Consider the following 230,686-nt stretch of genomic DNA (forward strand, 5'->3'; position numbering starts at 1 on the left):
TCCTGGGGATCATGGGCGTGGCCGTCCCCGGCGCCCAGCGGCCGCACTCGGTGCCGCCGGGCCCGCACGGCGGCAACCTGGACATCTCCCTGCTGACGGCCGGGAGCACGCTGTACCTGCCGGTGCAGGTCGACGGCGCCCTCGCCTACGTCGGCGATCCGCACTTCGCGCAGGGCGACGGCGAGGTCAGCCTCACCGCCATGGAGGGCAGCCTGCGGGCCACGGTCCGGCTGGACGTGGTCGCCCGCGAGGAGGCGCTGCAGCGGTTCGGCGAGCTCGCCGGTCCGCTCGCCGAGACCACGGAGCTCCTCGTCCCCACGGGGTTGGACGAGGACCTCGACACCGCCGTGCAGAACTGCGTGCGCGCCGCGATCGCGCTCCTGCAGGCCCGGTTCGGGATGGACCGGCGGCTGGCCTACGCCTACCTCTCCGCTGCGACCGACTTCCGGATCAGCCAGGTGGTCGACGTCGTCAAGGGAGTGCACGCCACGATCCGGAAGGCGGACTTCGCGTGAGCCGCCCCGCCACGCCGCCCGGGCTGCTCGACGCGGTCGCCGCCTACGAGACCGCTCTGATGGCCGACGACGTCGCCGTCCTCGACCGGTTGTTCGCGCCGGGGCCGGCGACGCTGCGCGCCGACGCCGACGGCGTCCTGGTCGGGCACGACGAGATCGCCGCCTTCCGCGCCGGACGCGGCGGTGCGCCGCGGCGCACCATCGCGCAGCTCCACGTCCAGGTGGTCGACGCCGACCACGCCCTCGTCGTCGCGGTCACCGACCTGGCCCGCGGCGGCCGGGGGCTGCAGACGCAGCTCTGGGCGCGGTCCCCCGCGGTGGCCGAGCACGGGGGCTGGCAGGTCACCGCGGCCCACGTCTCGGTGCCGCCCCCGGCACTGGACACGCGGATCTGGCGAGTCGTCGGCGACCCGCTCGTCCCGCCCACGGGAGAGGGGCCGCTGACCGGGCAGAACGTCGCCGTCAAGGACCTGTACGCCGTCGCCGGGCACCCCGTCGGCGCCGGCAACCCGGCGTGGCTGGCCCAGGCCGCCCCGGAGCCGCAGCACGCCGCCGCCGTCGGCCGGTTGCTGGACGCGGGCGCCTCGGTGCGCGGCATCGCGCGCACCGACGAGCTGGCCTACTCGCTGGCCGGCACCAACCCGCACTACGGCACGCCGCCGAACGCGCGGGCGGAGCACCGTGTCCCCGGAGGCTCCTCGAACGGCAGCGCCAGCGCGGTGGGCCTGGGCCACGCCTCCATCGGCCTGGGCACCGACACCGGCGGCTCCATCCGCGTGCCGGCCGCCTACCAGGGGCTCTTCGGCATCCGCACCACCCACGGCGCGGTCGACCGGACCGGCCTGGTGCCGCTGGCGCCGGACTTCGACGCGGTGGGCTGGGTGACCCGGTCCGCGGATCTGCTCCGGTCGGTCGGCGACGAGCTCCTCCCACCCGGCTCCCCCGGCGGCACCGACCGGCTGGTCCAGGTGCCGGACCTGCTCCGCCTGGCCGAGCCCGACGTGGCGCAGGCCCTGCGCGGGTGGCTGGCCGCGGCCGGCGCGACGGAGCTCGACGTGCGCCTCCCCGAGCTCGACGAGTGGCGCGCCGCCTTCCAGACGTGGCAGGCATTCCAGGCCTGGCAGGCGCACGGTGGTTGGCTCGACGGCCGGCTGGACGTGCTGGGCCCGGACGTGCGCTCGCGGTTCCGGCACGCGGCGGGGGTCGACGCCGACACGGCCGGCCGCGCGCGCGCGGTGCTGGACCGGGCCGCGGATCAGGTGCGCGACGTGGTCGGCGACCGGATCCTCGTGCTGCCGAGCGCCCCGTCGGTCGCGCCACCCACCGCCACCGGCAGCACCCTCGAGGACCGCACCGCCACCATGCGGCTGACCTGCCTCGCCGGGCTGGCGGGCCTGCCGGCGGTCAGCATCCCCACCACGACGGCCGCCGGGTTGCCGGCCGGGGTCTGCCTGGTCGCGGCGGCCGGCCGCGACCGGGACCTGCTCGCCCTCGCCGAGGACACGCAAACCTGAAACGGACGCAACGCGGCTGAAACCGCGGTTTCCTACGTTCGGCCCGTGGTGCTCTCCGAGTTCAACGCGCTCGCAGCCGAGGAGGCCGCGGCACTCCTGCGACGGTGCGCCGACATCCCCTCGTTCGCGGCCGCCCTCGTGGCCCGACGGCCCTTCGCCGACGTCGACGAGCTGCGCAGCAGCGCGCGGGAGCTGGCCGGCACGTGGTCGGAGGCCGAGGTGGCGGCCGCGCTGGCCGACCACCCCCGGATCGGCGAGCGGCCGACCGGACCCGGGGCCACCGCCGCGCTGTCCGAGCGCGAGCAGGCCGGCCTGGACCAGGCCGACACCGGGCTGCGCCGCCGCCTCGCGGAGGGCAACCGGCGCTACGAGGAGCGGTTCGGGCACATCTACCTCGTCCGCGCCGCCGGGCGCAGCGGCCCCGAGCTGCTGGACCTGCTCGAGCAGCGCCTGGCCAACGACCCCGCCACCGAGCGCGGTGTCACCCGGTCCCAGCTGGCCGAGATCGCGCTGCTGCGCCTGGAAGGGCTGGTCAGCGCGTGAGCTCGTTCAGCACGCACGTCCTGGACGCCGTCCTCGGCCGGCCCGCCGCCGGCGTGGACGTCGTCCTCGCCCTGCCCGACGGCAGCACGGCCGCCGGCACCACCGACGCCGACGGCCGCGTCCGGCTCGACGTCGACCTGCCCCGTGGCGAGCACGAGCTCCGGTTCGCGACCGGGCCGTGGTTCGCCGCGCAGCAGCGGGCCACGTTCTTCCCCTCGGTGACCGTCCCCTTCGTGGTGGCCGACGACCGGCACCACCACGTCGCGCTGCTGCTCAGCCCGTTCTCCTACACCACCTACCGGGGGTCCTGATGAGCAGCGAGCACGTCCTCGGTCCGCACCAGTACGGCAAGGCGGAGTGCCGCCTGGTCCGCGTCGAGCGGAGCACACCGGAGCACGCCCTCGCCGACCTGACCGTCACCACCCAGCTGCGCGGGGACTTCGACGCGGCCTACACCGAGGGCGACAACGCCCACGTGCACGCCACGGACACGCAGAAGAACACCGTCTACGCGCTGGCCAAGGAGCACGGCGTCGGCTCGCCGGAGGCCTTCCTGCTCGTCCTGGCCGGGCACTGGCGTGCCCAGCCGTGGGTCACCGGCACCCAGATGGCCGCCCAGCAGCACTCCTGGGAGCGCATCGGCGCCGGCACGCCGGGGGCCGGTCACTCCTTCGCCCGCACCGGCGGCGAGGTGCGCACCGCCGTCGTGCAGACCGACGGCGCGGAGACGTTCGTGCTCGGCGGGCTCTCCGGGCTGACCGTGCTCAAGAGCACCGGCAGCGAGTTCTCGGGCTTCCCGCGGGACCGCTGGACGACGCTGGCCGAGACCACGGACCGGATCCTCGCGACCAGCGTCACGGCCTGGTGGCGGTACGCGGCCGCACCGGCGGACTGGGACGCCGCGCACTCCGCGGTCCGCGCCGCGCTCGTCGACGCCTTCGCCGGGACGCACAGCCTGGCGCTGCAGCAGACCATCCACGCCATGGGCGGCGCCGCGCTGGACGCGGTCCCCGAGCTGGCCGAGATCCGGATCAGCTGCCCGAACAAGCACCACTTCGAGGTCGACCTCGCGCCGTTCGGGCTGACCAACGGCGGCGAGGTCTTCCTGGCCGCCGACCGGCCCTACGGGCTGATCCAGGCCACGATCCAGCGCGCCGGCGTCCCCGACGAGCCGCGGGCCTGGACCGCCGTGCCGGCGTTCGCATGAGCGCCGGCCTGACCGCGACCACGACCGTCCGGGCCCGCCGGGTCCTGGTCGACGGCACCGTCCGCCCGGCCACGGTGCACGTCGCGGACGGCCGGATCACCGCGATCGGGCCCTACGACGGCGACGGTCCGGCCGACGTGCCGGGCACCGCGTACCTGCTGCCCGGCGTCGTCGACACCCACGTGCACGTCAACGAGCCGGGCCGCACGCACTGGGAGGGCTTCGCCACCGCGACGCTGGCCGCCGCGCTGGGCGGCGTCACGACGCTGGTCGACATGCCGCTGAACTCGGTCCCGCCGACGACGACGGTCGCGCACCTGCGGCGCAAGCAGGAGGCCGCCCGTGGCCGGCTGGCGGTCGACGTCGGGTTCTGGGGTGGGGCGGTCCCCGGCAACGAGGGCGACCTCGAACCCCTGTGGGACGCCGGTGTGCTCGGCTTCAAGTGCTTCCTCTCCCCCAGCGGCGTCGACGAGTTCCCCCCGCTGGACCCCGACGGCTTCCTCCGGGCGCTGCGCACCGTCGGCGGCTTCGGCGGGCTGGTCGTCGTGCACGCCGAGGACGCCGACGTGCTCGCGGCCGCGCCGGCACGGCCGAGCCGCGCGTACGCCGACTTCCTGCTCAGCCGCCCCGACGAGGCCGAGACCCGCGCGATCCGGCAGGTGATCGACGGCGCCCGGGAGACCGGTGCCCGCGTGCACGTGCTGCACCTGTCCAGCGCCCGCGCCCTGCCGCTGCTGCGCGACGCCCGGGACGAGGGTCTGCCGGTCACCGTCGAGACCTGCCCCCACTACCTGGTCTTCACCGCCGAGCAGGTACCGGACGCCGCCGCGGAGTTCAAGTGCTGCCCGCCGATCCGCGACGCCGGCAACCGCGACGAGCTGTGGGCCGCGCTGGCCGAGGGTGTCGTCGACTGCGTCGTCAGCGACCACTCCCCCGCGACCGCGGAGGAGAAGACGCGGGGCGGCGGCGACCTGCAGCAGGCCTGGGGCGGGGTGTCGGGGCTGCAGGTGGGGTTCGCCGCCGTCGCCGCGGAGGCCGCCCGGCGCGGCATCGACGTCGCGACGGTCAGCGGCTGGATGTCCCGGGCGACCGCCGACCTCGTCGGCTTCGGGCACAAAGGTCGCATCGCCGTCGGTGCCGACGCCGACCTGGTCGTCTACGACACCGCCGGGGAGACCGCCGTGGACGCCGCCCGGCTGGCGCACCGGAACCCCATCTCGGCCTACGACGGGTCGACCTTCCCCGGCCGCGTGACCCGCGCCCTCGTGCGCGGCCGCGCCGTCGACCCCGACCGCCCCGACCACGGCTGGGGCGCGCAGCTGAGGAGGAGTGCCTGATGGACGACACCGCCGGCCTCGACGTCCCGCCCCGGCTGCTCATGGGCCCCGGCCCCATCACGGTCGACCCGCGGGTGCTGCGCGCGATGTCCGCCCAGCTGGTGGGCCAGTTCGACCCGTTCATGACCGAGGCGATGACCGGCACGATGGCGCTGTACCGCGAGGTGTTCCGCACGGCCAACGAGCAGACCTTCCTCGTCGACGGCACCTCCCGGGCCGGGATCGAGGCGGCCCTGGTCTCCCTGCTGGAGCCCGGCGACCGGGTGCTCGTGCCGGTGTTCGGCCGGTTCGGGGCCCTGCTGCGCGAGATCGCCGAGCGCTGCGGCGCCGAGGTGCACACCGTCGAGGTGCCGTGGGGGCAGGTCGTGCCGCCGGAGGTGGTCGAGGAGGCGGTGCTGCGCGTCCGGCCCAAGCTGCTGGCCGTGGTCCAGGGCGACACCTCCACCACGATGTGCCAGCCGCTGGCCGACCTCGGCGAGATCTGCCGCCGGCACGGGGTGCTGCTCTACTGCGACGCCACCGCGTCGCTCGGCGGGAACCCCTTCGAGGCCGACGCCTGGGGGATCGACGTCGCCACGGCCGGCCTGCAGAAGTGCCTCGGCGGCCCGCCGGGCAGCGCGCCGATCACGCTCTCCCCACGGGCTGTGGAGCTGATCGAGGCCCGCACCCACGTCGAGGCCGGCATCCGCGACGACGGCGACACCGACCGCGGCACCCGCATCGCCAGCAACTACCTCGACCTCGCCCAGGTCATGGCGTACTGGGGCCCGCGCCGGCTCAACCACCACACCGAGGCGAGCTCGATGCTCTACGCCGCCCGCGAGTGCGCGCGGCTGCTGGTCGAGGAGGGCCTCGACGCCGCGATCGCCCGGCACGAGCTGCACGGGCGGGCGATGGTCGCCGGCGTCCGCGGCCTCGGCCTGGAGGTGTTCGGCGACCCCGCGCACAGGATGAGCAACGTCGTCGCCGTGCACGTCCCGGACGGCGTCGTCGCCGACACCGTGCGCGCGGCCCTGCTCGACGACTTCGGCATCGAGATCGGCACCTCGTTCGGTCCGCTGCACGGGCGGGTCTGGCGGATCGGCACGATGGGCTACAACGCCCGTCGCGACGCCGTCCTCACCACGCTCGCGGCCCTCGAGCAAGTGCTGCGCGGCTGCGGGGCAGCCGTGCCCGCCGGCGGCGGCGTCGGCGCCGCGCGCGAGGTGTACGCCGCATGACCACCGCCACCACCAGCGCCGCCGACGTCCTGGCCCGCTGCGCCGAGCTCGACCGGTTGTCCGCCAGCCCCGACCACCTGGTGCGCGTGCACCTCACCCCTGAGCACGCGGCCGCCAACCGGCGCGCCGCCTCGTGGATGGCGGCCGCCGGGCTGACCCCGTGGCAGGACGCGGCGGGCAACCAGTGGGGCCGCCGCGAAGGCCGGACCCCCGGGCTGCCGGCGCTGGTGCTGGGCTCGCACCTGGACACCGTCCCGGACGCCGGCAGCTACGACGGGATGCTCGGCGTGGTCATGGCCGTGGCGGTGGCCGAGCGGCTGCGCGACACCGATCTGCCCTTCGCCCTCGAGGTGGTCGGGTTCGGCGACGAGGAGGGTGCCCGCTTCGGTACGGCGTTGCTCGGCAGCCAGGCGGTCGCCGGCACCTGGGACCCCGCGTGGGAGGACCTGCGCGACGCCGGGGGGGTTCCCCTCCGCCAGGCGTTCCGCGACTTCGGCCTCGACCCGGCGCGGGTGGGCGAGGCGGCCCGCCGGCCCGGGGAGCTGGTCGGCTACCTGGAGGCGCACATCGAGCAGGGCCCCTGCCTGGAGGCCGCCGACCGCTCGCTGGGCTACGTCACCGCCATCGCCGGCGCGCGGCGGTTCCGGCTGTCCGTCCTGGGCGAGGCGCGGCACGCCGGCGGCACCCCGTACGAGCGGCGCCGCGACGCGCTGGTCGGCGCGGCCGAGGCGGTCGTGGCCGTGGAGCGGATCGCCCGCGCGGGCGACTGCATCGCCACCGTCGGCCGGCTGGAGGTCCACCCGGGCGCGGTGAACGTCGTGCCCGGCCGGGCCGACCTCACCCTCGACCTGCGCGCCGCCACCGACACCGAGCGCGACCGGATGTGGGACGTGCTGCACGCCGAGGTCGCCGCGATCTGCGCGCGCCGAGGGCTGGGCCTGGAGGTCGTGGAGACGCACCGGGCGCCCGCCGTCCCCTGCGCCCCGTGGCTGCAGGAGGCGGTGATCGCCGGGATCGGCGCTACCGACGACCGCGGCGCCCAGGAGCCGCTGGGGCTGTGGAGCAGGGCGGGGCACGACGCCATGGCGATGGCGGCGGTGACCGACGTCGGCATGCTGTTCCTCCGCTGCGCCGACGGGATCAGCCACTCCCCTGACGAGGACGTCCGCGAGGTCGACGTCGCCCGTGGGCTGGACGCCTTCGAGGCCGCGGTGCTGCGGGTGGCCGCCGTCGTGGAGGCCCGGAGGTGACGGGGCTGCGGATCGACGAGCGGATCGCCCGGTGCCACCCCGCGCTGACCTCGCAGGAGCGGCGCGCCGCCGAGACCCTGCTGGAGCACCTCGACGACCTCGCCACCTACCGCGCCGCCGAGCTCGCCGCCCTGTCCGGCGTCTCCAAGGCGACGATGAGCCGGCTGTTCCGCTCGTTGGGGTTCAGCGACTTCGACGAGGTCCGCGACCACCTCCGCTCGCTGCGCACGGCCGGCGAGCCGCGACGGGCCGGTGGACCCCCCGACCTGGCCGCGCACGCCGGCTCCGAAGCGGCCGCCGTCTCGGCCGCGGTGCTGGAGCCCGCCGTCGCCGATGCCGTCGCCGTGCTGGCCGACGCCCGGCAGGTGCTGGTCGTCGGCTGGCGCAACAGCCATCCCGTGGCCCTGCACCTCCGCGAGCAGCTCGTGCAGGCCCGGCCGCGGGTGCACCTGGCGCCGGTGCCCGGGCAGGTGGTGGGTGAGGAGCTGGCCGATCTGGGTCGCGGCGACGCCGTCGTGGCCGTCGGCTTCCGCCGCCGCCCTGCCGGCTTCGCCGGGTTCCTCGCCACGGCCGCCGCGACCGGCGCTGACGTCGTGCTCCTCGGTGATCCCACCGCCGCCGGGCACTCCGGCGCCGCGCGGGTGTGGTTGCCCTGCCCGGTGCAGGGCACGCTCGCCTACGACTCCTACGCCGCCGCGATGAGCGTGGTCGCCGTCCTGGCCGACGGCGTCCTGTCCCGCGTGGGCCGGGCCGGCCGCGACCGCATCTCGGCGATCAGCGCCACCTACTCCCGCCTGGGCGAGGTGGAGTAGTGGACCTGGCCTGGGTGGAGACCTACCGCGGTGCGCGGGACCGGGACGGCCTGCGGCTGCGCCCGGGCGAGCGGCTGCTGGCCGGCGGGACGTGGCTGTTCTCCGAACCGCAACCGGCCGTCACCGGCCTGGTCGACCTCACCGCGATGGCCTGGAAGGCCTGGGAGCCGCTGCCCGACGGCGGCCTGCGGATGGCCGCCACCTGCACCGTGCAGCAGGCCCGGTCCGCGCCGTGGCCCGACCCGGCACTGGCGGGACGGTGCGCCGACGCGCTGCTGATGTCCTTCAAGGTGCAGTCGGCCGCGACGCTGGGCGGCAACCTCTGCCTGGGCCTCCCGGCGGGCGCCATGGTGGCGCTCACCGCCGCGCTGGCCGGCGAGGTGGTCCTCTGGACGCCGGACGGCGGGGAGCGACGGGTGCCCGTTCCCGGCTTCGTGCGCGACGCCGGCGTCGTGGACCTCCGACCTGGAGAGGTCCTCCGCGCGGTCGAGCTGCCCGGGCCGGCGCTGCGCCGGCCGACGGCGTTCCGCCGCGCCGCGCTCACCGACCACGGCCGCAGCGCGGCGCTGGTGATCGGCCGCCGCGATCCGGACGCGGTCGTCCTCACCGTGACCGCGTCGGTGCCCCGGCCGGTGGTGCTGGCGCTCCCGCCCACCGCGACCGGCGCCGCGGTCCGCGACGCGGTGGCCGACGCCTGCGGCGCGACGGGGTGGTTCGCCGACCCGCACGGCGCCGCGGACTGGCGGGCCGCGCAGACGGTGCGGCTGGCAGCCGAGGTGCACGCCGAGCTGGGAGAGGTGGTCCCGTGATCCTCGACGGCAGCGAGGTGCCCGGCTCGCCGGCGCCCGGGCAGTGCCTGCGCACCTGGATCCGCGAGTGCGGGGGGACGGCGGTGAAGAAGGGCTGCGACACCGGCGACTGCGGCGCGTGCACCGTGCTGCTCGACGGCGCGCCGGTGCACTCCTGCATCACCCCGGCGGCCCGCGCCGGCGGCCGGGAGGTGACGACGGCGGCGGGGCTCGGCACGCCCGCGGAGCTCTCCCCCGTGCAGCGCCGGTTCGTCGAGGCGGCCGCCTTCCAGTGCGGGTTCTGCACGCCCGGCTGGGTGGTGACGGCGACGGCGCTGGCCGGCCCGGACGGCACCGTCGCGGTCGAGGAACCCGAGCGTGCCTTCAAGGGCAACCTGTGCCGCTGCACCGGCTACCGGTCCATCCGGGACGCCCTCGAGGGCCGGGTGAACGTGACGGCCGCCGGTGGCGTCGGGTGCTCGGTCGCCGCGCCGGCCGGCCCGCGGGTGGTCACCGGCCGGGAGGAGTTCACCCTCGACCTGCCCGACGCCGGGGTGCTGCACGTGGCCCTGGTCCGGTCGCCGCACGCGCACGCCCGGGTGGTGGCGGTCGACGCCGGCCGCGCCGAGGCGGTGCCCGGCGTCGTGCTGGTGCTCACCCCCGCCGACTCCCCCGACGTCCTCTACTCGACGGCCCGGCACGAGAGCCGGCTCGACGACCCCGACGACACCCGGCTGCTCGACCACGTCGTGCGCTTCCGGGGCCAGCGGGTGGCGGCGGTGGTCGCCGAGTCGGCCGCCCTCGCGCAGCGGGCCGCCGCCCTGGTCGAGGTCCGCTACGAACGGCTGCCGGCGGTCTTCGACCCCGAGGCGGCGCGGGCGCCCGGCGCCCCGCTGCTGCACGGCGACAAGGACCCGGCCGCCTCGCGGATCGCCGATCCCCAGCGCAACGTCGTCGCCGCCACGCACGGCGAGGTCGGCGACGTCGCGGCCGGCCTGCGCGCAGCGGCGCACACCGTGCGGGGCACGTGGACCAGCGGCCGGGTCGCGCACGCCGCCCTGGAGACGCACGGCGCCCGGGCACGGGTCGACGACGACGGCGTCCTCGTCGTCCGCACCAGCACCCAGGTGCCCTTCCTCGTCCGCGACGAGCTGGCCCGGGTCCTCGGCCGCGACCGCGACCGGGTGCGGGTGGTCGCGGCGCGGGTCGGCGGCGGGTTCGGCGGGAAGCAGGAGCTGCTGGTCGAGGACGTCGTCGCGCTGGCCGCGCTGCGGCTGGCCGAGCGCGGGGACCGGCGGCCGGTGCAGCTGGAGATGACCCGCGAGGAGCAGTTCACCGCGATCCCGCTGCGCCACCCCATGCGGGTCACCGTGGAGGCCGGCGCCGACGCCGAGGGCCGGCTCACCGCGCTGCGCGTCGAGGTGCTCAGCGACACCGGGGCCTACGGCAACCACGGGCCCGGCGTCATGTTCCACGGCGTCCACGAGTCGGTCGCCGTCTACCGCTGCCCGGCCAAGCGGGTCGACGCCGAAGCGGTCTACACCAACAACCCGCCCAGCGGCGCGTTCCGCGGCTACGGCCTGGGCCAGGTGGTCTTCGCCATCGAGTCGGCGCTCGACGAGCTGGCCGTCGAGGCCGGCATCTCCCCGTTCGACCTGCGCCGCCGCAACGTCGTGGTCCCCGGCGACCCGCTGGTGGTCAACGGGCCCCCGAGCACCGACCTGGAGTTCGGCAGCTACGGCCTGGACCAGTGCCTGGACCTGGCCGAGTCGGCGCTGCGGCAGACCCGGCCCGCGGACCCGCCGGCGGAGGGCTGGGCGGTCGGCGAGGGGATGGCGCTGGCGATGATCGCCACGATCCCGCCGCGCGGGCACCACTCGTCCGCGCGGGTGGCGCTGGCGCCGGACGGCACCGCCACCGTCGCCGTCGGCACGGCGGAGTTCGGCAACGGCACGGCCACCGTGCACACCCAGCTGGTCGCCGAGGCGCTGGGCATCGCTCCCAACCGGGTCCGCCTGGTCCCCTCCGACACCGCCACCTCCGGCTACGACTCCGGAGCGTTCGGCTCCACCGGCTCGGTGGTCGCCGGCCTGGCCGTGCAGCGCGCCGTGGCGGAGGTGCGGCGGCGGCTGGACGACCTCGGCGGCCCGGCCGCCCTGCGCGGGCTGGAGGGGCCGCTCGTGGCGACCGGCACCAGCGACGGCGGCCGGCGCTCGGTGGCGTTCAACGTGCACGCCGTGCGGGTCGCGGTGCACCCGGCCAGCGGCGAACTGCGGGTCCTGGACTCGGTGCAGGCCGTGGACGCCGGGGTGGTGCTCAACCCCGAGCAGCTGCGGGGCCAGGTCGAGGGCGGGGTCGCCCAGGCATTCGGGTCCGCGCTGCAGGAAGAGGTCGTCGTCGAGGACGGCGCGGTGCTCACCCGCGGGTTGCGGACCTACCGCACACCCCAGCTCGGCGACGTGCCGGCCACCCGGGTGCTGGTCGCGGACACCGTCGACGCCCTCGGTCCGCACGGCGCGAAGTCGATGAGCGAGGCCCCGTACAACCCGGTCGCGCCCGCGATCGCCAACGCCGTGCGCGACGCCGTCGGCGTCCGCCCGCACGCCCTGCCGATGAGCAGGGACCGCATCTGGCGGCTCACCCGAGGAGGCACCCCGTGACGTCCACGATCGACGAGAGGTGGCTGCAGCACGCCGTCGACCTGGCCACCGCGAACGTGGCGGCGGGCGGCGGGCCGTTCGGCGCGCTCGTGGTCCGCGGCGACGCCGTCGTGGCCAGCGGGGTCAACCGGGTCACCCGCGACCTGGACCCCACCGCGCACGCCGAGGTCACCGCGATCCGGGCGGCCTGCCGGGAGCTTCGCACCTTCTCCCTCGCGGGCTGCACCCTCTACACCTCCTGCGAGCCGTGCCCCATGTGCGCGACCTCCGCGCTGTGGGCGCGGCTGGACCGCGTCGTGTTCGCGGCCAACCGCCACGACGCGGCCGAGGGGGGGTTCGACGACCGGGCCTTCTACGACCTGCTCGCCGCCGAACCGCCGTCCTGGCCCACCGCGGTGCACGAGCTGCGACTGGGCACCGCGGTCGCGCCGTTCACCGCCTGGCGGGACAACCCGCTGCGCGTCGACTACTGACCGCGTGGAACGAGCGTTCCAGCGCGGGACGGGGATTTCTTTTACGCCGCCGAAACGCCGCTCCACCTGGGCCGAAACCCGCCGCTCCTAGCGTCCGCACGGACGACGACGGAGCCGGGGAACCGCTCCGCCGCCGAGGACCGACAGCCTTCCTTCGACCAGGAGAAGCCCATGACGAAGCGCGCCCTGCGCACCGCCGCAGCGCTCACCGCGGCCGCCCTCGCCCTGACGGCGTGCGGCGGCTCGGACGAGCCCGAGACCGCCGCCGGCGAGGGCGGCGACCTCGGCCCGCTGACCCTGCAGCTGTCCTGGATCAAGAACGCCGAGTTCGCCGGCGAGTACTTCGCCGACACCAACGGGCACTACACCGCGGCCGGCTTCTCCGACGTGACCATGGACCCCGGGCCCGGGCCGATCGAGACGCTCGTGGCCAGCGGCGAGGCCGACTTCGGCCTGAGCAACGCCGTGGCCACCGCCCAGGTGATCGCGGAGGAGGACGCGCCGCTCAAGATCGTCGGCACCAAGTTCCAGAAGAACCCGTTCACCATCCTGTCGCTGGCCGACGGCGGGAACATCGCGACACCCCAGGACCTGGTCGGGAAGCGGATCGGCGTCCAGGCCGGCGGCAACGAGACGCTGTTCGACGCGCTGCTCGAGGTCAACGGCATCGACCCGGGGTCGGTGGAGAAGGTGCCGGTCGAGTACGACCCCGCGCCGCTGATCGACGGCGAGGTCGACGGCTTCCTGGCCTACCTGACCAACGAGTCGATCACCGTGCAGGACGCCGGTTACGAGGTGACCAACCTGCCCTTCGCCGACAACGGGCTGCCGTTCGTCGCCGAGAGCATCATCACGACCGACGAGATGATCGCCGAGCACCCGGAGACGGTGAAGGCGTTCCTCGAGGCGGAGATCCTCGGCTGGCAGGACTACCTGCGCGACCCGGAGGAGGGCGCTCGCCTCGCGGTCGAGGAGTACGGCGCCGACCTGGACCTGGACATGGCCAAGGAGGTCGAGCAGGCGGAGGTGCAGAGCACCCTGATCGTGACCCCCGACGTGGAGGCCAACGGCCTGCTCACGATCACCGACGAGCTGATCGAGCAGAACCTGGCCACCCTCGCCGCCGCCGGTATCGACCTCACCGACGCCGACGACCTCTTCGACCTCTCCCTCCTCGAGGAGCTGCTCGAGGAGAAGCCGGAGCTGGTCGAGGTGCCCAGCGCGGCCTGACCCGCCCCCGATCCCGACAGGAACCCCATCGTGACCTCGCTCTCCGAGGCCGAGGCCCCCCGGTCGGCCGCCCCGCGGCCGGCCGGGGGCACCGGCATCCACCTCCAGGGCCTGACCAAGGCCTTCGGCTCCGGCCGCAAGCAGGTGCGGGCCATCTCCGACGCCACCCTGCACACCGACCAGGGCAGCTTCGCCTCGCTGCTGGGCCCCTCGGGGTGCGGCAAGTCCACGATCCTGCGGATCCTCGCCGGCCTGGAGCAGCCGACCGGCGGCACCGCGCTGGTCGACGGCATGACGCCGGCGCAGCTGCGCAAGGCGCACGGCCTCGGCATCGCCTTCCAGGACTCCGCGCTGCTGCCGTGGCGCTCGGTGGAGGCCAACATCCGGCTGCCGTTCGAGGTCGCCGCCACCCGGCCCGACGCCGCCCTGGTGGCCGAGCTGATCGACCTCGTGGGCCTGTCCGGGTTCGAGAAGGCCAAGCCCGCGCAGCTGTCCGGTGGCATGCGCCAGCGGGTCTCCATCGCCCGCGCGCTGGTGGTCAAGCCGTCGGTGCTGCTGCTCGACGAGCCGTTCGGCGCCCTGGACGACATGACCCGCCAGCGGCTGAACGTCGAGCTCCTCCGGATCTGGACCGAGAAGCCCGCGACCACGCTGATGGTCACCCACGGCATCTCCGAGGCGATCTTCCTGTCCGACCAGGTCGCTGTGATGAGCGCGCGGCCCGGCCGGATCGTGGAGGTCATCGACGTCGACCTCCCCCGCCCCCGGCACCCGGAGATGATGCGGACGCCGGAGTTCCACGCCCTGCACGACCACGCCTCCGAGCTGCTGTTCGGCGGCGGGACGGCGGCCGGGTGAGCACCGTCCTCCGCCGGGAGCAGCTGCGCTCGGTCGGCTTCGGCGCGCTCGGCCTGCTGGGCGTGGTCGCGGTGTGGGAGCTGCTCGTCCTCACCCTGCTCGCCGACGCCCGCATCCCCTCCCCCGCCGGCGTCGTGGGTGCCGCCGCCGACCGGGGGTGGGGCTTCTACGCGACCCACTTCGGCATGACCCTGCAGGAGGCCGCGGTCGGCTTCGGCTACGGCACGGTCGCGGCGGTCGCGCTGGCCGCCCTGACGCTGCTGGTGCCGGCTCTGGAGCCGCTGGTCATGCAGATCGCCGTCCTCACCTACTGCGTGCCGCTGGTCGCGATCGCGCCGGTGCTGTTCATCGTCATCGGCAACCCCGACGAGGGGCAGCGGGCCGGCACCGCGACCGCCCTCGCCGCGCTGTCGGTCTTCTTCACCACCGTCGTCGGCACCGTGCTCGGGCTGCGCTCGGCGGACCCGGCCAGCCTGGAGGTCGTCCGTGTCTTCGGCGGCGGGCCGGTGCGGCAGCTGACCAAGGTCCGGCTGGTCGCGGCGCTGCCGTCGGTCCTGGCCGCGCTCCGCGTGGCCGCGCCGCTGGCCTTCCTCGGGGCGATCCTCGGCGAGTACGTCGGCGGCGTGCAGCGCGGCGTCGCGATCACGCTCAAGATCGCCCAGCAGAACGTCGACGTCGAGGGCGCCTGGGCCATCGGCCTGGGCTGCGCCCTGGTCGCCGGGGCGTTCTACGGCGCGTTCGCCCTGCTCGGCCGGGTCGTCACGCCGTGGTCGCGAGGTGCCGCGTGAGCGCCGACCTGCTCGTCCCCGCCCCCGCCGCCGCCCCGGCCCGGGGCCGCCACCCGCTGCTGCGGGCCGTTCTCCGGGCGGTCGGCACGATGGTGCTGGTCCTCGCCGTGGTCGTCGCCCTCTGGGTGGTGGGCCTGTGGGCCTTCGACGTCTCCAGCTACGTCGGCAAGGGGCCGCTGGACGTCGTCGACATCCTGTTCGTCGACGAGGACGCCGCCGAGCTGCGGACCGAGATCGCCGGGCTGCTCGGGCGCACGCTGCTGGACGCGGGCATCGGGTTCGCCGCCGGCATGCTGGTCGCGGTCCTGCTGGCCGCCGTGGTGGTCCGGTACCGGGCCGCGGAGAGCGCCGTCATGCCGGTCGCGCTGATCCTGCAGACCGTCCCGCTGATCGCGCTGGCGCCGATGCTCATCCTGCTGGTCGGCCGGGGCTACGTGATCGTCGCCGTGATGAGCGCGGTCGTCGTGCTCTTCCCCGCCCTGGTCAACATCGTCGTCGGGCTGCGGTCGGTGAGCCAGCAGATGCGCGACCTGGTGCTGGTCTACGGCGGCTCCCCGATGACCGTGCTCCGGAAGGTGGCCTTCCCGTCGGCCCTGCCGGCGTTGTTCGTGTCCGTGCGCATCGCCGTTCCCGGTTCGATGACCGGCGCGCTGCTGGCCGAGTGGCTGGCCACCGGCAAGGGCGTCGGGTACGCCGTGGTCTCCGCCGCGGCCCGGTCGCAGATCGGCAAGGTCTGGGCCCTGGTCGTCGTGATCACCCTGGTGTCGCTGCTGCTGTACCTCCTCGCCCAGCTCGTCGAGGCGGCGGTGCTCAGCCGGTTCGGGCAGGCGGACCGGGCATGATCGCCACCGCCCGCCGCCCGCCCGGCTACCCGCCGCACTCCCGGCCCGTGCCCGCCGACCCGGCGGTGGACGCGATGGTGGCGGCCCTGCCCAAGGTGAGCCTGCACTGCCACCTCATCGGCACGGTGGCGCCCGGCACCGTCGTCGAGCTCGCCGCCAAGCACGGCGTGCCGCTCGAGCGGGGCGCCGAGGACCTCTACGACCACGACAGCTACGAGGACCTCGGCGAGTTCCTGCGGGTGCTCGACGTCGTCGGCTCGGTGATCCGGGACGCCGACGACTTCTCCCGCGTGACGTACGAGTCCCTCACCGCCGGCGGTACCGACCACGGCGTCCTCTACCGGGAGCTGCACCTCAGCCCGCCAGGGCACCCGGGCGTCCCCTACCCGCGCATCCTGGAGGGCGTCCTCGCCGGGCTGCGCGACGCCCGCACCGACACCGGCATCGACGCCCGCCTCGTCATCGGCATCAACCGCGAGCGCAGCGGCGGGGCCGCCGTCGAGCTGGTCGAGCAGGTCGTCGAGCACCGCGTCGACGAGGTCGTGGGCATCGGGCTGGACTACGCCGAGGTCAACGGCCCGCCCGGCCGGTTCGTCGAGGCCTACCGGCTGGCCGCCCGCGCGGGCCTGCAGCGGACGGCGCACTCGGAATCCGGCCCGCCCCGGCACGTGCTCACGCTGCTCGACGAGCTCGGTTGCAGCCGGGTCGACCACGGCTACCACGTCGTCGACGACCCGGAGATCACCGCCCGGTGCGTCGCGGAGCGGATCCCCTTCACCTGCACGCCGGTGAGCTCCGACATCGGCCGCTACTCCGGCAGCGGTGACGGCACCCACGCGCGCATCCGGCAGATGGTCGACGCCGGGCTGTGCGTGACGATCGACTCCGACGACCCGCCGATGTTCGGCACCGACGCGACGCACGACCTCCGGGTCCTCGCCCACGCCCTGGGCTACCGCCGCGACCAGCTGGCCGCCTTCACCACCAACGCCATCGACGCCTGCTGGCTCGACGAGACCGGCAAGGCCGAGCTGCGCCGCCGGGCCGCCGCAGCCCTCGCCGCCACCCCCGACGCCCCTCCCCCCGCACTCCCCGAGGAGACCCGATGACCGAGTTCACCGTGCCCGCCGTCGACATCGCCGCCTACGTCGCCCCCTCCGGCAGCGCCGCGGACCGGGCTGCCGCCGCGCGCGCGTTCGACGAGGCCGCCCGCACCGTCGGCTTCGTCCAGGTGCTCGGCCACGGCATCCCGAGCGCGGTCACCGACGCCTTCGCCGCGGCGCTGGACTCCTTCTTCGACCTGCCGCTGGAGGCGAAGAAGACCTACCGGACGCCCCCGGAGGTGAACCGCGGTTACAGCCCGCCGAAGACCGAGTCGCTCAGCCTCAGCCTGGGACTGGCGCCCTCCAACCGGATGCACGACTTCTTCGAGGCCTTCAACGTCGGCGCGGCCCGCAGCGACTACCCGGGCGTCGACCTGCCCGCCGTCGACTACGCCGAGAACGTCTGGCCCGACGAGGCCGGTGGCTTCCGCGAGGCGGTGGCGGCCTACTTCGACGAGGCGGCCCGAGTGGCACGGACCCTGACGACGATGTTCGCCGACGCGCTGGGGCTCCCCGCCGGCTTCTTCGAGCGGTACACCGACCACAGCCTCGACGTGCTGCGGATGAACAACTACGCCCTGCCCCCGGGCGAGGTGACGCTCGACGGCGACCTCACCGGGATGGGAGAGCACACCGACTACGGCATCGTCACCGTGCTCTGGGCCGACCGGGTCAGGGGCCTGCAGGTCCTGGGCCGCGACGGCGCCTGGCACGACGTCATGCCCGCCGACGGAGCGTTGCTGATCAACCTCGGTGACCTCATGGCGCGGTGGACCAACGAGCGGTGGATGTCGACCCTGCACCGGGTCAAGCCGCCGATCGTCGACGGGTGCATCGAGCGCCGGCGCTCCGCGGCGTTCTTCCACGACGGCAACATCGACGCCGTCATCGAGACGTTGCCGACCTGCCTGGACGCCGACGGGACGTCGGCGTACCCGCCGGTCACCGTGGGCGAGCACATCCGGGCGAAGCTGGCCGGCTCGCGGGCCGGTGTGGCCAACACCGAGGCGGAACGGGAGGCAGCACGGGTCCTGGCGGCGCGGCCGGCCTGAGGTCCCCCGGTTGCCGTCTGGCGCGTGTGCGGCGCTCAGCAGCCGCGGACGGAGTAGTCCCGCAGCAGCGGCCATGACGCCGCGGGCGTGGTCGTCCAGTCGAAGACCGACACCCCGACCGCACCCCGGTCGGCCGCCGCGCGAGCCATCGCCCCGTAATCGGTGGCCGGAAGATCGGCGCCGAACCCGCCGATCACCGACACCGCGGCGCACGGCTCGCCCAGGTTGGCCCGCGTCCGCGCGATGTTCTCGCTGGTGTACCGGTAGGCGTCCCGCCAGCCGGAGGCCGCCGTCCGGTTGCTCCAGTACGCCATCGGCATCCACACCTGGTAGTACCGGGCCAGCTGCCGCCACGGGAACCGCGGCCAGTAGCTGGGGTTCAGCACGTCGGTCACCACCGGCGGCAGCACGATCGCGCCGAGCGTCACGTCCGGCAGCGCCGCCCACAGCCGGGCGGAGAGGTCGACCAGCCGCGCGTTGCGAATGTCCACGTCGGTCACCGAGAGGTCCTCGATGTCGACCCCGATCGCGTCGAAGGCCTGCCCGGAGGCCCGGAAGTCGGCCATGGCCCGCAGCCGCCGCAGGTCGGCCTCGACGTCGGTGAGGTGCGGCAGGTACCAGGCGACCACCTGCATGCCGCGCGCGTGGGCGCGGGCGAGGAACTGACCGAGCAGGTCGGGGCTGAGCAGTCCCGGGAAGCGCGGGTCGTCCGCGGCTGCCTGCAGGTAGATCGTGTCCACGCCGGCGGCGGCCATCGCGTCGACCGTGGCCGGGGTGATCGGAGGGTTGGCGCCGGCGTACTCGCGGCTGAACCGGAAGCGGGTCACCCAGGTGCCGGACTGGTCGTAGGGCGCCAGCAGGGCCATCCGCACCGTGCCGGTGGCGGCGTCGAAGCGCAGGAACCCGCGCTGGAAGTCGCTCTGGCGGCCGCCGGTCACCGCGTACTCGTCGGAGATCGGGTAGCCCAGCGGCCCGGACGCCCAGCCCAGCGCGGCCCACCGGTCGCGGATGGCGCCGTGCACCTCGTGCACCCCGGTGGTCGGGGTGAAGTAGATGGACCCACCCTGGAAGTGGTTGTAGCGCCCGCCGTCCGGCGTGCCCAGCTCGCCGGTCACCGGGTAGCCGAGGAAGCCGGCCTGGGCGCCGAGGGACGCCCACTTGCCCCGGATGGCGCCCCGCACCTCGCGCGCGCCGGTCGCCGGCATGAAGTAGACGGAGCCGCGCTGGAAGTCGTTGTACCGCCCGCCGTCCGGCGTCCCCAGCTCGTCGGTCACCGGGTAGCCGAGCGCGCTGCGCTCCCGACCCAGCGCCGTCCACGTGCCCCAGATCGCGCCCCGCACCTCACGCGCGCCGGTCGCCGGCGTGAAGTAGACCGAGCCGCGCTGGAAGTCGTTGTACCGCCCGCCGTCCGGCGTCCCCAGCTCGTTCGTGAGCGGGTAGCCGAGAGCGCTGCGCTCGCGGCCGAGCCGTGACCACGTGCCCCAGATCGCGCCGCGCACCTCGTGCGCCCCCGTCGCGGGGGTGAACGTGATCGTCCCCCGCTGGAAGTCGTTGTGGCGGCCCAGCCCGTCGGCGACGCCGAGCTCGTCGGTCACCGGGAAGCCCACGTCGCTGCGCTCGCGACCGAGGGCGGCCCACGCACCCAGGACGGCGCCGTGCACCTCGTGCGCCCCGGTCCCCGGCGACCACGAGATCGTGCCACCCACGTAGTTCTGGGCGCGGCCGCCCGGGACGTCGAACGGCCCGCCGACCGGTGCCCCGAGGAACGACGCCGCCCCACCGAGCTCGCAGTGGTGACGCGCGATCGGGTCGGCCTGCTCGCACTGGCGGGCCAGTGCCGGCGCGGGGACCAGGCCCAGCCCGGCGGTCACCAGCGCGACCAGCAGCACGGTCGGGCCCCGACGGGTCCACATGGCGACCGCCTCCCCCCGACGGCGGGCCGGAAGGACCCCACCCGTCGGGACGACGATCGCCCCGGCGGGAGGGCTGCGCCCAGGGCTGTTCGTCTTCGGCGGGCAGGGTCGTTCCGATCGCCCGAGGGCTCACGGCGGGGGACGTTGGGCCCAGAGCCGCGCACCCGCACCCGGCTCTCCGGACCGCCGGGCGGAGCGCTGGCGTCAGCCGGGTGGCGGACCGTCAGTTCCGGTTGAGGCCGTGCTGCCGGGTGAGGAGCGCCCGCTTGTGGTGCGCCTCTGCCGCATCCAACTCAGCGGTGGTCGCGGTCGGGCCGAACACGCGCAGGATGCTGAAGACGAAGTGCCTCCGGTGGGTCACGTCGACCTCTGCCAGTTCGCGGAGCGCGACGTTGCCGCCGTGGCCGTCGCGGGCGTACGCGCTCCACCGACCCAGGAGGCGCTCCGTGCCGTCCGCCTTGCCGACGTACAGCCGGCCGCTGCTGGTGTCCGCGACGAGGTAGATGCCCTGGACGGCGGCGAGCGCCGTCCTCCACTCCGCGTAGCGCGGTTCCTCGACGACTGCCAGCAGCTCGTCGTGCGTGATGAGGACGTTGTCGAAGCCCGGGAACGGGACACGGGCGGGGTCGGCGATCTCGACCACCGGCATCTGCGCGGCTCTCCCTCCCACCTTGGCCCAGTTGATCGTGTCGTTCGTCCACTCGATGACGAGCCGGTTCCGCAGCGATACGAGGACGTCCGATGCGTGGAGGTCGAAGAACCGCTTGTCCTCGGTCCGCTCGGCGAGGACCTCACCCCTGTTCTCGTAGGCCGCGAGGAACCGGGACCGGCGCTTGCCGTCCGCCATGAAGTTGAGCCACAGGGCAGGTGGATCCCTCGGGATCTTGCTCTGCCGGATCGACTGCTCTCGGACGTAGGTGAGGACGTTCTCGACCGTGGCGTCGCGCGGGCCGGTGAGGCCGTCGGCGCCGTAGGTGTGCCGGACGAGGAGCACGTCGTCGGTCGCGACGCCCGCCACGCCCAGCAGGTCCGCGAGGGTCAGGTCACCGCGCAGGGGGGACGTCTCGATCTGCCGCATGATCCGAACCTACGGACCCACGCCGCCAGTCGAACCAACCGTGCGCCGCGGCCCGCCCCTGAGTGGGCGTGCCGGGGCGCACGTGGTCGGAGCGCTGCTGTTGCCCCTGACCGCGAGCCCGGTCAGGCCGTTCCGCCCTCCTGGTCCAGGCAGAGGATGTTGCCCTCGCTGTCCTTGAACCAGGCGGCGCGTCCCATCCCCTCCATGGACGCGATCTCGCCGTCCCAGCGGACGCCGGGCATGTCGTCGTACACCTCGAAGACCACTCCCTTGGCCTTGAGGTCACGCACCTCCGCGTCGAGGTCGTCGACGTGCCACTGGGCGATGGTGTGCCCGGCCCGGCCGGCGAACTCGGTCTCGTAGACGTTGAAGGTCGTGCCGGCGTCGGTGCGGTAGGTCAGCGCGATGCCGTCGATCTCCCTCGTCGGCGTCAGCCCGAGCACGTCCGCGTAGAAGTCCCGCGCCCGCTTCAGATCTGCGGCGGGGATGTTGGCCTCGACCCTGCTGCTGCTCAGCATGGTGCCTCCCGGGTGTGTATGACCCCCGTTCCGGCCGACGGTAGTGGGGCCCGGAGACCGGCGGAAGGGTCCTCGGGCCGTGCCCGACCGCCTCGTGCGTTGGTCGTACCGGCCGATGTCGACGACGCTCGTCCGCGGTGCTGGCCGGCCGCGTCCCGGAACCACGGCGTCACGGCGCACGGCCCCATGGACCGCGCGGCGGCGCGCCCCCAGACTGGTGCGGCAGTCGACGGGCAGGAGGACCGCGGTGGGGCTCGGCATCGACCTGGGAACCACCACCACGGTCGTCAGCGACGGTCGCCGGGGCGTGATCTACGACGAGCCGTCCGTGATGCTGCTGCGCCGCGACGGCCCCCGCCGGCACCGGCTGCTCGCCATCGGCCAGGAGGCCGCCGACCTCATCGGCCGCGCACCGGCGGAGCGGTTCACGCCGCTGCGGCCGCTGCAGGACGGCGTGGTCACCGACCTGGAGACCACCCGGCTGTACCTCCGCTCGGTGCTGCGCAAGGCCGGCCGCCGGGTCTGGGAGCTGCCCGTGCGGGCCGTGATCGGGGTGCCCGTCGGGGCGTCCGCCCTCGAGCGGCGCGCGCTGCTCGAGGCCGCGGAGGAGGCCGGCATCCGCCCGGTCACCGCGCTCGACGTGGCCATCGCCGGCGCAGTCGGCTGCGGCATCGACCCGCTGGAACGGCGGGTGCGCATGGTGGTCGACATCGGCGGCGGCACCGCCGAGGCGGTCGCCTTCTGCTTCGGCGGGGTCCTCGCCCACCGGACCAGCAAGCTGGCGGGTGAGGAGATGACGGTCGCCGTCGCCCGGTACCTCCGCGAGCAGCACCAGCTGCACGTCGGTGAGCTCGAGGCCGAGGACTTCAAGGTGCGCTCGTCGTCCAACGGGCACGGCCCGCTCGTGGTGCAGGGCCGCGACGCCGCCACCGGCCGGCCACGGCTGGCCACCGTGCCGGGGACCGAGGTGTCCGAGGCGGTGCGTCCCGTCACCGGCGAGATCGTCCGGTCGATGTCGGCGTGCCTGGAGGACCTGCCGCCGCAGGCGATCGCCGACGTCCTCGCCGACGGTGTGCTGGTGTTCGGTGGCGCGTCCGGCTTCCCGGGCCTGACCGACGAGCTGGAGCGGACCCTCGGGCTGCCGGTCCGGCTCGCCGACGAGCCGCGGACCTGCGTGGCCGAGGGCGCCGCCCGGGCGCTGCGCGACCGCCGGCTGCTCGCGGCCTACGGGGGACGCTGACAAACGGGGGCGCTGACAAACGGGGGCGCTGGGCCTCACGGCGCCTGCACCGGGCCGGTCGCCACCACCTCCTCCCGGTTCTCCAGGTAGTGGCGCAGGCCGTCGGCCACCACCGTCTTGGCGGTGTTCCCTCCCGTCCCCGGCCCCTGCACCACCGCGGTCACCACGACCTCGGGGGCGTCGAACGGGGCCGCGGCCGTCATCCAGTTGTCGTACTCGTCGGCGCGCAGACCGCCGTCCTGCGCCGTGCCGGTCTTCGCGCCGACCGGCGCGGGGAGCCCGGCGAGCGACCCCGCGGTGCCGCCCGTCACGGCTCGGCGCATCCCGTCGCGCACCGGCCCGAGGTCGGCGACGAACGGCACCGGCGTCACCGCCGGCGCGGGCAGGGCGGTGTCCGCACCGGTCCCCGAGCGGACGGCGAGCCCGAGCTGCGGCGTCACCAGCTGCCCGGTGGCGACCGCGCCGGTCCACCGGGCGGCCTGCAGCGGGGTCACCTGCAGCTCGCCCTGGCCGATCCCGAGGATCACCGTGGAGCCGCCGTACCACGTCCCGCCGCGGGCCCGGACCGACTCCGGGGTGCCCAGGTAGCCGGCCGACTCGCCCGGCAGGTCGATGCCGGTCGGCTGCCCCACCCCCAGGGCACGGGCCGTGTCGATCAGCCGGTCGGCCCCCAGCGCGACGGCGAGCTTGTAGAAGTACACGTCGTTGGAGATGGCGATGGACTCCACGAGGTCCATGGGACCCATCGGACGCCAGTTGCCGAAGGTGTGCCCGCCGTACGTGAAGGCCGCCCCGGTGGGGATGGCCTGGCGGGGGGCGAACACGCCGTGCGCCTGGTTGGCCGCCGCCACCACCAGCTTGAACGTGGACCCGGGGGGCAGCGCCGCCTGGGTGACGTGCTCGAGCAGCGGAGAGCCCGGCGCCTCCCCCAGCGCGCGCAGCGCCGCGGCGTCGACCGCTGGCCCGTAGACGCTGTTGTCGAAGGACGGCGTGCTGGCGATGGCGAGCACCTGCCCCGACCGGGGGTCCATCGCCACCGCGGCACCGATCTTGCCGCGCGGGCGCGGTTGCGCGCCCAGGGCGGTGGCGAGGCCGGCGTCCAGCACGCGCTGCAGGCCCACGTCCAGCGAGAGCCGCAGATCGGCCCCGGGCACGGGTGCCACCCGCTCCCCCATGGCCACCGGCACGCCCGCCGGGTCGACGTACAGGCACTGGCGCCCGTTGATGCCCCGCAGGACCGCGTCGTACTGCCGTTCGAGGCCGGCGCGACCGACGATCTCGCCGGCCGGCAGGCCGGGCCACCGCTCCTCGTCGTCGGGCGTGGCCACCCCGGTGAACCCCAGCACCGGCCCGAGCAGCGCCCCGTGGGGGTAGCTGCGGCGCGCCTCGGGGACGACGAGCACCCCGGTGATCCCGGCGGCGGTCACCGCGTCGCCGGCCGCGCGCACCACCTCGGCCACCGGCACCGCGAGCGTGGTCGCCTCCACCGCCTCCAGCCCGGCCGCCAGCTCCTCGCGCGGCCGGCCCACCAGGTCGGCGAGCCGGTCCCGGTCCGCCGGCCGGGCGCGCAGCAGGGCGGGGACGACGAGGACGCGGTCGAACCCCGTCCCGGCGTCGGCGGCGTCCAGCGCGAGCGGCACGTCGTGCCGGTCGGTGATCGCCCCGCGGGGCGCCGGCAGCCGGATGCACCGGGTCATCTGCTCGTCCCCGACCACCTGGAGGGCCGCCCCCTCGGTGCGCTGCAACCGCCAGCCGTAGAGGCCGAAGGTCACCAGCAGCGCGGAGAGTCCCAGCGCGGCGAGGCGCACCAGCCGCGGACGCGCGGTCCGCCGGCCCAGCGGCACCCACAACCGCCGCCGGGCGCCGTCCCGGCGGACGGCGAGGGCGACACCGAGCGCCGCCAGGTGCACCACGAGCGCCGTGCCCCCGTAGCTGAGCAGCGGGAACGGCACGCCGGCCAGCGGCAGGAGCCCGAGGTTGGCGCCCACCGAGACGACCGTCTCCACCCCCAGGAGCATCGCCAGGCCGCCGGCGACGAGCGCGCCGTGCAGCGTGCGGGACGCCCGGCTGGCCAGCGCCAGCCGCCACACCACGACGACGACAGCGAGGACCGCCCCCGCCCCGGCGACCAGCCCCCGCTGCCCCACCAGGCTGGCGAGAGCCAGATCGGTCTCCTTCTCCGGCAGGTACTCCGCGCGCAGGCCGCGCAGCGGGTCGTCGGCGCGGCCGAACAGCCCGCCGGAGCCGACCGCGATGTGCGCTTGCCGCAGCGCCCAGCCCGAGCCGGTCGGGGACTCGTGCGCGCCGACCAGGAAGCTCCCGAGGCGCACCAGCTGGTGCGGCTGCAGGAGGCCGATCAGCAGCGGGGCCGCCAGCGCCGCCACCGCGGCGAGCGGCAGCAGGAACCGCGCCGGGATCCGGCCGATGACCAGCACGGTCACGGTGAGCAGCACGAGCAGCACCGCGGTGCTGAGGTCGGGCTGCAGCAGCGTCAGGGCGACGGGCACGACCGCGAGGAGCAGCGCCAGGGCCATCCGCTGCCACGACGGCCGGCCCGAGCCGACGACGCCGGCGAGCACGAGCAGCAGCCCGAGCTTGGCGAGCTCGGACGGCTGGAAGCTGAGCGGGCCGACGGCGATCCACCGGGTGGCCCCGTTCGCCGACCGGCCGACGAGGGGCACGGCGACCAGGAGGACCACCGCTGCCATGTACGCGCCGACGGCCAGGACGCCGAGGTAGCGGACCCGCACCCCCCAGAACACCGCCAGGGCGAGCACCCCCGCCCCGGCGACGAAGCCCTGCCGCGCGGCGAGGTCCGTCGCGCCGATCAGGTGCAGGTTGGCGATCCCGAGCCCGACCAGCGCGATCGCGGCCAGGACGGCGAGCAGGTCGAAGGCGGCGCTGCGCCGGCTGCGCCGCTGCTCGCGAGTGCGCCGGTACCGCCCGCCCGCCGGCCCGGGAACCTCCACCGTGCCGGCGCGCACCGTCCGGCCGGCGCCCCTCACGAGCCCGGTCCCGCGGCCGGGCAGGAACCGAGCACCACCGGCGCCGATGCCGCCGACGCGGGGGCCCCGGTGACGGCGACGACGGCGACGCCGTCACCGGCCGGGACCGGGACGACGCCGACGGCCTCGATCCGATCGGCCTCCGGCGGCGCGGTGAGCGTGCCCCCGGGGACGCTGACCGTCGGCCCGGAGCACCCGTCCACGACCACGTAGGACCAGGTGACCACCCGCGCCTCGGCCGCGGGGGCCAGCCGCACGAGCACCCGCACGGTGCAGGGCGCGCCGGGGGCGCAGCGGCCGAGCGGGCGCAGATCCACCCCGAGCACGCTGCCCGCCGAGGGCGGTGCCGGCGCCGGGACCGACGGGGTCGCCGGCGCGGACGCCGTCGGCTCGTCGGCACCACGGCCGGCGTCCAGCAGCGTGTCGACGTCGGCGGCGATCTGGTCGCGCAGGAACACGACCTCCGACACGACGGCCGCGACGAGGACGAGGACCGACAGCAGCCAGGCCCCGATCCGCCGTCTCAGGGGCACCGGTGCCCGTGGCGCGGGCGGCGCCGGCCGGGCCGCGACGGGCGCGCCGGTCCGCCCGGCCACCCCTCCGGGGCCGGTGGCCCGCTCACCGACGGCCCGCGCCAGCGCCGCGAGCTCGGCGCGCACCGCCGTCCGGTCGAGGCACGCGGCGGCCTCCTGCAGCCTCCGCGCCACGACGGCGGGCCCCGTCGTCGGGAGGTCCCGGACGGCGCCATCGAGCTCCTCGAGGTGCCGCGCGGCGGTCGGGTCGGCACCGGCGCCGGGCCGGCCCACGGCGGCGGCGATCCCGGCGAGGACGGCGTCGAGCGGCCGCGTGCCGCCCTCGGCCGGACCGCGGAGCACGACCCGGCCGTCGGCCGCCACCCAGACCCGCGCGCCGGGGGCTGCGCGGCCCCCGCCGTCGTCCTCCGCGCCGGCCGGCACCGCTGCCGCGAGGACGCCCGCGCCGAGCTCCAGCGCCTGCGCGGGCGTGAGCCGGGCGAGGGCCAGCAGCCGGCCCAGTTCCACGCCGCCGGGAGCGTCCGCCGGAGGCGTCCTCCCCGGCGCCGGCCCATCCGTGTCGTGCGCGCGGGGGTGAACCGCCCGGCGGTCCGGATCGTGGCGCTCGGGCACCGGCCGGGTCGTCAGATCCGTCACCGACGGCCACCCCCGCTCAACCGCTGCCGACCGAGCCCGTCCCCCGTGCCGCGCCACCGCCGATACTGGCCGGAACCGATCCGGATGTCACCGGGGCCGTGCGCGGCGGCAGCGCCGCTCACGACGTCACCCGCACGAAGTCCCGGCCGTCGTAGCGCCAGCGCACCGTGAGCGGCACGGAGGGACCGCTGGCGTGGACGTCGTCGGGCCCGTACGCCGTCATCGCCGCGACGATCTCCCCGTTCCGGATCGACAACCCCGCCGGCCGGTACTCCGGCGGCAGCGGAGCGGTGCCCTGCAGGTCGCGCGGGCTGGGCAGGGTGCCGCGCAGCTCGCCGGTCGGCGACAGGAGCTGGACCTCCTGGACGATGCCGTTGGACGGCTGCGGCGAGCACTCCAGCAGGACGACGGCGTCGAGCTCGTCGTCGCCGTCCAGGTCGCCGGTGGCGGTGTCCGCGACCCGGACGTCGTAGTGGGCGTAGTAGGGCGGTCGCCCCTCGTCGGCGGGCACCCGCGCGTACCCGTCGACGACGGTCGCGCGCAGCCCTCCGGGCACGATGCCGTCGCAGGTCAGCGTGTACGTGGTGCTCGACCAGTCGACGGCGGCTCCCGACGGGGCGTCCGTCCCGGCCGGCGAGGCGCACGCCGCCAGCACGCAGCAGGCCACCAGCCCGGCGGACGTCCGGGCGCCGGTCGCTGGCTGGGGCATCGGTGATCACCTCGCTCGCGACGGCCGGCGAGCCGCTACGGGAAGGGTCCACCCGCGGCCCGGGCGACCTCGCGCCCCGGAGGTCCTCGACCGCCGGGACCTCGGCCCCTTCGGAGCCGACCCGGGGGCGGCTCACCGTGGTCGCGAACCCCGCCGACCGCCGGAGGAGCCCATGGTCACCAGCCAGCGCAGCCACCAGGCCACGACCCCGTCAGCGCGGTCGCAGACCACCGCCGGGCTGCTCCTCCTCGGGAGCGGAGCCGCCGTCCTCCTCGTGATCGTCACCGCGGAGGCGCTGTACCCCGCCGCCTACGACAGCACGGTGAACACGGTCAGCGACTTGGCCGCGATGCGCCCGGACGACGTCGTCCGCCAGCCCTCGGCGGCCATCTTCAACGTGGCGATGGTGGTGATCGGGGCGGCGATCGCCGTCGCGGCGGGGTTGCTGGCGCGCAGCCGGGTGCGGACCTCGGCCTGGCTGCCGCTGGCCGGCCTGGGCCTCGGCATGGTCCTGGTCGGGTTCTTCCCGGGGAACACGATCATGGGCGTGCACCAGCTGGTGTCGCTGCTGGCGTTCGTCAGCGGTGGTCTGGCCGCCGTCCTGACCGCCCGGCTGCTCCCCCGGCCGCTGCGGCCGGTGCAGGTGGTGCTCGGCATCGTCGCGCTGGGGTTCCTCCTCGGCTACGAGCTGCTCGGGGAGCTGGCCTTCTTCGAGGAGCTGGGCGAGGGCGGGACGGAGCGCTGGATCGTCTACACCGTCTCCCTGTCGCTCGTGGTGCTCGGCAGCGGGCTGGCCGCGGGGCCACCTGTCACCGCACGAGGAGACCTTGGCCCCGGGTCGTGAGGCGTGATCCGGGCCACGATCGAGGCGGCGACCTGCCACCCCAGCCGACCCCCGCGAGGCCAGCATGACCACGACCCGAGCGTCAGCCGAGACCGCCCAGATCCCGACGCCGGCGGTGTCGGTCGCCCGGTTGTTCGCCGACCGCGTGGCGGCCACCCCGCGCAGCGAGGCGTTCCGGTTCCCGGACGGCGCCGGCGGCTGGCGCTCGGTGACCTGGGAGGAGGCGGGGACGACGGTCCGCTCCCTGGCGGCGGGCCTGCTCGCCCTCGGCGTCCGGCCGGAGGACCGGGTGGCCATCGCCAGCACGACGCGGGTCGAGTGGATCTACGCCGACCTGGCCGTGCTGTGCGCCGGCGGGGCGACCACGGCCGTCTACCCCACGACCAACGCGGAGGACGCCGCGTTCATCCTGGCCGACAGCGGGTCCCGGATCGCCTTCGCCGAGGACGACGCGCAGGTCGCCAAGCTCCGCGAACGCCGCGCGGAGCTCCCCGACCTCGAGCGCGTCATCACCTTCGACGGCGCCGCGGACGGCGAGTGGGTCCTGGGCCTGGCCGACCTGCAGCTGCTCGGCGCCCAGCACCTCGCCGACCACCCGTCGGCGGTCGACGACGCCGTCGCCGCGGTCGGGCCCGAGCACCTCGCCACGCTCATCTACACGTCCGGCACGACGGGCCGGCCGAAGGGCGTGGAGCTGCCGCACCGCTGCTGGACCTACATCGCCGCCGCGGCGGTGGCCCTCGACCTGGTCCACGACGACGACCTGCAGTACCTGTGGCTGCCGCTGGCGCACTCGTTCGGCAAGATGCTGGAGGCGGTCCAGCTGCAGATCGGGTTCGCCACTGCCGTCGACGGCCGGATCGACATGATCGTGCAGAACCTGCCGGCCGTCCGGCCGACCTTCATGGCCGGTCCGCCGCGGATCTTCGAGAAGGTGCACGGCGCCGTCGTCCAGACCGTGGAGGCCGAGGGCGGCGTCCGGCTGGCGCTGTTCCGCTGGGCGTTCGAGGTGGGCCGCCGGGTGTGGGACGCCCGGGTCGAGGGCCGCCGGCCCGGCATCGCCCTGCAGGTCCAGCACGCCGTCGCCGACCGGCTGGTGCTGGCGAAGGTGCGGGCCCGCTTCGGTGGCCGGCTGCGCTTCTTCATCTGCGGCGCGGCCGCGCTGTCCACCGACATCGCCCGGTGGTTCGGGGCGGCCGGCCTCCCGGTGCTCGAGGGCTACGCGCTCAGCGAGACCGGTGCCGGCGCCTGCGTGGCCGACCTGGACCGCCCGACCCCGGGCTACGTGGGCCGGCCGCTGCCCGGATCGGAGGTCCGGATCGCCGAGGACGGCGAGATCCTCCTCCGTGGGCCGTTCGTCATGCGCGGCTACCACAACCGGCCGGACGCGACCGCCGAGGTCCTGCGACCCGACGGCTGGCTGGCCACCGGCGACGTGGGCGAGCTCGACGCCGAGGGCCGGCTGCGGGTCACCGACCGGAAGAAGGACCTGATCAAGACGTCGGGCGGCAAGTACATCGCGCCGCAGACCATCGAGGTGCTGTTCAAGGCGGTCTGCCCGCTGGCCAGCCAGATGCTGGTGCACGGCGACGGCCGCCCCTACGCCACGGCGCTGATCGCCCTCGACCCCGACGCGCTGGCGCGGTGGAGCGCGGGAGCGGGTCTGGCGGCGGCCGGCTACGCCGACCTGGTCGCCGACCCCGCGGTCCGCGAGGAGGTCCGCCGCTGCGTGGACGAGCTCAACACCCGGCTCAACCGCTGGGAGACGATCAAGGACTTCCGGATCCTCGACCACGACATGTCGGTGGAGACCGGCGAGGTGACGCCGAGCATGAAGATCAAGCGCGGCCTGATCGAGGCGCGCTACCAGGCGCTGCTCGACTCGATGTACGAGGACCCGGTGCTGTCCTGAAGCCCGCCCGCGGTCGGCGGGTGCCCGCGCCGGGCGGAAGTCCCCCGCCCGGGACGTGCCTTCGACCCTGCCGGGGAGCGGCCTCGCGGGTCCATGGTGCAGGCAGGGCACCACCTCGGGAGGGCTGCACGTGACCGCGCTGCTGATGACGGGTTTCCCCGGTTTCCTGGGCTCGACGCTGCTCCCCCGGCTGCTCGCCCGCCGACCGGAGGACCGGGCGGTCTGCCTCGTCCAGCCCCGGCACCTGGCGACGGCGCGGCGGCGGGCCGGCTCGCTCGCCGACGCCCACCCCGCGCTCCGCGGGCGGATCGAGCTGCTGCCGGGTGACCTCACCGCCCCCGGGCCGGGCCTCGGCGGCGACTCCGGCGTCCCCGACGACGTCACCGAGGTCTGGCACCTGGCGGCGGTCTACGACCTCGCCGTCGACCGCGACACGGCGCGCCGGGTCAACGTCGACGGCACCGCCCGGGTGATCGACCTCTGCCGGTCCCTGCCCGGTCTGGAGCGGTTGCACCACGTCAGCACCTGCTACGTCAGCGGGCGCTACGCCGGCACCTTCGGCGAGGCGGACCTCGCGGAGGGGCAGAGCTTCCGCAACCACTACGAGGCGACCAAGCACGAGGCCGAGCTGCTCGTCCGCAAGGCGATGGCCGACGGCCTGCCGGCGACGATCTACCGCCCGGGCATCGTCGTCGGCGACTCGCGCACCGGCGAGACCCAGAAGTACGACGGCCCCTACTTCTTCGCCTCCTACCTGCGGCGGTTCCCCTTCGTCGCCCCGGTCCCGCGCCTGGCCGACCCCGACCGGGTGCGGTTCTCCCTGGTGCCGCGCGACTTCGTCGTCGCGGCGATGGACGCCCTCGCGGCGCAGGACCGCTCCCTCGGGCAGACCTACGCCCTCACCGATCCCCGTCCCCCGACGGTCCGGCAGCTGGTCGACACCTTCGCCGGGCACCTGGGCAAGCGGGTGCTGTGGGTGCCGCTGCCGCTGGCACCGACCCGGTACCTCGTGGGGACCGTGCCGGGCGCCGAGCGGCTGATGGGGCTGCCCGCCGAGGCGCTGGAGTACGCCACCTCCCCGACCACCTACTCCACCACCAGCACCGACCGGGACCTGGCGGGCACCGGCGTGGTGTGCCCGGCGTTCGAGAGCTACGCCGGCACCCTCCTGGACTTCATGCGCGCCCATCCCGAGATCGGCTCGACGGCGATGGCCTGACGACCTCCGCCGTCCGACGACCCCAGGGGAAGACGATGCCCGACTCCACACCCGCGCACGTGCTCGACCTGCGCCTGGCCGGAACCGCCCCGGACCGGGACGAGCGCGTCACGTTCCTGGACCGCGACGTGCGGATCGTCCAGCGCAGCACCGGTGGCGACGTCGCGGCGGCGCGGGAGCACGTCCGCCGCTGGGCCTCCCGCGCGGCGGCGATCGCGGTGACCGGCCCGCCCGACCTCGTCCACGCGGTCCGGTCCGCCGCGCCGGTGCCGGTGACCGACGGCCTGGCCCTCGGCGACGTCCTCGACGAGTGGGCCATCCGGCACGTGCAGACCGAGATGCCGGGCTACTTCGCGAACGCGCGCACGGTGGTGCTCGGCGGCACCGGCCACGAGCGGGCCGCCCGCACGCTGGGCGCGTACACCGGCAACCTCGAGTTCGCCGATCCGCTGCTGCGGCTCGACCGGGCGGTCCGGTCCCGCGGCGAGCCGGTGCTGGGCAGGGTGGTCGACGCGGGGCTGCGGACGGCGCGGGTGCTGCCGCCGGCGGTGCGCACCCAGGCGCTGCACCTGGCCGCGCCGGTCCTCGTCCCCGCGGGCCGGGTCAGCACCGCGCTGGCCCGGCGCGCGGCCCGCGACTGCGACGTCGTCGTCGGGACCGTCGAGGAGCTCGCGGAGTTCGGGCTGGCCGACCTCACGGGGAAGACGGTGATCAGCTCCGCCGTCCCCGGGGACGTGGTGGCTGACCTGGGCGAGCGCGGGGTCGACCTGGTGCTGGACCCGACGCCCCAGCCGTTCCCGTCGCTCACCGTCTCCCCCGCCGTGCTGGAGGCGATGATGCTGGCCCTGGTGCCCGACCACGAGCGGCTGACCGACGACGACCTGCTCGACATGATCGACGCCGCGGGCCTCGAACCGCGGCTGCTGCGTCCGAACGGGCCGCGGCGCACGAGCCGGTTCGCCTTCGTGATCCACCCGCTCTCGCGGCGGTTCTTCACCAACGTCGAACCGCTGGCCACCATCGCCCGGTTCTCACCGGCGCCGGTGATGGACGTGCTCGAGCGAGCGCTGGCCTACCTCCCGCCGATGGTCTACAGCCACGTCACGGGCATCACCTCGCCCACCGGCGCCCGGGCCGAGGGGTGGCTCATCACGGTCGGCGGCACGCCCCGGGAGCTGATGGCCCACCGGCCGGAGTTCACCTACGCCCGGCTGCTGGAGGCGGCGGAGATGGCCAAGCGGCTCGGCGCGCAGGTGATGGGGCTCGGGGCGTTCACCAAGGTGGTCGGCGACGCGGGGGTCACCGTGGCCAAGCAGGCCGCCCTGCCCATCACGACCGGCAACAGCTACAGCGCCTCCGGCGCGCTCTGGGCCGCGCACGAGGCGGTGAACCGGCTCGGGCTGGCCGAGGTCGACGAGCAGGGCCGGATCCACGGGTCCGCGATGGTCGTGGGCGCCACCGGGTCCATCGGGTCGGTCTGCGCGCGGCTGCTGGCCCTGGCCAGCGACGACCTCTGGCTGGTCTCGCCGGAGACCGCCAAGCTGCTCGCCCTCAAGCACGAGATCGAGCGCGAGAACCCCCGGGCGCGGCTGCACGTCGCCGCCACGCCCGGCGCCCACCTGCGGGACATGGACGTGATCGTCACCGCGACCTCGGGCGCCGGGAAGCGCGTGCTCGACATCATGGCGGTCAAGCCCGGCTGCGTGATCACCGACGTCGCCCGGCCTCTGGACCTCTCCCCCGAGGACGTCGCCAAGCGGCCGGACGTGCTCGTCATCGAGTCCGGGGAGATCGAGCTGCCCGGCGACGTCGAGATGCGCGACATCGGCCTCCCGCCCGGCGTGGCCTACGCCTGCCTGGCCGAGACCGTCGTCCTGGCCCTCGAGGGCCGCTACGAGACGTTCACCGTCGGGCGCGACATCGACTGGGCGAAGGTCAAGGAGATCTACCGGCTGGGCCTCAAGCACGGGATGGAGCTGGCCGCGATCTCCGGCGCCCGGGGCGTCTTCACCGACGCCGACTTCACCCGGGTCCGGGAGCTCGCCCTCGCCGGCCGGGGCGGCCGGACGAGGACGTCGACATCGGCGTCGTGAGCGGAGCCGCGCGACGCCCGCCTCGTCCGCGCGTTCGGTACCTCCGGCGCTGCCTCCCCGGGTCCTCCGGCCCTGAACGGCGGACCCCGCGTTCGGGAGCCTCGCGGCATGGGCGGTGCCGTGGACGTCGGCCGGACCTCCGGGGTCAGCGGGGCTCCGGGGCGGTGGCCGCCGCCGCGCGATCGCCGCGGGCCGGTCGAGGTGGCGCCGGACGTGCACGCCGTGGTGCTGGGCCGCGGGTTCCCGGCCGCGAACGCCTACCTGGTCCGCGCCGGGGAGGCCTGGGCGCTGGTCGACGCGGGCTGGGCCGGCGACGCGACGGCGATCCGCCGGGCCGCCAAGGAGGTGTTCGGGTCCGGCACGCGCCCGCTCGCCGTGCTGCTCACCCACGTCCACCCCGACCACTCCGCGGCGGCCGGTGAGCTCGCGCGCTCCTGGCGGGTGCCGGTCCTCGCGCACCCCGCCGAGCTGCCGATGGCCGCCGGCCGGCACCTGCCGGAGTTCGACACGCCCCTGGACCGTCGGCTCGTCATGCCCGTGGTCCGGCGGCTGCCGGTCCGGACGCGCGCCCGGATCGAGGCCGCCGGCGACATCACCGACGTCGTGCGGCCGCTGCCCCCGGACGGCGAGGTCCCCGGCCTGCCCGGCTGGGAGTGGGTGGCCACCCCGGGGCACACGCCCGGGCACGTCTCCTACCTCCGCCGCGGCGACGGGGTCCTGATCTCCGGCGACGCGGCGCTCACCGTGGACGCGGACACTCCGGCCGGCTGGCTCACCGGCCGGCGGCGGGTGTCCGGGCCGCCCTGGTACTCGACGTGGGACCGGGAGCTGGCGCGCCGGTCGGTGGCCGTTCTCGCCGCCACGGCGCCCCGGGTGCTGCTGCCGGGGCACGGGTACCCCCTCGCGACCGGGACGCCGGACGCGCTGCGGGCACTGGCCGCGGACGGCCGCACCCGCACCCGCCGGGCGGTCGACCGCGCCGTCGTCCCCCTGGGCAACCCCTCCGCGGCGCGCTACCGCCCGCCGCCGCGCCTCTACGCCCGGCTGCAGTGGCTCGGGCACGCGCTCACCGCCCTCGGGCTGAGCCCCCGGTACGTCGTCACCCTCGAGGTGCCCGGTCGCCGCAGCGGCGTCGTCCGGCGGACCACCCTGGTCCGAGCCGAGCACGGGGGCGAGCACTACCTCGTCTCCCTGACCGGGGAGTCGGAGTGGGTGCGCAACGTGCGGGCGGCCGGCCACCGGGTGGTGCTCTCCCGCGGCCGCCGACGGACCCCGGCCACGCTAGTCGAGGTGCCGGCCGACCGGCGGGCCCCGGTCATCCGCTCCTACGTGCTGCGCGCGGCGCGGCGCCCCGGCACGACGGCGGTCGCCCGCGAGGCCCGGGCCTTCTTCGGCGTCGGCCCGGACCTCGACCTGGACGAGATCGCGGCCGTGGCCGACCGCTTCCCGGTGTTCCGCGTCGTCCCGGACGCCGCAGGCGGCTGACGGCTCCTATCCGACCGGCGCTCGGCTCCGGCGCGCCGTCGCGCCGGTGGGCGGCAGCGCCCGCCGGGCGGCCAGCTCGACCAGCAGCACCGCGGGCACCACCACGGCCGCCGCCAGCGGGAGCACCGGGATCGACCACTCCAGCAGCAGGACGTCGTGGGCCAGCGCCGGCACCGCCAGCACGATGGCCGTGACTCCGGTCAGGGCGAGGACGAGGACCACCTTGACCCCGCTCAGCGGCCTGGCCAGGACGACCAGCGTCCACAGCGCCACGGCGAGGACCACCAGGGTCGCGGTGGTGCGGGCGGCGTCCACCCCCGCCGTCCGGTCCAGCCACCGGGTGAGCGCGTAACCGGTGTACGCGGCGGCCCCGGTCACCACCCCCACCGGCAGCGAGAACGTCAGCACCCGGCGCAGGAAGCCGGGGACGTAGCGCCGCCGGTTGGGCAGCAGGGCGAGGAAGAAGCCGGGGACACCGATGGTGACCGTGGAGATCAGCGTCAGCTGCACCGGCGCCAGCGGGTAGGCGGCCACCGTGGCGACGGTGATCAGCGCCATCACCAGCGAGTACACGTTCTTGACCAGGAAGAGGTTGGCCGCCCGCTCGATGTTGGCGATCACCCGCCGGCCCTCGGCGACGGCGTCGGGCAGGTGGGCGAACCGGCCGTCGAGCAGCACCAGCTGGGCCACGGCGCGGGTCGCCGGGGAGCCGTTGCCCATGGCGACGCCGATGTCGGCGTCCTTGAGGGCCAGGGCGTCGTTGACGCCGTCACCGGTCATGGCCACCACGTGGCCCCGGCGCTGGAGGGCGCGGACCATCGCCCGCTTCTGGTGCGGCGTCACCCGCCCGAACGCGCTGGCCCGCTCCACGACGTCGGCGAGGGCGTCGTCGTCCTCGGGGAGCGTCCGCGCGTCGACGGCGTCGCCCGCTCCCCCGACCCCGGGAACCCCGACCGCGGCCGCGACGGCGCCCACCGTGCGGGGGCTGTCGCCGGAGATCACCTTCAGCGCCACGCCCTGCTCGGTGAAGTAGCGGAGCACCTCGGCGGCGTCGGGGCGGATCTGCTCGGCCATCAGCACGAGGGCCACCGGCCGCAGGCCGTCGGGGAGCCGCACCTCCTCGCCCTCCCCCGAGGCCGGCGCGGGCGAGGCCGCCAGCAGGAGCACGCGGCGCCCCTCGGCGGCCAGCCGCTCCGCGCGCTCCCGGGCCGCCTCCGACTCCGCACCCGGGGTGCCCGCGAGCACCATCTCCGGCGCCCCCAGCACCCAGGTCCGGTCGCCGGGCGGTCGCACGGCCGACCACTTGCGGGCCGACGAGAACGGCACCACCTCGGTCCCCCGGCCGTCCGGGGGCGGCGGGAACACCGCGGCGAGCGCCGCCGCGGTCGCGTTGGCCGCGTCGGCCGCCACGAGCGCCCCCAGGGCGGTGGCCACCGCGTCCGGCCCGGTGCCGTCCAGCGGTTCGAGCCGGTCGAACCGGACGTCGCCGGAGGTGAGCGTCCCCGTCTTGTCGAGGCACACCACGTCCACGCGGGCCAGCCCCTCCACGGCCGGCAGCTCCTGCACGAGGGTCTGCCGCCGGGCCAGCGCCACGGTGGCCACCATGAACGCGAGGGTGGTGAGCAGGACCAGGCCCTCGGGGATCATCCCGACCAGCGCGGCCACCGTCCCGGTGACGGCGTCCCGCCAGCCGACGTTGTCCTCGCTGCGGAACTGGCTCCAGAGCACCGCCGGCGTGACCACGACCAGGACCACGGCGATCCACCGCAGCAGGCGGTTGGTCGAGGCGACCAGCTCGGAGTACGTGGTGGTGAACCGCCGGGCCTCGGTGGCCAGCCGCGCCGCGTAGGCGTCGTCGCCCACCGCCGTCGTCTGCGCCCGCGCGCTGCCGGCGACCACGATCGACCCCGACCAGAGCGCGTCGCCGGGGTCCTTGGCCACCGGCTCGGCCTCCCCGGTCAGCAGCGACTCGTCGACCGCCAGCCCCGCGGAGGACCGCACCACGGCATCGGTCGGCACCTGGTCACCGGCGCGCACCTCCAGCAGGTCGTCCAGGACGACGTCGGCGGGGGCCAGCTCCGACAGCACGCCGTCGCGGACCACGCGGGCCCGCGGCGCGTTCAGCACGGCCAGCCGGTCGAGGGTCCGCTTGGCGCGCAGCTCCTGGACGATGCCGATCCCGGCGTTGGCCACCACGACCCCGCCGAAGAGGGCGTTCTGCCAGCGGCCGCTGGCGACGGCGACCACCCACAGCGCGGCCAGCAGCCCGTTGAAGAAGGTGAGCACGTTGGCCCGGACGATCTGGCCCACCGTCCGGCTGGTCCGCACCGTGGTCGCGTTGACCAGCCCCGCCGCCGTCCGCTCGGCCACCTGCGCCGCCGACAGCCCACCGACCGGCGTCCGCGGTCGCTCGACCGCCGCCTCCAGGTGGGGCCGGACCGGCTCCACCGCCGTCCCGCCGTCAGCCGGCACCTGCCCGCCCTCCGCTCTCCCCACGCCTGCAGCATCCCGGTCCGGGGGCCGACCCGGCCAACACCACCACCGCGCCGTGTCGCCGCGCAGGGACCGAAGTCCCCGGGCTTCCGGTCTTCCGTCCGCTCCCGGACGGGCCCGGGGAGTCCACGGTGGGGCCACCTGCCGGAGTCGAGCAGAGGGAGCAGCATGTCCGCCACCACGACCGAGCAGCGCGCCGCGTGGAACACGCTGACCGAGCGGATCAGCGCCGACCACGCCGACCACGACGTCGCCATCGAGCTCATCGACGCCGAGGGCGGTGACAGCTCGATGGTCGAGCGGCTGCCGTTCTCCGGCATCACCTACGACCACCGGGACGACGTCGTGGTGGTCTCCGTCGGAGGCCGGGACCGGCGCTACCCCGTCGTCCTGCGCCACGTGATCGAACACCCCACGAAGCTCGAGTTCGACGCCATCGCGCAGGGAGCGGCGCTACGGATCACGGACGCGGCCGGCACCACGACGCTGATCAGCATCCTGCGCCGCCCCGACGGCCACCGCGGGCCAGGCGCCTAGGCGGCCGGTCCGCGCGTAGGGACGGAGGTCCCACGGGCCGGAGCCGTGCGCCCCGCGCGACGCCCCGCCGCGAGCGGCAGCGTGGGCCCCATCCACCGCCCGCCACCCGCGGGCGTCCCCCCGAGGAGGTCGGTCCCCGTGCAGGTGCAGGACGTGCTGGGCAGCGCGCGCGACGCGATCACCGTCCGCCGGGTGTTCGGTGAGCCCTACGAGAAGGACGGCGTCACGGTCATCCCGGCGGCCCGGGTGGGTGGCGGCGGTGGCGCCGGCTCCGGCTTCGACGAGGCCGGCCACGAGAACTCAGGCGGCGGGTTCGGCGCGGGCGGGCGCCCGGCCGGCGTCTACGTCGTCAAGGACGGCACGGTGAGCTGGCAGCCGGCGGTCGACCCGAACCGCGTGGTCGCCGTCGTCGGCGCCGTCCTGGTCACCTGGCTGCTGACCCGGCCGCGCGGAGCTCGACGCCGCCGGTGACGCCGGCTACAGCAGGCCGCCGGCCCGCAGGTTGAGCGCGGCGACGACGACGGCGAGCACGACGCCACCGACGGTCGCGAGCGCGAGCAGCACCCGGCGCAGGCTCCACCGCTGGACGCGGATCCGCGGGTGCGGGGGCAGCAGCGCCTGGAACTCGGCGAGCAGGTCGCGGCCCGAGGCCTCGACGCGCCGGCGGAGCTGGCGGGGCAGGGTCAGGGAGCCGGTCGCGGCGATGGCCTCCGCCAGCTCGGTCCGGTCGAAGCAGCACTGCGCCCGGGCGGCGACCCGCTCCGGGCCGACGGCGAGGGCCAGGGTGAGCATCATGTTCGCCAGGTCGACCGCCTGCCGCCACCGCGAGGGGCGCAGCTCACCGAAGGAGACGTCGACCAGGTAGACCCTCGACCCCTGGGCCAGCACGTTCGACGGCTTGATGTCGCGGTGCGCCGCCCCCGCCGCCCACAACCGCCGCACCTGGGCCAGGGCGTCGTCCACCACGGCGTCGTCGACGTCGGCGTCGAGGATCTCCCGCGCCCCCGGCACCATCTCGGTGACCAGCAGGTACTCGGCGCCGGGGACGACCTCGACCACGCCGACCGGCTCGGGGACCCGGACGCCGGCGTCGCGCAGCAGCCGCAGCATGTAGTCCTCGTGCTCGACGAGCCGGCGGACCGAGCCGAACGGCGCCTCGTCCTCCAGCCGGCCGTACCGCAGCACGCGGAACAGCTTGTACCAGCGGTCGGAGCGCAGGTGGGTGACGGAGTACAGCTTGCCGAAGAGCACCCCCTCCCGGGGGCCGCTCACCAGCAGGCGGCACGGCGTCGAGCCCGCCGAGCCGTCCAGGCGGTAGGGCTCGAGGCCGCCCAGCTGCAGCCCCAGTTGCTCCCGCACCGCCGTGAAGATCCGCTGCTTGCGCTCGTCGTCGAGGCGCAGGTGCGCCTTGACCACCCGCCGGTAGGTCACCGGGAACGCCCGCTCGGGCGCCAGCAGGTGCACGGTCACGGCGGCCACAGCGGCGCCGAGCAGCGCGCTGAGCAGCTCGGTCGTGACGACGTCGTGGCCCATGGCGACGCGCTCGGCCGCGACGCCCAGGAGCAGCGCCCAGACCGCCGCCCAGCCGGCCACCCGGACCCGCCCCGCCGGCGTGAGCACCAGCAAGGTGGCGGTGGCGACGGTCGCCAGGACGACCGTCGGCCAGGCCGGCAGCTCCACGGCGGCCGGCGATCCGGTGACCCCGGAGCGGAGGTCGCGAGCCAGGCTGGTGTGCCCGAGCGCCAGCTGGGCGACCGCGGCCACGACCGAGACGGTGCCGAGGTAGACGGCGAGGTGCCGCCACCGCGCGGACCACACGAGCACCGCCACGGCCGGGATCCACAGCACCCGGTACCCGAGGACCACGCCGTAGCGGTCCAGCGCCTCCGCCCACGCCGGGGTGCCGTCGCCGGCGAGCGCGTCGCCGACGCGGCGGTCGAAGCCGGCGAGGGGACGGGCCGGCAGCCAGCGCACCAGCAGGCCGGCGACGGACAGCGCGCCGGCCGCCGCCCACACCCAGACCGCCCGCGCCGGTCGCGGCCGCCGCGCGCGCTCCCACCCGTAGGGCCGACGCCAGCGGTCACCCTCCGGCCAGCGCGGCCGTCCGACGGCCGTGCCAGGGGTGAGGGTCACGCGCTGCGCTCCCACGCCACCCTCCCCGTCCGCTCGAGCGCGCCGGTGGCCGAGCGAAACCATGATCGCCGCCGGCGGCCCGGTCGGCACGGGACCAGCGTCCCGGCCGCCCGGCCGAAGGTCCCAGCCACCGCTGCCGGCCACCCGGGCCGTCGTCGGCGCGGTGTACGGGCCGGCACGCGCGGGAACGTGCCGGTCGTGCTCACCCACCCGCGCACGCCGCCGGCGCTCCAGCCGGAGCCCGCATCCGGCCCGGCCGGGACCGCTGCGGTGCGGCCGTGAGCGGGACCGCCGGCACCCGCCCTCCGGGCCGGAAGACCCTGCCCTCCGGAAGAGCGGCGCGGTCCACTCGGCCGGTGACGACGCAGGTACAAGGCCCTCCCGTGACCGGACCTGCCACGGCCGCCCACGCCCGGCACCCGGTGCAGCGGCACCCGGTCGACCTCGTGCGCGTCCTGCTCGGGGCGGCGGTGCTCGGCCTCGGCTTCCTCGTCGCCCAGCGCGGGGAGCTGCCCGTCTTCGAGCGGGACGTGTTCCAGCTGGTGAACGACCTCCCGCCCGCCGTCTTTCCGGTGATCTGGGCCGTCATGCAGCTGGGCAACGTGCTCGCCGTGCCGGTGGTCGCGGCCGTCGCGCTGCTCGCACGGCGGGTCCGGCTCGCCCGGGACCTGCTGATCTCGGGCGGGCTCGCCTACGTCACCGCCGACCTGGTGAAGGGTGTGGTCCGGCGGGAGCGCCCGGGCGGGTTCGCCGTGGAGGTCAACTTCCCCGAGGGCCCCGTCGGAGGGCTGGGGTTCATCTCCGGCCACGCCGCCGTCGCCGCGGCGCTGGCCACCGCCGCCGCGCCCTACCTGCCCCGCCGCGGCCGCCGCGCCGTGTGGGTGCTGGCCGGCATCGTCGCGCTGGCCCGCATCTACGTGGGCGCGCACCTCCCGCTGGACGTCGTGGGCGGGGCCGCGGTCGGGTGGGCGATCGGCTCGCTGGTGCACTTCGTGTTCGGCGTCCCCCGCCGCGACGTGTCGGTCGACCGCGTGCGAGCTCTCCTGGACCGGCTCGGCGTCACCGCCGTGGACCTGCGGGCCGCGCCGGTGACCGCGCGCAGCTCGCACCCCTTCGAGGCGGTCGACGACGCCGGGCGCCGGCTGTACGTGAAGTACCTGGAACCGGACCGGTTCGAGCGGGACTGGCTCTACCGGCTGTACCGGTTGCTCGCCGTGCGCGACATCAAGGACGCCGACGCCGTCGCGCCGCTCGGCCAGCAGGCCGAGCACGAGGCCGTCGCCGCGCTCACCGCCCGCGAGCGGGGTGTGCGCACGCCGGCGGTGCTGCTGGCCCGGGGCGACGGCCGCGAGGCGGTCGTCGTGCAGCGGTTCGTCGACGCCCGCGCGCTCGACGAGCTCGATCCCCGGGAGCTGACCCCCGAGCTGCTCTCCGCGGTGTGGGAGCAGGTGGGTCTGCTGCACCGGGCACGGGTCGCCCACCACGACCTGGTCGCCGGCAGCGTGCTGGTGGACGCCGCCGGCGACCCCTGGCTGGTCGACTTCGGCAACGCGCTCACCGGTGCCGGCGACGATGCGCTGGCCGGCGACGTCGCCGAGCTCATGGCCTCCCTCGTGCTGCTGCTCGAGCCGGACGCCGTGGTGCGCAGCGCCGTCGACCGCCTGGGCGCGGAGGCGGTCGAGGCGGCCCTGCCCGGCCTCGCGCCGCTGAGCCTGGCCGCGGTCACCCGTGCCGCCCTGCGGGAGCGCCCGCACCGGCTGCACCTGCTGCGCCGGGAGCTGCGCCGGCAGCTCGGCCTGCCCGACCCGGACCGCCCGGAGTTCCCCCCGCCGGGGCTCCCCGCGCGCCTGGCGGTCGCCGCCGGCTCCCTGCTGGCGCTCGTCGGCGTCCCGCTGCTCGCCGGCGCCGGTCCGCTCGCCGAGTCGATCGAGCACGGCGGGTGGCGGTGGCTGGGCGGGGCGCTGGCCCTGGCGGTCCTGGCCCGTGTCGGGGTGGCCGCGGCGGCGCTTCTCACCGTGCCGCGGCGGATCTCGCTGGGCCGCACGGCCGGCGCGGTGATGGTGGCGGACGCGGCGACCCTGCTGCACGGCCGGATCGGGTGGCGGCGGGCGGCCGCCCGTTTCCTCGAGCGCGCCGGCGTCCTCCCCGGGCCCGCTGAGCAGGCGCTGGGCCGGTTCGGTGCCGGGGCCGTGCTGGCCGCCGTCGTGGTGGCCCTGGCCACCCTGGTCCTGGCGGCGGTCGAGGGCCGGCTGACGCAGTGGCAGGGCCCCGAAGGGCTGGTGCGCTCGGTGCTGGTCGGGCTCGCCGCCTGGGTCCTGGTGCTGCTCGGCCAGTGGCTCGCGCGGCGCGGCGGCACCGGTCCGGTCCCACCCGGGCAGCGCGAGGACGTGCTGCTCGCCCTCCGGGAGCTGCTCTCCGTCCGCCGCCCGGACGCCGGCACGGTCTGGCGGCGGGGTGCCCAGCTCTGCTGGATGGTCACCGGCGTCTTCCTCGAAGCGGCGGTGCTCGCCGCGGCGCTGCACAGCGTCGGCGGCGAGGTGCCGCTGCTGGCGACCGCGTCGGTGTACGGGGTGCTCCACCTGCTCTGGTCGGTGCTCCCGGTGACGGGCGCGCCCGGCGCTGCCGACGTCGGCCTCCTCCTGGCGCTCACCGGGCTCGGTGCTCCGCTGGCCGCCGCCTGCGCCGCCGTCCTCGTCTTCCGCTCCCTCACCTTCTGGATCCCGGCGGCGACCGGGGCGCTCCTGACCTCGCGGTACGAGCGGCACTTCGGCCGGTGACCGCGCTGGCGAGCGGGCCGCGGGCGCGGGCGCGGGTGCGCCGCGTCGTCGGCCACCCCGTCGTTCGGATCGGTCTCACCGTCGGCGTGGTGCTGCTCGTCTTCGCCGGCGTGCTGCCCCGGATCGCCGACTACGGGGAGGCGTGGGAGCTGGTCCGGTCGCTCACCGCGGTGGAGACCGGCGTCCTCGGAGTGGTGGGCGTGCTCAACCTGCTCTCCTACGCGCCGCTGTGGACCGCCGCGCTGCCCGGGCTGCCCCTCGTCCGGGCGGTCCTCACCGACCAGGCCTCCACCGCGGTGGCCAACACGGTGCCGGTCGGCTTCGCCTTCGGCGTGGGCACCTCGGCGGCGATGTTCCACTCGTTCGGCTGCTCGCCGGCGGCGATCAGCCGCGCCGTCGTGCTCACCGGGGTCTGGAACAACCTGGTGAAGCTGGGCACGCCGGCCCTCGCCCTGCCCGCGCTCGCCGTCGTCGGCGAGGTCACGGGCGGGCTGGCCGTCGCCGCCGTGCTGGGCGGGCTGGTCCTCGTGCTCGTCGTCGGCGCGCTCCTCCTGGCGCTGACCTCCGCCGGGTTCGCCCGCGCGGCCGCCCGGGCGGTGCAGCGGGCGGCCGCCCCGCTGCTCACCGCGCTGGGGCGGCCGGCACCGACGGGCTGGGCGTCGCGCGCGGACCGGTTCCGCCGTGACTCCCTCGGGCTGGTGCGGGACCGGTGGCCGCGGCTGACCGCCGCCGCCCTCGCCAGCCACGCCGCGCTGTTCCTGCTGCTGCTGACCTGCCTGCGGGCGGTGGCGGAGAACGGGGACGCCGACGTGCACTGGATCGCCGTCCTCGCCGTCTTCGCGGTGACCCGGCTGGTCACCCTCGTGCCCATCACGCCGGGTGCGCTCGGCGTGGCGGAGCTGAGCTACGTCGCCGGGCTGACCGCGATCGGGGTGGCACCGGCGACCGCCGCGGGCGCCGTCCTCGTCTTCCGGGCGCTCACCTGGTTCCTCACCATCCCGCTCGGCGTGCTGTCCTGGATGGTCTGGCGGCGGTGGCTGGCCCGGCACGGCCCCGTCCCCGTGGGCGGCTGACGTGCCGGTCCGACGGCGCCGGGCCGACGCCGTCACCGCCGTGCTGGCGGCCGGCGGCGCCGCGCTGTGCGCCTGGGCCGTGGCGGACGGCACGGTCGGCGACGTGGAGCGCCAGGTCTTCCGGCTGGTCAACGAGCGCTCCGACGGCTGGCGCGGGCCGCTGTGGGTCTTCCAGCTGCTGGGCGTGCTCGGCATGCCGCTGCTCGTGGCCGCGGGTGCGCTGCTCGCCCGCCGGGTGCGGCTGGCCGCGGCCCTGGTGCTGCTCGTGCCGATCAAGCTCGTCGTGGAGCGCGCGGTGCTCAAGGAGCTGGTGCACCGGGAGCGCCCGGGGACCACGATCGCCGACGCGATCCTGCGCGACGTGCCCTCGGCGGGCGCCTCGTTCCCGTCGGGGCACGCCGTGATCACCGCCGGCATCGTCGTGCTGCTCCTCCCCCACCTCCCGCGGCGGTGGGGGGTGCTCGTCGTCGCGCTGGCGGTCCTGAACGGCGTGGCCCGCGTCTACCTCGGTGCGCACGCGCCGCTGGACGTCCTCGGTGGCGCCGCGGCCGGCGCGGCGGTCGGGGCGGTGCTGAACCTGGTCGTGGGCGTGCCGGCCCGCCGCCCCGGCTCCGCGTCGTAGGTCCCGCGACGAGAGGTCCTCCGCTCCTGGGCGGCCCCCGCCGGCGGCGGTGGCATGACGGGGAGGGATGGAGGGGACATGGGACGCCGCGCTCGGCTCGCGATCACGGCCGCCGCGGTCGCCGTCGTGGGCGCGGTGGTCGCCGTGGTGGTCACCGTCGGCGGGGGCGACGACGGGTCCCCGGGCGCCTCCGGCGACGGGTCGCCCGCGTCGTCCCCGTCCGCCACGTCCACCGCCACGACGCCGACGGAGGGCCCGCCGGGACACACCCCCACGCCGTCCCCCACCACGCCGGCACCCGGCCCGACGACCACACCGGCCCCCTCGCCCACCGCCCCCGTGCCGGGACCGACGGTGCCCGCAGCGCTGCGCGGGCAGGACGTCACCGCCATCCCGACCGACCGGCGGGTCGTCGCGCTCACCTTCGACGCCGGCGGCGACAGCTCGGGGCTGGCCCCGATCCTGCGCACCCTGGCCGAGCAGCGGGTGCCCGCCACCTTCTTCGTCACCGGGCGGTGGGCCGCCGCCGACCCGGCCGGGCTGGCCGCGATCCGTGCCGCCGGCCACCGGATCGGCAACCACTCGGTCAGCCACCCGCACTTCCCGGCGCTGTCGGACGCCGCCCTGGCCGAGGAGGTGCGCGGGGTCGAGCGGACGCTGCGCGGCAGCGGGATCGACCCGCGGCCGCTGTTCCGCTTCCCCTTCGGCGACCGCGACGCCCGCACCATCGGCGCCGTCAACGACCTGGGCTACGTGGCCGTCCGGTGGACCGTGGACACCCTCGGCTGGCAGGGCACCAGCGGCGGCCGCTCGGTGCAGTCGGTCGTGGACCGCGTGCTCGGGGCGCAGCGCCCCGGCGAGATCGTGCTCATGCACGTCGGCGCCCACCCGGAGGACCGCAGCACGCTGGACGCCGACGCGCTGCCGGCGGTGATCGCGGGCCTGCGCAGCGCGGGCTACGGCTTCGTGACGCTCGACGCGCTCACGCCGCTCTGAGACCGGCAGGGCCGAAGGTCGCCCCGCGCGGGGACCACCCGTCCCGCACCCGGGGACCTCCGCACCCGGCCGCGGTGGTCGGGCAGCACCGAGGCTGGCAGCGACCGGCCGCACCGGTCCGCCGCCGCTGCCCGGAAACGAGGACTCCATGCCCGACCAGGGTCTCCTGGCCCCCGCCGACGTCCGGCGCCGGCGCCGGTTCGCCCTCCACCTGCTCGGCTACGCGCTCGCGAACGTCGTGCTCCTGGTCACCTGGCTGGTCGTCGCCCTGGCCACCGAGCGCTGGTTCCCGTGGCCGCTGGTGGTCACCGCCGCCTGGGGGCTGGTCCTCGAGCTGCACCGGCGCGCCGCCTACGCGCCCCGCCCCGCCCGGCGGTGAGCAGCGAGGTGGCCGCGCCGGCCGTCTCCGCTGCCGGCCTGACCGGCGAGGAGGCCGCCCGCCGCCGGCCGCCCGGGGGCAACCGGCTGCCGGTCGAGGGCCCGCCGTCGCCGGTGCGGCTGCTGGTGGCCCAGCTGGTGCACTTCTTCGCCCTGCTCCTGTGGGCGGCCGCCGCCCTGGCCTTCGTCGGCGGGATGCCGCAGCTGGCCGTGGCCATCGTGGTGGTGGTCGTCCTCAACGGGCTGTTCGCGTTCGTGCAGGAGTACCGGGCCGACCGGGCCGCGCAGGCGCTGCGCGACCTGGTGCCGCACCGGGTGACCGTGGTCCGGGACGGCCGGCGGCAGGAGATCGACGCCGTCGACCTCGTGGTGGGCGACCTGGTCCTCCCCGAGGCGGGCGACCGGGTCGCGGCCGACCTGCGGGTGCTCGACGCGCACGGCCTGCGGCTCGACGAGGCGATGCTGACCGGCGAGAGCGAGCCGGTGGGCAAGGGCCGGGACGACGCCGTGTACGCGGGCTGCTTCGTCGTCGAGGGCGAGGCCTCCGCGGTGGTGACCGCGGTCGCCGGCGACACCCGGCTGGCCTCCATCGCCACCCTGACCCGGGGTGTCGAGCGCGCCAAGACACCGCTGGCCAAGGAGCTGGACCGGCTGGTGCGCACGATCACGGTGCTCGCGCTGGGCATCGGTGCCGTCTGCTTCGCCGCCGGGGTGGTGCTGGGGCTCCCCCTGAGCGACGGCTTCCTGTTCGCCGTCGGGGTGACCGTCGCCCTGGTCCCGGAGGGGCTGCTGCCCACGGTCACGCTGTCCCTGGCCCGCGGGGCGCAGCTGCTGGCCGCGCGCAAGGGCCTCGTGCGCCGGCTGGAGTCGGTCGAGACGCTCGGGTCGACCACGTTCATCTGCACCGACAAGACCGGCACGCTCACCCAGAACCGGATGGCCGTCGTCACCGTGTGGACCCCGCAGGGGCGGATCTCCGTGCACGGCACCGGGTACGAGCCGACGGCGGAGCTCGAGGGTCCGGAGCCGGCGCTGGCCGCCGCCCGCGAGCTCGCCCGCACGGCGGCCCGGTGCTCGACCGGCCGGACCCGGCAGGACGACGACGGGTCCTGGATCGCCCTGGGCGACCCCATGGAGGCGGCGCTGGACGCCCTCGCGCACCGGCTGGGCGTGCCCGGCACCGTCGAGGGCAGCCCGCCGGGCACCCGGCGGTTCCCGTTCGACCCGCGGCGGCGCCGGATGTCGGTGTGGGAGCACGACGTCCTCTCCGTCAAGGGCGCGCCGGGCAGCGTGCTGGACCGGTGCACGGATCCGGGTCCCGCCGCCGAGGAGGCCGACCGGCTGGCCGCCCGGGGGCTGCGCGTCCTCGCCGTCGCCCGGCGCCGGGGACCGCTGCCCGACGGCGCCGACGCCGACACCGCCGAGCAGGACCTGGAGCTGCTCGGGCTGGTCGGCCTGGAGGACCCGCCGCGCCCGCACGTGGGCGCCGCCCTGGCCTCGTGCCGCACCGCCGGCATCGGCGTCGCCATGATCACCGGGGACTCGGCCGCCACCGCCGAGGCGATCGCCCGCGAGACCGGGCTGTGGCTGCCCACCAGCCGGGTGCTCCGGGGGGACGAGCTGCCGGCCGACGAGGCGGCGCTGGGCGAGCTGCTCGCCGACGGCGTGGTCGTCTGCCGCGTGGCGCCCGAGGACAAGCTGCGGATCGCCCGGGCGCTGCAGGCCCGCGGGCACGTGGTGGCCATGACCGGTGACGGCGTGAACGACGGCCCGGCGCTGCGCGCGGCCGACATCGGCGTGGCCATGGGGGTCGGGGGCACCGACGTCGCCCGGCAGGCCGCCGACCTGGTGCTCCTCGACGACGACTTCGCCACGATCGTGGCCGCGGTGCGGCAGGGCCGGACGACCTTCGCCAACATCCGCCGGTTCCTCACCTACCACCTCACCGACAACGTCGCCGAGCTGACGCCGTTCGTCGTCTTCACCGTCACCGGCGGCGGCGTGCCGCTGGCGCTGAGCGTGCTGCAGGTGCTCAGCCTCGACATCGCGACCGACCTCCTCCCCGCGCTGGCCCTGGGCGCCGAGCCGTCGTCCCCGCGGGTGCTCGACGGCCCGCCGCCGCGGCGCCGGCTCGTCGACGCCGGGCTGCTGCGCCGCGCGCTGACCGTGCTCGGGCCGGTCGAGGCGACCGTGGCGATGGGTGCCTTCCTCACCGTCCTGCTGGGCGCCGGCTGGAGCTACGGCGAGCCGGTGCCCGCCGGCACGCTCGCGGGCGCCTCCGGCGCCGCGTTCACCGCGGTGGTGCTCGGCCAGTTCGCCAACGCCTTCGCCTGCCGCAGCACCAGCCGGCCGGCCTGGCGCCTGGGGTGGCGGAGCAACCCCCTGCTGGTGTGGGCCGTGGCCGTGGAGCTCGTCGTCCTGCTCGCGCTGCTGCTCGTGCCCCTGCTGGCCGACCTGCTGGGCCAGTCCGCGCCTCCGCTGCCCGGCCTGCTCGTCGCGCTCGCGGCCGTCCCCGCGGTCCTGCTGGCGGACGCCGCGGCCAAGCGGGTGGCCGTGCGGCGGCGCGCCGGCGGTCAGCGCACGCCGGCCCAGAGCGCGCGCTCCCGGGCGTAGGGGTCCTCGAGCAGGTCGGACGACGGCACGGCCAGCCGGCGCACGGCCCGCCGGTCGGGCCGGTACCGCGGCCAGCCGGGGTCGCCCGAGGTGGCGAAGGCGACCCAGGCGCCGTGCACCTGGTCGGCCAGCTCCTGCGGCGGGGAGTCACCGAGCGCCCCGCCGAGCATCTGGTCCCGGCCGAGGTCGAGGGTGTCGAACACGAACGGCATCTCCAGCCCGTGGCAGGACCCCAGCGCCCCGCCGAAGGCCGGGGAGGGCCAGGCGAACTCGTACATCCAGGTCCCGGCCGCCGCGGTGGCGTGCGCGTCGGCGAGGCGGACCGCCGGCACCCGGACCCACCAGTCGGTCTGGACGGCGGCGAGCACCTCGCCGGCCGCCCTCGGGTGCCCGTCCCGGTACGCGGCCAGCACCCGCTGCGGCGGCAGGCCGTAGGCGGCCGCGCTGCGGAAGCCGTAGGTTTCCACGGGCCCGGTGAGGACCTCGTCGGTCAGCCCGTCCACCAGGCCGCCGAGCACCGCGAACAGCCGCCACTCGTCGGTGTTGCTGCCCAGGAGCACCGCCACCCCGTCGGCCGAGCCCGCCGCGATGCGGTCGATCGGGGTCCCGGGCAGCAGGTCCCCGTCCACGACGGGGTGGAAGGGCATCGTGCTCGCCACGACCTCGGTGCCCCAGCGGGCCGGGTCCGGGTCGGACACCACCTCGCCGTCCACCCGGGCCTGCGCCTCCAGCAGCCGCGGCACGGGCACCTCGGCCAGGGCCGCGCGCGTCGGCGGGACGCCGAGCACCTCGGCCAGCCGCGCCCCGATGCGGGCGGCGTCGTCGGCCGGCACCACGTGGTGGGCCGCTCCACTCTCCAGCACCGCGCCTCGGAACAGCCCCTGGGCCCGCGGCACCGCCAGCAGGGTGCCCAGGCACATGGCGCCGGCGGACTCCCCCATCACCGTGACGGCGCCGGGATCCCCACCGAAGGCGGCGATCTCCTCCTGCACCCAGTGCAGCGCGGCCAGCAGGTCCCGCAGCCCGAGGTTGGCCCCGTCGTCGTCCTCGCCCAGGTAGAGGAACCCGTCGGCCCCCGTGCGCCAGTTGACCGTCACGCAGACGACGCCGTCGCGGGCGAACCGGCTGCCGTCGTAGCTGCCGCCCGAGCAGTAGTGGAACGACCCGCCCGGCACCCACACGACCACGGGCAGCCCGGTGGCTCCCGGATCCGGCGTCCAGACGTTGAGGTTGAGGCAGTCGTCGCCCGGGGCCGCCGGGTCGAACAGCAGGCCCCACGGGTCCGGGTGCGGCATCGCCGGCTGCGGCGGTTCGGGCCCCAGCACGGTCGCGTCCCGGACGCCGTCCCACGGCACGACCGGTCGCGGTGGCCGCAGCCGGCCGGCGCCCACCGGGGCCGCCGCGTACGGCAGCCCGAGGAAGGAGTGCACGCCGTCCCGGACCGCGCCCCGGACCGCTCCGGCGCGCGTGCGCACGATCGATTCCACGGTGACCTCCCTCGGTCGTGCGGCCCCGTTCAGCCCTGCGGGCCGCCGGACGTGCTCAGCACCGGCGCGGGCGGGGGCGCCGTCGGGCCGGCGGGCGGCGGCGTCTGCCCGCTGCGCCGCGCCGCGACGAGGACGAGGACCAGCCCGGCGGCCAGGAGCACGCCGCCGATGCCGAACAGCGCCGCGGCCAGCCCCGGCAGCGCCGGGACGGTGGCGCCCACCCGCACGTCGGCCGCGAGGTCCGCGGCGCCGTCGGCGCGCATCAGCACGACGGTCCAGTCGCCGTCGGCGGGCCGCCACTCGAGGGACAGCTCGCCGCGCCCCGTCGCGCTCTCCACCCAGATGTCCTGGTCGCCGGGCGGTGCGGCCGGCGCCCCGCCGTCGACCTCGCGCACCGCGTCCGGACCCAGCCAGCGGTTCCCCCGGCCCTCCCAGCGCGGCCCGAGGTCGCGGACGACGTCGTGCCGCACGTCGGCGAGGTAGCGATCGGCGTCGGCGGTCCGGGCGATGCCGACGAACAGCTCCTCGTCGGCGGAGGACGGGTCCACCTCGATGCGAGCCGTGCCGAGGAAGTCGTCGAGCACCCAGTCCGAGCCGCGCACGTCCAGCTCGATGCTGTCGCTGGTGATCGCGTACCCGTCGGTGCTGACCGACGCCCACGGGGTGACCAGGAAGTCGCCGTCCCGCTGGGTGCGGTCGGCCCACAGCAGCGTCGCGCCGCCGATGCCGAAGCCGGTGGCCGCCGTGAGCAGCACCGCGCCGATCACGACCGCGACGACGCGGCCGGCGCTCCACGTGCTCCCGGGGTGGTACGGGTGCCCGCCGGCACCCGCCGGCGGCGTGGGAGCAGCGGCGGTCGCTCCGCCGCCGGACGGCGCGGGCGGCGGCGGGACCGCCGGCGTCCCCGGGTCGGTGCCGCCCATGTCGAGGCGGAACGGCGGGTAGCGGTCGGTCATGAGGGCCGCGTAGGCGGCCACCCGCAGGGCCCAGCGGTTCAGCCCGATGACGAAGTCGTACAGGGACGGCGGGTACCGCCCGGTGAACAGCAGCGCGATCCCGGCGATGAGCACCAGCAGGGTGAGCAGCCCGCCGGCGGCCCACCCGTCGTCGCCCCCGCGGCCGCCGGCGCCCAGCCAGAGGCCGCCCCCGACCAGCACGGCGAGGATCAGGTAGTGCGGGATGGCCAGCAGCCACCACTTGACCAGCACCAGCCCGCGGGACAGGTGCTCGGGGTAGGGCACCTCGAGGTGGGCCGGGTAGGCGGGGTCGTCGGTGAGCCGGAACGGCGGGTAGCGGTCGGTGCCCAGCGCGCCGTAGCCGTAGTGCTGCACCCGCCACGTCCAGCGGAGCACGCCGACGGCGTAGTCGAACAGCGGCCGCGGGTACCGGCCGGTTACGAGGATCGCGACGAAGGCGATCACCGAGACGACGACGAAGCCGATCCACAGGAAGGCCAGCACCACGTAGTGCGGAAGGAGCAGCAGCCACTTCACCAGCCACAGGCCCCGGGAGAGCGCCGGATCCCGCGCGGCGTCGACGCGCACGGGGTAGGGCTCGCGGTGCTCGGTCACGGTGGTTCCTCCCCTCGGCGGCCGTCCGGCCACCGCTCCCCCCCGACGCTCGCGCAGCCGGGCCACCTCCTCCCACCGCCCAAGGTCGTGCGCTCGTCCCGCCGGGGTCCCGGAGGCGGGGGACGAAGGTCCGCCGGGATCAGGCCTGGCGGCACGGGTGACGCCGGCCGCGGGCCGCCGATGGTGGACGGGCACCCGTCGATCGAGGAGCGCCCCCGTGTCCGTCCCCCCGCCCCGCCCGGCCCCCGGTGCCGCCCTCACCGCGGCCCTGGAGGCGGCCGCCGACCGGGCCGTGCTCGCCCCGTCGGTGCACAACACCCAGCCCTGGCGGCTGGTGCTGCACGGCGACCGGCTGGAGCTCCACGCCGACCGCAGCCGCCAGCTGACGGTCCTGGACCCGCGGGGCCGGGCACTGGCCCAGAGCGTCGGTGCGGCGCTGCTCAACGCGCGGGCGGCGGTCGCCGCGGCCGGGTTCGCCGCGGCGGTGGACCGGCTGCCCGACCGGGACGACCCCGATCTGCTGGCCGTCCTGCGGCCCGGACCGGGGCCGGCCGACGCTTCCCTCGCCCGGCTGGACGCCGCCGTCCCGCTGCGGCACACCAACCGGCGCCGTTTCGGCGAGGAGCGGGTCCCCGACGAGCTGCTGCGGGTGCTGGTCGAGGCGGCCGACGCCGAGGACACCCTCCTCGTGCCCGTCGACCGCCCGGACCACCTCGACCTGCTCGGCCGGCTGCAGCGCACGGCCGACGGGATCCAGAACGCCGATCCGGCCTACCGCGCGGAGCTGCGCCGCTGGACCACCCGCTCGGCCGACCAGGGCGACGGCGTCCCGCCCGAGGCGGTGGCCCACGTCGACGGGCGCCAGCACGACGCGCTGCCGCTGCGCGACTTCGACACCACCGGATCGGGCGGCCTCCCCGCCCGGACCGGGTCGGGGACGGCGCAGACGGTGGTGCTGCTCGCCGGCCGCACCGACGACCTCCTCGCCTGGCTGCGCGCCGGCGAGGCGCTCGAGCGGGTGCTGCTGGAGCTCACCACCCGCGGCTGGGTGGCCGCCCCGATGACGCAGGCGGTGGAGGTCCCGCTCACCCGCACCCAGCTGCGGTCGGCCCTCGTGTGGCACGGGCACCCGCTGAACCTGCTCCGGGTCGGCCGCGCCGCCCCCACGCCCACGACACCGCGCCGCCGGCGCGACGACGCGGTCCGCGGCAGCGGCCGGCCCCCGGCTCCGCTGCGGCACCCGCCCGTGCCCGGCGCCACCGGGTGGGTCCCGCCGGTGCGCTGAGCCGCCGGCCCTCAGCGGTGGAGGACGGCCGCCCCGCCGAACCGGCCGTGCGCGAGGTCGGCCAGCGCGCGTGGCGCGTCGGCCAGGTCGTACCCGACGGTGGTCGCCCGGACGCCGAGCCGGACCGCCAGCCGCAGGAACTCCTCGCCGTCCCGCCGGGTGTTGGCCGTGACGCTGCGCAGCCGCCGTTCCTCGAACAGCTCGGCGGCGTAGTCCAGCCCCGGGATCGGCGACAGCCAGATGCCGGCCACGGCCAGCGTGCCGCCGCGGTCCAGCGCGCGCAGCGCCACGGGCACCAGCTCGCCGGCCGGGGCGAACAGCACGGCCCCGTCCAGCGGCTCCGGCGGAACGTCCTCCGCGCCACCCACCGAGTCCACGCCCAGGCGGGCGGCCAGCACCCGGTTGTGCTCGCCGCGGGTGAGCACGTGCACGCGCAGGCCCTGGGCGAGGGCCAGCTGGGCGGTGAGGTGGGCGCTGCCCCCGAAGCCGTAGATCCCGAGCCGCCCGCCGGGCGGCACCTCGGCCAGCCGCAGCGCCCGGTAGCCGATGATGCCGGCGCACAGCAGCGGCGCGGCCTGCTCGTCGGGGAGGTCGTCGGGCAGCGGGTGGGCGAAGCCCTCGTCGACCAGGCACGCCTCGGCGTAGCCGCCGTCGAGATCCCAGCCGGTGAACAGCGGAGCGGTGCAGAGGTTCTCCCGCCCCGCCCGGCAGAACCGGCAGGTGCCGTCGGTCCGGCCCAGCCAGGCCACCCCGATCCGGTCACCGAGGGCAAACCGGGTGGCGCCCGGTCCCAGCGCGTCCACCCGGCCGACCACCTCGTGCCCCGGGACCACCCCGGGGCGCCGGGGCGCCAGGTCGCCCTCCGCGAGATGCAGGTCGGTGCGGCACACCCCGCAGCAGCTCACCGCCACGCGCACCTGCCCCGGCCCCGGCTCCGGCAGCGGCCGGTCGACCGCGCGCAGCGGGCCGTCGTCGACCGGGCCGGGTGCGGCGACGGTCCAGGCCAGCACCCCCGGCTCCGGACGGGGCGCTCAGGCCTGGCCGGCGGTGGCGGCGCGGAGCGGTTCGGCCCCCTCCTCGGCCGGCGGGTGCACCACCATGACCGGGCACTCGGCGTGGACGACCGCCCGCAGCGCCACCGAGCCGAGCAGCATCCCGGCCAGGGAGCTGCGGCTGCGGCTGCCGACCACCAGCAGGTCGGCGTGCTCCGCGGCCCGCACGAGGACGTCGTCGGCCGGACCCACGTCGGCCCGCACGCGGACCTCGACGTCCGGCGAGGCGCCGAGCACCTCCTGCACGGCCTGCTCCGCGCTGCGGCGACCGTCCTCCAGGAGCTCGGACACCGTCGGGCCGGTGACCACCGTCAGGTCCGACCAGGTGTCGACCGGCACGCGGGCGACCACCACCTCCAGGGGACCGCCGCGCCGCCGGGCCTCCTCGGCGGCCCGCTGCAGCGCCGCCCGGCCGGCGGCGGAGTCGTCGAACCCGACGACGACGCGGCCGTCACCCGGGCCCGTTCCGGGACGGACCACCACGACCGGGCACGGCGCGTGCGCCGAGCACTGCAGGGCGACCGAGCCGAGCAGGGTGCTGCGCACCCCGCCGCGCCCGCGGCTGCCCAGCACGAGCAGGGCCGCGCCCTTCGACAACTGCACCAGGTGCTCGGCCGGGGTGCCGGCCGCCACCGTGATCCGGACCGGCACGTCCGCCGCCACGGCGGCGCCGGTGACCTCCGCGGAGCTCAGCACCTCGTCGACGAACGCCCGGGTCCGGTTCTCGGTGTCCTCGCGGATCTGCGTCATGTGCCGGGGGTCGAGCAGGTAGGCATCGGCCCAGTAGAAGTCGACCGGGAAGGTGGCGACCACCTCGAGCGACGCGGACCTGCGCGCCGCCTCCAGGACCGCCCAGACCAGAGCGGCGCGGGAGTGCGGGGATCCGTCGACTCCGACCACCATCCGCGTGGTCGTCCCTGTGGCGGTCATGCTGGGCTCCTCGGCTCGGGGTGCGGTCAGCCAGACCCTCCCGTCGGGCAGCCCGCCGCGCCGTGGCCCGACGTCCCCGTGTGCCGGGACGTTCGTCCCCGTGGACTGGTACCGCGGCCCGCTGGGGGCCACCCTGGCCCGGTGCCCGCACCGGTCGTCGTCCTGCAGCTGTGGGGGGTGCCGCTGCGGGCCCTCCCCCGCGCGGTCGCGCACGTGGCCGCCGACCGGCTGGCGCTGCGCGCCGTGCCGGGGCTCCGGTTCAGCCGGTCCCTGGGTACGGGCGCCGGCCGCAGCTTCGGACCCGGCGACGCCGACCTGCGGCGGTGGGCGCTGCTGACCGTCTGGGCGGACGAGACCGCCGCCGCAGCGTTCGACTCCGGTCCGCTGGTCGCGCGGTGGCGGCGGTTCGCGGACGAGGAGTGGACCGCCCGGCTGCGGCCGCTGGCCGTCCGCGGCCGGTGGGGAGGGCGCGAGCCGTTCGGCCGGCCCGTCCCCGGACCGCACACCGGCCCGGTGGCGGCGCTCACCCGCGCCCGGCTGGCGCCGGATGGCGCCCTGCGCTTCTGGCGTGCAGTGCCGCCGGTGGCCGCCGACCTGCACCGCGCACCGGGGCTGCTGCTCGGCCTGGGGATCGGCGAGGCACCCCTGGGCTGGCAGGGCACCTTCACCCTGTGGCGGGACCAGGACGCGCTCACCGGTTTCGCGTACGGCCGGGCGGCGCACGCCGCGGTGGTCGCGCGGACCGGGCACGAGCGGTGGTACGCCGAGGAGCTGTTCGCCCGGTTCGCCGTCGAGGCCGCCCGCGGCACGGTCCGGGGCGCGGATCCGCTGGCGGCCCCGGCGGGGAGGTGAGCGGGCTCAGCGCCCGGGCGCGCTGTCCTCGGCTGCCTCCGGCGTCCTCACCTGCCGCTGGATGTCGAGGACGATCGCCCGCACCTCCTTGATCAGCTCGTCGCTCTCGAGGTTGGTGGCGTAGTCGTGCGCGGCGAGGTCGGCGGTGATCTGGTCGGCCCGCTTGGCGGCGATCAGCAGGATCGCCCCCTGCAGCGCCGCGACGCAGCTCAGCACCAGGTTGAGCAGGATGAAGGGGTAGGGGTCGAAGCCGGTGTCCCGGTTCCCCACCATCCAGCCGGCCAGGAACACCAGCGACACGAGCACGAAGGCCCACGACCCCATGCCGTTGCGCAGCGCGTCCGCCGCCCGCTCCCCCCTGGTCAGCTGGCTCCCGGAGCGCAGCGCCGGGTGGCGGCGGCGGATCCGGGGGGTCCGGTGGTCCGGATCGCGCGTGAACATGCCGGGACGGGTCGTCATGCCCGGACGGTAGGTCGTCCCTCGCCCACCGGGTGCACGACCAGCACGTCCCCGTGCGCGTGCATCGCGCAGTGCAGGGCCACCGAGCCCAGCAGCAGGCCGCGCACCGTGCCCCGGCCCCGGCTGCCGACGACGAGCAGCCGGGCGGTCCGGCTGCGCTCGACGAGCACCTCCCGCGACGCGCCGTCCACGACGGAGACGTCGATCCGCGGCACGGCGGCACCGGCCGCCTCGCGATCGGCGACCGCCACCGCCACGGCGGCCCGGGTGCGCTCCTCGAGGTCGGCGCGGATCGCCTCCTCCGACGGCGCGGCGTCGCGCTCCAGGTCCGTCCAGTAGTCCACCACGGAGTAGACCGCGACCACCTCCACGTCCGTGCCGGCCCGGGTGGCCTCCTCGAGCGCGGCGCTCAGCGCCGCCCGCGCGCCGTCGGAGCCGTCGAAACCCACCACCACGGGGCCGTCCGGCCGCTCCCCCGCCTCCGGGTGGACGACGAGCACCGGGCAGCCGGCGTGCGTGGCGCAGTGCAGCCCGACCGACCCGAGCAGCACGCTGCGCACCCCGCCCCGCCCCCGGCTGCCCACGACCAGCAGGTCCGCGCCGGCGGACGCGTCCAGGAGCACCTGGGCAGCGGGCCCCGGGGCCACGACGACGCGCACCTCGACGTCGCGGATCCCCGGGACGCCGGCGAGCGCCGGGTCGGACAGCACCTCCTGCACCAGCGACCGGGCCCGGGCGTCGACGTCCTCCCGGATCGCCGCGACGTCGGGCACGACCAGCGGGGCGCCGGCCCCGGCGTAGAAGCCGCCGACGACGAAGGCGGACACCACGTCGAGGCCCGCGCGACGACCGGCCGCGGCCACCAGCGCGTGCGCCAGCGCGGCCCGGGATTCCGGGGACCCGTCGACCCCCACCGTCACCCACGGACCGCGCCGTCCCTCGGCCGCCCTGCCCCCGGCCGCACCGGGCTGTTCCGGACCGCTCACCTGGACCCTCCTCCTGCCGGCCCGACGACCGGGCGCGCGCCCCACCCTCGGTCCCGGGCGGCCGGCGGGCGCCGGGCACTCGGTCCGACGATCCGGGACCAACGTCCCGGCCGGCGCCGCCCGCCCGGCCCTGGGACGCCTCCTCCGTCGTCCTTAGCGTCGGGCCCGGTCCTCGTCCCCCACCCCCGGAGCGCACCGTGCGAGCACGCGACGTCATGACGCGGAACGTCGTCACGGTGGGGCCGCGCACCTCCGCCAAGCACGCCGCGGAGCTGATGGCGGAGCACGGGTTCGCCGCCCTGCCGGTCCTGGACGACGACGGCCAGCTCGTCGGCATCGTGGCCGAGGCCGACGTCCTCCGGGACCGGATCCCCCCGGACCCGAGGCTGCACCTGCGCCGCGACGCCGACGCGGAGGTCGTCGGCCTCCTGGTGCGCGGCGTGATGACCGACGCGGTGCGCACCGTGGACGCCGGCACGGACGTCGCCGACGTCGCCCGCCTGTTCGTCGACGAGCGGCTGCGCAGCGTGCCGGTCCTCGAGCACGACCGGCTCGTCGGCATCGTCAGCCGCCGCGACCTGCTGCGCTCCGTGGCCCGCCCCGACGACGCCGTCCGGCACGACCTGCTGCAGCTCGTCGAGGGCTACACCGGCGACCTCGGAGCGTGGGCGGTGGACGTCGTCGAGGGCATCGCCACCGTGCGCCGGACCCGGGGGGCGCCCCAGGTGTCGCGCCAGGTCGAGGAGGGCGCGCTGACCTCGCTCGCGCGGACCGTGCCCGGCGTCGTCGGCGTCCGGGTCCTCACCGGGCCCGACCACACCGCCGGCACCAGCTCCTCGTGACCCCGCCCGCCCCCGCCCCGATCCGGAGAGCCGCCATGACCGACCTCCCCCCGCACCGCCCCGTCGTCGTCGGGGTGGACGCCTCGGATGCAGCCCTGCGGGCGGTGCGGTTCGCCGCCGACGAGGCGATCCGCCGCGCGGTGCCCCTGCACGTCGTGCACGCCACCAGCTGGCCCTTCGGCGGGCTCGCCTCGCCCCCACCGGAGGAGGAGATGGCCGAGCTGGTGCGGTCCGCGGCCGAGCAGGTGATCCGCACCGCCGTCGAGGCGGCGACCGCCGGTGGCTCGCTGGAGGTGACCGCCTCCGTGCTCGACGGCGCGCCCGTCCCGGTGCTGCAGGAGGCCTCGGCGGACGCGTCGCTGCTCGTCGTGGGCAGCCGGGGGGCCGGCGGGGTCGCCGGGCTGCTGGTGGGCTCCACGGCCACCGGCGTCGTGCACCACGCGCAGTGCCCGGTGGTGGTGCTCCCCGACCCCACCGCCGCCGCCGTGCAGGGGCGGAGGTCCGTGGTCGTCGGGGTCGAGGGCCGGCCCGGCGAGGAGGACCTGCTGGCGTTCGCCTTCGACGAGGCCGTCCTGCGGGGCACCGACCTGGTCGCCGTGCACGCGTGGCGGGAGGTCGCCGGAGAGGTCGCCGACCCCGCCCTGAGCCCGCTGGTGGACTGGGCCGGGGTGCTCTCCGACGAGCAGCGGGCCCTGTCCGAGGCCCTGGCGGGCTGGCGGGAGAAGGCGCCCGACGTCGTCGTCCGCGAGGTCGTCGTGCGGGACCGGCCGGTGCGGCCGCTGCTGGGCGTGGGCCTCACCGCCGAGCTCCTGGTGGTCGGCCACCGGGGACGGCACTGGCTCAGCCCGACGACGCACGCGGTGCTGCACCGCGCTCCCTGCCCGCTGGCGATCGTGCCCCTCCGCCCCGCGGGCGCCCGGTGAGCGAGCGGCCGGTGCGGGTGCTGGTCACCGTCGCCAGCCGGCACGGGGCGACGGCGGAGATCGGCGCCGAGATCGCCCGCTGCCTCGACGGGTCCGGTGCCGCGGCCGTCGCGATCCCGGTCGAGCAGCGTCCCGACCCCACTGCCTTCGACGCCGTGATCATCGGCAGCGCGGTGTACGCCGGCCGCTGGCTCGAGCCGGCCCGCGAGTACGCCGCGGCGCACGCCGGCCTCCTGCGGACCCGCCCGGTGTGGCTGTTCAGCAGCGGACCCATCGGCGCGGCCCCGTTCCCGCCGGACGAGCCGCACGACATCGCGCCGCTGGCCGCGCTCACCGGTGCGGACGGGCACACGGTGTTCCCCGGCCGGCTGGACCCGACGCGGCTGGCCTTCGGCGAGCGGGCGATGGCGACGGCGATGCGGGCTCCGGTCGGTGACTTCCGCGACTGGGACGCGATCCGGGCGTGGGCCGCCGGGGTGGCCGCCGCGCTCGGGGTCAGGACCGCGACGGCCGGCTGACCGCCCGCTCCGCCCGAGGGTGAGCTGCGAGCAACATCCCGTTGCGAGCCCTTCCGCTGACGTGCGCACGGTGCGACCCTGCGACGGTGAGCGGTAACCGCCGGTCTTCGAGGAGTGGAGGCCACCCCGTGCCCGGACCCCGCTCGGCAGACCCCGGACCCGACACGGCGACCGCCCTGTCGGCGATGCGGCTGCCCGAACTCCTCGAGGAGGTGCAGGAGCGGCTCGGCGTGGTCGCCCGCACCCAGGCACGGGTGCAGCACCTGCTCGACGCCTTCCTCACCGTGTCCACGGGCCTGGACCTGGACTCCACCCTGCGCCGGCTGGTCGAGGCGGCCGTCGGCCTGGTCGAGGCGCGCTACGGCGCGCTCGGCGTGCTCAAGGAGGGCGGCGGCCTGGCCGCCTTCATCCACGTGGGCATCGACGACGAGACCGCCGCCCGGATGGGCTCGCTGCCGGAGGGCAAGGGGGTGCTCGGGCAGCTGATCACCGAGCCCTACCCGCTGCGCATCCCCGACCTGAGCCAGCACCCCGCCTCGGTCGGGTTCCCGCCGCACCACCCCGAGATGCACTCGTTCCTCGGGGTGCCGGTGCTGGTGCGCGGGGAGGTGTTCGGCAACCTGTACATGACCGAGAAGGCGCACGGCGAGTTCACCGCCGAGGACGAGGCCGTGCTCACCGCGCTCGCCGGTGCGGCGGGCATCGCCATCGACAACGCCCGCCTCTTCGAGGAGGGCGAGGCCCGGCGCCGGTGGGCGGCCGCGGTCTCCGACATCCGCCAGGCCCTGCTCGACACCGCGTCCCCCGACGACGCCCTCGACCTGGTGGTCGCCCGGCTGACCGACCTCACCGGGGCGGACGGCACCTGGCTGGTCGCCGGCCCCGACCCCGCCGACGGCCGGTACACGGTCGTCGTCCAGCGCGGCACCGTGGACCTGGAGGAGACGGTCGGCCAGCGGATCACCGCCGCGGAGAGCCCGGTGGTGGCCGCCGTCGAGGCCGCCTCCGGTGTGGCGTCGGTCGACCTGAGCACCCTGGCCTACGAGGGGTGGAACTCCCACGTCCCGTGGGGGCCGTGCCTCGGTATCCCGCTGCGCGGCGTCGACGCCGGCTCCTACGTCGTCGTGCTCGCCCGGAAGGCGGGCGCGCCCGCCTTCGCGTCGTCCCTGCGGCCCGCCGTGGAGGCCTTCGCCGACCAGGTCACGGTGGCCCTGGACATGGCCGCCCGCCAGCAGCTCGCCCGCCGCCTGGACGTCTACGAGGACCGCGACCGCATCGCCCGCGACCTGCACGACCTGGTCATCCAGCGCGTCTTCGCCTCGGGGCTGGCGCTGCAGTCGGTGCTCCCCCGGCTCGCCGACCCGGAGGCGCGCAAGCGGGTCCAGGGCGTGATCGGCCAGCTCGACGACACCGTCCGGGACATCCGCACGACGATCTTCGACCTGCACTCGACCGAGGCCGCCGACGGCGGGGACAGCCTGCGGCGGCAGGTGCTGGACGTCGTCACCGGCACCGTCGGCGACGTGGTCGCCCCCACCGTGCGCATGTCGGGGGCCGTGGACAGCCTGGTCACCGGTGACCTCGCCGCGGACGTCGTCGCCGTCGTCCGCGAGGCGGTGAGCAACGTGGTGCGGCACTCCGGCGCGTCGCAGGTCACCGTCACCCTCGACGTCGGTGAGGACGTGGTCGTCGACGTGGTCGACGACGGCCGGGGCATCGACGAGCGGGCCGCCCGCAGCGGCCTGCGCAACCTGCAGGACCGGGCCCGGCGCCGGGGCGGGGACGCCGGCGCGACGCCGCTGCCCGACGGCGGCACCCGCGTGCACTGGTCGGCGCCGCTGCGCTGAGGCCCGACCGCTCGCCGCGCGGGCGGCGGGTCAGCGCCCGCGGCCGCCCGAAGGGGCGCCGCGCAGCTCCGCGGCCAGGACCGCGGCCTGGGTGCGGCGCTCCAGGCCGAGCTTGGCCAGCAGGTGGGAGACGTAGTTCTTGATCGTCTTCTCGGCGAGGAACATCCGCTCGCCGATCTGCCGGTTGGTCAGCCCCTCGCCGATCAGCTCGAGCACGGTCCGCTCCTGGTCGCTGAGCGAGGCCAGCGGGCCGGCCGGCTCCGCCGCGCGGCGCATGCGCTCGAGGACGGCGGTGGTCGCCGTGGGGTCGAGCAGCGAGCCGCCCGCGGCGACGGTGCGGACCGCGCTGACCAGGTCCTGCCCCAGGATCTGCTTGAGCAGGTAGCCCGAGGCACCGGCCATGATCGCCTCGAACAGCGCCTCGTCGTCGCTGTAGCTGGTCAGCATGATCACCTTGAGCTCCGGCATCCTCGAGCGCAGCTCCCGGCAGACGGTCACGCCGTCGCCGTCGGGCAGCCGCACGTCGAGGATCGCCACGTCCGGGCGCAGCGCCGGCACGCGGGCGAGCGCCTCGGAGGCGTTCTTCGCCTCCCCGGCAACGGTGATCTCGCCGGAGGCCTCCAGCACGTCGGCGACCCCCCGGCGCACGACCTCGTGGTCGTCGAGGAGGAAGACCGAGATCGGGTTCGACTGCTCGTTGCTCACGTGTCCATCCTGCATGTCCCGGCCCGGATCGGGCACGCGGCGTTCGGGTGCCCGGCCGGGCGTCCGCGCGCCACGCTAAGGACCGGCCCGGCGCGGCCCGCAGAGTCCAAGGTCCTGAACGCACCGGGCCTGGTGGGCGGGGCCGGTCACCGGGCCGGTCCCGGCTCCGGGTGACCCCCGCCCCTGCCGTGCCGGGTGGTCGCGGGGCGATGGTCGCGCCATGGCACAGCACCCGACCGCGGCACGGCACCCGACCGCACAGCACCCCACCGCGCTGATCGCCTACGCGACCGCCGCCGGCTCGACCGCCGGGATCGCGGAGCGCATCGCTGCCACCCTCGCCGAGGACGGGGCGGAGGTGACCTGCCGGGCGGTGACCGATGATCTCGACCCGGCCGGCTTCGACGTGGTCGTCGTCGGCAGCGCGGTGCACAGCATGGCCTGGCTGCCCCCGGCGCTGGCCTTCCTGCCGAAGGCCGCGGCGAGCGGGGCGCCCGTCTGGTGCTTCAGCGTCGGCGGGCTGGCCTCCCCGGACTCCGGCCGGGTGTCCCGCTACCTGGCCGCCGGCGAGCTGCGCCGGATCGAGACCGGCTTCCCGCACGGCTTCACCCCGCGGGAGCACCGGCTCTTCACCGGCGTCGTCGACGTCACGCGCAGCCCGTTGTGGGGCCGGGTGTTCTACCGGCTCACCGGCGGGTCCAGCGGCGACCACCGCGACTGGGCCGCCGTGGCCGCCTGGGCGCGGCGGATCGCCACGGCGATGCACGGGAAGGCGTCCGCGGCCGGCAGCGCGACGGCCTGAGCCCCGCACGGGCCCTGCGTCCCGGCGGCTCAGGACCTCGGGCACTCCTGCGGCCCGTGCCCCCGGGCGCAGGCTCGGCTGGCATCCCGCCGACCCGAGGAGCCGCAGTGCTGACCACGTCGCTCGACCACTCCACCGCGCGCGCCGCGGTGGCGCTGGCCAACCTGGCCCCCTCGGTGCACAACTCGCAGCCGTGGCGCTGGCGGATCGGCGACGCGAGCATCCACCTGTTCGCCGACGCCACCCGCGCCCTGCCGGCCACCGACCCGGACGCGCGCGACCTGCGGATCAGCTGCGGCGCCGCGCTGCACCACCTCCGGGTGGCCCTGCTCGCCGCCGGGCTCGGCAGCCGGGTGCACCGGCTGCCCGACCCCGGGCACCCCGAGCACCTCGCCGCCGTCGAGCCGGTGCCCGCGCAGCCGACGCCGGACGACCTGGCGCTGGCCCGCGCCGTGGAGACGCGGCGCAGCGACCGCCGGGCCTTCTCCACCTGGCCGGTGCCCCCCGAGTTCCTGGCGCAGCTGGTCGCCGCCGCCGCCGGGCAGGACGGCGACCTGCGCATCCTGCCGGGCGTGCACCGGTCGCTGGTCGCGCGGCTGGTCGAGCGCGCCGCGGTGGAGCAGGCACTGACCCCCGGCCTGGCGCAGGAGGTCGCCCGCTGGACCGGCACCGCCCGGGGCGCCCGCGAGGGCGTGCCCGCGGCCAACGTGCCCCCGCAGGCCGACGGCACCGTGCCCGTGCGCCGCTTCGCCGCCGCCGAGCAGGCCCCGACGGTCCTCGGCCGCGACGAGACCGACGGCACCGTCGTGGCCCTGCTCGCCACCTCCGGCGACTCCCGCGTCGACCAGCTCCGGGCCGGCGAGGCGCTGAGCGCGGTGCTGCTGACCGCGACCCGGCTGGGTCTGGCGACCGACCCGATCAGCCAGCCGCTGGAGGTGCCGGCGGCGCGGGCGCAGCTGAAGGCCGCCGTGCTGGCCGAGGCCGGTGAACCGCAGATCCTGGTCCGGCTGGGCTGGGCGCCCATCAGCGCCGACCCGGTGCCGCGCACCGGGCGCCGGCCGCTCGCCGACACCGTCGACCGCATGGACCGGCCCTGGTCACCGGACCGGCCGTGGTCGGCCGACCGGCCGGGCTGAACCCGCCGCGCGAGCGGGCCGCCGGACGCGACGTCCGGCGGCCCGCTCCCGCGTTCAGTTGCGGAACACCGCCACCTTGAGCGCCCCGGAGGTGCCGGGGTCGGCGAACACGTCGTAGGCCCGGGGCACCTCGTCGAACCCGAAGCCGTGGGTCACCAGCCGCCGGGTCTCGATCAGCCCCGACCGGAGCATGCGCAGCAGCAGCGGGGTCGTGGAGGTGTCCACCAGACCCGTGGTGATCGTGACGTCGCGGATCCACAGGTCCTCGAGGTGCAGGGTGGTCGGGCGGCCGTGGACGCCCACGTTCGCGACCCGCCCGCCCGGCCGCACCAGGGCGACGGCGAGGTCGAACGCCTCGGGCAGGCCGACCGCCTCGATGGTCACGTCGGCGCCCAGCCCGTCGGTGAGCTCCCGGACCTTGCCGAGCACGTCGTCGTCCGGCGACAGCGCGAGGTCCGCGCCCTCGGCGAGCGCGGCCGCGCGCCGGCTCTCCACCGGGTCGACCACGACGACCCGCTGCGGGGTGTAGAGCCCGGCGGCGATCACCGCGGCCAGCCCGATCGGCCCCGCGCCCACGACGACGACGGTGTCGCCGGGGCCGACGCCGCCGTTGAGCACCCCGACCTCGTAGGAGGTCGGGAAGATGTCGGCGAGCATCAGCGCGGACTCGTCGGTGACCCCGTGGGGCAGCTTGTGCACCGATCCGTCGGCGAACGGCACCCGCACCGCCTCGGCCTGGACGCCGTCGATCGTGTGCCCGAGCACCCATCCCCCGCCGCCCAGGCACTGCCCGTAGCGGGCCTCCCGGCAGAAGCGGCAGCGCCAGCAGGCGCTGATGCACGAGATCAGCACCCGGTCACCCGGCTGCACCGTGCGCACGCCGGGACCGACCTCGCGCACGGTGCCGACGGCCTCGTGGCCGAGGATCCGGCCGGTCTCCACCTCCGGCACGTCGCCGCGCAGGATGTGCAGGTCCGTGCCGCAGATGGTGAAGGCGTCGACCTGGACGACGGCGTCGTCGGGGTCGACGATCGCCGGTTCCGGTACCTCCTCCCAGGACCGCTTGCCCGGGCCGTAGTACACCAGTGCCTTCATGTCCGCCTCCTGCGTCGTCGGGAGGCCAGTCCAGCGCCGGCGGCCGGTGCCGGGCCACGTCCGGGCGACCGTGGTCGGGGGGCCTTAGGTCCGTCGTCGGTCAGACGACGCGGGCCCCGAGCGCGCGGGCGGCGAGCAGCAGGGCGGCCGGCACGGCACCGGCCGCCACCGCCGGCAGCAGCTCCGCGACGGCGAGCGGCTCGGTCCGCAGCAGCTCCCCGAGGCCCGGCAGGTAGACGCCGGCCAGCAGGAGGAGCAGGCTGCCGGCCGCGGCCAGGGGCACCCAGCCGGCGCCGGAGCGCACGCCCCGCCGCCAGGACCCGCCGGGTCGCACGGCGAGGGCCAGGAACAGCTGCGCGGTCGTGAGCGTCACGAACAGCTGGGTCTGCCAGGGACCCCCGGTCGCGTCCGACCAGGCGGCCACCGCCAGGCAGGTGGCCGCGATCGCGACCGCGAGCAGCGCCAGCTGCCGGGTCAGCACGCGATCCAGCACGCCTTCGTCCGGCCGGCGCGGCGGACGCGCCAGGACGTCGGGCGACGGCGGCTCGGCGCCCATGGCCACGCCGACCGGCCCGTGGGTGAGCAGGTTGACCCACAGCACCTGCGCCGGGGTCAGCGGCAGGGCCAGGCCGACCACCGGACCGAGGAGCATGACCAGCACCTCGCTGATCCCGCCGGCCATGCCGTAGCCCACGAACCGCCGCACGTTGTCGTAGACCCGGCGCCCCTCGGCGACCGCCGCCGTCACGGTGGCCAGGCTGTCGTCGGCCAGGACGATGTCCGCTGCCTGCTTGGCCACCTCCGTGCCGCGCTGCCCCATCGCCACCCCGATGTCGGCGGCCCGGAGCGCCGGGGCGTCGTTCACGCCGTCGCCGGTCATGGCGACGACGTGGCCCTCGTCCTGCCAGGCGTCGACCAGCCGCAGCTTCCCCTCCGGCTCCACCCGCGCCAGCACGGCGCCCTCGGCCGGGTGCGCGTCGTCGACCAGGCCCACGGCCCGGGCCACCGCCGCCGCGGTGCCGGCGTGGTCGCCGGTGACCAGCACCGGCCGGATGCCGGCGCGGTGGCAGGCCGCGATCGCGCCGGCGGCCTCGGGCCGGACGGGGTCGTCGAGGGCGACGACCCCCAGCAGCACGCCGTCCCGGGCGACGCCGAGCACCCGGCTGCCCTCGGCGGCCCACCGGTGCGCGACCTCCAGCGCCTGCGGGAGTCCGGGGAGCCCCGGCGGCAGCGCCTCGGGGGCGCCCTTGGTCAGCTCGGTGGTCCCCCCGCCGGGCGCGCGGTGGACGGTGGTCATGCGGCGGGTGAGGGCGTCGAACGGCTCCTCGGACAGCCGGGGGTGGGCCGCCCGCAGCGCCGTCACGTCCAGCCCACCCGCGAGCGCCGCCCGGACCAGCGAGGTCTCGGTGTCCGCGCCGCCGGCCGCCCCGCCGGCGCCGGCTCCCGAGGGGTCGGCGTCGTTGCAGAGCGCCGCGGCCTCGAGCAGGGCGCGCGCCGCCGGCCCGGGGCCCGGTCCGACCGCCGTCTCTCCCTCGGCCGGCGTCCACAGCCGGTCGGCCACCATCGCGCCGCGGGTGAGGGTGCCGGTCTTGTCCGTCGCCAGCAGGGTGACCGAGCCCAGGGTCTCGACGGCCGGGAGGGTGCGCACCACGGCGCCCAGCCGGCTCATCCGGGCGGCTCCGCGGGCCAGCGCCAGGGCGACGACGGCCGGCAGCGAGTCCGGCACCGCCGCGGCGGCCAGCGCCGCGGCGGTGACGACCGTCGTCTCCCAGGGCTGCCCGCGGAGCAGGCCCGACGCCACGAAGAGCAGGCAGGCCACGGCCACGCCGGCCGCGATCTGCCGGCCGAGCCGGTCCAGCCGGCGCTGCAGGGGCGTGTCCGGGGAGCGCTCGTCCTGGACCAGCGTGGACACCCGGCCCACCGCGCTCCGGGCACCGGTGGCCACCACGAGCGCCTCGGCCGAGCCGCGGACCACGGTGGTCCCGGCGTGCACCATCCCGGCCCGGTCGCCCAGCGGCGCGTCCTCGGGCGAGACCTGGTCCGCGTCGCGGTCCACCGGCAGCGACTCGCCGGTGAGCACCGACTCGTCGACCTGCAGGCGGGAGGAGCGCAGCAGCCGGGCGTCGGCGCCCACGACGTCGCCGGCGGCGAGCCGCAGGACGTCCCCGCGCACCAGCTCCCGGGTCGGCAGCCAGACGTCGCCGCCGTCGCGCAGCACCCGCGCGGTGGGTGCCACGAGGTCGGTGAGCGCCTCCACCGCGCGGACCGCCCGCCGCTCCTGGACCACGCCCAGGGTCGTGTTGACGACCACCACGAGCAGGATCACCGCGCAGTCGACGACGTCGCCGACCGCGGCGGTGAGCACGGCCGCGCCGAGGAGCAGCAGGATCAGGGTGTCCCGGAGCTGGGCCAGGATCGAGCCGAGCAGCGACACCGGCCGCCGGGTGCGCACCTCGTTCGGTCCCTCCGCGGCCAGCCGGGCGGCGGCCTCCCCCGCCGGGAGGCCCGCCCGCGGGTCGACCCCGGCCGCCGCGAGCACCTCCCGCGAGGGCCGCGCCCAGGGCGCCGCGCCGAGCGCGGGGACGACGTCTCGGTGCTGCTGCTCCGTCCCGGTCACCGGCCGAGCCTCCGGGTCCGGGGGCACCGCTCCCCAGGGGCGGAGGTCCGTGCCCCTCGGGACCGGCGACTCCGGCTGCCGTCCGCACCGGGCGACACGCTGACCGGGACCCCCAGCGAAGGAGCTGCCATGGCCTCCCCGTCCTCCCTGCCCGCTCGCGCGACCGGAGGGGCGCGGTGAGCGCCCCCGCGACCGAGCGCACCCGGGTCGCCGGATCGGGCCTGGTCGCCCGGCTCCGCGAGCTCGGCATGGCCGACGTGCCGGCGGCCGGCGGGAAGGGCGCCAACCTCGGGGCCCTGATCGCCGCCGGGCTGCCGGTGCCCGACGGGCTGGTCGTGCTCGCCCCCGCCCTGCGGGCGGCGATGGCGGAGGCGGGGGCCACCGAGGAGCTCGCCCGCCTGCACGGGGCCGCGCTCGCCGCCGCCCGCCCCGGCGCGCCCGCCGACGTGCGCGACGGGCTGGAGGCCGCCTGCCGGCGGGTGCAGGACGTCGTCCACCGGGCCGGGGCCCCGGCCGCGCTGGTGGCCGAGCTGCGCGCCGGGTACGCCGGCCTCGGCGAGGACCCGCCGGTCGCCGTGCGCTCCTCGGCGGTCGGCGAGGACAGCAGCGAGGCGTCGTTCGCGGGGATGAACGCCAGCTACACCAACGTCCGCGGCGCCGAGGCCCTGGTCGCGGCCGTCGTCGACTGCTGGGCGTCGGTCTTCGCGCCCCGGTCGGTGGCCTACCGCGCCGAGCGCGGGCACGACGCGGTGCCCGATCTCGCCGTCGTCGTGCAGCTGATGGTGCACGCGCGGCGGTCCGGGGTGGCGTTCACCGCCGACCCGGTCAGCGGCCGCCGCGACCGCGTGGTGCTGGAGGCCGCCTGGGGCCAGGGCGAGGTCGTCGTGAGCGGCCGGGTCGAGCCCGACACCTACGTCCTGGACGCCGACGGGCCGCGGCTGCTCTCGGTGCACCGCGGCGCGCAGGACGTGCAGATCGTGCGGGGGGCGGACGGCGGCGACAGCACCGTACCGGTGACGCCCGGTGAGCAGCCGGTGCTCTCCCCGGCCGAGGCCGAGGAGGTGGCCGCGCTGGCGCTGCGGGTGCAGGCGCTGCACGGGCAGCCGCAGGACGTCGAGTGGGCGGCGGACGAGGAGCGGTTCTGGCTGGTGCAGGCCCGGCCGGTCACCACGCTGGCCCCCGCGCCCGCGGCGACCGACGCGGCAGCGGCACCCGCGGGGGCGCCGGTGCTGCACGGGCTGGCCGCCTCGCCGGGCCGCGCCTCCGGTGCGGTGCGGGTGCTGCACTCCCCCGCCGAGGGCGACCGGCTGCTCGACGGCGAGGTGCTCGTCGCGCCGCTGACCAACCCCGACTGGCTGCCGGCCATGCGCCGCGCCGCGGCGGTGGTCACCGACAGCGGGGGGATCACCTGCCACGCGGCGATCGTCGCCCGCGAGCTGGGCCTGCCGGCCGTCGTCGGCACGCGCACCGGCACCACCGCCCTGCGCGACGGGGCCGTGGTGACCGTGGACGGGGACACCGGCGACGTGCTGCCCGGCCGGTCGGCCCCCGCCGCCGTGCCGGCGCCCCGCGGCCCGGCGGTGGCCGCCCCCCGGACCGCCCCCGCCCCGGCCGACGAGGTCACCGCGACGGGGCTGCAGGTGAACCTGGCCGATCCCGAGCGCGCCGCGGAGGTGGCCGCGCTGCCGGTGGACGGCGTCGGGCTGCTGCGCGCCGAGCTCCTGCTCACCCGCGCGCTCGACGGCCGGCACCCGGCCGAGATGATCGCCCGCGGGGAGTCCGAGCAGGTGGTGGCCGCCCTGGCGGACGGGCTGCGCACCATCGCCCGGCCGTTCGCCCCGCGGCCGGTCGTCTACCGGACGGCGGACCTGCGCACCAACGAGTTCCGGGGGCTGGCCGGCGGCGAGGCGCACGAGCCGGTCGAGGACAACCCGATGATCGGCAACCGCGGCTGCTTCCGGTACGTGCAGGACCCCTCGCTGTTCCGGCTGGAGCTCGAGGCGCTGGCACGGGTCCGGGAGGAGTTCCCCGGGGTGGCCGTGATGGTGCCGTTCGTGCGCACCGGCTGGGAGCTGGAGGCCTGCCTCGAGCTGATCGACGCCAGCCCGCTGGGCCGCCAGCGCGGGCTGCGCCGCTGGGTCATGGCCGAGGTGCCGTCGGTCGGCCACTGGCTGCCGGAGTACATCGGGATGGGCGTCGGCGGGGTCTCCATCGGCAGCAACGACCTGACCCAGCTGGTGCTCGGCGTCGACCGCGACTCCGCCGACCTGGCCGAGCTGTTCGACGAGGCGGACCCGGCCGTGCTGGCGGTCATCGACTCGGTCATCGCGACCGCGCGCCGCGCGGGCATCCCGTCCTCGCTGTGCGGGCAGGCCCCGTCGCGGCGGCCCGAGTACGTCGACCACCTGGTGCGGGCCGGGATCTCCTCGGTCTCGGTCGAGCCCGCCGCGGTGCCGGCCACCCGGCGGGCGCTGGCCCGGGCGGAACGCCGGCTGCTGCTCGAGGCGGCCCGGGCCGGCGGGGCGCGCGCGTGACCGCGGCCCGCCCGGCCCCCGTGGTCGTCGGTCTGGACGGCTCGCCGGACGCCTCGGCGGCGGCGCTCCTGGCCGCCGAGGAGGCCGGCCGCCGCGGCGCCCCCCTCGAGCTGCTGCTCGCCTTCCCCTGGCCGGCCGGCACCCGCGTCCCGGCACCCGAGGGGTTCGACGGCCGGGCCGCGATGCACGTGATGGCCGAGCTGGTGCTGGAGACGGCCGCCGACGAGCTCCGGCGGCGCTTCCCGGGCCTCTCCGTCCGGTCGCGGCTGGTCGAGGGCAAGGCCCCCGACGTGCTCGTGGCCGCCGCCCGGTCCGCCCAGCTGGTCTGCCTGGGCTCCCGCAGCACCGGCTCGCTGGAGGACGCCGTCCTCGGCTCCACCGCCGCGGCCGTGGCCCGCGCCGCGGAGTGCCCGGTGCTCGTCGTCCCGCTGCGGGCCCGGATCACCGTCACCGGCCGTTCCGGCGTCGTCGTGGGGGTCGACGGGCCGGAGGACGACGCGGCCCTGGGGGCCGCCTTCGCCGCGGCGGCGGCACGCGGCTGCCCGCTGGTGGCGGTGCACACCTGGCGGCACCCGGTCCCCGGGCCGGCGCACCTCGCCCTCGACCCGCTCGTCGGGGCGGAGGCCGCGCAGCGGCGCGAGGAGTCGCTGCTCGCCGACCTCGTCGCCCCGTGGGCCACCCGCCTGCCCGAGGTGCCGGTGCGCCAGGTGGTCGAGCGGGCGCGCGCCGCCGAGGTGCTGCTGTCGGCCGCGCTCACCGCGGAGCTGCTGGTCGTCGGGCGCCGGCACCGGCCGGGAGGGGTGCTGGGCACCCTGCGGTCCACGACGAACGCCGTCCTGCACCGGGCCGGGTGCCCCGTGCAGGTCGTCCCGGTGACCGAGCCGGCCCGGCCCCCGGCGGGCGCCCCGGCCTGACCGCCCGGTCAGGCCGGGAGCGGTCCGACCTGCACCCGCACGTCCAGCGCCCGCGCCCCGCCGGGCGTGACGACCAGCGGGTTGACGTCCAGCTCCCGCACCTCCGGGAGCGCGTCGGCCAGCCAGGCGACCCGGCGCAGGCAGTCGCCGACGGCACCGGTGGCCAGCGTGCGCCCGTGGGCGGTGCCGAACAGTCCGGTGCCCCGGAGCATCTCCTCGACGTCCGCGTCCGTCACCGGGGCGAGGCGGTGCACCCGGTGGCCGAGGGCGTCGGTGGCCCGCCCACCGGGCCCGAGCAGCACCACCGCCCCCGCGGCGGCGTCGCGGACGGCGCCGACGAGCAGTTCGTCGCCCGCCTCGGCCAGCGGCTGCACCACGGCGCCCAGCCACGCCTCTCCCGCCCGCTCCTGCCACCCGGTCACGGTGGCGGCCACCTCCGCCGGGTCGGAGACCGGCAGCCGCAGGAGCCCGGCGTCGCCCTTGTGCACGACGCCCCGCACCGTCCCCTTGACCGCGACCGGACCGCCCAGGGCCGCGGCGGCGGCCGCCGCGTCCGCCGGCGTGGGCGCCCACGTGGCCGGGACGACCGGCAGGGCGGCGGCCGCGCACAGCGCCCCCACCTCGTACGGCAGCAGCCAGTCGCCCCCGGGCGCCCGCGCGAGCACCGCCGCGACCACCGCGCGGGCGGCCACGACGTCGACCCCCTCCGGCGGCACCGCGCCGCACCCCGGGCGCCGCAGCCAGGCGGCCCGGCGCCAGGCCACGGCCAGGGCGCGGGCGGCGAGCGCCGGCTCGGTCACCGAGGGGACGAAGCGATCCGATCCCGGCTCCAGCGGCAGCCGGCACAGCGGGTCCGCCCCGGCGAACCGGACGTCGACCACCGGGGCGGGGTCCCGGGCGGCCGCGACTGCGCCCGCGACCGCCGGCCCGGGATCGCTGACCCCGGTCGGCGCGGTGACCGTGAGGACGGCGCCCACCCGCCGGTCCTCGAGCAGCTCGCGCAGCGCCGCGGCGAAGGCGTCGGCCGGCACCGCGGCCCCCGTGTCCACCGGGTTGGCGGTGCTGGCCAGCGGGGGCAGCACCGCCTCCAGCCGCGCCCGCAGGTCCTCGGGCAGCGGTTCCAGCGGCAGCCCCTCGGCGGCGCAGGCATCGGCGGCGAGCACCCCGCCCCCGCCCAGGTTGGTGAGCACCACGACGGTCCCCGGTCGCGGCAGCGGCTGGCCCTGCAGCAGGGCCACCGCGGCGCTGAGCGTGCCGAGCTCGCCCACGCCCTGGATGCCCGCGGCGGCGTAGGCGGCCTCGCGGACGGCGTGCGGGGTGGCCGACCGCGCGGTGTGCGAGGCGGCGGCGCGGGCCCCGGCGGCCGAGGTACCCGGCTCCAGGGCGAGCACGGGCATGCGCCGGGCCAGGTGCTCCGCGGTGCGGGCCAGCCCCCGGAGGTCGGGCTCGGACTCGGCGTAGAGCACCACCAGCCGGGTGCCCGGGTCCTCGTCGAACCAGGCGAGCAGGTCGCGGGCCCCCACGTCGTGCGCGTCGCCGATCGCGGCCACCGCGGACACGCCCAGCCCGATCCGCTGCCAGGCGGCGAGCGCGGCCAGCACCACCCCGCCGGACTGCGCCACCAGGCCGAGGTCGCCGGTCGGCGGGGTGCGGCCGGCGAAGGTCGCGTCGAGGAGGGCGGGGGCGCCGGGCGCGGCGACGCCCACGCTGTTGGGGCCCACCATCCGCATGCCGTACCGGTCCACGAGCGCCCGCACCCGGCCGGCCAGCCCCGGCACGGCGGGGAAACCCCCGGAGAGCACCACCAGCCCGCGGACGCCGGCCCGACCGCACTCCTCCACGACCGCCTCGATGCCGACCGCGGGGACGGCCAGGACGGCGAGGTCGACGGGGCCCGGGACGTCGGCCACCGACCGGTGGCACGGATACCCCTCCAGCTCGCCGGCCGACGGGTTGACCGCGTGCACCGGGCCGGGGAAGCCGGCTGCCCGGAGGGACCGCAGCACCGAGCGGCCCACGGACCGCTCCCCCCGGCCGGCACCCACCACCACGACGCTGCCGGGGCGGAGCAGGGGCGCCAGGCCGGCCGCCGCCGCCGTCCGGAAGCGGGTCTCGCTGGCCGTCCAGTAGCGGTCGCCGGGCTCCAGGACCACCTCCAGGGAGACCCCGCCGCCGGCGCTGACCGTCTCCAGCGGCATGCCCAGGCCGGTGAGCACCTGCATCATCGGCCCGTTCTCCGCCAGGACGTAGGCCTGCAGCCGGCGCACCCCCCACCGCAGGGCCGTCGCGGCGAGCTCCTCGAGCAGCGCGGTGGCCACGCCCTCGTGCCGCTCCCCCGGGTCGACGACGGCGGCCACCTCGGCCAGCTCCCCGCCGGCCGGCAGCAGCTGGACGGCGCCGACCAGGCGGCCGCGGACGCGGGCCCCGAGGGTGAGCCCGCCGTACGACGGGTCGAGCGTGCGGCGCACGTAGCCGGCCACGTCCCGCGGGTGCAGCGTGGCGAAGCGCAGGTAGCGGTCGCGGTCGGACAGGCGGGTGTGCAGCTCCACCAGCTCCGCCTCGTCGTCGGGGCCCAGCGCGGTGATCAGCGCCGGGACGCCGTCGCGCAGCAGCACCCGCGCCGGGCGGGGCGGCGTGCGGCGCGGCGCACCGGGCGCCGGGGCGTCCGCCGCAGGAGCCGCCGGAGGGGCCTCCGGGATCTCGGCACCGGGTCCGTCCTTGTCCTGCCTCACCGGTCCGCCGCCGGGCTGCGCCGGTCCGACGGGCGGCCGCCGGAGCGCGGGCCGGGCGCCGGGCCGACCGCGCGGGCCAGGCGGTCCAGCACCGCCTCCTCGTCCACCGGCACCGCCAGCACCTCCAGGCCGGAGCCGGCGAGCTGCTCGCTGGGCGGCCCGGGCAGCCCCGCGGCCCCCGGCCGCAGCGGCAGGAGGCGCGCGCAGACGCGTTCCCGCAGTTCCGGGGACCCCGCCCCGAGCCCGCCGGTGAAGACCAGCCCCTCCCAGCGGTCCAGGGTGGTGACGGCGGCCGCGACGGCCATCGCCACCGAGCGCACGAGCACCTGCACCGCGAGGTCGGCCGCGGCGTCGCCGGCGGAGAGCAGCGCCGCGACGTCGGTGCGGCCGCCGGAGATCCCGGCCACGCCCGAGCGGCGCTGGAGCAGCTGCCGCACCTCGGCGACCGAGCCGCCGTGCACCTCGACCAGGCGGAGCACCACCTCGGGGTCCAGGTCGCCGCTGCCGGTCAGCGAGACGACACCTCCGGCCGGGCTGACCGCCGCGGTCGTGGCCCGGGGCATGCCGCCCGACACCGCGGTCACGCTGCAGGCGTGCCCGAGGTGGACGACGACGGCGTCGCCCAGGCCGGGCAGCAGGTCGACCACGCTCTGCACGGCGAGCCCGTGCAGCCCCCAGCGGCGCAGCCCCTGCGCGCGGGCGTCCGGCGGCAGCGGCAGCAGCGTGGCCGCCGTCGGCAGCGCGGTGTGGAAGACGGTGTCGGGCACCAGGACGTGCCGGCCCCGGGCCAGCACGCCGCGGCGGCGTCCAGGACGGCGAGCTGGCGCGGCAGCTGCAGCGGGTCGGCGCGGGCCTCCTCGCGGAGGCGGGCCAGCAGCGGCGGGGTGGCCGGGCGGGCGGTCCGCAGCACGGCGCTGCCGTGCGCGACCCGGTGCGCGACGACGTCGGGGCGCAGGCCGTGGCGGTCCAGGACGGCCGCCACCTCCTGCACGGCCGCCGGCCACCCGCCGGGCAGCAGCGCGTGCTCGACGACGGGGCCCCCACCGGTCACCACGACCCGTGCCCGCTCGCCGTCCAGGCCGGTGATCTCCAGCGACAGCCGTCGCCCGGGGTCGCGGACGGCGGCCTTGAGCGATGCGGCTCCGGCGTTCAGGGACAGCACCACCGCCGGCCGCGCGGTGGCGCCGGCCCCACCCGGGTCGTCCACGGGGTGCAGCGCAGCGGTCATGCCGTCACCGTGGCCCGGCCACCCCGCGGGCGATCAGGGCCGAAGGACCCGTCCGCGCCGGTCCTGCGCCCGCACCACGGTGGTGCCCGCGGCGCCCGCCAGCACGGCGGCGGCGTCTGTCAGCGCCCCGATCGCCGCCGGCCGGCCCGTGGCGCGCGCGAACGCGGCGCAGGCGGCGAGCTTGGGCCCCATCGAGCCCGCCGGGAGCGGCAGCGCCGCGGCGTCGTCGTCGGTCAGCCGGCGGATCTCCGTCGCCCCGGGCGTGCCGAAGCCGCGCAGCACGGCAGGCACGTCGGTCAGGAGCAGCAGCCGGTCCGCGCCGAGCTCGCGGGCGAGCAGCGCAGCGGTGGCGTCCTTGTCGACGACCGCCTCCACGCCGCACAGCCGCCCGTCCCGCACCGTCACCGGCACTCCCCCACCGCCGCCGCACACCACGACCGCGCCGCCGTCGACCAGCTGCCGGATCGGCCCCTGCTCCACGACCCGCAGCGGCTGCGGCGAGGCCACGACCCGGCGCCACGCGGCGCCGTCGGGTGCGATCCGCCAGCCGAGGCGGGCGGCGAGGTCCTCGGCGGTGCCGCGGTCGTAGCCGCGGCCCACGAACTTCGACGGCGCCGCGAAGCCCGGGTCGGCCGGGTCCACGACGGTCTGGGTGAGGACGCCCACCACCGGGCGCCGGACCCCGGCGTTGGCCAGCTCCTGGACGAGCCAGTAGCCGATCATGCCCTGCGTCTCGGCGCCGAGGACGTCGAGCGGGTAGGGCCCGGCCAGCGCGGGGTCGGCCTCGGACTCCAGGGCGAGCAGGCCGACCTGCGGCCCGTTGCCGTGGCAGACGACGAGCTCGTGGTCGGCGGCCAGCGGCGCCAGCGCCTCCGCGGCACGGCGGACGTGCCGGCGCTGCACCGCCTCGTCCGGTCGCTCGCCCCGCTCGAGCAGCGCGTTGCCGCCCAGGGCGACCAGGATCCGCACCTCAGCCCGCCAGGGCCTGGACGAGGACCGCCTTGATGGTGTGCATCCGGTTCTCCGCCTGGTCGAACACCACCGACCGCTCGGACTCGAACACCTCGTCGCTCACCTCGACGCCGTCCAGCCCGTAGCGGTCGTGGATCTCCGCGCCCAGCACGGTGCGCCGGTCGTGCAGCGCCGGCAGGCAGTGCAGGAACCGGGCGTCGTCCCGTCCGGTCGCCGCCATCAGCGCGGAATCGACCCGGTAGGGCCGGAGCACCGGGACGCGGGCGTCCCACTCGGCCTGCGGCTCCCCCATGCTCACCCACACGTCGGTGTAGACGAACGCCGCCCCGGCGACTGCGGCGCGCGGGTCGTCGGTGACCAGCACCCGCGCCCCGCTGCGGCCGGCGAGGTCGCGCGCCGTGGCCACCACGTCCGCCGGCGGCTGCAGCACGGCCGGTGCGGCGACGCGGACGTCCATCCCCAGCAGCGCGCCGGTCACCAGCAGGGAGCGGGCGACGTTGCTGCGGCCGTCGCCGGTGTAGCAGAAGGCGATCTCCTCCACCGGGGCGCCGGCGTGCTCGGTCATGGTGAGCACGTCGGCCAGCATCTGGGTCGGGTGCCACTGGTCGGTCAGCCCGTTCCAGACCGGGACGCCGGCGAAGTCGGCCAGCTCCTCGACGGTCTCCTGGGCGAAGCCGCGGAACTCGATGCCGTCGTAGAGCCGGCCGAGCACCCGGGCGGTGTCGCGCACCGACTCCTCCCGGCCGAGGTGGCTGCCCTCGGGCCCGAGGTAGGTGACGGCGGCGCCCTGGTCGGCCGCGGCCACCTCGAAGGCGCAGCGGGTGCGGGTGGAGTTCTTCTGGAAGACCAGCGCGATGCTGCGACCGGTCAGCCGCCGGGTCTCCCGGCCCTCGGCCTTGGCCCGCTTGAGCTGGGCGGCCAGGCCGACGAGGTCGAGGAAGGACCCCTTGTCCAGGTCCAGCTCCTTGGTCAGCGAGCCCGGGTGGCGGGCGGGGGCGCGGCGCTGCTGCACGGCGGTCACGCGACGCCGTCCCGCTGGATCGGGCAGGTCATGCAGCGGGCGCCACCGCGACCCCGGCCGAGCTCGCTGCCCGGGATGGCCAGCACCTCGATACCGGCGTCGCGCAGCAGCGCGTTGGTCACCGTGTTCTGCTCGTAGCCGACCACGACGCCCGGCGCCACGGCGAGGAAGTTGTCCGCGTCGTTCCACTGCTCCCGCTGGGCGCTGCGCGCGTCCTCGTCGGCGGTGAGCACCCGGACCCGGTCGAGCTCCAGGGCCTCGGCGATGGTGGCGAACAGGTCCTCGCGCCGCTCGATGCGCAGACCCGCGTCACCGCGGTCGAGCACCTCCTCCGGATCGGCCGGGGTGACCACCCAGGGCCGCAGCGAGGCCGCCTCGAGGTACGGGTACCGGACGAAGGTGTCCCGGTCGACCATGGTCAGCACGGTGTCCAGGTGCATCTGCGCGTGCGAGCGGGGCAGCTCGACGGCGATCACCTGCCGGGCGGCGCCGGCGGCGAACAGGGCGCGGGCGAGGATCTCCACCCCCATCGGCGTGGAGCGCTCCCCCATGCCGATCAGGACGACACCGGAGCCGAGCACGTGGATGTCCCCGCCCTCCAGCGTGGCCGGCTGGTGGTCGGCGTCGTCGTCCCCGTAGTAGGTGGGGAAGGTCGCCCCGGCGAACAGCGGGTGGAACCGGTAGACCGCGCGGCTGTGCACCGACTCGCGGCGCCGCGCCGGCATGGCCATGGGGTTGACGGTCACGCCGGCGCCGATCCAGGCCGAGTTGTCGCGCTGGAACAGCGTGTTGGGCAGCGGGGGCAGGACGAAGTCGTCGAGGTCCATCGTCTGCCACCGCAGGCTGCCGACCCGCAGCGGCGACAGGTCGGCCCGGGTGATGCCGCCGACGAGCAGCTCGGCCAGGTCGCCGGGGCCGGTGTCGTCGGCCAGCGCGCGGACCGAGCGGGCCAGCGCGGGGCCCAGCGCCCGGTCGGTGACGACGCGGTCGAGCACGAAGGCCCGCGCCTCCGCCGACTTGAGCGTCTCGGCGAGCAGGTCGCCGAAGTGGTGGACGGTCACGCCGCGCGAGCGGAGGACGTCGGCGAAGACGTCGTGCTCCTCGCGGGCGCGCTCGGCCCAGAGGACGTCGTCGAAGAGCAGGTCGCGGCAGTTGGCCGGCGTGAGCCGGGACAGCTCGAGACCGGGACGGTGGACGATCGCCTGGCGCAGCACCCCGACCTCGGAGTGCACGCCCAGTGCCTGGGGCATCTCGGTTTCCTCTCGGATCGGTCGGGTCAGCGCCGGCTGCCGTCGAGCGGCGCCGGGCGCTGCTCCGGGAGGGCGACGTCGGCGGGGAGCGGCCCGCCCAGGGTCAGCGGCAGCTGGTCGGGGACCGGCGGCGTCCCGGCCTCGGCGGCCGGGCCCTCGCCGTACTCGTGCCGCGCGGACTTCATCCAGATGTAGACGGGCACGCCGAGGAAGAGGCAGAAGACGCCGTAGTAGACGGCCTGGTAGCCGCTGCCGGCCAGTGCCCAGAAGGAGAAGACCAGGGCCAGCGCGCTGACCCCGAGGTCGCGCGCGAGCCGCGCCGGGCTGGTGCTGCGCCCGCGGGTGACCAGCCAGTACAGCTGGGCGGCCGCGCTGAACAGGTACGGGATGACCGCGGTGAGGACGCTCAGCAGGACGATCGTGGTGAAGACGGTGGCGAAGCTGGTGTAGCTGACCACGGTGAGCGCGGAGGCCAGCAGCGTCGAGACGACGATGCCGAACGCGGGCACGCCGCGCCGGGTCCGGGCGAACTGGACCGGGAAGAGCCGGTCCTGCGCCGCGGCCAGCGGCATCTCCGCGACGATGAGGGTCCAGCCGATGAGCGCGCCCAGACCGGACACGATGGCCGCCACCGCGACGGCCTGGCCCGCCCAGGTGCCGCCGACGATGGCGTCGGCGGAGTCGGTGAAGGGGGCGGTCGAGTCCTGCAGCGCGGCGTTCGGCACGGTGCCGAAGACGGTGACCGTGCCGAGGATGTACACGACGGCGCAGCCGATGGTGCCGAGGACGGTCGCCCGGCCGACGTTGCGGGTCGGGTCCGCCACCCGGCCGGCGGCGACGGAGGCGGTCTCGATGCCCAGGTAGCTGAACAGCGCGATCGCCGACGCGGCGGAGATGGCCCCCCAGGCGGACATGCCCGAGCCGTTGAAGGCCCCGAAGTTGTCCACGTCCACGAAGAGCAGGCCGACGGTGGCCATGAGCAGCAGCGGCACGAACTTGAGGACCGTGGTCACCACCTGCAGCGCGCCGGTGTTGCGCAGCCCGGAGAGGTTGACCGCGGCCGGGATCCAGAGGCCCACCAGCGCGATCACGATGGACCAGGCGGTGTCGTGCCCGGTGTTCCAGAAGACCTCCACGTAGCCGACCCAGGCCACGACGATCGCCGCGTTGCCGGCCCACGCGGTGATCCAGTAGGACCAGGCGTTGAGGAACCCGGCGAACTCGCCGAACGCCTCCCGCGCGTAGACGTACGGACCTCCCGAGCCGGGCAGCCGCCGGGACAGCGCCCCGAAGGTCAGCGCCAGGGCCAGCGCCCCGACCGTGACGAGGACGAAGGCGACGAGGCTGATCGGCCCGTACACCGCCAGCGCGGCCGGCAGGGCGAAGACCCCGGTGCCGATGACGGAGCCGACCACCAGGGCCGTCGCGGTGGGGAGGCCGAACCGGTGCTCGGCGGGCGGGGGCTCGGGCGAGGAGCCCGCGGCTGCCTCGAGCGTCGTGGAACGGGTCATGTCCGGTCTCCTGGGGTCGTGAGCTGCGCCGTCGCAGCCGGGACGAGCCTGGCCGCGGGGACGTCGCGGCCCCAGGGACCAAGGTCGGGCAGCGGGATGACCCGCCGCCCCCCGCCGGGGTCCGCGCCCGGGACCTTCGGCCTCGCCCGTCCGTGCTCGCCTGCTCCGGACCGGTCAGCCGCCGTCGGTGCGGCGGGTGACGACCACCCGCCAGAAGATCTGCACGGCCGCGGCCAGCACCGCGGCGTTGAACAGCATCTGCACGCTCACCACCAGCCGGGCCAGCTGGCCGGCGGCGTGCACGTCGCCGTACCCGACCGTGGCCAGCATCGCCAGCGCGAAGTAGAGGGCGTCGGTCCGCGTCCGCAGCCCGACGAACTGCCCCTCGCCGCCGGTGGCCACCAGGTAGTCGGCGAGGGCGGAGACGACGATGCCGACGACCAGGGCGACCAGCAACCGGTCCAGCCGGACGGCTGCGGCGTCGGCGTGCGCGTCGCGGAGGACCTCCCGGGCGACGAACCACGCCGCCGCGGCCAGCACCGCGGCGGTGCCGACCGCGCGGAGCAGCGTGCCGGTCTCCGCCGCGGGTTCGCGGACCGGCACGAGGTAGTAGGCGACCAGCACGAGCCCCAGCACCACGACGGGTGCGGTGCGCCGCCGTCGCCGTGCCGGACCCACGATGGGCTGACCTCCTCCTCGGGCGCTGCTCTGCGCCAGCGAAGCCGCCCGGCCCCGGCCCCGCGATGGCCGGAGGTACCGGGGCAGCAGGGGCCGACGTCCCCGGGCGGGACCTTCGACGGCCGCGCGCGCACCGTTCGGCCCGGGCGCCCGCCGGGTCGGCCCGCCACGGTGGGTGCATGAGCCCGCGCCGCGCCGCCGTCCTCCTGCCGGTCCTGGTGGTCGCCGGTCTCCTCTCGGCCTGCGGCGACGACGAGGACGATCCCGGCGCATCACCCCCGCCGTCCACGGCCACCAGCTCCGCTCCCGCCACCTCCGGCTCGCCGTCGGGCACCCCCGGCACCGAGGACGACGGCCGGCCCGACGCGCCCCCGTTCCCGGCGGACGTGGAGCCGGACACCGCGCAGGCCTCCGCGGACGCCGCCGTCACGGTGACCGGGATCCGCACCGGCCGGCACGACGGCTACGACCGAGTCGTCCTCGACGTGGCCGGCACCGGAACCCCCGGGTGGGACGTCCGGTACGTGCCCGAGGCCAGCAGCCAGGGCAGCGGGGCGCCGATCGCGGTGGACGGCGCGGCGATCCTGCAGGTCACGCTCACCGGTGTCGGCTACCCGACCGAGACCGGGATCGAGGAGTACGCCGGCGGCACCCTGCCGGGCGCCGGCACCGAGGTGGTGACCGAGGTCGTCTGGGACACCACCTTCGAGGGCACCTCCGTGGCGTTCGTCGGCACCACGGCGCAGCGGCCGTTCCGGGTCTACCTGGTCGAGGACCCGACGCGGGTCGTCCTCGACGTCGTCCACGGATGAGGGAGCAGCACGTGCACGAGGAGCACCGGTCATGACCACCGGCCCGGTCGCGCTGGTCGAGTCGGCACCGACGGCAGCGGCGGTCGTTCGGGGGCACGTCACCCCGGCGGAGCTGCCCGGCTTCCTGTCCGCCGCCTACACCGACGTCCTGCAGGTGCTGGCCGAGCAGCACCGCGCGCCCGCCGGACCACCGTTCGCGCGCTACCGGGAGTCCGGCGACGGCTTCGAGGTCGAGGCGGGCTTCCCGTCCGACGGGCCGCTGGAGCCATCGGGGCGGGTGGTGCCGCTGGTCCTGCCCGGCGGGCCGGCCGTCACCGCCCTCCACCACGGCTCCTACGAGTCGGTGGGCGAGACCTACGACGCGCTCACCCGCTGGCTGACCGCCCACGGCCACCGGCCCGCCGGCGACGCGTGGGAGTCCTACCTCGACGAGCCGGGGGGTCCGCAGCCGCGGACGGCGGTGCGCCTGCCCTGCACCCGCGATCCGGGAGCGCCGGTGGGCCGACGGCGGTGGCGGGATCTGAGCCCGGCGCAGCAGACCGCGGTGCTCGTGCTGGCCTCGGTGCAGCTCTCGCTGGCCGCGACGGCCTGGGCGGACCTGGCGACCCGCCCGCCGGAGCGGGTCAACGGCCGCAAGTCGGTGTGGGCCGCGGTGATCGCGGTGAACTTCGTCGGGCCCGTCGCGTGGTTCCGCTGGGGGCGCCGGTCCTGAGCCGGTTCACCGCAGCAGGGACTCCAGCGTCTTGGCCGACAGCAGCCGCGCCCACCAGGGACGGCGCTGCGCCGGCGGGGCCGGGGTCGGGGACCGGCGGTCGCGACGCCAGCCCCGCTCCGCGGGACGGACCGCCATCGCGCCGCCCTTCATGCTGACCCAGCCGCCGGGCCCCATGGTGACCAGCGCCTTGGCGCCGGACGGGCGGGCCGCCAGCCGGCGCGCGACCAGGACCGCGCCGACGACGACCTCCGCGGTGGTGAGCACGCGGGTGACGTCGACGGCCGGGTGCCAGCGCACCCGCCCGCGGCGCAGCACGAACGCGCCGAGGGGCCGGGTGCCGCCCATCCCCGCGTCGAAGCGGCGCCGGTCCCCCGCCGCGCCGGGTGTCCGCGTCGCGGTGTGCGTGCGGGCCGCGGTGGCGGTGATGACCGTCGTGCCGTCCCGCTCGCACGGCACCCCGAACGCGGTGGCCCGGCCGTGCCCGTCGGACCGCGGGTCGGCGTGGACGGGATCGAGGGACATCGCGGCCTCCGCGGCGGCTCGGCTGGATCGCACGCCCTCCAGGCTGGCACCACCGGGCCCCGCGCTCCCGGGTCGGAAGTCACCGGTGGCACCGCCCTCCGGCCGGTGCCACGGCGGCCCTGCTGCCGCCAGCATCGGGCAGCACGACGACGAGAGGCAGGGCACCGTGTCACTCAACCTCGCCTTCCTGCTGCGGGAATCGGCGCGCACGCACCCGGAGAAGTGGGCGCTGCTCCACGACGGCGGGCGCATGTCCTACGTCGAGCTGGACGCCGCCTCCGACCGGTTCGCCGCGGGGCTGGTGTCCCGCGGGCTGCGTCCGGGCGACGCCGTGGCACTGCAGCTGCCGAACGTGCCGCACTTCCCCGTGGCGTACTTCGGGATCCTCAAGGCGGGCTGCGTGGCCGTCCCCGTCAACACCCTGCTCCGGTCGGCGGAGATCGCCTACGTCCTCCGCGACTCCGGCGCCCGCCTGCTCGTCACCTGGAACGGTGCGGCCGAGGAGGCCGCCAAGGCGGCGGCGGACGTCGGCCTCCAGGAGCTGTTCGTGCTGGACCTGCCGGGCTTCCCGCCGGCGTCGGTCGGCCGCCGGTTCCAGCAGCTGGCGGAGGCAGTCGTCCTCGGGCCGCCGCCGCTGCACCAGTCCGATCCCGGTGACACCGCCGCGATCATCTACACCGCGGGCACGACCGGGCGGCCCAAGGGCGCGGAGCTGACGCACTTCCAGCTGTTCATGAACGCCGACACCCCCGGACGGCTCTTCGGCATCCGCGACGACGACGTCATCCTCACCGTGCTGCCGCTGTTCCACGTCTTCGGGCTCTCGAGCATCCTGAACTGCGCCGTGCGCTTCGCCGCGACGATGTCGCTGGTCCCGCGGTTCGACCCGGAGCGGGTCATGGCGACGATCCAGCGCGACGGCGTCACCGTCTTCGAGGGCGTGCCGACCATGTACATCGCGCTGCTCAACCACCCCCGCCGCGACGAGTTCCACCTGTCCTCGCTGCGGGTGGGCATCTCCGGCGGCGCCCCGCTCCCCGCCGAGGTCATCGACGAGGTGGAGCGCACCTGGGGCATCGTCGTCCTCGAGGGCTACGGGATGTCGGAGACCGCGTCGACGACGACGTTCAACGTCAGCGCCGAGGAGCGCCGGGTCTACAGCGTCGGCAAGCCGGTCTACGGCGTCGAGGTGGGCATCTGGGACGACGCCGGCCGCCCGCTGCCACCCGGGCAGGAGCACGTGGGCGAGATCGTCGTCCGCGGGGTCAACGTCATGCGCGGCTACCACGGCCGGCCGGACGCGACGGCCGAGGCGATGGCCGGCGGCTGGTTCCACACCGGCGACCTCGGCTACCTCGACTCCGACGGGTTCCTCTTCGTCGTCGACCGCAAGAAGGACCTGATCATCCGCGGCGGTGAGAACGTCTACCCGCACGAGGTGGAGGACGTCCTCTACGAGCACCCGGCCGTCGCGGAGGCGGCGGTCGTGGGGGTCCCCGATCCCCGGCTGGGGCAGGAGGTGAAGGCCTTCGTGGCCCTGCGCCCGGGACGGGTGGCCACGGAGGCCGAGCTGGTCGCCTTCGTGCGGGAGCGCGTGGCGTCCTACAAGTACCCGCGCACGGTCGAGTTCCGGGACGCGCTGCCGAAGAACGCCACGGGCAAGATCCTCAAGCGGGAGCTCGTCGGCTGATGGACCGCATGAGCCCGCTGGACGCCGCGTTCCTCCAGCTCGAGGACGAGGAGCCCGGCACGTCCCTGGCCATCGCGTCGATCGCGGTGTTCGAGGGCCGCGCGCCGTCCACCGACGAGTTCGCCGCCGCGCTGGCCGGCCGGCTGCCGCTGATCCCCCGGTACCGCCAGAAGGCCCGCGAGGTGGCGCTGGACCTCGGCCCGCCGGTGTGGGTGGACGACCCGTCCTTCGACCTCGGCTACCACCTGCGCCGCACCGCCCTGCCCCCGCCGGGGGGCGACCGCGAGCTGGCCGCGCTCATGGGCCGGGTCATGTCGGCCCGGCTGGACCGGGCCCGCCCCCTGTGGGAGTACTGGCTGGTCGACGGCGTGCGCGACGCGGGTACCGGCGAGGAGCGCTGGGCCCTCATCTCGAAGGTCCACCACAGCATGGTCGACGGCATCTCGGGGACCGATCTGTACCGGGTGGTCTTCGACGCCACTCCCGAGCCCGGCGCCCCGGCGCCGGACGACTGGCACCCGGAGCCACCGCCCTCGGACCTCGCGCTCGCCTCGGCGGCGGCCCTGGACCTGCTGCGGCTCCCGGCGAAGCAGGCCCGGGCGCTGCTGGCGGCGGCGCGCCGGCCGCGGGCGCTGGGCCGCACCGCCGCGCGCACCGCCCGCGGCGTGGCGTCCCTCGCCGGGGCGCTGGTCCCGGCGTCGCGGACCTCGCTGTCCGGCGCGCTGTCCGGGCACCGGCGGTTCGCGCTGGCCCGCGGCACGGTGGACGACGTCAGGAGGGTCCGCTCGGCGCTCGGGGGGACGTTCAACGACGTCGTCCTGGCCGCGGTGACCGCCGGCTTCCGGGAACTGCTCCTGGAGCGGGGCGAGCAGCCCGCGCCGCACGGCGTGCGCACCCTGGTCCCGGTCTCGGTGCGCGCCCCCGGCGAGGAGAGCATCCGGGACAACCGGGTGTCGCTGCTCCTGGCCGACCTGCCCGTCGACGTCGCCGATCCGGTCGAGCGGCTCGCGGCGGTGCGTGCACGGCTCACCCACCTCAAGGCCGCGGGCGAGGCCGAGGCCGGCGCGGCGCTGCTGGCCGTGGCCGGGGGCGAGCCCTTCCCCTCGATCGCCGCGCCGGTGCGGCTGGCCGCGCGGCTGCCGCAGCGGCAGATCGTGACGGTGACGACGAACGTGCCCGGTCCGCGCCGGCCGCTGTACGCGCTCGGCCGGCGGCTGGTGGAGATCGTCCCCTACGTCCCCATCGCCGCCCGGCTGCGCACCGGGGTGGCGATCTTCAGCTACTGCGGCCGGCTGACCTTCGGGGTGACCGGCGACTACGACACCGCGGCGGACGTGTGGACCCTGGCCGACGGCATCGAGCGCGGTCTGGCGGAGCTCGTGTCGGCCGCGGCGGCCCAGGAGGGCGAGGAGGAGGGCGGCCCGGAGCCGTTGCGCGCCCCCTGATCCCCCGGGTCAGCTCGCCGCCGGGGCGCCGCGCCGCTCGGCGCGCTCCTTGATGCCGTGCAGCATGCGGCGGGTCATCACCAGGGTCACCGGCTCGCCGATCCGGGTGGCCACGCGCAGCCCCGCCTGCCGCGGGACCTCGGTGCGGGCCCGCGAGAGCAGCCGGCAGCCGCCGGCGCCGTCGGGCACGACGGAGAAGGACCACACCCCGTTCCACGGGTGCTCCGGGGGTGCCTGGCGCAGCACCAGCGCCCGCGGCGGGTCCACCCGCGCCACGGTGAAGGCGTAGCCGTCGGGCATCGGGCCGTAACCCCGCGGCACCACGACGACCCGGTCCCCCTCGGCGAGGTGCTGCCACTCCTCGCGGATCTCGTCGGCCGAGTGGATCCGCAGCCCGATCAGGTTCTCCAGCCGGTCGTAGCTGTACATGCCGCCGCGGTCCTGGCCGATCTGCACCAGCCACGCCCAGACCGCCTCCGGCGGCGCGTCCACGGGCACGGCCATCGTGAGCTGCTCGGCGGGCTCCGGGACCAGGTCGTCACCGGGCAGGACGGCGGCCACCTCCGCGTCCGTGGCTCCCCAGTTGCGTCGGGCGTGCAGCACCTGCAGGCCCGCCGCCGCGGCACCCGCGGACAGCAGCAGCGCACGGAGCATCGGTTCCTCGTCTCGGTGGGGCCGGCCGGCCGGCGCGGGGCAGGACCTCCAGGGTCGCCGACGACGGGGACACCGGGGCGGGCCGGACGTCCCCTCGGCCAGGGGCGTCCGACCGTGCCGCGGACGGCCTCAGCCCTCCCCCGGCGTCCTGCCCGCGGGGACCTCGAAGACCGCGAGCAGCTCGTCCACCTCGCGGTGGGCCTCGTTGGGATGGCGGAACGGCCGGTGCCGGTGCAGCTCGTAGCGCGTCCGCCGGCCCTCGCGGGCCCGGCTGACGTAGCCCGCCTCCTCCAGGTCCCGCAGGATCGCCAGGGTCGCGCGCTCGCTGATGCCCACCCGCTCGGCGAGCTCCGCCACCCGGGCCCGCGGATCGGCGGCGACGGCCAGGAGCACGTGCCCGTGGTTGGTGAGGAAGGTCCAGGACGGGCGGTCCGCGGCGGTCATCCGGCGTCTCCTGTTCGGATCGGGTGGCGCGAACACCTGAAGTGCGGTTCACTCGTTCGCGGAGGGGAGTATCCCCCGTCGCACCGCCGTCAGTACGGCTCCCTCGGGAGGGGGCTCGGTGGAGCGGGTGCCCGGCACGGCCGGGCGCCGGGAGAGACCTCCGGTCGGTTCGGACCGGAGGTGTGCTCGTGCAGGTGTCCCTGTGGTTGTGGCTGGCCGTCCTGGCGTTCATCGTCGGGATGCTGGCGGTCGATCTGCTCGCCCACCGGCGCGCCCACGTGATCGGCGTGCGCGAGGCGGCGGCGTGGTCGGCGGTCTGGGTGACCACCGGCATCGGGTTCGGCGCCTGGGTGTGGTGGCGCTACGGGGCGGAGCTGGGGCAGCAGTACTTCGCCGGCTACCTGATCGAGAAGTCGCTGGCCGTGGACAACGTCTTCGTCTGGGCCATCCTGTTCGCCTACTTCGCCGTCCCCCGCGAGCTGCAGCACCGGGTGCTGTTCCTGGGCGTGCTGGGGGCGCTGGTGTTCCGCGGGCTGTTCATCGCCGGGGGCTCGGTGCTCATCGCGAGCTTCGGCTGGGTGCTCTACCTGTTCGCCGCGTTCCTGCTCTGGACCGGCTACCGGATGCTGCGGCAGCGCGACGAGCACCTGGACCCGGAGCGGTCCCGCGCCCTGCGCCTGTTCCGCCGGTGGGTGCCGATGACCGACGACTACCACGGCCAGCGGTTCCTCATCCGACGCGGCGGGAAGCTGCTGGCCACGCCGCTGCTGGCCGTGCTGTTCCTCGTCGAGCTCACCGACATCGTCTTCGCCGTCGACTCGATCCCGGCGATCTTCGCGGTCACCGACGAGCCGTTCCTGGTCTTCACCGCGAACGCGTTCGCGATCCTGGGGCTGCGCGCCATGTACTTCCTGCTCGCCGACCTGATCCACCGCTTCGTCTACCTCAAGACCGGGCTGGCGCTGGTGCTGGTGTGGGTCGGCCTGAAGATGGCGCTCAAGATCGACGTCTTCTACGTGCCCACGACCGTCAGCCTGGCGGTGATCAGCACGATCATCGGCGTCTCGATCTGGCTGAGCCTGCGTGCCACCCGGGGCCAGGGCCGGCACGCGCTGCCCACGCCGGCCCGCCCGCCGTTCGGCGTCGCCACCGACGAGCAGCTCACCGCTCTCGAGCCGCTGTGGCGCCGGCGCGGGACGTCCCGCGGCGTACCGGCCCCGCGCGACCCGGACGACGCCCGGTCCGACGAGGAGCTCCGGCGGTGAGCGCCCCGGTGGCAGCGGGGCGCTCCGCCGGGCAGGGTCGGGGTTCCGAGCACCGGGGAGGGTCCGTGCGGAACAGGCAGGATGCGCACCGCGGACGGCGCCGGCCGCGCCCACCGCGGGCGTTCACCCGGACGGTGGCCGCCGCCGGGCTGCCGGCCGGGCCGGCCCGCACCGGGCCGGTGACCGACGCCGACCTCGACGGGCTCCCGGAGGCCGCAGCCCGGTACCTGCGCGCCATGGGCGTGGTGGGCCGGCCCCGACCGTGGTCGTTCCGGGCGCACTTCCGCGGACGGTTCCGCCGGCGGCCCGACGGACCGTGGCTGCCGCTGGACGCCTGGCAGTACAACTCCGCCGTCGAGGTGGCCCGGCTCTTCCGCATGCGGCTGGTGGTGGGCCGGGCCCTGCCGATGTGGGGCTGGGACACCTACCGCGCCGGGACCGGCCGGATGCTCGGCAAGGCGCTCGGAGTGGTGACCGTCGCCGACGGGTCGGGCCCCGAGTTCGACACCGGCGAGCTCACCACCTGGCTCGACGACGCCGTCCTGCTGGCACCCGGGATGCTGCTGGACCCCCGGACGACCTGGTCGGCCGCCGGGCCGGACGCCTTCCGGGTCTCGGTCTCCGACGCCGGGCGCACGGTCGGGGCCGAGGTCCTCCTCGACGAGGCGGGGCGGCCCCGGGACGTCCGCAGCACCGACCGCTGGGCGGACCTGCCCGGCGGCCTGGTGCGGGCCCGGTGGAGCACCCCGGTGACCGGCTGGCGGACCGTGGACGGTCGCCCGCGGATGACCGGCGGAGCCGCGGTGTGGCAGCTGCCGGACGGCGACTTCCGCTACGGCGAGATGGAGCTGCGGGACCTGGTGCTGGACGTGGCGCCCGGGCGGTGACGGGAGCGGCCCGGCCGGGCCGGTGACCTCTCCCGGTCCGGCCGGGTCCTTCGGCCCTGCCCGCCGCGCGGCGCCGGCCGGTTCCCTCGTCCCCGCACCTCCCACCGCGCCGGGGCTCCGGCGTGCCGATCCCCCTGGAGAGCCATGTCCGAGTTCACCGCCGGCCGCTTCGACGGGCGCACCGCCGTCGTGACGGGGGCCGGGGCCGGCATCGGCCGCGCCACCGCCCTCCGGCTGGCCCGCGAGGGGGCGCGCGTCATCGCCTCCGACATCTCCGAGCCGCGGCTGAAGGAGCTGGTGGGCGAGCACGGCGAGCTGCCGCTGGTGCCCGTGGCCGGCGACGTCGCCCAGTCGGGCAGCGCCGCCGAGCTCCTCGCCGCCGCCGACGGCCGGGTCGACGTGCTGGTGAACAACGTGGGGATCATGGACGGCTTCCTGCCGCCTGCGGAGATGGACGACGAGACCTGGGACCGCGTGCTCGCGGTGAACCTGACGGCGACCATGCGGATGACCCGCGCGGTGCTGGCGGTGATGCTCGCCGCCGGGCACGGCTCCATCGTCAACGTCTCGTCCGAGGCCGGGTTCCGGGCGTCGGCCTCCGGCGTCGCCTACGCGGCCTCGAAGGCGGCGGTCAACAGCCTGACCCGGAGCACCGCGCTCTTCTACCGGCAGCAGGGCATCCGCTGCAACGCCGTCGCCCCGGGGCCGGTCGCCACCTCGATCGAGGCCCCGTTCCGCTCCACCCTGGCCGGGCAGGTGCTCGGGCCGATCATGGCCGTGACCATCCCGCCGATCGCCAGCTCCGAGGAGCTCGCCGCCGCCATCACCTGGATCGCCTCCGACGACGCCAGCAACGTCAACGGTGCCGTGCTCGCCTGCGACGGGGGCTGGTCCGCGCTGTGACGGCGGCCGGGCCGGCGGCACGGGACCAGCCCGGCGCCGTGGGCACGCGGACGGCGCTCCGCGCGGTCGTCCGCGACCGCCCGCTGGCCGCCTACGTGCTCCTGGCCGTGCTCCTCTCCTGGTCCTGGTGGGTGCCGGTGGCGCTCACCGGGGGCACCGCCAGCCACGTCCCTGGTCTGCTCGGACCGGCGCTCGCCGCCGTCGGGGTGACGGCGGCGACGGGAGGCCGACCGGCGGTGCGGCAGCTGCGCGGACGGCTCGGCGCGCCGCGCTGGTGGGCGCTGGCCCTGCTCCCGCCCGCCGTCGCCGCGGTGGCGGCCCCGCTCCTCCACCTGCTCGGGGACGGGCCGGCGCTCGGCGACTTCGCCGACATGCCCGGGATCCCGGCCTGGTCGTGGCCGGCGGTGCTGCTCGTCCTCTTCGCCGTGGGCGGCCTCGGCGAGGAGGTCGGCTGGCGCGGGCTGGCCTGGACCCGGCTGCGCCGGCGGCTCGGGCTCCGGGACGCGGCGCTGGTGCTCACCGTGCCCTGGGCGCTGTGGCACCTGCCGCTGTTCTGGATCGACAGCGGTCTGGCCGGCCTCTCCCCCTGGGTGGTGCCGGGGTGGCTGCTCGGCCTGGCCTCGGGCGCCGTCGTGCTGGGCTGGCTCTACGAGCGCAGCGGCAGCCTGCTCGTGGCCGCGCTCGCGCACACCGCGGTGAACGTGGTCAGCGGGACGCGCGGCGGGGAGGGGCTCGTCGCGGCCGTCGTGTCCGCCGGTGTGATCGCCGCGGCCGTGGCGCTGCTGGCGGCGGACCGCCGCGGCGGGCCGGCTCCGCGGACGGTGAGCGGGCGCCCGTGACCCCGGAGGACTTCTTCGCCGGCTCGCCGCTGGGCCTGGCCACCCTCGACCGCGTGACCGCGGCGATCGACGCCGCCGGGGGCGCGACGGTGCGGGTCACCCCCAGCCAGGTCGCCTTCCGGCGGCGCCGCGGCTTCGCCTACCTCTGGCGCCCCGGGCAGTACCTGCGCCACCCCGGGGCGGACGTCGTCCTCTCCGTCGTGCTCGACCGGCGCGATCCCTCACCGCGGTGGAAGGAGGTCGTGCACCCGGCGCCCGCGCACTGGATGCACCACCTGGAGGTGCGCACGCCGGCCGACATCGACGGGGAGGTCACCGGCTGGCTGCGGGAGGCCGCTGCCCTGGCCGGGCCGTCACGCGGCGAGGACGAGGTTTCTTGACCGGCTCAAGGAGGCCCCCGGAGAATCCGGCTGTGCAGGACACCGCCGATCTGGAGCGGGCACTGCGCGCTGCCGGTCTGCGGGTCACCCGGCCGCGGCTCGCCGTGCTCGACGCCGTCCGCCAGGAGCCGCACCTGGACGCCAAGACGCTGCTCGCCGCGGCCCGTTCCCGGCTGGGCGCGGTGTCGCACCAGGCGGTGTACGACGTCCTGCACGCACTGGTCGCCGCCGGTCTCGTGCGCCGGATCCAGCCGGAGGGCTCCGACGCCCGCTACGAGGCCCGGGTCGGCGACAACCACCACCACCTGGTCTGCCGCGACTGCGGGGCCATCGCCGACGTCGACTGCGCCATCGGCGCCGCACCCTGCCTCACCCCCTCCGTCGACGGCGGCTACGTCGTCGACGAGGCCGAGGTCCTGTTCTGGGGACGCTGCCCGGCCTGCGCGGCCGGCCGTCCTCCCGCCCACCGCACCGCACAGGAAGGCACGTCGTGACCAACGAAGTCGACAAGCTCCAGTCCGCGAGCACCAGCGAGAGCGAGAACCCGGCGGTCCCGTCGCCGAGCCAGGCCACCGACCGGCGGCCCCGGACCAACCGCGACTGGTGGCCCAACCAGGTCGACCTCTCGGTGCTGAACAAGCCGTCGAGGGACTCCGACCCGCTGGGGGCGGACTTCGACTACAGGGCCGAGTTCGCGAAGCTCGACGTGGAGGAGCTGAAGAGCGACCTCCGCCGGCTGATGCGCACGTCGCAGGACTGGTGGCCGGCCGACTGGGGGCACTACGGCCCGCTGTTCATCCGCATGTCGTGGCACGCGGCCGGCACCTACCGCATCGCCGACGGGCGCGGGGGCGGTGGCCAGGGCGCGCAGCGCTTCGCCCCGCTGAACAGCTGGCCGGACAACGCCAGCCTCGACAAGGCCCGCCGGCTGCTGCTGCCGATCAAGCAGAAGTACGGCCGCACGCTGTCCTGGGCCGACCTGCTGGTGCTGGCCGGGAACGTCGCGCACGACGACATGGGCCTGCCGACCTTCGGCTTCGCGTTCGGCCGCGAGGACACCTGGCAGCCGGAGGAGGTCTTCTGGGGTCCGGAGGACACCTGGCTCGGCGACGAGCGCTACGCCGGGGACGATCCGCTGGACCTCGACGAGGGCCCGCTCGCGAACGTCACCATGGGCCTGATCTACGTCAACCCCGAGGGGCCCAAGGGCAACCCCGACCCGCTCGCCTCCGGTCACGACATCAAGGTGACCTTCCGGCGGATGGGGATGACCGACGAGGAGACCGTCGCCCTCATCGCCGGCGGCCACACGTTCGGCAAGGCGCACGGCGCGGGCGACCCCTCGCTGCTCGGCCCGGAGCCCGAGGGCTGCCCGGTGCACGGCAACGGCCTGGGCTGGATCAGCCAGTTCGGCACCGGCAAGGGCGCCGACACCATCACCAGCGGCCTCGAGGGCGCCTGGACCCCGACGCCGACGACCTGGGACAACTCCTACTGGGAGACGCTGTTCGGGTGGGACTGGGAGCTCACCGAGAGCCCCGCCGGCGCCAAGCAGTGGCAGCCGAGCAACCCCGAGGCCCAGGAGCTGGTGGCCGATGCGCACATCCCGGGCAAGAAGAACCCGCCGATGATGTCGACGGCGGACATGGCGCTGCGGGTGGACCCGGAGCTGCGCGCGATCGCCGAGCGGATCCGCGACGACCCCGAGCTCTTCGCCGACCAGTACGCCCGCGCCTGGTTCAAGCTGCTGCACCGCGACATGGGCCCGAAGAGCCGCTACCTCGGCCCGGACGTGCCGGCCGAGGACCTCATCTGGCAGGACCCGGTACCCCCGGTCGACCACGAGCTCGTGGGCGAGGCCGAGATCGCCGACCTCAAGCAGCGGCTGCTCGCGTCGGGCCTCACCGTGCCGCAGCTGGTGCACACCGCCTGGTCGGCCGCCGCGTCCTACCGCGGCACCGACAAGCGCGGCGGCGCCAACGGCGCCAGGCTGCGGCTCGAGCCGCAGATCGGCTGGCCGGTCAACGAGGGCGTCCGCGACGTGCTGCCGGTGCTCGAGCGGGTCAAGGCGGAGTTCGAGCAGCAGACCGGCAAGCGGGTGTCGATGGCCGACCTGATCGTGCTCGGCGGCAGCGCCGCGGTGGAGAAGGCCGCGGCGGACGCCGGCGTGCCGGTGACCGTGCCGTTCTCCCCCGGGCGCACCGACGCCTCGCAGGAGCAGACCGACGTCGAGAACTTCGGCTGGCTGGAGCCGCGCGCCGACGGCTTCCGCAACTGGATCGCCCCGGGCAGCAAGCTGCAGCCGGAGACCCTGCTGGTCGACCGGGCCTACATGCTGGAGCTGACCGCCAAGGAGATGACGCTGCTGGTCGGCGGCCTGCGCGTGCTCGGCGCGAACACCGGCGGCGTCCGCCACGGCGTCTTCACCGACCGCCCCGGTGTGCTGTCCCAGGACTTCTTCCGCAACCTGCTCGACCTGGGCGTCTCGTGGTCGACCTCGGCCGAGGGCGAGGGCGTCTACGAGGGCCGGGACGCCGAGGGGAACGTGGTCCGCACGGCCACCGCCGCGGACCTGGTCTTCGGCTCGAACTCGATCCTGCGCGGCATCGTCGAGGTCTACTCGGCCGACGACGCCAAGGAGAAGTTCGTGCAGGACTTCGTCGCGGCCTGGGTGAAGGTCATGGAGCTCGACCGCTTCGACCTGCGCTAGGTCCCGGCCGCCCGGCGACCCCGGCCCGCGCAGAGCGGGCCGGGGTCCCCGGTCACGACGCGTCGGCGACGAACCCCCGCCAGTTGCGCATGTACTCGACGAACACCGGGGACAGCCCCTCGCCGGCGAGGTGGTCGGGGCTCACCGGCGTCGGCACCGGCACGAACCCGGCGTCCCGGCGCACCCGGTCGGGGAAGTCGTGGTGCAGGATCGCCGCCCGGCCCACCAGGACGAAGTCGGCGCCCCGCTCGAGCGTCTCGGCCGCCTGCCGGCCGCTGCGCACCTTGCCGGCCACGCCGAGCCGGGTGCTGCCGCGGTCGAGCTCGGTGAACCAGTCCATCAGCGGGCGGTCCCGGTACGCCTCCTCCTGCGGCTGCTTGGCCACGTCCCACAGCGAGAGGTCGAGGTAGTCGACCTCGCCCCCGCGCAGCAGCTCGGCGGCGACCTCGCGGACCTCGGCCAGCAGCAGCCCGAAGCGCTCGGGCGAGAGCCGGACCCCCACCTGGAAGTCCGGCCGGCAGCGCTGCCGCACGGCGGTGACCACCTCGAGCAGCAGCCGCGCCCGGTTCTCCAGGGATCCCCCGTAGCCGTCGGTGCGCCGGTTCAGCTCCGGGGAGAGGAACTGGGTGAGCACGTAACCGTGCGCGCCGTGCACCTCGACGCCGTCGAACCCCGCGCGCTCGGCCCGCACGGCGGCGGCGGCGAAGTCCTCCACCAGCTGCACCACCTCGTCGGCGGTCATCGCCCGGGCACCGCTGGCCTCGTCGTCCGACGGCGCGACCGGCTGCCCCACCAGCTCGCGCGGCGACCGGGCACCGGCGTGGTGCAGCTGGAGCGCGGCCAGCGATCCCGCGTCCTTGACCGCGGCCGCCAGCCGGGTCAGCCCCGGGAGGTGGTCGTCGGAGAACACGCCGAGCTGCCCGGGGAAGCCCTGGCCGCCCGCCTGCACGTGCGCCGCGCAGGTCATGGTGAGGCCGTGGCCGCCGCGGGCCCGAAGCGCCAGCCAGCGCAGCTCCTCCTCGGACAGCCGGCCGTCGGGGTGGCTCTGCGTGTTGGTCAGCGGCGCCAGCCACACCCGGTTGGGCGCGGCGGGGCCGTGGGCCAGCGGGAGGGGCGCGAAGAGGTCGGGCACCCGCGCAGGCTACGGCCAGGGCGCGGATCCGCCGCCGGTGGTCAGGAGCCGGCCCATCTGCTCGTGCACCGCCTGGATCGCCTGCAGCGGCCGGATCATCACCCGGAACTCGACGATCCGGCCGGCGTCGTCGCACCGGACGATGTCGACCCCGTTGACGTGCTTGCCGTCGACGGTGGTCTCGAACTCGAGCACCGCGGTGTCGCCGGAGAGCACCTCCTTCGTGTAGCCGAACGCGCCCGCCCCGGCCAGCGCCCGGGACGCCGCCTCGAGGTACTGCGTGGTGACCGCCCTGCCGCGCTGCGGGGTGAACACCACCGGCGAGTAGAAGACGACGTCGTCGGCGAGCAGCGCGTCGAGACCGCCGGGGAGGTCCCCTGCCAGGTACCGGTGCCAGCGGGCGATGACGTCGTCGATCACGGGGCCTCCTCGTCGTCCCTGCGGGGGCGCGGCCGCACCCCCGCAGCGATCCTGCCCTGCCGGGCCGCGGTGCGATCAGGCGTGCCGGGCCCGCGGGCCGCGCCAGTGACGGCGCAGCGCGAGCACCCGGACGGTGAAGACGGCGACCGCGACCCCGGCGCCGAGCAGCGGCCCCTCGACGCCGGCGGTCGAGGCGGTGCCGACGAGGAGCGCCCCGGCCAGCGCCGGCACCGCGTAGAGCTCGGAGTCCGGCCGGACCAGCGCCGGGACCTCGCGGGCGATGACGTCGCGGAGCACGCCGCCGCCGACCGCGGTCGTGACCCCCAGGCAGGCGGCCGCGACCGGTGCCAGGCCGAAGTCCAAGGCCTTCTCGGTGCCCGCCACGCTGAACAGCCCGAGCCCGGCCGCGTCGAAGACCAGCAGGGGCCGCGTCAGCCGGGTGAACCCGCGCGGGGTCAGCGCCGTGAGCGCAGCGGCGATGAGGGCCACGACCAGGTACGGCCACTCGGTGAACGCCGGGGGCGGGGTGTCGCCGAGCACCAGGTCGCGGACCAGCCCGCCGCCCAGGGCGGTGACCACGGCCAGGATCGCGATGCCCACCACGTCGAAGTCGCGGCGGATCGCCATGAGCGCCCCGGAGACCCCGAAGGCGAACACGCCGATCAGGTCGAGGATCTGCACGTCGCCTCCGGGGTCGCCGCGGGCGGTCAGGCGGCCGTCGCCCGGGCGGCCTCGTCGATGACCTGCGCGACGGCGACGGGACGGGAGACGGTCACGGCGTGGGACGCGTCCACCTCGACGACGGTCGACGAGGCGCGCCCGGCCATGAACCGCTGGGCCTCTGCGGGGACGGCCAGGTCCTGCTGCGTGACGACGGTCCAGGACGGGACGGTCTTCCAGGCCGCCTTCGTCGCCTTGTCCGCCAGGGCGTCGCCGGTGATCGGCCGCTGCGTGACGGCCATCAGCGCGGCGGCGTCGGCCGGCACGTCCGCGGCGAAGATCGCCTGGAACTTGTCCTGCTCGATGTACAGGTCGTCGACGGGCTGCCCGTCGGGACCGCGCACGGGCACCGGCCGCAGCGCCGACCCGAGCTCGTTGCCCGGGTACTTCCCGGCCAGCTCGCCGGTGCTCTCGCCCTCGTCGAGCAGGAAGCTGGCGACGAACACGAGGGCCTTCACCCGGGGATGGCCGTCGGCGGCCTCGCTCATCACGCTGCCGCCGTAGGAGTGGCCGGCGAGCACGATCGGCCCGTCCACGCCGTCCAGGACGTCGCGCAGGAACTCGGCGTCGCCGTGGAGCGAACGGAGCGGGTTGGCCACCCCGATCACCGGATAGCCGTCCCGCCGGAGCTGGGCGATCACGCCGTTCCAGCTCGACGAATCGGCGAAGGCCCCGTGCACGAGCACCACCGTGGGCTTGCCGGTGCGGGGCTCGGAAGTGCTGCTGGTCATGGTCTCTCCCTCTCGGTCAGCGAGCGATCGGTCGTCGCCCGTCCGGTGCGCACCACGTGCGCGCCCCCGCCAACGCACCCGGTATGCGATATATTGCATCCCTTGGAAGGGCTGCGGAAGACTCCTTTCCGCCCTTCCCCGTTCCGCAGCACCCCGCTCCGCCAGGAGGTCTCCCCGTGCCGATCCCCCCGTCCGGTCCCGTCGGCCGCGGCCTCCTGCGCGACGACGTCCACCGCCGCCTCCGCGACGCGATCGTCGACGGGACCTTCGCGCCCGGCGAGCAGCTCAGGGACCAGGAGCTCGCGGCCTGGCTCGGGGTGAGCCGGACGCCGGTGCGCGAAGCGCTGCTGCGGCTGGCGCAGAGCGGGCTCGTCGCGGCCCAGCCGGGCCGCTCGACGGTCGTGAGCACGCTCGACGCCCGGGACGTCCGCGACGCCCGCGACGTCGTCGCGGCCATGCACGAGCTGGCGGTCCGCGAGGCGGTCCCGGCACTGACCGAGGCCGACGTCAGCGCCATGCGGGAGGCCAACCGGCGGTTCGCCGCGGCCGTGGAGTCCGGCGACGTCGAGCAGGCGCTGCTGGCCGACGACGAGCTGCACGGGGTGCTCGTGCGCATCGCCGGCAACCGCGCCCTCGGCACGGTGCTCGAGCAGTTCACGCCCACCGTGCGCCGGGCCGAGCGGCTGCGGTTCGGCTCGCTCGGGGGCCAGGCGTCGGCCGACCGCCACGACGAGCTGATCCGGCTGTGCGCCGCCGGGGACGTCGAGGGGGCGGCCGCCGTCGCCTACGACACCTGGCACAGCCTGCCGAGCGGTGAGGCGTGACCGGCCGGCCCCCGGCGTCACGGGGCGATGACGAGTTCTGCCACGAGGTCGCCGTCCAGCGCGAAGCGGTACCGGAGGTCGACCACCCCGCCGGGGAAGTCGCCTTCCAGCCGGTTGACGGCGACCCAGTGCGCGTCGTCGGTGCGCTCCGCGGCGACGAGCGTGGTCGTGTACGTGAACTCCGATCCCGCCTCGGTCAGGAAGCGGCGGATCTCGTCGGTCCCGCGGTAGGTCGTGCCGTCGTCGACGACCACCGCGGTGGACGTGAAGGCCCGCAGCGCGGTGTCCGCGTCACGGGCCACGTGCGCGGCGAGGAAGCCGCGGATCGGGGTGGGGAGCTGGTCGGGCCGGATGCCGGTCGGTGTGGTCATGGCCCGAGGCTGCGGCCTCCTGGCGCGGGAGGGTCAAGCGCGCGACCCTCCCCCGGGGAGAGGGTGCACAGTGGCGCCGTGCTGGCGATCGGCGAGTTCTCCCGGCTGACCCACCTCAGCGTGCGCACCCTCCGCCGGTACCACGACGCCGGCCTGCTCGAGCCGGCGAGCGTCGACCCGGCGACCGGCTACCGGTCCTACAGCGCCGACCAGATCCCGGTCGCGCAGGTCATCCACCGGCTGCGGGAGCTCGACGTCCCGCTGGCCGACGTCCGGCGCATCCTCCGGTCCCCCGATCCGCACGCCCGGGCCGGGCTGGTCGCGGAGCACCTGCAGCGGCTGGAGGCCGAGCTGGACCGCACCCGCGCCGCGGTCGCCTCGCTGCGCCGGCTGCTGCGCCCGGAGCCGCCGCCGCTGGACGTCGAGCTGCGCGCGGTGCCGGCGACGACGGTGGCCGCGGTCGCGGACGACGTCCGGCACGACGAGGTCCTGGCCTGGTACGCCGGCGCCATGGCCGAGCTGGACGCGGTCGTCGACGAGCCGGCCGGCCCCCCGGGCGGGCTCTACGACAACGCGCTGTTCGAGGAGGGCCGCGGCCGGCTCCTGGTCTACCGCCCGACCGACGACCCTCCGCGCCGCGGCCGCGTGCACCCGGTCACGCTGCCGGCCGTGGAGCTGGCGGTCACGACGCACGTCGGCGAGCACGACGACATCGACGTCAGCTACGGCGAGCTGGGCGCCTGGGTCGTGGCCAACGCGCTGGCCGTGGCCGGGCCGGTGCGCGAGACCTACCTGGTCGGCCCGCGCGACACCCCGGAGCCGTCGGCGTGGCGGACCGAGATCGGCTGGCCGGTCTTCCGGGTCGCCCCGCGCTGAGGTGCCCTCACCCGCGGGGGGCGAGCCCCCGGCGCAGCTCGTCCAGGGCCTGCGCGAGGCCGACCCGCGCGGCCCAGCCCCAGCCCCGCGCCCGGTCGGTCCGCATCCGCCCGGTCCAGACCGGCTCGTCGGTCCACTCGGGTTCGACACCCAGGGCCCCGGCCACGGTGCCCAGGTAGTCGCGCCAGGTCGCGGGCTCCCCCGCGACGATCACCGGGGTCGTGCCCCCGGCCACGGGACCGCGCTGCGGGTCGTCGGCGGTCGCGACGGCACCCGTGGCGACGTCGGCGAGGAAGGCGGCCAGGTCGTCGACGTGCACCCAGGCCCAGGTCTTCGCCGGGTTGGCCCGGCGCTCGCCGTCCCGGACCTCCTGCGGGCGCAGCGTGTTCCACACCGACGTCTCGCCGGGACCGGTGATCGCCGGCGGCCGGACCAGCACGGTCGTCAGCCCCTCGATCCGCGCCAGCGCCGCGTCGGTGGCGTTCTTGGTGTCGGGGTAGTCGCCGCTGCCGTCGGGCAGGAGCGGGCTGCCCTCGGCCACGTCGCCCGCGCCCGCCGAGCGGTCGTAGACACCGGCCGTGGACACGTGCACCAGCCGGGCGACGCCGGCGTCCCGCGCGGCCCGGGCGAGGACCGGCGTCCCCTCGACGGCGACCCGGTGCTGCACCTCCCGCGGCGAGCCCATCGGGTGCACCGTCGTGACGACGGCGTCGGCGCCCCGGGTGACGGCCCGCGCGAGCTCCTCGTCGGCGAAGTCGCCGACGACCTCGGTGGCCCCGTCGAGCGCCGGCGCGCTGCCGGCGCGGCGGACGACCGCGCGCACCTGCGCCCCCCGCTCGGTGAGCGCCCGGCACACCGCCGCGCCCACAAGCCCGTTCGCACCGGTCACCACGACGACGGGAGAGGGAGCAGCCATGCCCTGCACCCTGCCAGCGACCGCAGGACGGCGCCTCGGGAACCGCCAGGGGCGTCGCGACCGTTGCCTGCAGGAGGGCACACCGCCCGGGACGAGGAGCCGATGACCACCCCCTTGCCGACCGACGCCGCCGGCGCCGTCGACGTCCGTGCCGACGACGAGCTGTCCTGGCTGCTGGCGCTGGACCCCGCCGTGCTCGCCGTCCTCGGTGGCGTCGTCCTCCTGCTGCTCCTCGTCGCCACGGTCGTCGGCTGGGTGGTCGTCCGGCGGATCCGGCGCAACCCGCTGGTCGCCCGCGCCCGCGAGCTGGGCGTCCAGGGCGCGACCGCCGTCGCCGCGCGGCGCCTGCCCCCGGGGCCGCGGCGCACGGCCGCGGAGCTCCAGCTCGACATCGGCCGCGCCCGCGAACGGCTCCGCCGCCAGGTGTCCACCGCCCAGGCCGCGGGAGCGCACCTCGGCGACGTCCCCGGCCTGCTGCCCTCCCTGGAGGCCGAGGGCACCCGCCTGGAGCAGCTCCTGCGGCAGCGGGCGCTGGCCCCGGCCACGACCGACCGCTCGGACCTGGAGGCCGACGCCCGGCGCTACCTCGACATGCTGGCGGACGTCTGCGCGGCGGTGCTGGAGGCCGAGCAGGCGGTCCCCGCCCCCGGTCAGGTGGGCGCCGACGTCGCCGATGCCGTCAGCGCCCTGCGCGCCCACACCACCGCCTACCGCGAGCTCACCTCGCCGCCGGGGCTCCCCCCGCTGCCCTCCCCGTCACCCTCCCCCGAGCCGTCGCGCCGGGACCCCGCGCAGGGCTGAGCGCGGCCGGACCGGACGCCGGCTCCGGGTGCGCGGTGGGCCGCCGCGTGGTCACCTGGGGTCGCTGATCACCACGACGGTCCAGGAGGTGGCATGCCACGGGTGCACCTGCTGGCGACGGGCGGCACCATCGCGAGCCGGCGCACCGACGCCGGGCTCGCCGCCACCACGCCGGCGGCCGAGCTGCTGGCCTCGGCCGGCCCGCCCCCGGACCTCGACGTCACGGTGAGCGACGTCTCCACGGTGGCCAGCTTCGCGCTGTCCACGGCCGATCTCGGGGCGCTCGTGCGCGAGCTCCGGCGCTGCCTCACCGACGACGTGGCCGGCGTCGTCGTCACGCACGGCACCGACACGATGGAGGAGTCGGCGTACCTCGCCGACCTGCTGCACGACGACCCGCGGCCGGTGGTCTTCACCGGGGCCCAGCGGCCGTTCGACTCGCCCGCCCCCGACGGCCCGGGCAACCTGGCCGCCGCCCTGCGCGTCGCCGCCTCCCCGGCGGCCCGGGACCTCGGCGTGCTGCTCTGCTTCGACGGCCTGGTGTTCGCGGCGCGCGGGGTGCGGAAGGTCGACACCCTGCGCAGCGCCGCCTTCGACGCACCGGGGCGCGGCCCGCTCCTGCGGGTGACCGACGCCGCGGTCCTCCCGCTCGCGCGGCCGGCCCGGCGCGACGCCGTACCGCTCGACCTGGCCGCGGAGCTCCCGCGGGTCGACGTCGTCCCCTGCTACCTCGGTGCCGACGACGCGCTGCTGCGCGCCGCCGTGGCGGCCGGTGCCCGGGGCGTCGTCCTGGAGGCATTCGGCGCCGGCAACGTGCCGCCCGCGATCGCGGAGGCGGTCGCCGGGCTGGTGGCCGACGGCGTCCCGGTGCTGGTCTGCTCGCGCGTCGCCTCCGGACCGGTGGCCCCGCTGTACGCCGGTGGCGGCGCGAGCCTGGCGCGCGCGGGTGCCCGGTTCGCCGCCGATCTGAGCCCGTGGCAGGGCCGGTTGCTGCTCGGCGCCGCGCTGGCGCACGACCCCGACGACCCGTACCGCGTCCTGGACGCCCAGCTCGGCACCTGACCTGAGGAGGAGACGTGGCCAAGGAGATCTTCGTGGCCTTCGGCGTCGACATCGACGCCGTCGGCGGGTGGCTCGGCTCGTACGGCGGCGAGAACTCGCCGGACGACATCTCGCGCGGCGTCTTCGCCGGCGAGGTCGGGGTGCCCCGCATCCTGGAGCTGTTCCGGCGGTACGACCTCACGCAGACGTTCTTCTGGCCGGGGCACTCGATCGAGACGTTCCCGGAGGAGTTCGAGGCGTGCGTCGCCGCCGGGCACGAGATCGGCGTCCACGGCTACAGCCACGAGAACCCGATCGCCATGAGCCGGGAGCAGGAGCAGGCGGTGCTCGACCGCTGCATCGCGCTGATCGAGGAGAAGACCGGGCGCCGGCCCACCGGCTACGTGGCGCCGTGGTGGGAGTTCAGCGGCGTCACCAACGAGCTGCTGCTCGAGCGCGGGATCACCTACGACCACTCGCTGATGCACCGCGACTTCGAGCCGTACTACGTCCGGGTCGGCGACTCGTGGACGAAGATCGACTACGAGGCACCGGCGGAGACCTGGATGAAGCCGCTGGTCCGCGGCGAGGAGACCGACCTGGTCGAGATCCCGGCGAACTGGTACCTCGACGACCTGCCGCCGATGATGTTCATCAAGTCCAGCCCGAACAGCCACGGCTTCGTGAACCCGCGCGACACCGAGCAGATGTGGCGCGACCAGTTCGACTGGGTGCACCGGGAGATGGACTACGCGGCGTTCACCATGACCATCCACCCCGACGTCTCCGGGCGCCCGCAGGTGCTGCTCATGCTGGAGCGGCTCATCGAGCACATCACCGGGCACGACGGCGTCCGCTGGGCGACCTTCGACGAGATCGCGCGGGACTTCCTGCGCCGCTCCCCGCGCACCGGCGCCTGACGCCCCGCGCACCGTTCCGGGGGAACACCCCGGCGGGAGGTGTGGGACGCACCGGCTCCGGGCAGTCGCCTCCCTGCCCGCGACCGCACGGTGCCGGGCGCCGCGCTGCTTCGCCGTAGGGAGAGTCCGATCACCGCGTCCGAGGGCCAGGCCCCCACCACGTCCCGCACGACCGGCACCGGCACCACGGACGACGACGGCGGCGGGCTGACCGGCGCCGTCGTCATCGTCGCCCTCGTCTCGGCCATCTCCGGCCTGCTCTACGGCTACGACACCGGGATCATCTCCGGGGCGCTGCTGCAGATCAGCGACGAGTTCGCCATCGGCAACGGCTGGGAGCAGGTGATCGCCGCCTCGATCCTGGCCGGCGCGGTGATCGGCGCGCTGACCTGCAGCCGGCTCAGCGAGCGGCTCGGCCGGCGGACCACCCTGCTGATCGTCGCCGCGGTGTTCGTCGTCGGTTCGCTCGGCGCCTCGCTCGCGCCCAGCCCGCTGCTCCTGTCGCTGGCCCGCGTCGTCCTCGGCTTCGCCGTCGGCGGCGCCACCCAGACCGCCCCGGTGTACGTCGCGGAGCTCGCGCCCAGCCGGTACCGCGGCCGCCTGGTGCTGTTCTTCCAGATCGCCATCGGCGTCGGCATCCTCGTCGCCACCATCGTGGGCGCGACCGAGGCCGTCGACTGGCGGCTGGCGATCGGCGCTGCCGTGGTCCCCAGCGCGCTGATGCTCCTGCTGATGCTGCGGCTGCCCGACAGCCCGCGCTGGCTGGTGAAGGCCGGGCACGAGCAGCGCGCCCGGGAGGCGCTGGAGCGGGTGCGGCCCCGGGGCGCGGACGTGTCCGGCGAGCTGCGCGACATCGACGAGCTGGTCGAGGCCGAGCGCGGGGCCACCACCCGCGGGTGGTCCGGGCTGCGGCAGGCGTGGGTGCGACCGGCGCTCGTCGTCGGCTGCGGTCTGGCGATCTTCACCCAGCTGTCCGGGATCGAGATGATCGTCTACTACTCGCCGACGATCCTCACCGACAACGGCTTCTCCGACAGCGCCGCGCTGCGCGTCTCGGTGGGCCTGGGCGCGACCTACCTCGTCACCCAGCTCATCGGGCTGGCGATCATCGACCGGGTGGGCCGCCGCCGGCTGACCCTCGTCACGCTGCCCGGGGCGGCCCTGATGCTCATCGTCCTGGGCACGTTCTTCGTGACCGGCAACGACGGCGAGGCGCAGGTGCCCTACATCGTGGCCACCCTGATCGCGTTCATGGCGTTCACCGCCGGCGGCATCCAGCTCATGGGCTGGCTGACCGGCTCGGAGATCTACCCGCTGGCCACCCGCGAGGCCGGTGCGGCGGCCCAGTCGGCGTCCCTGTGGGGCACCAACCTGCTGATCACCCTGACCCTGCTGACCATCATCGACACGATCGGCACCGGCCAGACCTTCTGGCTCTACGCCGGGTTCAACGTGGCCGCGTTCGTCTTCCTGTACCTGCGCATGCCCGAGCTCACCGGCCGCAGCCTGGAGCAGATCGAGACCAAGCTGTCCGACGGGCAGTTCCGGCCCGCCGACCTGGCCCGGGCGGCCTGACCGACGCCCGCGGCAGGATGGCCGCATGAGCACCCGCCCCCCGACGTCCCGGACCACGGCAGCGCTCGTCTCCGGCGCAGCGACCGCGGCCTACTACGCCACGCCGGACCTCATCCCCTCGCGCACCACCCGCGGCTGGGTCAAGGCCGGGCTGGTCGCGGTCTCCGTCGCGGCGTCCGTGCCGGAGCTGCGGGCGTCCCGCAGTTCCGGGAGCGGGGACGGCGAGGGCGCCGGGGCCCTCGCGCAGGTCCTCCGGTCGATGCCGGCGCGCGGCAGGGCCGCCGCCGCCGGGGTGGTGGCCGTCTCCGTGGTGGGAACGGTGGCCGGCGTGGTCGCCGGCGAGCGCTGGATGTTCCGCCGCGGGGAGCGCCGCGCGGCCGCGGGCAAGCGGTTCGCCCACACCGGCCCCGCGCTGGTGTACGGCGCGCTGACCGCGGCCCTCGGGCTGATCCCGCCGCCGGAGGAGCGCCGGCCGTGACCCGCGTGCTGGTCACCGGGATCCGCGGCAAGACCGGGGTCCCGCTCGCCGGGCTGCTGACCGCCCGGGGCGTCGAGGTGCTCGGCGGCAGCAGCGATCCGGGGCGCGTCGCCCTGGCCGGCGTGCGGCCGGTCCCCTTCAGCTGGGACGACCCGTCCGGCTGGTCCGCGGCCACCGGCGCGGCGGACGCCGTGTACCTGATCCGGCCCGATCGGCCCGACGCGCCGGAGCTCGTCGCGGCGCTGCTCGACGCGACGCCGGCCGGAGCCCACGTCGTCCTGCTCTCCGAGCGGGACGCCGACCAGGTGGGGCCCGACGGCTGGGCGGTCCGGACCGAGCGCGCGGTGCGCGGCAGCGGGCGGAGCTGGACCATCCTGCGGCCGAGCTGGTTCATGCAGGTCTTCACCGACCCGCGGTTCTACCGCGACCGGCTCCTGGACGACGGCGAGCTGCCGTTCGCCGACGGCGGTGCCCGGGTCGCCTGGATCGACGCCCGCGACATCGCGGCGGTGGCCGGACGGGCCCTGCTCGACGACGCGCACTCGGGCCAGGTGCTCGAGCTGTCCGGACCGGAGTCGCTCTCCCTGGCGCGCACGGCCGCGCTGCTGTCCGCCGCCCTCGGGCACCCCGTGGCGCACCGGGAGCTGACGGTCGAGGAGGCCGTGGCGGGGTCCGAGGGCTTCGAGCGGGAGCTGTCCGTGCTGACCTTCGAGCGGGTGCGGGCCGGCGTCTTCAGCGCGGTCACCGACGACGTCGAGCGGGTGACCGGCCGGCCGGCCCGGAGCCTGGCGCGCTTCCTCGCCGACACCGGTCCGGCCCTGGGCCGCCCGAGCTGAGCCGGGGGGCGCTGAGCCCTGCGCCCGGCTCGTCAACGGGCCGGGGCGCACAGGGCGGCGTCGACCGCGTCGGACACGTGCTCGGTCATCTCCAGCGACGTCGGCAGGGCGGTGACCGCGACGACGGCGCTGCGCCCGTCCTCGGTGGCCAGGTTGCGGGTCTCGAAGCCCTGGATGTCCCCGCCGTGGCCCCAGGCCGCGCCGCCGCAGCTGAGCTCGTGCCGGGCGATGCCCAGGCCGTACTCCCACCCCTCGGTGGGCTCGAAGCCCGGCGCGGGCACGGTGCCCAGCATCTCGGCCTGCTGCGCCGGCTGCAGGAGCTCCCCGGCGAGCAGCGCGTCGAAGAAGCGGCGCAGCTCGTCCGCGGTCGAGATCAGCTGACCGGCGGCCCAGCCGAACGAGGGGTCCATCTCCGTGACGTCGACCCACGGGGTGCCGGGCTCGACGGCGACGTAGCCCTGCGGGTGCCGGCCCGCGATCCGCTGGTCCCCCGTGGTCGGCCAGTAGGTGTGCCGGAGCTGCAGCGGCTCGATGATCCGCCGGGTGATCTCCTCCCCCACCGGTCGCCGGGTCACCTCCTCGACGAGCAGCCCGGCCAGCACGTAGTTGGTGTTGCTGTACTCCCACTGCGTGCCGGGGGCGAAGTGCGGCGGGCTGGTCAGGGCGGCGTCGACCAGCCGGTGCGGCTGGAGGTGGTCCGACCTCCGGTCGACCAGGTCCGCGGGCTCGTCGAAGAGGACGTCGTCGTAGTCGGGCAGCCCGCTGGTCTGCTGCAGCAGCTGCCGGACGGTGATGCGGTTCCCGTCGTGCCCGTTCCCCCGCACCACGCCCGGCAGGTACCGCTCCACGGGGGCGTCGAGCTCGACCTGCCCCTCCCCCACGAGCTGGAGGACGACGACGGCGGTGAACGTCTTGGTGTTGCTGCCGATCCGCACCACGCCGTCCCTGGGGACCGGTTCGCCGGTGCGCAGGTCGCCGACCCCGGCGGTGTGCTGGCGGACCCGCCCGTCGGCGTACCGGACGGAGGCCAGCGCGCCGGGGAAGCCGTCCTCGGCGACCAGGGCGTCCAGCTCGCGCTGGACGGCGCTGTGCGCGGGGCCGCCGGGCGCGGCGGTGGCTTCCGGTGCGGCGGTGGCTGCCGGCGCGGCGGTGGCTGCCGGCGCGACGAGGGCGACGCCGGCGGCCACCGCCCCGGCGAGGCCGAAGGCGACCGGGCCGCGGCGGCGGGCGACGCGCGGGGTGGAGAGCGTGCGGTGCGGCATGGGGAGCTCCTCGCATCGGTGGGCCGGTGAGCTCCACCATCGCCCCGTGCCGCGCCCTCGATCGATCCCGCCCGCTACCGGACCGGCGGTACCGCAGGCACCACCTCCGCCGTCAGAGGCCGTGCGCCTCCGCGACGAACGGCAGCGCCGGCTCGGGCACCCCGCGCCCGTCCGGCCGCGGCCAGTGCACGGCGACCTCGGTGATGCCGGCCTCGGCCAGCCGGCCGAGGGTGTCGAGGTAGCGCTCGCGGCTCTCGAACGGCCAGGCGACCTCGAGCCCGACGAGCACGGAGCGGCGCAGCTCCCCGGGGTCGCGGCCCTCCTGCTCCAGGGCGGCGGTGAGCCGGCGGCTCTGCTCGGCGATCGCGGCGAGCCACTCGTCGGCGGGCACGTCGGCGCCGAAGGGGCCGTAGGTGACCCAGGCCGAGCCGTACCGGGCCGCCAGCCGGAGCGCCCGCGGCCCGGTGGCCGCGACGGTGAACGGCAGCCGGGGCCGCTGGACGCAGCCCGGGATCTGGTGCGCGTCGACCGCCGTGAACCAGGCGCCCTGCACGGTGGCCACCGGCTCGACGAGCAGCCGGTCGAGCGCCGCCAGCCACTCGGCGAACCGCTCCGTGCGCTCCGCCCGGGTCAGCGGCGGACCGCCCAGCACCCGCGCGTCGGGGCCCTCGGTGCCGACGCCGACCCCGACGTCGAGCCGGCCGCCGGACAGCTGGTCGAGCGTCATCAGCTCCTTGGCGAAGGGGGCGGGGTGCCGGAAGTTCGGCGACGCGACGAGGGTGCCGAGCCGCACCCGCTCGGTGCCGACGGCCGCCGCGGCCAGCAGCGGCACGGCGGCGTGCCACGGCCCGTCGGCCAGCAGCGGCCAGGTCAGGTGGTCGTAGGTCCACACCGTGCGCACGCCGGCGCGCTCGGCCGCCCGCACGTCGTCGAGGAACAGCGGGACGGGGTGCCGGTCGGGCAGCACGACGGCCGACAGGTCGAGGGTCACCCGCTCACCCTAGGAGCGGGCCCGTGACGTGCCGGAACGGCGGGCGCGGGAGGATGCGGCCATGTGCACGGTGGTGGCGCGACGGTCCTCCGGCCGGCCGGTGGAGATCCTCGCCGTCCGCGACGAGCTGACCACCCGCGAGTTCGACGTCCCCGGCCGGTGGTGGCCGGAGCTGCCCGACCTGGTCGGCGGCCGGGACCGCCTCGCCGGCGGGACGTGGTGCGCGACCGACGTCGCGACCGGCGTCACCGCGCTCGTGCTCAACCGGCACCACGAGCGCCCTGCCGCTCCGGGCGCCCCCAGCCGCGGCGTGCTACCGCTGCTGGCCGCCGTGCACGGAGCGGGTTGGACCGAGCACGTGGAGCTCACCGGGATGGCCGGGTTCCTGCTCGTCCTGGCCTCGCCCGACCGGCTGACCAGCTGGGAGTTCGACGGCGAGCGGCTCACGGCGACCGAGCACCCCGACGGCACGCACGTGCTCACCTCCGGCGGCCCGGAGGACAGCAAGGGCGGCCGGTGGCGGGACGCCTTCGCCGCGACGTCGTTCCCCGAGCAGTGGCGGGCGCTGGTCCAGGAGCACCCACCGGCCGACGACCCGGCCGCGCTGGTCGTCCGGCACGAGCGTGACGGTCAGGTGTACGGCACCGTGTTCGCCGAGACGATCGACGCCCGGCCCGGCCGGCTGCGGCTGCAGCACAGCCGCCGGCCGTGGACGGCGGAGTGGGACAGCGCCGAGTTCGAGGCCTGACCGGTCAGATCGCCCGGCGCCGCTGCAGGTGCACGAAGGCGAGCCAGCCCAGCGGCGCGGGCAGCCAGAAGGTGACCGTCCGGAAGGCCAGCACCGCCGCGAGCGCGGAGGACACCGGGACGCCGGTCGCCGTCAGCCCACCGACGAGCGCCGCCTCCACCGCCCCCAGCCCACCCGGCGTCGGCGCGACCGACCCCACCGTGGAGGCCACCAGGTACACGCCGATCACCGTGGGCAGCGCCACCGAGGCGTCGAAGGCCCGCAGCGAGGCGTCCAGGGCCAGCACGTAACCGGCGGTCTGCAGCAGGATGCCGCCGACCGCGGTGACCAGCCGCCGCGGTTCGGTGGCCGCGGAGAGCAGCTGGGGCAGCGACTGCCGGAGCAGCGGCTCGAGCCGGTCGCGCAGCAGCCGCCGGACCGACGGCACGGCGAGGAGGCCGCCGACCACCGCGAGCGCGACGGCCAGGACGAGCAGCACCTCACCGCTCGGCACCAGCGAGAGACGGGCGGTCGACACACCGCTGGCCCAGCCGACGACGAGCAGCAGCAGGACGGTCACCGCCACCGTGGCCACCTGGCTGACCGCGACGCTCGCCGCGGCCCCGGCGACGCTCAGCCCCGACTGCTGCAGGAAGCGGACGTTGAGCCCGACGTGGCCCACCGTCGGCGGGGTCACCAGCGTCAGCCAGGCCGTGGAGAGCTGCACGAGCGAGGTGCGCACCAGGGACAGCGCGATGGGCACGAACGCGACCAGCACCAGGGCCGCCCCGACGTAGGTCACCGCCGACCCGCCGAGCGCGACCAGCAGCCACCACGGATCGGCCTGCCGCAGCTCGTCGACGACGCTCACCCGCGACAGCTGCGAGGCGAGCAGGACCGCGGCGACGGTGGTCGCGGCCACGGTGAGGATCACCCGCAGCGAGAACCGCTCCAGCCGGGGCGCGGACGCCACCGGGCCGTCCGGGCCGGCGAGGGCGGTGCGCAGCTCCGCGAGCAGGTCGGTGCCGCGCACGGACCGCCGCACCACGGCGGGGAGGGCGACGGGCTGCAGCAGCGCGGGGAGGCGGGGCGGCCCGGCACCGCGGGTGTACGCCGCGCGGAGCGCCGACGTCGCCGCGTCCGGGCCGACGACGGTGGCCCCGCCGACGAGCAGGGCCACCGCGTCGAGATCGCGCTGGAGGTCCCCGGCCGCGGGCTGCGCCGAGCGGAGGTCGCGGAAGCCGGCCCGGCCGTCGGCGCCCAGGACGACGCACTCGGGGGTCAGCCCGCCGTGGGCCAGGCCGACGTCGTGCAGCCGGCGCAGCGCGGCGAACGCCGCGGTCAGCCCGCCGGCGGCGGCGTCCCCGGCCTCCGGCAGCGGCGTGCCGTCCAGCGGTCGCTCGGCCAGGACGAGCGCGGGACCGACCGCGAGCAGCGCCAGGACGCCCGGCACGGGCACACCGGCGGCGGCGGCCAGCGCCGCGCTCGACGCCTGGCGTTCCAGGTCCCCGCGCTGGCTGAGCGCGGGACGGCCGACCACGGCGGCGCGGAACCGGAGCAGCCGGCCGGCACGCCGCACCAGCGGGACGCCGCGCCCGTCGGGGTCCACGACGGTGACGCAGACCGGTCCGGTGCCGTCGGTGCCGGTGAGGCGGACGAAGCCGGCCGCCTGCTCGGTCACCTCCAGCTCGCCGACGGCCACCCCGGCGCGGGCGAGCACGGCGCGGAGCACGTCGTCGTCCGGGCGGGCCGGGGCGACGCCGGCCGCCAACCGCACGGCCAGACCCGCGGCGGCGCCGAGCAGGACCGCCGCGACGACGCCGGGCAGGGTGAGGTTGCCGAGCGCGATCGCGCACCCGAGCGCGGCCAGCACCGCCCAGCGGCTGGGCACCCGCCAGCGCCGGCGCCGCTGCAGGTCCGCCCCGACGAGGAAGGCGATCGTGACCACGACCGGCACCAGCGCGGCGTCGTCCCGGGGAGCGGTGAGGACGTCGGGGACGATCCCGCCGGCGTCGTCGCCCAGCCGCTCCCCCACCGCGCCGAGGAGCAGACCGAGCAGGCCGGCCGCGACCGCCTGGAGCGCGGCGGCCCGGCGCTGGCGGGCGGCGTCGACCGCCACGGTCAGCAGCACGGCGAGCACCGCGAGGGAGGCGGCGACCGACGCGGCCGAGAGCACCGCGCGGACGGGGTCCCGCCGGACCACCGGCACGGCGTCCACCAGGGAGTCGACGGCGTCCGGGGCCTGGGCGGCGGCCAGCACGACGAGGAGCAGCCCGGTGACCGAGACGCCGAGCTGGAGGACGTCGCTGGGTCGCCGGACCCGGGGGGCGGAGCGCGTCGTCGGCACGGCGTCCACCTCCCCGATCACGGCGCGATCATCCCCGACCGGCGGAGCGGGCCGGCGCACCGGACCTGCGGACGACGGTCGCTTGACACGGCTAACGGCGTTAGCCAGACTGGCTAACGCCGTTAGCCACCCCCCGGAGGAAGTCACCGTGCGCGAGATCAGCGTGACCACGTCCATCGCCGCCCCGCCCCAGGTCGTCTGGGCCGAGCTGACCGACACCGGGAGCTACGGGACGTGGAACCCGTTCATCCCGGAGCTCTCGGGCGAGCTCCGGGAGGGCGCCCGCCTGCGGGTCCGCATCGTCCCGCCCGGGGGTTCGGGCATGACCTTCCGCCCGACCGTCACCACGGTCGAGGAGGGGCACCGGCTGGCCTGGCTCGGCCGGCTCGGGGTGCCCGGGCTCTTCGACGGCACCCACTCCTTCACCCTCACCCCGCGGGCGGACGGCGGCACGGACCTGACCCAGCGCGAGGAGTTCCGGGGGCTCCTGGTGCCGCTGTTCGGCGGCACGCTCGCCAAGACCGAGGCCGGCTTCGCCGGGATGAACGAGGCGCTCAAGGTGCGGGCCGAGGAGAGGGGCCGCCGGTGAGCCGCCGCGACGAGGTCCTCGCCGTCGCCGAGCGGCTGCTCGAGGCGGAGGGCCCGGAGGCGGTGACCATGCGGCGGCTGGCCGCCGAGCTCGGCATGCAGGCTCCCTCGCTGTACAAGCACGTGCGCAGCAAGGACGACGTCGAGGCCGGATTGCAGGAGCGGGCCCTGCTGCAGATGGGCGCGGCGATCTCCACCGCCGGACCGGACCTGCACGCGCTCGCCGCGGCGTACCGGGCGTGGGCGACGGCGCACCCCCGCCTGTACCGGCTGGCCACCGGGCGGCCGCTGCGCCGCGACGCGCTGAGCCCCGGCGTCGAGGAGTCGGCCGCCGCGCCGGTCGTGGCGGCCGCCGGGGGTGACGAGCACCGCGCGCGGGCGCTCTGGGCGCTGGCGCACGGCCTGGTCGACCTCGAGCTGGCGGACCGCTTCCCGCCCGGCGCCGACCTCGACCTGACCTGGCGCGCCGCGTTGGAGGCGTTCGCCCGCCCGGCGTGAGTGCCGGAACAGCCCGGCCGCGCGGAGCGCTGGCCCCTGCGTGATCGACGAAGGCGCCCGGCTGTCCCTGCTCGACCGCTCGCGCACCCGCGTGGGCGAGCCGGACGCCGCGGCGCTCGTCGGCACCGCCGAGCGGGCGGCGCGCGCCGAGCAGCTGGGGTTCGCGCGGTTCTGGGTGGCCGAGCACCACGGCGTTCCGGGCGTGGCCGGTGCGGCGCCCGCCGTCCTGCTGGCCGCGCTGGCGGCCCGGACGTCGACCATCCGGCTGGGCTCGGCCGGGGTGATGCTCCCCCACCACCAGCCGCTGGTCGTCGCCGAGCAGTTCGCCACCCTCGCCGCCTTCGCGCCGGGTCGGGTCGACCTGGGGCTGGGCCGCTCCCCCGGCTTCACCCCGCCGGTGCGCCGGGCGCTGCGGGAGACCGAGCGCGACTTCCCCGCCGACCTCGCCGAGCTGCGCGCCTTCCTCACCGGGAGCGCCGACATCACGCTCCACCCCCGGCCGGTCGCACCGGTGCCGCTGCACCTGCTGGCCACGGGCAGCGGGCTGGAGGTCGCGGCAGGGCTGGGCATGCCGGTGATCGTCGGTGGGCCGATCCTCGGCGTCGGCGGCGACCCGGAGCCGGGGCTGGCCGCGCTGGCCCGCTACCGGCGCACCTTCCGGCCGTCCGAGCAGCAGCCCGAGCCGCGGATCTCGGTCAGCCTCGACGTGCTCGTCGCCGACACCGCCGCGGAGGCCGCGGACCTGCTGCTGCCCGAGGCGTGGGCGATGGCCCGGGCCCGCACGGAGGGCGCGTTCCCGCCCCTGGAGCCGGTGGCCGCCGTCCGGGCCGCCCGGCGCTCGGCCCGGCAGCAGCAGTACCTCGAGCAGACCGCTGCCACCGCGATCGCCGGCACGCCGGAGCAGGTGGGGAGCCGGCTGGCCGAGCTCCTCGACCGCACCGGGGCCGCCGAGCTGGTCGCCAGCAGCAGCACCTTCGACCGGGCCGCCCTGGCCGCGTCCGACGCGGCGCTGGCGGCGCTGTTCGCTTCGCCCTAGCGGTTCGCCAGCGCGTCGGTGAGCAGCGCGACCAACGCCTCGAGCTGCACGTCGGAGGACGAGGAGACCTCCTCGTCCGAGCCGTCGAGGGCCCGGGCGGCCAGGCCGGCCTTGCTGTCGATCAGCTCGGCGATCCGCGCGTCGAGGGTCTGCGCGGCGATGATCCGCCACGCCGTCACCGGCTCGGTCTGCCCGATCCGGTGGCTGCGGTCGATCGCCTGCGTCTGCTCGGCGTCGGTCCAGCTCAGCTCGGCGAGCACGAGGTTCGAGGCGACCTGCAGGTTCAGCCCCACCCCGGCGGCGGTCAGCGAGCACACCGCGACCGCGACGTCGGGGTCGTTCACGAAGGCGTCGATGTTCTTCTGCCGCACCGACGGGGTCTGGTCGCCGCGGATGGAGGAGTAGCTCACGCCCTGCCGGGACAGCGACTCCTCGGCGGCGTCCATGACGTCGACGTGCTTGGCGAAGAAGACCACCTTGCCGGCGCTGCGGGCCAGCTGGGCGGCGTAGTCCGCGGCCAGCCCGGCCTTCGCCGAGCCGATCCGCCGCATCATGCTGAAGACGTTCTCGCCGGACTCGCCGTTCTGCGCCTCCTTGAGCTCCGACCGGGCCACCCGGCGCACGAGCTCCATGTCGATCGCGTCGACGTCGAGGGTCGTCGCGCGGTTGGCCATCGCGGTGTCGTAGCGGGCCACGAGGCGGCGGGCCAGGTCCCGCTCGGCGGCGCGGATCGAGCGGCCGGCGGCGCCGTCGAGCTCGACGGGGATGTCGGCGATGCGGCGGGCGGGGATGTCGGAGGCGACGTCGACCTTGCGCCGGCGGACGATGCCCTGGTCGATGACCGCCCGGCGGGCCGCGGCGTAGAAGCCGGGGTCGGCCGGGGTGAGGCCGGTGTCCTCGAGCGCGTCCAGGAGCTCGCCGAGCGGCTTGCTGTCGTCGATCCAGCCGAGGAACTGCCAGATCGCGAGGAAGTCCTCGATGTCGTTGATCAGCGGCGTGCCGGTGAGCGCCATGAGCAGCGGGCGGACGGTGCGCTCCCGGATGCGCTGGGAGAGCGCGAGCACGTGCTGCGACCGCTGCGAGGTCTTGTTCTTGATGAAGTGCGCCTCGTCGACGACCATCCCGCGGAAGCCGAAGTTCCCCAGCCAGCCGACGTGCCGGTCCAGCACCTCGTAGTTGACGACGACGACGTCGGCGAACCCGTCGACGGTCTCGCCGTCGCCCTGGACGACGGTGGCGGGACGGTTCGGCGTCCAGATGCCGGTCTCGCGCGCCCAGTTGGTCTTGACCACGTTCGGCACGACCACCAGCAGCGGGTAGGCGTCGGCCGCCTCCGCGGCGAGCAGCGCCTGCGCCGTCTTGCCCAGGCCCGGCTCGTCGGCCAGCAGGAAGGTGCGGTGCCCCTCGGCCGCCGCGGCGACGAGCTGCGCCTGGTGCGGCATCAGCTCGCGCTTGCCGAAGGCGCGCAGCGCAGAGGGCTCGGGCAGGCGCATGACCGCCGGCTCGCCGTCGCCGGCCCGCTCGAACGAGCGCAGCAGCGGGCCGAGCAGCTCCCAGCCGGCCAGCCGGCGCGGCCGCGAGGGACGCGGCGGGGCGGCCGAGAAGTCGGGTGCGAGGAAGGGGTTGGCCAGTTGCCGGGCGACGACCGACTGCGGGACGACCCGGTGCTCGGGCGCGGCGGGGGCGGCCACGGCCTCCGCCGGCGCCTCCTCCTCGGGCTCCGGCTCGACCCCGGCGTCGCGCAGCAGGTCGCGGGCGAGCGACCGGGCGGCCGGGGTGACGGCGGCGTCCTCGCTCAGCAGGGCGAGCAGCCCGGCGTCGCGGACGGCCGTCTTGGCGAGGATCGTGGCCACCCCGTCGAGCCGCTTCATCTGCTCGGCGCGGGCGGCGGCGGTCAGGCTCTCGTCGTCCCGGACGTGCGCGTGCTGCTCGCGCATGAGCAGCCCGATGGCCTGGAACTTGGTCCGCAGCGACGGGGTGACCCGTCCGCGCTGGACGGCCGCCTCGACGTCGCGGACGGCCCGGGCGAGCGCGGCGATGACGTCGCCGTCGGCGACGGGGCGCTGCTGCCGCGGGGTGCTTCGGCGCGCGCCGTTGCGACGCTGGCCTGGTCGAGCCACGGGCCCTCCTCCTCTGCTCTGCTGCGCCGGGACGGCCGCAGCAGGATGCCGCGCACCCCGTGACCGAGCCCGGACCTCGCGAGCTGCTCGGGGAGCAGGCCCGGTCCGGCGCCCGGCTCGCGGATCTCCGGGAGATCGACGCGGCATGGCCGGCACGGCGCCCACGGACGGGAGAACCGGTCGTCGACGGCCCGGGCCGCGTTCGCACGGGGTGAACCACCGGCGGAGCGGACCGCTCGCCGGCGTGGTGCGACTCAGATGCTAGCGCCTGGGGCCGCCGTCCCATTCCCCGCGCGCGATCCGCGCCGCACGACGTGCCACGCCACGGCGTACGCCAGCACGCCGACGGCCAGCGCCGTCCCGGCCTCGGTGACGAGCAGCCGGGTCACGTGCTCGGCCAGCTCTGCGCTCGACGCGCCCTGCCCGCGCAGGTCCGCGCGAAGCCCGGGGAGGGCGGCGAGGGCCTGCCCGGCGCCCCACGCCGCGGTCGCGGCCCCCAGGGTCCCGACGACCGCCAGCCGCTGCGCGGGGGCCAAGGTCGCGCCGGCCGGCACCGGCCGCGGCTCGGTGCTCCGCCACCAGCGCAGCACCCACGCCGAGATGACCGCTCCCCCGAGCAGACCGCCGGCCAGGTTCACACGGGCCGACCAGGCGGTACCGGCGACGTCGCCGAGCGCGTCCCAGGCCAGGTGGGTGGCCGCGCCCACCACCGCCGACAGGACTGTCCACCCCAGGAGGGCGGGGCCGAACGGTCTGGGGTCGGTGCGCAGCCGCGCGACGGCGGCCGGCGGGAGCAGCGCCACCAGCGGGCGGAAGAGGACGACCCGGAACACGGCGAGCAGCACCAGGGCGATCAGCGGGTCCAGCCACAGCAGGGACGACGCCTGGTGGGTGAGCGTGAGGTTGTAGTCGCCGCCCAGCCACCGCAGCGACACGTAGTACGGGAGGTCGGGCGCCATCGCCCCGATCACCAGCGCCGACGGGACCAGCGGCGTGCGGGCCAGCGGCAGCACGGCCGCCGGGTGGGTGAGGGTGAACGGCACCGCGCCACCCTAGGCAGCGAGCGCGCGGACACCCGATCAGCCGCGCGACCGCGGGCCGAGCAGGCTCGCGTGTGAGTCGCGCGCAACCCATCCGGAGCGTCAGAAGGGCGGCGGGTCGTCGTCCGGTCCGGTGCCCGGCGGTTCCGGTCCCGGACGCTGCAGGAGTTCCCCGATACCCGGCAGGTGCCGGGCTGGTGGCGGCGGCTCAGCGGGTGGCGGCGCGGGGGGTCGCAGGCCAGGTGGTCGGGTGGTGCGGGTGATGCCGGACGGGGTGGTGACGTGCAGGGTGCCGTCGGGGTCCATCGAGAAGTGCCAGCCGGGGGCGAAGGTCTTGAGCCGGTGGTGGGAGCGGCACAGGCAGCACAGGTTGCTGCAGACCGTCTCGCCGTCGCAGCCGTGCGGGCGGACGTGGTCCAGGTCGGTCCAGCCGACGCGCTGGGCGCAGCCGGGCATCCGGCAGGTGCGGTCCCGTGTCTTCGTGAACCGCTGCTGGCGGCCGGTCGGGGTGTAGGCGCCGGTCGCCGGCGGTGGCCCGAGCACCGGGCAGCCACAGTCCTGGCCGGGGTGCCCGGCTTCGGGGTGCTGGGCACATCCCCTCTTGGCCAGGCGGAGGAGTTCGGCGACGGTGGTGGTGGCCAGCAGCCGCCCGTCGGCGTCGGTGAGCGCGAACGTCAGCCCACCGGCCGGCGGGTTCTGCAGGCCCAGGGCGCCGATCCGGGCGAGTAGCTCGCGGACGTGCGCGGCGGTGATCACCAGCCCGTCCACCACGCCCGCTGCGGTGCCGGCGCCGGTGAGCGAGTCGAGCGTGGCCGTGATGGTCAGGTGCGCGGTCACCGGCGGCTGCCCGGCCCCGCCGGGGCGGCGCAACAGCAGCGAGAACAGCTCGGTGCGCAGCGCGGCGATGGGCCGGTCGTCCCCGTCGGCCTTGGCCATCTTCGCCAGCGCGTCGATCACCGCCCAGGCCTCGGCGGCCTCGTCGGCGGGCAGGTCCGCGCCCAGGGTCGCCATCCCGTCGGCGCCGGGCTGCAGGAACACGTCGGCGGTCTTGCGCGCCCGCTTGCGCCGCTCCTCAGCGGCCGTGGCGTCGAGGGTGAGCAGCAGCTCCAGCGCCCGCGCCCGTAGGCGGCCCACCGACAGGTCCACCGCCTCGGGCAGCAGCGCCGCCTCCACCGCCCGCGCCAGCTCGGTGGTGGTGCCGCCCAGCACCTCGGCCAGCGCCGCGGCGCGGGCCACGTCCAGCTCCCCGGCCGCCAGCCCGGCGAACGTGGCCGGCAGCCGATCCCGCCACACCCGCGCCCGCGAGAACAGGTGATCAGCCGTTCCGCGGCCGCGGTTGAGCACCAGCGCCAGCTCCCCGGCGAAGAACTCGCTCACCCCGGCCACGCCGCCGTCCGCGCCCCACCCGGCCGACCCGGCACCCGGCTCACCCGGGCGCGGATCGGAGACGTCCGGGGTCAGCTCGGCCATCCGCAGCACCAGCTCGGCCTCGTAGGCGGCATCCACCGCCTTCCGCCGCTGCAGCCGCACCAGCTCCGCGGCCGCCTGCTCCTTCGAAAGCAGCCCCACCGGCAGCACCGCAGGGGCCACCGGCTGGTCCAGCGACCAGTCGATCAGCACACCCTCGACGAGCGAGGAACCGGCGATCCGAGCCACACCTGCACGCTAGGAAAGGGGTACGACAGTTTCCGCAGGTCCGGTGGGTGGGCCCGGACCGCCGCCTGCCAGGATCGGACGTCGTGCGGACAGGACGGCGGAGCGAGCTCCCGCGCGAGGTCGGCGTGCTCGCCGTCATCGCCTTCGTGGTGGCCCTCGGCTTCGGCATCGTCGCGCCGGCCATCCCGCTGTTCGCCCGCGACTTCGGCGTCGGCCGGACGGCGGTCGGCCTGGCCGTGAGCGCCTTCGCGTTCTTCCGCTTCGTCTCCGCGTTCGGCGGTGGCGCTCTGATCGAGCGGTTCGGCGAGCGGCTGGTGCTCGCCGCCGGGCTGGGGATCGTCGCCGTCACCACCGGGCTGGCCGGGCTGGCCGGGTCGTTCCCGGTCTTCCTCGCCCTGCGGGCCGCCGGCGGCGTCGGCAGCGCGATGTTCACCGTCTCCGCGCTGTCACTGCTGCTGCGGGTCGCCCCGCCGACGCACCGCGGCCGGGCCGCGGCGACCTGGCAGGGCGGCTTCATCCTCGGGGGCATCGCCGGGCCGGCGGCCGGCGGGCTGCTGGCCGAGCTCTCGCCGCGGCTGCCGTTCTTCCTCTACGCGGGCTTCCTGATCGTCGCCGGGGCGGTCGGGCTGGCGCTGCTCCGGACCGCGCCGGCCGGACCGGCCGGACCGCACGCCGCCGGCCCCGACCTCGAGCAGGGCCCGGTGCCGCTGGGCGCCGCGCTGCGCACCCGCGCCTACATCGCGGCGCTGGTCGCCAACCTCGGCGTCGGCTGGGTGCTGTTCGGCGTCCGCAACTCCCTGGTCCCGCTGTACGTGACCGAGGAGCTGGGGCGCACGGTGGCCTGGGCCGGCGCCGGGCTGCTCGCCGGTTCCCTCGCCCAGGCGCTGGGGCTGCTCCGGTCCGGCCGGCTGGTCGACCAGTGGGGCCGCCGGCCGTCGCTGGTGCTCGGCTCCGCCCTGGCGACGGCGTCGCTGCTCGTCCTGGTGCTCCCGCCCCAGCTCACCCTCTTCCTGCTCTCCATGGCGACGTTCGGCCTCGCGGCCTCCTTCCTGGCCAGCGCCCCGGCCGCGCTGGTCGCCGACATCAGCCCGGCGCGCGGCGGCCGGGTCGTGGCGGTGTTCCAGATGTCCGCCGACCTCGGCGCCATCGCCGGCCCGCTGGTGGCCGGCTGGCTGACCGACGTCGCGTCGTTCCAGTGGGCGTTCGCGGCGTCGGCGGCGGTGCTGGCCGCCGGCCTGCTCGCCTCGCTGTCCCTGCCCCGGGAGAAGCGCCCCACCGCGAACCTGTGACGCCCGGCCCGGCGAGCGGCGCCTCGCGGGCACCCGCGGACCCTCGGCATCAGGAGTGTCAGCTCCTCGCGGGCGCCACGGTCCGGATCGGCAGCTTCGGACGCGGAGTGGTGCTCGGAGCCACGACCGACGACACGTCGACACCGATGGCCCACTGCCGCCAGACCTCCGGGCCTCCGAGCTGCTGGATGTGCACGTCACGCATGTCCTCCGCCCCGCTCCAGCCCTCTTCTCCGAACACGTGCGGGAAGGAGATCTTGCTCCCCGACCACGAGTTCTGGCTCCGGGCGATGCGGTCGCGCCGCGAGGGCTCCGCGTGCTCGATCTCCCAGAGGAAGTACGCACGGATGGCCTGACGCACGTCCTCCGCGGTGGCCAGACGGACGCTCGTCTGCAGCGTGCCGCTCCGGTCGACGTGGAACCGGACCCACGCGACCAGATCCGGGGCCCACTCCTGCCACACGTCGTCGCGCGTCAGGACTTCGTCCCGGGACAAGGGACCCAGGTCGGACCTGAGGTAGAGGTTGTACGGCAGCGCGTCGTACTCGGCCCGGTCGACCCAGGCGAATCGCGCCTTCACCTGGCAGGTCAGGTATGCCTTCGCCTCCTGGCCGGCGAGCGCGCGCAGGCGGCGTGCTGCCGGGCCCTCGCCCTCTGCTGGTTCGACCGCCGTCCACCGCCCCGTCCGGTACTTCTCCTGGTCCACGTACAGATCGACCTTGTCGTGTGCCCGCCCGGGCAGATCCAGCGCCTCCCGCCGCTCCGCACGTGCCGGCGCATCCATCATCGACGTCTTGAACTGCGTCGCCTGGGCCCAGATCTCCTCCCACGCCGTGATCCCTGCCGGGACGAAGAGCGCACCGACGAGGGACTCCGCATATCCCCCGACTATGGATGCGTTCGACGACAACGCCACGGGCGAGTCGCCGTCGGGGTGGAAGTAGCGGACGACGGCGGCGTACCGCTCGAGCGCCTCCTCGGGCGAGATGAGCTGCATGGTGGCACCGTTCCGTGTTCGTGGGTTCGACTCCCACCCTTCGGCAGCGCCGCTGCAAAGCCTGAGCGGATGAGCGGTTCCCGGCCCCCTCGGATGACCTGGCGTCGACGTCGCACCCGGCTCGAGCGAGGTGCGCACCTGGACGTGTCGTCCGTGCGGGCAAGGGTTGTCAGACGTCGCGGAGTAGCGTCCTGCCCGACCAAGGGTTGCCTAACCTCCGGCGCCCGGGACGGGAGCAGCGATGAGCGAGCCACGACGGAACGGCGACGGGCGACCGCCGCGCAAGCGCACCGCCCGCGTCGGCGAGGTGCTGCGCACCAGCCGGATCACGCCGCACATGATCCGCGTGGTGCTGGGCGGCGACGGCCTCGCCGGGTTCCCCGAGGGCGAGCTGACCGACCGCTACGTCAAGCTCATGTTCCCGCCGCCGAACGCCTCCTACGGCGTCCCTTACGACGTCGAGCAGGTCCGCGCGGAGCTGCCGGCCGAGCAGTGGCCGGTCACCCGGACCTACACCGTGCGCGCCTGGGACCCCGCCGCCGGCGAGCTGACCATCGACTTCGTGCACCACGGCGACCAGGGGCTCGCCGGGCCGTGGGCCGCCGCCGCCCGCCCCGGCGACCGCATCCAGCTCATGGGCCCCGGCGGTGCGTACTCGCCGCGCCCGGACGCCGACTGGCACCTGCTGGCCGGTGACGAGGCCGCCCTGCCGGCGATCGCCGCGTCGCTCGAGGGCCTCCCGGCCGGCGCCCGTGCGCTGGTGTTCGTCGAGGTGGCCGGCCCCGAGGAGGAGCAGTCCGACGTCGTCGCGGCGCCCGGCGTCGACCTGCGCTGGCTGCACCGCGGCGCGGCCGCCCCCGGTGAGGTGCTGGTGGAGGCCGTCCGGGCCACCCCGCTGCCCGAGGGGCGGGGTCACGTCTTCGTCCACGGCGAGGCGTACGCCGTCCGCGAGCTGCGTCGCCACCTCCGCGCCGAGCGCGGCCTCGACCCGCAGTGGACGTCGATCTCCGGTTACTGGCGTCGCGGTGACACCGAGGACCGCTGGCAGGCCACCAAGCAGGAGTGGAACGCCGCGATCGAGGCCGAGGACGCCGTCCCGTCCGCCTGACGTGGGTGTGACCGAGCTCACCGACCACTTCGGTCGGTAGTCCGACCGGATCGGTCGGGAGGCGTCGTACCCTCGGCGGCATGGCCCGACCGTTCCGCCAGCACGCGGACGAGGTGATCCTCGACCGCGCCGCCGCCCTCTTCGCCCGCCAGGGCTTCGCCAAGACGTCGGTGCAGGACGTCGCCGATGCCGTGGGCCTGTCCAAGGCGGGGCTGCTGCACCACTACCCCAGCAAGGACGCGCTGCACCGCTCGGTCCTCGAGCAGGCCCAGGCCCTCGGCGGGCGTGCCCTCGACTCGGTCGGGCAGCTGCCGGAGGGTCCCGCCCGCGACCGCCGCGCCCTGGAGCTGCTGGTCGACGTCGCCCTCGCGCACCCGGGGCTGGTCTCGCTGCTGCTGGCCCCGCTGACCGAGGGGACCCAGGACTGCGGCATCCCGGAGGTCGACTCCGCCGGGGCCGCGGCCCTGCGCGCCTTCGGCGTCGACCCGGACGCCCCGCCCTCGGAACGCTCGATCCGCGTCCTGGGCGCCCTCGCCGCGCTCGCCGTCCTCACCCTCGCCGCGCACCAGCACGACGACACCACCGGCTGGCGGCGATCGATCGTCGCCACCTGCTTCGACGCGCTCGGCCACCGCCGCCCGGGCGCCGCTCTTCCCGACCTCGACCAGGTGGAGGCCTGATCATGGCTGTTCTGTTGTCCCGGCTCGGTGCGTTCTCGCACCGGCACCGCCTGGCGGTGGTCGCCGTCTGGCTGGTCGTGCTGGTGGGCGGCGGCGTCGGCGCCGTCACGCTCGCCGGCGAGACCTCCAACAGCTTCTCCATCCCCGGCCAGGAGTCCACCGAGGCCTTCGACCGGATCGGCGAGGAGTTCGGCACCGGCGGCGAGGGCGCGACCGCCCGCGTGGTCGTGCAGGCCCCCGAGGGCGAGACCCTCACCACGCCGGAGAACGCCGCGGCGCTCGGCGCGCTCGTCGCCGAGCTCGGCGAGCTGCCCGGGGTCACCTCCGCCACCGACCCGCTCGACCCGGCGCAGCCGTCGGTGAACCAGGACCAGACCACCGGCTACAGCACGGTCACCTACGACGCCGGCATCGGCGAGGTCACCCCGGAGCAGCAGGAGGCCCTGCTCGAGGCGGTCGACGGTGCCCGCGACGGCGGCTTCACCGTCGAGGCGGCCGGCGACGCCACCCAGGAGGCCCCGCACGTCGGTGGCCCGGCCGAGGCGATCGGCGTCGTCATCGCGCTCGTCGTGCTGGCCGTCACCTACGGGGCGCTGGCCGTGGCCGGCATGAACCTGCTGACCGCCCTCGTGGGCGTCGGGGTCGGCGTCCTCGGCGTCACCATCGCCACCGGGTTCGTCGACCTCTCCTCCACCACCCCGACCCTGGCCGCGATGCTCGGCCTGGCCGTGGGCATCGACTACGCGCTGTTCATCGTCACCCGGCACCGGCAGGAGCTGCGGCACAGCGGCGACGTCGGCCGCGCGGTCGCCACCGCCGTCGGCACCGCCGGCTCCGCCGTGGTCACCGCCGGGCTGACCGTCGTCATCGCGCTGGCCGGCCTGTCCGTCGTCGGCATCCCGTTCCTCACCCAGATGGGCATCGCGGCGGCGCTCACCATCGTCGTGGCCGTCCTGGTCGCGCTCACCCTGGTGCCCGCCGTCCTCGGGTTCCTGGGCCTGCGCGCGCTGCCGAAGAAGCACCGCGCGGCCGCGGCCACCGCCACCGGCGACGCCGAGGTCCCGGTCAGCGGCCGCCGGTTCCTCGCCGGCTGGATCGCGACGGTCACCCGCCACCGGCTCGTGTCGCTGCTGGCCGCCGTGGTCGCGCTCGGCGTCATCTCCGTCCCGTTCTTCTCCATGCAGACGACGCTGGAGCAGCTGCCCGCCGCCGGCAGCACCCAGGAGAAGGCGCAGGACCTGCTCGGCGAGGCGTTCGGCGAGGGCGTCAACGGCCCGATCACCGTCCTGTTCGAGGGCGACGGCGCCGTGGACGCGGCCGCCGGCACCACGGAGGCCATCGGCGGGCTCGACGACGTCGCGCTCGTCGCCCCGCCGGTGCCCAACCAGGACGGCAGCGCCGCGCTGCTGCAGGTCATCCCGGAGTCGGGCCCGACCGACCCGGCGACCGAGCAGCTGGTCACCGACCTGCGCGCCCAGCTCGCCGACCTCGACGGCGTCGAGGCCTCGGTGACCGGGTCGACGGCGGTGAGCGTCGACGTGGCGAAGAGCCTCGACGAGGCGACGCCGGTCTACCTCGCCCTGGTCGTGGGCCTGGCGCTGGTCCTGCTGGTGCTCGTGTTCCGCTCGCTGCTGGTGCCGCTGGTCGGCGTGCTGGGCTTCGTGCTCACCATCGGGGCCTCGCTCGGCGCCACCGTGGCCGTGTTCCAGTGGGGGTGGCTGGCCGGCGCGATCAACCTGGACACCACCGGCCCGCTGATCAGCCTCACGCCGATCCTGGTGATCGGCATCCTGTTCGGGCTGGCGATGGACTACCAGATCTTCCTGGTGTCCCGGATGCACGAGGCGCACAGCCACGGCACCCGGCCGCTGGACGCCATCCGCACCGGCTTCCGGCAGGCGGCCCCGGTGGTCGTCGCGGCCGCGCTGATCATGTTCTCGGTGTTCGCGGGCTTCGTGCCCGCCGGAGAGCCCACGATCAAGTCGATCGCGTTCGCGCTGGCCATCGGCATCCTCTTCGACGCCTTCGTCGTCCGGATGGTGCTGGTGCCGGCCGCGCTGGCGCTGCTCGGCGAGCGCGCGTGGTGGCTGCCCCGCTGGCTGGGCTGGCTGCCGGTGCTCGACGTCGAGGGCGCCGCGCTGGAGAAGGCGCAGACGTCCCGGCCGCACGGCCGGCACGAGGCGCCGGAGACCGTCGGCGCGCACCGCGCGTAACCGGAAGGACGCACGACGGCCCGCCTCCCGACGGGGAGGCGGGCCGTCGTGCGTCCGGGCTCAGGCCGGTTGCGGGAACAGCCGGCGGAGCACGTCGGCCAGCGTGATGACGCCGTGCACCCGCCCGCCGTCGGTGAGGACGGCGAGGTGGTTGCGGCTCTCGCGCATCGCCGTGAGCGCCGAGTACACCGTGGTGTCGGCGTCGAGCGTGAACACCGGCCGGGCCAGGCCGGCCGCGGGCTCGTCGTCGGCCGCGGTGAGGGTGTCGCGGACGTGCACCACGCCGGTGATCCGCTCGCCGTCGCCGAGCAGCAGCCGCAGGTGGCCGGTGCGCCGGGTCGCCTCCCGCACCCCGCCCGCGGTGACGTCGACCGGCACGGTCGCCAGCGGGGCACCCGGCACGACGAGCTCGCGGACGGTCAGGCGCTCGAGCTCCAGGGCCCCGGAGATCTGCTCCGAGAAGCTGGCGTCGAGCGCCCCGACGTTGGCCGAGTGCTCCACCAGGTGCCGCAGGGCGTCGGGGCTGTGGCCCACGGCGAGCTCGTCCGCGGGCTCGACGCCGACCCGCCGGACGAGCCGGTTGGCGGTCGCGTTCAGCCCGCGCAGCAGCGGCCGGACCAGCGCCATGAAGCCGCGCATCGGCACCGCCAGCAGCGTGGCCGAGCGCTCGGGGTGCGCGATGGCCCACGACTTCGGCGCCATCTCCCCCACCACCAGGTGGATGAACGTGACCACCAGCAGCGCCAGGACGAAGCCGACGACGTCCGCGGCCACCAGCGGCACGCCCCAGCCCTCGAACAGCGGGGTGAGCCAGTGGTGCACCGCCGGCTTGCTCACCGCGCCGAGCGCCAGCGTGCAGGCGGTGATGCCCAGCTGCGAGCCGGCCAGCAGCACGGTCAGCTCCGACGAGTTGCGCAGCGCCGCCCGGGCCGCGCGGCTGGTCGGCGCGGCCTCCTCCAGCCGGTGCCGCTTGGCCGCCAGCGCGGCGAACTCCACGGCCACGAAGAAGGCGCTGAGCGCCACGATCGCCACGGTCGCGAGCGCGACCCCCCAGCTCATCGTGCGTCCTCCTGAGCGGCGGCGGCGCGGCCGGGCAGCTCCAGGCGCACCCGCGACGGCACGTGCCGCTCGACGTCCAGCACCTCGACGACCAGCAGCCGCGGCTCCGGGTCGTCGGCGAGCACGAGGTCACCGGGATCGGGTGGCAGCTCGACGGTCAGCCGGGTGCCCACCGCGGGCAGCGTGCCGGCCGTGGTGATGACCAGCCCGGCGATCGTCTCGTGGTCCCCGCGCGGCAGGTCCACGCCCAGCGCCCGCTCCACCTCGTCGACGTGCACGTCGCCGGGCATCTCCCAGACGCCGTCGCCGGCCACCGGCACGTACGCCGGGTTCTCGGGGTCGTGCTCGTCGGTGATCTCGCCGACCAGCTCCTCGGCGATGTCCTCCAGCGTGATCACACCGGCGAAGCCGCCGTACTCGTCGATCACGTGGGCCATCTGGTTCTCCGTGCGGGCCAGCTCGCGCAGGGCGTCGGGCAGCGCGGTGAACGTCGAGACGGCCAGCCCCTCGCGGGCGATCGCGGTCACCGGCGCGGTGTCCGGTTCCGCCGTCGTCAGGACATCGGCCAGGTGGACCACGCCGACGACGTCGCCGGTCGCGGTCTCCAGCACCGGGTAGCGGGAGTGCCCGTGGGCCATCAGCTCGCGCAGCTCGCCGATCGTGCGGGTCTCCGGCACGGTGTCGACCCGCGGGCGCGGGATCATCGCGTGCTCGACGTCGCGGCCGGGGAAGTCGAGGATGCGGTCCAGCAGCATCGACAGCTCGGCGGGCAGGTCCCCGCTCTCCCGCGACTCCTCCACGATGTGCTCGAGGTCGCGCGCCGTCGCCGCGTGCTCGACGTCGTGCACCGGCTCGATGCGCAGCAGCCGCAGCAGCAGGTTCGACGCGCGGTCGAAGACCGCGATCAGCCAGCCGAACAGCCGCAGGTAGAGGACGGTCGAGCCGGCCAGCCGGCGGGCCACCGGCTCCGGCCGGGCGATGGCGAGGTTCTTCGGGAACAGCTCACCGAAGAGCATCTGCACCAGCGTGGAGAACAGCAGCGCCAGGACGGCGCCGATGCCGACGCTCACCCCGGCCGGGACGGCGATGCCACCCAGCAGAGCGCCGAGCGACTCGCCGATCAGCGGCTCGGCGACGTACCCGACCAGCAGCCCGGTGACCGTGATCCCGAGCTGGGCGCCGGAGAGCATGAACGAGGTGCGGCGGGTGACCGCCAGCGCGCGCTGCGCGGGCACGTCACCGGCGCCGGCGGCTGCCGCCAGCCCGGAGCGGTCGACCGCCATGTACGCGAACTCCTGGGCCACGAAGTAGCCGGTGAGCGCGGTGATCCCGAGGACCACCAGCACACCCAGGAGGAGGGACAGGACTTCCATCACCGGCCACGCACCTCCTCAGCGAGGTCTCGGTACGTGGCCCGGGGACTGTGATAGCTGTTCATGTCTCTCTTCGTCAGGGGGACGGGCGCCGGGACCGGCGCCCGGGCAGCACAACGCCGGGACGGCGGGTGGCGTTCCGACGCTTCCCCGGCGCCGCGCGGGGAACACCCGTCCCATGGTGCAGCCGTCCGACAGCGTCGCAGACCGGCCGTCCCGGCGTCCGGGCGCGGGCGCGCACGACGCGGTCTCGCCGCACCACATCCCGCTGCGCGGCTGGGGCCGGATCTGGCTGCGGGCGGCGCGGCACGTGCTCGGCGACCGGCTGCAGGTGCTCAGCGCCGGGATCGCCTTCTTCGCGCTGCTGTCCATCGCCCCGATGCTGGTGACGGCGCTGTCGGTCTACGGGGCGGTGAACAGCTCCGCCGAGGCGCTGGACCAGCTCTCCGACATCACCGGCGTGCTCCCCGACGACCTCGAGCCGGTCGTCGCCGACCAGCTCGCCACCATCACCGAGGCCTCCACCCAGGTGCTCACGCTGCGCGGGCTGACCGGGCTGCTCGTCGCGCTGTGGACCGCCACGACCGCGGCCACGTACCTCGTCGACGCGCTCACCCTCGCCTACCACGAGACGGAGACCCGCAGCTTCTGGCGGCGCGGCGGGCTCGGCCTGGCGGTGGTCGTCGGCGGCGCGCTCCTCCTGGGCGCGACGATCGCCGTCGCCGGCGTGGTCTCCCGGGCCACCGCGGACGCCCCGCCGGGGGTGCGGCTGGTCGAGCGGCTGCTGGCGTGGCCGGCGCTGGCCGCGCTCGCGATCGCCGCGCTCGCCGTCCTCTACCGCTTCGCGCCCGACCGCCGTCCGGCCCGGTGGCGCTGGATCAGCGGCGGGGCGGTGGTCACCGCCGTGCTGTGGCTGCTGGCGACGACGGCGCTGTTCGCCTACGTGCAGGGGCTCGGCGGCTACCGGTCCACCTACGGCTCGCTGGCCGGCGTCGCGATCAGCATGTTCTGGCTGTGGCTCAGCGTCTTCCTGGTGATCGTCGGCGCCGCGGTCAACGCCGAGGCGGAGCGGGCCACCTCCCGCGACTCCACCGTCGGCCCCGAGCGGCCGCTGGGCGAGCGGGGCGCGGTCGTCGCCGACAGCCTCCCGCCCTCCCCGGCGCAACCGTGAGCGCACGGTTCCGGCAGGATCACCCCCGGGCATGCATCGGCGACCTCCGGTGTTGTGCCGAGCAACGGTCCGCCCGCGTCCGGAGCGTCGACCGCCCCACAGCCCCCGATCGAAGGTTCCTGCTTGCCCCCCACCCAGCCCGCCCGCCCCGCACCCTCGCGACGCCGTGAGCGCACCGCGACCCGTCAGGCAGCGGCCCGCACCGCCGACCGGACGGCGCAGCACGAGGAGCGGAGGGCCCAGCAGAGCTGGGTCGAGAGCGCGGCCCCGACGCTGCCCACCCGGGAGACCGCTCCCGCCGAGGTCTACTTCCACCTCGGTCCCACGAACTCCGGCAAGACCTACGAGTCGCTGCAGGCGCTGGCCCGCACCGGCTCCGGCGTCTACGCCGCCCCGCTGCGCCAGCTCGCCCACGAGGCCTACGCCAAGCTGTCGGCCCAGCTCCCCGCCGGCACCGTCGGGCTCTCCACCGGCGAGGAGGAGATCGACCCGTTCGCGCCGATCGTGTGCTGCACGGTCGAGAAGGCCCCGCTGCGCGGTGAGCTGCTGGTCCTCGACGAGTCGCACTGGGTGGCCGACCCCGACCGCGGCCACCACTGGGCGCGGCTGCTGCTCACCGGCGAGTACCGCGAGATGCACCTGATCTCGGCCGCCGAGGCCTACCTGCTGCTCAAGCCGCTGGTGTCCGACGCCGAGCGGATCACCGTCGTCAACCACAAGCGGCTGTCGCGGCTCGACGTGCTGCCCGCGCCCGTGCGCACGAACGCCGTCCGCCCGCAGACCCTCGTCGTCGCCTTCTCCCGCAAGGCCGTCTACGCCGCCGCCGCGGAGCTCGACCGGCACCGCCCCGGCAAGGTCGGCGTCCTCTACGGCGCGCTGCCCCCGGCCACCCGCCGCGAGGTCATCGACAAGTTCACCAGCGGCGAGCACGAGGTGCTGGTGACCACCGACGTCATCGGCCACGGCATCAACGTGCCGGCCACCACGGTGCTGTTCGCCGAGACGACCAAGTTCGACGGCACGGAGAGCCGGCCGCTGCGCAGCTGGGAGACCGCCCAGATCGCCGGCCGCGCCGGCCGGTACGGGCTGACCGGGCACGGCGCCGTCGGGGTGCTCACCGGGGTGACCGGGCTCAAGCCGGAGCCGGGCCTGCTCGCGATCGGCGCCGCGGTCGCCCGCGGCGACGCCATGAGCGACCTGCCCAAGCGCGCCCCGCGGCTGCGTCCCGAGCTCGAGGACCTCGGTGCGTTCGAGGCCGTCGACCTGCCCGAGGCGCTGACCCGGTGGATGGCGTGGGCGCGGGCGGCCACCCGCGACGAGGCCATGACCGCCGACGACGTCACCAGCCTCGTGCTGCGGGTGCACGCGCTGCTCCCGCTGCTGCGCGGCCCGCTCGGCGCGGTCGGCGACCTGCAGACGGTGTGGCGGCTGGTCAACCTGGCCATCGACTACAACCCGCCGCGGCGCACCCGCTGGCTGCTGCTCGCCGGCGCGGCGCTGCGGCACGCCGCCGGTCTGCCGGTGCGGCCGGAGACCGTGCTGCCCGACGTGCCCCGCGGCGGCAGCGTCGAGGAGTACGAGCAGGCCGCCGCCGCGGCCCGCGACGCGCAGACGCTGCTCCGCCAGTTCCCGGGCGTCGCCGGGCTCACCAGCGACGACGCCGCCTGGGTCGAGGAGGAGTGCGCCGAGATGATCAGCGAGCTGCTCCCCGACGCCATCTCGCTCGGCCGGTCCGGGAAGTGCACGGCCTGCGGTCGCGCCATCGCGCCGTGGTTCACCACCTGCCGGCCGTGCAGCTCGGCCCCGGCCGGACGGCGCGGTGGCGACCACGACCGCCGTCCCTCCGGCGGCCGCCGCGTCGCCGGCCGGGCCGCGGGCCGGGCGCTCGGCGGGCGCCAGGGCGGCCCGAAGGGCCGGTCCCGCCGCGGCTGACCCGGTCGTCGGCGCCCGACGTCGGCGATGTGCGCCCCCGGCGCGGTTCCCGACCGGGAACCCGCCGTCCGCGCACATCGTTGCCACGGCCGCCCGCCCGCGGACCCCGGCCACCTGCCCGGTTGTGCGGAAGTGCTGAAACGAGCGGAGTTGTTCGGCAGCTCGGCTACCGGCCGCACCGGCGCAGCAGGTCGATCGTGGGCAACATGCTCGCTCGACTCCTTCGCGCGGCCATCCCGGCTCAGCGGGTGGCCACGACCGCAGCGCCGCGGTCCCCGTGGTGGCGGACGGCGGTGGTCTACCAGGTCTACCTGCGGTCGTTCGCCGACGCCGACGGCAACGGCATCGGTGACCTGCAGGGCCTGCGCTCGCGGCTGCCGTACCTCGCCTGGCTCGGCGTCGACGCGCTCTGGATCAACCCGCACTACCCCTCCGGCGGTGCCGACGGCGGCTACGACGTCATCGACTACCGCGCCGTCGACCCCGAGTACGGCGACGTCGCCGACCTCGAGCAGCTGGTGGCCGACGCCCGCCGGGTCGGGCTGCGGGTCATCCTGGACGTCGTCCCCAACCACACCTCCGACCAGCACCCCTGGTTCCAGGAGGCGCTGGCCGACCCGTCGTCGGCCGCCGCGTCGCGCTACCACTTCGCGCCGCCGTCGGAGGAGCCGCCGAACAACTGGCGCTCGCTGTTCGGCGGGCCGGCCTGGTCGCGGACCCCGGACGGCCGCTGGTACCTGCACCTGTTCACGCCCGAGCAGCCCGACCTCAACTGGCGCGACCCCGCGGTCGCCGAGGACTTCGAGCGCACCCTGCGCTTCTGGCTGGACCGGGGCGTGAGCGGCTTCCGGGTCGACGTCGCCTACGGCCTGTTCAAGGACGCCGATCTGCGGGACAACCCCGGCACCTACTCCCCCACCCTGTTCGGGCACGGGCCGGAGCAGGCGATGACCTGGAACCAGCCCGAGGTGCACGACGTGTGGCGGCGCTGGCGGGCGATCTGCGACGAGTACGACGAGGCGATGCTGGTCGGCGAGGTGTCGCTCGCCGACGTCGGGCAGGTGGCGCTCTACTCCCGCCCGGACGAGCTGCACCAGTCGCTGGCCTTCCGGCTGCTCAAGTCGCCGTGGTCGGCGGAGGACTACGCCGAGGCCGTGGTGGAGGCGCTGGACGCCTTCGGCGAGGTCGGCGCACCGGTCTCGTGGGTGCTGAGCAACCACGACAAGGAGCGCAAGGTCACCCGGTTCGGCGGCGGCGACGTCGGCACCGCCCGGGCGCGGGCGGCCGTCCTGCTCATGCTGGCGCTGCCCGGCTCGGCCTACGTGTACGCCGGCGACGAGCTCGGCCTGCCGCAGGCCGCCGTCCCCGACGAGGCCAAGCGCGACCCGATCTTCTTCCGCAGCGGCGGGCTGCGTGCCGGGCGGGACGGCTGCCGCGTGCCGATGCCGTGGAACGAGACCCGCGGTGTCGGCTTCTCCACCGACCCGGACGCGCGGCCCTGGCTGCCGATCCCGGAGGACTGGGGCCGCTACGCCGTCTCCCGCCAGGCCCGCGACGGCGGCTCGATGCTCACCCTGTACCGGCGGGCGCTGGCCCAGCGGCGGGCGCACCCCTCCTTCGCGGAGGGCGAGGCGTCGGTCAGCCGGCAGGGCGACGTGCTGACCGTGCGGTCGGTCGGGCCGTCGGGGACCGTCCGGTGCGTGGTCAACATGGGCTCCCAGCCGGTGGTCGTGCGCTGCCCCGGCTCGGTGCTGCTGTCGTCCACGACGCGGCTGCCCCGGTCCGGTGACGGTCTGGCGCTGCCCCCGGACACCGCCGTCTGGCTCAGCGAGGACTGACCTCCGGGGGCGACCCGTGCGAGGGTGCCGCCGTGGCACCCGTCGTCCTGACCCTGCCGTTCCGCGGCACCTGGCGCGTGGAGAACAGCCCCGCCCGCCGGGTGCCCAGTCACGGCACGGACCTGTTCGCGACCACGTACGCCATCGACTTCGTCGCGGTCCGCGACCGCCGGACGGCGACCACGCGTGACTGGCGCACGCTGCTGGCGACCGAGCCCCCGGATCGGTTCGTCGGCTTCGGGGTGCCGGTTCTGGCGCCGGGGGCCGGCCGGGTGGTCGCCGTGCACGACGGCGAGCCGGACCACGCGGCGCGCCGGTCGCAGCCCGCGCTGGCCGGCTACGCGCTCACCCAGGCGGCGCGCGCCCGGGGCGGGGCCCCGGCGCTGGCCGGCAACCACGTCGTCGTCGCGCTGGCCGGCGGCGGGTTCGTGCTCCTGGCCCACCTGCGCCGGGGATCCGTGCCGGTGGCGCCGGGCGACCTCGTGGCTGAGGGGCAGCCGCTGGGTGGCTGCGGCAACTCCGGCAACTCCACCCAGCCGCACGTGCACCTGCAGGTGATGGACGGGCCCGACGGGCGCACCGCCCGCGGGCTGCCGCTGGCCTTCCGCGACTTCCGCGTCCTGCCGCGGTCCGGGCGGCCACGGGAGGTCGCCGTCGGGGTCCCCGACGAGCGGGACGTCGTCGAGCCGGCGTAGGCGCGCCGACGGGGCACGGCAGATCGTGCCAACCGGTCGCCGACGGTTCGGCCCACTTCTGCCGGTGCCGGACGCCGCCGACGGACCGTAGCGTTACGGAAAGCAGTCGGACCGAACCGGTCCGTCACCGCCTTCGAGGAGCTTCCCGTGCCTTCCTTCTCCCGCCCGACCCTCACCCTGCTGCCCGAGCCGGCCGGCTTCGCGGCCGACCCCTACGCCACCGACGAGTACGCCGACCCGTCGTGGGGCGAGGAGCTCTACTGGGACGAGCTGGCCGCCGAGGCGCCCGCCCAGGAGCCCGTGCAGCTGCCGGCCTGGGACGGCGACGCCGACGAGAGCGGCGAGGCGTGGCGGCAGGCGGCGCTGTGCGCCGAGACCGACCCCGAGGCGTTCTTCCCCGAGAAGGGCGGCTCCACCCGCGAGGCCAAGCGGGTGTGCACCGGGTGCCCGGTGCAGGCGCAGTGCCTGGAGTTCGCACTCGCCAACGACGAGCGGTTCGGCATCTGGGGCGGCCTGTCCGAGCGGGAGCGCCGTCGTCTCCGCTCCGCGCGGCGCCACCAGCTCAGCGCCTGACCGCGGTCAGGTCCCGCAGTACGTGACGTAGCGGCCGGCGGTGCCCGGCGCCGGGGCCGCGTACCGCTCCTGGCCGGGTCGCTCGTCGAACGGGGCGGTCACCGCCTCCAGCAGCCGGTGCAGCGGCGCCAGGTCGTTCTCCACAGCCGCCTCGAGCGCCTCCTCCACCAGGTGGTTGCGCGGGATGTAGACCGGGTTGACCCGGTCCATGACCGCCGCGTCGGGCGCCAGCCCCCGCCACCGGTCCAGCCAGGCGTCGAGGCCGGCCAGGTCGAGCACCATCCGCCGGGCCGGCTCGGCGTCGCCGCGAGCGGCCGCCCCGAGGGCGCGGAAGAACGACGTGTGGTCCACGCTGTTGTCCCGCAGCAGGGTGAGCAGGTCGTCGGCGACCGGGCCCACCACGTCGTCGCCGTGCTCGTCGGAGAGCCCGAGCTTGGCCCGGATGCCCGCCCGCCAGGCGGCGTTGAACCGCGGGCGGAAGGTCCCGAGGGCCTCGACGGCGATCGGCACCGCCTGCTCCTGGTCGTCGGCGAGCAGGGGCAGCAGCGCCTCGGCCAGCCGGGCGAGGTTCCACTCCGCGGCCACCGGCTGGTTGCCGAAGGCGTACCGGCCGCCGGTGTCGATCGAGCTGTAGACGGTCGCCGGGTCGTAGACGTCGAGGAAGGCGCAGGGGCCGTAGTCGATGGTCTCGCCGGAGATCGTCATGTTGTCGGTGTTCATCACCCCGTGCACGAAGCCGACGAGCATCCACCGGGCCACCAGGTCCGCCTGCGCGGCGACCACCGCCTCGTACAGCGCCAGGTACCGGTGCTCGGCGCCGGCGGCCGCGGGGTGGTGGCGGTCGATCGCGTGGTCGGCCAGCCGGCGCAGCAGGTCGACGTCGCCGGTGGCGGCGGCGTACTGGAAGCTGCCGACGCGCAGGTGGCTGCTCGCGACCCGGGCCAGGACGGCTCCCGGCAGCAGCGTCTCCCGCTGCACGGCTCGCCCGGTGGCCACGACCGCCAGCGAGCGGGTGGTGGGGATGCCGAGGGCGTGCATCGCCTCGCTGACCACGTACTCGCGCAGCATCGGCCCGACCGAGGCCAGCCCGTCGCCGCCGCGGGCGAACGGGGTGCGCCCGGAGCCCTTGAGGTGCAGGTCGCGCCCGTCGGGCAGCTCGCCGAGCAGCAGCGCCCGCCCGTCGCCCAGCCGCGGCGAGTAGCCGCCGAACTGGTGCCCGGCGTAGGCCTGCGCCACCGGCGTGGCGCCCTCGGGCACCGCGGTGCCGGTGAGCAGGCCGATGCCCGCCTCCCCGCGCAGGACGCCCGGGTCCAGGCCCAGCTCCCGGGCGAGCGGCTCGTTGAGCACCAGCAGCCGCGGGTCGGGCGTCGCGTCCGCCTGCCAGGGCAGGGCCAGCTCCGGCAGCTCGCGGGCGAAGCGGTTCCCCAGGACGACGGTCTGCGCCGGTGCGATGCTCACCCCGACCAGCGTACGAGCGGAACGCCGAGCGCACCGGGTGCGCGATCAGCCCAGGCGCGGGCTCAGGTTCTCCTCCCACACGTCCCAGCCCAGCCGCAGCACCAGCGCGCCGACGACGACGAGGAAGGCGACGCGGACGAAGCGGGCACCCCGGGTGGTGGCGGTCCGGGCCCCCAGGTAGCCGCCGACCATGTTGGCCGCGCCGAGCATGAGCCCCAGGCCCCAGAACACCGAGCCGTGCGGGACGAAGAACAGCAGCGCACCGAGGTTGGTGGCGCAGTTGACGATCTTGGCCTTGGCGCTGGCGGCCAGGAAGTCGTAGCCCAGGAGCGCCACCATCGCGAAGACCAGGAAGGAGCCGGTGCCGGGGCCCAGGATGCCGTCGTAGAAGCCGATGACCGCGCCGACCAGGGCGGCGATGCCGTGGTGCCGCCGGCCGGAGTGCCGCAGCGCGGTGACCTCGCCGAGCGAGGGGCGCAGCACGGTGAACGCCCCGACCGCCACCAGGGCCACGACGATCACCGGCTTGAACACGCTCGCCGGCAGCAGCGCGGCCAGCGAGGCGCCACCGAAGCTCCCGGCCAGGGCGATGCCGGCCATGGGCAGCGCGGTGCGCAGGTCGGGGTGCACGCGCCGGTAGTAGGTGATCGCGCTGGTCGTGGTGCCGGCGATCGAGCCGAGCTTGTTCGTGGCCAGCGCCTGCACGGGGCTCATGCCCGGTACCAGCAGCAGCGCGGGCAGCTGCACCAGCCCGCCGCCCCCGACGACGGCGTCGATGAACCCGGCGGCCAGCCCGGCGAGCAGCACCAGCGCGAGGGTGGTGCCGGTCAGCCCCTCCGGCAGGAGGTCGACCGCCAGCACGTCCGTCATCCCCTCCACCTCATCACGCCGCGCAGCGCCGGGCTCACCCGGCGTCCGCCCACGAGCGGACGACGGCGACGTCCAGCGGGAAGTCGACGGGGAAACCGCCGAACAGCAGCCGGCCGGCCTCGGCGGCCGCGAGCCGGACCTCCTCGGCGACGGCGTCGGCCAGGTGCTCCGGCGTGTGCACGAGCACCTCGTCGTGCAGGAAGAAGACCAGGTGCGGGCGGTCGCGCAGGTCGCCCTCGCCCAGCCGCCACAGCCGGTTGCGCAGGTCGGCCAGCCAGCACAGCGCCCACTCGGCGGCGGTGCCCTGGACGACGAAGTTGCGGGTGAACCGGCCCCAGGCGCGGCGGTGCCGGTCGGCGTCCCGGCCCGCCTGCTCCGGCGCCTCGCCCAGGTCGGCGCCCCGCTGCGCCCATGCACCGGTCGGCGCCGGGGAGCCCCGGCCGAGCAGCGTGCGCACCACCTCGCCCCGCTCCCCCGCGCGGGCCGCCTCCTCGACCAGCCCGATGGCCCGGGGGTAGCGGCGGGTGAGCCGCGGCATCATCCGGCCGCTCTCCCCGCGGGTGCCGCCGTACATCGCGCCGAGCATCCCGACCTTCGCCTCGGCGCGGCTGGCCACGGCGCCGGCGGTCACCATGCCCTCGTACAGGTCGGTGGCACGGGCCGCCTCGGCCATCGCGGCGTCCCCGCTCATGGCGGCGAGCACCCGCGGCTCCAGCTGGGCGACGTCGGCGACGACGAACCGCCAGCCCTCGTCGGCGACCGCCGCGGGCCGCACCTGCGCGGGCACCGACAGCGCGCCGCCGCCGTTGGACGCCCACCGGCCGGTGACCACGCCGCCGACCACGAACCACGAGCGGAACCGGCCCTCGCGCACCCAGGCGTCGAGCCACGCCCAGCCGTTGGCGGTCATGAGCCGGGCCAGCTTCTTGTACTCGAGCAGCGGGGCCACGACGGCGTGGTCGAGCTGCTCGAGCGTCCAGGAGCGGGTGTCCTCCACCGGCAGCCCGGCGGCCTGCAGCGCGCGGAGCAGCTCCGCGGGCGAGTCGGGGTTGAGCGCCGGCGCGCCGAGGGCGGCCCGGATCTCGCCGGCCAGCCGCTCCAGCACGGCGGGGCGCTGGCCGGCCACCGGCCGCGGCCCGAGCAGCCCGGTGAGGATGGCCTCGTGCACGTCCACCCGCCAGGGCAGGCCGGAGTGCGTCATCTCCGCGGCCACCAGCGCGCCCGAGGACTCCGCCGCCAGCAGCAGGGCCAGCCGCCCCCGCTCCGGTGAGGCGGCCACCGCCGCCTGCTGGCGGGCGTCCTCCGCGACCGCGTCCAGCCGGTCGGCCGGGTCGTCCAGCGGGAACAGCGCCGGGGCGTCGTCGGTGACCGGTTGCAGCGCGTCCCACGCCGCGGTCTCGTCGGCGGCCAGCAGCGACTGGTCGGCGAACGGCGACCGGCGCAGCAGGGCGTGGGTGAGCCGGAGATCGGTGCAGCGGGCCACGCGCACGCCCTGGCGGAGCAGCTCCGGGTACCAGCGGGTGGTGTCGTCCCACACCCAGCGCACCGGGCCGGTCTCGCGCCGGCCCACGAACCCGGCCAGCCCGGCCGCCGGCACCCGGGTGACGACGTCGCCCTCGCGCGCCTCGACGACGTCCCCGCCACGGCGCACGAGGACGATCCGGTTCACCCCGGCAGTGTCGCCGACGGGTCCGACACCGGCGCGGACGCCGACCGCTAGCGTCGCCGGGTGCGCATCAAGCCGGGCCGACCCGACCTCGCACCGCACGCCGGGCTGTTCGACGTCCCGGCGGCCGACGGCGGCCTCGCCGTCACCTTCCTGGGCGTCTCCACCCTGCTGCTCGACGACGGCGAGCACGCGGTCCTGACCGACGCCTTCTTCTCCCGGCCGTCGCTGCTGCGCGTCGGGCTGGGCCGGATCGCCCCCGACGGCGCCCGCATCGGCGCGGCCCTCGGGCGGCTCGGGCTGGACGGGCCGGGCTCCCGGCTGCGCGCCGTCGTGCCCGTGCACACGCACTTCGACCACGCCCTCGACTCCGCGGAGGTGGCCCGGCGCACCGGCGCGTTCGTCCTCGGCTCGGCGTCCGCCGCGCAGCTGGCCCGCGGGGCGCGGCTGCCCGAGGAGCGGATCCAGGTGGCGACGCCGGGCGTCCCGGTCGTGCACGGCTCGTTCACCCTGGAGCTGGTCGAGTCGGCGCACTGCCCGCCGGACCGCTACCCGGGGCGGATCACGGCGCCGGTCGTGCCGCCGGCGCGGGCCCGCGCCTACCGGTGCGGCGAGGCGTGGTCGGTGCTCGTCCGGCACTCGGGCGGGCGGACGGCGCTGGTGCAGGGCAGCGCCGGCTTCGTGCCGGGTGCGCTGGACGGGCGGGCGGCGGAGGTGGCCTACCTCGGGGTCGGCCAGCTCGGCCTGCAGGACGAGGGGTACACCCGGTCCTACTGGCGGGAGACGGTCGCGGCGGTCGGCGCCCGCGACGTCGTGCTGATCCACTGGGACGACTTCTTCCGGCCGCTGGACCGGCCGCTGCGCGCCCTCCCCTACGCCGGCGACGACCTCGACGTCACCCTGCGGGTGCTCGGCGAGCTGGCCCGGGCCGACGGCGTCGGGCTGCACCTGCCCGCGGTCTGGCGGCGCGAGGACCCCTGGGCCGTGCGCGGCTGAGCACGGCGCCGGGGCAGGATCGGACGGCGGACGAGGTGGTGCCCCACGGGCACCGGAGCAGAACGGGGAGTCGCATGCCGGGAGGCGGCCGCATCCAGCACGCCGGGCTCGCGCGGAAGGTGGTGCCTGCCGACGCGGCGGCGGCGCACGTGCGCCCCGGCGACACCGTCGGCATGAGCGGCTTCACCGGGGCCGGCTACCCCAAGGCGGTCCCGGAGGCCCTGGCCCGGCGGATCAGCTCGGCGCACGCCGCCGGAGAGCCCTTCCGGGTCAACGTGTGGACCGGCGCCTCCACCGCGCCGGAGCTGGACGGCGTCCTCGCGGCGGCCGACGGCGTCGACCTGCGGCTGCCCTACCAGTCCGACCCGGTCACCCGGCAGAAGATCAACGCCGGCGAGATGGACTACCTGGACGTGCACCTCTCGCACGTCGCGCAGCTGGCCTGGGAGGGGTTCCTCGGCCCGCTGGACGTCGCCGTCGTCGAGGTCAGCGGCATCACCCCCGACGGCTACCTCGTGCCGTCGTCGTCGCTGGGCAACAACAAGACCTGGCTGGACCGGGCCGACCGCATCGTGCTGGAGGTCAACTCCTGGCAGAGCGCGGACCTGGAAGGCATGCACGACGTCTACTACGGCACCGCGCTGCCGCCCGGGCGCCGGCCCATCCCCCTGACCGCGCCGGGCGACCGCATCGGCATCCCCTACCTGCGCTGCCCCCTGGACAAGGTGGTGGCCGTCGTCGAGACCGCCGCGCCCGACCGCAACACCACGCTGGCGCCGCCGGACGAGACGTCGCGGCGGATCTCGGGGCACCTGCTGGAGTTCCTGGAGCACGAGGTCGCGCGCGGCCGGCTGCCGGCGGACCTGCTGCCGCTGCAGTCCGGCGTGGGCAACGTGGCCAACGCCGTCCTGGCCGACCTCGGGGCCTCGCGCTTCCAGGGGCTGTCCGCGTTCACCGAGGTGATCCAGGACGGGATGCTCGACCTGCTGCGCTCCGGCACGGTGGCGATCGCGTCGGCGACCGCGTTCTCCCTCGGGCCGCAGGCGGCCGCCGAGTTCAACGCCGCCGCGGCCGAGTTCCGCGACCGGATCGTGCTGCGGCCGCAGGAGATGAGCAACCACCCGGAGCTGGTCCGCCGGCTGGGCGTGCTGGCGATGAACGGGATGATCGAGGCCGACATCTACGGCAACGTCAACTCCACCCACCTCATGGGCAGCCGCATCCAGAACGGCATCGGCGGGTCCGGCGACTTCGCGCGGAACGCGTACCTGTCCTTCTTCCTCAGCCCCTCGACGGCCAAGGGCGGCGCCATCTCGGCGATCCTGCCGATGGTGTCGCACATCGACCACACCGAGCACGACGTGCACGTGCTGGTCACCGAGCAGGGGCTGGCCGACCTTCGCGGGCTGCCGCCGCGCAAGCGGGCACGGGCGGTCATCGCGCACTGCGCCCACCCGGACTACCGGCCGCTCTTGGAGGACTACCTCGAGCGGGCGGACCGCGGCGCCTACGGCCGGCACACCCCGCACCTGCTGGGCGAGGCGCTGAGCTGGCACACCCGGTTCCTGGAGACGGGGACCATGCTGCCGGGCTGATCCGGCCGGTCAGGCGGGCTGGACCCCGAAGATCCCCGCGAGCCGCTCGATCTTGCGCGCCCGGCCCAGCCGCGGCAGGTCGCTGCCGTCGCGGATGACCTGGCCGCGCGCCTCGAAGTCGGCCAGGAAGTCCCGCGCCCAGGCGACGTCGGACGGCGCCGGGCTGATGACCTCGTTGATGACCGGCGCCTGCTCCATGTCGAGGCAGAGCTTGCCGGTCAGGCCGAGGGAGACGGTGACGGCGGTCTGCTCGCGCAGGATCGGGTGGCTGCTGTTCACCGTCGGACCGTCGATCGGGCCGGGCAGGCCGCCGATCCGGCTGGCCACCACCAGCCGGGAGCGCGGGTAGGACATGGCCAGCTCGTCGGCGCTGGTGCCGGTGTCGCGGCGGTAGTCACCGCTGCCGAACGCGAGCCGGAAGGCGCCGCGGGCCTGGGCGATCCGGACGGCCTCCTCGATGCCCAGCGCCGACTCCACCAGCGCGAGCACGGGCGTCGCGCCGCCGAGCCGGTCGAAGGTCTCGGTGACGTGCTCGGCCGCCTCGGTCTTGGCCAGCACCACGCCGAGCAGCCCCGGCAGGCCGGCCAGCGCCGAGACGTCGTCGGCCCAGTACGGGGTCGCGTGGTCGTTGATCCGCACCCACGCCGAGCGGTCCGGGCGGGACAGCCACTCGACCACGCCGGCCCGGGCGTCGGGCTTGCGCGCCGGGTCGACGGCGTCCTCGATGTCGAGCACCACCTGGTCGGCGCGCGACTCGTGCGCGACGTCGAAGAGCTCCGTGCGCGCACCGTTCACCAGCAGCCACGAGCGTGCGTCCTCGGGCCCGACCGTCCTCCGTCTTCCCACCCGGTCATCCTGCACCCCGTGCGGGAGCCGGATCATGCCCGGGTCCGACCAGCGGAAGTCAGCGCAGGCCGAGCACCGCCTGCGTCTGCGCCGCCATCCCGGCCTCACCCAGCGCGTTCGGGTGGACGATCACGGCGTTGGTGGTCTGCAGCACGGGCTCGACCCAGCGGACGCCGATCGGCTGGCAGGCGTCGCGGCCGTCGGACACCCGGCTCAGGTCGACGTAGGTGACGCCGGTCTGCCGGGCGGCCTGCGCGATGGAGTCGTTGAGCGTCTTCTGCAGGCTGCGCAGGTAGGGGACGTCGCCCTCGGCGATCGGCATCTTGTCGAAGCAGCCGCCGGTGGCCGGCAGGATCCAGGGGTAGCCGAGGATCGCCACGCGGGCCCGCGGCGCGGCGTTCCGGACGTCGCGCAGCGCCTGCACGAGCGCCGGGTAGGTGGTGCTGCGGACGGTGTCCTCGAACGAGGAGCCGTACCGGTCCTTGCACGGGCTGCCCTGCCCGAGGGTGCTCAGACCGGCGACGCCGCACTGCAGGATCGAGTTGATGAACACGCTGCTGTCGTTGCCGCCGATGGTCATCGTGACCAGCTGGGTGTCGCGGCTCAGCGCGGCCAGCTGCGGGGCGACGCCGGGGTGCTGCGCCCCGCGGTAGTCCCCGGTGTCCGCCGCCCCGCAGGTGACGTCGGTGAGCTGCGCTCCGATCGCCGCGGCGAGCACGTGCGGGTAGTTGCGGATGGAGCGCAGGCACTGGAGCGGCGCCGTCGGGTCCGGCGGCAGCACGCCGGAGGCGGCGCTGTAGGAGTCGCCCATCGCGACGTACCGGAGCGGGCCCTGCCCCGGGTGCTGCCCTCGTGGCCCCGCCTGCGCGGACGGGGCCACGAGGACCAGCGCGGTGAGGACGGCGAGCAGGCTGACGACGAGACGGCGCACGGGGCTCTCCTACGGCCGGGGACCTGTGGCAGGCACAACGGCCGGGAGAGCTGCGGGTTACGCGTCGTCACGGACATCGCGGTCCGCGGCGGTCAGTCCTCGGGCGTCGCCTCGTCGGAGTGCTGGCCGCCCCGGTGCCCCGGGCCCCAGCCGCCGCCCGGCCCGCGTCCGGGGAACTCCTGGTCCACCCGGTCGGACACCCGCTCCTCGACGTCGGCCAGCAGCTCGTCGGCCTCCTCCTGGGTCAGCCGGCCCTCCTCCACGGCCTCGGCGATGCGTTCCCGCTGGGCCTGCACGAGCGCCGCGACCAGGTCCTCCACCGCCACGCCCTGGTCCTCGGCCACCTGCGCGAGCGTCGCGCCGTCCTCCTGGAGGGCGGTTCGCAGCTCGTCCTCGGTCATCCCGAGCGCGTCGGCCGCGGCGCTCAGCCCCGGTCCGGGCCCCCAGCCGGGGCGGCCGCCGTGCCCGGCCACGCCTGCCTCGTCGAGGGTCTCGGCGACCGCATCGGCCTGGTCGCCGGTGAGCGTGCCGTCGTCGACCAGGCCGGTCAGGGCCTCCCTGATCCGCTCGATCCCGGACGTGCCGGTCCCGTCGTCGGCCAGGGCGGGGACCGCCACGGCCAGTCCGGACACCGTCAGGACGCCGGCGGTCACGCCGACGATCAGCTTCTTGCGCACGGGAGCTCCTCTCCTGGTCGGCACGCCCGACCCTCGCGGTCAGCGTCGCGGCCGTTCCTGTGGTGGGCCTGGCAGCGAGCCCGGGCGGAGCTGTGCATCCGCGGTGGGGACTCACAGCCGATCCCCAGGGAGCAGCCAGCCGGCTCGGAGGCGCGGTCGGCAGCGTGGCCGCATGGCGGACGCGAACTGGCTCTTCGACCCGGCGACGACGCACGACCTGGTGCTGGCCCACCGGCCCGAGCGCAGCGCACCGGTGGAGGCGGTGGTCTCCGACGTCGTCTGGGGCGAGGTGGTCCGGCTGCTGCGCTGGGCCTCGGCCGGCACCGGCGGCGCCCCCGAGCTGGAGGCCGGCGCGTGGTGGCGGCTGGCCGCCTCGTGCGCGGACCTGCTGCGCCGCCTCCCCGGGCTGAGCGCGGAGATCGCCCAGCCGTGGACGATGGAGCCGCCCGCCGCCGTGCCGGCCGGCCTGCCGCCCGCCGCCCGGGTCGCCCTGCTCACCGACCGGCTGGCCGCGCTGCTGCTGTCCGGCCGGCCGGTGCCGCTGCGCGCGCTGGCCACCGAGGTCGACGCGCTCGGGGAGGCCGCGATCCAGGCGCTGGCCGACCGTGCGCTGCACCCCGGGGGCGCCCCGTGAGCGCCCCTCGGCCCGCGCTCGGCCTGCTCCTCGCCGCCGCGCTCGCCGTCGTCGCGCGGCTGACCCTGACGCCCAGCGGCACCGGGTACGCCGTGGCCTCACCGGTCCAAGAGCTGCACTGGTACGCCGACGGCCTGTCGTCCCCGGCGACGGTGGTGCAGCTCCTGGGCAACCTGCTGCTGCTGGCCGTCCCCGCCTTCGCCGCGGTGCGCCTCTGGCCCCGGCTGGGCCGCCCGGTCCCGCTGGTGGCCGTCGCGCTGGCCGCCGGCGTCGCCATCGAGCTGGCCCAGTACGTCCTCCCCCTCGGGCGCGTCGTCTCCCCGCTGGACGCGCTGCTCAACGCGGCCGGCGCGGTGGCGGCGGGCGCGCTGGCGGCTCAGCGCAGGCGGACCGGACCGGCGTCGATCCGGGTGCGGAACAGGACGTAGGGCTTGCGCCGCTGGTCCTCACCGCCGCGGTACGTGGCCTGCCGGTACAGCTGGTTGGCGGTCACGTAGAGGAACCCGTCGACAGCGACGGACATCGTGTCGGGCCACAGCAGGCGGGGGTCGTGGACGACGGTCTCCCAGCTGCCGTCGGGCAGCCGGCGGTGGATGGCGTCGTGCTCGCCGTCGGTGACGTAGAGCCGTCCCTGGTCGTCGGTCTCCAGCCCGTCGCTGACGCAGCCCTTGTCGCCCTCGTCCCGGACGGTGGCCGCGACGGCGTCGTCGTCCTGGTCGCGGTCGACCAGGGCGTCCACCGAGACGCTGTACCAGCGGCGTCCGGCCAGCGGGCAGTAGTACAGCCGGTCGCCGTCGGCGGCGATCGCGATGCCGTCGGCGCCCATGGTCACCGGCGAGGTCTCCCCGTCGGGTGACCGCTCCAGGAACTCGACGCCCTCGACGACCATCCGCAGGTCCGGCGGGGTGGTCGCCTTGGTGCTCGGGTGCTCGTGCAGCCGCCGCCACGACTCGCCGGTCGCCAGGTCCACGACGATGATCCCGTTCGGGCCCTGGTCGGACGAGTCGGTGATGAAGGCCGTGCCCGCCTCCCCGCGGCGCAGGTCGAAGCGCACGTCGTTGAGGTAGGTCGTCGGCAGCGCCACGTCGGTCGGGAACAGGATGGTCTGCACGACCTGGTCGGTGGTCAGGTCGACGCGGACCAGCTTCGGGCCGCCGTGCTCCGTCGGCTGGAACATCGGGCTGCCGGTGTCGAGCACCCACAGCCGGTCGGCCGGGTCGACGACCACGCTCTGCACCGAGACGAAGCGCTCCGGGTCGGCGTCGGACCGGTTGTCGTTGAGCTCCTGGGACGGGAACGCGACCTCCCGCCCGTCGCGGAGCTCGCCCACCGTGAAGCCGACGTCGTCGCCCCACTTGGGATAGCAGACGAACACCCGCCCGGCGTGCGACACGGTGACGCCGGTGGGCATGGCACCGGTGAACTGGTGGACGACCTCCAGCCCCCCGATCGTCTCCTCGACCGCCAGCCGCATCGCCGCGGTCACCGGGACGTCCCACCGATCGGTGCCGCACCCGCGGTCGACCGGGCGGCGCCGAACGCGCGGGTGAAGTGCGTGGCAGCCTCCTGCTGGGCCTGCTCCGCCTCGTCCAGCACGGCCGCGGCGCCGAAGAACTCGTGCATGACGCCGGCGTAGTGGCGGTGCGTGGTGGGAACCCCGGCGGCCTCGAGGTCGCGGGCGAACTGCTGCCCCTGGCTGCGCAGCGGGTCGCGCTCGGCGGTGATGACCAGGGTGGGGGGCATGACCGCGAGCTGGTCGCGGGACCAGCCCAGGAGGTTCACGCGGGGGTCCTGCGCGCCGTCCGGAACGCCCTGGAAGGCGTGCATGGCCATCCAGCTGAGCAGGGCACGGTTGGCCGGCCGTGCGTCGGCGGCGTCCTCCATCGACTCCCCGAACTGCTCGCCGGTGGTCAGCGGGTACACGCACACGGCGGCGGCGGGCAGCTGCTCGCCGGCCTGCGCCAGCTGCAGCACGGTGGCGGCGGTCATCGTGCCGCCGACGGACTCGCCGCCGATGCCGATGCGCGTCGGGTCGCCGCCGAAGGAGGCGGCGTGCTGCTGCACCCACCGGTAGGCGGCCAGCACGTCGTCGTGCGAGGCCGGGAACACCGCCTCGGGGGCTCGCCGGTACTCGGGGCTGACGACGATCGCACCGGTCTTGTTGGTGAGGCCGCGGCACGAGGCGTCGTAGGTGTCGATGTCGAACAGCACCCAGCCGCCGCCGTGGATCCACGTGATCACCGGCAGCGGCTCCGCACCGGCGCCGGCCGGCGTGTAGACGCGCATGCGCATCTGCCCGCCGGCGGCATCGGGGATCACGAGGTCCTCGACCGAGCCGACCGCCTCCGGCCCCTCGATGCCCTGGTCGGCCATGACCTTCTTCACCGCGTCGTCCGGGCCGGGCTGCTTGCGCGCCTGGTCCGGCTCCAGGATCTCGAAGGGCAGTGGGCCCAGCGAGGAGTGCGCGTCGACGATGGCCTGGGCCTGGGGCGTCAGCAGGCCGGAGGGGTCGGTGGCCATCTCCTTCTGCTTGCCCGAGAGCAGGTCGCGCACGTGGTCCAGCGGCTTGGCGAGCATCCCGGCGATCCGCTCGGCGATGCCCTCGTCGGGGGCGTGCGGGTGCGGCCGGGTGGGCGCCATGCGCTTGGCGGCGAGGAACTGCTCGCCGAGCCGCGCCATCCGCTCTGCACCGGCCTTCTGCCGGAACTGCGGCAGCTCGTCGGTCTCCTCGTCGTCCACGTGGTGGCGGGTGACGGCGATGAGCTTGGACAGCGCGTCCTCGAACTCCGGCTGGCCGGGTTCCGTGCGGCCCAGGGTGACGAGGAGCTCCTTGATCTGCTGGTGCTCGTGCTCGGCGTCGTCGTGCTCGTCGGTCATGCCGATCTCGGGCCAGATCGGGTAGAGCACGGTCTCCTCGGCGAAGGCGTGCAGCGCGAGCTGGAAGGAGATCTGGTCCACCAGCACCCGCCGGTTGCCGCGGGCGGCCTCCAGGTACTGGAACTGGCGCTCCACGGCCGCGTGGTCGTCGGCGATCAGGTGGTCGACGTCGCCGGGCAGGGTCGGGTAGTCCAGGGCCACGCGCACTCCTCGGATCGGATTCGGGATCGGGCAAGGACCGCCTGCTCTCGACGATCGGCTGCCCGCGACCTACCCGCCGACCTCCCCGGTACACCCCCGGATCGATGCGTGTGCCAACCGGTCGGGGGTAGGGCGGGGACCCCGACCTCCCAGGAGGAAGCAGATGAAGGCCGTCGTCTACCGAGGCCCGAAGGACGTCGCGATCCAGGACGTGCCCGACCCGACCATCCAGTCCCCCACCGACGCCGTCATCCGCATCACGACGACGAACATCTGCGGGTCGGACCTGCACATGTACGAGGGCCGCACCGGCGTCGAGGAGGGCAAGGTCCTCGGCCACGAGAACATGGGGATCGTCGAGGCGGTGGGCCCCGGCGTCGACCGCATCCAGGTGGGCGACCGGGTCTCCGTCCCGTTCAACGTCGCCTGCGGCACCTGCCGCAACTGCACCCAGGGCTGGACGTCGTTCTGCCTGCGCGCCAACCCGACCGAGGGGATGGACGGCGCGGCCTACGGCTACGCGAACATGGGTCCGTACGACGGCGGTCAGGCCGAGTACCTGCGGGTGCCGTGGGCGGACTTCAACCTGCTGCGACTGCCGCCGGGCACCGAGCACGAGAACGACTTCACGATGCTGTCGGACATCTTCCCCACCGGCTGGCACGGCGTGGAGCTCTCCGGGCAGCAGCCCGGCGACCGGGTGGCCGTCTTCGGCGCAGGTCCGGTCGGGCTGATGGCGGCGCACAGCGCGCTGCTCCGCGGCGCTTCGGAGGTCTTCGTCGTCGACAAGGAGCCCGACCGGCTCCGGCTGGCCGGGAGCATCGGCGCCACCCCGGTCGACTTCTCCCAGGGCGACCCGGTCGAGCAGCTGATGGACGCCACCGGCGGGCGCGGGGTCGACCGCGGCGTCGAGGCGGTCGGCTACCAGGCCCACGACCCGTCCGGGCAGGAGCATCCCGAGCTGGTGCTCGACAACCTGGTCCAGGTCGTGCGCTCGACCGGCGGGATCGGCGTCGTCGGCGTGTACATGCCCCAGGACCCCGGCGCAGCCACCGACCTCGCCAAGGAAGGGCGCATCCCCTTCCAGTACGGCCAGTTCTTCACCAAGGGCCAGTCCATGGGAACCGGCCAGTGCCCGGTCAAGCGGTACAACCGGCAGCTGCGCGACCTGATCGTCACGGGCCGTGCCACGCCGTCGTTCATCGTCTCCCACGAACTCGGCCTCGAGCAGGCCGTCGAGGGCTACGACCGGTTCGACCGGCGCGAGGACGGCTGGACCAAGGTCCTCCTGCACCCGGCCGCCTGATCCCCGGCCGCCTGACCCCGGCCGCCCGATCCCCGGCCTGCCGGGGCGGCCGGTGGCGCCGGCCCCCGACGCAGCCGGTCCACGGCGGACGGGTGGCCGGTGCCGCAGGGGGTAGGGCCCGCTGGGCGGGTGTCCGCGATCGGACCAGCTCGACCGAACCTGCCGAGACCTCTGGAGGACACGTGAAGGCAGTGGTGTGGCACGGCGTCGGGGACATCCGGCTCGACGACGTCCCCGACCCGACCATCCAGGACCCGACCGACGCGATCGTCGAGATCACCGCGAGCGCGATCTGCGGCACCGACCTGCACTTCGTGCGCGGCACGATGAGCGGGATGGTCGAGGGCACGATCCTCGGGCACGAGGCGGTCGGCGTCGTCCGCGAGGTCGGCTCCGGCGTGCGCAACCTGCGCCCGGGCGACCGGGTGGTCATCCCCTCCACGATCGGCTGCGGTATGTGCTCGTACTGCCGGGCCGGCTACTACGCCCAGTGCGACAACGCCAACCCCAACGGGCCGGCAGCAGGTACCTGCTTCTTCGGCGGTCCGCAGACCACCGGGCCCGTCGACGGCCTGCAGGCCCAGTACGCCCGCATCCCGTACGCCAACGTGGGACCGGTGTGGCTGCCGGACGAGATCGGCGACGACGCGGCGATCATGCTGTCCGACATCTACCCGACCGCCTGGTTCGGCGCCCGGCTGGCCGAGGTCGGCCAGGGCGACACCGTGCTCGTCCTCGACGCCGGCCCGGTCGGCCAGTTCGCCGTCACCAGCGCCTTCCAGCAGGGCGCCGGACGCGTGCTCGTCGTCGACGGCATCGGCTCGCGGCTGGACCAGGCCCGTGCCCGAGGTGCCGAGGCGATCGACTTCAACGCCGAGGACCCGGTGGCCGTGGTCAAGGAGCTGACCGGGGGCATCGGGGTCGACCGGGTGATCGACGCCGTCGGCGTGGACGCGCAGCGGCCGAAGAGCGGGCCGGCGGCCGAGGCGGCCGAGCAGCAGGCAGGCCAGTTCGAGCAGGAGCGGTCGCGGGTGGCGCCCGCGCAGAACCCGCAGGGCGGCACCTGGGTGCCCGGCGACGCACCCAGCCAGTCGCTGCAGTGGGCGGTCGAGGCCGTGGCCAAGGCCGGCAGCATCGGCATCATCGGGGTCTACCCGCCGGAGATGACGAGCTTCCCGACCGGTGCGGCCATGAACAAGAACCTGACGGTGAAGATGGGCAACTGCAACCACCGCCGGTACCTCCCGCACCTGCTCGACCTGGTGCGCACGGGCGCCATCGACCCCTCGACGGTGCTGACCCAGGTCGATGACATGCCCTCGGTGCTCGACGCGTACGAGACCTTCGACCAGCGGCAGACCGGCTGGACGAAGGTGGTGCTGGACCCGTCCTGACCTCACCGGCGCGCCGGGCACCACGACGACGTCGTGCGTGCCCGGGAGCCGGGCGGTGGCACCCCGGCGCTATGCCGGACCGCCGGTCGCGGTCGACGGGGCCGAGCCGTCGCCGGGCGTCGTCGTCCCGTCGGGGCCGCCGGTCGGCGCGGTGCTCGAGGGGGTCGGCTCGCTGCCGGAGGGGGTCGCCGGCTCCGACGGGGCGGGCTCGGACGGCGCGGGCTCGGACGGCGCGGGCTCGGACGGCGCGGGCTCCGACGGCGCGGGCTCCGACGGCGGCGGATCGGACGGCGGCGGATCGGACGGCGCCGGGTCGGACGGCGCCGGGTCGGAACCCGACGGCGCGGCCGGTGGCTCCGGTGCGTTCCCGGGCAGGCCCTCGTCGGCTGCTGTGCCGCCCGCCGGATCGTCGGGGGCCTCGGGCGCCGCGCCGCCCGGAGCGGTGACGTCGTCGGCTCCGGCGCCGGCCCCGGTCGGCGCCGAGCGGTCCGGAGGCGCCACGGCGACGTGCAGCGTGACGGCGTCGCCGGGCGACAGCGGTGCCCCGACGGGGTCGAGGGCGGCCACGGCGCCGGGCGGGTGCGCGGTCGTGGTCCGGTCCAGCCGCTGGACGGCGAGCCCCAGGTTCGTCAGCTCGGCGGCGACCTGGTCGGCCGGCCGTCCGACGTGGTCGGCCGCGGTGAGGACGATCCCGCCCGGCTCCGGCGTCGCGGCGTCGGCGCTGCCGGACGGCGCGGACCCGTCGTCGGGCAGCCCGAGCACGGCTCCGACGGTACCCGCGCCCAGCAGCACCGCGACCAGGGCGGCCAGCACGAGCCACGTCCGCCGCGGGGTGCGCCGGTCCGCAGGACGCGGCCGCGGTGCGGGCGGCACGGAGATCGCTCTCGTCGGTGGCGGGTCCACCGGGGTCCGGCCGTCCAAGGTCCGGTCGATGGCGTCGAGGAACGCCGAGCCGTCCGGGATGCGGTTCTCCGGGTCCTTGGCGAGCGCGGCGTCGATGAGCTCTCGGACCTCGTCGGGCAGCTCCACGGGCAGCGGGTCGGGGTCCTGCTGCACCTGCTTGAGCGCGATGGTCACGGGGTTGTCGCCGTCGAAGGCGGCGTGGCCGGTCAGGCTCTCGTAGCCGACGAGTCCGAGCGCGTACACGTCGCTGGCCGGGCGGGGCGCCTCTCCGGAGGCCTGCTCGGGCGACATGTACTGCGGGGTGCCGATCACCTGGCCGGTGCGGGTGAGCGGGACGCTGGCCGCCGACCACGCGATGCCGAAGTCCGTCAGCTTCACCGTCCCGTCCCGCCGCACCAGGATGTTCGCCGGCTTCACGTCCCGGTGCACGACACCTGCCTGGTGCGCCTCGGCCAGCGCGGCGGCGGCCTGGCGGAGGACCGACAGGGCGGACTGCGTGCCCATCGGCCCCCCGTCGTGCAGCCGGGCGGAGAGCGGCTCGCCGTCCACCAGCTCCATGACCAGGTAGGCGATCCGCTCGCCGGTGGCTCGCGACGTCGTCTCCCCGTAGTCGTGCACGGCGGCGATGTTCGGGTGGCTGAGCGCCGCTGCGTGGGTGGCCTCGGCCCGGAAGCGTGCGGCGAAGCTCGGGTCGTCGGCGTACTCGCTGCGCAGGACCTTGATCGCGACCGGCCGGTCGAACCGGCTGTCCCTCCCCCGCCACACCTCGCCCATGCCGCCGGTGGCGATCAGGGAGTGGAGCTCGTAGCGGCCGCCCAGGACCTCGCGGTCGTGCTCGGCGATCGTCACCAGGAGGGGGTGCCCGCCGGCGGGGAGGGCTACACGCCGTACCGGCCGTTCGCGTTCCGCTCAGGGGTCGGTGGCGGGCCCGTGGCCGTGCACGAGCTGGAGCTGCCCGGATCCGTCCCGCCCGGGCTCCGCCGGGCCGGGCTCTGCCTCGCCGGGCTCTGACCCGCCGGGCTCTGACCCGCCGGCGCGCACAGGGGACCGCCACCGACAGCGCCGCGGCGGCGGCCAGCGGGTGGTCATCGCCGGCCCGGCTGAGCACCAGGTGGAACAGCCCCGGGATCGCTCCCCTCGGGCGGGGTCACGGCAGGCCGGCCAGGACCTTGTCCAGGGTCACCGGGAGATCGCGCACCCGGATGCCGGTGGCCCGGTGCACCGCGTTGACGACGGCGGCGGCGGTGCCGGTGATGCCGATCTCGCCGATGCCCTTGCTGCCCATCGCGTTGACGAAGGGGTCGTGCTCGTCGAGCCAGTGCGCCTGCACGTCGCCGACGTCGGCGTTGACCGTGACGTGGTACTCGGCGAGGTCGTGGTTGGCGACCTGGCCGATCCGCGGATCCCAGACGCTGTTCTCGTGCAGCGCCATCGACAGGCCCATCGTCATGCCGCCGATCAGCTGCGAGCGCGCCGTCCGCGGGTTCACGATCCGGCCGGCGGCGAACACGCCGTGGAGCCGGGGCACGCGCAGCTCACCGGTGTCGGCGTGCACCCGCACCTCGGCGAACTGGGCGCCGAAGGCGTACGCCGCGTGGTCCTCGTCCTTGGTGGCCTGGTCCACCGAGCCGGTCACCTCGTCGCCCTCGGCCGGTGAGCGGCCGAACTTCCCGCGGAACTCGCGGGCGGCGACGGTGATCGCCGACCCCCACGTGTTCGTCCCCGACGAGCCGCCGGCGACCGAGGCCACCGGGTAGCGGGTGTCGCCGATCCGCACCTCGACGTCGTCGACCGGCACGTCGAGGGCGTCGGCGGCGATCTGCGGCAGCACCGTCCAGGCGCCCGTGCCCAGGTCGGCGGCGCCGATCTCGACGACGTAGCGGCCCTGCTCGAAGCGGACCGCCGCGTCGGAGGTCGCCTGCCGCATCGTCGGGTACACCGACGACGCGACGCCGGTGCCGACCAGCCAGTCGCCGTCGCGGTGGCCCGGCGGAGGCCGGTCGGCCCAGCCGAACCGCTGCGCCCCCTCGCGCAGGCAGGCCACCAGGTTGCGGCTGGACCACGGCTTCCCGGTCTCGGGGTCGACGTCGGGCTCGTTGCGGATCCGCAGCTCCACCGGGTCGATGCCGAGCTCCTCGGCCAGCTCGTCGAGCGCCACCTCGGGGCCGAACATGCCCGGGCACTCCCCCGGCGCCCGGAACCAGGACGGGACCGGGACGTCCAGCGGGGCGACGCGGTGCGTCGTCCGGCGGTTCGGCGCGGCGTACATCATCCGGGTGGGCGCGCCGGTCTGCTCCGCGAACTCCTTGATCCGCGACGTCTGCTCGACGACGTCGATCGCGATGGCCTGCAGCCGGCCGGTGCGGTCGGCGGCCAGCTGCATCCGCTGGATCGTCGGCGTCCGGTAGCCGGCGAGGAAGAACATCTGCTGGCGGGTGAGCGCCAGCTTCACCGGGCGGCCGGGCAGGGCCCGTGCCGCGAGCACGGCGAGCATCACGTTGGCGTGCGGGGTCCCCTTGGACCCGAAGCCGCCCCCGACGTACGGGCAGACCACCCGCACCTGGTCCTGCTCGAGACCGAACACCTCGCACACCGCGGCGCGGTCGGGGTGCACGCCCTGGGTGGAGTCCCAGACGGTGAGCGGCACGTCGGCGGCGGGGTCCCAGAGGGCCGTCGTCGCGTGCGGTTCGAGCGGGTTGTTGTGCACCATCGCCGTCGAGTAGGTCCGCTCGACGGTCGCGTGCGCCGTGGCCATCGCCGCGGCGACGTCGCCCTCCGCGGTGTCGGTCTCGTGCCCGGCGTTGACCTGCTCGGGTGCGTACAGGTCTGGGTGGTCGACGGTCAGCTCGCTGTCGTGCTCCTGCTCGGCGTAGGTCACGACGACGGCGTCGGCCGCCTGGCGGGCCACCTCGGAGGTCTCGGCGAGCACGACGCCGACCAGCTGCCCGCGGAAGGCGACCTCGGCGGACTGGAGGACGGCGTACTCGCGGTCCTCGGTGGAGGCCAGCCGCTCGGCGTTCTCGTGGGTGAGCACGGCCAGCACGCCGTCGAGCGCCTCGGCGGCGGAGGTGTCGACGGCGGTGATCCGGCCGCGGGCGACCGTCGCCTGCACGGGGTGCGCGTAGGCCGGGTGCGCCACCGGCGTCTCGGCGGCGTAGGTGGCGGTGCCGCGCACCTTCGCCTCGCCGTCGCGGCGGACCAGCGCCTGACCGATGGCGCGCGGATCGAGCAGTTCGGTCACGTCAGGCCTCCAGGTCGCGCAGGGTGGCGACGGCGGTGCGGGTGACGAGCGGGATCTTGAACCCGTTGCCGCCGTCGATGCCCGGCTGCGGCTGGGCTGCGGTCAGCTCCACCTCCACCGCGTGGCGGACGGCGTGCTCGGTGAGCTCGCCGCCGCGTAGCAGCTCCTCCGCGCGCGTGGCCCGCCAGGGCTTGTGCGCCACGCCGCCGAGGGCGATGCGGACGTCCTTCCCGGCGACCACGGCCGCGACCGACACCAGCGCGAAGGCGTAGGACGCGCGGTCGCGGACCTTGCGGTACGCCGAGCGGGCGCCGGCCGGTAGCGGGGGCAGGTCGATGGCGGTGATCAGCTCGCCGTGCTCCAGCACCGTGTCGCGGGAGGGGTCGTCGCCGGGCAGCCGGTGCAGCTCGCCGAACGGGACGGTGCGCTCGCCGGCCGGGCCGACCACGTGCACCACCGCGTCCAGCGCAGCGAGGGCGATCGCCATGTCCGACGGGTGGGTGGCGATGCAGGTCTCCGGCGCGGACGGGTCGGGCATCGCCGAGGGGACGCCCAGGATCGCGTGGTAGCGGGTGTAGCCGTTCACCGCCGAGCAGCCGCTGCCCGGTTCCCGCTTGTTGCACGGCGTCGTGACGTCCTGGAAGTACACGCACCGGGTGCGCTGCAGCGGGTTGCCACCGGTGGTGGCCAGGTTGCGCAGCTGGCCGGTCGCGCCGGCCAGCAGCGCCTGGGCGAGCACCGGGTAGCGCTCGCGCACCCGCCGGTCGGCGGCGAGCTCGCTGTTGGTGACGGCGGCGCCGACGCGCAGGCCGCCGTCCTCGGTGTCCAGCACCTCCCGGGAGGTCAGCCGCCGGACGTCGACGACCAGCTCGGGCCGGGCGACGCCCAGGCGCAGGTGGTCGACGAGGTTGGTGCCGCCGGCGAGGAAGACGGCGCCGGGCTCCGCGGCCACGTCGCGGACCGCCTCGGCGACGCTGCCCGGGCGGGCGAAGGCGAAGTCCTTCATGCCTGAGCTCCCCCGGCCTGCTGCACCGCCGGGACGATGTTGACGTAGGCGGCGCAGCGGCAGAGGTTGCCGCTCATCCGCTCGGCGACCTCGTCGTGGCTCAGCTCGGGGTCGGCGGTCAGGTCGGGGCTGGCGTGGCTGGGCCAGCCGCGCCGCACCTCCTCCAGCACGCCGACGGCGGAGCAGACCTGCCCCGGCGTGCAGTAGCCGCACTGGAAGGCGTCCCGGTCGAGGAACGCCTGCTGCACCGGGTGCAGCTCGCCGTCGGCGGCCAGGCCGTCGGCGGTGGTGATCTCGGCGCCGTCGTGCGCGACGGCCAGCGCGAGGCAGGTCAGCGCCCGGTCGCCGTCGAGGAGGACGGTGCACGCGCCGCACTGGCCGTGGTCGCAGCCCTTCTTCGGGCTGGTGTTGCCGATCCGTTCGCGCAGCGCGTCCAGGAGCGAGGTCCTGGTGTCGACCCGCACCCGGTGCTCCGTGCCGTCGACGGTCAGCGTCACCTCGGCGTCCATGGGTGGCGCGGTGCCCTGTCCCGGGGGTGCGGCAAACGCGCCTCCGGATCAGCCGCCGATGGAACCGGTCCGGGTCAGCTCCTCCGCGACGTCGCGCAGCTTGCGGTTGCTGTCCTGGCTGACCCGCGACAGGAGCGCGAACGCCTGCTCCGCCGGGATCTTGAACCGCTCCATGAGGATGCCCTTGGCCTGGCCGATGAGGTCGCGGCCGGCCAGGGCGACGTGCAGGTGCTCCAGCTGCCGCGCGTCCGCGACGGCCACGGCGGCGTGCGAGACGAACAGCAGACCGACCGTCTCCGACTCGTCGTCGAACGCCGACGGCCGGGAGGAGAGCATGTTGAGGGCGCCCAGATTGGCGCCGTGCACGAACAGCCGGAGGCACAGCAGGCTGACCACGTCGATCTCGTGCGCCCGGCGCCCCAGCTCCGGCCACCGCCCGTCGCCCGGGAGGTCGTCGACGCGGACGACCTCCTGCTCGAAGACCGCGTCGAGGCAGGGACCTTGCTCCACCTCGTCGTGGAGCTCGTCGAGCTTCCGCGCCCGGTTCCCGGTGGCGGCTGCCGAGACGACGTGGGTGCGCTCCTCGGTGAAGGTGATCGTCGCCGCCTCCGCCCCCGGCACCAGCGCGACGGCGGCGTGCACCAGGTGGTCCATGACCTGCTGGGGGCCGCTCAGCTCCTGCATGTCGCGAGCCGCGGCGGCCAGCCGCCGCGCGAGGTCGTCCTCGTTCTCGCTCGCGCCGGCGTTCTGCTCCGACGGCTGATTGGGGCTGCGGGTGTCGCCGCTGGTCATGCCCCACCTTCGCACGGCGCCCGGCCCGGCAGCGCCGCGCCGGCACGTCCGGGCACACTGGGGCGGTGACCGCCCCCTCGCCCCCCGGTCCGGCGCGCGGCGTCGTCCGCCTGCTCAACACCTCCGGCGGGCGGGTGCTCTGCCTGGCCGGCGACGTCGACCCGGCCGTCGTCGCCGCCTTCGTCTCCCGGTACGGCCGGGAGCCGGCCCGCGTCGAGCGGATCGACGCCGCGTCGGTCACCGCGCTCTCGCAGGACGGGCTGGAGCTGCTGCGCGAGCACCTCGCCGCGGCCGAGCTGTCGGGCCGGCCGGTGCCGGTGCGTTGCTCGCCGGTCGTCGACGCGTTCCTGCGGGTGCCCGCGTGACGGCGCCGGACGACCGCCCGGCGGGGGTCAACTGGGCGGGCAACCTCGCCTACCGCGCCGCCCGGCTGCACCGCCCGGCGAGCCTGGAGCAGGTGCAGGAGATCGTCGCGGCCGCGCCGCGGGTGCGCGTGCTGGGCTCGCGGCACTCCTTCAACGAGATCGCCGACTCCGCCGAGCTGATCTCCCTCGAGGCGGTGCACGCCGAGTCGGCCTTCCCGGCGGCCATCGACGTCGACCTCGCGGCGGGCACCGTCTCGCTCAGCGGCGGCGTCAAGTACGGCGAGCTGGCCGAGGTGCTGCGCGACGAGGGCGCGGCCCTGCACAACCTGGCCTCGCTCCCCCACATCTCGGTGGCCGGTGCGGTGGCCACGGCCACCCACGGGTCCGGCGTCGGCAACGGCAACCTGGCGACGGCGGTCTCCGCGCTGGAGCTGGTGCGCTCCGACGGCGAGGTGCTGCGGGTGCGGCGCGGAGACCCCGACTTCGACGGGATGGTGGTCAACCTCGGCGCCCTCGGCGTCGTCACCCGGCTGAGCCTGGACGTCGAGCCGGCCTACGAGGTGTCGCAGCGGGTCTTCGAGCACCTGCCGTGGACGGCTCTGGACGAGCACTTCGACGAGATCGTGTCCGCCGGGTACAGCGTCAGCCTGTTCACGCTGTGGGGCGAGGACGTCGAGATGGTGTGGGTGAAGTCCCGCACCGACCGGCCCTCGTCCCTGGGCGACGACCTGTTCGGCGCGGCCGCCGCGACGACGGAGCTGAACCCGGTCATCGGCCTGGACCCGACGCCGTGCACGCCGCAGCTGGGCCGGCCGGGTCTGTGGTCGGACCGGATGCCGCACTTCCGCATGGGGTTCACGCCCAGCGCCGGGGAGGAGCTGCAGGCCGAGTACCTGGTGCCGGCCCGGTCCGCCGTCGAGGCGCTGCGCGCGGTGCGCTCGCTCGGCGACCGGATCCGGCCGCTGCTGCTCACCTGCGAGATCCGCACGGTCGCCGCCGACGAGCTCTGGATGAGCACCGCCCACGGCGAGCCGACCGTGGCGGTCCACTTCACCTGGCGGCCGGCGCAGGACGAGGTGCTGGCCGTGCTCGCCGAGCTGGAGCGGGCGCTCGAGCCGTTCGCGCCGCGCCCGCACTGGGGCAAGCTGTTCTGCGCCGGCGGCGCGGAGCTGGCCGGCCGGTACGAGCGGCACGCGGACTTCGTCGGGCTGGTCGAGCGGCTCGATCCGCGCGGCGCCTTCCGCAACGACTGGTTCGAGGCGACGGTCCTGGACGGCTGACCTGTCGGTGCCGGCTGCCAGGATGGCGCCCGTGCTGCTCGCCGACGTCGTCACCGCCTCCGGAGCGGTCGCCGCGACGCGGGCCCGCACCGCGAAGGCGGCGGCGATCGCCGAGCTGCTGCGCCGGGCGGACGCCGGCGAGGTCGAGCCGGCCACCGCGTGGCTGGCCGGTGAGCCGCGTCAGGCGCGCGACGGGCGGCTCGGGGTGGGCTGGCGGACGCTGTCCCGGCTGGCCCCGCCGCCCGCCGACGAGCCGTCGCTGACCGTCGCCGCGGTCGACGGAGCGCTCACCGAGGTGGCCGGGATCAGCGGGACCGGCTCGGCGGCCCGGCGGGAGGCGGTGCTCGGCGGCCTCCTCGCTGCGGCCACCGCCGACGAGCAGCGCTTCCTCGTCCGGTTGCTCACCGGCGAGCTGCGGCAGGGCGCGCTGGAGGGCGTGGTGGTCGACGCCGTCGCCGTCGCGGCCGAGGTGCCCGCCGCGGCCGTGCGGCGGGCGTTCATGCTCTCCGGCCGGCTGCCGGAGACCGCGGCGGCGGCGCTCACCGGCGGGGCGCCGGCGCTGGCGGCCGTCCGGCTCCAGGTGGGCCGGCCGGTGCAGCCGATGCTGGCCAGCCCCGGGTCGTCGCTGGACGCCGCGCTGGCGGCGCTGGGCGCGGACGTCACCGTCGAGTTCAAGCTCGACGGCGCCCGCATCCAGGTGCACAAGGACGGCGACGACGTCCGGGTGTGGACCCGCACGCTGCGCGAGGTCACCGACGGCGTACCGGAGCTGGTCGAACGGGTGCGCGCGCTGCCCTGCCGCGCCGCCGTCCTCGACGGCGAGACGCTGGCGCTGGACGACGACGGCCGGCCCCGGGCCTTCCAGGACACGATGAGCCGCTTCGGCAGCGCCGGGGCCGACGACGCCGGGGTGCTCCTGAGCCCGTTCTTCTTCGACCTGCTGCACGTCGACGGCCGCGACCTGCTGGACGAGCCGCTGCGGGTGCGGCTGGACGCGCTGGCCGGGCTGCTCGCCGACGACGAGCACGCCGCGCTGCGGATGCCCGGCGTCCGGAACCCGTCCGCGGAGCAGGCCGCGGGCGTGCTCGCGGACGCGTTGGCGGCCGGCCACGAGGGCGTCGTCGTCAAGGAGCTCGGCGCGCCCTACGCGGCCGGCCGGCGCGGCAAGGCCTGGCAGAAGGTCAAGCCGGTGCACACCCTCGACCTCGTCGTCCTGGGTGCGGAGTGGGGGTACGGCCGGCGCACCGGGACGCTGTCGAACATCCACCTCGGCGCCCGCGATCCCGACGGCGGCGAGCCGGTGATGGTCGGCAAGACGTTCAAGGGCATGACCGACGAGCTGCTGGCGTGGCAGACCGCGACCTTCCCCGGGCACGCGCGCGAGAGCCCGCCGTGGGGGGTCGTGCTCCGGCCGGAGCTGGTGGTCGAGATCGCCGTCGACGGCGTGCAGCGCTCGCCGCGCTACCCCGGCGGGGTCGCGCTGCGGTTCGCCCGGGTGCTGCGCTACCGCCCCGACAAGACGCCCGCCGAGGCCGACACGATCGACGCCCTCCGGGCGCTGCTTGGCTAGGCGCCGGCGCTGCTGGGCTAGGCGCCCGCGACTGGGCTAGGCGCCCGCGACGCGGGGGGCGACCTCGGTGCCGAGCAGCTCGATGCCGCGCAGCAGATCCTCGTGCGCCAGCCGCGGGTTGGTCATCTGCAGCGACACCCGCTCCACCCCGCCGAGCTGGCCGGCGATCCGCACCAGCTTCTCGGCCACCGTGTCCGGGTCGCCCATGAAGAAGGCGCCGTCCGGCCCGCTGGTGCCGTCGAACTGCGCCCGCGACGGCGGCGCGAAGCCGCGCTCGCGGGAGACCTTGGTGAACATCTCGTGCCAGCCGGGGTAGATCGTGTCGGCGGCGGCCTGGGTGCTCTCGGCGACGAAGCCGAACACGTGCAGCCCCACCCGCAGCCGCTCCGGCGGGTGTCCGGCGTGCGCCCCGGCGCGGCGGTAGAGGTCGACCAGCGGCGCGAACTGGCGCGGCTCGCCGCCGATGATCGCCACCATCAGCGGCAGGCCGAGCAGCCCGGCGCGGGCGAACGACTCCGGCGTCCCGCCGACCCCGACCCAGATCGGCAGCGGGTCCTGCAGCGGCCGCGGGTAGACGCCCTGCCCGGACAGCGGCGGGCGGTGCCGGCCGGACCAGGTGACGTGCTCGTCCTGGCGGATCCGCAGCAGGAGGTCGAGCTTCTCCTCGAACAGCTCGTCGTAGTCGGCCAGGCTGAGCCCGAACAGCGGGAACGCCTCGGTGAACGAGCCACGGCCGACGACCAGGTCGATCCGGCCCTTCGAGATCAGGTCCAGCGTGGCGAACTGCTGGAACACCCGGACCGGGTCCGCGGCGCTGAGGACGGCGACGGCGCTGCCCAGGCGGATGCGGCTCGTGCGCGCGGCGGCGGCCGCGAGGATCACCGGCGGCGCGGAGTCGTAGTACTCGCTGCGGTGGTGCTCGCCGATGCCGAACGAGTGGAGGCCCACCCGGTCGGCGAGCTCGATCTCCTCCAGCAGGTGCGCCATGCGCTCCTCGGGGCCGATCACCCGCTCCGTCCGCGGATCGGTCACGGCCGAGACGAAGCTGTCGATCCCCAGGTGCATGCGGGCCAGTCAAGCACCCGCCGCCGGTGGGCTCGGCGTTCAGGCGGCCGGGACGACGCGGTCCAGCCAGGCCAGCAGGTCGGCGACGACCTCGTCGCGGTTGGTCTCGTTGAACACCTCGTGCCGGGCGTCGCCGTACACCTGGAGCGTCACGTCGGACAGCCCGGCCTGCTCGAGCCGCTGCACGAGTCCGTGCACGAGGGCGAGCTGCCCGGTGACCGGGTCCTGGTCGCCGACGGCGACGTAGACCGGCAGGTCGGCGCGGATGCCGGCGATGCGGTCGGGGTCGGCGACCTGCCTGGCCGAGACGAACATCTGCTTGCCGTCCGCGGCGGACAGGCCGAAGCCGCACCGCGGGTCGGCGACGTAGGCGTCGACCTGGGCGGGGTCGCGGGACAGCCAGTCGTAGTCGGTGCGCGCCGGCGCGAAGGCAGCGTTGAAGGCCGACAGGTCCATCGGCCCGTCGAGGTCGATGGCCGGCTCCAGCAGGTCCAGCGCGGCCGTGCCGGTGAGGACCAGCCCGGCCAGGTCCTCGCTGTGGTCGAGGACGTGCTGCTGAGCGGCGAAGGACCCCATGCTGTGGCCGAGCAGCACCAGCGGCAGGTCGGGCAGCTCCGTTCGCACCCGGTCGGACAGCCGGCCGATGTCGCGCACCAGCTCGTCCCATCCGCCGGGGCCGAGCGCTCCCCACTGCCCCTCGCGCGCCGTCGCGCCGTGCCCGCGGTGGTCCTGCCCGACGACGACGAAGCCGGCCCGGGTCAGGTCGGCGGCCAGCGCCTCGTAGCGGAGCAGGTGCTCGCCCATGCCGTGCGTCAGCTGGACGATGCCGCGCGGGGCACCGGCCGGGTCCCAGCGGTAGGCCGTGACCGTCACGTCGTGGGCGGAGGGGACGGCGAAGCTCCGGGGGGCCATGCCGGGAGATTACGGTCCACCGCTGCGCTCCGGCCACCTGCGCGACCCGGTCGCGTCGCCGTGTCAAGCCCGTCCAGGAATCTGTGGACGGGCGGTTGACCTGGGGAAACGTACTCCGGGAAACGCCGGTCGGCGCTAGACTTCGCACATGTGTTCGACCGCCTGTGCAACTCCCGTGGAGTGCCTGACCGGCGCTTTGGATGCGCTGGCCGCTGAGGGCTCGGGCGAGCTGCCCGGCCCGGTGTTGCTGGACCGGGAGTCGTTGCTGCTGCGGTCGGTCAACCGGCTGAACACGGAGCTGGCGCGCACCACCCGCCGCTGCGAGGTCGCCGGGGCCGGCGAGCACGACGGCAAGGCGACGATGGCGTCCTGGCTGCGCGGGCACGCCCGGCTGCCGGCCGGTGCGGCGAACCAGCTGGTGCGCGCCGGCCGGGCGCTGGAACAGCTGCCGGTGATCGCCGAGGCCGCGGCCTCGGGTGCCGTGCCGATCGAGGCGGTCGCCGCGGTGGCCCCGGTGGTGGAACCGGGCAACCTCGCCGCCGCGGCCGAGCAGGGCGTGGACGTCGGCGAGGTCGACCCGTTGCTGGCCGGCGTGGCGGCCACCCGGCCGCACGCCGAGCTGCGACAGGTGGTCGCCCACTACCTGGCCCGGCTCGATCCCGACGGGCCGGAGCCCGACCCCACCGAGTCCCGGCGGCTGGCGTGGACCCGGCACGACGACGGCAGCATCGCCGGCCGGTTCGAGCTGGACGCGGTCGGCGGGGAGAAGCTGATCGCCGCGGTCGAGGCGATCCTGCAGGCCTCCCGCCCCGCCGGGGATGACCGCACCCGGTCCCAGCGGCAGGCCGACGCGCTGGTGCAGCTGTGCGACAACGCGCTGGCCGCCGGCTCGCTGCCGAGGCTGCGCGGGCACAAGCCTCAGATAGTCGCGACCATCCCGCTCGCGGACCTCGCCGACCCCGCCGTCGGCCGGGGTGCCGGCACCACCGGGTTCGGTGCCGCCATCTCCGCCGCCCGGGCCCGGTGGCTGGCGTGCGACGGTGCCGTCACCCGGGTGGTGATCGGCCCGGACAGCGTGCCGCTGGACATGGGCCGCACCCACCGCCTCTTCCCGCCGCACCTGCGCCGGGCCGTCGAGCTGCGCGACAAGCACTGCGTCTTCGCCGGCTGCGACGCCCCGTCCTGGTGGTGCGACGTCCACCACCTGCTGGAGTGGATGGCCCACGGCGGGGAGACCAGCCTGGAGAATTCCGGCCTGCTGTGCGAGCGGCACCACACCAAGGTCCACCACGGCTTCCGGATCGAACGAGATCCTGCCGGCCGATGGCACACCTACCGGCCCGACGGCACCGAGATCCTCATCGGCGAACCCTTCCTCCTGCTCGGCTGAGCGGCACCGACACCGACACCGGCACCGGCGCCGTCGTCATGCGCCGTCAGGCGGTCAGGGCCACGTCCCGCTCGGCGGCGGCGACCAGGTCGGCGTAGCGCCCGCCCAGTGCCAGCAGCTCTTCATGCGTGCCGAGCTCGACGACCCGCCCCTGGTGCAGGACGGCGATCGCGTCGGCGTGCCGGATGGTCGAGAGCCGGTGCGCGATGGTGATCGTCGTGCGCCCCCGGCTGGCCTCGTCCAGCGCCGCCTGCACCGCGCGCTCGGTGGCGATGTCCAGCGCGCTCGTCGCCTCGTCGAGCACCAGCACTCGCGGGTTCCGCAGCAGCGTGCGCGCGATCGCCAGGCGCTGCTTCTCCCCGCCCGAGAAGCGCTGCCCCCGGGCGCCGACCACGGTGTCGTAGCCGCGTGGCAGGCCGGCGATCAGGTCGTGGATCTGCGCCCGGCGCGCGGCGTCCTCGATCTGCTCGTCGGTCGCGTCGGGCCGGGCGTGCCGCAGGTTGTCGCGCACGGAGGCGTGCAGCAGGTAGGTCTCCTGCGACACCACGCCCACCACCTGCGCCAGCGTCGCCAGCGTCAGGTCGCGGAGGTCGACGCCGTCGATGGTCACCCGGCCGGTCGTCGGGTCGGCCAGCCGCGGCACCAGCGAGGCCAGCGTCGTCTTGCCCGACCCCGTCTCGCCCACCACGGCCAGCGTGCTGCCGGCGGGCACGAACAGGTCCACGTCCGCCAGCGCCGGGCGGTCGGCGTCCGGGTAGCGGAACCCGACGCCCTCCCAGCGCACCTCGCCGCGCACCCGCGCCGGGTCCAGCGGGACGGGGTGGGCCGGGTCGGTGATCTCCACCGGCAGGTCGAGGTACTCGAACACCCGGCTGAACAGCGCCAACGAGCTGGTCACCGTCACCTGCACGTCGAGCAGCTGCATGAGCGGCCGGAACAGCGCCCCCTGCAGCGTCGTGAACGCCACCAGCGTGCCGATCGTCATCCCGCCCGAGGTGACCGGCAGCCCCGCGGCGAGGTAGATCAGTGCCGGGATGGCGGCGAAGACGATGCTCATCGTGCCCATCCGCCAGCGCCCGGCCAGCTGCGCGCGCACCTCGAGGTCGACCAGCTCGCGCGAGGTGTCGGTGAACCGCTGGGCCTGCACCGGCCCGGCACCGACGGTCTTGGACAGCAGCACACCGCTCACCGACAGGCCCTCGTCGACCTGGGCGCTCATCTCGGCCAGCTGGCGCTGCTGCTGCGCGGTGACCGCCCGGCGCATGCGGGCCACCTTGCGGGTGAGCAGGACCGCCGGCGGCAGCACGAGCAGCGAGAGCAGCGCCAGCCGCCAGCTGAGCGTCACCATCGCCGCGACCGTGCCGATCACCGTGGTCGCGTTGGCCGCCAGGGAGGTCGCCGTCGAGGTGACCACCGACTGCATGCCGGCGATGTCGTGGGTCAGCCGCGACTGCACCTCGCCGCCGCGGGTGCGGGTGAAGAAGGCCAGGGACTGCCGCTGCAGGTGGGTGAACACGGCCGTGCGCAGCATGTGCATGACCCGCTGCCCCACCGTGGTGGAGATCCACGTCTGCGCGATGCCCAGCAGCGCGGTGCTCACCGCAACGGCCATCATCCCGAGCACCGCCCAGACCAGCAGCGCCACGTCCCGCTCGGGCAGCGCCCGGTCGATGACCAGGCGCAGCAGGAACGGCGAGGCCAGCGCGATTCCCGACGACAGCACGATCAGCGCGACGACGAGCGCGACCCGGCGGCGCCACGGGCGGAAGAGCGCGGCGACCCGGCGCAGCGGCACGGGGGCGCGGTCGAGCTGCGCGCGGTCGGCGGGGTCGACCCGGCGGCCGGACCGGCCGCCGCCGTCCCCGCCGCCACGCCACGGTTGCGGATCCATGCCGCCCCCTTCCTCGAATTAGTCCGGTTACCTCATCATACGGTTACCTCGGCAGCTGCCGGTACGATCCCGCTGTGACCCGCGACGAGAGCGCGCAGCTCAGCGAGCTGCTCATGCACGCCGCGCGGACGCAGCGCCGCCGGTGGCGCGACGTGCTGGCGCCCTGGGGCCTCTCACCGTCGCAGGCGCGGGCGTTGCGCATCGTCTGCGAGCGCGACTCGACCCGCGTCTCCGACCTCGCGGAGGCCCTGCGCATCGCCCCCCGGTCGGCCACCGAGGTGGCCGACGACCTCGAGGCGCGCGGCCTCGTGCGGCGCGCACCCGACCCGAGCGACCGCCGCGCCGTGCTGCTGCACGTCACGCCGCAGGGGCGCGAGATCCGCGACGAGGTGGACGCCGCCCGGTCGGCCGACTCCCGCGTGCTCTTCGCCCGGCTCACCGCCGACGAGCGGGCCGGCCTGGCCGAGCTGCTGCGCAAGGTCGCGGAGGAGCCCTGAGCGGACCCGAGCGCCCTGGACCGGCCACCCCCCGATGGGGTGGAGATCACGTCGACCCGCCTCTCAAGATCATCAGCGGTGTTGCCGATGCCAACCAGGTGACCAGTGGCGCCGTCGTCGGGACGGGACGTGGCGGGGCGATCCCTCCCCCACGGTCCGGCGACCCCGCCGCGGCGCTGTCGGCCGAGCTCGACGAGCTCGAGGTGCTGTCCCGGTTCGAGCGCGACGACGTCGGCCCGCGCGCGGAGCAGGCCGCCGCAGCGGCCCGCGACCTCGGCCTCACCGACCAGGAGCTGCGCGCCCGCGTCGTCCTCGCCGACCTGCACCGCAAGGGCGGGCACGTGGCCGAGGCCGGTCGACGGCTGCACGAGATCCTGCGCTGGGCCGACGACCACGACGCCGCGCACCTGCAGTCCCGCGCCGCCTTCGTGCTGGCCTCGGTCTTCCAGGAGCTCGGCGACCTCTCCCGGGCGCTCGAGCACGCCGTCCGCGCCGTCGACCTGCTCGCCGAGGACGCCGTCCCGGAGATCCGGATCGACGCCCTCGCCCGGCTGGCCGACTGCATCGGGCTCAGCGGCGACACCGCGGCCCGCGAGCGCTACGACCAGGTCCTGCAGCTCGCCCAGGACCTCGGCGACGTCGAGCGCCAGCTGCTCGTGCTCAACAACCGCGCCTACACCGAGACCGTCGCCGGTGCCTTCGAGGAGGCGCTGGTCTGGTGCACCGTGCTGCAGGACCTGGCCGCCGAGCACGACGTGCCCCTGCGGGTCGGCCGGCTCGACACCGTCGTCCGCGCGCTCATGGAGCTGGGCCGGTTCGACGAGGCCGAGACGGCGATGCTGCCCGGCCTGCGACCCGAGGCGCTCGACGCCAGCCAGGACGGCGACGCCGGTGCCGACTTCCTCCTCACCGCGGCCGAGCTCCGGCGCCGGCGCGGCCAGCTCGGCGCCGCCCAGGAGACGCTCGACGAGTGCGTGCGCCGCTGCGAGACCTACGGCCTCGCCTCGATCCGGGTGCGCGCCCGCCGCGAGCAGGCCGAGCTGCACGCGGCCCGCGGGAACTTCCGCGCGGCCTACGAGGAGCACAAGCTCTACAGCGACGAGGTCATGGAGCAGCAGTCCGCCGAGCGCGACGCCCGCGCCCGCGCGCTGCAGGCCATGTACGAGGCGACCGAGGCGCGGCGGCAGAGCCGCCGCTACCGCGAGCTGTCGCTGCGCGACCCGCTCACCGGGCTGTACAACCGCCGCTTCGTCGACGACCAGCTCCCCCGTCTGCTGGCCACCTCCGACGAGGTCACGGTCGGCCTGCTGGACCTCGACCACTTCAAGCGGATCAACGACACGCTCTCCCACGACGTCGGCGACCGGGTGCTGCGCGCCGTCGCCGAGCTGCTGCTGGAGGTCGAGGCGTCCGCCGACACCGGCCCGGGCACCGGTTCGTTCGCCGCCCGCCTGGGCGGCGAGGAGTTCCTGCTCGTGCTCGTGGGTGTCGCCCGCGCCGACGGGGTCGCGCGGCTGGACGAGGTCCGCCGCACCCTGGCCGCGCAGCCCTGGGACCAGCTGACCGCGGGGCTCCCGGTGACCACCAGCATCGGCGCCACCACCGCCGCGCCCGGCGAGTCCCCGGCCGACGTGCTGGGCAGGGCCGACGCGCACCTGTACCGCGCCAAGCGCCAGGGTCGCGACCGGGTCGTCAGCGACCTCGGCTGACGCCCGGAGGCGGTGACGAGGGCCCCGCGCCGATCACCTAGCGTGCACGGGATGACCGCCGCCCCTCCCCCGCGCCGGGTGCTGATCACCGGTGGCGCCTCCGGCCTCGGTGCCGCGCTCGCGGCCCGCTACGCCGCCCGCGGCGACCGCGTGCTCGTCACCGACCGGGCCGACACCGCCGACGTCCCCGCCGGGGCGACCTACCGCCGCCTCGACATCACCGCCGAGGACGACTGGACGGCGGCGCGCGCCGCCGTCCGCAGCGAGTGGGGCGGCCTCGACGTCCTGGTGAACAACGCCGGCATCGCCGCCGGCGGCCGCATCGACCGGCTCTCGGGCGAGCACTGGCGGCGGGTCCTCGACGTGAACGTGCTGGGCGCGGTCACCGGCTGCCGCACCTTCGCGCCGCTGTTCAAGGAGCAGGGCGCCGGGCACCTGGTGAACGTGGCGTCGGCCGCCGGCCTGGTGCACTCGCCCGCCATGACCAGCTACGACGCCGGCAAGGCCGCGGTGGTCGCGCTGTCGGAGAGCCTGCGCTGGGAGCTGGGGCCCTGGGGCGTGGCCGTCTCGGTGGTCTGCCCGTCGTTCTTCCGCACCAACCTGGCCGCGTCCCTGGACGACGACGACCCGATGATGGGCCAGGTCGCCACCCGGCTGATCGCCCGCTCGCGGCTCGGCGCCGACGAGATCGCCGCCCGGGTGGTGCGCGCCGTCGACGCCGGCACCTTCCTCGTCCTGCCCGACCGGGACGCCCGGATCGCCGCCTGGACCAAGCGGCTGGCCCGCCCCCTCTACGACCGGCAGATGCGGGCGATGGGCGCCCGCATCCGCCGCGCCGAGCAGCAGCCGGCGCCCGACCGCACCGAGGAGCGCTCCGCATGAGCACCGGCACCATCGTCATCACCGGCGCGAGCGCCGGCCTGGGCGCGGAGATGGCCCGCCAGTTCGCCGCGCTCGGCTACGACCTGGCGCTGTGCGCCCGGCGCACCGAGCGGCTGGACGCCCTCGCCGAGGAGATCCGCGCCGCCACCGGCCGGCGGGTGGAGACCGCGGCGCTCGACGTCACCGACGCCGACGCCGTCCCGGCGGTGTTCGCCGGGTTCGCCGAGCGGTTCGGCACGATCGACCGGGTCGTCGTCAACGCCGGGCTGGGCAAGGGCGCGCCGCTGGGCACCGGCCGGGCCGACGCCAACCGCGAGACGGCGATGACCAACTTCGTCGGCGCGCTGGCCCAGACCGAGGCGGCGCTGGAGATCTTCCGGCGGCAGGGCCGCGGGCACCTGGTCCTGATCTCCTCGATGTCCGCGCTGCGCGGCATGCGGAAGTCGATGACCACCTACGCCGCCACCAAGGCCGGTGTCGCGGCGATCGCCGAGGGCCTGCGCTCCGAGCGCATCCCCGGCCTGGACGTCTCGGTGGTCTACCCCGGCTACATCCGCTCCGAGATGAACGAGCACGTCACCCAGAAGACCCGCTTCATGGTCGACACCCCGACCGGCGTCCGCGCGATGGTCGCCGCGATCGAGGCCCGCCGCGCCAAGGCCTACGTCCCGGCCTGGCCGTGGGTGCCGATCGGCGTCCTCATGCGCGTGCTGCCGCTGTCGGCGGTGCGGAAGCTGACGTGACGGCGTCCTCCCCCGGCGCACGGGACGTCCGCACCGAGGACGCCTTCGACGTCGCCGCGGTGGCCGGCTGGCTGGCCGCGCACGCCGATCCCGACCGCGCCGGCGTCGACCTCACCGCCGTTCCCGAGGTGCGCCAGTTCTCCGGCGGCGTCTCCAACCTCACGTACCTGCTGCGCTACCCCGACGGCGACCTCGTCCTGCGCCGCCCGCCGCGCGGCGCGCACCGTGGCAGCGCGCACGACGTCGCCCGCGAGCACCGCATCCAGACCGCGCTGGGCCGGGTGCTGCCCTACGTCCCGACGACGGTCGCCCTGTGCGAGGACACCGCCGTCATCGGGACGCCGTTCTACGTGATGCGGCGGATCGCCGGACCGATCCCGCGCAAGGAGCTGCCGCGCGACGTCCGGCTGTCCGAGGCGCAGGTCGCCGACCTCTGCCGCAACGTCGTCGACCTGCTGGCCGACCTGCACGCCGTCGACGTCGGCGCCGCGGGGCTGGGCGACCTCGGCAGGGGGCCCGGTTACGTCCGCCGCCAGGTCGAGGGCTGGTCGGAGCGGTACCGCCGCGCGCGGACCTGGAACGTCGGCACGTTCGGCCCGGTCATGCGCTGGCTGGCCGAGAACCAGCCCGCGGACCGGCCGCACGTGCTGGTGCACAACGACTTCCGGTTCGACAACGTCGTGCTCGACCCGGCCGACCCCACCCGGCCGGTCGGGCTGCTGGACTGGGAGCTGGCCACCGTCGGCGACCCGCTCATGGACCTCGCCTCGGCCCTGGGTTACTGGGTGCAGGCCGACGACGGGCGGCTGCTCCAGCTGTTCCGGCGCCAGCCCACCCACCTGCCCGGGATGATGTCCCGCGAGCAGGTGGTGGCCCGCTACGGCGAGCGCACCGGCACGCGGGTGACCCGGCGCGAGTGGCTCTGGTACGAGGTGTTCGGTCTGTTCCGCGTCGCGGTGATCGCCCAGCAGGTGTACCAGCGCTACCTGGCGAAGCAGACGACGAACCCGCAGTTCCGGCTGTTCGGCGTCGCCGTCGTGGTGCTCGAGCTGCGCTGCCGGCGGCTCATCCGCCGGGCCCGGCGGATGAGCCCGGCCGACGCCGACCGCACCCTGGGGAGCCCCGCATGACCCGCCGCCTGATCCGCCCCCGCCGCTGGGCGCCGCCCGCCGCACCGGCAGGCGCCGGCACCGGCGCCTTCCGCATCGCCCGGCGGCTGCCGACCGGCGGCTCCGGGCCCGAGGACGTCGTCTTCGACACCGCCGGGCGCATCGTCACCGGGCTGGCCGACGGCCGCGTCGTGCGCATCGACCCCGCCACCGGCGCGGTCACCGAGGTGGGGACCACCGGCGGCCGGCCGCTGGGCGTGGAACCCTGCCCCGACGGCAGCGTGCTCGTCTGCGACCACGACCGCGGGCTGCTGCGGATGGCCGCCGACGGCGGCGTCGAGGTGCTGGTCGACCGGGTGGACGGCGAACCGCTCACCTTCGCCAGCAACGTGGTGCAGGGCGCCGACGGCACGATCTGGTTCACCACCTCGACCAGCCGCTGGACCGTCGACGAGCACCTCGGCGACATGTTCGAGCACTCGTGCACCGGCCGGCTCGTGCGCCGCGACCCGGACGGCACGGTCACCACCGTGCTGCCCGGGCTGAAGTTCGCCAACGGGCTGGTCCTGGCGCCCGACGGCTCGCACCTGCTGGTCGCCGAGACCAGCGGCTACCGCGTCCTGCGGCTCTGGCTGACCGGGCCGAGCGCGGGCCGCACCGAGCCGCTGGTCGAGAACCTGCCCGGGTTCCCCGACAACATGAGCCTGGGCAGCGACGGGTTGCTCTGGGTGGCCGTCGCCGCGCCGCGCAACGCGCTGCTGGACCGGCTGCTGCCGCTGCCGGGCCTCCTCCGGGTGCTGCTGTGGAACGTGCCGCAGCGGATCCGGCCGAAGGCCACGCCGGTGGCCTGGGCCATGGCCTTCACCCTCGACGGTGATCCGGTGCACGACCTGCGCTCCTCGGACGCCGGGTACGACTTCGTCACCGCGATCGCCGAGCGCGACGGCACCCTGGTGGCCTCCGGCCTCCACGAGGACGACGTCGTGGTGCTGGAGCGCCCGGCCGGCTGACGCTCAGCGCCCGGGCGGGGCACCCCCGGGACCGCCTCCGCCGGGCGCCCCGCCGCCGCTGGGCGTGGTGGTCGTGTCCACGCCCAGGGCCAGCCGCACGGTGTAGCCGCCGCGCACGTCGCCGTCGACGGTGGCCAGCTGGCTCGCCCCGCCGTCGTCACCGAACACGGTGTCGGTGGTGAGGCCGACCCGCGCGAGGTTGGCGACCGACGCCTCGTACCCCTCGGTGGCGTACACCGCCTCGCAGACGTCCTGCGGCAGCGCGACCTGCGAGGTGGCGATCGCGTTCCCGCTGTCGGTGATGCTGCGCTGGTCCGGGTAGACCTCGACGTGGACGTGCGGCCAGCGGCCGTCGTAGCAGGCCGGGACGATGCTGGTGAACCGCACGCGGCCGGAGGAGTCGGCGATCTGCACGCCGCGCAGGAAGTTCTCGTCCTCGACGCCGCTGGAGTACATCGAGTAGCCGCCCTCGCGGGTGCAGTGCCAGACGTAGACCGCGGCACCCTCGAACGGCACCCCGCCGTTCGCCAGGTCCCGGACGGTCAGCTCCAGCGTCATCGGCACGCCCTCGGCCGTCCCCGAGGACTCCCCGAAGCTCGAGCGGAGATCGCTGCGCACGATGCCGCTCTGCTCGAGCACGTCCGGTCCGTTCGAGCCGTCGCCGGGGTACGGCCCGGCGGTCTCGTCGGGGATCTCACCGCTCGCCGCCCCCGCGGACGACGACGAGGACCCCGACGAGGAGGACCCCGACGACGACGCCGCGGTCCCGGAGCCCCCGCACGCGGCCAGCCCCAGGCCGGCCGCGCCGATCCCGAGCAGCGCCAGCAGCCGCCGCCGGTCGAGCAGCGTGCCGACGTCGAACGCCAGCCCCTGGTCCACCAGCTCCTCGTCGGGGCGGGGCAGCTCCCGGCCCGCGTAGCTGGGGCGTGCGTGCTGGGTCATGCGTCCTCCGGTGCGTCCTGGTGTCGCCGCGACGCTAGGGACGCCACCCGGTGGCACGCCTGGGCACCGGGTGCGAACTCCCTGGGAGGACCGGCGCTCAGCGCCCGATCTCGGTGCGGACGGCGTACAGCTCGGGGAAGAAGGTGAGGTCCAGCGCGCGGCGCAGGAAGCCGACGCCGGACGACCCGCCGGTGCCGCTCTTCGCGCCGATGGTGCGTTGCACGGTGAGCAGGTGGCGGAAGCGCCACATCTGGAAGTTGTCCTCGATGTCGACCAGGCTCTCACAGGCCTCGTAGATCCCCCACGGGGTGTCGCTGGACTCGTAGATCCGCTGGAACACCGGCACGAGCTCCGGGCGCAGCGCCCACGGCTCCCGGACGTCGCGGGTCAGGACGTCGTCCGGGACCGCGAAGCCGGTGCGGGCGAGCAGCCGGAGGAACTCGTCGTACAGCGTCGGGCTGTCCAGCAGCTGCTCGAGCAGCTCACGGGCGGCCGGCTCGCCGTCGAAGACCTTCAGCATGGCCGCGTTCTTGTTGCCGAGCAGGAACTCCACCGCGCGGTACTGGTGCGACTGGAAGCCGGAGGCGTTGCCGAGCGCGCCGCGGAACTCGGCGTACTCGCGCGGGGTCAGGGTGGCCAGCACCGACCACTGCTCGGTCAGCGTGCGCTGGATGTTCTTCACCCGCGCCAGGCACTTGAGCGCCGGGTCCAGCTCGTCCTGCGTCAGGTAGCGCCGGGCGGCCAGCAGCTCGTGCAGCACCAGCTTCAGCCACAGCTCGCTGGTCTGGTGCTGGACGATGAACAGCAGCTCGTCGTGGTGCTCGGGGGTGCTGCGCGGGTTCTGCGCCGAGAGCAGCTGGTCGAGGTCGAGGTACCCGCCGTAGGTCATCCGGCCGCCGAGGTCGGTGCGCACCGATGCTTCGAGGGGCCGCACGGAGCGGTCGGTCTCCCGCGGGTCGCTGGTCATGGGAGCACGCTAGCCGTCCCCCGGGCGCCCGGCGGCTCCTCCGCGGGGGTGAGGGGGCTGCAGCGTTTCCCCGCCGCCGGAGCCGGGAAACGGGCGGTACGGGGCCGGTTGCATGGCGAAGATCACGCGGGCGCGACATACCTCACACCCTCTGGACTCCATGTCGGGGCCCGATCCGGCCGACGATCAGTAGAGCGGCATCCCACCCGTGTGCAGCCAGAGAGGCAGACGTGACCCCGGTATCCGGTGTAGTAGCTGACAGCGCGAACCCCGACGTGGTGCTCGTGGGCGGCGGCATCATGAGCGCCACCCTCGCGTCGCTGCTCGGGATCGTGGCCCCCGACTGGTCGGTCACGGTGTTCGAGTCCGGATCCGCGGTGGCGGGCGAGAGCTCCGACGCCTGGAACAACGCCGGCACCGGCCACGCCGCCCTCTGCGAGCTGAACTACACGCCGGCCGGTCCGGACGGCCGGGTGGACCCGAGCAAGGCCGTCACCATCAACGAGCAGTTCCAGGTCTCGCGCCAGTTCTGGTCGCACCTGGTGCGCTCGGGGATGACCGGCTCCCCCAAGGACTTCATCACCCCGGTGCCGCACGTCAGCTTCGTCACCGGCGAGGCCGGCCGCCGCTACATGAAGGCGCGCTACGACGCCCTGGCCGCCCAACCGCTGTTCGCCGGCATGGAGCACACCGACGACCCCTCGGTCCTCGCGCAGTGGATCCCGCTGGTCATGGACGGCCGCGACCCGGAGGAGGTCGTCGCCGCGACCCGCTCGGTCGCCGGCACCGACGTCAACTTCGGCGAGCTCACCCGGCTGCTGTTCGCCGACTCCGCCCGTCGCGGCGTCGCGGTGCACACCCACCAGCGGGTCCGGGAGCTCGAGCGCGAGCCCGACGGCCGCTGGAAGGTCACCGTCGAGGACACCCGCTCCGGGGAGCCGCTGGTCGTGCGCACCCGGTTCGTCTTCGTCGGGGCCGGCGGTGGCGCGCTGCCGCTGCTGCAGAAGGCGGCCATCCCCGAGATCCGCGGCTTCGGCGGGTTCCCCGTCAGCGGCATGTTCCTGCGCACCAGCTCCCCGGAGCTGGTGTCCAAGCACCAGGCCAAGGTCTACGGCCAGGCCGCCGTCGGCGCCCCGCCGATGTCGGTCCCGCACCTGGACCTGCGGCTCATCGACGGCGACCACTCGCTGCTCTTCGGCCCCTACGCCGGCTTCTCGCCCAAGTTCCTCAAGGCCGGGTCGATGTTCGACCTGCCGCTGAGCGTCAAGCCGAACAACCTCGGCTCGATGCTGGGTGTGGCCCGCACCGAGATGGCGCTCACCCGCTACCTGATCGGCGAGCTGCTCCAGTCGCGCGGGGCCCGGCACAAGTCGCTGCAGGCGTTCGTGCCCCGGGCCGAGCAGGCCGACTGGGACATGATCACCGCCGGCCAGCGGGTCCAGGTCATCAAGCGCGACCCGGGGTCCGGCAAGGGCGTGCTGCAGTTCGGCACCGAGCTGATCGTCGGCTCCGACGGCAGCATCGCCGGTCTGCTGGGCGCCTCCCCGGGTGCCTCCACCGCGGTGTCGGCGATGCTCACCCTGCTCGAGCGTGCCTTCCCCGACCGCACCGACGCCTGGCGGCCGCTGCTGCAGGAGGCCATCCCCTCCTACGGCCGGAAGCTGTCCGAGGACCCGGCGCTGCTGGCCGAGGTGCGCGCCGACACGACGCAGACCCTCGAGCTCAACGGCTGATCCGACCGGCCCCGCAGACCCCCTCCCGGCCCGTGCCGCGAGGGGGTCTTGCGCATCGGGGTACAGTTGTCCCCGGTCGCTGTTGTACCTCTGCTCGTTCTCGAACGTCCGCAGTCGTCTCTGCCTGACGTTCCTCTCGGTCCATCCGGTCGGTGCGGCGGCCCCGGCCCGGCGACCTGCCGTGCCGGTCACCTCCAGCACGGAACGAGAAACATCATGGCTCAGGGCACTGTGAAGTGGTTCAACGCGGAGAAGGGCTTCGGGTTCATCGCCCAGGACGGCGGCGGCGCCGACGTCTTCTGCCACTACTCCGCCATCGTGGCTGACGGCTACCGCTCGCTCGACGAGGGCCAGCAGGTCGAGTTCGACGTCACGCAGGGCCAGAAGGGCCCCCAGGCGGAGAACGTCCGCCCCATCTGATCCACCCCGGACGGGGGTCACGGCGCAGCGCGCCGTGGCCCCCGTTCGTCGTTCCCGGGGTCAGAGGCCGACGGCCACCGTCGCGGCGAGCTCCCGGCAGGCCTCGAGGTCCGCGGGCCCGGGCGCCCCGGTGAGGTCGAGCGGCGCGGCCGCCTGCTTCCACCGCAGCGCCCCGGTGATCCGGGCGACGCTCGCCAGCGCCCCGGCCGTGTCGTCGTTGCCGTGCACCCACACGCCGAACGGCAGCCCGGCGGTGGCGTCCAGGCACGGGTAGTAGACCGTGTCGAAGAAGTGCTTGAGCGCACCCGACATGTAACCGATGTTGGCCGGCGTGCCCAGGAGCACGCCGTCGGCGGCGAGCACGTCCGCCGCCCCGGCCGACAGCGCGGGGCGCAGCACCGGCTCTACCTCCTCGACGAGGGCGATGCCCTCCTTCACCGCCTCGAGCACGGCCTGCAGCGCCGGCGACGGGGTGTGGTGGACGACGAGCAGGCGTGGCATGCGGTCATCCTGCCGGGTCCGGCGGCCGCAGCCGGGCGTAGATCCGGGCCAGGTCCGGGAGCTGGACGTGCGCGTTGAGCCCGCTCGGGTTCGGCACCACCCAGGTGACCGCGCGCCCCACCCGCTCCGGCTGCTCCCCCACCGCCGCCCGCGGCCGGCCGAAGCCGGTCCGGTAGGCGGTGACGCCGAGGACGGCGAGCAGGCGCGGCCGGTACCGCTCGACCAGGGCGGCCAGGGCCGCGGCCCCCTCGGCGAGCTCGTCGCGGCTCAGCTCGGCCGCGGTGCGGGTCGGCCGGTCGACGACGTTGGTGATCCCCATGCCGTACCGCAGCAGCTCGCGGTCCTCGTCCGGGGTGAGCAGCCGCGGCGTGAGCCCGGCCAGGTGCAGGGCCGGCCAGAACCGGTTGCCCGGCCGGGCGAAGTGGTGCCCGCGCTCGGCGGAGCGCAGCGACGGGTTGATTCCGCAGAACAGCACGTCGAGATCCGGGGCGATGACGTCGGGCAGCGGCTTGGCTCCCGGTCCACCGTCCACTCCCCCATCCTGCCGGGCCGCCGGCGCACGGCGAGCGGCCGGTCAGCCGCCCTCGACGACGCGGAGCCGGCGCACGTGCACCCCGCCGTCCTCGTCGATCCAGGAGTGGCGCAGCAGCCGGCGGCGCTCGACGTCGCCGAGCCCGGCGGTGAGCACCTCGTACTCGGCCAGGACGCGTGCCAGGAACGGGTCCGCCGCCCCGGCGGGACCCGGCTGGTCGGGGCCGTCCTCGTCCACGCGGGCAGCATCGGCGCGCAGCAGCCGATCGCCGAGGCCTCCGCGGCGCGTCCCACCCGGAAGGATCAGGCCGGCTGCTCCCCGCTGGCCACCACGTCGGTCGGCGCCGCCGGCGCGGCACGTCCGGCCTCGATGCTGATGCCGAAGCCCGCGAAGCGCCCGGCGTCGCGCGCCGCGAGCCGGCGCAGCTCCGCCTCGTCGCCGGTCACGTCGAAGGTGCCCAGCGCCGCCGGTTCCCCCTCGCCCAGCCCCCAGAGGACGTAGGTGGTGGCCGAGCGGTCGTTCGCGGGGAGCCCGTGCGCGACCAGCGCGACGTCGTCCTCCCGGGTCAGGACGGTGGCCACCGGACGGCCGTCCTCGCCGGCCACCGGCGTGAGCGTGGCCGGCCCCGGGCGGAGCAGCTCGTCGATGACCTGCTGCTGCGCGGTCGCGGTCGCCCGCGCGTCGTCCCGGGCGTCGTCCAGCACGACGGTGGTGATGCCCAGCCCGACGACGGCGGCGACCCCCGCGGCGACCAGGCCGCGGGTCCACGCCGACCGGCGCCGCCCGTCCCGCCGCTCGCGCGCCGCCGCCAGCGGGACCGGTGCCGCGACCGGGACGTCCTGCTCCGTGCCGGCGACGGCGGCACGCAAGCGGCGGCGCAGCCCCTCGGGTGGGTCCGCGGCCGGCACGGCGGCGGCCAGGCCGGCCATCACCTCGGTGGTGTCGTCGACCAGCCGGCGGCAGCGGGGGCAGGTGGGCAGGTGCGCGTCGACCAGCGCCCGGTCCGCCGGCTCCAGGGCGTGCAGCGCCCAGCCGACCGCCAGCTCCTCGAGGGCCGCGGTGTGCCCGGGCCCCTCCTCGAACCGTTCCTCGCTCACCGCGTCGTCCCGTCCCCGAGCACGTCGCCGGACAGCGTCGCGCGCAGCTTCCGCATGCCCGACAGCATGCGGGTCTTCACCGTGCCGAGCGGGACACCGGTCAGCGCGGCGACCTCGCGCTGGGTGTAGCCGCCGTAGTAGGCCAGGGCCAGGGCCTCGCGCTGCACGGGCGGCAGGCCGCGCAGGGCGGTGCGCACCCGCTGCGCCTCGACCCGGTCCTCGGCCTCCTCGCCGACGTCCCGCACGGCCGCGGACTCCCCGGCGGTCAGGTCCTCCTCCACGCGGTCGCGGCGGCGCCGGTGCGCCTCCTCGCGGCGGACGGCGTCGACGGCCTTGTGGTGCACCATCGCCAGCAGCCACGACGACAGGCTCGCCCGCGCGGCGTCGAAGGCGGCGGGGTTGCGCCAGACGGACAGGAACACCTCCTGCACCACGTCCTCGGCGAGCGCGTCGTCGAGCAGGATGCGGCGGGCCAGCGCGTAGGCCGGGCGGGCGTACCGGTCGTACAGCCCGTCGACGGCGTCGCGCTCCCCCGCGCGCAGGCGGGCCAGCAGGTCCGCGTCGGCGACGTCGTCCTGCGCCCTCCGGACCGGACGACTCACGACGTCGAGGCTAGCCAGGACCACCGCTGCCCGCCTTCCCCACCCCGTGGGGCCGGTTGCCCCTGTGCACGGCGTTCGCACCGCAGCCCCGGTCCGGATGGCCGGAGAAAAAGATCGTGCGAGATGAAACCGCTCGCGTCCACCCTGCGAAGACCTGGCATGACCACGACGGAGCAGACGCCGGCCACCGCGGCCGGGGAGCCGGCCGGGACCGCCCGCGGACGGCGCCCCCTGGCCGCCCTCGCCGGGCTGCTGTCCGCCGCCGTCGCGCTGGGGGTCGCGGAGCTGGCCGCCGGGCTGATCGGCCCGGCCTCCTCCCCGGTCGTCGCCGTCGGCAACTCGGTCATCCCGCTCACCCCCGAGCCGGTCAAGCAGTTCGCCATCGACACCTTCGGCGCGCAGGACAAGGTCGCGCTCGTCGTCGGCACCCTCGTCCTCGTCGGGATCTACGCGGCCCTGCTGGGGCTGCTCTCGCTGCGCGACCGCCGGATGGGGATCGCCGGCATCGCGCTGTTCGGCGTGGTGGGCGCGGTGGCGGCCGCCACCCGGCCGGCCGGCGGGATCCTCGACGCAGTCCCCTCCGTCGCCGGCGCGCTGGCCGGTTGCCTGGCGCTCCTGGCGCTGGTCCGGCCGCTGACCCTGGCCGTGCCCGGGCACGCGGGCGCGCCGGCGGCGGAGGCTCCCCCGGCCGCCCCGCTGGAACGGGTGCGCGCCGCCCTCGCCGGCGGGGACCGGAAGGGCGGGACGCTGGACCGCCGCCGCTTCTTCGTCACCGGTGGCGTGGCCGTCGGGGTGGCGGCCGCCGCGGGCGGGGGCGGGCGCCTCCTGCAGCGCCGGTTCGCCGTCGCCGACGAGCGCGCCGCGATCACCCTGCCGCGGCCCGCCTCGCCCGCGGCGCCGCTGCCCCCCGGCGCGGACCTGGCCGCCGAGGTGGACGGGCTGACCCCGCTGTTCACCCGCAACGGCGACTTCTACCGGGTCGACACCGCCATCACCGTGCCGCAGATCCGCCCGGCCGAGTACCGGCTGGAGCTGGCCGGGCAGTTCGACCGCGGCCGCACGTGGTCGCTGGCCGACCTGCTCGACCGCGACGACCTGATCGAGCGGGACATCACGCTGACCTGCGTCAGCAACGAGGTCGGCGGCGGCCTGGCCGGCACCGCGCGGTGGCTCGGCGTCCCCCTCGGCGCGTTCCTGCGCGAGCACGGCATCGGTCGCGGCTCCACGCAGCTGGTCTGCCGCTCGTCGGACGGCATGACCATCGGCGCCTCGACGCGGGCGGCGCTGGAGACCGAGGACGCGATGCTCGCCGTCGGGATGAACGGCGAGCCGCTGCCGGTCGAGCACGGCTTCCCGGTCCGGATGGTCATCCCCGGGCAGTACGGCTACGTCTCGGCCTGCAAGTGGCTGACCCGCATCGAGGCCGGCACGTACGACGACTTCGACGCCTACTGGACCGAGCGCGACTGGGCCGCCGAGGGACCGATCAAGATCGCCTCTCGGATCGACACCCCTGCCCCGCTGCGCCGCTTCCCGGCCGGCCGGCGGGCCATCGCCGGCGTGGCGTGGGCGCAGACCCGCGGCATCGCCGCCGTCGAGGTGCGCGTCGACGACGGCGAGTGGACCCCGGCCGAGCTCTCCCCGCAGGTGGACGCCGACCTCTGGCGGCAGTGGGTGCTGCCCTACGACTTCCCCGCCGGCCGGCACACCGTGACCGTCCGGGCCACCGGCGCCGACGGCGAGGTGCAGACCGACGAGCGCGCCGCCCCCTTCCCGGCCGGATCCAGCGGCTGGCACACCGTCGAGGTGATCGCCGGCTGAACCCGGCCGCCCCCCAAGCACGTCCCGGCCCCGCCGGGACGCCCCCGGACCGCACCCGCGGCCGGCGCACGACCCCTCCGCGACATCGACGTCGCACGGACAGGACAGGAGCACCACCCGTGACGAGCACCCGCCTCCCCCGCTTCGCCCTCCTCACCGCCGCCAGCAGCCTGGTGATCACGCTGGGCGCCTGCGGCTCGGACGACAGCTCCGACAACGCCTCGGGGAGCAGCAGCGACAGCGGCATGAGCTCCTCGGAGTCCTCGGAGACCAGCGCGATGCCCATGTCCGACGAGCCCTTCGGCGCCGGCTGCTCGGCCGTTCCCGCCGACGGCGAGGGCAGCTTCACCGGCATGACCGACGACCCGGTGGGCACGGCCGCCAGCAACAACCCGGCGCTGTCCACCCTGGTCAGCGCGGTCTCGGCCGCCGGCCTGGTGGACTCGCTCAACACCGCCGAGGACATCACCGTCCTCGCGCCGGCCAACCCCGCGTTCGAGGCGGTCCCGGCCGACGCCCTGAACGGGCTGCTGGCCGACCAGGCCCAGCTGACCGCGGTGCTCACCCACCACGTGATCGAGGGTCGGCTGGCCCCCGACGAGCTGGCCGGGACGCACACCACGCTCAACGGCGACGAGGTGACCGTCGAGGGCTCCGGCGAGGACTTCTCGGTCGCCGCCGAGGGCACCGTGCTGGGCACCTCCGAGGCGAGCGTCATCTGCGGCAACGTGCAGACGGCGAACGCGACCGTCTACATCATCGACCAGGTGCTGACCCCGCCGGCCGCCTGACCGACCCGAGCGCGCACGGCGCCGCCCGGTCCCGCACGGGGCCGGGCGGCGCCGTGCGTCGTAGGTCAGGCCGCCGCGCGCAGGTGGACGTCGAAGAACGCCAGGATGCGCGCCCAGGCGTCCTCGGCCGAGGGCTCGTGGTAGCCGAAGCCCGCGATCCGCTCGAGGACGCCGAACGGCCCGCTGCCGTGCCGGTTGAGGAACGAGTGCCCCGCCCCCGGGTACTCCACGACGTCGTGCGGGACGTCCAGCTGCTCGAGGGCGCCGCGCAGCCGGCCGGCCGCCCTGCGCAGGACCGGGTCCCGCCGGCCGAAGCTGGCCACGACCGGGCAGGCGCCCCGGAGGGCCTCCTCCGCGTCGCGCGGCACCCAGCCGTAGTTCGGGGCGGCGGCGTCGAACCCTCGCGGCGCCGCCAGCAGCGCGAAGCCACCGCCCATGCAGAAGCCGACGACGCCCACCCGGCCCGTGCACCCCGGCTGCCCGGCCAGCCAGCGCCGGGTCGCCTCGATGTCGCCGAACACCGGCCCGCTGCCGCGCAGCAGCGACCGGAAGGTGCCCTGCAGGCAGCGCAGCGCACCGCCCGCGGTGAACAGGTCGGGGGCGACGGCGAGGTAGCCGGCCGCGGCCAGCCGGTCGGCCAGCCGGCGGATGTCGTCGGTCAGCCCGAACGCCTCGTGCAGCACCACCACCCCGGGCCAGGGCCCCTCCCCCACCGGCGGCCGGCTCAGGTGGGCGCGCAGCTCGGGTGCGGTCTCGGCACCCGGGACGGTCGTGTCGGGCACGGGCGGTCCTCCAGTCGGACGGCGACCGGGACCACGCTAGCCACCGCGGGCAGGAACCGCCTGGTCAGCGGCGGGCGGCCGGCTGCGGCACCGGGCGCACCTCGCGCGGGCCGGCCAGCTCGTGGCCGGCGCCGCACACCAGGCCCAGGTGCACCGGCTCGCCGCAGTCGCGGTGCTCGAGCGCCATGGGCGGCACGCCGTCGGCCAGGTACCGGTCGCCCCACTGCATCAGGGCCACCAGCGTCGGGTAGAGGTCGCGGCCCTTCTCGGTGAGCCGGTACTCGTGCCGCTGCCGCTCGCCCTCGGCCTGGTAGGGCACGCGCTGCAGGATGCCCTGCTCCACCAGGGTCGCCAGCCGGTCGGTGAGCACCGCCTTGGGTGCGCCGAGGATGCGCTGGAACTCGGCGAAGCGGCGCACCCCGAAGAACGCCTCGCGCAGCACGAGCAGGCTCCACTTCTCGCCGACGACGGCCAGGGTGCCGGCGACCGAGCACCGGGACCGGTCCCACGCGGGTTCGCTCACGGGAGCAGTCTAGGCGCTGCTGGGTTCACTTGACGAACCTCGATCGGAGGAGGAAGGTTCGTTCTGTGAACCCAGGAGGCGCGCGGTGGACATCGAGCTGACCCTCCGGCCCGTCGCCCCCGACGACGCGGGCCGCTTCTGCCGGCTGTGGGACCGGCTCTCACCGGAGACGGTCTACCGCCGGTTCCACGCCCCGATCCGCCGTCCCGGGCCGGCCGCCGTCCGGCACCTCGTCGACGTCGACCACGACCTCCGGGAGGCGCTGGTCGCCGTGGTCGGGGACGACGTCGTGGGGGTCGCGCGCTACGACCGCTCCCCCGGCGATCCCGCGCGGGCCGAGGTCGCCGTCGTCGTCGAGGACGGCTGGCAGGGCGCCGGGGTCGGCCGCCAGCTGCTGCGCGCGCTGGCCGAGCGGGCGGCGGCCCGCGGCGTCACCACGGTGACCGCGGACGTCCAGCCGGACAACGCGCCTGCCCTCGCGCTGGCCGCGCGGCTCCTCCCGGGGACCACCACGACCGACGACGCCGGCGTCGTCACGGTGACGAGCCCGCTCGCCGCCGTCCCCGCGCCGGCCTGAGCAGGGAAGGAGGCGAAGCACCCCATGACCCGTCTGCGCACCGCGCTCGCCGAGCGCCGCTCGGCCCGCGCCCACCTGCGCGAGGAACGCGCGCTCGCGCGCGCCCTCGCCGTCGCACCGACCGTCGAGTCGGCGCACGAGATCACCGCCGCGGCCAGCCGCCGCTGACCGCACCCGCTGACCGGACCGGGCAGCGCCCGGCCCGGTCAGCGGCGGGGGTCGACGGCGATCTTGGGTCCCGGCCCCGCGCCCTCCGGCCGCCGCCCGGCCAGCACCGCGGCCACGCCGTCGAGCCCGACCGTGGCCGCGACCAGCGGGCGCGGGTCGACCTGGCCCGCGGCGTAGGCGGCGACCGTGCCGGCCAGCGCCGGTGACGCGCTGAGCACCCCGGTCGCGGTCACGTCGCCGAGCACGAGGTCCCGCGTGTCCACCGTGCTGGCGCTGCCGGCCAGCCCGATCAGCACCAGCCGGCCGCCGGGCTCGACCAGCTCCAGGGCGCGGGCGGGCCCGCCGGGGTCGTTGGCGGCGTCGACGACGGCGTCGAACGGCGTGCGGGGCAGCGTCCCGGCCGTCCAGACGTCCGGGAAGCCGAGCCCGCGGGCGAGGTCGAGCGCCGGGCCCGGCAGCCCGAGCAGGTGCACCTCGGCGCCGGCCACCCGGAGGAACATCGCCGTCAGCAGGCCGATCGTGCCCGGGCCGATCACCAGCACCCGGTCCCCCGGCACGGCCGCCGCCGCCCGTGCGGCGCGCAGCGCGTTGCCGCCCGGCTCGACCAGCGCGCCGAGCGCTGCGTCGACGCCGTCCGGCAGGGCGTGCAGCGAGCTCGCCGGGACGGCGAGCCGCTCGGCCAGCGCCCCGGCGCGGCCACCGCGGATGCCGACCTCCTGCCGGGAGGCGCAGACGTGCTGGCCCCCGCGCCGGCAGCGGCGGCACCGCCCGCAGCCGAGCATGGTGTCGCCGGTGACCCGCCGGCCCAGCCAGGCGCGGTCCACGCCGGAGCCGACGGCGGACACCGTGCCGGCCCACTCGTGGCCCAGCCGCAGCGGGAACCGGGCGTGCCCGTCGGCGAGGTAGGCCATCTCGCCGGTGAAGAACTCCACGTCGGTGCCGCAGACGCCGGCGCGCTCGACGTCGACCACCACCTCGCCGGCTCCCGGCTCGGGGTCGGGCACCTCCTGCACCGCACCTTCCCCCGGTCCGGTCAGCACGAACGCCCTCACGGGCGCGGCGCGCCGGCGGGCTCCGTGAGCGGCAGCACGACCGAGAACCAGGTGTCCCCCGGCTCCGAGCGCACCCGCAGGTCGCCGCCGTGCCGGTTGACCACGATCCGCCACGACACGTCCAGGCCGAGCCCCGTCCCCTGGCCGACCGGCTTGGTGGTGAAGAACGGCTCGAAGACCCGCGCCCGCAGCTCCGCCGGGATGCCGGGGCCGGTGTCGCCGACCTCGACCACCGCGCAGTCGCCGTCACGGGCGGTGCGCACCGTGAGCGTCCCCTGACCGGCCATCGCGTCCAGCGCGTTGACGATCAGGTTCGTCCACACCTGGTTCAGCTCGCCGGCGAAGGCCGGCACCTCCGGGAGCGTCCGGTCGTACTCCTTCACCACCCGCACGCCGGCCGGGATCTTGGCGCCGAGCATGACGAGGGTGGCGTCCAGCCCGGCGGCGAGGTCGGTCGGTCGGTGCGGGGTGCGGTCCAGCTGCGAGTACTGGCGGGCGGCGTCGACCAGGCCCGAGATGCGGCCGGTGCTCTCGGCGATCTCGGCCAGCAGGGTCTCGGTCTCGACGGTGTAGGCCAGCCACCGCACCGCCGCCTCGAGCGCGTCGGGCGCCACCGCGCCGGAGACCTTGTCGAGGTCCGCCGTCCCCAGCCCGGCGCCGACGAAGATGCCGGCCAGGTCCCACGGCCCGGCCAGCCGGCGCTCCTCCAGCCACGCCCCGACCTCGTCCTCGGCGTCGGCCCGCTCCAGCGGCGAGAGCTCCTGCTGCCCGTCGATGCCGGCGACGAACTCCTCCTGCAGGCCCACCAGCGCGCGCAGCACCTCGCCGTCGAGCCGGCCCTCCGAGAGCATCGCCAGCTTCTGCCGCATGCCGGCGAAGCGTTCCCGCAGCGCCGCGGTCGCGCGGGCGGCGGCGGCCGCCGGGTTGTTCAGCTCGTGCGTGAGGCCGGCGGTGAGCTTGCCGAGGGCCAGCAGCCGCTCCCGCTGGCCGACCAGCTCCGCGGAGTTGCGCTGGCCGACGAACATGCCCTCCAGCAGGTGCACCGCCATCGGGTACCAGCGGCGGAAGACGGCCGCGAAGGGCCCGGCCGGGAGCGCCAGGAAGCGGCAGTCGGTCACCGCCCGGACGGTGGCCGGGTAGCGCTGCTCGAGCCGGTCGCCGAAGTAGAACTGGACCGCACCGGAGTAGACGCCGCGGTGGTCGGTGCGCACCGTCTCGACGTCGCTGCCGCCGACCCGGCGGCTCATCGTCATCGTGCCGCTCAGCAGCACGAAGAAGCACTCCGCCGGCTCGCCCTCCACCGAGACGTCCGACCCGGCCGGGCACTCGACGACGTCCCCGTTCTCCGCCACCCAGGCCAGCTGCTCGTCGTCGAGGTCCTCGAAGAGGAACAGCTCCCGCAGCTCGGCCGGGGCCAGCCGCTGCGGCGCCGTCACCGCTCCCCCAGGTACCGGTGCACGAGGGTGACGGCCATGGCGCCCTCGCCGACGGCGGAGGCGACCCGCTTCACCGAGTCGGCCCGCGCGTCCCCGGCGACGAACACGCCGGGCAGGCTCGTCTCCAGGAAGTACGGGTCGCGCTCGGGCTGCCAGCCGGGCGGGCGGCGCCCGTCGGTGACCAGCGCCGGTCCCGTGGGGATGAAGCCGTGCTCGTCGCGGACGACGGAGCCGTCCAGCCACCCCGTGCGCGGGGCGCCGCCGATGAAGACGAACAGGTGGCTGGCGGGGAGGGTCTCGCGCTCCCCTGTGCCCGCGTCCTGCACGGTGACCGCCTCCAGGTGGCCGTCGCCCTGCGTGCCGGCGACCGAGCAGCAGGTGCGGACGGTGATGTTGGGCAGCGCCGCGATCTGCTCGATCAGGTAGGCCGACATCGACGCCTCGAGGCTGTCGCCCCGGACCAGCAGGCACACCGACCTCGCGTAGCCGGCGAGGTAGACCGCGGCCTGGCCGGCGGAGTTGGCGCCGCCCACCACGAAGATGTCGCGGTCGGTGCACTCCACGGCCTCGGTCATGGCCGAGCCGTAGTAGACGCCGCGCCCGGTCAGCTCGTCGACGCCGTCCACCCCCAGGCTGCGGTAGGAGATGCCGGTCGCGAGGACGACGGCGTGCGCGGCCAGCGCCCGGCCGTCGTCGAGGCGCACCACCCGCTTCGGCCCGTGCGCCTCCAGCGAGACGACGTCCCGGGTGAGCAGCAGTTCCGCGCCGAAGCGGACCGCCTGGCGGCGGGCGCGGTCGGCCAGCTGGCTGCCGGACACCCCGTCGGGGAAGCCCAGGTAGTTCTCGATCCGGCTGCTCTGCCCGGCCTGCCCCCCGGTGGCCTCGCGCTCGACCAGGACGGTGCGCAGCCCCTCCGAGGCCCCGTACACCGCTGCCCCCAGCCCGGCCGGTCCGCCGCCCACGACGACGAGGTCGTAGAACTGCTCGCGCGGCTCGACGGCGAGCCCGACGACGGCGGCCAGCTCCGACTCGCTGGGGTGCCGCAGCACCTGCGCGTCCGGCGTCACCACCACCGGGATGTCCTCGCGGCCCGCGCCGGCGGCGGCCAGGATCCGCTGCCCCTCGGGCTCGTCGACGCTGAACCACGTGTAGGGCACGGCGTTGCGCGCGAGCAGGTCGCGGGCCCGGAACGACGGCGCCGACCAGCGGTGCCCGACCAGCTTGACGCCCACGACCTCGGGGTCCGGCGTCTCCCGCCAGGCCCGCACCATGGCGTCGACCACCGGGTAGAGCTTCTCCTCGGGCGGGTCCCACGGCTTGAGCAGGTAGGCGTCGACGTCGACGACGTTGATCGCCGAGATCGCCGCCTCGGTGTCTGCGTAGGCGGTCAGCAGCGCCCGCCGCGCCCGCGGGAACAGGTCCATCGCCATCTCGAGGAAGTCGATGCCGTTCATCTCGGGCATGCGGTAGTCCGCCAGCACCACCGCGACCGGGTCGCCGCGCAGCTTCAGCTCGCGCAGCGCCTCCAGACCCTCGGCGGCCGACGCCGCCCGCAGCACGCGGAACTCGCCGCCGTAGCGGCGGCGGAGGTCGCGGGCCACGGCCCGGGAGACCCCCGGGTCGTCGTCCACGCTGAGCAGGACCGGTGTGCCCATGGCGTCCCTTCGACGGGGCGAGCGCCGACGCGGCCGGCCGGCGCACCGGCAACGCTAGCCGGGCGGCGGCCCGCAGGGGCACCCCCGGACGGCTTCCGCGGCGGGCCGGCGCTCCGTACGGTGAGCGCCATGGACCCGCGTCCCGGGATCGATCCGTCGGCGCGCCCCAGCGGCACGGGGTGCGCGGAGTGCGAGGCCACCGGCGGCTGGTGGTTCCACCTGCGCCGGTGCGCCCAGTGCGACCACATCGGCTGCTGCGACTCCTCCCCCAGCCGGCACGCGCGGGCGCACGCCGCCGAGTCGGGCCACCCGGTGATCCGCAGCTTCGAACCCGGCGAGGACTGGTTCTGGGACTTCACCGCGGAGGCGCCGGTCAGCCCGACGACCCACCTGGCACCGCCCGCGCACCACCCGCCGGACCAGCCGGCGCCCGGGCCGGCCGGCCGCGTACCGGCGGACTGGCGGTCGCACCTGCACTGAGCCTCCCTGCCGGTCACCCGACCGTCGGGAAGACTGTGCCGGTGCACGCCGAGACCCTGCTGCTGCTCGTCCTCGGCGCCGTCGCCGTCATCGTCGCCGTCCACTGGGTGGCCGCCCGCACCGGCCTGCCGGAGGCCGCGCTGCTCACGCTGGCCGGCATCCTCTACGCGGTGCTGCCCGGGCCCAACGTCGGCCTGGACCCCGACCTGGTCCTGATGCTGGTCATCCCGCCGCTGCTGTACAGCGCGGCGCTGGACTCCTCGCTCACCGCCATCAAGCGCAACCTGCGCACGGTGGTCAGCCTCTCGGTCCTGCTGGTGCTGGTCACCGCGCTGCTGGTGGGCATCGGTTTCGAGCTGTTCGTCGCCGGCGCCACGCTCGGCGCCGGCATCGCCCTCGGCGCCGCCGTCGCCCCTCCGGACCCGGTGGCCGCGCTGGCGGTCGGCCGCAAGGTCGGGCTGCCCCCGCGGCTGGTCACGCTGATCCAGGGCGAGGGGCTGCTCAACGACGCCACCGCGCTGACCATCCTCACCGTGGCGGTCGCCGCCGCCGAGGGCGACGGCTTCTCCACCCCTGCGGCGATCGGGCAGTTCGCGTTCGCCGCGGTCGGCGGGGTGGCCGTCGGCGTGGCCGTCGCCTACGGCGTCCGGCCGCTGCGCCGGCTGCGCAGCGACCCGCTGTCGTCCAACGCGATCTCGCTGGCGACCCCGTTCGTCGCCTACCTGCTCGGCGAGACCGTGCACGTGTCCGGCGTGCTCGCCGTCGTGGTCGCCGGGCTGGTCATCGGGCACAACAACCCCAGCTGGGCCTCGGGCGCCAGCCGGCTGCAGACCAACGCCGTGTGGCGGTTCGTGGGCTTCCTGCTCGAGGGCGTCGTCTTCCTGCTCATCGGCCAGCAGATCCCCTCGGTCGTCGCCAACCTCGAGGAGTACGCGGCCTCCACCATCTGGACCGCGTCGCTGATCACCGTCGGCGTGGTGCTGCTCGTGCGCCCGCTGTGGCTCTGGCTCACCGAGCACATGCCCCAGGCGCTGCACATGCGGCTGACCGTCCAGGACGGCGGGGTCGACGGCGAGCGGCCCCCGCACGGCCGGCTCACCGGGCGGGAGATCGTCGTCCTGAGCTGGGCCGGCACCCGCGGGGTGATCAGCCTCGCCGCGATCGTCACGCTGCCGCTCGTCACCGACGCCGGCGATCCCTTCCCCGACCGCGACCTGCTGATCTTCTGCGCCGTCCTCGCGGTGCTGGTCACGCTCGTCGGCCAGGGGCTCACCTTCGCGCCGCTGGTGCGGGCGCTGGGGCTGCGCGCCGACCAGGCCGACCAGGCGCGGCAGCGCAACGAGGCCCGCGCCGCGGCGGTGGAGGCGGCGCTGTCCCGGCTGGACGACCTGGCCCGGGACGAGCACGACGCCGTGGACGACCAGGCGATCGCCGCGCTGCGCGCCCAGCTGACCGCGCGGCTGAACCGCTACCGGCGCCGGATCGACGTGCTGGAGAACGCCGAGGCGGGCGAGATCCCGATGTCGCCGCAGTACGAGGCCGCGCTGCGGGTGCGGCGCGCGGTGATCGACGCCCAGCGCGCCGAACTGCTCCAGTGGCGCGACACCGGCCGGCTGCCCGACGAGAGCCTGCGCACCCTCGAGCGCGAGCTCGACCACGAGGAGGGGCTGCTGCCCACCCGCGACCGGCGCTGACCCCGGGTCCGGTCAGGCGCGCTCGGCGCTCTCCGCCCCGGCCGGGACCGGGGCGGTCGGCTCGTCGCGCAGGAACAGGTACCAGTAGGACGTCGCCACGAACACGACGGCGCCGACGAGGTTGCCCGCGCCCGCCAGCAGCCAGTTCAGCAGCGTCTCGTCCCAGCCGACGTCGGGCACCCCGGTGAAGATCGCGGCCGGCAGGAAGAACATGTTGGCGACGACGTGGTCGAAGCCCATCGCCACGAACGCCATGATCGGGAAGAAGATCGCCAGCACCTTGCCCGACACCGACGGCGCGGCCAGCGACATCCAGACGCCGAGGCAGACCAGCCAGTTGCAGCCCACGCCGCGGAGGAAGGTCTGCCACGGCGACTCGCCCAGCGCCTTGCCCTCGGCGATGCCGGCCAGCCGCTCGTAGGTGAGCGCGGCGCTGCCCACGGAGTCGGCGTCGCCGATGACCCCGGTCTGGACGGCCAGGAAGAAGGCCACGAACAGCGCGCCGAGCAGGTTGCCCAGCAGCACCAGCGTCAGGTTGGCGACGACGTCGCGACCGCCGATCTTCCCGCGCATCGCACCCAGCGGGACCAGCATCATGTTGCCGGTCGCGAGGTCGGACCCCGCGATGAGCACCAGGACCAGACCGAGGGTGAACGCCGCGCCCATGAAGAGGGTGGGCAGCGTGCCCCAGGTGCCCGGGTCCAGCCCCGAGGAGACGGTGATCGCGACCAGCGCCCCGAAGGAGATGTAGGCCCCGGCGAGGAACGCGCTGACCAGCACGCGGTCCCACGTGCGCCGGGTCTTCTTCGCCCCGGTCTCCGCGGCGACCTGCGCGATCTCGTACGGCTCCCGTGCCGACATGGGACCTCCTCCGGGGACGGACCTCCCCAGGGTCCCGGCGGTCCGCCCGCTCAGCTACTCGAGGGATCCCACTCCACCGGCGTCGGCGCGATGCGCGGTCCCGGCCGCCGCAGGTAGGCCTCCAGCTCCCGCGGCCGGTAGTCCTCGTCCCGGGCGCGGCGATCGCACACCGTGGAGGCCACCGACTCCGTCGCGACGTGGGTCTCCCCGATCGGGCGGTGGTGCGGCCGGCTCAGCAGGTAGAACATCCGGCGGGACTCCTCCAGCCGTCCGTCCGGGTCCGCGGTGTGCCGGACGTGCCCGTCGTCGGGGGCCGTCGTCCCGGGCGGCAGCCGCTGGAACGCCCCGTCGGCGAAGGTCAACCCCGCGGCGCCGGCCCGCTCCGCCATCCAGAGCAGCGCGATGTCCGAGAGCGAGGAGTCCGCGTACCCGCCGCCGACGCCGCAGTGGACGCCGGCGAACCACCGCTGCTCCACCCGCTGCCACGGCGGCGGCTCGACCAGCGTGCCGTCGCGCTTCCGCTCCTGGGTCCAGAGCGCGGGCCGGAAGGCGGAGCGCCGCTCGTCGATCGCCAGGGCCTGGTAGGCGTGCTCCACCCAGGAGCTCAGCGTGGTGTCGTGGAAGGCCCAGTGCTTGTTGAACCAGCCCATGCCCCGCACCGGCAGGCCGAGCGCGCCCACGGTGTCCCAGACGCCGACGAACCGGATCAACGGCCGGTCCTCGGGCGCCGGGTGGGAGAAGGACTGGCGGAACAGCCGCGACTCCAGCCCCTTCGGGTGGGCGCGTGCGTCGCGGTAGAGCCGGTAGGCCTCGTCCACGCGCGCGGCGTGCTCGCGGCGGAGGATGCCGCAGTTGCGGATGAAGCCGACGGCGCTGCGGGCGGTGTAGGCGCCGCGGCTGAAGCCGAAGAACCAGAGCTCGTCGCCGGGGTCGTAGGCGCCGACGACGGCGCAGTAGGCCTCCTTGACGTTGCGCGACAGGCCCACCCCGAAGGCGCCCCCGCGCAGCCGCTGCCCCTTCGTCGTGCCGACGCCGCGGACGTAGAAGACGCACTGCGGCATGCCGTCGGCGCCGACGGGGGCCACCTCGAGGGCCACCTTGACGACGTTCGTCGGGCAGGGGCCGCCGTCGTCCCCCTCCTGGTCGGGGGTGTTCCACGTCCCGTCGCAGCAGACCACCAGGCGCTTGACCACGGCCCCTCCCCCGGGACGTGCCCCCGGGGGACCCGGCGTCCTCCCGGGCGGGCACCCGGGACGATCCCGGGACCGCGCCCGCCCGGCAAGGGGTCGGCGCGCGGGTCAGCCCCGGCGCTGCAGGACGAAGTCGTACCGCGCCTCCGCCCAGGGGACCTCGCTGCGGCCGCCGTCCGGCGTGGGTCCGGGCTCGCGGTGCTCGAACCGGACCACGAGCTCCTGCTTCGTCCCGAACACCACGTCGGTGTCCAGGTACTCGGCGCCCTCCTGGAACAGGTGGGTGATCAGCGGCTCGTAACCGGGCACCGCGAACAGGAAGTGGATGTGCGCCGGCCGGAAGTGGCTGATCGCGGTCTGCGAGATCAGCTCACCCACCGGGCCGTCCATCGGGATCGTGTAGCCCTTGGGGGCGATGCTGCGCACGCAGTAGCCGCCGTCCTCGCGGGTCGTGTACTTGCCGCGCAGCCGCGCCTCGTCGACCTCCCCGAGCTGGGCCTCGTAGACGCCCTCGTCGTCGGCCTGCCACACGTCGAAGGTGGCGCCGGGCACCGGCTCGCCGGCGAGGTCGCGGACGGTCCCGTGCAGGTACAGCGGGACGCCGGGCAGCCCGTCGGACATGTCACCGCCGTAGGGCAGCTGCGGCGACCCCTCGATGAAGAACGGGCCGAGCACGGTCGCCGGCGTGGCCTGCGGATCGAGCCGGTGGTTCATCTGCACGACCAGCATGGACAGGCCCAGGACGTCGGAGGCGAGGATGAACTCCTCGCGCTTCTCGTCGCTGATCTGCCCGGTGCGGGTCAGCCACTGCACGGCGGCCATCCACTCGGCCTCGGTCAGCCGCACCTCGCGGGCGAAGTCGTGCAGGTGCCGCACCAGCGCGGTCATGAGCTCGGCCAGGCGCGGCTCGCGGGCGGTGGCCCAGCGCTCGACGGCGAGCTCGGTGATGTTGTCCTCGGTGACCAGCTGCACGGGATCCTCCTCGCACGGGGGGCGACCGGCGGGCGCCGGCCGCGGGACGGAAGTCAGGGGGTCAGGACCAGCCGGACGCCCGGGTCGCCGGTGGCCTGGCGCCGCCAGGCGGTGGCGACGTCGGCCAGCGGCACCCGCTCGTGGGCGACCGCCAGCCGGCCGGCGGCCGCGTGCTCCGCGACGGCGGTCAGGGCCGCGCGCCGCTGGTCCGGGGTCAGCGCGTTGTTCGTGTAGCCGAGCACCGCCGCCGTCCGGGAGCGGAGCACCGCCGAGGAGAACTCGGCGACGTCGCCGGACGCCCCGCCGAGGTTGACCAGCCGGCCGCCGTCGGACAGCACCCGCGAGGCGGCGGTGGCGGCGACGCCGAACACCGGGTCGACCACGAGGTCGAGCCGCCCGTCGAGCGCCGCGCGGAAGCGGTCGGCCAGCGCGTCGGCGTCGCCGTCCAGGGCGACCACCTCGTCGGCGCCCGCGGCCCGCGCCCGCTCCCGGGCGCGCTCCGACCGTGCGACGGCGACGACGCGGCCGGCGCCCAGCAGCCGGGCCGCACCGACCGCCGCCTGGCCGACGGCACCGCCGGCCCCGAGCACGAGCACGTGCTCACCGGGCCGCAGCCCGCCACGCCAGGTGAGCGACATCCAGGCCGCGACGGCGGACAGGCCGAGGGCGGCCAGCGCCGGGTCCGGGACGTCAGCGGTCACGGGCACCACGTCCACGGCCGGCACGGCGCACCGCTCGGCCAGGCTGCCGTCGCCGGGCGCCATGCCGGCCGACGTCGCGAACCAGACCCGGGTGCCGGGCGCGAGGTCGTCGGACTCCTCCACGACGCCGGTGCCCTGCACGCCGGGCACGTAGGGCACCGCCGGCCGGCCGAAGTACGAGGTGCCCGAGCCGCAGAGCAGGTCCAGCGGCACCAGCGGCGCCGCGGTCACCCGGACGACGGCGTGCCCCGCGGCGGCGACCGGATCGGGGTGCTCGGCGTAGTCGGGGGCCTCCCCCGGCGTGTGCAGGACGGCGGCGCGCACGGGGATCCTCCTCAGGCCCCGACGCCGGGGAGGGGCTCGGGCACGTAGGGGTCGGGGTCGACCGGTCGGTTGTTGAGGTCGACCGAGAGGAAGACCTCGTTGGCGACCGGCCGGCGCAGCTCCTCGGCGAGCTGGCCGATCAGCCCGGCGGTGCGGGCCAGCAGGGCGAAGCCGCGCAGCAGCTCCAACGGCAGCCCGAGGTCGGCCAGGGCCGCGCCGCAGACGCCGGCCCCGTTGAGCGGCAGCCGCTTGCCCAGCACCTGCTCGTGCACCCGGCCGATGGCGGCGAACAGGGCGAGGTGCGGGCCGACCAGGCCCTCCTCGGTCGCGATCTCCAGCAGCCGCGGGGTGCGCGGGTCGCCCTGCTTGTGCACGTGGTGGCCCAGGCCGGGCACGAATCGGCCGGCGGCGCGCTGCGCGGTCATCGTCTGCAGGGCGAGGGCGTCCCACCCGTCGTCGTCGGTTGGCAGCGGCCGGTCGTGCCCGGCGAGGACGTCGTGCAGGAACCGGCCGCAGTCCTCGGTCACGCCGAGGAACCGCGAGCCGCCGCCGAGCAGGCCGGCGGCCAGCGCCCCCTGGATGGAGTCGGGCGCCGACAGGTAGGTGAGCCGGGTGACGATCGCCGTCGGCGTGAACCCGTGGTCGGCGAGCGCGGCCAGCACGGCCTCGAACACGCGTGTCTCCCCCGGCGTGGGGCGGCGCTGGGTGGCCAGCCAGAAGGAGAGCTCCCCGAAGCCGACGGTGCCCATGACGTCGCGCGCCAGGTCGCTGCCCAGGAGCGTGATCGTCTCCAGGCTGGAGGCGCCGAGGGCGGTCGGGTAGACGGGGGGTTCGGTGCTCACGCCCGCTCCTCCTGGGGAGCGGCCAGCCAGCGGCGGATCTCCGCGCCGTGCTCGTCCAGGGACGGCGGGGGCAGCCGGTAGGCCGGCGGGGTGGCGGAGAACGTGATCGGGTTGCGCACCGAGGGGATCGCCGCGGCGCCCTCCCCCACGGTGACCACCGGGTCCAGGCCGATCTCCTGGGCGAAGGCCACGCCCTGGTCGATGGTGTTGATCGGCCCGCACGGCACGCCGGCGCCGATGATGTCGCGGAACCAGTCCATCTTCGACCGGGTGCGCAGCCGGGCGACCAGCAGCGGCCGCAGCTCGTCGCGGTTCGCGGTGCGGTCCTCGTTGCGTCGGAACCTCGGGTCGTCGACCAGCTCCGGGACGCCGAGCACCTCGCAGAGCCGGCGGAACTGCCCGTCGTTGCCGGCGGTGATGATCAGCTCCCCGTCGGCGCACGGCAGCGGCTCGTACGGGAACAGGCTCGGGTGGCTGTTGCCCATCCGGAACGGGACGACGCCGCCGGCGACGTAGGCGCTGGTCTGGTTCACCAGACCCGACAGCGCCGAGGAGAGCAGGTTGACCTCGACGTGCTGGCCGGCGCCGGTCTCGTGCCGGGAGTTGAGCGCCGACAGCACGCCGATGGTGGCGTGCAGGCCGGCCATCACGTCGAACAGCGCCACGCCCGCCCGGTACGGCTCGCCGTCGGGGGCACCGGTCAGGCTCATGAAGCCGGAGATCGCCTGCACGATGAGGTCGTAGCCGGGCAGCTTCGCCCCGCCCGGGCCGCTGCCGAACCCGCTGATCGACGCGTAGACGATGCCGGGGTTGACCGCCGCCACGCTGTCGTAGTCCAGGCCGAAGCGGGCCAGCCCGCCCGGCTTGAAGTTCTCCACCAGGACGTCGGCCCGCGCGGCCAGCTCGCGCGCCAGCCCGGCGTCGCCGTCGTCCTTGAGGTCGAGCGCGACCGACCGCTTGTTCCGGTTGGCGCCCAGGTAGTACGTGGCCACGCCGTCGCGGACCGGGGGCTGCCAGGTCCGGGTGTCGTCACCGCCGGGGCCCTCGACCTTGACCACCTCGGCGCCCAGGTCGGCCAGCAGCATCGTGCTGTAGGGCCCGGCCAGGATGCGGGAGAAGTCGGCCACCAGCAGCCCGGACAGCGGCCCCCTCGAGTCTGCTGCCATCAGCGGCGCGCCCCCTCCGTAGCCACACGCGGACAGCCGTCCGCGATGTCGGTGGCAGTCTCGACCCGACGCTCGACAGGTGTCAACCGTCAGCTCCATGGCCGTTCGGGAGGAGGTCGCGACCCTGTTGACACGCCGGGCCGACGGGTCCATCGTGACCCACGTCGCACCGGTCGTCCGACACGCGGACGCCTGTACGGCAGAGTGACGACGACGTCCAGGAGGAGACGATGAGCAACCCCGAGCCCACGCCGGAGGCCGGTCGCCCGGTGGTCCTGCGCGGCGGCACCGTGCTGACGATGGACGACAGCTGCACGGTGCTCCCGAGTGCCGACGTCCTCGTCGTGGACGACCGGATCGCCGCCGTCGGCCCGGACCTGGAGGTGCCCGAGGGCACCCAGGAGGTCGACGCGAGCGGCGGCATCGTGATGCCGGGGATGATCGACACCCACCGGCACATGTGGCAGACGGCGATGCGCGGCTACGGCGCCGACTGGACGCTCACCCAGTACTTCGTCTGGTACTACCTGGAGCACGGCCGGAAGTTCCGCCCCCAGGACATCGCCGCCGGCAACCGGCTGGCCGCCATCGAGTCCCTCGACGCCGGCGTCACCACCACCGTCGACTGGTCGCACAACCTGCACACCGTCGAGCACGCCGACGCCGCCCTCGACGCGTTGCGTTCCGTGCCCGGCCGGTTCGTGCTGGCCTACGGCAACATCCAGGCCGCCCCGTGGGAGTGGACCGCGGATCCGGCCGTCCGCTCGTTCCTCGAGCGGCTGCGCGACGAGCGGGACGACCGGATGGGCGTCCAGATCGCCTTCGACGTCACCGGTGACCCCGCCTTCCCGGAGCGGGCCGCGTTCGAGGTGGCCCGCGAGCTCGGGCTGCCGGTCACCACCCACGCCGGCGTCTGGGGCGCGACCAACGACACCGGCATCCAGCAGATGCACGACGGCGGCTTCATGACGCCGGAGACGACGTACGTGCACGCCTCGACGCTCACCCGCGACAGCTACCAGCGGATCGCCGCCACCGGCGGCTCGATCTCGGTGGCCACCGAGTCCGAGTGCAGCGCCGGGCAGGGGCACGCCCCCACCGAGCAGGTGCTGCAGTACGGCATCCCGGTGTCGCTGTCGGTGGACACCAGCGTGTGGTGGAGCGGCGACATGTTCTCCGCGATGCGCTCGACGCTCAACGCCGACCGGATGTCCGAGCACCTCACCGCCCACCTCGAGGGCGAGACCATCACCCACCTGCGGCTGCGCGCGAAGGACGTCGTCCAGTGGGCGACCCGCGGCGGGGCGCACACCATCGGCCGCGACGCCGACCTGGGCAGCCTCGAGCCGGGCAAGAAGGCCGACGTGGTGCTGGTCAAGAACGACGCCTCGCCGGTCTCCTTCCCGCTGCTCAACCCGCTGGGCCACGTGGCCTTCCAGGCGCAGCGGGGCGACGTGCACACCGTGCTGGTCGACGGCCGGGTCGTGAAGCACGCCGGGAAGCTGGTCGGCATCGACCTGGCGCCCGTGCGGGCCGAGATCGAGGACACGATCGAGTACCTGCGCGGGGAGTGCGGCGAGGAGGTCTGGCAGGCGGGGATGTTCCCGGAGATGCCCGAGGCGGAGGCCGCGATCCTCGACAACCCGTACCAGTACAGCGACTTCGTCGACGAGTCCAAGCGGGCCGGCGGCGAGGAGCGGGTGCTCGGCCGCTGAGAGCTCCCCGCGGCGGTCCGGAAGGCTTCCGGCCCGGGCCGTCGCGGGGGTCGGATCCGCACGGGCGGGCTACGGGAGGATGGACGGCATGGCAGGACGCGGCACCGGGCCCGACTTCGTCGAGGCGCTGGCACGGGGGCTCGACGTCCTCACCTGCTTCGACCGCGACTCCCCCACGATGACGCTGTCGGAGGTCGCGGCCGCGGCCGGGCTGGCCCGGCCGACGGCGCGCCGGCTGCTGCTCACGCTGGAGGAGCTCGGCTACGTCCGCACCACCGGTGGCGCGTTCGCGCTGACCCCGAAGGTGCTCGACCTCGGCATGGCCTACGTGAGCGCGCTGGGCCTGTGGGACATCGCCCGGCCGCACCTGGAGGCGCTCGTCGCGCGCACCGGCGAGTCCTCGTCGATGGCGCAGCTCGACGGTTCCGACATCGTCTACGTCGCCCGGGTGTCGGTCCCCAAGATCATCACGCTGCGGGTGGACCTGGGCACGCGCTTCCCCGCCGCCCAGACGTCGCAGGGCAAGGTGCTGCTCGCCGCGCTCGCACCCGACGAGCTGGCCCGCGTCCTCGCCGTGCCCAGCCGCTCGGGCCTGCCGCCGTTCATCGGCCGGGGCGCGGAGGAGCTGCGCGACGAGCTCACCGAGGTCCGCGCCCGCGGCTGGGCGCTGGCCGACGAGGAGCTGGCCCCGGGCGTGCGCTCGGTCGCCGTCCCGGTGCGCGACGGCGCGGGCGCGGTGCAGGCCGCGATGAACGTGACGGTGCACGCCGCCGAGACCAGCACCGAGCGGCTGCTCGGCGAGCACCTGCCCCTCCTGCTGCGGGCTGCCGGCGACGTCAGCGCCGAGTGGGCGCTGTGGCAGTCGCGGCCGCACGTGGAGCTGCCGCGCCCGGCCGGGGGCGGCAGCGCCACCGCCTGAGACCTCCGGTGATCAGGTGAGCTGATCGTTCTGGGTCCTGGCTCAGCACCGGTCGTGAGCCAGGACCCACGACGATCAGGTGTCCTGATCACCATCGCTTCCCGTGTGCCAGGGTGTGCGATCGTGACCGCCGTCCTCTCCATCCAGTCGCACGTCGCCTACGGCCACGTCGGCAACAGCTCCGCCGTCTTCCCGCTGCAGCGGCTCGGCATCGAGGTGTGGCCGATCCACACCGTGCAGTTCTCCAACCACACCGGCTACGGCGAGTGGACCGGGCGGGTGTACGACGGCCAGTCGATCGAGGAGCTGGTGGAGGGGATCGCGGCGCGCGGCGTGCTGCCCCGCTGCGACGCGGTGCTCTCCGGCTACCTGGGTTCGGCCGACATCGGGCACGCCGTCGTGGGCACGGTGGCGAAGGTCCGGGCCGCCAACCCCGACGCCCTCTACGCCTGCGACCCGGTCATCGGCGACGTCGGCCGCGGGGTCTTCGTGCGCCCCGGCATCGAGGAGTTCATGCGCGAGGTCGCCGTCCCCGCCGCCGACGTCGTGACGCCCAACCACTTCGAGCTGGACCTGCTCGCCGGGCAGACGACCCGCACGCTCGCGGAGGTGAAGGACGCCGCCGCCGCGGTGCAGGCGCTCGGCCCGCGGGTGGTGGTGACGACGTCGCTGGACGCCGAGGACACCCCCGCGGACAGCATCGACCTGCTCGCCTCCGAGGGCGGCCGGCACTGGCGGGTGCGCACCCCGAAGCTGGGCGTCTCGGTCAACGGCGCCGGCGACGCCATCGCCGCGCTGTTCCTAGCGCACTGGCTGCGCACCCGTTCGGCCGGCGAGGCGCTGGGCGCGGCGGCGGCGTCGGTGTTCGGCCTGCTGGCCCGCACGGAGGCCGCCGGCTCGCGGGAGATCCTGCTCGTCGACGCGCAGGAGGAGTTCGTCGCGCCGTCGCGCAGCTTCGCCGTCGACGAGGTGTAGCCGCCTCAGCCGTCCCGGACCGCGACGCCCAGGACCTGCGGCGCCGTCGGCATCGGCACCCGCCCGTCCGGGAAGCGGAACCGCTCGAGCCGCTCCACCCGGAAGCCCGCCGCCGCGATCGCCGCAGCGGTGTCGCGGCCGACGTGGCAGCCCCCGCCCACGGTCGGCCACACCGTGCGGTCGAGCACGTCCTGCACCCGCGCGAGGGCCCCGCCGTCGGCCCGCACGTGCTCCCAGAAGTGCAGCCGCCCGCCGAGGCGCAGCACGCGCCGCAGCTCCCGCAGGGCCGCGGCCTGGTCCGGCACGCTGCACAGCACGAGGGAGACCACGGCGGCGTCGAACGCGCCGTCGGCGGCGGGGACGTGCTCGGCCGTCGCGTCGACCACCACCACGGGGACCGCGGCCCCCGCGGCGGCCCGCTCGGCGGCGGCGCGCAGCCGCGGCCCGGGCTCCACCGCCAGCACCTCGGTGACCGACAGCGGGTAGTGGCCGAAGTTCACCCCGGTGCCCGCCCCGATCTCGACCACCCGACCGGAGATGCCGGCCAGGAGCCGCTCGCGGTGCCCGGCGGCCCCGTGCCGCTCCATCGCCGGCGCCATCCGGGCGTAGCACCGGGCGAAGACGGGGTGGTGCACCGTCGCGCGGGGGGCCGCACCGGATCCGGTCATGGGGGCACGATGGCCGGGCCCCGGGCCGCCGGCAAGGTCTCCCCGCACCGCCGTGACCGAGGACGCAGGCGGGACCGGCCCGGCAGCGCGGATACTGTCGTGTCGTGCCCCCCGCTGTGCTGTCCCGGTCCCGTGCTGCCCTGACGAGGCTCCGATGAGCGCGGTCGACGAGCGGACCGCCCCCGCGGGGGACGTCCTCGCCCAGGCCGCGCGGCGACGCACCTTCGCCGTCATCAGCCACCCGGACGCCGGCAAGTCGACGCTCACCGAGGCGCTCGCGCTGCACGCCCGCGTCATCGGCCAGGCCGGCGCGGTGCACGGCAAGGCCGGCCGGCGCGGCACGGTGTCGGACTGGATGGACATGGAGAAGGCCCGCGGCATCTCCATCACGTCCGCCGCGCTGCAGTTCGAGTACGGGGACGCGGTCATCAACCTGCTCGACACCCCGGGGCACTCCGACTTCTCGGAGGACACCTACCGGGTCCTCACCGCCGTCGACGCCGCGGTGATGCTGATCGACGCGGCCAAGGGCCTCGAGGCGCAGACGATGAAGCTGTTCGCCGTCTGCCGGCACCGCGGCATCCCCGTGCTGACCGTGGTCAACAAGTGGGACCGCCCGGGCAAGGACGCGCTCGAGCTGATGGACGAGATCACCGAGCGCACCGGTCTGACGCCCACCCCGCTCACCTGGCCGGTGGGCATCGCCGGCGACTTCCGCGGCGTGCTGGACCGCTCCGACGGCTCCTACCGCCGGTTCACCCGCACCGCGGGCGGCGCCACCATCGCGCCCGAGGAGACGCTCTCCCCCGACGCGGCGCTGGCCCGCGAGGGCGACGCCTGGCAGCAGGCGGTCGAGGAGGTGGAGCTGCTCGCCGCCACCGGCGCCGAGCACGAGCAGTCGCTGTTCCTCGACGGCGTCACGACGCCGGTGCTGTTCGCCTCCGCGGTCTCCAACTTCGGCGTGGGCGCGCTGCTGGACACCCTGGTGGGCCTCGCCCCCGCGCCGACCGCCGCCCCGACGGCCGACGGCGGCCGCCGCGAGCTGACCGAGCCGTTCAGCGCGTTCGTCTTCAAGGTGCAGGCCGGCATGGACACGGCGCACCGCGACCGGCTGGCCTTCATCCGCATCTGCTCGGGGGTCTTCGAGCGCGGCATGGTGGTCACCCACGGCCGCACCGGCCGGCCGTTCGCCACCAAGTACGCCCAGCAGGTGTTCGGCCGGGACCGGGAGAGCGTCGACGTCGCCTACCCCGGCGACGTCGTCGGGCTGGTCAACGCCGCGGCGCTCGGCGTCGGCGACACCCTCTACGCCGAGCGACCGGTCGCCTTCCCGCCGCTGACCACCTTCGCGCCCGAGCACTTCGCGGTCTGCCGGGGCCGCGACACCGCCAAGCACAAGCAGTTCCGCAAGGGCATCGAGCAGCTCGACGGCGAGGGCGTGGTGCAGGTGCTGCGCTCCGACCGCCGCGGCGACCAGGCCCCGGTGCTCGCCGTCGTCGGGCCGATGCAGTTCGAGGTGGCCAGCCACCGGATGGAGCACGAGTTCGGCGCGCCGGTGGAGCTGGAGCGGCTGCCCTACAGCCTGGCGATGCGCACCGACGAGGCGTCGGCGCCCGGTGTGCTCGCCGCGGCCCGCAACGCCGAGGTGCTGCGGCGCAGCGACGGCGAACTGCTGGCCGTCTTCCCCGACAAGTGGGGGCTGCGGGTGCTCAAGGAGAACAAGCCCGAGCTGACCCTCGAGCCGATGGTGGCCGCCCAGCTCTGAGCCGGGCCGCTAGCGTGCCGGCATGGCCATCGACCCCCGTGGAACCGACCTCAAGCGCTACCTGCAGGAGGACCCCGGCGGCCCCGTCGTGATGCTCAACCTGCTCCGCTGGGCCGAGGGCGGCCGGGCGGGCTACGAGCAGTACGCCGAGGCGCTGCGGACGACGTTCCTCCCGCGCTACGGCGGTGAGGTGCTCTACGCCGGCGAGGGCTCGACGGCGCTGGTCGCCGAGGCCGGCCAGGACTGGGACGCCGTCCTGCTGGTGCGCTACCCCTCCCGCGAGGCGTTCAGCCGCATGGTCGCCGACCCGGAGTACCAGGAGGTCACCGCCCTGCGGACGCAGGCGCTCACGGAGGCGGTGCTGCAGGCCACCGTCCCCTGGTGACCCGGTTCGCCCGCTAGGCGGGCGCGCCGGCGAGGTGCGCGCGCAGCCGGGCGGCCAGGCGCCGGCGGTGCACCGCGCGCTGGTGCAGCCGCGCACCGGCCGCCGGTGAGCCGGTGAGCACCGCCTGCCGGTCGAGGGCCGCGGCCCCCTCCTCGTGCCCCAGCGCCTGGCGCAGCAGCTCCGCCCGCACCGGGTCGTCGCCGGCGGCGGGCAGCGGACGGGCGGCGGTCATGCCCCGATCGTGCGGCCCCTCGTCACTGTCCGCGACCGGAGCGGCCGGCGTTCCCCCGTTCAGGGGTCGACGAGCGTGGCCGAGATCCGGCTGATGGTGGCCTCCTCGACCGGCAGGTGCGGCAGCACCGCGGGCACCTCCTCCCGCTCCAGCCCGGTGTCGGCCAGGGCGGCGAGGAGGAGGTCGGCCTCCTGCGGCGGCACCGGCACCGTGCACCCGGAGGCGTCCAGCGCCGCGCGCGCCAGGAACAGCGCACCCGCCAGGGAGTCGTCCGGCTGCGGCGGCTCGGGCGCCGGTGCGGCCGAGCGGGTGACCGCTTCGGCCGCGCGGACCAGCGACAGCGGCAGCCCCTCGGTCTCCACCTCGATCAGCGGGACGCGGCCCAGGGCGGCGAGCACCAGCTGCTCGGCGTCGATCCGCAGCGGCGCCTCCCAGCCGCCGGAGCGGACGACGGCGGGCAGGTCGTCGGCGTCCTCGCCGAGGTCCTCGGCCAGCTCCGCCCAGGCGGCCGGGCGGTTCTCCCGCGCCCGCTCCGCGGCGAGGACGCACGTGGCGAGGACGAACGGCGCGAGCACCTCGTCGTCGAACCGGTCGGCCTGCACGGTGCCGTCGGCGGCGAGCGAGTTCAGCGCGTCCTGGAAGGTGCCCGGCGTCGCGTCGCCGAGGTCCAGCCGCCCGTCGTCGGCGCTCAGCGGCAGGCCGTCGGCGGCGCGCTCCCCCAGCGTGGGCCCCGTGCGCGTGAGCACCGCGCCGCGGCGCACCACGTGCGGCAGGTCGGAGAGCCCCACGGCCCAGGCGCAGCTCTCCGCGATCAGCGCGGGGGTCCGCTCCCGCAGGACCTCCCGGGTCAGCAGGCCCATCCAGTCGACGTCGAACACCCCTCCACTGTCCCCGACCTGGCGCGGCGGTGACGGCCGGGCGCGTCAGCCGGGGTCGCGGACGAGGTGGACGGCGGCCTCCTCCGCCGAGGCGGCCGCGCCGTCGATCCCCTGGTCGCGGGCGTAGAGCTGCTCGTCGGAGTCGGTGGTCCCGCCGTCGTCGGCGTCGACCAGCCGCCCGGCCCGCACGTCGCCCACCTCGTCGTCCAGCAGCTCGCCGTCGGTGTCGGACGTATCGCCCAGGCCGTCGCCGTCGTCGTCGACACCGTCGGGCAGCTCCCGGGCCAGCCGCCCGTCCAGGCTCTCCCCCGCCTCCTCCTCGGCCTCCGTGGTGCCCCAGTCGTCGACCGCCCAGGCGCGCTCGGGCGGCGACCAGCCGCGGTCCAGCACGTCGCCGTCGTCGTCCAGGGTGTCCGAGGCCTCGAGCAGGCCGGTGGCCTCCTCCGGATCGGTGCCGTCGGTGCCCCAGGTGTCGCGCGGTGCCATCGCCGTCCTCCTCAGCCGGGCGTCGTCGGGCCGAGTGTGGCCCGCGCCGCCCGCCGGTGGAAGGGGTCGGCCAGGATGGCGCCATGACCGAGTTCCCCGCCCTCGCCGTACTGGCCGCCGAGGAGGCCGAGCTGCAGCTCCCGGCCTTCTCCTCCGACGACGCGTGGGCGCTCGGGTGCGCGCTGGTGGCGACCGCCCGCGACGGCGGCCTGCCGGTGGCGGTGGACATCAGCCGCAACGGGCACCAGCTCTTCCACGCCTCGCTGCCCGGCACCAGCCCGGACAACGACGACTGGCTGGCCCGCAAGAGCCGCGTCGTCCAGCGGTTCGGCCACAGCTCGCTCTACGTCGGCCAGCGCTCCCGGGAGAACGGCACCACCGCCGAGGCGGAGTTCTCCCTCGACCCCGCCCGGTACGCCGCGCACGGCGGGGCGTTCCCCCTGCTCGTGCGCGGCGTCGGGCCGGTCGGGGTGGTCGCCGTCAGCGGGCTGCCCCAGGTCGACGACCACCGCATGGTGGTCGCGGCGCTGCGCGCCCACCTGGCCGGCTGACGAGCTACTCCGAGGCGGCCGCCGCGGTGTCGCCCTCGCCCTGCTCGCTGCTCGGCGGGCCGACCCACACGGTCTTGGCGTTCATGAACTCGCGCATGCCCAGCTCGGTCAGCTCGCGGCCGTAGCCGCTCTGCTTCACCCCGCCGAAGGGCAGCTCCGGGTAGCTGGTCACCATCCCGTTGATGAACGCCATGCCCGAGGCGACGTCGCGGACGAACTGCGCCCGCTCTGCCTCGTCCTCGCTCCACAGGTTGGCGCCCAGGCCGTAGGGGTGGCTGTTCGCGATCTCGATCGCCTCGTCGAGGGAGTCGACGGTCCACAGCGCCGCCACCGGGCCGAAGACCTCCTCGAAGTAGAGGTCCATCTCGGGCGTGATCCCGGTGAGCAGGGTCGGCTCGTAGAACCATCCCGGACGGTCCACCCGCTTGCCGCCGACCAGCACCTGCGCGCCCTTGGCGACGGCGTCCTGCACGTACTGCTCGACGTCGTCACGGCCGGACTCGGTGGCCAGCGGGCCGACCTTCGTCTCCCGGTCCATCGGGTCGCCGACGGTCAGCGCGGCGATCTTCTCGGCGAACAGCCGGGTGAACTCCTCGGCGACGTCGCGGTGCACGAAGAACCGCTTGGCCGCGATGCAGCTCTGCCCGTTGTTCTGGTTGCGGGCGGTGACCGCGACCTCGGCGGCCTTCTCCAGGTCCGCCGACGGCATGACGATGAACGGGTCGCTGCCGCCCAGCTCGAGCACGGTCTTCTTCAGCGCGTCGCCGGCGATCGAGGCGACCGACTGCCCGGCCGGTGCGCTGCCGGTCAGCGTCGCCGCGGCCACCCGGTCGTCGCGCAGCACCCGCTCGATCGTCGAGGACCCGATGAGCAGGGTCTGGAAGACGTCCTCGGGGAAGCCGGCCTTGCGGAACAGCTCCTCCATGTACAGGGCGGTCTGCGGCACGTTGCTCGCGTGCTTGAGCAGCCCGACGTTGCCGGCCATCAGCGCCGGGGCGGCGAACCGCATCGCCTGCCACAGCGGGAAGTTCCACGGCATGATCGCCAGGACGACGCCGATCGGCTGGTGGACGACGTAGGCGTCCACGGCACCCACCGCGTCGGCGTCCTTCTTCTCGGGCTCGAGCAGCGCCGGGCCGTGCTCGGCGTACCAGCGCAGCGCCTTGGCGCACTTGCCCACCTCGGCCTCGGCCGAGGCCAGGGTCTTGCCCATCTCGGTCACCATGAGCTCGGCGACGGACCCGGTGTCCTCGTCGAGCACGTCGGCGGCCGCGCGCAGCCACCCGGCCCGCTCGGCCGGCGTGGTCAGCCGGTAGCTCGTCCAGGCCTCCGCGGCGCGCGCGATCTTCTGCTCGAGGGCGTCGTCGCTGAGCGGTTCGTAGGTCTTGAGCGTCTCGCCCGTGGTCGGGTTGGTGGTGGCGATGGCCATGGGGGTCCCTCCGTCGGTCGCGCCTGCTGCCCTGCCCGCGACCGGGCCGGGGAAAACCGTCGTCCCACCGTGGGGCATGACCTGCCCCCGGCCCGGGTAGGGGGCGCGGGGATTGCGCCGATAGTGGACGTCGGTGGACGACCATCGACGACGCGGGGAGTTCGACGTGGGCGAGCAGGGCACGGGGCGGCCGAGACCAGGCCGCGAGTACCTGCACGATGCACTGCTGTTCGACGACGACCAGCGGCTCACCGAGGTCGCGGTGCCCTTCCTCCTCGAGGGCCTGGCCGCCGGCGAAGCGGCCGTCGTCGCCACCACCCCGCGGACGGCGGGGACGCTGCGCGCGGCCGTCGGCGACGACCCGCGGGTGCACGTGCTCGAGCGGCACGAGGTGTACCGGGCGCGCACCCCCACGGCCATCACCACGTTCCGCAGGCTGGCCGAGCAGCACCGCGCCGAGGGCGTGCGCCGGGTCCGGGTCGTCGGCGAGGTCGGCTTCGGCACCACCGAGCGGGACTGGCTCGAGTGGATGCGCTACGAGTCGGTCATCAACGAGGCGCTGGCGGCCTGGCCGCTGTGGGGGCTGTGCGTCTTCGACACGCAGCGGCTGCCCCAGCCGCTGCTCGACTCCGCGCTGGCCACCCACCCCCATCTGGTCGACGGGGCGCGCCGGCGGGGTCACAACCCCGGGTTCGTCGAGCCGGTCGACTACGTCCGCTCGCTGCCGGTCCCGCCCGAGCCGCTCGAGGCGACCACCCCCGCGCTGCACGCGCCCGACGTCGCCGACTTCGCGGGGCTCCGGCACGCCGTCGCCGCCGAGCTGTCGGCCAGCCGGGCCGGCCCCGACCTCGTCGAGGACTTCCTGCTCGCCGTCGACGAGATGGTGTCCAACGCCGTCCGGCACGGGCTTCCGCCGGTCAGCCTGCGGCTCTGGACCTCCGCCGACCGCATCGTCTGCACCATCGGGGACGGCGGCCCCGTCTGGGACGACCCGTTCGCCGGCTACGGCCCCGCCCACGGCGACGACCTCTCCCGCGGCGGCATGGGGCTGTGGCTGGCCCGCCAGCTCTGCGACCACGTGGACATCTCCACCGCCGGCGACGGCGGCACGGGCGTCGAGGTGCGGCTGACGGTGCGGCTGCCCTGAGCCGCTCGCGTCAGCCGAACAGGTCGCTGAGGAACGACTCCTTCTTCCGCCGGCCGCCGTACCGCTGGTCGTAGCGGGGGTCGTGGCGCTCGTCGTACCGCCCGTCGGACCGCTGGTCGCGCGTGCCGTGCGAGCTGCCGCGCACCTGGCGCAGGACCTCGTCGACGACGGACCCCAGCTGGCCCCCGGTCGGTTGCTGCGTGGTCGCGCGCGGCTCCTGCCGGCGGTCGTCCGCGGCGGCGGGGGCCGACGTGCCGCCGTGCCAGGCGTTCTCCGCGTCGATGAGCCGGTCCAGCTCGCCCCGGTCGAGGAAGATGCCGCGGCAGTCGGCGCACTGGTCCACGTGCACGCCGTTGCGCTCGTAGGTGCGCATCGCGCCGTGGCACTTCGGGCAGGTCAGCTCCATGCCGCACCAACGCCGGGCGGGTCGGCCCCGGTTCCCGACGATCTTCCGGCCAGTGGCGGGTGGGGACGGGCCACTCGCGCCGCGGTGGGGATACTGACCGCGGCAACCGCGACCGATGGGAGCACCGCAGTGGAACCGAGGCACACGTTGTCGACGCGGGCCGTGCGGCCCCCGGTCCGGGAGGGCTGACGTGGACAAGGTCATCGGCAGCGCCCAGGAGGCGGTCGCGGACATCGCGGCCGGCTCGGTCCTCGCCGTGGGCGGCTTCGGCCTCTGCGGCGTGCCGTTCGCGCTGATCGACGCGCTGCTCGAGCAGGGCGCCGACGAGCTCACCACCATCTCCAACAACTGCGGGGTCGACGACGCCGCGCTGGGCGTGCTGCTCTACGCCGGGCGGATCCGCAAGACGATCAGCTCGTTCGTCGGCGGCAACAAGGAGCTCGCCCGCCTGTACCTGTCCGGGCAGCTGGAGGTCGAGCTCACCCCGCAGGGCACGCTGGCCGAGCGGCTGCGCGCCGGCGGCGCCGGCATCCCGGCGTTCTACACGCCCACGGGCGTGGGCACGCTGGTCGCCGACGGCGGCATCCCGATCCGGTACGACGCCGACGGCAACGTCGTCGAGACCAGCCGGCCCAAGGAGGTGCGCGAGTTCGACGGCCAGCAGTACGTGCTGGAGACCGCGCTGACCGCCGACTTCGGGCTCGTGCACGCCCTCATGGGCGACCGGCACGGCAACCTCTACTTCCACGAGTCGGCGCGCAACTTCAACCCGCTGGCCGGGATGGCGGGGCGGATCACCATCGCCGAGGTGGAGCAGCTCGTCGAGCCCGGCGACCTCACCCCCGAGCACGTGCACCTGCCCGGTGTCTACGTCGACCGCGTCGTGGTGGTCGGCGGCGACCACAAGCCGATCGAGAAGCGCACCACCCGTCCCCGCCCGTCGGCCGGCGTCCCCGCCGCGGCCGGCGAGGAAGCCACCGAGGGAGCAGCCTGATGGCCCTGACCCGCGACCAGCTCGCCGCCCGCGTCGCCCTCGAGCTCGAGGACGGCCAGTACGTGAACCTTGGCATCGGCATGCCCACCCTGGTGCCCAACTTCGTCCCCGACGGGGTGCACGTCGTGCTGCACTCGGAGAACGGGGTGCTCGGTGTCGGGCCGTACCCGTTCGAGGGCGAGGAGGACGCCGACCTGATCAACGCCGGCAAGGAGACCGTGACGGTCCTGCCCGGGGCCAGCTACTTCGACTCGGCGATGTCCTTCGGGATGATCCGCGGCAAGCACCTCGACGTCGCCGTCCTCGGCGCCATGCAGGTCAACGTCCGCGGCGACCTGGCCAACTGGCTGATCCCCGGGAAGATGGTCAACGGCATGGGCGGCGCCATGGACCTGGTCCACGGCGCGCGCACCGTGATCATCATGATGGAGCACGTCGCCCGGGACGGGTCGGCCAAGATCGTGCAGGAGTGCACGCTGCCGCTGACCGGCAAGGGCTGCGTCGACCGGATCGTCACCGACCTCGCCGTCATCGACGTCACCGACGCCGGGCTGGTGCTGCGGGAGACCGCCCCGGGTGTGACCGTCGACGAGGTGCAGGCCGCCACCGGCGCCCCGCTCACCGTCGCCGACGACCTGCGCGAGATGCCCCTCCCCGCCGGCGTCTGAACGAGCTTTCGGTACCGAAAGCCGGAGCTCCCAGCTTTCGGTACCGAACGCTCGCCGGGTCAGAAGGGGTAGGCGGGGAGGTCGCCGCGCAGGGTGACCCACTGGGTCTCGGTGAACGCCTCGATGTTGGCCTGGGGGCCGCCGTGCCGGGAGCCGGTGCCGGAGGCGCCCACCCCGCCGAACGGCGCGACCGCCTCGTCGTTCACCGTCTGGTCGTTGATGTGCACCAGCCCGGTCGGGATCCGCTCGGCCAGCTGCAGCCCGGCGTAGACGTCCCGGGTCAGGATCCCGAGCGAGAGCCCGTACTCGGTGCCGGAGGCCAGCTCCACCAGCTCGTCGACGGAGGAGAACGGGGTCACCGGGGCGACCGGGCCGAAGATCTCCTCCTGGTAGGCCGGCGCGTGGACGGGGACGTCGCCCAGCACGGTCGGCCGGTAGAACAGCCCCTCGTAGGTGCCGCCGGTGCGCACCGTGGCCCCGCCCTCGACCGACGCGGTGACCAGGCCGTGGACCCGGTCGCGCTGACCGGCGTCGATCAGCGGGCCCATCGCGACCTGCTCGCGGAACGGGTCGCCGACCGGCAGCTTCTCCACCTTCTCGGCCAGGATCGACGTGTACTGCTCGGCGATCGACTCGTGCACCAGGTGCCGAGAGGTCGCCATGCAGATCTGGCCCTGGTGGGCGAACGTGCCCCACGCGCCCACCGAGGCCGCGGCGGTCACGTCGACGTCGCCCATGACGACCAGCGCGGAGTTGCCGCCGAGCTCCAGGTGCGCCCGCTTGAGGTGCTGACCGGCCAGCGCGCCGACCGCGCGCCCGGCCCGGGTGGAGCCGGTGAAGGCGATGATCCGCACCGCCGGCTCGACCACCAGCGCCTCGCCGACGTCGGCGCCGCCGGGCAGCACCTGGAGCACCCCGGCCGGCAACCCGGCCTCCTCGAAGACGCGGGCGAACATCGCGCCGCCGGAGATGGCGGTGCGCGGGTCGGGCTTGAGGATGACCGCGTTGCCCAGCGCCAGCGCCGGTGCCACCGCGCGGATGGCCAGGATGGTCGGCACGTTGAACGGTGCGATGACCCCGACGACGCCGGCCGGCACGCGGCGGGCGAAGGACAGCCGGGGCGCACCGGTGCGCAGCAGCTCGCCGTACGGGTGCGAGGGCAGCGCCGAGGCCTCCTAGCACTCCTGCGCCGAGGTGTGCACCTGGAAGTCGCCGAACGGCTGGATGGCACCGGACTCCCGGGCCAGCCAGCCCTTGATCTCGTCGGCGTGCGCGGCGAGCACGTCGCCCGCCCGGCGCAGGACGGCGGCACGCTCCTCGAACGGCAGGGCGGCCCACGCCTTCTGCGCCTCGACGGCGCGCAGGGCGGCGGTGTGCACGTCCTCCGGGGTCGCCTTCCCCACCGGGGCGATCACGTCCCCGGTGGCCGGCTCCACGGCGTCGTAGGTGCCGCCGCTGCCGTCGGTCCAGGCGCCGGTCCACACCTTGCCGTGCCACGCGCCGTCGTCGAGCAGTGCCATGTCGGGCTCCTTCTCCAGTCGTCGTTCAGCCGTTGCGGATCTCGTCGAGGATGGGGCCGGCCACCTTGAAGGCGTGGTTGGCCGCGGGCACACCGGCGTAGACGGCGGCGTGCTGGATGACCTCGCCGATCTCGTCGTCGCTCAGCCCGTTGTTCTTCGCCGCGCGCACGTGCAGGGCGAACTCGTCCCAGTGCCGCAGCGCGATGCAGATCGACAGGGTCATCAGGCTGCGGTCGCGGCGGGCCAGGCCCGGGCGCTGCCAGACGTCGCCCCAGGCGGTGCGGGTGATGAAGTCCTGGAACCCGGCGGTGAACGGCGTCGTGCCGGCGACGGCCCGGTCCACCCAGGCGTCGCCCAGCACCTCCCGCCGGGTGCGCATGCCGGCCTCGCGCCGCGCGTCGTCCGTGGTGGGCTCGCTCATGGGGTCGCTCCCGCGCTCTCGAGGTGGGCGAGCAGCGCACCGGTCACCCGCTGCGGCTGCTCGAGGTTGGCCAGGTGCGCCCCCGGGCTCACCGACAGGAACCCGGCTCCCGGGATGCCCTCGGCGATGAGCCGCTGGTGCTCCGGCGGGAGCGCCGGGTCCTCCGCGCCGGAGACCACCAGGGTGGGCGCGGTGATCCGCCCCAGGTCCGCGCGCAGGTCGATCCCGCCGACCACCTCGGCGCAGGCGGCGTAGCCCTCGTCGTCGGCGCCGGAGACCATCGCCTCCAGTCGCGCGACCAGGTCGGGGTGCTGCGCGGCGAACGCCGGGGTCAGCCAGCGGCTCACCACGGCCGGGGCGAAGGACGCCGTTCCCTCGGCGCGGGCCAGCGCCGCGCGGTCGAGGAACCCCTGCGGGTCCGTCCTCGCCGAGCTGCACAGCACCGCGAGCCCGGCCACGCGGGCCGGCTCGCGGGCGGCCAGCCGCAGCGCGGTCATCCCGCCCAGCGAGAGCCCGGCGACGTGCGCCCGGCGCACCCCGAGCGCGTCGAGCAGCGCGACGACGTCGTCGACCAGGTCGTCGAGCCGGTACGGCCCGGCGGGCGCCGGCGACTCCCCGTGGCCCCGGGTGTCGTAGGTGACCACGCGGAAGCGCTCGGCCAGCGCCGGCACCTGCGGGTCCCACATGCCCCGGGTCGCCCCCAGCGAGTTGGAGAGGACGACGACCGGCGCGTCGGCGGGGCCCGCGACGGCGTGCGCGACGGCGACGGCGGTCACCGCTGGCCCCCGGTCGCGGCGTCGTAGGCGGCGAGGACCGCGTCCACCTGGGCCCCGGCCTCGCCGGTGTCCGGTGCGGTGCGCAGCGCGCCGACGTCGAGGTCGCCGCGCTCGCGCAGCACCTCGGCCAGCGGCCGCCCGGTGGTGCGGGCGGTGTGCGCGGCGCCGGCGACCGCCTCGTGCGCGGCCCCGCGGCCGTAGCGCCCGGTCAGCGCGTCGGTGGCCGCGGCGGCCAGGGCCGGCTCCTCGGCGGCGGCGACCGTCGCGGCCATCCGGTCGACGTCGGGGCGCAGGCACTCCAGGCTCTCCGCCAGCCAGGAGGCGGCCGAGCCGACAGTGGCCAGCAGCGCGGTCAGCGTGGGCCACTCCGCGTGCCAGGTGCCGGCCCCGCGCTCGTGCTCCTGCTCCATCGCGGCCAGCAGCGTGGCGACCAGCCCGGGTGCGCGGCGGGCGCAGGCGCGGGCGGAGATGGCGGCCACCGGGTTGTTCTTGTGCGGCATCGCCGACGAGCCACCGCGCCCGGCGCTGATCTCCGCGACTTCCGCCACCTCGGTCTGCGCCAGCAGCACCACGTCCAGGGCCGTCGAGGCCACCACCCCCGCGGCCGCCCCCAGCGCGCCGGCCAGGTCGGCGACCGGCAGCCGCACGGTGTGCCAGGCGGTGGCGGTCGTGGCCAGCCCCAGCTCCTGGGCCAGCGCCGCCCGCAGGTCGACGCCGGAGCCGTCGAGACCGGCCAGCGTGCCGACCGCGCCGCCGAGCTGGACCGGCAGCGCGGCGTCGACCGCCCGCAGCCGGGCCCGGGCGCCGTCCAGCCCGGCCAGCCAGCCGGCCGCCTTGAGCCCGAACGTCGTCGGCAGCGCCTGCTGCAGGAGCGTCCGGCCCATGACGACGTCGTCGCGGTGGGTGCGCGCCAGTCCGGCGGCGGCCTCGGCGGCGACCGCGAGGTCGCGGTCGATCGCGGTGACCGCCCGGCGGGCCAGCAGCACCAGGGCGGTGTCCAGCACGTCCTGGCTGGTGGCCCCGACGTGCACCGCGGCGGCGTCCCGCTCCCCCACCGCGGCCCGCAGCGCCGTCACCAGCGGGGGCACCGGGTTGCCGGCGTCCGCCGCGTGCGCCACGACCGAGGCGACGTCGAGCCCGGCCGGCTCCGCGCAGGCCCGGCCCACCGCGTCGGCGGCGGTGGCCGGGACCAGGCCCAGCCGGGCGGCGGCGCGGGCCAGCGCGGCCTCCACGTCGAGCAGCGCGTCGAGCCACGCGGCGTCGGAGACGGCCGCGGCCGCTCCCCCGCGGGCGAAGGTCCCGTCGAAGAGGGTGGTCACGGTTCGTTCCTACCGGAGGGGCGGGCGGCGGACCGGCTCATACCGCGAAGAACACCGTCTCCCGGTCGCCCTGGAGGTGGATGTCGAAGCGGTACCCGTCCTCGGCCGGGGTCGCGAGCAGCGTGCCGCGCCGGTCCTCCGGCAGCGCCCGCAGCACGGCGTCCTCGGCGTTGGCCTGCGCCTCGTCGGCGAAGTAGATGCGGGTGACGACGCGGTCGAGCAGCCCCCGGGCGAACACCGACACGTCGACGTGCGGCGCCTGCAGCCCGCCGCCGCCGTCGGGCACGCGGCCGGGCTTGAGGGTGAAGACCGCGAACTCGCCGGTGCGCGTCTGCGCGCGGGCGTACCCGCGGAAGCCCGGGTAGGACGAGGGCCCCCGCGGGTCCTCCGGCGACGGGAACCGCCCGTCGGGATCGGCCTGCCAGGTCTCCACCATCGCGTCCGGGACCACGTCACCGGCGCCGTCGACCACCCGGCCGCGGATCCAGAAGCCACCCGCGGTCCCCTCGGCCGCGGCCCACTCGCCGTCCGGCCAGGTGAGCCCGATCGCCAGGTAGGGCCCCACCGTGGCGCTCGGCGTCGTCCCGAGCCGCAGCGGCCCGGTGAGGAAGCCGCTGCCGCGCTGCCCGGAGCGGGGCTGGAACGGGTCGGCCGGGTCCGGCGGGACGTCCAGCGGGTCGGCTGTCATCACGCGACACCTCCGGCGTGATTCCGCGCCTCGGTCCGCTCCTCGGTCGCCGGCGCTCCCTGCGATGCTCCCTCGGCTGTCATCACGCGACATCTCCGTCGTCGTCGGTCTCGAACGGCGTCTGCTCGCTGCCGCGCAGCACGATGTCCCACTCGAACGCCAGCGCCCAGTTGTCCTGGGTGCGGTCGAGGGAGAACCGGCTGATCGCCCGGTGCCGGGCGGCGGCCGGGATGGCGTTGAAGATGGGGTCCTGGCCGAACAGCGGGTCGTCCGGGAAGTACATCTGGGTGACCAGGCGCTGGGTGAAGGCCCGGCCGAACAGGCTGAAGTGGATGTGCGCCGGCCGCCAGGCGTTGTGGTGGTTGCCCCACGGGTAGGCGCCCGGCTTGATCGTCATGAACTCGTAGCGGCCCAGGCTGTCGGTGACCACCCGGCCGAGGCCGTCGAAGTGCGGGTCCAGCGGGGCCGGCCAGTTGTCCACGACGTGGCGGTAGCGCCCCGCAGCGTTGGCCTGCCACACCTCGACGAGGGCGTCGGGCACCGGGCGGCCGTCGCTGTCCAGCACCCGGCCGTGGACGAGGATCCGCTGGCCGAGCGCCTCGCCGCCGCGGCGCAGTGTCAGGTCGGCGTCGTGCGGGAGCACCCGGTCCTCGCCGAGCACGGGACCGGTGACCTCGGTCAGCCGCTGCGGCAGGTCGACCGGCGTGCGCAGCGGGGCGCGCAGCGCGGTGCTGCGGTACCCCGGGAAGGCCAGCGGGGTGCGCGCCTCCGCGGGCTCGCGCAGGTAGCCCGGCAGGTGCAGCCCGCCGCCCGATGTGGTCCCGGTCATGCCGGGACCGTACGGCCCGCCGGTTATGGTCCCAAGCGCACACTTCCACTGGACGGGAGACGACATGGCCGGACGCACCACCGCACCGGGGCGCTCGGTGACCTCGCGGGCGCTGGCCATCCTTGACTCGTTCGGCACCACCTCGCGCAAGCTGACGCTCTCCGAGATCGCGGAGCGCTCCGGCACCCCGCTGACCACCACCCACCGCCTGCTCGGTGAGCTGACCGAGTGGGGCGCGCTGCTGCGGCGGGCCGACGGCCGCTACGAGATCGGGCGCAAGCTCTGGGACCTGGGCCTGCTGGCCACCGTGCAGACCGAGCTGCGCGAGGTCGCCGCGCCCTTCCTCTCCGACGTGCACACCGCGATCCGCGACACCGTGCAGCTGGCCGTCCGCGACGGGTTGTCCGCGCTCTACGTCGAGCGGATCTCCGGCCGCGAGTCAGTCCCGGTGCTCAGCACCGTCGGCTCCCGGCTCCCCCTGCACGCCACCGGCGTCGGCAAGGTGCTCCTGGCCGCCGCCCCCGACGACGTCGTGGAGCAGGCGCTGCGCTCACCGGCCCGGATGACCAGGCACACCGTCGTCGACCCGGCCCGGCTGCGGCGCGAGCTCGCCGAGGTCCGCCGGCGCCGGTACGCCCGCACGTCGGAGGAGATGTCCCCCGGGGCGGCGTCGCTGGCGGTGCCGGTGCAGGTGGAGCGGCACAACGGGCCGGTCGTCGTCGCGGCCCTGGGCGTCGTCGTCCCCCCGCAGCGTCGCGACCTGGGCCGGCTGGTGCCGGTCCTCGAGGTGGCCGCCCGCGGCATCGGCCGGGAGCTGGCCCGGACGCGCGACTTCACCTGAGGCCCACGCCGCCCGCGGCTGCGCCACCCCTTCCCGCCGAGGACCGCGCCGCGGATGATGCGGGAACGGCGCGCGACGAGCGGAGGCACGGTGGTCGTCCTGGCAGCTCCGCGGCGCACCGCCCGGTGCGCTCCCGGGCGCGCGGGGCCGGCGGGGTGAGCGCCGCGGTGCTGGCCGTCGTGGCCCACCCCGACGACGACCTCCTGTTCCTCAACCCGGATCTCGACGCCGGCATCCATGCCGGGGTGCCGACCTGCGTCGTCTACGTCAGCGCCGGGGACGCCCTGCTGCCCGTGGGCCCGGCCGCCCTGCGCGCCCGAGACCGGCAGCGCGGCATCCAGGACGCCTACCGGGCCACCGCGGGCACCGCGGACCTCCCGCTGCAGGACGAGTGGGACGGCGTCGTGGTGGAGGTCGGCGGCCGGCACGTGGAGGAGTTCACCCTGCGGGACCGGCCGGACGTCCGGGTCGTCTTCGTCGGCCTGCCCGACGGCCACCTCGCGGAGCTGCTCTCCGGGGCGACGCTGCTGACCGTCCCCGCGGCCGGCGGGCTGGTCGCCGAGCCGCAGCCCTACGACGCCGGCGACGCCGTCACCGTGCTGCTGGGCCTGATGGAGCGGCACCGGCCGACGGTGCTCCACGTGACCGAGCTGTTCGCCGACCACCGGTACGACACCCCGTCGTCCCACCCCGACCACCGGGCGGCGGCCGCGCTGGCCGTCGCGGCGGCCGCCCGCTACCGGGAGCAGGGCGGGACGTGGCTGCCCTCCCTCGTCGAGCACCGTGACTACGGGGTCGGCCACCACCCGGTGAACCTCGCCCCCGCCACCCGGGCCCGGAAGCGCACCCTGTTCGCCGACGAGTACCAGCCGTGGGACCCCGCCGCGGCCGACGTCTTCGGCGCCACCGACCGCGCCTACCACCGCAGTTCCCGGGGCACGCGCTGGGCGGTGACCGACGGCGACGGCGTGGTGTGGCTCCTGGCCGTGCGGGACGGCCGGGTGGCGTGCTGGCACGGACCCGGCACGTGGCGGGGCCCGGGCGACCTCGGCCCGGACGACCCGGGATCCGGGGTGACCGCCGTGATCGCGGCCTGCGGGACGGACGGCGCCCCGCACGTCGCTGCCCGGACCCACGACGGGCGCACGGTGGTGCGCCCGATCACCGGGGGCGGGTGGACCGACCTCGGCACTCCCGACCCGGGTGCCGGCTCCCGCTACGTGGGCACCCCCACCCTGGTGCCGAACGCCGACGGCCGGCTGCAGGTCTTCGTGGTCAACGCCGGCGGCGGGCTGTCGAGCCGGTGGGAGACCCTGGACGGCGGGTGGCACCCCTGGTTCGACCTCGGCGGCACCGATCTGCAGGACCCCTGCGACGCGCTGCTCGACGCCACGGGCCGGATCGAGGTGGTCGCCGCGACGCGCACCGGGCTGGTCCTCTGGCGCCAGGCGGTGCCCGACGGCGGGCTCCTGCGCGGCCCCGTCCCGGCACTGGCCCCGGCCGGCAGCGCCACGTTCGCGGTCAACGCCGACGGGCGACCCGAGATCCACCACCGCCGGGCCGGTTCGGCGACCGTCGCCACCAGCTGGCAGGACGCCGACTTCGCCTGGCGCTCGAGCGCGGACCTCGGCGGGCACGGTGGGATCGGCGCCGTCGCCAACGCCACCGTGCAGGGCCGCATCGCCGCCGTGGTGCGCAACGGCGGAGGAGGGGTCTCCGTGGCCGTGCAGGAGGCCCCCGACAGCGGCTACGGCCCCTGGACCGACCTCGGCGGGTTCACCCCCGACGTCCCGACCGTGGCCGCCACGCCCGACGGCCGGCTGGTGGTGGCGGTCCTGGACGCCGACGGCGGGATCCGGCAGCGCACCCGGTCGGCCGCCGGCCGCTGGACGCCCTGGCGGGACGTCGCCCCGGCCCACTGACGGCACGGCTGGCCCGGGCGCGCGACTTCCACTGAGGGGAAGCCGCAGCTACGCGACAGGGGCGGCCCGGGTCACACTCCCCCCGTGCGGACTCAGGTGGGGATCATCGGCGCCGGCCCGGCCGGCCTGCTGCTCTCGCGGTTGCTGGCGCTGCAGGGCATCGACTCCGTCGTGCTGGAGAACCGCTCGCGCGACTACGTCGAGGCGCGGATCCGGGCGGGCATCCTCGAGCAGCACACCGTCGACACGCTGAGCGCCGTCGGGCTGGGCGACCGGCTGCACCGCGAAGGCCTCGAGCACTCCGGCATCTACCTGCAGTACCCGGGCACCCGGCACAAGCTGGACTTCCCCGAGCTGTGCGGCCGCACGGTGTGGGTCTACGGCCAGACCGAGGTGGTCAAGGACCTGATCGCCGCGCAGCTGGACGGCGGGCCGCCGCTGCTGTTCGAGGTGTCGGACGTCCAGCCCGAGGACGTCGACACCGACTCCCCCCGGATCCGGTTCACCGACGCCGACGGCAACCCGCAGCTGCTGGAGTGCGACGTGATCGCCGGCACCGACGGCTTCCACGGCCCCTCGCGGACCCTGGTGCAGGAGAGCAGCCGGGGTCGCACCTGGGAGCGCACGTACCCCTACGCCTGGCTGGGCATCCTGGCGGACGCGGCGCCGGCCACCGACGAGCTCATCTACGCCTGGCACCCCGAGGGCTTCGCGCTGTACTCCATGCGCTCACCGAAGGTCTCGCGGCTGTACCTGCAGGTCGACCCGTCGGAGAAGATCGAGGACTGGTCCGACGAGCGGATCTGGGACGCCCTCGACACCCGGTTCGCCCTCGACGGCTGGTCGGTCAACCGGGGGCCGGTCACGGACAAGTCGATCCTGCCGATGCGCTCGTTCGTCAGCGCCCCCATGCGCCGGGGCCGGCTGTTCCTGGCCGGCGACGCCGCGCACATCGTGCCCCCGACCGGCGCCAAGGGGCTCAACCTCGCCGTCGCCGACGTCACCCTGCTGGCCACCGCGCTCGTCCGGCTGCTGCAGGAGGGCCGGAGCGACCTCGTCGACGCCTACTCCGACACGGCGCTGCGCCGGGTGTGGCGGTGCACCCACTTCTCCTGGTTCATGACCTCGATGCTGCACCGCTCCGGCGACGACTTCGACGCCCAGCTCCAGCTCTCCCAGCTGGAGCGGGTGTGCTCCTCGGAGGCGGCCGCGCGCGAGCTCGCCGAGAACTACACCGGCCTGCCCATCGGCTGACGCAGGACCTCCTCCAGGGCCGCGCGGGTGCCGCGGCTGCGGATGAGGGCCAGCGTCGACCGGTAGGCCTCCACGAAGCGCTCGTCGTCGACCAGGTCGCCGAACAGCTCCCGGTCGGCCACGAAGGCCAACGGGTCCTCGCCCTGCCGCCGCGCGGCCGCCATGAGCCGGTCGCGCATCGGGTCGACGACGTCGATCGGCGCGCCGTCCTCGCCGACGCCCTCCGCGTAGCGCGCCCAGCCGGCGAGCACCGCCACCGAGCAGCGGATCTCCCCGCCCGAGGCCAGGTTCGCGCGCAGCACCGGCAGCAGGAACTTCGGGATCCGGTCGGAGCTCTCGGCGCACAGCCGGGCCAGGGTGTCGCGCATGTTCGGGTTGGCGAACCGGCCGATCAGCTCGGCCTTGTAGTGCTCCAGGTCGATGCCGGGCACGGGCGGCAGCGTCGGCGTCGCCTCCTCGTCCATGTAGCCGTGCAGGAACCGGCGGAACAGCGGGTCCTGGCAGACGTCGTGCATGTACGTGTGGCCGGCCAGCACCCCCAGGTAGCCCATGGCCTGGTGGCTGCCGTTGAGCAGCCGGAGCTTCATCAGCTCGTAGGGCTCGACGTCGTCGACCACCTGGACGCCGACGTCCTCCAGCGGCGGCCGGCCGGCGCCGAACCGGTCCTCCAGCACCCACTGGGTCCACGGCTCGCAGATCACCGGCCAGGCGTCCTCCACGCCGAACCGGCGGGAGAGCTCGGCCCGGTGGACGTCGGTGGTCGCCGGGGTGATCCGGTCGACCATCGAGTTCGGGAAGGGCACCTCCCGGGACACCCACTCCCCCAGCTCCGGGTCCCGCAGGGCGGCGAAGGCGGCGAAGCTGCCGCGCGCGACGTCGCCGTTGCCGGGGATGTTGTCGCAGGACATGACGGTGAACGGGGCGATGCCCCGCTCCCGCCGGCGGACCAGCGCCTCGGTGACCAGCCCGAAGCTGGTGCGCGGCGGCGCGCCGGGCGCCAGGTCGGCGACGACGTCCGGCTGCCGGGCGTCGAAGTCGCCGGTGACCGGCGAGATGTTGTAGCCGCCCTCGGTGACGGTGAGCGAGACGATCCGGATCGCGGGGTCGGCCATCCGCTCCACCACGGCCTCGGGGTCGTCGGGCGCGAGCAGGTACTCGACGACGGAGCCGATCACCCGCGCCCCAAGGAAACCGTCGGGATGGGCCTCGACCAGCGTGTAGAGGCAGTCCTGCGCCGCCATGACCTCGGCCATGCGCCGGTCGCCGGGCAGCACGCCGACCCCGCAGACACCCCAGTCCAGGGCCTCCCCCCGCTCCATGAGCCGGTCGAGGTACATCGCCTGGTGCGAGCGGTGGAACCCGCCGACCCCCAGGTGCACGATGCCGGCGCGCACCCGGCTGCGGTCGTAGCTCGGCACGGAGACCGACGCGCTCAGGGAGGACAAGGTCCGGGCCGACAGCTGGGTCACCAGGCCACCTTTCCCCACGTCCGCCGTCCCTAACGGGCGGCTCCGCGCTGTCCCGCCGCCCGGAGCTACCCGTCGGTACGAGATGTGGGATCGTCCGGAGTACACGTCGAGACGGCGCCACCGCCGGTGCCGTCAGGAAAGAGGACCGATGCGGTTGCAGCTGTCCCCGGAGCTCGAGGCCTTCCGGGAGGAGATGCGGACCTTCTTCACCACCCAGGTCCCGCAGGAGATCCGCGACACCGTCGCGGCCCACCGCCACCTGACCAAGGAGCAGTACGTCGAGGCGATGCGGGTGCTCAACGCCGCCGGCCTCGCCGTGCCGCACTGGCCGGTGGAGTGGGGCGGCAAGGACTGGACGCCGCTGCAGCGGCACATCTGGCGCGAGGAGATGCAGCTGGCCAACGTGCCCGAGCCGCTGCCCTTCAACGCCTCGATGATCGGGCCGGTCATCGCCACCTTCGGCAACGAGGAGCAGAAGGCGCGCTTCCTGCCGGAGACCGCCAACCTCGACATCTGGTGGTGCCAGGGCTTCTCCGAGCCCGACGCCGGCTCCGACCTCGCGTCGCTGCGCACCACCGCGGTGCGCGACGGCGACGACTGGGTCGTCAACGGCCAGAAGACGTGGACCACCCTCGGCCAGTACGCCGACTGGATCTTCTGCCTCTGCCGCACCGACCCCACCGCCGAGAAGAAGCAGCGCGGCATCTCGCTGCTGGTCTTCCCGATGGACACCCCCGGCGTCACGCTGCGCCCGATCGAGCTGATCGACGGCGGCTTCGAGGTCAACGAGGTCTTCTTCGAGGACGTCCGCGTCCCGGCCGAGAACCTGATCGGCGAGGAGAACCGCGGCTGGGACTACGCCAAGTTCCTGCTGGGCAACGAGCGCGTGGGCATCGCCCGGGTCGGCGCGACCAAGCGGGCGCTGGCGCAGGCCAAGGAGCACGCCCGGTCGATCACGGTCGACGGCCGCACGCTGCTGGACGACCCGCGCACCGCCGCCCGCATCGCCGAGCTGGAGAACGAGCTGCTCGCCCTGGAGCTGACCGCGCTGCGCGTGGTCGCCAACTCCGCGGACGGCAAGCCGCACCCGGCGTCCTCGGTGCTCAAGCTCAAGGGCTCGGAGCTGCAGCAGGCGGCCACCGAGCTGCTGGTCGACATCGCCGGGCCGCTGTCGGTCGCCTCGTTCGCCGAGGATGGCTCGGACGTGCCGGACTGGGCCCGGGTCTCTGCGCCGCAGTACCTGAACTACCGCAAGGTCTCCATCTACGGAGGCTCCAACGAGGTGCAGCGCACCATCATCGCCGGCACGATCCTGGGGCTCTGATCTTCGTGAACTTCGAGTACGACAGCGAGCAGAACGACCTGCGCGAGGCCGTCGCCGGCCTGCTGGGTCGCGCGTACGGCGACAGCGAGGTGCGGCGCAAGGTCGTCGGCACCGACCCGGGCTTCGACGAGAAGACCTGGTCCCGGCTGGCCGAGATGGGCCTGCTGGGCCTGCCCTTCGCCGAGGAGCACGGCGGCATGGACGCCGGTCCGGTCGAGGTGGCGATCGTCGCCGAGGAGATCGGCCGGGTGCTGGCGCCCGAGCCGTTCATCGAGGCGGTCGTGCTGGCCGGCGGCCTGATCGCCGCCGTCGGCACCGACGAGCAGAAGGGCGAGCTGCTGGCCGGCATCGCCGAGGGGACGACCATCCCCGCCTTCGCGCACGCCGAGATCGGCACCCGGTGGAGCCCGTCGGCGTCGGCGGTCACCGCCACCCGGGCCGGTGACGGGTGGACGCTCTCCGGCGCCAAGGAGCCCGTCCCCCACGGCGCACGGGCCGACGTCCTCGTCGTCTCCGCGGTCGTCGACGGCGGCACCGGTCTGTTCCTGGTGCAGGGCGACGCCTCGGGCCTGACCCGCACCGGCTACCGCACCCACGACGGGGGCCGCGCGGCCGCCGTCCGCTTCGAGGGCACCCCGGCCACGCTGCTGGGCACCGGTGGTGACCAGACCGCCGCCGTCGAGCGGGTGCTGGCCGAGGCGCGGATCGCCTACACGCACGAGGCGGTCGGCGCCATGGACACCGCGCTGCGGACCACCGCCGAGTACCTCAAGACCCGCAAGCAGTTCGGGGTCACCCTCAACCGGTTCCAGGCGCTCACCTTCCGCGCCGCGGACATGTACGTGTCCCTGGAGCTGGCCCGCAGCACCGCGCTGTGGGCGTCGATGGTGCAGGAGGCCGGCGGCGACGTCGTCTCCGCCGCGGACCGCGCCCGGCTGCAGGGCAGCCGCGCCGGCCGGCACATCGGCAAGGAGGCCATCCAGCTGCACGGTGGCATCGGCGTCACCGCCGAGTACAAGGTCGGCCACTACACCAGCCGGCTCACCGCCATCGACCACCTGCTGGGCGACGGCGACTGGGCGGCCGACCGCCTGGCGCGGACGGTCGGCGACCAGGAGACGGTCGACCCGATCGGCGCCCCGTACGCCGGCTGATCCCCGCCCTGCCCGACCGCGGCGTCGTCCCCGAACAGGGGGATGGCGCCGCGGTCGTCGTTCCGGCACGCTCCGGTCACGGTGGGCCTCCCCACCCCCAGCCGTCCCAGGCGCCGCTCGCCACGCGGGCGCCTGCTCGCGCCGGGAGGCCGCGACCACCAGGCTCGCGGCGACCACCCCCTCGTGCCGGAGGTAGCCGTGCGCCTGTCCCGCCTGTTCGCCGGATCCTCGGCCCTCGTGCTGCTCGGCGGCGCCGCCGCCTGCGGCCTCGGCTCGGTCGAGCCGAAGATCCAGCTGCGGGACGCGTTCCGCGCGCTCGGCGAGGAGACCTCGCTCGCCGTCCGCCTGTCGGTGCCGAGCTCGGCGGACGACGTGCGCGCCTTCGCCGAGGCGGCCGACGACTCCGGCGAGATGCCCGACGACGACCTCGAGACGCTGCTCTCGTCGTCGATCGTGTTCGGGTACGACGAGGGCGCCGACGCCGACGACCCGGAGGACGACGCCGTCCGCACCGCCCTGGAGATGGGCGACGCGACACCCGTCGAGCTCCGCGCGGTCGGGCAGGTGGCGTACGCGCGCGCCGACGTCGACGCCTTCGTCGAGCAGGTGCCCAGCGCCGCGTCCGACGTCGAGGACCTGCAGGCCGGGCTGGACGGCGCCGCCGGCACCGTGCCCGAGCCGCTGCTCGCCGCGGCGCAGGCGCTGCTCGACGGCGACTGGGTGTCGCTGGACGCCCAGGCCCTGCTGGAGCAGGCCGAGGCCCAGGGCGAGACCGTGCCCGGCGCCGAGCCGCTGGACGAGGAGCTGGCCGCGCAGGCCCAGGAGCTGATGGGCACGGCCGTGGAGGAGTCGGTCGTCTCCGTGCAGCGCGAGGGCGAGGACGACGACCTCGGCGACCACCTGGTGGTCGAGCTGGACCTGCGGAAGGGCTACGGGGCGGTCCGCGACGACCTCCCCTCGCTGTTCCCCGGCGCGGAGGGCGAGGCGCTGGCCGACCAGCTGCCGCCGGTCAAGGACCTCCCCGACCTCGACGTCGAGGTCTCGGTCTGGGTGCGCGACGGCGAGCTGACCCGCGCGGAGATCGACGCCGCCCAGTTCCTCGATGAGCCCGCCGGGCACCTGGTGCTGCGGGCCGACGTCCTCGACGGCGAGCCGATCACCGCGCCCGAGGGTGCGCTGCCGGTGGACGCCACCGCGCTGCTCGAGTCGGCGGCCTCGCTCCAGGCCGCCGAGGGCGCGGTGGACGCGTACACGCTCGCGACCTGGGTCGACATGGACCTGGCGGTGCTGGCCGAGGAGTCCGGCAGCCCGTCGTCGGTGGCCTTCCTGCCCGAGGTGCTGCCCTACTACGAGGGCATCGCCCCGGACCTGGCGATCACGGCCGTCGGCCAGCGGGTCGAGGTCACCGCCGGCGGGGAGACGGTCTGCCTCACCCCGTCGGCCGACGGGTTCGCCGAGGACATCGTCGACGGCCCCTGCTGAGGCCCGGGGTCAGCGGGCCAGCCGGGCGACGACCAGCCGGTTGGCCCAGTCGGGGCTGACCGCCGACGCGGCGGCGAGCACCCGGGTCTGCCGGCCGACCGTGCGGTGCGGCGAGCGCGGCAGCCGCCGCCGTTCGTGCACGACCCTCCAGGCCGCGGCGGCGACGTCGTCGGGACCGAGCCGCACCCCGAGGCTCTTCAGGGGCGCCATCCCCCGGCCGTCGCGGGTCACCATCTCGGTGTTCACGAACAGCGGCAGGAGGCTGCGCACCCGGACCCCGTCGCCGCGCCACTCCAGCTCCAGCGCCTCCGTCAGCGACTTCACCGCGGCCTTGGTCGCCCCGTAGGTCGCCAGCGTCGGCTGGCCGTAGAGCGCCGAGGCCGAGCAGAGGTTGAGCAGCAGCCCGCGCCGGGCCCGCCGCAGGTAGGGGTGCCCGGCCAGGGCGCCGTGGACGACGCCGGTGACGTTCACGTCGACGATCCGGCGGTGGGTGGCGGCTTCGGTGGCCGCGAACGGCCCGGAGGCGAGGACGCCGGCGTTGTTGACCAGGACGTCGAGCCCGCCGTCGCCGCAGAACTTCGCGAGCGCCGCTTGCCAGGCGTCGAGGTCGCGGACGTCGAGCGACCCGTGCACCGCCCGCGGGTGCCCGGCGGCCACCTCGGCCACCGCGGCGGCGTCGACGTCGTAGAGCCCGACCCGCCAGCCGCGGGAGAGGAACAGCTCGGCGGTCGCGCGGCCGATGCCCCGCCCCGCGCCGGTGATCAGGATGCTGCCGGGAGTCGAGGTCATCCGGCGTTCCTACCAGGGGCTATTCGCCGAGCATCGCCCGGCGGAGCTCGTCGGCGTCGCCGCGCACGGTGTCCAGGACCGGGACGACGTCGTCCTCCCGGAGCTGACCGCAGCTCACCCGCACGATCGGCGTGGTCTCGTAGTCCTCGACCGTGAGCCGTGCGGCCAGCTCGAAGGACGAGCGCAGCAGCGCGCCCTCCATCGCCCGGTAGTCGTCGACGTGCTTGAGCGGCGTCGTCATCGTGGCCGGGAAGCCCCACTGCTCGAGGGCGATCGCGGTCAGCCGCAGGCTGTTGACCCCGTAGCGGCGCACCTCGGCGGCCCGCCGGCCCATGAAGGTCGGTTCGGCCGCCATGATCTCGGCGTAGCCGTCGCGGTCGTTGTGGAACAGCAGCGCCGCACCCATCTGGGCCAGCAGCCCGAGGCACAGCGCGTCCTGCGGGCGTTCGCCGAAGCGCGGCGCCAGCGTGGACGCCGACAGCGCCAGGCAGGTGGTGAGGTCCCAGAAGTCGTCGGGCAGCCGCGACTCGTCGTCCAGGTCGGTGAGGGCGACGGTGGCCATCGTCCGCACCGTGGTGAAGCCGACGACGGTGACCGCGAACTGCAGCGAGGTGACCCGCCCGCGCATGCCGAAGTAGGCCGAGTTGGCCAGCTTCATCACCCGGCCGGCCAGCGCGACGTCGGAGGCCAGGATCCGCGAGAGGGCCTTGGCGCTGGTGTCGTCGGAGTTGGCGACCGAGACGATCTGCGCGGCCACCGGCTTCTGGGCGGCCATCGTGTCGATGCTGGCGAGCACCTTCTCCACGTCGAACACCGGCACCGCGGAAGGGCCGTCGACGCCGGGGAACGGGGTGACTGTCACGGCGTGCGCTCCCCGTGGGCGGCGAACCAGGCGGCGGTGTGCCCCCCGGTCATGGGTTCGGCCAGGCTGAAGCCCTGGAGGTAGGTGGCACCGAGCTCGCGCAGCGCGGCGGCCTGGGCGGCGGTCTCGACGCCCTCGGCCACCGTGGACAGGTGCAGGTTGCGGGCCAGCGCGATGACCGTCGCGGCGATCTCCACGTGCCCCTCGGCGAGCTCGGCGACGAACGAGCGGTCCACCTTGAGGCAGTCGACCGGCAGGTGCCGCAGGTAGGCCAGCGAGGAGTAGCCGGTGCCGAAGTCGTCGATGGCCAGCTCGACGCCCAGGCCGCGCAGCTGCTGGAGGATCTCGCGGGCCTGCGCCGGGTCCTTCATGAGCGCCGACTCGGTGATCTCGATGGAGATCCGCGACGGCGCGAGGTCGTGCCGCTCCAGTGCCGCGGCGACCTGGCCGGTCAGGTTGTCGTCCAGCTGCAGCGCGGAGACGTTGACGTTGGCCCGCGGCGGCGCGGCCGGGCCCATGAGCCGGTCCCACTCGGCCAGCTGCCGGCAGGTCTCGTCGAGCACCAGCAGCCCGAGCCCCGCGATGAGGCCGCTCTCCTCGGCCAGGGGCACGAACACGGCCGGGCTGATCGGGCCGCGCTCGGGGTGCTCCCAGCGGGCCAGCGACTCCACGGCGACCGGCCGCTGGTCGGCGGTGCTGAAGATCGGCTGGTAGAGCAGGGTGATGTCGCGGCGCTCGATGGCGTCGCGCAGGTCGGCGACGAGCCGCAGCTTGTCCCGGGCCTCGGCGCGGGCCTGCTGGTCGAGCACGGTGATCCGACCCTTGCCGCCGGCCTTGGCCTGGTACATCGCGATGTCGCAGTCGCGGATGAGCTCCTCGGCGGCGACGTGCTCGGCGGTCTGCACGGTCACGCCCACGCTGGCGTAGGGCCGCACGTCCACTCCCCCGAGCCGCATCGGCCGCGCCAGCGCCACGGAGATGCGCTCGGCCAGCGCCACGGCGTCGTCCTCGTCCACCCGCTCGCAGACGACGACGAACTCGTCCCCGCCGAACCGGGCCACGAGGTCGCCGGGGCGCACGGTGGCGCGCAGCCGGGTGGCGACCTCCGCCAGCAGCTCGTCACCGGCGGCGTGGCCCAGGGAGTCGTTGACCACCTTGAAGTTGTCGAGGTCGAGGAAGAGGCAGGCCAGCCCGCCGGCGCCCGGCCGGAAGCGACCGGCCACGTACTCGGCCAGCAGGGTCCGGTTCGGCAGCCCGGTCAGCGGGTCGTGGTTGGCCTGGTGGGCCAGCTGCGCCTCGAAGGCCAGCCGGTCGGTGATGTCCTCGATGGTGCCGACGAAGCCCGCGCCCACCCCCGGGGTGAACAGGTGGGCGAACCGGATGACCGTGGTCCGGACGGTGCCGTCGTCGCGGACCAGCCGGGCCTGGGTCTCGACCTCGCCGCCGTCGAGCGCGGCCGAGACCTGCTCGATGACCGCGTCGAGGTCGTCGGGGTGCACGGCGTCGATCCAGCCGGTGCCCAGCAGCTGCTCGGCCCGGCGGCCGACCAGGGTGCAGAAGGCGTCGTTGACGTGCGCCAGGCGCATCCCCTGCTCCGACAGCAGGGTCGGGATCGGCGAGCGCTCGGTCAGCGTGGAGAAGCGCCGCTCGTGGGCGTCGGCCGTGGCGCGCAGCGCGCGCTCCTGCTCGTTGGCCGTCGACAGCAGCCGGATGGTCCACATCCGCCCGCCGGGTGCCGGCGTCGTCGACACGACGGTGTCGATCAGCTCGCCGCTGGCGGCGCGGACCGGAAGCGTCATGCGGGCGGCGCGCTCCCGCCGGAGCAGCAGCTTGAGCTCCCCGTTGCCCAGGGTCGGGAACAGGTGCTCCACCGGCATGGCGCGCAGGTCGTCCAGCCCGTAGCCGAGCATCTGGACGGCGCCCTCGTTGCCCCAGGTGACGCGCTGCGTGCGGCCGAAGCTCTCGGCGACCAGGAGGGAGAGGACGTCGCTGACCTGGGCGCTGTAGAAGATCGACGAGACGATCTCCGGCGGCACGTGGCCGTCGTCGTGCACGCTCACGGCGGTCACCCCGTCCTCCTCCCGTTCCCGACGGGGCCGGGTGACCGCGTCAGGGCCTACTTCGGCCCGCGGCCAGCCTCTTCTCCACCCGAACCCGCCGGCTTCCCCCGTCGGGGTGAGGAGGAGATGCCGGACCGGGGGTGCCCGGCGGCCGCGGTGGGCTGGCTAGCGTGTCCGGTCGTGGTCCGCGCTCTGGCCGTGCTCTGCGCCGTCGTCGTGGCGACCGCCGCCTGCGGGGAGGGCGAGGCCCCGGGACGGCCGCTCCCCGAGCTCTTCCCCGATGCCGCGCTGGCCGCCAGCGTGGCCACCGCCGCGGGGCTCCCGGGCGCCGGTTCACGGGCCACCGACCGCGACCTCGCCGGGATCGAGCAGCTGCACTGCGACGGGCTGTCCGCGGCGGCGCCGATCCGCACGCTGCAGGGGGTCGACGCGCTCCCGGCCCTGTCGGTGCTGGACGCGCCGCGCAACGCCATCGACGACCTGGGCCCGCTGGCCGGGCTGGAGCGCCTCGGCACGCTGACCCTCACCGGCAACGCGGTCACCGATCTCGGCCCGCTGGCCGGGTTGGAGCTGTTCGACCTGGGCCTGTCGCAGAACCCCGTCCGCGACCTGGCGCCGCTGGCCGGGACGACGACGTTGACCGCTCTGGGAGCGGCGTCCGCGCAGCTCACCGACATCTCCGCGCTGGCCGGCAAGGACGGGCTGCGCACGCTCGACCTGAGCGGCAACGCGATCGTCGACGTCTCGCCGCTGGCCGGGCTGCCGGCGCTGGACACGCTGCGGCTGAGCGGCAACCAGGTCGTGGACCCGTCACCGCTGGGGACCGTGCCGACGCTGCTGGTGCTCGACCTGTTCGGCAACCGCATCGCCGAGGTCGGCGGGCTCGCGGACTCGCCGCTGCTCCAGGAGCTCCAGCTGGGCGCCAACCCCCTGACCGATCTCACCCCCCTGCTGCGGGTGCGCTCACTGGTCAACCTCGGGCTGGACGAGACCGACGCCACGGGGATCACCGGCATCGAGGAGCTGCGGGCCGCCGGGGTGTCGGTGAACGGGCTCGCCTGATCCCGCCCCGGCCGATCCCACCCCGCGGGACGACGGACGTGGAAGTGGTCACACAACCGGGTCGGACGGGGGCCGCGCGGCCCCCGGGCGTGCATGATCCGACCGGATTGCAGCACCACCCCACTGGTGACGGGCAACGACGCCCGCCAGCCGATTGGAGCGCACGTTGCAGATCGGGATCCCGCGCGAGACCCGCGCCCGCGAGACACGGGTGGCCGCCACCCCGACCACGGTCGCCCAGCTGGTCGGCCTCGGCTACGAGGTGGTCGTCGAGGGCGGGGCGGGCGAGGCCAGCAGCTTCCCCGACGAGGCCTACGCCGCTGCCGGCGCGCGGACCTGCAGCGCCGGGGAGGCCTGGGGGGCCGACGTCGTCCTCCGGGTCAACGCGCCGGCGGTCGAGGAGATCGGCCGGCTGCGCGACGGCGCGACCCTGATCAGCCTGATCGGCCCGGCGCTGAACCCGGAGCTGGTCGACGCCCTGGCCGCCCGGCCCATCACGGTGCTGGCGATGGACGCCGTCCCCCGCATCTCCCGCGCGCAGTCGCTGGACGTGCTGAGCTCCATGGCCAACATCGCCGGCTACCGCGCCGTCGTGGAGGCCGCGCACGTCTTCGGCCGGTTCTTCACCGGCCAGGTCACCGCGGCCGGCAAGGTGCCCCCGGCCAAGGTGCTCGTCGCCGGTGCCGGCGTGGCCGGGCTGGCCGCGATCGGCGCGGCCAGCAGCCTCGGGGCGATCGTGCGCGCGACCGACGTCCGGCCCGAGGTGGCCGAGCAGGTCCGCTCCCTGGGCGGCGAGTACGTCGCGGTCCCCGCCGGCGAGCAGGAGGTCAGCGCCGACGGCTACGCCCGCGAGATGGGCGAGGACTTCAACCGCCGCGCCGCGGAGATGTACGCCGAGCAGGCGCGCGACGTCGACATCATCATCACCACGGCGCTGATCCCTGGCCGCCCGGCGCCGCGGCTGATCACCGAGGAGATGCTCGCCTCGATGCGCTCGGGGTCGGTGATCGTCGACATGGCCGCCGCCCAGGGCGGCAACGTCGCGGGCTCGGTGCCCGACGAGATCGTGGTGACGCCGAACGGCGTGTCGATCATCGGCTACACCGACCTGCCCGCCCGGCTGCCGGCCCAGGCCTCGCAGCTGTACGGCACCAACCTGGTCAACCTGCTCAAGCTGCTCACGCCGGGCAAGGACGGCCTGCTGGTCCTCGACTTCGACGACGTCGTGCAGCGGGCGATGACCGTGGTGCGCGAGGGCGAGAAGACCTGGCCCCCGCCGCCGGTGCAGGTGTCCGCCGCACCCGCGCCCGCCGCTCCCGCACCGAGGGAACCGGCTCCCCCACCGGAGCCACCGAAGCCGGGACGGCGGTTCGCGCTCGTCGGCGCCGCCGCCGCGGTGCTCTTCCTGCTCGCCGGGTTCGCCCCGAACGAGCTGGTCCAGCACCTGACCGTGTTCGCGCTCGCCGTCGTCGTCGGCTTCTACGTCATCGGGCACGTGCACCACGCGCTGCACACCCCGCTGATGTCGGTGACCAACGCCATCTCCGGGATCATCGTCGTCGGCGCGCTCCTGCAGATCGGCCACGACGACGCCGTCGTCACCACGCTGGCCTTCGTCGCGATCCTCGTCGCCAGCATCAACGTGTTCGGCGGTTTCGCCGTCACCCGCCGCATGCTGGGCATGTTCACCCGGGGGCCGGCCCGATGACCGTGACCGGCGCCGCCTCCGCGGCCTACATCGTCGCCGCGCTGCTGTTCATCCTCAGCCTGGCCGGGCTGTCGAAGCACGAGACGGCCAAGGCCGGCAACGCCTACGGGATGGCCGGCATGGTCATCGCCCTGGCCGCGACCGTCGCCCTGGCCGCCGACCACGGCATCTCCGGCACCGGCGCCACCCTGCTGGTCGTCGCCGTCGTCATCGGCGCCGCCATCGGCCTGTGGCGCGCGGCCAGGGTCGAGATGACCGGCATGCCCGAGCTGATCGCGATCCTGCACAGCTTCGTCGGCCTGGCCGCCGTGCTCGTCGGCTGGAACGGCTACCTGTCCGTCGAGGCGGACCTGGAGAACCAGACCGAGGTCTCCGCCGACCTGCTGGGCATCCACTCCGGCGAGGTGGCGATCGGTGTCTTCATCGGCGCGGTGACCTTCACCGGCTCGATCGTCGCCTTCCTCAAGCTCTCGGGGCGGATCAAGAGCAACCCGCTCGTGCTGCCCGCCAAGAACTGGCTCAACCTCGGCGCGCTCGCGGCCTTCGCCGTGCTCACCGTCGTCTTCGTCGCCGAGCCCAACCTGCCGGTGCTCGCGGTCCTCACCGTGCTGGCGCTGGCGCTGGGCTGGCACCTGGTCGCCTCGATCGGCGGCGGCGACATGCCCGTCGTCGTCTCGATGCTCAACAGCTACTCCGGCTGGGCCGCCGCGGCCTCGGGCTTCCTGCTCGGCAACGACCTGCTGATCATCACCGGCGCGCTGGTCGGCTCCTCCGGTGCCTACCTCAGCTACATCATGTGCAAGGCGATGAACCGCTCGTTCCTGTCGGTCATCGCCGGCGGGTTCGGCAACGAGGGCGGCACGGCGTCGTCGGACACCGACTACGGCGAGCACACCGAAATCACCGCCGAGGAGGTCGCCGAGCTGCTCCGCGACGCCGACTCGGTGGTCATCACCCCCGGCTACGGCATGGCGGTGGCCCAGGCGCAGGGCGCGGTCGCCGAGCTCACCCGCAAGCTCACCGACAAGGGCGTCGACGTGCGCTTCGGCATCCACCCGGTCGCCGGCCGGCTGCCCGGGCACATGAACGTCCTGCTGGCCGAGGCCAAGGTGCCCTACGACGTCGTCCTCGAGATGGACGAGATCAACGACGACCTCGCCGGCACCTCCGTCGTCCTCGTCATCGGCGCGAACGACACGGTCAACCCGGCCGCGGCCGAGGACCCGGGCAGCCCGATCGCCGGGATGCCGGTGCTGCGGGTGTGGGAGGCCGAGCGGGTCGTGGTGTTCAAGCGGTCGATGAGCACCGGGTACGCCGGCGTCCAGAACCCGCTGTTCTTCCGCGAGAACAGCCGGATGCTGTTCGGCGATGCCCGGGAGCGGGTCGAGGACATCCTCCGTTCGCTCTGAGGTTTTCCGGGGTTTCCCGCGCGGACCCTGTCCGTGCGGGCCCCGGGGGCCTACGGTCGGGAGATGCGTGCATCGGGTCTGCTCTCGGAGCTGCCCGAGGCGTGCCCCGCCGACCACGTGTGCTGGGTGCACGACGAGCACGACCCCGGCTTCGACGCCGCGGTCCGGCAGTTCCTGGCCGGCGGCGCGGCCCGCGGCGAGCGCCTGCTGGTGATCGGCGCCCGCGCGATCGCCGCCCTGGACGGCGACCCGGCGCAGCTGGACGCGGCGCGGCTGCGGGCCGACGGCGCGCTGGAGGTGCTCGGCGTCGACGACGCCTACGCCGCCAGCGAGGAGTTCACCGTCGCCCGCCAGCGGGCCTGGTACGAGGCCGCCACCCACCGGGCGCGGGCAGACGGGTTCACCGGCCTGCGCGTCGTCGCCGAGATGAGCGCTCTCGCCGCCGATCCGCGGCACGCCGACGAGCTCGCCCGCTGGGAGCACGTGGCCGACGAGTTCATGGCCACCGACGGCGGCATGTCGGCGATGTGCACCTACCGCTCGGACCTGCCGCCCGCGCCGCTGGGCGCCGTCGCGGCGGCCCACCCCGTCGTGCGCGCGAACCCGCGGTCGGTGCCGTTCCGGGTCTTCTTCGAACGCGACCGCGTGGTGCTGGCCGGCGAGGTCGACGCGTTCGACGCCGACCGGCTGGCGGCCCTGCTGGCCGCCACCCCGGCGGGTGCCCGCGCCGTCCTGGACGTCGGCGGGCTGGGCTTCGTCGGCGCCGCGGGTCTGCGCGTGATCGCCCGCTGGGCGGTCGAGCTCGGCGGCCGGGGGTCGTCGCTGGAGCTTCGTGGCGCGTCGTCGCTGCTGCGGCGGATGTGGGGGCTGCTCGCGCTCGACGACCGGGCGCCGGTGGAGTTCTCGCCGGCCTGACGCCGGTCGCCGTCGATCCGGCGCGGCCGGGCCCCGTGCCCGGGCAGCGGCGCGGCGCTGCCCGTCTATGCTGCTCGGGCGAGTGCGTCACACAGCCGGCGTGCACCACGGGGCCCCGCCCCGAGATCTGACGAGGCCCTGGAACCCCCGGGGTCGCGCCACTGACCGCCGGCACGGATTCGTCCGGTGCACACCACACGGAGTTCCACCACGTGACTCGCCCCGACGACGTACCCGGCGCCACGGCCCCGGACGTCGCCGCCGTCCAGACCGCCTTCGACGAGCTGGGCCGCATCGCCTTCGCCGAGCACTCCCTCGAGTCGCTGGTCGGGACGGTCACCGAGCTCGCCGCCCGTGTCCTGCCCGGCGAGCCGATCACGTCGGTGACCATCCGCCAGGACGGCCGCTTCTCCACGGTGGCCGCCAGCGACGACCTGGCCGTGGCCCTGGACCAGTTCCAGTAC

The 230,686-nt window shown here is 75.7% G+C and carries 210 protein-coding genes and 1 pseudogene (2 of these 211 running past the window's edge); 119 read left to right on the forward strand and 92 right to left on the reverse strand.

What is annotated here, in order from left to right; all coding sequences use genetic code 11:
- The 18 genes from DQ241_RS10480 to DQ241_RS10565 form a co-directional block, all read left to right on the forward strand.
- On the forward strand, positions 1-515 hold the end of the coding sequence (locus DQ241_RS10480) for an acetamidase/formamidase family protein (protein ID WP_199584366.1). The gene continues 556 nt to the left of window position 1, outside the view; only the last 515 of its 1,071 coding nucleotides appear in the window; the start codon falls outside the window, past its left edge; its stop codon occupies positions 513-515.
- On the forward strand, positions 512-2,029 hold the full coding sequence (locus DQ241_RS10485) for an AtzH-like domain-containing protein (protein WP_199584368.1): 1,518 nt from the start codon (positions 512-514) through the stop codon (positions 2,027-2,029). The genes DQ241_RS10480 and DQ241_RS10485 overlap by 4 nt, the downstream gene beginning before the upstream one ends.
- Before the next feature lie 45 nt (positions 2,030-2,074).
- Positions 2,075-2,572: a 2-oxo-4-hydroxy-4-carboxy-5-ureidoimidazoline decarboxylase gene (uraD, locus tag DQ241_RS10490; protein WP_113830128.1), complete on the forward strand. Its 498-nt coding sequence runs from the start codon at positions 2,075-2,077 to the stop codon at positions 2,570-2,572.
- Entirely contained in the window at positions 2,569-2,883 is a 315-nt protein-coding gene (gene uraH, locus DQ241_RS10495; RefSeq protein WP_113830129.1) for a hydroxyisourate hydrolase, read from the forward strand. The genes uraD and uraH overlap by 4 nt, the downstream gene beginning before the upstream one ends.
- Positions 2,883-3,779 carry a factor-independent urate hydroxylase gene (pucL, locus tag DQ241_RS10500; RefSeq protein WP_113830130.1) on the forward strand — a complete coding sequence of 299 codons (897 nt, stop codon included), beginning with the start codon at positions 2,883-2,885 and terminating at the stop codon, positions 3,777-3,779. Before uraH ends, pucL begins: the two co-directional genes overlap by 1 nt.
- Positions 3,776-5,116, forward strand: coding sequence for an allantoinase AllB (gene allB, locus DQ241_RS10505; protein ID WP_113830131.1), 1,341 nt, complete (start codon positions 3,776-3,778; stop codon positions 5,114-5,116). The genes pucL and allB overlap by 4 nt, the downstream gene beginning before the upstream one ends.
- On the forward strand, positions 5,116-6,336 hold the full coding sequence (locus DQ241_RS10510) for an alanine--glyoxylate aminotransferase family protein (RefSeq protein ID WP_113830132.1): 1,221 nt from the start codon (positions 5,116-5,118) through the stop codon (positions 6,334-6,336). The genes allB and DQ241_RS10510 overlap by 1 nt, the downstream gene beginning before the upstream one ends.
- Positions 6,333-7,586 (forward strand): allantoate amidohydrolase, encoded by a 1,254-nt coding sequence (locus tag DQ241_RS10515; protein WP_113830133.1) that lies wholly within the window; start codon positions 6,333-6,335, stop codon positions 7,584-7,586. The genes DQ241_RS10510 and DQ241_RS10515 overlap by 4 nt, the downstream gene beginning before the upstream one ends.
- Positions 7,583-8,398 (forward strand): MurR/RpiR family transcriptional regulator, encoded by an 816-nt coding sequence (locus tag DQ241_RS10520; RefSeq protein WP_199584370.1) that lies wholly within the window; start codon positions 7,583-7,585, stop codon positions 8,396-8,398. Before DQ241_RS10515 ends, DQ241_RS10520 begins: the two co-directional genes overlap by 4 nt.
- A complete protein-coding gene (locus DQ241_RS10525) occupies positions 8,398-9,207 on the forward strand; it encodes an FAD binding domain-containing protein (protein ID WP_113830134.1) in 810 nt (269 codons plus the stop codon). The genes DQ241_RS10520 and DQ241_RS10525 overlap by 1 nt, the downstream gene beginning before the upstream one ends.
- Positions 9,204-11,846, forward strand: a complete 2,643-nt coding sequence (locus DQ241_RS10530) for a molybdopterin-dependent oxidoreductase (RefSeq protein WP_113830135.1) — start codon at positions 9,204-9,206, stop codon at positions 11,844-11,846. The genes DQ241_RS10525 and DQ241_RS10530 overlap by 4 nt, the downstream gene beginning before the upstream one ends.
- Complete coding sequence (locus tag DQ241_RS10535) at positions 11,843-12,319, forward strand: nucleoside deaminase (RefSeq protein WP_113830136.1); 477 nt, start codon at positions 11,843-11,845, stop codon at positions 12,317-12,319. Before DQ241_RS10530 ends, DQ241_RS10535 begins: the two co-directional genes overlap by 4 nt.
- 171 nt (positions 12,320-12,490) lie before the next feature.
- Positions 12,491-13,549: an ABC transporter substrate-binding protein gene (locus DQ241_RS10540; RefSeq protein ID WP_113830137.1), complete on the forward strand. Its 1,059-nt coding sequence runs from the start codon at positions 12,491-12,493 to the stop codon at positions 13,547-13,549.
- Between the two features lie 30 nt (positions 13,550-13,579).
- Entirely contained in the window at positions 13,580-14,407 is an 828-nt protein-coding gene (locus DQ241_RS10545) for an ABC transporter ATP-binding protein (protein WP_199584372.1), read from the forward strand.
- Positions 14,404-15,195, forward strand: coding sequence for an ABC transporter permease (locus DQ241_RS10550; protein ID WP_113830139.1), 792 nt, complete (start codon positions 14,404-14,406; stop codon positions 15,193-15,195). The genes DQ241_RS10545 and DQ241_RS10550 overlap by 4 nt, the downstream gene beginning before the upstream one ends.
- Positions 15,192-16,037 (forward strand): ABC transporter permease, encoded by an 846-nt coding sequence (locus DQ241_RS10555; RefSeq protein WP_199584374.1) that lies wholly within the window; start codon positions 15,192-15,194, stop codon positions 16,035-16,037. The genes DQ241_RS10550 and DQ241_RS10555 overlap by 4 nt, the downstream gene beginning before the upstream one ends.
- A complete protein-coding gene (gene add / locus DQ241_RS10560; RefSeq protein ID WP_113830140.1) occupies positions 16,034-17,146 on the forward strand; it encodes an adenosine deaminase in 1,113 nt (370 codons plus the stop codon). The genes DQ241_RS10555 and add overlap by 4 nt, the downstream gene beginning before the upstream one ends.
- Entirely contained in the window at positions 17,143-18,192 is a 1,050-nt protein-coding gene (locus tag DQ241_RS10565) for an isopenicillin N synthase family oxygenase (RefSeq protein ID WP_113830141.1), read from the forward strand. Before add ends, DQ241_RS10565 begins: the two co-directional genes overlap by 4 nt.
- Positions 18,193-18,227: 35 nt before the next feature.
- Here DQ241_RS10565 and DQ241_RS10570 read toward each other — a convergent pair whose 3' ends face one another.
- The 3 genes from DQ241_RS10570 to DQ241_RS10580 form a co-directional block, all read right to left on the reverse strand.
- Positions 18,228-20,105 carry a hypothetical protein gene (locus DQ241_RS10570; protein ID WP_113830142.1) on the reverse strand — a complete coding sequence of 626 codons (1,878 nt, stop codon included), beginning with the start codon at positions 20,103-20,105 and terminating at the stop codon, positions 18,228-18,230.
- A gap of 223 nt (positions 20,106-20,328) precedes the next feature.
- Positions 20,329-21,183, reverse strand: a complete 855-nt coding sequence (locus tag DQ241_RS10575; RefSeq protein ID WP_113830143.1) for a GIY-YIG nuclease family protein — start codon at positions 21,181-21,183, stop codon at positions 20,329-20,331.
- Between the two features lie 122 nt (positions 21,184-21,305).
- Positions 21,306-21,701, reverse strand: coding sequence for a VOC family protein (locus tag DQ241_RS10580; protein WP_113830144.1), 396 nt, complete (start codon positions 21,699-21,701; stop codon positions 21,306-21,308).
- Between the two features lie 247 nt (positions 21,702-21,948).
- Between DQ241_RS10580 and DQ241_RS10585 the strand changes: the two genes are divergently transcribed.
- Positions 21,949-22,941 (forward strand): rod shape-determining protein, encoded by a 993-nt coding sequence (locus DQ241_RS10585; RefSeq protein ID WP_199584376.1) that lies wholly within the window; start codon positions 21,949-21,951, stop codon positions 22,939-22,941.
- 35 nt (positions 22,942-22,976) lie between these two features.
- On the opposite strand, the gene DQ241_RS10590 is transcribed toward DQ241_RS10585, so the two are convergent.
- The 3 genes from DQ241_RS10590 to DQ241_RS10600 all read right to left on the reverse strand — a co-directional run bounded on the left by DQ241_RS10590 (position 22,977) and on the right by DQ241_RS10600 (position 27,824).
- The gene (locus DQ241_RS10590; protein WP_233492363.1) at positions 22,977-25,910 is read right to left on the reverse strand and encodes an FtsW/RodA/SpoVE family cell cycle protein; all 2,934 of its coding nucleotides are present in this window, start codon (positions 25,908-25,910) and stop codon (positions 22,977-22,979) included.
- A gap of 32 nt (positions 25,911-25,942) precedes the next feature.
- Positions 25,943-26,986 (reverse strand): hypothetical protein, encoded by a 1,044-nt coding sequence (locus DQ241_RS10595; protein ID WP_113830146.1) that lies wholly within the window; start codon positions 26,984-26,986, stop codon positions 25,943-25,945.
- A gap of 247 nt (positions 26,987-27,233) precedes the next feature.
- Positions 27,234-27,824: a hypothetical protein gene (locus DQ241_RS10600; RefSeq protein ID WP_158545910.1), complete on the reverse strand. Its 591-nt coding sequence runs from the start codon at positions 27,822-27,824 to the stop codon at positions 27,234-27,236.
- Positions 27,825-27,996: 172 nt separating this feature from the next.
- Here DQ241_RS10600 and DQ241_RS10605 point away from each other — a divergent pair, with 172 nt between their 5' ends.
- The 5 genes from DQ241_RS10605 (at position 27,997) to DQ241_RS10625 (ending at position 35,377) form a co-directional block, all read left to right on the forward strand.
- Entirely contained in the window at positions 27,997-28,668 is a 672-nt protein-coding gene (locus tag DQ241_RS10605; protein WP_158545911.1) for a DUF998 domain-containing protein, read from the forward strand.
- A 64-nt stretch (positions 28,669-28,732) separates the two neighbouring features.
- On the forward strand, positions 28,733-30,580 hold the full coding sequence (locus DQ241_RS10610; RefSeq protein WP_113830149.1) for a long-chain fatty acid--CoA ligase: 1,848 nt from the start codon (positions 28,733-28,735) through the stop codon (positions 30,578-30,580).
- Positions 30,581-30,710: 130 nt separating this feature from the next.
- A complete protein-coding gene (locus tag DQ241_RS10615) occupies positions 30,711-31,799 on the forward strand; it encodes an SDR family oxidoreductase (protein WP_199584377.1) in 1,089 nt (362 codons plus the stop codon).
- A 35-nt stretch (positions 31,800-31,834) separates the two neighbouring features.
- Positions 31,835-33,892: a dehydrogenase gene (locus tag DQ241_RS10620; RefSeq protein ID WP_113830150.1), complete on the forward strand. Its 2,058-nt coding sequence runs from the start codon at positions 31,835-31,837 to the stop codon at positions 33,890-33,892.
- Positions 33,893-34,000: 108 nt separating this feature from the next.
- Positions 34,001-35,377, forward strand: a complete 1,377-nt coding sequence (locus DQ241_RS10625) for a nitroreductase/quinone reductase family protein (protein ID WP_113830151.1) — start codon at positions 34,001-34,003, stop codon at positions 35,375-35,377.
- A gap of 6 nt (positions 35,378-35,383) precedes the next feature.
- Here DQ241_RS10625 and DQ241_RS10630 read toward each other — a convergent pair whose 3' ends face one another.
- Complete coding sequence (locus DQ241_RS10630; RefSeq protein ID WP_199584378.1) at positions 35,384-37,873, reverse strand: HAD-IC family P-type ATPase; 2,490 nt, start codon at positions 37,871-37,873, stop codon at positions 35,384-35,386.
- A 165-nt stretch (positions 37,874-38,038) separates the two neighbouring features.
- Here DQ241_RS10630 and DQ241_RS10635 point away from each other — a divergent pair, with 165 nt between their 5' ends.
- Both DQ241_RS10635 and DQ241_RS10640 read left to right on the forward strand, forming a co-directional pair.
- Entirely contained in the window at positions 38,039-38,407 is a 369-nt protein-coding gene (locus tag DQ241_RS10635; RefSeq protein WP_113830152.1) for a DUF5335 family protein, read from the forward strand.
- Between the two features lie 138 nt (positions 38,408-38,545).
- Entirely contained in the window at positions 38,546-38,878 is a 333-nt protein-coding gene (locus DQ241_RS10640) for a spore germination protein GerW family protein (protein WP_113830153.1), read from the forward strand.
- A gap of 6 nt (positions 38,879-38,884) precedes the next feature.
- Here the strand turns inward: DQ241_RS10640 and DQ241_RS10645 are convergent, their stop codons facing one another.
- Positions 38,885-40,555 (reverse strand): RIO1 family regulatory kinase/ATPase, encoded by a 1,671-nt coding sequence (locus tag DQ241_RS10645; protein WP_113830154.1) that lies wholly within the window; start codon positions 40,553-40,555, stop codon positions 38,885-38,887.
- Between the two features lie 368 nt (positions 40,556-40,923).
- Between DQ241_RS10645 and DQ241_RS10650 the strand changes: the two genes are divergently transcribed.
- The 6 genes from DQ241_RS10650 to DQ241_RS10675 all read left to right on the forward strand — a co-directional run bounded on the left by DQ241_RS10650 (position 40,924) and on the right by DQ241_RS10675 (position 48,999).
- The gene (locus DQ241_RS10650) at positions 40,924-43,317 is read left to right on the forward strand and encodes a phosphatase PAP2 family protein (RefSeq protein WP_113830155.1); all 2,394 of its coding nucleotides are present in this window, start codon (positions 40,924-40,926) and stop codon (positions 43,315-43,317) included.
- Positions 43,314-44,390 carry a YbhN family protein gene (locus DQ241_RS10655; RefSeq protein ID WP_158545912.1) on the forward strand — a complete coding sequence of 359 codons (1,077 nt, stop codon included), beginning with the start codon at positions 43,314-43,316 and terminating at the stop codon, positions 44,388-44,390. The genes DQ241_RS10650 and DQ241_RS10655 overlap by 4 nt, the downstream gene beginning before the upstream one ends.
- A gap of 1 nt (position 44,391) precedes the next feature.
- Positions 44,392-45,012: a phosphatase PAP2 family protein gene (locus DQ241_RS10660; RefSeq protein ID WP_113830157.1), complete on the forward strand. Its 621-nt coding sequence runs from the start codon at positions 44,392-44,394 to the stop codon at positions 45,010-45,012.
- Between the two features lie 78 nt (positions 45,013-45,090).
- Positions 45,091-46,008: a polysaccharide deacetylase family protein gene (locus DQ241_RS10665; RefSeq protein ID WP_199584380.1), complete on the forward strand. Its 918-nt coding sequence runs from the start codon at positions 45,091-45,093 to the stop codon at positions 46,006-46,008.
- 148 nt (positions 46,009-46,156) lie between these two features.
- Entirely contained in the window at positions 46,157-46,387 is a 231-nt protein-coding gene (locus DQ241_RS10670; RefSeq protein WP_113830159.1) for a 2TM domain-containing protein, read from the forward strand.
- Positions 46,384-48,999 carry a cation-transporting P-type ATPase gene (locus DQ241_RS10675; protein ID WP_113830160.1) on the forward strand — a complete coding sequence of 872 codons (2,616 nt, stop codon included), beginning with the start codon at positions 46,384-46,386 and terminating at the stop codon, positions 48,997-48,999. The genes DQ241_RS10670 and DQ241_RS10675 overlap by 4 nt, the downstream gene beginning before the upstream one ends.
- On the opposite strand, the gene DQ241_RS10680 is transcribed toward DQ241_RS10675, so the two are convergent.
- Positions 48,960-50,486, reverse strand: a complete 1,527-nt coding sequence (locus DQ241_RS10680; protein ID WP_113830161.1) for a carboxylesterase/lipase family protein — start codon at positions 50,484-50,486, stop codon at positions 48,960-48,962. The two genes, DQ241_RS10675 and DQ241_RS10680, sit on opposite strands and share 40 nt — an antisense overlap.
- Before the next feature lie 29 nt (positions 50,487-50,515).
- On the reverse strand, positions 50,516-52,057 hold the full coding sequence (locus tag DQ241_RS10685; protein WP_113830162.1) for a DUF4389 domain-containing protein: 1,542 nt from the start codon (positions 52,055-52,057) through the stop codon (positions 50,516-50,518).
- Between the two features lie 217 nt (positions 52,058-52,274).
- On the opposite strand from DQ241_RS10685, the gene DQ241_RS10690 reads away from it, so the two are divergent.
- A complete protein-coding gene (locus DQ241_RS10690; RefSeq protein WP_113830163.1) occupies positions 52,275-53,342 on the forward strand; it encodes a nitroreductase in 1,068 nt (355 codons plus the stop codon).
- An 11-nt stretch (positions 53,343-53,353) separates the two neighbouring features.
- On the opposite strand, the gene DQ241_RS10695 is transcribed toward DQ241_RS10690, so the two are convergent.
- A complete protein-coding gene (locus tag DQ241_RS10695; protein WP_113830164.1) occupies positions 53,354-54,352 on the reverse strand; it encodes a zinc-dependent alcohol dehydrogenase family protein in 999 nt (332 codons plus the stop codon).
- Positions 54,353-54,373: 21 nt separating this feature from the next.
- A complete protein-coding gene (locus DQ241_RS10700; protein ID WP_113830165.1) occupies positions 54,374-55,324 on the reverse strand; it encodes a universal stress protein in 951 nt (316 codons plus the stop codon).
- Between the two features lie 141 nt (positions 55,325-55,465).
- Here DQ241_RS10700 and DQ241_RS10705 point away from each other — a divergent pair, with 141 nt between their 5' ends.
- Positions 55,466-56,176, forward strand: a complete 711-nt coding sequence (locus DQ241_RS10705; protein ID WP_113830166.1) for a monooxygenase — start codon at positions 55,466-55,468, stop codon at positions 56,174-56,176.
- A gap of 6 nt (positions 56,177-56,182) precedes the next feature.
- Here DQ241_RS10705 and DQ241_RS10710 read toward each other — a convergent pair whose 3' ends face one another.
- Positions 56,183-56,635: a DUF1003 domain-containing protein gene (locus DQ241_RS10710; protein ID WP_199584381.1), complete on the reverse strand. Its 453-nt coding sequence runs from the start codon at positions 56,633-56,635 to the stop codon at positions 56,183-56,185.
- Positions 56,632-57,621 (reverse strand): universal stress protein, encoded by a 990-nt coding sequence (locus tag DQ241_RS10715; protein ID WP_158545913.1) that lies wholly within the window; start codon positions 57,619-57,621, stop codon positions 56,632-56,634. The genes DQ241_RS10710 and DQ241_RS10715 overlap by 4 nt, the downstream gene beginning before the upstream one ends.
- Before the next feature lie 197 nt (positions 57,622-57,818).
- Here DQ241_RS10715 and DQ241_RS10720 point away from each other — a divergent pair, with 197 nt between their 5' ends.
- From DQ241_RS10720 to DQ241_RS10735, 4 genes are all read left to right on the forward strand, one after another.
- On the forward strand, positions 57,819-58,463 hold the full coding sequence (locus DQ241_RS10720) for an HPP family protein (protein ID WP_147252360.1): 645 nt from the start codon (positions 57,819-57,821) through the stop codon (positions 58,461-58,463).
- A 35-nt stretch (positions 58,464-58,498) separates the two neighbouring features.
- Positions 58,499-59,386, forward strand: a complete 888-nt coding sequence (locus DQ241_RS10725; protein ID WP_113830169.1) for a universal stress protein — start codon at positions 58,499-58,501, stop codon at positions 59,384-59,386.
- On the forward strand, positions 59,383-59,904 hold the full coding sequence (locus DQ241_RS10730; RefSeq protein ID WP_199584382.1) for a flavodoxin domain-containing protein: 522 nt from the start codon (positions 59,383-59,385) through the stop codon (positions 59,902-59,904). Before DQ241_RS10725 ends, DQ241_RS10730 begins: the two co-directional genes overlap by 4 nt.
- Positions 59,905-60,032: 128 nt before the next feature.
- Complete coding sequence (locus DQ241_RS10735; RefSeq protein ID WP_199584385.1) at positions 60,033-61,751, forward strand: GAF domain-containing protein; 1,719 nt, start codon at positions 60,033-60,035, stop codon at positions 61,749-61,751.
- Positions 61,752-61,781: 30 nt separating this feature from the next.
- Here DQ241_RS10735 and DQ241_RS10740 read toward each other — a convergent pair whose 3' ends face one another.
- Positions 61,782-62,456 carry a response regulator transcription factor gene (locus DQ241_RS10740; protein ID WP_304554700.1) on the reverse strand — a complete coding sequence of 225 codons (675 nt, stop codon included), beginning with the start codon at positions 62,454-62,456 and terminating at the stop codon, positions 61,782-61,784.
- A gap of 220 nt (positions 62,457-62,676) precedes the next feature.
- Between DQ241_RS10740 and DQ241_RS10745 the strand changes: the two genes are divergently transcribed.
- Together DQ241_RS10745 and DQ241_RS10750 are read left to right on the forward strand one after the other, a co-directional pair.
- A complete protein-coding gene (locus tag DQ241_RS10745; protein WP_113830170.1) occupies positions 62,677-63,258 on the forward strand; it encodes a flavodoxin domain-containing protein in 582 nt (193 codons plus the stop codon).
- A 107-nt stretch (positions 63,259-63,365) separates the two neighbouring features.
- Positions 63,366-64,394, forward strand: a complete 1,029-nt coding sequence (locus DQ241_RS10750; RefSeq protein ID WP_199584387.1) for a nitroreductase family protein — start codon at positions 63,366-63,368, stop codon at positions 64,392-64,394.
- 54 nt (positions 64,395-64,448) lie between these two features.
- On the opposite strand, the gene DQ241_RS10755 is transcribed toward DQ241_RS10750, so the two are convergent.
- Together DQ241_RS10755 and DQ241_RS10760 are read right to left on the reverse strand one after the other, a co-directional pair.
- A complete protein-coding gene (locus DQ241_RS10755) occupies positions 64,449-65,489 on the reverse strand; it encodes an alcohol dehydrogenase catalytic domain-containing protein (RefSeq protein ID WP_113830171.1) in 1,041 nt (346 codons plus the stop codon).
- Positions 65,490-65,589: 100 nt separating this feature from the next.
- Complete coding sequence (locus tag DQ241_RS10760; protein ID WP_113830172.1) at positions 65,590-68,106, reverse strand: cation-translocating P-type ATPase; 2,517 nt, start codon at positions 68,104-68,106, stop codon at positions 65,590-65,592.
- A 176-nt stretch (positions 68,107-68,282) separates the two neighbouring features.
- Between DQ241_RS10760 and ppsA the strand changes: the two genes are divergently transcribed.
- Positions 68,283-70,640, forward strand: a complete 2,358-nt coding sequence (gene ppsA, locus DQ241_RS10765; RefSeq protein WP_199584388.1) for a phosphoenolpyruvate synthase — start codon at positions 68,283-68,285, stop codon at positions 70,638-70,640.
- Positions 70,637-71,554 carry a universal stress protein gene (locus DQ241_RS10770; protein WP_113830173.1) on the forward strand — a complete coding sequence of 306 codons (918 nt, stop codon included), beginning with the start codon at positions 70,637-70,639 and terminating at the stop codon, positions 71,552-71,554. Before ppsA ends, DQ241_RS10770 begins: the two co-directional genes overlap by 4 nt.
- Positions 71,555-71,562: 8 nt before the next feature.
- Here the strand turns inward: DQ241_RS10770 and DQ241_RS10775 are convergent, their stop codons facing one another.
- The 7 genes from DQ241_RS10775 to DQ241_RS10800 form a co-directional block, all read right to left on the reverse strand.
- Positions 71,563-74,286 carry a GNAT family N-acetyltransferase gene (locus tag DQ241_RS10775; protein ID WP_158545914.1) on the reverse strand — a complete coding sequence of 908 codons (2,724 nt, stop codon included), beginning with the start codon at positions 74,284-74,286 and terminating at the stop codon, positions 71,563-71,565.
- On the reverse strand, positions 74,283-75,053 hold the full coding sequence (locus DQ241_RS20570) for a hypothetical protein (protein WP_158545915.1): 771 nt from the start codon (positions 75,051-75,053) through the stop codon (positions 74,283-74,285). Before DQ241_RS20570 ends, DQ241_RS10775 begins: the two co-directional genes overlap by 4 nt.
- Before the next feature lie 494 nt (positions 75,054-75,547).
- The gene (locus tag DQ241_RS10780) at positions 75,548-76,483 is read right to left on the reverse strand and encodes a carbamate kinase (RefSeq protein WP_113830175.1); all 936 of its coding nucleotides are present in this window, start codon (positions 76,481-76,483) and stop codon (positions 75,548-75,550) included.
- Position 76,484: 1 nt separating this feature from the next.
- Positions 76,485-77,498, reverse strand: coding sequence for an ornithine carbamoyltransferase (argF, locus tag DQ241_RS10785; protein WP_370444377.1), 1,014 nt, complete (start codon positions 77,496-77,498; stop codon positions 76,485-76,487).
- A 5-nt stretch (positions 77,499-77,503) separates the two neighbouring features.
- Positions 77,504-78,757, reverse strand: coding sequence for an arginine deiminase (locus DQ241_RS10790; RefSeq protein ID WP_113830176.1), 1,254 nt, complete (start codon positions 78,755-78,757; stop codon positions 77,504-77,506).
- A gap of 26 nt (positions 78,758-78,783) precedes the next feature.
- Entirely contained in the window at positions 78,784-80,268 is a 1,485-nt protein-coding gene (locus tag DQ241_RS10795; protein ID WP_113830177.1) for an amino acid permease, read from the reverse strand.
- Positions 80,269-80,442: 174 nt separating this feature from the next.
- On the reverse strand, positions 80,443-80,946 hold the full coding sequence (locus DQ241_RS10800) for a potassium channel family protein (RefSeq protein ID WP_199584395.1): 504 nt from the start codon (positions 80,944-80,946) through the stop codon (positions 80,443-80,445).
- A 179-nt stretch (positions 80,947-81,125) separates the two neighbouring features.
- Here DQ241_RS10800 and DQ241_RS10805 point away from each other — a divergent pair, with 179 nt between their 5' ends.
- Both DQ241_RS10805 and DQ241_RS10810 read left to right on the forward strand, forming a co-directional pair.
- A complete protein-coding gene (locus DQ241_RS10805; RefSeq protein ID WP_113830179.1) occupies positions 81,126-81,758 on the forward strand; it encodes a hypothetical protein in 633 nt (210 codons plus the stop codon).
- Positions 81,759-81,789: 31 nt separating this feature from the next.
- Entirely contained in the window at positions 81,790-82,470 is a 681-nt protein-coding gene (locus DQ241_RS10810; RefSeq protein WP_113830180.1) for a GyrI-like domain-containing protein, read from the forward strand.
- A gap of 6 nt (positions 82,471-82,476) precedes the next feature.
- Here DQ241_RS10810 and DQ241_RS20865 read toward each other — a convergent pair whose 3' ends face one another.
- Positions 82,477-83,028 (reverse strand): hypothetical protein, encoded by a 552-nt coding sequence (locus DQ241_RS20865; protein WP_199584397.1) that lies wholly within the window; start codon positions 83,026-83,028, stop codon positions 82,477-82,479.
- A 133-nt stretch (positions 83,029-83,161) separates the two neighbouring features.
- Between DQ241_RS20865 and DQ241_RS10820 the strand changes: the two genes are divergently transcribed.
- The gene (locus tag DQ241_RS10820) at positions 83,162-84,685 is read left to right on the forward strand and encodes a long-chain fatty acid--CoA ligase (protein ID WP_113830181.1); all 1,524 of its coding nucleotides are present in this window, start codon (positions 83,162-83,164) and stop codon (positions 84,683-84,685) included.
- Positions 84,685-86,130 carry a wax ester/triacylglycerol synthase family O-acyltransferase gene (locus tag DQ241_RS10825; RefSeq protein ID WP_199584399.1) on the forward strand — a complete coding sequence of 482 codons (1,446 nt, stop codon included), beginning with the start codon at positions 84,685-84,687 and terminating at the stop codon, positions 86,128-86,130. Before DQ241_RS10820 ends, DQ241_RS10825 begins: the two co-directional genes overlap by 1 nt.
- A 9-nt stretch (positions 86,131-86,139) precedes the next feature.
- Here DQ241_RS10825 and DQ241_RS10830 read toward each other — a convergent pair whose 3' ends face one another.
- Together DQ241_RS10830 and DQ241_RS10835 are read right to left on the reverse strand one after the other, a co-directional pair.
- Complete coding sequence (locus tag DQ241_RS10830) at positions 86,140-86,784, reverse strand: SRPBCC family protein (protein WP_113830183.1); 645 nt, start codon at positions 86,782-86,784, stop codon at positions 86,140-86,142.
- Between the two features lie 129 nt (positions 86,785-86,913).
- On the reverse strand, positions 86,914-87,228 hold the full coding sequence (locus tag DQ241_RS10835) for a winged helix-turn-helix domain-containing protein (RefSeq protein ID WP_113830184.1): 315 nt from the start codon (positions 87,226-87,228) through the stop codon (positions 86,914-86,916).
- 188 nt (positions 87,229-87,416) lie between these two features.
- Between DQ241_RS10835 and DQ241_RS10840 the strand changes: the two genes are divergently transcribed.
- The 7 genes from DQ241_RS10840 (at position 87,417) to katG (ending at position 94,212) form a co-directional block, all read left to right on the forward strand.
- Entirely contained in the window at positions 87,417-88,493 is a 1,077-nt protein-coding gene (locus tag DQ241_RS10840; protein WP_113830392.1) for a TerC family protein, read from the forward strand.
- Between the two features lie 65 nt (positions 88,494-88,558).
- Positions 88,559-89,380, forward strand: coding sequence for a DUF6544 family protein (locus tag DQ241_RS10845; protein ID WP_147252361.1), 822 nt, complete (start codon positions 88,559-88,561; stop codon positions 89,378-89,380).
- 144 nt (positions 89,381-89,524) lie between these two features.
- Entirely contained in the window at positions 89,525-90,283 is a 759-nt protein-coding gene (locus DQ241_RS10850; RefSeq protein ID WP_113830186.1) for an SDR family NAD(P)-dependent oxidoreductase, read from the forward strand.
- A gap of 38 nt (positions 90,284-90,321) precedes the next feature.
- Positions 90,322-91,122, forward strand: coding sequence for a CPBP family intramembrane glutamic endopeptidase (locus DQ241_RS10855; protein ID WP_147252362.1), 801 nt, complete (start codon positions 90,322-90,324; stop codon positions 91,120-91,122).
- A complete protein-coding gene (locus DQ241_RS10860; protein WP_199584401.1) occupies positions 91,119-91,502 on the forward strand; it encodes a DUF5655 domain-containing protein in 384 nt (127 codons plus the stop codon). Before DQ241_RS10855 ends, DQ241_RS10860 begins: the two co-directional genes overlap by 4 nt.
- Before the next feature lie 32 nt (positions 91,503-91,534).
- Positions 91,535-91,996, forward strand: a complete 462-nt coding sequence (locus tag DQ241_RS10865) for a Fur family transcriptional regulator (RefSeq protein WP_113830188.1) — start codon at positions 91,535-91,537, stop codon at positions 91,994-91,996.
- On the forward strand, positions 91,993-94,212 hold the full coding sequence (katG, locus tag DQ241_RS10870; protein ID WP_113830189.1) for a catalase/peroxidase HPI: 2,220 nt from the start codon (positions 91,993-91,995) through the stop codon (positions 94,210-94,212). The genes DQ241_RS10865 and katG overlap by 4 nt, the downstream gene beginning before the upstream one ends.
- 52 nt (positions 94,213-94,264) lie before the next feature.
- Here katG and DQ241_RS10875 read toward each other — a convergent pair whose 3' ends face one another.
- The 4 genes from DQ241_RS10875 to DQ241_RS10890 all read right to left on the reverse strand — a co-directional run bounded on the left by DQ241_RS10875 (position 94,265) and on the right by DQ241_RS10890 (position 97,215).
- A complete protein-coding gene (locus DQ241_RS10875) occupies positions 94,265-95,344 on the reverse strand; it encodes an NADH:flavin oxidoreductase (protein ID WP_113830190.1) in 1,080 nt (359 codons plus the stop codon).
- 9 nt (positions 95,345-95,353) lie between these two features.
- Positions 95,354-95,764: a nuclear transport factor 2 family protein gene (locus tag DQ241_RS10880; RefSeq protein WP_113830191.1), complete on the reverse strand. Its 411-nt coding sequence runs from the start codon at positions 95,762-95,764 to the stop codon at positions 95,354-95,356.
- Positions 95,765-95,839: 75 nt separating this feature from the next.
- A complete protein-coding gene (locus DQ241_RS10885) occupies positions 95,840-96,445 on the reverse strand; it encodes a trimeric intracellular cation channel family protein (protein WP_233492365.1) in 606 nt (201 codons plus the stop codon).
- A 26-nt stretch (positions 96,446-96,471) separates the two neighbouring features.
- Entirely contained in the window at positions 96,472-97,215 is a 744-nt protein-coding gene (locus tag DQ241_RS10890) for an alpha/beta fold hydrolase (protein WP_113830192.1), read from the reverse strand.
- A 176-nt stretch (positions 97,216-97,391) separates the two neighbouring features.
- Here DQ241_RS10890 and DQ241_RS10895 point away from each other — a divergent pair, with 176 nt between their 5' ends.
- Entirely contained in the window at positions 97,392-98,039 is a 648-nt protein-coding gene (locus DQ241_RS10895) for a GntR family transcriptional regulator (RefSeq protein ID WP_113830193.1), read from the forward strand.
- A 17-nt stretch (positions 98,040-98,056) separates the two neighbouring features.
- On the opposite strand, the gene DQ241_RS10900 is transcribed toward DQ241_RS10895, so the two are convergent.
- Positions 98,057-98,410: a nuclear transport factor 2 family protein gene (locus tag DQ241_RS10900; RefSeq protein WP_113830194.1), complete on the reverse strand. Its 354-nt coding sequence runs from the start codon at positions 98,408-98,410 to the stop codon at positions 98,057-98,059.
- Between the two features lie 78 nt (positions 98,411-98,488).
- Here DQ241_RS10900 and DQ241_RS10905 point away from each other — a divergent pair, with 78 nt between their 5' ends.
- A complete protein-coding gene (locus DQ241_RS10905) occupies positions 98,489-99,286 on the forward strand; it encodes a MerR family transcriptional regulator (RefSeq protein ID WP_113830195.1) in 798 nt (265 codons plus the stop codon).
- 7 nt (positions 99,287-99,293) lie between these two features.
- Here the strand turns inward: DQ241_RS10905 and DQ241_RS10910 are convergent, their stop codons facing one another.
- Entirely contained in the window at positions 99,294-100,202 is a 909-nt protein-coding gene (locus DQ241_RS10910) for an NAD(P)-dependent oxidoreductase (protein WP_113830394.1), read from the reverse strand.
- 102 nt (positions 100,203-100,304) lie between these two features.
- Here DQ241_RS10910 and DQ241_RS10915 point away from each other — a divergent pair, with 102 nt between their 5' ends.
- From DQ241_RS10915 to DQ241_RS10940, 6 genes are all read left to right on the forward strand, one after another.
- The gene (locus DQ241_RS10915) at positions 100,305-101,003 is read left to right on the forward strand and encodes a hypothetical protein (RefSeq protein ID WP_113830196.1); all 699 of its coding nucleotides are present in this window, start codon (positions 100,305-100,307) and stop codon (positions 101,001-101,003) included.
- A 93-nt stretch (positions 101,004-101,096) separates the two neighbouring features.
- Positions 101,097-102,065: an asparaginase gene (locus tag DQ241_RS10920; protein ID WP_113830197.1), complete on the forward strand. Its 969-nt coding sequence runs from the start codon at positions 101,097-101,099 to the stop codon at positions 102,063-102,065.
- A 14-nt stretch (positions 102,066-102,079) separates the two neighbouring features.
- The gene (locus DQ241_RS10925; RefSeq protein ID WP_113830198.1) at positions 102,080-102,964 is read left to right on the forward strand and encodes a polysaccharide deacetylase; all 885 of its coding nucleotides are present in this window, start codon (positions 102,080-102,082) and stop codon (positions 102,962-102,964) included.
- A gap of 90 nt (positions 102,965-103,054) precedes the next feature.
- Positions 103,055-104,539 carry a sugar porter family MFS transporter gene (locus tag DQ241_RS10930; protein ID WP_199584405.1) on the forward strand — a complete coding sequence of 495 codons (1,485 nt, stop codon included), beginning with the start codon at positions 103,055-103,057 and terminating at the stop codon, positions 104,537-104,539.
- 25 nt (positions 104,540-104,564) lie between these two features.
- Positions 104,565-105,017: a peptidase S9 gene (locus DQ241_RS10935; RefSeq protein WP_113830199.1), complete on the forward strand. Its 453-nt coding sequence runs from the start codon at positions 104,565-104,567 to the stop codon at positions 105,015-105,017.
- Entirely contained in the window at positions 105,014-105,853 is an 840-nt protein-coding gene (locus DQ241_RS10940) for a nucleoside-diphosphate sugar epimerase (RefSeq protein WP_113830200.1), read from the forward strand. Before DQ241_RS10935 ends, DQ241_RS10940 begins: the two co-directional genes overlap by 4 nt.
- A 32-nt stretch (positions 105,854-105,885) precedes the next feature.
- Here the strand turns inward: DQ241_RS10940 and DQ241_RS10945 are convergent, their stop codons facing one another.
- A complete protein-coding gene (locus DQ241_RS10945) occupies positions 105,886-107,115 on the reverse strand; it encodes a serine hydrolase (RefSeq protein WP_113830201.1) in 1,230 nt (409 codons plus the stop codon).
- A 112-nt stretch (positions 107,116-107,227) separates the two neighbouring features.
- Entirely contained in the window at positions 107,228-108,106 is an 879-nt protein-coding gene (locus DQ241_RS10950) for an LLM class flavin-dependent oxidoreductase (protein ID WP_113830202.1), read from the reverse strand.
- A gap of 61 nt (positions 108,107-108,167) precedes the next feature.
- Between DQ241_RS10950 and DQ241_RS10955 the strand changes: the two genes are divergently transcribed.
- Positions 108,168-108,854 (forward strand): NRDE family protein, encoded by a 687-nt coding sequence (locus tag DQ241_RS10955; protein ID WP_233492366.1) that lies wholly within the window; start codon positions 108,168-108,170, stop codon positions 108,852-108,854.
- 4 nt (positions 108,855-108,858) lie between these two features.
- On the opposite strand, the gene DQ241_RS10960 is transcribed toward DQ241_RS10955, so the two are convergent.
- The gene (locus tag DQ241_RS10960) at positions 108,859-111,201 is read right to left on the reverse strand and encodes a lysylphosphatidylglycerol synthase domain-containing protein (RefSeq protein WP_113830203.1); all 2,343 of its coding nucleotides are present in this window, start codon (positions 111,199-111,201) and stop codon (positions 108,859-108,861) included.
- A gap of 127 nt (positions 111,202-111,328) precedes the next feature.
- Between DQ241_RS10960 and DQ241_RS10965 the strand changes: the two genes are divergently transcribed.
- The 3 genes from DQ241_RS10965 to DQ241_RS10975 are packed head-to-tail and all read left to right on the forward strand — an operon-like array spanning position 111,329 to position 113,302.
- Entirely contained in the window at positions 111,329-111,769 is a 441-nt protein-coding gene (locus DQ241_RS10965) for an SRPBCC domain-containing protein (protein WP_113830204.1), read from the forward strand.
- Positions 111,766-112,266: a TetR/AcrR family transcriptional regulator gene (locus DQ241_RS10970; RefSeq protein WP_113830205.1), complete on the forward strand. Its 501-nt coding sequence runs from the start codon at positions 111,766-111,768 to the stop codon at positions 112,264-112,266. The genes DQ241_RS10965 and DQ241_RS10970 overlap by 4 nt, the downstream gene beginning before the upstream one ends.
- A 40-nt stretch (positions 112,267-112,306) precedes the next feature.
- On the forward strand, positions 112,307-113,302 hold the full coding sequence (locus tag DQ241_RS10975) for an MsnO8 family LLM class oxidoreductase (RefSeq protein WP_113830206.1): 996 nt from the start codon (positions 112,307-112,309) through the stop codon (positions 113,300-113,302).
- Here DQ241_RS10975 and DQ241_RS10980 read toward each other — a convergent pair.
- The 3 genes from DQ241_RS10980 to DQ241_RS10990 all read right to left on the reverse strand — a co-directional run bounded on the left by DQ241_RS10980 (position 113,299) and on the right by DQ241_RS10990 (position 118,118).
- Positions 113,299-115,422, reverse strand: a complete 2,124-nt coding sequence (locus DQ241_RS10980) for a DEAD/DEAH box helicase (protein WP_113830207.1) — start codon at positions 115,420-115,422, stop codon at positions 113,299-113,301. The genes DQ241_RS10975 and DQ241_RS10980 overlap by 4 nt on opposite strands.
- 254 nt (positions 115,423-115,676) lie before the next feature.
- Positions 115,677-116,465: a DUF4184 family protein gene (locus DQ241_RS10985; protein ID WP_113830208.1), complete on the reverse strand. Its 789-nt coding sequence runs from the start codon at positions 116,463-116,465 to the stop codon at positions 115,677-115,679.
- A 99-nt stretch (positions 116,466-116,564) separates the two neighbouring features.
- A complete protein-coding gene (locus tag DQ241_RS10990) occupies positions 116,565-118,118 on the reverse strand; it encodes an HNH endonuclease signature motif containing protein (protein WP_113830209.1) in 1,554 nt (517 codons plus the stop codon).
- Between the two features lie 83 nt (positions 118,119-118,201).
- Between DQ241_RS10990 and DQ241_RS10995 the strand changes: the two genes are divergently transcribed.
- Entirely contained in the window at positions 118,202-119,407 is a 1,206-nt protein-coding gene (locus DQ241_RS10995; RefSeq protein WP_113830210.1) for an MFS transporter, read from the forward strand.
- 58 nt (positions 119,408-119,465) lie between these two features.
- Here the strand turns inward: DQ241_RS10995 and DQ241_RS11000 are convergent, their stop codons facing one another.
- Complete coding sequence (locus DQ241_RS11000) at positions 119,466-120,542, reverse strand: hypothetical protein (protein ID WP_147252363.1); 1,077 nt, start codon at positions 120,540-120,542, stop codon at positions 119,466-119,468.
- Between the two features lie 103 nt (positions 120,543-120,645).
- On the opposite strand from DQ241_RS11000, the gene DQ241_RS11005 reads away from it, so the two are divergent.
- From DQ241_RS11005 to DQ241_RS11015, 3 genes are all read left to right on the forward strand, one after another.
- Entirely contained in the window at positions 120,646-121,512 is an 867-nt protein-coding gene (locus DQ241_RS11005; RefSeq protein ID WP_113830212.1) for a siderophore-interacting protein, read from the forward strand.
- Positions 121,513-121,592: 80 nt separating this feature from the next.
- On the forward strand, positions 121,593-122,192 hold the full coding sequence (locus DQ241_RS11010; RefSeq protein ID WP_113830213.1) for a TetR/AcrR family transcriptional regulator: 600 nt from the start codon (positions 121,593-121,595) through the stop codon (positions 122,190-122,192).
- A 2-nt stretch (positions 122,193-122,194) separates the two neighbouring features.
- Positions 122,195-124,405 (forward strand): MMPL family transporter, encoded by a 2,211-nt coding sequence (locus tag DQ241_RS11015; protein ID WP_113830214.1) that lies wholly within the window; start codon positions 122,195-122,197, stop codon positions 124,403-124,405.
- Positions 124,406-124,465: 60 nt separating this feature from the next.
- Here the strand turns inward: DQ241_RS11015 and DQ241_RS11020 are convergent, their stop codons facing one another.
- The gene (locus tag DQ241_RS11020) at positions 124,466-125,464 is read right to left on the reverse strand and encodes a hemolysin family protein (RefSeq protein ID WP_113830215.1); all 999 of its coding nucleotides are present in this window, start codon (positions 125,462-125,464) and stop codon (positions 124,466-124,468) included.
- Positions 125,461-126,837, reverse strand: a complete 1,377-nt coding sequence (locus tag DQ241_RS11025) for a hemolysin family protein (protein ID WP_233492367.1) — start codon at positions 126,835-126,837, stop codon at positions 125,461-125,463. The genes DQ241_RS11020 and DQ241_RS11025 overlap by 4 nt, the downstream gene beginning before the upstream one ends.
- Positions 126,838-127,015: 178 nt before the next feature.
- Between DQ241_RS11025 and DQ241_RS11030 the strand changes: the two genes are divergently transcribed.
- The 5 genes from DQ241_RS11030 (at position 127,016) to DQ241_RS11050 (ending at position 133,046) form a co-directional block, all read left to right on the forward strand.
- Positions 127,016-128,008 (forward strand): YihY/virulence factor BrkB family protein, encoded by a 993-nt coding sequence (locus DQ241_RS11030; protein WP_113830217.1) that lies wholly within the window; start codon positions 127,016-127,018, stop codon positions 128,006-128,008.
- Between the two features lie 123 nt (positions 128,009-128,131).
- Entirely contained in the window at positions 128,132-129,940 is a 1,809-nt protein-coding gene (locus DQ241_RS11035; RefSeq protein ID WP_113830218.1) for a helicase-related protein, read from the forward strand.
- A 206-nt stretch (positions 129,941-130,146) separates the two neighbouring features.
- On the forward strand, positions 130,147-131,778 hold the full coding sequence (locus DQ241_RS11040) for a glycoside hydrolase family 13 protein (RefSeq protein WP_113830397.1): 1,632 nt from the start codon (positions 130,147-130,149) through the stop codon (positions 131,776-131,778).
- Positions 131,779-131,810: 32 nt separating this feature from the next.
- Positions 131,811-132,473: a M23 family metallopeptidase gene (locus DQ241_RS11045; protein ID WP_199584407.1), complete on the forward strand. Its 663-nt coding sequence runs from the start codon at positions 131,811-131,813 to the stop codon at positions 132,471-132,473.
- A 300-nt stretch (positions 132,474-132,773) separates the two neighbouring features.
- Positions 132,774-133,046 carry a WhiB family transcriptional regulator gene (locus DQ241_RS11050; RefSeq protein ID WP_199584442.1) on the forward strand — a complete coding sequence of 91 codons (273 nt, stop codon included), beginning with the start codon at positions 132,774-132,776 and terminating at the stop codon, positions 133,044-133,046.
- A 6-nt stretch (positions 133,047-133,052) separates the two neighbouring features.
- Here the strand turns inward: DQ241_RS11050 and DQ241_RS11055 are convergent, their stop codons facing one another.
- The 3 genes from DQ241_RS11055 to DQ241_RS11065 are packed head-to-tail and all read right to left on the reverse strand — an operon-like array spanning position 133,053 to position 137,043.
- Positions 133,053-134,504: a YdiU family protein gene (locus DQ241_RS11055; RefSeq protein WP_113830220.1), complete on the reverse strand. Its 1,452-nt coding sequence runs from the start codon at positions 134,502-134,504 to the stop codon at positions 133,053-133,055.
- Between the two features lie 45 nt (positions 134,505-134,549).
- Positions 134,550-135,374: a TSUP family transporter gene (locus DQ241_RS11060; RefSeq protein ID WP_113830221.1), complete on the reverse strand. Its 825-nt coding sequence runs from the start codon at positions 135,372-135,374 to the stop codon at positions 134,550-134,552.
- A gap of 34 nt (positions 135,375-135,408) precedes the next feature.
- On the reverse strand, positions 135,409-137,043 hold the full coding sequence (locus DQ241_RS11065) for a bifunctional 3'-5' exonuclease/DNA polymerase (RefSeq protein WP_113830222.1): 1,635 nt from the start codon (positions 137,041-137,043) through the stop codon (positions 135,409-135,411).
- A gap of 60 nt (positions 137,044-137,103) precedes the next feature.
- On the opposite strand from DQ241_RS11065, the gene DQ241_RS11070 reads away from it, so the two are divergent.
- Both DQ241_RS11070 and DQ241_RS11075 read left to right on the forward strand, forming a co-directional pair.
- Positions 137,104-138,036, forward strand: coding sequence for an MBL fold metallo-hydrolase (locus tag DQ241_RS11070; protein ID WP_113830223.1), 933 nt, complete (start codon positions 137,104-137,106; stop codon positions 138,034-138,036).
- A gap of 74 nt (positions 138,037-138,110) precedes the next feature.
- Positions 138,111-139,631 (forward strand): acetyl-CoA hydrolase/transferase family protein, encoded by a 1,521-nt coding sequence (locus DQ241_RS11075; RefSeq protein WP_113830224.1) that lies wholly within the window; start codon positions 138,111-138,113, stop codon positions 139,629-139,631.
- 9 nt (positions 139,632-139,640) lie between these two features.
- Here DQ241_RS11075 and DQ241_RS11080 read toward each other — a convergent pair whose 3' ends face one another.
- The 3 genes from DQ241_RS11080 to DQ241_RS11090 all read right to left on the reverse strand — a co-directional run bounded on the left by DQ241_RS11080 (position 139,641) and on the right by DQ241_RS11090 (position 142,085).
- Positions 139,641-140,477, reverse strand: coding sequence for a CoA ester lyase (locus DQ241_RS11080; protein ID WP_233492368.1), 837 nt, complete (start codon positions 140,475-140,477; stop codon positions 139,641-139,643).
- Between the two features lie 58 nt (positions 140,478-140,535).
- Entirely contained in the window at positions 140,536-141,408 is an 873-nt protein-coding gene (locus DQ241_RS11085) for an SGNH/GDSL hydrolase family protein (RefSeq protein ID WP_113830226.1), read from the reverse strand.
- A gap of 92 nt (positions 141,409-141,500) precedes the next feature.
- Complete coding sequence (locus DQ241_RS11090) at positions 141,501-142,085, reverse strand: hypothetical protein (RefSeq protein ID WP_113830227.1); 585 nt, start codon at positions 142,083-142,085, stop codon at positions 141,501-141,503.
- Between the two features lie 172 nt (positions 142,086-142,257).
- Here DQ241_RS11090 and DQ241_RS11095 point away from each other — a divergent pair, with 172 nt between their 5' ends.
- Positions 142,258-142,719, forward strand: a complete 462-nt coding sequence (locus tag DQ241_RS11095; RefSeq protein WP_113830228.1) for a hypothetical protein — start codon at positions 142,258-142,260, stop codon at positions 142,717-142,719.
- Entirely contained in the window at positions 142,716-143,147 is a 432-nt protein-coding gene (locus tag DQ241_RS11100; protein WP_113830229.1) for a VanZ family protein, read from the forward strand. Before DQ241_RS11095 ends, DQ241_RS11100 begins: the two co-directional genes overlap by 4 nt.
- Here the strand turns inward: DQ241_RS11100 and DQ241_RS11105 are convergent.
- Both DQ241_RS11105 and DQ241_RS11110 read right to left on the reverse strand, forming a co-directional pair.
- Complete coding sequence (locus DQ241_RS11105) at positions 143,096-144,205, reverse strand: major royal jelly family protein (RefSeq protein WP_233492369.1); 1,110 nt, start codon at positions 144,203-144,205, stop codon at positions 143,096-143,098. The genes DQ241_RS11100 and DQ241_RS11105 overlap by 52 nt on opposite strands.
- Positions 144,202-145,797 (reverse strand): alpha/beta hydrolase fold domain-containing protein, encoded by a 1,596-nt coding sequence (locus DQ241_RS11110; protein WP_113830230.1) that lies wholly within the window; start codon positions 145,795-145,797, stop codon positions 144,202-144,204. The genes DQ241_RS11105 and DQ241_RS11110 overlap by 4 nt, the downstream gene beginning before the upstream one ends.
- A 163-nt stretch (positions 145,798-145,960) precedes the next feature.
- Here DQ241_RS11110 and DQ241_RS11115 point away from each other — a divergent pair, with 163 nt between their 5' ends.
- Together DQ241_RS11115 and DQ241_RS11120 are read left to right on the forward strand one after the other, a co-directional pair.
- Positions 145,961-147,103 carry a glutathione-independent formaldehyde dehydrogenase gene (locus DQ241_RS11115; protein WP_113830231.1) on the forward strand — a complete coding sequence of 381 codons (1,143 nt, stop codon included), beginning with the start codon at positions 145,961-145,963 and terminating at the stop codon, positions 147,101-147,103.
- A gap of 182 nt (positions 147,104-147,285) precedes the next feature.
- Entirely contained in the window at positions 147,286-148,497 is a 1,212-nt protein-coding gene (locus DQ241_RS11120) for a zinc-dependent alcohol dehydrogenase (RefSeq protein WP_113830232.1), read from the forward strand.
- Positions 148,498-148,566: 69 nt separating this feature from the next.
- On the opposite strand, the gene DQ241_RS11125 is transcribed toward DQ241_RS11120, so the two are convergent.
- Entirely contained in the window at positions 148,567-150,249 is a 1,683-nt protein-coding gene (locus DQ241_RS11125) for a serine/threonine-protein kinase (RefSeq protein ID WP_233492370.1), read from the reverse strand.
- 9 nt (positions 150,250-150,258) lie between these two features.
- On the opposite strand from DQ241_RS11125, the gene DQ241_RS20390 reads away from it, so the two are divergent.
- The gene (locus tag DQ241_RS20390; protein ID WP_158545916.1) at positions 150,259-150,411 is read left to right on the forward strand and encodes a hypothetical protein; all 153 of its coding nucleotides are present in this window, start codon (positions 150,259-150,261) and stop codon (positions 150,409-150,411) included.
- Between the two features lie 136 nt (positions 150,412-150,547).
- On the opposite strand, the gene DQ241_RS11130 is transcribed toward DQ241_RS20390, so the two are convergent.
- The 4 genes from DQ241_RS11130 to DQ241_RS11145 are packed head-to-tail and all read right to left on the reverse strand — an operon-like array spanning position 150,548 to position 154,948.
- On the reverse strand, positions 150,548-152,641 hold the full coding sequence (locus tag DQ241_RS11130; protein WP_113830233.1) for a xanthine dehydrogenase family protein molybdopterin-binding subunit: 2,094 nt from the start codon (positions 152,639-152,641) through the stop codon (positions 150,548-150,550).
- Position 152,642: 1 nt separating this feature from the next.
- A complete protein-coding gene (locus tag DQ241_RS11135; RefSeq protein ID WP_113830234.1) occupies positions 152,643-153,647 on the reverse strand; it encodes a xanthine dehydrogenase family protein subunit M in 1,005 nt (334 codons plus the stop codon).
- Positions 153,644-154,156, reverse strand: a complete 513-nt coding sequence (locus DQ241_RS11140) for a 2Fe-2S iron-sulfur cluster-binding protein (protein WP_113830235.1) — start codon at positions 154,154-154,156, stop codon at positions 153,644-153,646. The genes DQ241_RS11135 and DQ241_RS11140 overlap by 4 nt, the downstream gene beginning before the upstream one ends.
- Before the next feature lie 48 nt (positions 154,157-154,204).
- A complete protein-coding gene (locus DQ241_RS11145) occupies positions 154,205-154,948 on the reverse strand; it encodes a GAF and ANTAR domain-containing protein (protein ID WP_113830236.1) in 744 nt (247 codons plus the stop codon).
- Positions 154,949-155,013: 65 nt separating this feature from the next.
- On the opposite strand from DQ241_RS11145, the gene DQ241_RS11150 reads away from it, so the two are divergent.
- The 3 genes from DQ241_RS11150 to DQ241_RS11160 are packed head-to-tail and all read left to right on the forward strand — an operon-like array spanning position 155,014 to position 158,163.
- Positions 155,014-155,313 carry a hypothetical protein gene (locus tag DQ241_RS11150; RefSeq protein WP_113830237.1) on the forward strand — a complete coding sequence of 100 codons (300 nt, stop codon included), beginning with the start codon at positions 155,014-155,016 and terminating at the stop codon, positions 155,311-155,313.
- Positions 155,310-156,593: a D-arabinono-1,4-lactone oxidase gene (locus DQ241_RS11155; RefSeq protein WP_113830238.1), complete on the forward strand. Its 1,284-nt coding sequence runs from the start codon at positions 155,310-155,312 to the stop codon at positions 156,591-156,593. Before DQ241_RS11150 ends, DQ241_RS11155 begins: the two co-directional genes overlap by 4 nt.
- A gap of 31 nt (positions 156,594-156,624) precedes the next feature.
- On the forward strand, positions 156,625-158,163 hold the full coding sequence (locus DQ241_RS11160) for an ATP-dependent DNA ligase (protein WP_113830239.1): 1,539 nt from the start codon (positions 156,625-156,627) through the stop codon (positions 158,161-158,163).
- A 36-nt stretch (positions 158,164-158,199) separates the two neighbouring features.
- Here the strand turns inward: DQ241_RS11160 and DQ241_RS11165 are convergent, their stop codons facing one another.
- On the reverse strand, positions 158,200-159,228 hold the full coding sequence (locus DQ241_RS11165; RefSeq protein ID WP_113830240.1) for an LLM class flavin-dependent oxidoreductase: 1,029 nt from the start codon (positions 159,226-159,228) through the stop codon (positions 158,200-158,202).
- A 39-nt stretch (positions 159,229-159,267) separates the two neighbouring features.
- Positions 159,268-160,140, reverse strand: a complete 873-nt coding sequence (locus DQ241_RS11170; RefSeq protein WP_113830241.1) for an alpha/beta fold hydrolase — start codon at positions 160,138-160,140, stop codon at positions 159,268-159,270.
- 148 nt (positions 160,141-160,288) lie between these two features.
- Here DQ241_RS11170 and DQ241_RS11175 point away from each other — a divergent pair, with 148 nt between their 5' ends.
- Positions 160,289-161,530: an HNH endonuclease signature motif containing protein gene (locus DQ241_RS11175; RefSeq protein WP_199584408.1), complete on the forward strand. Its 1,242-nt coding sequence runs from the start codon at positions 160,289-160,291 to the stop codon at positions 161,528-161,530.
- A 46-nt stretch (positions 161,531-161,576) separates the two neighbouring features.
- Here DQ241_RS11175 and DQ241_RS11180 read toward each other — a convergent pair whose 3' ends face one another.
- Positions 161,577-163,421, reverse strand: a complete 1,845-nt coding sequence (locus DQ241_RS11180; RefSeq protein WP_113830243.1) for an ABC transporter ATP-binding protein — start codon at positions 163,419-163,421, stop codon at positions 161,577-161,579.
- A gap of 74 nt (positions 163,422-163,495) precedes the next feature.
- Between DQ241_RS11180 and DQ241_RS11185 the strand changes: the two genes are divergently transcribed.
- The 6 genes from DQ241_RS11185 to DQ241_RS11210 all read left to right on the forward strand — a co-directional run bounded on the left by DQ241_RS11185 (position 163,496) and on the right by DQ241_RS11210 (position 169,371).
- Positions 163,496-163,918 (forward strand): MarR family winged helix-turn-helix transcriptional regulator, encoded by a 423-nt coding sequence (locus DQ241_RS11185; RefSeq protein WP_199584409.1) that lies wholly within the window; start codon positions 163,496-163,498, stop codon positions 163,916-163,918.
- 98 nt (positions 163,919-164,016) lie between these two features.
- On the forward strand, positions 164,017-165,627 hold the full coding sequence (locus DQ241_RS11190) for a diguanylate cyclase (RefSeq protein ID WP_199584411.1): 1,611 nt from the start codon (positions 164,017-164,019) through the stop codon (positions 165,625-165,627).
- Positions 165,628-165,678: 51 nt separating this feature from the next.
- Complete coding sequence (locus tag DQ241_RS11195; protein ID WP_113830244.1) at positions 165,679-166,509, forward strand: SDR family NAD(P)-dependent oxidoreductase; 831 nt, start codon at positions 165,679-165,681, stop codon at positions 166,507-166,509.
- Positions 166,506-167,252 (forward strand): SDR family oxidoreductase, encoded by a 747-nt coding sequence (locus DQ241_RS11200; protein WP_113830245.1) that lies wholly within the window; start codon positions 166,506-166,508, stop codon positions 167,250-167,252. The genes DQ241_RS11195 and DQ241_RS11200 overlap by 4 nt, the downstream gene beginning before the upstream one ends.
- Complete coding sequence (locus DQ241_RS11205) at positions 167,249-168,382, forward strand: phosphotransferase family protein (RefSeq protein ID WP_113830246.1); 1,134 nt, start codon at positions 167,249-167,251, stop codon at positions 168,380-168,382. The genes DQ241_RS11200 and DQ241_RS11205 overlap by 4 nt, the downstream gene beginning before the upstream one ends.
- A complete protein-coding gene (locus tag DQ241_RS11210) occupies positions 168,379-169,371 on the forward strand; it encodes an SMP-30/gluconolactonase/LRE family protein (RefSeq protein ID WP_113830247.1) in 993 nt (330 codons plus the stop codon). The genes DQ241_RS11205 and DQ241_RS11210 overlap by 4 nt, the downstream gene beginning before the upstream one ends.
- Positions 169,372-169,374: 3 nt before the next feature.
- Here DQ241_RS11210 and DQ241_RS11215 read toward each other — a convergent pair whose 3' ends face one another.
- Complete coding sequence (locus DQ241_RS11215) at positions 169,375-170,313, reverse strand: intradiol ring-cleavage dioxygenase (RefSeq protein WP_113830248.1); 939 nt, start codon at positions 170,311-170,313, stop codon at positions 169,375-169,377.
- A gap of 97 nt (positions 170,314-170,410) precedes the next feature.
- The gene (locus DQ241_RS11220) at positions 170,411-171,280 is read right to left on the reverse strand and encodes a tryptophan 2,3-dioxygenase (protein WP_113830249.1); all 870 of its coding nucleotides are present in this window, start codon (positions 171,278-171,280) and stop codon (positions 170,411-170,413) included.
- A gap of 230 nt (positions 171,281-171,510) precedes the next feature.
- Between DQ241_RS11220 and mqo the strand changes: the two genes are divergently transcribed.
- Together mqo and DQ241_RS11230 are read left to right on the forward strand one after the other, a co-directional pair.
- Positions 171,511-173,013, forward strand: coding sequence for a malate dehydrogenase (quinone) (gene mqo, locus DQ241_RS11225; RefSeq protein ID WP_233492371.1), 1,503 nt, complete (start codon positions 171,511-171,513; stop codon positions 173,011-173,013).
- Positions 173,014-173,229: 216 nt separating this feature from the next.
- Complete coding sequence (locus DQ241_RS11230) at positions 173,230-173,433, forward strand: cold-shock protein (protein WP_113830250.1); 204 nt, start codon at positions 173,230-173,232, stop codon at positions 173,431-173,433.
- 60 nt (positions 173,434-173,493) lie between these two features.
- Here the strand turns inward: DQ241_RS11230 and DQ241_RS11235 are convergent, their stop codons facing one another.
- The 5 genes from DQ241_RS11235 to DQ241_RS11255 all read right to left on the reverse strand — a co-directional run bounded on the left by DQ241_RS11235 (position 173,494) and on the right by DQ241_RS11255 (position 176,165).
- Positions 173,494-173,934, reverse strand: coding sequence for a flavodoxin family protein (locus DQ241_RS11235; RefSeq protein ID WP_113830251.1), 441 nt, complete (start codon positions 173,932-173,934; stop codon positions 173,494-173,496).
- A 4-nt stretch (positions 173,935-173,938) separates the two neighbouring features.
- Entirely contained in the window at positions 173,939-174,466 is a 528-nt protein-coding gene (gene mug / locus DQ241_RS11240) for a G/U mismatch-specific DNA glycosylase (RefSeq protein ID WP_199584412.1), read from the reverse strand.
- A gap of 42 nt (positions 174,467-174,508) precedes the next feature.
- Positions 174,509-174,703 carry a hypothetical protein gene (locus DQ241_RS11245; RefSeq protein ID WP_113830252.1) on the reverse strand — a complete coding sequence of 65 codons (195 nt, stop codon included), beginning with the start codon at positions 174,701-174,703 and terminating at the stop codon, positions 174,509-174,511.
- Between the two features lie 65 nt (positions 174,704-174,768).
- Entirely contained in the window at positions 174,769-175,563 is a 795-nt protein-coding gene (locus tag DQ241_RS11250) for an anti-sigma factor (protein ID WP_113830253.1), read from the reverse strand.
- Positions 175,560-176,165 carry a sigma-70 family RNA polymerase sigma factor gene (locus DQ241_RS11255; protein ID WP_233492372.1) on the reverse strand — a complete coding sequence of 202 codons (606 nt, stop codon included), beginning with the start codon at positions 176,163-176,165 and terminating at the stop codon, positions 175,560-175,562. Before DQ241_RS11255 ends, DQ241_RS11250 begins: the two co-directional genes overlap by 4 nt.
- Before the next feature lie 159 nt (positions 176,166-176,324).
- Between DQ241_RS11255 and DQ241_RS11260 the strand changes: the two genes are divergently transcribed.
- Positions 176,325-177,986 carry a molybdopterin-dependent oxidoreductase gene (locus DQ241_RS11260; protein ID WP_113830254.1) on the forward strand — a complete coding sequence of 554 codons (1,662 nt, stop codon included), beginning with the start codon at positions 176,325-176,327 and terminating at the stop codon, positions 177,984-177,986.
- A 119-nt stretch (positions 177,987-178,105) separates the two neighbouring features.
- Positions 178,106-178,777 (forward strand): fasciclin domain-containing protein, encoded by a 672-nt coding sequence (locus DQ241_RS11265; protein ID WP_199584414.1) that lies wholly within the window; start codon positions 178,106-178,108, stop codon positions 178,775-178,777.
- Positions 178,778-178,842: 65 nt separating this feature from the next.
- Here DQ241_RS11265 and DQ241_RS11270 read toward each other — a convergent pair whose 3' ends face one another.
- Positions 178,843-179,559, reverse strand: a complete 717-nt coding sequence (locus DQ241_RS11270) for a dienelactone hydrolase family protein (protein WP_113830255.1) — start codon at positions 179,557-179,559, stop codon at positions 178,843-178,845.
- A gap of 64 nt (positions 179,560-179,623) precedes the next feature.
- A complete protein-coding gene (locus DQ241_RS11275) occupies positions 179,624-180,082 on the reverse strand; it encodes a helix-turn-helix domain-containing protein (protein WP_113830256.1) in 459 nt (152 codons plus the stop codon).
- A gap of 85 nt (positions 180,083-180,167) precedes the next feature.
- On the opposite strand from DQ241_RS11275, the gene DQ241_RS11280 reads away from it, so the two are divergent.
- Positions 180,168-180,659 (forward strand): GNAT family N-acetyltransferase, encoded by a 492-nt coding sequence (locus tag DQ241_RS11280; protein WP_158545917.1) that lies wholly within the window; start codon positions 180,168-180,170, stop codon positions 180,657-180,659.
- Positions 180,660-180,683: 24 nt separating this feature from the next.
- Positions 180,684-180,827 carry a hypothetical protein gene (locus tag DQ241_RS20575; RefSeq protein ID WP_158545918.1) on the forward strand — a complete coding sequence of 48 codons (144 nt, stop codon included), beginning with the start codon at positions 180,684-180,686 and terminating at the stop codon, positions 180,825-180,827.
- Positions 180,828-180,865: 38 nt separating this feature from the next.
- Here the strand turns inward: DQ241_RS20575 and DQ241_RS11285 are convergent, their stop codons facing one another.
- Genes DQ241_RS11285 through DQ241_RS11295 form a run of 3 tightly spaced genes read right to left on the reverse strand, consistent with a single transcriptional unit; the run spans position 180,866 to position 184,970 of the window.
- Positions 180,866-181,831: a zinc-binding dehydrogenase gene (locus DQ241_RS11285; RefSeq protein WP_233492373.1), complete on the reverse strand. Its 966-nt coding sequence runs from the start codon at positions 181,829-181,831 to the stop codon at positions 180,866-180,868.
- A 44-nt stretch (positions 181,832-181,875) separates the two neighbouring features.
- The gene (locus tag DQ241_RS11290) at positions 181,876-183,315 is read right to left on the reverse strand and encodes an ATP-binding protein (protein ID WP_113830259.1); all 1,440 of its coding nucleotides are present in this window, start codon (positions 183,313-183,315) and stop codon (positions 181,876-181,878) included.
- Positions 183,312-184,970, reverse strand: coding sequence for an FAD-dependent oxidoreductase (locus DQ241_RS11295; RefSeq protein ID WP_113830260.1), 1,659 nt, complete (start codon positions 184,968-184,970; stop codon positions 183,312-183,314). The genes DQ241_RS11290 and DQ241_RS11295 overlap by 4 nt, the downstream gene beginning before the upstream one ends.
- 129 nt (positions 184,971-185,099) lie before the next feature.
- Between DQ241_RS11295 and DQ241_RS11300 the strand changes: the two genes are divergently transcribed.
- On the forward strand, positions 185,100-185,450 hold the full coding sequence (locus DQ241_RS11300) for a UBP-type zinc finger domain-containing protein (protein WP_113830261.1): 351 nt from the start codon (positions 185,100-185,102) through the stop codon (positions 185,448-185,450).
- Positions 185,451-185,491: 41 nt separating this feature from the next.
- Positions 185,492-187,144: a Na+/H+ antiporter gene (locus DQ241_RS11305; RefSeq protein ID WP_113830407.1), complete on the forward strand. Its 1,653-nt coding sequence runs from the start codon at positions 185,492-185,494 to the stop codon at positions 187,142-187,144.
- A 12-nt stretch (positions 187,145-187,156) separates the two neighbouring features.
- Here DQ241_RS11305 and DQ241_RS11310 read toward each other — a convergent pair whose 3' ends face one another.
- The 6 genes from DQ241_RS11310 to DQ241_RS11335 form a co-directional block, all read right to left on the reverse strand.
- The gene (locus DQ241_RS11310) at positions 187,157-188,005 is read right to left on the reverse strand and encodes a formate/nitrite transporter family protein (protein ID WP_113830262.1); all 849 of its coding nucleotides are present in this window, start codon (positions 188,003-188,005) and stop codon (positions 187,157-187,159) included.
- A 50-nt stretch (positions 188,006-188,055) separates the two neighbouring features.
- The gene (locus DQ241_RS11315) at positions 188,056-189,198 is read right to left on the reverse strand and encodes a DUF2235 domain-containing protein (RefSeq protein ID WP_113830263.1); all 1,143 of its coding nucleotides are present in this window, start codon (positions 189,196-189,198) and stop codon (positions 188,056-188,058) included.
- A gap of 105 nt (positions 189,199-189,303) precedes the next feature.
- A complete protein-coding gene (locus tag DQ241_RS11320; protein ID WP_113830264.1) occupies positions 189,304-190,167 on the reverse strand; it encodes a dioxygenase in 864 nt (287 codons plus the stop codon).
- 53 nt (positions 190,168-190,220) lie between these two features.
- Positions 190,221-191,192: a zinc-binding dehydrogenase gene (locus DQ241_RS11325; protein ID WP_113830265.1), complete on the reverse strand. Its 972-nt coding sequence runs from the start codon at positions 191,190-191,192 to the stop codon at positions 190,221-190,223.
- A gap of 11 nt (positions 191,193-191,203) precedes the next feature.
- On the reverse strand, positions 191,204-192,034 hold the full coding sequence (locus tag DQ241_RS11330; protein WP_113830266.1) for a citryl-CoA lyase: 831 nt from the start codon (positions 192,032-192,034) through the stop codon (positions 191,204-191,206).
- Positions 192,031-193,200 (reverse strand): CaiB/BaiF CoA-transferase family protein, encoded by a 1,170-nt coding sequence (locus DQ241_RS11335; RefSeq protein ID WP_113830267.1) that lies wholly within the window; start codon positions 193,198-193,200, stop codon positions 192,031-192,033. Before DQ241_RS11335 ends, DQ241_RS11330 begins: the two co-directional genes overlap by 4 nt.
- A 230-nt stretch (positions 193,201-193,430) precedes the next feature.
- On the opposite strand from DQ241_RS11335, the gene DQ241_RS11340 reads away from it, so the two are divergent.
- From DQ241_RS11340 to pdxY, 3 genes are all read left to right on the forward strand, one after another.
- Positions 193,431-194,915 carry an amidohydrolase family protein gene (locus tag DQ241_RS11340; RefSeq protein WP_113830268.1) on the forward strand — a complete coding sequence of 495 codons (1,485 nt, stop codon included), beginning with the start codon at positions 193,431-193,433 and terminating at the stop codon, positions 194,913-194,915.
- Positions 194,916-195,003: 88 nt separating this feature from the next.
- Complete coding sequence (locus DQ241_RS11345) at positions 195,004-195,834, forward strand: IclR family transcriptional regulator C-terminal domain-containing protein (RefSeq protein WP_113830269.1); 831 nt, start codon at positions 195,004-195,006, stop codon at positions 195,832-195,834.
- A 123-nt stretch (positions 195,835-195,957) separates the two neighbouring features.
- Positions 195,958-196,809, forward strand: a complete 852-nt coding sequence (gene pdxY, locus DQ241_RS11350) for a pyridoxal kinase PdxY (protein ID WP_113830270.1) — start codon at positions 195,958-195,960, stop codon at positions 196,807-196,809.
- A gap of 5 nt (positions 196,810-196,814) precedes the next feature.
- Here the strand turns inward: pdxY and DQ241_RS11355 are convergent, their stop codons facing one another.
- On the reverse strand, positions 196,815-197,477 hold the full coding sequence (locus DQ241_RS11355) for a class I SAM-dependent methyltransferase (protein ID WP_113830271.1): 663 nt from the start codon (positions 197,475-197,477) through the stop codon (positions 196,815-196,817).
- 154 nt (positions 197,478-197,631) lie between these two features.
- Between DQ241_RS11355 and DQ241_RS11360 the strand changes: the two genes are divergently transcribed.
- Positions 197,632-199,242 (forward strand): peptide chain release factor 3, encoded by a 1,611-nt coding sequence (locus DQ241_RS11360; RefSeq protein ID WP_113830272.1) that lies wholly within the window; start codon positions 197,632-197,634, stop codon positions 199,240-199,242.
- A 22-nt stretch (positions 199,243-199,264) separates the two neighbouring features.
- Complete coding sequence (locus tag DQ241_RS11365) at positions 199,265-199,627, forward strand: DUF1330 domain-containing protein (RefSeq protein WP_113830273.1); 363 nt, start codon at positions 199,265-199,267, stop codon at positions 199,625-199,627.
- A 13-nt stretch (positions 199,628-199,640) separates the two neighbouring features.
- On the opposite strand, the gene DQ241_RS11370 is transcribed toward DQ241_RS11365, so the two are convergent.
- Genes DQ241_RS11370 through DQ241_RS11380 form a run of 3 tightly spaced genes read right to left on the reverse strand, consistent with a single transcriptional unit; the run spans position 199,641 to position 201,223 of the window.
- Complete coding sequence (locus tag DQ241_RS11370) at positions 199,641-199,859, reverse strand: hypothetical protein (RefSeq protein ID WP_113830274.1); 219 nt, start codon at positions 199,857-199,859, stop codon at positions 199,641-199,643.
- 59 nt (positions 199,860-199,918) lie between these two features.
- Entirely contained in the window at positions 199,919-200,737 is an 819-nt protein-coding gene (locus DQ241_RS11375; protein WP_113830275.1) for a hypothetical protein, read from the reverse strand.
- A gap of 45 nt (positions 200,738-200,782) precedes the next feature.
- Complete coding sequence (locus DQ241_RS11380) at positions 200,783-201,223, reverse strand: DUF5709 domain-containing protein (RefSeq protein WP_113830276.1); 441 nt, start codon at positions 201,221-201,223, stop codon at positions 200,783-200,785.
- 83 nt (positions 201,224-201,306) lie between these two features.
- Here DQ241_RS11380 and DQ241_RS11385 point away from each other — a divergent pair, with 83 nt between their 5' ends.
- The gene (locus DQ241_RS11385; RefSeq protein WP_113830277.1) at positions 201,307-201,774 is read left to right on the forward strand and encodes a heme-degrading domain-containing protein; all 468 of its coding nucleotides are present in this window, start codon (positions 201,307-201,309) and stop codon (positions 201,772-201,774) included.
- 4 nt (positions 201,775-201,778) lie between these two features.
- Here DQ241_RS11385 and DQ241_RS11390 read toward each other — a convergent pair whose 3' ends face one another.
- Positions 201,779-203,203, reverse strand: a complete 1,425-nt coding sequence (locus tag DQ241_RS11390) for an NADP-dependent succinic semialdehyde dehydrogenase (protein ID WP_113830278.1) — start codon at positions 203,201-203,203, stop codon at positions 201,779-201,781.
- 133 nt (positions 203,204-203,336) lie between these two features.
- On the opposite strand from DQ241_RS11390, the gene DQ241_RS11395 reads away from it, so the two are divergent.
- Positions 203,337-204,350, forward strand: a complete 1,014-nt coding sequence (locus DQ241_RS11395; protein ID WP_233492374.1) for a sensor histidine kinase — start codon at positions 203,337-203,339, stop codon at positions 204,348-204,350.
- 10 nt (positions 204,351-204,360) lie between these two features.
- On the opposite strand, the gene DQ241_RS11400 is transcribed toward DQ241_RS11395, so the two are convergent.
- Entirely contained in the window at positions 204,361-204,756 is a 396-nt protein-coding gene (locus DQ241_RS11400) for a zf-TFIIB domain-containing protein (RefSeq protein ID WP_113830280.1), read from the reverse strand.
- A gap of 190 nt (positions 204,757-204,946) precedes the next feature.
- On the opposite strand from DQ241_RS11400, the gene DQ241_RS11405 reads away from it, so the two are divergent.
- Both DQ241_RS11405 and DQ241_RS11410 read left to right on the forward strand, forming a co-directional pair.
- Positions 204,947-205,750 carry a CoA transferase subunit A gene (locus tag DQ241_RS11405; RefSeq protein WP_113830281.1) on the forward strand — a complete coding sequence of 268 codons (804 nt, stop codon included), beginning with the start codon at positions 204,947-204,949 and terminating at the stop codon, positions 205,748-205,750.
- Entirely contained in the window at positions 205,750-206,418 is a 669-nt protein-coding gene (locus DQ241_RS11410; protein WP_113830282.1) for a CoA transferase subunit B, read from the forward strand. The genes DQ241_RS11405 and DQ241_RS11410 overlap by 1 nt, the downstream gene beginning before the upstream one ends.
- A gap of 59 nt (positions 206,419-206,477) precedes the next feature.
- Here DQ241_RS11410 and DQ241_RS11415 read toward each other — a convergent pair.
- From DQ241_RS11415 to pcaH, 6 genes and pseudogenes are all read right to left on the reverse strand, one after another.
- Positions 206,478-207,938: pseudogene (locus tag DQ241_RS11415) on the reverse strand (benzaldehyde dehydrogenase).
- 25 nt (positions 207,939-207,963) lie between these two features.
- On the reverse strand, positions 207,964-208,359 hold the full coding sequence (gene pcaC, locus DQ241_RS11420; protein WP_113830283.1) for a 4-carboxymuconolactone decarboxylase: 396 nt from the start codon (positions 208,357-208,359) through the stop codon (positions 207,964-207,966).
- The gene (gene pcaD / locus DQ241_RS11425) at positions 208,356-209,135 is read right to left on the reverse strand and encodes a 3-oxoadipate enol-lactonase (protein ID WP_113830284.1); all 780 of its coding nucleotides are present in this window, start codon (positions 209,133-209,135) and stop codon (positions 208,356-208,358) included. The genes pcaC and pcaD overlap by 4 nt, the downstream gene beginning before the upstream one ends.
- Positions 209,132-210,454 carry a 3-carboxy-cis,cis-muconate cycloisomerase gene (pcaB, locus tag DQ241_RS11430; protein ID WP_113830285.1) on the reverse strand — a complete coding sequence of 441 codons (1,323 nt, stop codon included), beginning with the start codon at positions 210,452-210,454 and terminating at the stop codon, positions 209,132-209,134. The genes pcaD and pcaB overlap by 4 nt, the downstream gene beginning before the upstream one ends.
- Before the next feature lie 37 nt (positions 210,455-210,491).
- Positions 210,492-211,142, reverse strand: a complete 651-nt coding sequence (gene pcaG / locus DQ241_RS11435) for a protocatechuate 3,4-dioxygenase subunit alpha (protein ID WP_113830286.1) — start codon at positions 211,140-211,142, stop codon at positions 210,492-210,494.
- An 82-nt stretch (positions 211,143-211,224) separates the two neighbouring features.
- Positions 211,225-211,971 (reverse strand): protocatechuate 3,4-dioxygenase subunit beta, encoded by a 747-nt coding sequence (pcaH, locus tag DQ241_RS11440; protein ID WP_199584416.1) that lies wholly within the window; start codon positions 211,969-211,971, stop codon positions 211,225-211,227.
- 64 nt (positions 211,972-212,035) lie between these two features.
- Between pcaH and DQ241_RS20580 the strand changes: the two genes are divergently transcribed.
- The 3 genes from DQ241_RS20580 (at position 212,036) to DQ241_RS11455 (ending at position 215,988) form a co-directional block, all read left to right on the forward strand.
- Positions 212,036-212,812 (forward strand): IclR family transcriptional regulator, encoded by a 777-nt coding sequence (locus DQ241_RS20580; RefSeq protein WP_113830287.1) that lies wholly within the window; start codon positions 212,036-212,038, stop codon positions 212,810-212,812.
- Between the two features lie 155 nt (positions 212,813-212,967).
- Entirely contained in the window at positions 212,968-214,734 is a 1,767-nt protein-coding gene (locus DQ241_RS11450; RefSeq protein ID WP_158545919.1) for a PIG-L family deacetylase, read from the forward strand.
- Between the two features lie 84 nt (positions 214,735-214,818).
- Positions 214,819-215,988, forward strand: a complete 1,170-nt coding sequence (locus tag DQ241_RS11455; protein ID WP_113830288.1) for a 4-hydroxybenzoate 3-monooxygenase — start codon at positions 214,819-214,821, stop codon at positions 215,986-215,988.
- On the opposite strand, the gene DQ241_RS11460 is transcribed toward DQ241_RS11455, so the two are convergent.
- Positions 215,964-217,457 (reverse strand): mannitol dehydrogenase family protein, encoded by a 1,494-nt coding sequence (locus DQ241_RS11460; RefSeq protein ID WP_113830289.1) that lies wholly within the window; start codon positions 217,455-217,457, stop codon positions 215,964-215,966. The genes DQ241_RS11455 and DQ241_RS11460 overlap by 25 nt on opposite strands.
- A 148-nt stretch (positions 217,458-217,605) precedes the next feature.
- Between DQ241_RS11460 and DQ241_RS11465 the strand changes: the two genes are divergently transcribed.
- From DQ241_RS11465 to DQ241_RS11475, 3 genes are all read left to right on the forward strand, one after another.
- Entirely contained in the window at positions 217,606-218,781 is a 1,176-nt protein-coding gene (locus DQ241_RS11465) for an acyl-CoA dehydrogenase family protein (protein WP_113830290.1), read from the forward strand.
- 5 nt (positions 218,782-218,786) lie between these two features.
- Complete coding sequence (locus DQ241_RS11470) at positions 218,787-219,935, forward strand: acyl-CoA dehydrogenase family protein (RefSeq protein WP_113830291.1); 1,149 nt, start codon at positions 218,787-218,789, stop codon at positions 219,933-219,935.
- Positions 219,936-220,133: 198 nt separating this feature from the next.
- Positions 220,134-221,417, forward strand: a complete 1,284-nt coding sequence (locus tag DQ241_RS11475) for a hypothetical protein (RefSeq protein ID WP_113830292.1) — start codon at positions 220,134-220,136, stop codon at positions 221,415-221,417.
- A 9-nt stretch (positions 221,418-221,426) separates the two neighbouring features.
- Here DQ241_RS11475 and DQ241_RS11480 read toward each other — a convergent pair whose 3' ends face one another.
- The 3 genes from DQ241_RS11480 to DQ241_RS11490 are packed head-to-tail and all read right to left on the reverse strand — an operon-like array spanning position 221,427 to position 225,137.
- Positions 221,427-222,206 carry an SDR family oxidoreductase gene (locus DQ241_RS11480; RefSeq protein ID WP_113830293.1) on the reverse strand — a complete coding sequence of 260 codons (780 nt, stop codon included), beginning with the start codon at positions 222,204-222,206 and terminating at the stop codon, positions 221,427-221,429.
- Positions 222,207-222,225: 19 nt separating this feature from the next.
- A complete protein-coding gene (locus DQ241_RS11485) occupies positions 222,226-223,068 on the reverse strand; it encodes an HDOD domain-containing protein (RefSeq protein WP_233492375.1) in 843 nt (280 codons plus the stop codon).
- Entirely contained in the window at positions 223,065-225,137 is a 2,073-nt protein-coding gene (locus tag DQ241_RS11490; RefSeq protein ID WP_233492376.1) for a bifunctional diguanylate cyclase/phosphodiesterase, read from the reverse strand. The genes DQ241_RS11485 and DQ241_RS11490 overlap by 4 nt, the downstream gene beginning before the upstream one ends.
- Positions 225,138-225,308: 171 nt before the next feature.
- Between DQ241_RS11490 and DQ241_RS11495 the strand changes: the two genes are divergently transcribed.
- The 5 genes from DQ241_RS11495 to DQ241_RS11515 all read left to right on the forward strand — a co-directional run.
- The gene (locus DQ241_RS11495) at positions 225,309-226,190 is read left to right on the forward strand and encodes a leucine-rich repeat domain-containing protein (RefSeq protein WP_158545920.1); all 882 of its coding nucleotides are present in this window, start codon (positions 225,309-225,311) and stop codon (positions 226,188-226,190) included.
- Between the two features lie 166 nt (positions 226,191-226,356).
- Positions 226,357-227,898 (forward strand): Re/Si-specific NAD(P)(+) transhydrogenase subunit alpha, encoded by a 1,542-nt coding sequence (locus DQ241_RS11500; RefSeq protein WP_113830412.1) that lies wholly within the window; start codon positions 226,357-226,359, stop codon positions 227,896-227,898.
- Positions 227,895-229,307: a Re/Si-specific NAD(P)(+) transhydrogenase subunit beta gene (pntB, locus tag DQ241_RS11505; protein ID WP_113830295.1), complete on the forward strand. Its 1,413-nt coding sequence runs from the start codon at positions 227,895-227,897 to the stop codon at positions 229,305-229,307. The genes DQ241_RS11500 and pntB overlap by 4 nt, the downstream gene beginning before the upstream one ends.
- Positions 229,308-229,370: 63 nt before the next feature.
- Positions 229,371-230,222: an MEDS domain-containing protein gene (locus DQ241_RS11510; RefSeq protein WP_147252366.1), complete on the forward strand. Its 852-nt coding sequence runs from the start codon at positions 229,371-229,373 to the stop codon at positions 230,220-230,222.
- Between the two features lie 212 nt (positions 230,223-230,434).
- On the forward strand, positions 230,435-230,686 hold the 5' end (the start) of the coding sequence (locus tag DQ241_RS11515; protein ID WP_233492377.1) for a GAF and ANTAR domain-containing protein. 489 nt of this gene lie beyond the right edge of the window; 252 of the gene's 741 nt are visible here — the first part of the coding sequence; the start codon lies at positions 230,435-230,437; its stop codon lies beyond the right edge, outside the window.

It is taken from the genome of Blastococcus sp. TF02A-30 (genome assembly GCF_003319185.1).
Lineage (GTDB): Bacteria > Actinomycetota > Actinomycetes > Mycobacteriales > Geodermatophilaceae > Blastococcus.

Bases quoted from the DNA above. Each gene is read 5' to 3' on its own strand.
- pucL (WP_113830130.1), top strand. From the start codon at position 2,883: ATGAGCAGCGAGCACGTCCTCGGTCCGCACCAGTACGGCAAGGCGGAG.
- allB (WP_113830131.1), top strand. From the start codon at position 3,776: ATGAGCGCCGGCCTGACCGCGACCACGACCGTCCGGGCCCGCCGGGTC.
- DQ241_RS10510 (WP_113830132.1), top strand. From the start codon at position 5,116: ATGGACGACACCGCCGGCCTCGACGTCCCGCCCCGGCTGCTCATGGGC.
- DQ241_RS10515 (WP_113830133.1), top strand. From the start codon at position 6,333: ATGACCACCGCCACCACCAGCGCCGCCGACGTCCTGGCCCGCTGCGCC.
- DQ241_RS10540 (WP_113830137.1), top strand. From the start codon at position 12,491: ATGACGAAGCGCGCCCTGCGCACCGCCGCAGCGCTCACCGCGGCCGCC.
- add (WP_113830140.1), top strand. From the start codon at position 16,034: ATGATCGCCACCGCCCGCCGCCCGCCCGGCTACCCGCCGCACTCCCGG.
- DQ241_RS10565 (WP_113830141.1), top strand. From the start codon at position 17,143: ATGACCGAGTTCACCGTGCCCGCCGTCGACATCGCCGCCTACGTCGCC.
- DQ241_RS10570 (WP_113830142.1), bottom strand. From the start codon at position 20,105: ATGTGGACCCGTCGGGGCCCGACCGTGCTGCTGGTCGCGCTGGTGACC.
- DQ241_RS10575 (WP_113830143.1), bottom strand. From the start codon at position 21,183: ATGCGGCAGATCGAGACGTCCCCCCTGCGCGGTGACCTGACCCTCGCG.
- DQ241_RS10580 (WP_113830144.1), bottom strand. From the start codon at position 21,701: ATGCTGAGCAGCAGCAGGGTCGAGGCCAACATCCCCGCCGCAGATCTG.
- DQ241_RS10600 (WP_158545910.1), bottom strand. From the start codon at position 27,824: ATGCCCCAGCCAGCGACCGGCGCCCGGACGTCCGCCGGGCTGGTGGCC.
- DQ241_RS10605 (WP_158545911.1), top strand. From the start codon at position 27,997: ATGGTCACCAGCCAGCGCAGCCACCAGGCCACGACCCCGTCAGCGCGG.
- DQ241_RS10610 (WP_113830149.1), top strand. From the start codon at position 28,733: ATGACCACGACCCGAGCGTCAGCCGAGACCGCCCAGATCCCGACGCCG.
- DQ241_RS10620 (WP_113830150.1), top strand. From the start codon at position 31,835: ATGCCCGACTCCACACCCGCGCACGTGCTCGACCTGCGCCTGGCCGGA.
- DQ241_RS10625 (WP_113830151.1), top strand. From the start codon at position 34,001: ATGGGCGGTGCCGTGGACGTCGGCCGGACCTCCGGGGTCAGCGGGGCT.
- DQ241_RS10635 (WP_113830152.1), top strand. From the start codon at position 38,039: ATGTCCGCCACCACGACCGAGCAGCGCGCCGCGTGGAACACGCTGACC.
- DQ241_RS10665 (WP_199584380.1), top strand. From the start codon at position 45,091: ATGGGACGCCGCGCTCGGCTCGCGATCACGGCCGCCGCGGTCGCCGTC.
- DQ241_RS10670 (WP_113830159.1), top strand. From the start codon at position 46,157: ATGCCCGACCAGGGTCTCCTGGCCCCCGCCGACGTCCGGCGCCGGCGC.
- DQ241_RS10700 (WP_113830165.1), bottom strand. From the start codon at position 55,324: ATGACCGCCACAGGGACGACCACGCGGATGGTGGTCGGAGTCGACGGA.
- DQ241_RS10710 (WP_199584381.1), bottom strand. From the start codon at position 56,635: ATGACGACCCGTCCCGGCATGTTCACGCGCGATCCGGACCACCGGACC.
- DQ241_RS10725 (WP_113830169.1), top strand. From the start codon at position 58,499: ATGACCGACCTCCCCCCGCACCGCCCCGTCGTCGTCGGGGTGGACGCC.
- DQ241_RS10745 (WP_113830170.1), top strand. From the start codon at position 62,677: ATGGCACAGCACCCGACCGCGGCACGGCACCCGACCGCACAGCACCCC.
- DQ241_RS10755 (WP_113830171.1), bottom strand. From the start codon at position 65,489: ATGAAGGCACTGGTGTACTACGGCCCGGGCAAGCGGTCCTGGGAGGAG.
- DQ241_RS10790 (WP_113830176.1), bottom strand. From the start codon at position 78,757: ATGCCCCAGGCACTGGGCGTGCACTCCGAGGTCGGGGTGCTGCGCCAG.
- DQ241_RS10795 (WP_113830177.1), bottom strand. From the start codon at position 80,268: ATGACCCGTTCCACGACGCTCGAGGCAGCCGCGGGCTCCTCGCCCGAG.
- DQ241_RS10805 (WP_113830179.1), top strand. From the start codon at position 81,126: ATGAGCCCGCGCCGCGCCGCCGTCCTCCTGCCGGTCCTGGTGGTCGCC.
- DQ241_RS10810 (WP_113830180.1), top strand. From the start codon at position 81,790: ATGACCACCGGCCCGGTCGCGCTGGTCGAGTCGGCACCGACGGCAGCG.
- DQ241_RS10825 (WP_199584399.1), top strand. From the start codon at position 84,685: ATGGACCGCATGAGCCCGCTGGACGCCGCGTTCCTCCAGCTCGAGGAC.
- DQ241_RS10830 (WP_113830183.1), bottom strand. From the start codon at position 86,784: ATGCTCCGTGCGCTGCTGCTGTCCGCGGGTGCCGCGGCGGCGGGCCTG.
- DQ241_RS10835 (WP_113830184.1), bottom strand. From the start codon at position 87,228: ATGACCGCCGCGGACCGCCCGTCCTGGACCTTCCTCACCAACCACGGG.
- DQ241_RS10850 (WP_113830186.1), top strand. From the start codon at position 89,525: ATGTCCGAGTTCACCGCCGGCCGCTTCGACGGGCGCACCGCCGTCGTG.
- DQ241_RS10890 (WP_113830192.1), bottom strand. From the start codon at position 97,215: ATGACCAGCAGCACTTCCGAGCCCCGCACCGGCAAGCCCACGGTGGTG.
- DQ241_RS10900 (WP_113830194.1), bottom strand. From the start codon at position 98,410: ATGACCACACCGACCGGCATCCGGCCCGACCAGCTCCCCACCCCGATC.
- DQ241_RS10910 (WP_113830394.1), bottom strand. From the start codon at position 100,202: ATGGCTGCTCCCTCTCCCGTCGTCGTGGTGACCGGTGCGAACGGGCTT.
- DQ241_RS10915 (WP_113830196.1), top strand. From the start codon at position 100,305: ATGACCACCCCCTTGCCGACCGACGCCGCCGGCGCCGTCGACGTCCGT.
- DQ241_RS10920 (WP_113830197.1), top strand. From the start codon at position 101,097: ATGCCACGGGTGCACCTGCTGGCGACGGGCGGCACCATCGCGAGCCGG.
- DQ241_RS10935 (WP_113830199.1), top strand. From the start codon at position 104,565: ATGAGCACCCGCCCCCCGACGTCCCGGACCACGGCAGCGCTCGTCTCC.
- DQ241_RS10945 (WP_113830201.1), bottom strand. From the start codon at position 107,115: ATGCCGCACCGCACGCTCTCCACCCCGCGCGTCGCCCGCCGCCGCGGC.
- DQ241_RS10955 (WP_233492366.1), top strand. From the start codon at position 108,168: ATGTGCACGGTGGTGGCGCGACGGTCCTCCGGCCGGCCGGTGGAGATC.
- DQ241_RS11005 (WP_113830212.1), top strand. From the start codon at position 120,646: ATGAGCGAGCCACGACGGAACGGCGACGGGCGACCGCCGCGCAAGCGC.
- DQ241_RS11010 (WP_113830213.1), top strand. From the start codon at position 121,593: ATGGCCCGACCGTTCCGCCAGCACGCGGACGAGGTGATCCTCGACCGC.
- DQ241_RS11015 (WP_113830214.1), top strand. From the start codon at position 122,195: ATGGCTGTTCTGTTGTCCCGGCTCGGTGCGTTCTCGCACCGGCACCGC.
- DQ241_RS11020 (WP_113830215.1), bottom strand. From the start codon at position 125,464: ATGAGCTGGGGGGTCGCGCTCGCGACCGTGGCGATCGTGGCGCTCAGC.
- DQ241_RS11025 (WP_233492367.1), bottom strand. From the start codon at position 126,837: ATGGAAGTCCTGTCCCTCCTCCTGGGTGTGCTGGTGGTCCTCGGGATC.
- DQ241_RS11030 (WP_113830217.1), top strand. From the start codon at position 127,016: ATGGTGCAGCCGTCCGACAGCGTCGCAGACCGGCCGTCCCGGCGTCCG.
- DQ241_RS11040 (WP_113830397.1), top strand. From the start codon at position 130,147: ATGCTCGCTCGACTCCTTCGCGCGGCCATCCCGGCTCAGCGGGTGGCC.
- DQ241_RS11060 (WP_113830221.1), bottom strand. From the start codon at position 135,374: ATGACGGACGTGCTGGCGGTCGACCTCCTGCCGGAGGGGCTGACCGGC.
- DQ241_RS11075 (WP_113830224.1), top strand. From the start codon at position 138,111: ATGCCGGGAGGCGGCCGCATCCAGCACGCCGGGCTCGCGCGGAAGGTG.
- DQ241_RS11095 (WP_113830228.1), top strand. From the start codon at position 142,258: ATGGCGGACGCGAACTGGCTCTTCGACCCGGCGACGACGCACGACCTG.
- DQ241_RS11115 (WP_113830231.1), top strand. From the start codon at position 145,961: ATGAAGGCCGTCGTCTACCGAGGCCCGAAGGACGTCGCGATCCAGGAC.
- DQ241_RS11135 (WP_113830234.1), bottom strand. From the start codon at position 153,647: ATGAAGGACTTCGCCTTCGCCCGCCCGGGCAGCGTCGCCGAGGCGGTC.
- DQ241_RS11140 (WP_113830235.1), bottom strand. From the start codon at position 154,156: ATGGACGCCGAGGTGACGCTGACCGTCGACGGCACGGAGCACCGGGTG.
- DQ241_RS11145 (WP_113830236.1), bottom strand. From the start codon at position 154,948: ATGACCAGCGGCGACACCCGCAGCCCCAATCAGCCGTCGGAGCAGAAC.
- DQ241_RS11165 (WP_113830240.1), bottom strand. From the start codon at position 159,228: ATGCACCTGGGGATCGACAGCTTCGTCTCGGCCGTGACCGATCCGCGG.
- DQ241_RS11170 (WP_113830241.1), bottom strand. From the start codon at position 160,140: ATGGCCCCCCGGAGCTTCGCCGTCCCCTCCGCCCACGACGTGACGGTC.
- DQ241_RS11175 (WP_199584408.1), top strand. From the start codon at position 160,289: ATGTGTTCGACCGCCTGTGCAACTCCCGTGGAGTGCCTGACCGGCGCT.
- DQ241_RS11180 (WP_113830243.1), bottom strand. From the start codon at position 163,421: ATGGATCCGCAACCGTGGCGTGGCGGCGGGGACGGCGGCGGCCGGTCC.
- DQ241_RS11195 (WP_113830244.1), top strand. From the start codon at position 165,679: ATGACCGCCGCCCCTCCCCCGCGCCGGGTGCTGATCACCGGTGGCGCC.
- DQ241_RS11200 (WP_113830245.1), top strand. From the start codon at position 166,506: ATGAGCACCGGCACCATCGTCATCACCGGCGCGAGCGCCGGCCTGGGC.
- DQ241_RS11210 (WP_113830247.1), top strand. From the start codon at position 168,379: ATGACCCGCCGCCTGATCCGCCCCCGCCGCTGGGCGCCGCCCGCCGCA.
- DQ241_RS11215 (WP_113830248.1), bottom strand. From the start codon at position 170,313: ATGACCCAGCACGCACGCCCCAGCTACGCGGGCCGGGAGCTGCCCCGC.
- DQ241_RS11220 (WP_113830249.1), bottom strand. From the start codon at position 171,280: ATGACCAGCGACCCGCGGGAGACCGACCGCTCCGTGCGGCCCCTCGAA.
- DQ241_RS11230 (WP_113830250.1), top strand. From the start codon at position 173,230: ATGGCTCAGGGCACTGTGAAGTGGTTCAACGCGGAGAAGGGCTTCGGG.
- DQ241_RS11235 (WP_113830251.1), bottom strand. From the start codon at position 173,934: ATGCCACGCCTGCTCGTCGTCCACCACACCCCGTCGCCGGCGCTGCAG.
- DQ241_RS11260 (WP_113830254.1), top strand. From the start codon at position 176,325: ATGACCACGACGGAGCAGACGCCGGCCACCGCGGCCGGGGAGCCGGCC.
- DQ241_RS20575 (WP_158545918.1), top strand. From the start codon at position 180,684: ATGACCCGTCTGCGCACCGCGCTCGCCGAGCGCCGCTCGGCCCGCGCC.
- DQ241_RS11295 (WP_113830260.1), bottom strand. From the start codon at position 184,970: ATGGGCACACCGGTCCTGCTCAGCGTGGACGACGACCCGGGGGTCTCC.
- DQ241_RS11300 (WP_113830261.1), top strand. From the start codon at position 185,100: ATGGACCCGCGTCCCGGGATCGATCCGTCGGCGCGCCCCAGCGGCACG.
- DQ241_RS11310 (WP_113830262.1), bottom strand. From the start codon at position 188,005: ATGTCGGCACGGGAGCCGTACGAGATCGCGCAGGTCGCCGCGGAGACC.
- DQ241_RS11335 (WP_113830267.1), bottom strand. From the start codon at position 193,200: ATGGCAGCAGACTCGAGGGGGCCGCTGTCCGGGCTGCTGGTGGCCGAC.
- DQ241_RS11340 (WP_113830268.1), top strand. From the start codon at position 193,431: ATGAGCAACCCCGAGCCCACGCCGGAGGCCGGTCGCCCGGTGGTCCTG.
- DQ241_RS11345 (WP_113830269.1), top strand. From the start codon at position 195,004: ATGGCAGGACGCGGCACCGGGCCCGACTTCGTCGAGGCGCTGGCACGG.
- DQ241_RS11355 (WP_113830271.1), bottom strand. From the start codon at position 197,477: ATGACCGGATCCGGTGCGGCCCCCCGCGCGACGGTGCACCACCCCGTC.
- DQ241_RS11360 (WP_113830272.1), top strand. From the start codon at position 197,632: ATGAGCGCGGTCGACGAGCGGACCGCCCCCGCGGGGGACGTCCTCGCC.
- DQ241_RS11365 (WP_113830273.1), top strand. From the start codon at position 199,265: ATGGCCATCGACCCCCGTGGAACCGACCTCAAGCGCTACCTGCAGGAG.
- DQ241_RS11370 (WP_113830274.1), bottom strand. From the start codon at position 199,859: ATGACCGCCGCCCGTCCGCTGCCCGCCGCCGGCGACGACCCGGTGCGG.
- DQ241_RS11380 (WP_113830276.1), bottom strand. From the start codon at position 201,223: ATGGCACCGCGCGACACCTGGGGCACCGACGGCACCGATCCGGAGGAG.
- DQ241_RS11385 (WP_113830277.1), top strand. From the start codon at position 201,307: ATGACCGAGTTCCCCGCCCTCGCCGTACTGGCCGCCGAGGAGGCCGAG.
- DQ241_RS11390 (WP_113830278.1), bottom strand. From the start codon at position 203,203: ATGGCCATCGCCACCACCAACCCGACCACGGGCGAGACGCTCAAGACC.
- DQ241_RS11400 (WP_113830280.1), bottom strand. From the start codon at position 204,756: ATGGAGCTGACCTGCCCGAAGTGCCACGGCGCGATGCGCACCTACGAG.
- DQ241_RS11410 (WP_113830282.1), top strand. From the start codon at position 205,750: ATGGCCCTGACCCGCGACCAGCTCGCCGCCCGCGTCGCCCTCGAGCTC.
- pcaC (WP_113830283.1), bottom strand. From the start codon at position 208,359: ATGAGCGAGCCCACCACGGACGACGCGCGGCGCGAGGCCGGCATGCGC.
- pcaG (WP_113830286.1), bottom strand. From the start codon at position 211,142: ATGACAGCCGACCCGCTGGACGTCCCGCCGGACCCGGCCGACCCGTTC.
- pcaH (WP_199584416.1), bottom strand. From the start codon at position 211,971: ATGACCGGGACCACATCGGGCGGCGGGCTGCACCTGCCGGGCTACCTG.
- DQ241_RS20580 (WP_113830287.1), top strand. From the start codon at position 212,036: ATGGCCGGACGCACCACCGCACCGGGGCGCTCGGTGACCTCGCGGGCG.
- DQ241_RS11465 (WP_113830290.1), top strand. From the start codon at position 217,606: ATGCGGTTGCAGCTGTCCCCGGAGCTCGAGGCCTTCCGGGAGGAGATG.
- DQ241_RS11480 (WP_113830293.1), bottom strand. From the start codon at position 222,206: ATGACCTCGACTCCCGGCAGCATCCTGATCACCGGCGCGGGGCGGGGC.
- pntB (WP_113830295.1), top strand. From the start codon at position 227,895: ATGACCGTGACCGGCGCCGCCTCCGCGGCCTACATCGTCGCCGCGCTG.
- DQ241_RS11510 (WP_147252366.1), top strand. From the start codon at position 229,371: ATGCGTGCATCGGGTCTGCTCTCGGAGCTGCCCGAGGCGTGCCCCGCC.